Consider the following 228,524-nt stretch of genomic DNA (forward strand, 5'->3'; position numbering starts at 1 on the left):
AATCCTCGGGATGCGGCTCGACGTGCAGGTTTATGCCTTCCTTTTCAAAGACAGGCACCAACTCTTCCATCGAACGCCACCAGGCGTCTTCGCAGGCCTCGATCATTGAACCGGTATGGCAGCAGTAGCACGAACCCTTGTCCGGATGGGGTCCGCGGCCGAATTCCGAGTTCATCGTGTCGACGCCGAGTTCGACACTGATCTCTATGGCGCGCTTCCAGTGCTTGACGGCAGCTTGTCGCTCATTTTCATCGTTCGAGGCCCACCGATACATCGGCAGGATCGAGGCAATGCCGACATTGGCATCGGAGAGCGCTTTCTTGAATGCCTTGGCGCGGGCCGGAAACACACGCGGCGCCTTGAACCACTCGAGAAAATCGGCCCTCGGGCTGAGCTCTATCCACTCGTATCCGAGTTCAGCCACTTTCGAGGGCAATTCTTCGAGTGAGAGGTGGCGATGCATAAAGGGGTCGATTGCAATTTTCATGGCTGTTACCCGTCCGATGATTGTGCTGGGCCATCCCGCCGGGGTGGGCGAGCTTTTTAGAGTTTCTGGAGTTCATCCGCGGCAGCGGTCGGTCAGACCGGCGGGGGATGTCCTCTATGCGCCGTCGAGTACGCTTCGATTTCGGCTTCGAGTTCGGCCATGGCCTCGCCTCCTGCCATCAGGTCGGTAATCTCTTCGCGCGTCTTTTCGCCCTTGCGGAAATCGGCCGCCTTTGCACCCTTGATGAGCACCGCGAAGTGGTCTCCCACCGTCATGGCGTGAATGACGTTGTGGGTGATGAAGATGACTGCGAGGCCGCGACGGCGCGCTTCCAGGACGATACGCAGCACATGCGCCGCCTCCTTGACGCCGAGAGCGGCGGTTGGCTCGTCGAGGATCAGCACCCGGGCGCCGAAGTGGACGGCTCGGGCGATTGCTAGGGATTGCCGCTCCCCGCCCGACAGACCGCCGATCAGGCGATCGCCATCGTCGATGCGGGTGATGCCGAACTCGCGCACGGCCTTGACCGCGATTTCATTTGCGGCTTTGCGGTCGTAGATTTTGAATGGGCCGAAGCCCTTGGTCAGCTCCCGCCCCACGAAGAACGAACGGCCAATGCTCATCAGCGGAAAGGTGCCGCCGAACTGATGGACCGTTGCGATGCCGAGGTCTGCGGCTTCGCGCGGATTCTGGAAGACGATGGGCCGACCTTCGAACTTCACCGTGCCGCTCGTCGGCTTGTAGACACCGGCAAAGGTCTTGATCAGGGTGGACTTTCCCGCACCGTTGTCACCCAGCAGGCAAAGTACTTCACCGGGATGAACGCTCAATGTGATGTCGTAGAGCACATCGATCGGGCCGAAGGACTTGTTGACGTTTTCAAGTTCAAGAATTGGGCCAGCCATGTCTCAGCTCTCACTTCTTCTTCTTGGGTGAATAGGTCAGCGCCATCTGGCGGAACGTATTGTTCATGAGGACGGCCACGAGCAGCATCACGCCGATGATCAGGCTCGACCAGTTGCGGTCGAAGGTCGTGAAATAGATGCCTTGGTTGACGACGGCGAAGGTGATTGTGCCGAAGAAGATCCCGATCACCGACCCGAACCCTCCGGTCAGCAGCACACCTCCGACGACGACCGAGATGATCGAGTTGAAGATGAATGTCATTCCGCCCGAAACCTGCGCGGAATTGAACAGGATGGCCTGACACATGCCGACGAAGGACGCGCTCATCGCCGAGAGGACGAAGAGGACCATCGTCAGACGGGTTGTCGGAATGCCGGCGTTGCGGGCACTGACCTTGTCTCCGCCCATCGCGAAAATCCAGTTCCCGTAAGGCGAGAAGTGAATGAAGAAGATGAAGATCGCGGTGATGGCCACCCACCACAGAATGATCACCTGAAACGATCCGGCCAGGAACTGCCCGAAAAGGAACTTTGCCCAGGGGTCGGCAGTCAGCGCCACGCTCGTGGTGCCGGTTACGAGAACCGAGGTGCCAAGCATCAGGCCCTGTACAGCAAAGAGGGTGCCGAGCGTTACGATCAGCGAAGGCACGGCCGTGTGCACGACGAGGTAGCCGTTGACCAGCCCGACGATGAGGCCGAAGGCAAGCGCACCGAGCATTCCGACCCATATGGGAAGATCGTAGTAGCCCGAGAGGACCGCGACCGTCATGGAGCCGGCCGGGATCATCGCGCCAATCGAAATGTCGAGATCGCCTGCGATCATCAAAAGTCCGATGGGAAGAGCGATAATGCCGAGATTGGCGGCGACGTTGAGCCAGCTTGCGGCGCCGGCGGGCTCCAGGAACTTGGTGCTGCCGAATACGACGAAGAACACGAGGACGCCGACAAGTCCGAGGAATGCACCCGCCTCGGGACGGCGCAACAGGTTGCTGAATGAAAGATTGTTCATATGCCTACCCCAGTTTGGGCGTGAATCTCCAGGCGCGCGGACGCGGCGGGCCGCACGCTCGATAGACTTCGACCCGCGTATTTTTCCGCGGACCGGAACCCGTTTCGAACGATCAGCGAGCGCCTTCCTTGACGCCGGCTAGGGTGGCGTCGATGTTCGCCGCATCGACGATGCCCGGGCCGGTCAGCACCGGTGCGGTCGGCAGGTTGGTGCCGTAGTCGATATGCGAGGCGAGAAGCGAAACCCCCAGCAGCGACTGCAGGTAAGGCTGCTGGTCGATTGCAAAGGTTTGCGAACCGTCTTTGATGCGGGCAAGCCCCGAGGCATTCAGGTCGAAGGTGCCATGCGCGACCTTGCCGACTTTGTTCGCTTGAGCGATCCCGCTTGCAGCCGCATCAGCGTCCGAAGCCCCAACATTGAGGACGCCGTCGATGGTGTCGTCCTGGAGCAGTGTCGCCTTGACGGCCTCGGCGATTGCCGTCTGATCGCCGAAGCTGGTCGCCGGCAATGGCAGCTGCTTGCCAGTGCCGCCCTTTCCGGTGATGCCGTCGATGACACCCTTGCAACGGGCCTCCTGGTTTGCCGCACCCGGGAGCGTATTGACGCAAATGACATTTTTCGCACCCTTGGACGCGAAATATTCGCCGCCTGCCTTGCCGGCCGTGTATTCATCCGACCCGACATAGTTGATCGCGCCAAGCTCGCGAGCTTTGTCGATGTTGCCGGCATTCATCAGGATGACTTTGATGCCCGCGGCGACCGCAGCCTTGATGGCTTCGTCCTCGGCCTCGGGCACCCAGTCGGGCACCACGATGCCGGTCACGCCCTGGCTGATGGCCGTGCGGACGAGCTGGGCGGCGTCAGGCCCGAGATTGTCGTAGGTCTGCAGCTGCAGATAGCTGACGGAGCCGCCATTCTTCTCGACGACGAGCCGGGCGTCATCAACGCCCTTCTTGATACGGCTCCAGAATTCGTCGTCGGTCTTGCCGCCGACAACAGCAATATTCGCGGCCATGACAGAAGAAGCGCCAAGAACGAAAACAGCGCCAGCCAGCAGCCCGCGTACGGCGCGCATTGAAAAACTCATGTGATTTCCTCCCAAAAAGGCGGTCGAGAGTAACAATTCCTCAAAGCAAGGCTCCCAACTCGCTGGAATATTTGTATCAACTGCCCTCTATAAATGGAATGCCTATTGCGTTTAGATGAAATTAATGTATCATTTCATTTCATCCGGAAATGGAATGAAATATATCATGAAGAGACCGACCATTGCCGATCTTGCCCAGGCGTCCGGCGTCAGTATCGCCACGGTCAACCGCATCCTCGGAGGTACCGGCGCAGTGCGTGCGGAAACGATCGAGAGGGTGCAAAATGCCGCGGAAGAGATTGGATTTTATGGGCGCGGCGTGATCGAGGACCGCAGGCAGCGGCTCCTGCCGAACTATCGTTTCGGCTTTCTTCTCCAGCAGTCGAGCCGTGAGCTCTACCGGCTGTTTGGCTCCAAGATCACGGAGGCGGCCGCGAGACGCCAGCACGAAAAAGTCGTGGCTGTGGTCGATTTTGTCGATGTCCTCGAGCCACAAAATATTGCAGATCGTCTCGAAGCGCTTGGCAAACGCTGTGATGCAGTTGCTGTCATTGCGGGCGATCACCCGTTGATCGGGCAGACCATCCAATCGCTCAAGGAGAGAGGAAAGCCGGTTGTCGCCTACATAACCGATCAGTCCGCCCGGGATCGCGCCGGCTTCGTTGGCACCGACAATTGGAAACTCGGGCGCACCGCCGCATGGTTTCTCGCTCAGACCACGCCGATGCCCGGCCGGATCGCCGTCTTCATCGGCAATCATCGCTATCAGTGCCAGGATGTCTCCGATGCGAGCTTTCGATCTTATATGCGGGAGCATGCGCCCCATCTTCAGGTGGATGACAGCCGGCCGACACATGAGGAGCCGGAGGAAGCCTACCGGATCGTCAGCCAACTGCTTTCCGAACTCGATGACCTCAGAGGCATTTTCATTGTCGGAGGGGGGATTTCCGGCGTGCTGCGCGCTCTTCGCGAAGCGCCTGCCGAAAAGCGAGATAAGGTCAGGGTCGTCTGCCGCGACATCGGCCCGGAAACGCGCAAGGGCTTGACCGAAGGCCTGATCATGGCGGCATTGTGCCATCCCTTGGATCAGATATCAGACGAATTGATCGCCACGATGATCGCAGCGTTGGAACATCGCGACAGCCCGACTATCCTTCAGCGCGTGGTTCCCTTCGAAACGATTACGCCCGAAAGCGTTTGAGCCGCCCGGTTTGCATAAGGCGGCTGGCCGAAAAGGCCAGCCGCCCCCTTTGAAGTGGCAGGGCTGATAGCTATTGCGGTATCGCGTCAGATTTCGACGACGAGGCCCTTGGCTTTCAGCACCGGTTCCAGATTGCTGACCTCGATGACCGATTTGCCCCGCTTGTACGCCGCGATATAACCGGCTTCGGCATCTTCGCGGGCCTGCGAGAGCCTTGCGGCTTCCTGCGCTTCCTGCCTGCGCACCACCACCAGTCCGTCGGCGTCTCCGACGATGATGTCGCCGGGATTGATGGTTTCGCCACCAACGATGATCGGATCGTTCACTGCGGCAATGGTTTCTTTCACCGTTCCCTTGATGCAGACGCTGAGCGAGAAGACCGGGAAACCAAGTTCCCTCAGCTGAAGCGTGTCGCGCACGCCCGTATCTGTCACGAGGCCGCCGATGCCCTTTGCAAGGCAGGCATTGGCAAGGACATCGCCGAAGGAGCCGGCCTCCTCGTACTCGCCCGCCGAAACGACAATGATGTCGCCTGGCTTTGCGTAGTTGATGGCAAGCTGCAGCATGATGTTGTCGCGCGGCGCGCATTTGACCGTAAACGCAGGACCGCACAGTTTCATGCGGTAGTCCACCGGCTTGAGGCGGGAAGAAAGCGCTCCGCGGCGCCCTTGGGCTTCATGAATCGTTGCGGGTGAAAACTTGGAAAGGGCGTCGATGTCGGCTTTGCCAGGCCGTTCTGCGATATCTTTAATATGGATCATGGATGCCTCACATCGTTGGCAGACGGCGGGCATATCCCGCCGTCCGAATTCGCTTGGGAGATTGCCATCGGACGACGCCGAGGCCGGTCGGCTTACGGAATCGGATCGAACTTCAGCTGCGAGAGCGGTACGACCTTGTCAGTGCGCGTCATCTTGTATTCTGTATTCGGGCCGAGCCACTTGTCCCAGATTTTGTTGATTTCGCCCGATTCATCGAGCTTGTGCAGGATTTCGTTGATCTTGGCGGTCAATACCGGCTGATCCTTGGCCATGCCGATACCGATCGGCTGGAACAGCATCGGTTCCTCGATCATCCGCATTTCTTTGCCCTTGCTCTTCGATTCATTGACGAACTTGGTCGTCGTCATGGTGTTGGCCACCATGCCGCGCGCCTTGCCCTGCTGGACGGCGAGATAGGCGGAAGCCGTATCCTGGAATGTCAGCGGATCGGACTTGTTGAGCTTGATCGACATTTCCGAAGTCGAGCCCTTGGTCGAAGCGATGCGCTGACCTTCGTAATCGGCCTTCTTCTTGCCGGCATCGTCCGCCGGCACGATCAGCATTTCCTTGGCGAGATAATAGGGATCGCTGAACTGGATCTGCTCGGCGCGGCTGAGCGTATAGGCAAGGTTGGCGACGGTGATGTCGACCCGGCCGAGCTTGACCTCCGGCACACGCGCTTCGACCGAAACCGGCTTGATTTCAGCCTTGACGCCCAATTCCTTGGCGATGGCGCCGCAGAGATCGACGTCGAAACCGGCCATTTCGCGGGTTTTCGGATCCGGCGAGGCGAAGGGAGGAACATCGGCGAACGTCGCGCAACGCAGGGTCTTCGCCGACATGATGGTATCGAGCTGATCGGCTTTTGCGGGCAAGGCGGCCGCCATGCCGGCAAATGCGACAGTGAGGCTTAGGCATTTCCAGTTCATTGCTGTTCTCCTTTGTTTTTGGTGATTGGTATCAATGCCTGAGATCAGCGAGGAAGCGCTGAGCCCGGGGATGGGTCGGATTGCTGAAGAACTCCTCGGGGGTCGCCATTTCGATGATCTGACCGGCATCGATGAACCAGATCCGGTCCGCGACGTCGCGCGCGAAGCCCATTTCGTGGGTGACGCAGAGCATGGTCATGCCTTCGGACGCCAGGCTCTTCATGACGGCGAGCACCTCGCCGACCATTTCGGGATCGAGCGCGCTGGTCGGTTCGTCGAACAGCATGACCGGCGGTTCCATGGCGAGGGCGCGGGCGATCGCCACCCGCTGCTGCTGGCCGCCGGAGAGCTGGCCGGGATAGGCTCGCGCCTTGTCGGCGAGCCCGACCCGATCGAGAAGCTTGATGGCTTTTTCGTGCGCGAGGTCGGGCGCCACGCCTTTCACCCGGATCGGCGACATCGACACGTTTTCGGCGACCGAAAGATGCGGAAACAGGTTGAAGTTCTGAAATACGAAGCCGATCCGGCTGCGCATCGCATTGAGTTCCTTTGCCCGCATCGAGGTGTGGATGTTTTGTCCGTCGAGCGTGATCGATCCGCTGTTGATCTCTTCCAGGCGATTGATCGTCCGGATCAGCGTGGATTTTCCCGAACCTGATGGACCGCAGATGACCACGACTTCGCCGCGCGCCACCTGCGCATCGATGTCCTTCAGGACCGGATAGTCGCCGTAGCTCTTGCAGACCTGCGAAAGCCGGATCGTCTGCGGTTCCTGTGCTGATACCGACATGGTCATAGCTGCTCCGATACAATTTTCGACGGCGTGATCGGGGCGGCGGCGGGAAAGCTGGCAAGTCCCGCGCGCCGCCGCGTGATGCGCCGCTCGAGGCGGTTCGCGAAGTAGGTGAGCGTCCAGCAGATGGCGAAATATACGATCGCCAGAATGAGGAAGACCTGGAAAGGCTGCGTCAGGAGCTGGTTGTTGACCTGGCTTGCCGCAAAGGTGAGGTCCGGCACGTTGATCACATAGCCGAGCGTCGTGTCCTTGATCGTCGAGACGAAGGTGGAGAGGATGCTCGGGATCATGTTGTAGAGCGCCTGCGGCAGGATGACGAAGCGCATCGCCCCGAAATAGCCGTGGCCGAGCGCCCGCGCCGCATCCATCTGGCCCGGTCCGAGCGCCACGATGCCGGCGCGCACGACTTCGCTCAGGAACGCGCTCTGGTAGACCATGAGTGTCGTCAGCATGGTGAGGAAGCTCGGCACGTCGGCGCCAGTCATGAGCGGGACGAGGAAATAGCTCCACAGGATGAGCATCAGGAGCGGTACGCCCCTGGTGAAATAAACCAGCGCCGTCACCGGCCAGCGCAGCAGACGCAATTTGGAGAGCCGCGCCAATGCGAACAGAATGCTGGCCGGAAAGGCGAGAGCGATGCTGAGCGCCGAAAGGATCAGCGTATTGGCGAGCCCGCCAAGCGGGCCGTTCGGATATTGGCCGATCAGCAGCAGCAGCCAGTAATCTCGGACGATGGCGATCATGTCGTGGATCATGCGCGCGCACTCCGGGCAGGATCGGTGCGCATCGAGAGATAGGCGCCGATGCTCATGATCACGAGCGAGAAGAAGAGATAGAGAACCGTGCCGATCAGGTAGATCTCGAAGGTCCTGAAGCTGAGGTTCTCGATTTCCTTGACGGCATGCGTCAGCTCCGAGGCGCCGATGACAACGGCGAGACTGCTGTTCTTGAACAGGGAAACGCTGTGATTGATGAGCGGCGGCAGCGCGTTGCGCACGCCCTGCGGCATGATGACGAAGCGCATCGCCGAGACATAACCGTGGCCGAGGGCCCGGGCCGCCTGCATTTGGCCGGGACTGACCGAGCGCACGCCGGAACGAAGATCTTCGCTGAAATAGGCCGCCTGGCAGAGCCCGAGCCCGATGACGGCGAAGATGGCCTCCGCATTGTGGACTGCAAGCCAAGTCGCCAGCCCGCTCGGCATCAGGGTGAAAATCCCGAAATACCACAGCATCAGCTGAACCAGGGTGGGAACATTCCGGTGGTAGGATACGTAAGCAGCGACCAACGGATCGCCGAAGCGAAAGGGTGACAGACGCAAGGCGAGCAGCAGCATCGCCAACGCCATCGCCAGCGACCAGGACCCGGCATAGATGATGAAGGTCATCTCGATGCCATGCAGCAGCATCGCGGCATATTCCGGATTTCCGAGGATTGCCGAAAGGTCGAAACCACTCACGGCTTTGGCTCCCCGGATGGATCCGTCTTGGCCGCGGGCTTCGCCGTCTGCAGGCCGCCCATGACCTGCAGCGTGGGCGTGATCTCCATGTGTCCGATGTTGACGGCGACGGGAGCTGCGATGGCGAAGGCAATCGCATCGGCGATATCGGCCGCCTGCGGTAATTCGAAGCCGTCGATGAATCGTTCGCGGACGCTGGGATCATCGCCATGGACGTGATTGAAAATGTCGGTGGCGACCCGGCCGGGGCAGATTTCGGTCACCCGTACCCGCTTGCCGAAAGCGTCGATGCGCAGCTGGTTGGACAGCATGCTCACCCCTGCCTTGGTGGCGTGATAGGACGAGTTGCCACCGAAATTATAAGCGCCGGCGATCGAAGAAATATTGATGACGTGCCCGCGATCGCGCGCCACCATGCCAGGCACGACAAGGCGGCAGATATGCAGGACCGCGCGGAGATTGACGTCGACGAGGAGATCGATATCGGCCTCATCGGCTTCCAGGAACTTCTTCGGCCGGTCGACGCCGGCATTGTTGACGAGAATATCGAACTCCACCCGACGGGTGAGCTCGGCTATTGCCTGACGGTCGGTCACATCGACGACATGGGCGATGCAGCCCGTCCGTGCTGCCAGCTGCTGCAGGGCATCTGCGCTACGGGCAACGGCATGGACCTCGATGTTCTCCCGGCGGAGCCGCTCAACCACGGCTGCGCCGATACCGGAAGAGGCGCCGGTCACCAGTGCGGTCTTGTAGTCGGAGAATGGCATTGTCGTTCCCTTGTTGTTGATCGAGACAGTAGCGAAGCTTTAATCCCTTGCCTAAGACCGATTATCTCTGGAGCAATAAGCAACGGTTATGGAGCCGGGGCCGCGGCGGAAGAACAGAAGCAGGCGATGTCAGCATCGCCTCGCGGCATCCGCGCCGCGTTGCAAAAGCCATGCACGTCTGCAAACATGTGACCCGCGCAGATCAGAACGGTACCCCGATCCTCATGGACATCAGACGCCTCAAATCTTTCATCGTGATCGTCGACAGCGGCAGCATCACGCGGGCGGCGGACCTTTTGCACATCGCCCAGCCGGCCCTCAGCCAGCAGCTTGCAGCACTGGAGGAGCATTTCGGCCACAAGCTGCTGATCCGCAGCCAGCAAGGCGTCAGCATGACCGATGCGGGACATGCTGTGTATCGCCATGCGCAGATTATCCTGCGGCAGATGGAACAGGCGCAAGCGGATGCATCCGCGGCCGGCAATTCGCTTGCCGGGCGCGTGTCCGTCGGCCTCGTGCCGTTCAGCAGTGCGGCCACGCTCTCGGTCGAACTCCTGGCGGAAACCAGGAAGCTGCATCCCGGCATCCTGCTGCACCTGACCGAAAGCGTCGGGCAGACCTATAGCCAGATGATCATGAATGGCCGGCTGGAGATGGCCCTTCTCCATGGAACCGGCCCGATCAAGGGTGTCCGGTTCGAGCCGATCCTGAGTGAAGAGTTTTTCCTGGTCGCCCATCGCGACTTTGCCATCGAAGCGGGTGAGAAGCCTGTTCCGGTCAGCGCTCTCGACGGGATTCCGATGCTGTTGCCACCGGCCTATAACTTCGTCCGGCGAGCGGTCGATACCGCCTTCACGCGCACCCGCACCAATCTGAAGGTCGTCGCCGAGGTCGAAATCGTCCGCACGCTGGCCCGCGCGGTGGGCAGCGGCCTCGGTGCGACGATTATGCCAAAAGCCATTGCCGATCGCATCGTATCGGAATCGAGCGAGCCGCTGATCTGCCGCCTCGTCTCACCACGGATCGAGGAAACCCTGTCGCTTTGCGTTTCCGACCAGAATCCCCTGTCGGAACCGGCTCTCGCCGTCCGCGACATCCTTCTCGGCCTGACGGCGCGGCTGAAAGCCTAACGCACGTCGGCGGTCAGCGCATGTCCCGGCAGAACTGGGCTATGCGCGCGCAGCCTTCGTCGAGTTTCTCCATGCTGGTCGCGTAGGAAATGCGGAAGAAGGGGCTCATTCCGTAAGCCGCTCCCTGCACGGTCGCGACATGATGCTCCTCGACCAGCGCCATGACGAAATCGACATCGGTCTCGATCTTTCGCCCACCCTTGCTGGTCTTGCCGATCAGCCCCGAGATATTGGGGTAGATGTAGAAGGCGCCCTCGGGTCTGTGGCAACGCAGCCCTTCCACCTCGGACAACTTGTCGAGGACGAAGTCGCGTCTCTTTTTGTAGATCGCGGCGCGCTCCTTCAAAAGATCCTGAGGACCGTCCAGGGCCGCGGTCGCCGCAGCCTGGGTGAGCGTCGCAATGCCGCCGCCATTCTGGCCGTTGACATTGCTGATGGCGGAGATCAGGTCCTTCGGCCCGGCGCAGAAGCCGAGCCGCCATCCGGTCATCGCGTAAGCCTTGGAGACGCCGTTCATCGTCAGGACGCGGTCATAGAGTCTCGGCTCGACTTCGGCGATCGTGCAGAACTGGAAGTCGTCATAGACCAGGTGTTCGTAGATGTCGTCGGTCATGATCCAGATATCGGGATGGCGCAGCATGACCTCGGCGATGGCGGCCATCTCCACCCGCGAGCAGGCGGCACCGGTCGGATTGTTCGGGAAATTCAGGAAGAGCCATTTGGTGCGCGGCGTGATCGCTGCCTCCAGATCTTCCGGACGCAGCTTGAAGCCGGCCTGTTCGTGGCAGGGGACTGCGACCGGGACGCCGCCGGCGAATTTGACGATGTCGGCATAGCTGACCCAGGAGGGGGTGGGAATGACGACCTCGTCACCCGGATTGCAGGTTGCCAGCATGGCATTGAAGATCACCTGCTTGCCGCCGCCCGACACGACGATCTGGCTGGCATCGTAGTCGAGATTGTTGTCCCGTTTGAACTTCCTGATGATGGCGGACTTGAGCGCCGGTGTGCCGTCCATCGGCGGATATTTCGTGTCACCCGCAAGAGCTGCAGCATGGGCTGCCTCGATCGCGTGCGTCGGGGTGGGGAAGTCCGGCTCGCCGGACGAGAGGCTGACGACCTTGATCCCTCGTGCGGCCAGTTCCCGGGCGCGCTGGGTCATGGCGGCGGATGCGGATATGGAAACGTTTTTCAGGCGGTCTGCGATGACGGACATCGGACTTGGTCCTTCGATGGGAGATTGAAACGAGAGACCGCCCGCAAGCGATCAGGATTGCGTCAGTCGGCGAGTCCAGCGGCAGGCGCGAGCGTCGCGCCTGTAGCTTCGATTTCGGCGCGCACGATGCCGGCAAGCTCCAGGGCGCCGGGCGTATCGCTATGGACGAGAATGGAGCGGGCCGGCATCGCGATCACGGCGCCGTCGATAGTCTGGACGGTTCCGTCGAGCAGGAATTGCCGCACACGCGTGCGCACCGAAGCTTCGTCTTTAATGACCGCGCCGGGGAGCCCGCGCGCGACAAGTCCGCCCTCGGCGTCATAGGCCCGGTCGGCAAGGAAGAGCGCCAACGTTTTCAAGCGCGCGCGTCTGGCGGCCTGTTGGATCTCGCTGCCTGACGTGACGAAGATGACAAGATTGGTATCCACGGCGGCGATCGCATCCATCATCAGGTCGGCGACGACAGGATCGCGGTTGACCATATTGCCCATGGCCGCATGGAAGCTGATATGGGAGACAGTAACCCCCTCGCTCCGGGCGATCGCCATCAGGGCGCCGAGTTGATAAAGCATCTGCTGGCGAAGCTCGTCCGCCGAAAACGGTATTTCGCGCCGGCCGAATCCCAGCCTGTCGGGCAAGCCAGGATGCGCGCCGATACCGACGCCGTTCAGCTTCGCGAGCCGGACCATGCGCCCCATCGTCTCGGGGTCGCCGCCATGGAAGCCGCAAGCTATGTTGGCCGACGAGACCAGTTTCATCATCGCTTCGTCGTCGCACAGCCGGTAGGGACCAAATCCTTCGCCCATGTCGGAATTCAGATCGATCTTCATCGGTTCCTCCTTTTGACGGCCGTCGCCTTGTTTTCATGGATGTCGGCGTCCCGCATCAGGCCATCGCCTTCAAGGCGCGCTTGACCATCCGGCATGTCTGCCTGACGTCGTCGACATAGCGGGCGACAGCCTGTTCCACGGCGCGCGCTTCGGCATGGGTCGAGCGAACGAAGCTGAGGCGGGCGCCGATGCGGGCCTGCCCGAGCCGCCACAGGTCGCACTCGATGACGCCGGCGATCTTCGGATATCCGCCGGCGGTGTTCGCATCGCTCATCTGCACGATCGGCTCGCCGCCGGGCGGAACCTGGATCACGCCGGGTACGACGCCGTGGGAACGCATCTCGATCGACGCCGTCGGCGTGATCGGTTCGCCGGAGAGGCGATAGCCCGTGCGGTCGCTGCGGGAGGAAATCCTCCAGGTCTGGCTCCAGAAATCTTCGCTATCTCCGGCGAAAAGATCGTGCTCGCCGGCTGGCAGGGCCCGGATCGGCAGCGTGCCGTCGACGGAAGCGGAGAAGACATCACGCAACGCTACGGCCGGTTCGACGACGGCAAGACCCTGGGCCGGCAGCATGGCGATCTCCGCGTCCTCGCCGACCGCGATCCGATCGCCCTTCGCCAGAGGCCGGCCGGCATTGCCCCCGAAGCCGCCGCGGAGCGACGTGCTTCGCGAACCCATGACAACGGGAATATCCAGCCCGCCTCCGAGCGAGATATAGGCACGCGCAAGCTGCGGAGGTTGCCTCAATTCGAGAACCTGTCCCGGTTCCGCGAGATAGGCACACCAGGGAAGGAGTTCCGATCCGTCCAGATGAGGATTGCCGTCGGCGCCGGTGACGGCAAAGACGATTCGCTGCTCGAAACACAGGCTGAACGGGAAGGTCTGCACCTCTATCACGGCCGCATTTTCGTCATTGCTGACGAGAATATTGCCGATCCGGACCGCAAGCGGATCCATCGCGCCGCTCGCCGATACGCCGATATCGCGGTAGCCGGGGCGTCCAAGATCCTGCACCGTGTTGAACGGGCCACTTTCCAAAATCTCGATCATAGCTCGATCCTCGCCGGCAGGAACCGCACCGTATCTCCCGGCGCCATCATGGCGGGGCTCGGCAAGGTGGGGTCGAACATCTCAAGGGTCGCAAAGCCGATGGAATTCCAGCCGTTGGGGCCTGTGAGCATGGCGACGCCGGTCTGCATGCCGCCGATCGTCACGCAACCCTTCGGCATCTTCAGCGAAGGCACGGTCTTCCGCGGCATGTAGATGCGCGGATCGAGACCGTGCAGATAGCCGAAACCGGGAGCGCTGCCCAAGGCGAAGACGCGGTAGGTCGCTTCGTGGTGGATACGGATGACCTCGCGATCGCTTAAGCCCGAAAGATCGCAAAGGGCTGGAAGATCCATCGCATGGTCGCCGCCGTAATGGACGGCGATCTCGATCGTCTTGCCCTTGAGATCCATACTGCGCGCATTCTCCCACGCCTCCAGCAGCCGGGCGACCACCGCATCGGGATCTTCAGGCGTCTCCTTGAAGATCACCAGCAGGTTGGTCATGCCGGGGATGTTTTCAGCAAGGTCCGGCCAGCCCTTCACCGTCTGGGACAGGGCCCAGATCCGCCGCTGCGCGGCAAGATCGAAATCGCCTGGCGCCTCGAGCAGGAAGGATCTGGCGCCGATCGAGGAAACGCGAGCCTGGCTATTGGTGGCTGGAACGATCTCGCGTTGGGATGCGCGTCTGTTCGTCGTGACGATCATGGCTGAAGCTCGATTTCGAACAGGGGATCACCGAAGCCGACCAGGGCGCCGGGCTCGGCGAGCAGCCGGATCAAAACACCGGAACGGCTGGCGCGAAGGGGAAGCAGGACATGCCCTACCCCGACGAAACCGACGACGTCCGCGTCGGATACGGAGCGCGGCAGCTTCTGGGGCGTGGCGGAGCCTGGATGCTCGACATAGAAGCGGCCTGCCATCGGCGCCTTCACGACGGCCGTTGCGGAACTGGGCGCGCGTGGCGGCGCTCCGGTCGAGCTGAGCCGGGCGCCATCTTTTCCGGCGACGACGATACGAAGCTGTCCGTCCGGACGGGAGATTTCGAGCCCGTGCACGCCTGCGGTCGTCAGCGCGTCGGTGAGGAAGGCGATGGTTGCCGGATCGCTGAAATCGATCGCGCTCATGCCGCCCTCCGCAGCTTCAGCCAGTGTTCGAGATAGTGGATGTCGGTCTCGCCGCGCGCGAATGCGTGGTCCTCGAACAGGGAGCGCAGGAAGGGAATATTGGTGGCGATTCCCTCGATCTCCGTGCCGGCAAGCGCGTCGCACATTCTCGCCATCGCTTCCGCCCGCGTCGGCGCATGCACGATCAGCTTGGCGATCAGCGAGTCGTAATAGGGCGAGACCGTGTAGCCGGTATGAATATGGGTATCGACCCGAATGCCCGGCCCCTGGGGCAAAACCAGATGGGTGATGACGCCAGCCGACGGCAGGAAGGTGTCCGGATCCTCGGCGTTGATGCGGCATTCGAAAGAATGGCCTTTGCACGTCACATCGCCTTGGGTGAGATTGAGAACGTGACCTTGGGCCGCCTCTATCTGTGCCTGGACGATGTCGAGCCCGCTCGTCACCTCGGTGACGGGATGTTCGACCTGAAGGCGCGTGTTCATTTCGATGAAATAGAAAGCCCCGTCCTCATAGAGGAATTCGAAGGTTCCGACGCCGCGATAGCCGATCTGGAGGCAGGCCTGCACGCAGGCCTCGCCAACCGGCTGGATGATATCGGCTGCGATCCCAGGTGCGGGCGCCTCCTCCACCACCTTCTGATGGCGGCGCTGCATCGAGCAGTCCCGGTGCCCCAGCCACACGGCGTTGCCGTGATCGTCGCAAACAACCTGCATCTCGATGTGGCGCGGATGCTGGAGGAATTTCTCCATGTAGAGCGAGGGGGAACCGAAGGCCTTGCGCGCCTCTTCCCGCGTCAGCGCGATCGCCTCATGCAGTTGATCGGACTTCGGCACGACACGCATGCCGCGTCCGCCACCGCCACCGGCCGCCTTGATGATGACGGGATATCCGATCTCCAGCGCGATGCGTTCGACCGATGTGGGATCGTCGGGCAGCGAGGTGTCCGGGCCGGGAACGCATGGGACGCCGGCGGCCATCATCGCCCGCTTCGCCGAGATCTTGTCGCCCATCGTCGCAATCGACGAGGCACTCGGGCCAATGAAGATCAGCCCCGCCTTTTCGACGGCGTCGGCGAAGGCTGCGTTTTCCGACAGAAAGCCATAGCCGGGATGGATGGCGCCTGCGCCGGTCAGACGTGCCGCGAGAAGAATGGCATCCTGATTGAGATAGCTCCTGGCTGCACTTGACGGGCCGATGCAGAGAAAGCTGTCGGCGGTGCTGCCGTAGGGCGCGTCCCTGTCCGCCTCGGAGCAGATGGCGACCGTCTTCAGGCCGAGCTCGCGACAGGCGCGCTCTATCCGGGCTGCGATCTCGCCACGGTTGGCGATGAGGACCGTATCGAAGCGGCGTCCGGCAGTTGCGGATTGTTCGGGCATTTCCGGCATCAGGCAATCTCCGCCAGCAGCTCGCCGGTCTCGACCTCGCCGCCGTCGATTTCGGTCAGGCGCGTGATGCACCCGGACAGCGGCGCGGCGATCGTGTTGAAGACCTTCATCGCTTCGATGATAAAAAGCGTCTGCCCCTCCTCAACAGCGTCGCCGATTGCGACGAATGGCGGCTCCCCGGGCGCCGGGGCCCTGTGCAGAACGCCGAAGACGGGCGCCTTCACTACATGGGACGGTTTCTCGCCGCTCGAAGGCGCATCGACGATTGATCTCGGCCTTTGCTCGAGTTCGGCGACAGCCTCCTGCCCCGTCGCGGTTCGGAAAATCCGAACCGTCACGTCCTTTTCCGTCACAGTCAGCTCGGTAATGTTCGATCGTCCGACAAAGTCGATCAGCGTCTTGATCTTCGAGAGGTCCATGTGCGTGCTCGGAATTTCAAAATTCCACCGCGCATAGCCGAAGTTTCAGATCGCCCGGTGTTGTGATTTTCGTAGCACGACGTGTCGACTGATGGGGTCAGACGAAGTTTTGATGGAGCGCAATCCGCGCCCTATGGGGACCTGTCGCTTGACGTTCTTGATGGCAGCCAGCCCGGCTAGACGAAATAGAATCCATCGAAGAGCAAAGCGTTTTTGGAAACAGCGCCTCCCATCGCGCGTGCTTCTCTCGCCCAGGCTTCGGCCGAGAGCAAGATCTGCTCAAGGGTTCCCGTTTCGGCATCAAGCCTCATCGAGACATCGCCATCGACGTTCCGCGGAGGGGCCGGCTCCGTCAGCTCCTCGGAGGAGCGACGCTCTCCCGCAGAATAAGCTTGCTGCGGATAACGGTGCGGACTTTCCCCGCTTTTTGCCGCTGGTCAATGGCATCGAGCAGGAGATCGACCGCCGCGCGTCCCATCTCTTCCACCGGCTGCTCGATCGTCGAGAGCGGCGGGGAGGAGAATTCGCAGACGGGCGAGCCGTCGAAGGAGACGACCGAGAGATCATCGGGAATGCTCAAGCCCGTACGCTGGATCCGGCTGACAAATGAGATGGCCATGTCGTCGCTGGTGGCGATGACTGCCGTCGGCTTCTCGGTCAGCTGCACGAAATCATCCGCTGCCTGAACGCCTATGTCGAAGCCGTGTTGATAATCGAGCTGACCGCCCGAACGATGCACCAGCTCCTCGGACAATCCCGCCGCCCCGAGCGCCTCGAGCACGCCGGCATAACGTTCGACATCGTGATAATTGTCTTCAGGCCCTGCCAGATAGAAGAACCGTCGGTGGCCCAGCCGGATGAGTTCGGCCGTGACATCGCGCACCGCCTCACGGTCGTTGGTCACGACGCTCTGCAGGCCCGCATCGCTCATGTCGAGCAGCATTGAAACGATCGGCAGGCCGGAACCGGCAAGCGAGCGTCCGTCCACTTCAGGAAGCTTCGACGACAGGATGATGGCCCCTCGCACGCTGCCGCCGAAGGCGAGGTCGAGAATATGCCGTTCGGAAATCTCGTCGCGGTCGAGGTTGGCGATCATCAGGTTGTAGCCGCCCTGAATGAGCGACTTGTTGATGCTCTGCAGAACCTGCGGAATAATCTGGGAGACACCGTAATAAAGCGATCCCGGCAGGATGATCATGACGATGTTGGATTTGCCAACTCTCAGACCGCGCGCCATGGCATTCGGCGTATAGCCGAGCTGTCTCGCTGCCGCATTGATCTTGGCGCGGGTCTTTTCGTTGACCCGCCCGGGATTGGCAAGCGCCCGGCTGACCGTCGAGATCGCCACGCCGGCAAGCCGCGCAACATCGGCCATCAACGCGCCCGATTGCTCCTCTCCGGCCACATCCTTGTTTTTGTTCACTTTTGCTTCTCTCTTCCGGATGCTTCGATTTGCAACTTTAAGGCAGGCGACGATTTATAGCAAACGTTTGCCAAAAATCGCTTGCTTAAAAAACCAGCTTGATTATCATTTGGTCATGGCAAACGATTGCCAATCCTTAATGCGTTGAAAATCCATGGCTTATTGGATGCGGAACATCCTTCCGCACGCGGGTAGGCCATGCCTTAGGAAATGGATAGGTTATGGCTACTGGCGACAGGCTGCGCTTCGGCGTCGATCTCGTGACATTCTTCCATCCCGGTTTCTGGGGCGTCGACAGCCATGAAGCGATCGTCGACCATGCGCGCGGCGAGCCGCGAGCCTTCTGGGACAAGATACTCGACAGCGTCCAGGCCTCCGGCGTCACCGGCGTCGAGCTGACCTTCTCTCCCTTCAACTGGCAGGACGCCATCAAGACCTATGGTTCCGTCGACGCCTTCGGGGCCGAGCTGGCAAGGCGCGGCCTGACTCTGTGCAGCGGCTTCTTCGCCGAGCTCGAAGCGGCCGGCGACTTTGCCGACCCCGAGGCCCAGCGTGCGCTGATCGACAAGGCGGAGCGCTATGCCGATTTCCTGAAGGCCTGCGGCAGCGACATCATGGTGATCGGCGGGCCCTTACGCCAGACGCTCGGCGCCCAGCCGGTGCAGTTCCACGATTTCGACCGCGCCAAAGTGATTGCCGACTTCCTCAACCGGCTCGGTGCGATCCTTTTTGCCAGGGGCGTGCGGCTTGCACTGCACACTGAGGCGCACTCGATCTTTGCCAGTGCGCGCGACGTCGACCTGATGATGATGCTCACCGATCCGGCCTATGTGCATATGTGCCCTGATACGGCCCATATCATCGTTGCCGGCTCCGATCCCGTCCAGCTCGTCGATCGCCATCACGAACGCATGATCATCGCCCACTGGAAGGATGCGATCGGCCCGATGCCGGTCGACACGCCGATCGACAGACACATCCACGAAAGCCACCAGCCCTACTTCTGCAGTTTCGGCCTCGGACGGGTCGACTGGCCGGCCTGGATCCGGCTGCTGCGCGACCGGGCCTATGAAGGCTGGGCGATCCTCGAACTCGATGCCGCGCCCGATCCCGTCCGCGACATCGCCAACGGGCTTACGCTCGTCCGGCAGGCGCTCCTGCCGATCTATCGCTGACAACAATTCCAAGACAACAAACGCCCCGCAAAGAGGGCATTTTCAAGAGGTGGAACTATGAAGACCATGATGAAGCTCTTTCTTGCCGGCGTGGCACTTGCCGGTTTTTTCGCCTCGGCGCATGCCGAGGACAAGCCGACGATCGAGATCATGTCGTCCTGGACGTCGGGCGGCGAGGCGGCGGCCCTGAACGTCATCAAGACGGAATTCGAAAAGCGCGGCGGCGTCTGGAAAGATTCCTCGATCGCTGGTTTCGGCGCAGCCGATGCCGCTTTCCAGAACCGTATCGTCGCGGGTGACGCGCCCGGCGCCAAGCAGGGCGTCATTGGCCTCGCAGCCGCCGATTTCGTCAGCCAGGGCCTGTTCAATCCGATCGATGACGTGGCCGCCGCCGGTAAATGGGCCGACGCCCTGCCGAAATCGATCCAGGATCTCATTTCCTATGACGGCAAGGTCTATCTGGCGCCCACCGGAGCCCATGGCGAAAGCTGGGTCTTCTATTCCAAGGAGGCCTTCGATAAGGCCGGTATTTCGCAGGAGCCCAAGACCTGGGACGAGTTCTTCGCCGATCTCGATAAGCTGAAGGCTGCCGGCGTCGTCCCGGTCGCCTGGGGTGGTCAGCCCTGGCAGCAGACCAAGGTCTTCAACATGATCCTGCTCTCGCAGGTCGGGATCGACGGCTTCCTGAAGATCTATGCCGACAAGGACAAGAGCGAGGCATCCGTCGAGGGCGCGAAGAAGACGCTCGCAATCCTCGGCAAGCTGCGCGGCTATGTCGATGCCGGCGCTGCCGGCCGCAACTGGAACGACGCGACCGCCATGCTGATCACCGCCAAGGCCGGCGTGCAGTTCATGGGCGACTGGGCAAAGGGCGAGTTCACCGTTGCCGGCAAGGTGCCGGGCAAGGATTACGGCTGCATGATCGCACCGGAATCGAAGGGCATGGTCTATATCGCCGACTCCCTCTGGTTCCCCAAAACGGGCAATGCTGCGACCGACAAGGCGCAGAAACTGCTCGCCGAAGTCGTCATGGACCCGACAGTCCAGGTTGAATTCGCCCTCAAGAAGGGCTCGGTGCCGATGCGCTCCGATGTTGACAAGTCTAAACTGGATACCTGTGCCCAGAAGGGCGCCGAACTGATGAGTGCCGGCGCCATCGTGCCGGACCAGGCGATCGTGCTAACGCCCCAGCAGGTCGGCGCGCTCGACGATTTCGTCGACGAATACTGGAGCGGCGGTTCGGACGACGCAGGCGCTGCGGCCAAGAACTTCTTCGCCATCTTCGAGTAGGATCGTGCCCGTGGCGTCGGGTTGATCCCGACGCCACGGCTGCCGGGCCGTCACCTTGCATGGCAGCCTGTGCCCCGTTTTCCCGTCAACGAGCTGGCCGATGTCCATCAAACGCAAAGCCAATCTTTCCGCCACCATCGCGCTGCTGCCGACATGGTTTGTCGCGGTCGCAGTCTTTATCGGCACCATGGCCTGGTCGATCCGGCTGTCGTTCACCAATTCGACGCTGTTTCCATCTTCGATCTATGTCGGCTTTGCGCAGTATTCGAAGCTCTTCTCTTCCGCCAAATGGCTGGCCTCGCTGCAAAACGTGCTGATCTTCGGCGTCCTTTACGTCGCGGGCTGCCTGCTGCTCGGCTTCCTGCTGGCCGCAGCACTGGACCGCAAGATCCGTTTCGAAAGCGCCTTCAGGACCATATTCCTCTATCCCTATGCCATGTCCTTCGTGGTGACGGGGCTGATCTGGCAATGGATGCTCAATCCCACACTCGGCATTCAGGCAAGCGTGCGGTCGCTTGGCTGGGAAAGCTTCGTCCTCGATTGGGTCGTCAATCGCGACATGGCGATCTATGCGCTGGTGCTCGCTGGCGTCTGGCAGGGCGCGGGGCTTGTCATGGTCATTGCGCTCGCCGGCATGCGCGGCATCGAGGCCGAGCAATGGAAGGCGGCGCGGATCGACGGCATTCCCGTCTGGCGCATCTACGTCTCGATCATCCTGCCGCAGCTCGGGCCGGCGCTGGCCGCCGCCGGCATGCTGCTCGCCATGGGTGTGATCAAGACCTATGACATCGTCGTCGCCATGACCAATGGCGGCCCCGGCAATGCAACGGAAGTGCCGGCGAAATTCATCATGGACAATCTGTTCGGGCGCCAGAACCTCGGCCTTGCGACAGCCGGCGCGACGGTGCTCGTCCTCGGCGTGATTATCGCCGTCGCCCCGTTCCGCTACGCGATGCACATGCGCGGCAAAGCGAAGGGAGCCGCGTAATGGCCGATCCTCATCCAAACGGCCCGAAGCCGGTACAGATCACCGCCGGGCGCATTGGTCTCTATACCTTCCTTGTTGTCGCAGCGCTGTTCTTCCTTTTGCCGCTCTACACCATGGTCGCCACTTCGCTGAAGTCCATGGACGAAATCCGGCTCGGAGAGATATTCGCCCTGCCGGCCAGGCTCGATTTTTCCGCCTGGATGACCGCATGGTCGGGCGCCTGCATGGGAACAGTCTGCGTCGGTATTCGCAGCGGCTTCTGGAATTCGGTGGCAATCACCCTTCCCTCGGTGGCGCTCTCGGTCTTCATCGGCGCCGTCAACGGCTATGCACTGTCGCTCTGGCGCCCGCGCGGGGCAAACCTGCTCTTCGGTCTGCTGATGGCCGGCGGCCTCATCCCCTACCAGATCTTCCTCTATCCGATGGTCCGGGCGATGGCGAATATCGATCTCTACAATTCGCTCGCCGGCATCATTCTCGTCCACGTCATCTTCGGCCTGCCGCTGGTGACGCTGCTCTTCCGCAACTATTTCGTCAGCGTCCCGGAGGAACTCTGCAAGGCGGCACGCGTCGACGGTGCGGGCTTCTGGCGCATCTTTTTCGAGATCATGCTGCCGATCGCCGTGCCGATGGTCGTGGTCGTCTCCATGCTACAATTCACCGGCATCTGGAACGATTTCCTGCTCGGTCTCGTCTTTGCCGGGCGCGACAACCTGCCGATGACCGTGCAGCTCAACAATATCGTCAACACCACGATGGGCGAGCGGACCTACAATGTGAACATGGCGGCGACCATCCTGACCGCCATCGTTCCGCTCGCCATCTATTTCCTGTCCGGCCGCTGGTTCGTGCGCGGCATCGCGGCCGGCGCAGTCAAGGGGTAACGCTTCCATGCAATCTGCCGTCTCCGTCAAGGACCTGAAGATCGCCTATGGCGATCACACGGTGATCGAGAAGATGTCCATCGACATCGCGCCTCGCGAGTTCCTGGTATTGCTTGGGCCTTCCGGCTGCGGCAAGTCCACGCTTCTGAACGCCATTGCCGGCCTGCAGGACATTACATCAGGCGAAGTCTGGATCTCGGGCAAGAATGTCAGCTGGGAGGAGCCGAAAGACCGCGGCATCGGCATGGTCTTCCAGTCCTACGCGCTCTATCCCCGCATGTCGGTGCGCAAGAACCTTTCCTTCGGCCTGCGCGTCGCCGGCCTGCCGAAGGACGAGATCGAGGCGCGCGTCGCCCGCACCGCCGCCCTTCTCCATCTCGACAAGCTGCTCGACCGGCGCCCTGCCGAACTGTCGGGCGGCCAGCGCCAGCGCGTCGCCATCGGCCGGGCGCTGGTGCGTGAAGTCGATGTCTTCCTCTTCGACGAACCGCTGTCGAACCTCGACGCCAAACTGCGCAACGAACTGCGCGTCGAGATCAAGAAGCTGCACCAGCGCCTCGGCAATACGATGATCTACGTGACCCACGATCAGGTCGAGGCCCTCACCCTTGCCGATCGTATCGCCATCATGCGCGACGGCGTGATCCAACAGCTCTCCTCCCCGGCCGAGATTTACCGCCGCCCGGCCAATCTCTTCGTTGCCGGTTTCATCGGCGCTCCGGCGATGAATTTCGTCGAGGGCCGGATCGAGCGCGGCGACGGGCCGCTAGTCTTCAGGAGCAAGGGGCTGACCATCGATCTCTCCGACTACTCCTTCCGCGCAGCCGTAGCTGAAGGACCGGCTACACTCGGCTTTCGCCCTGAGCATCTTGTGCTCGACGGCGCCGAAAGCGGCCTGCCCACCATTCCGGGCCGCGTTTCCGTTGTCGAGCCGATGGGTTCGGATGCCGTCGTCTGGTTCGACTGGGCGGACCAGAGCCTCTCGCTCCGGCTGATGGGCGACGTCACACTCGAGCCCGGCGATGCCGTGGCTCCCGGGCTCGATATCGCCAAGGCCTCCCTCTTCGGCGCCGACGGATCGCGGCTGTGACGCGCCATCCCTTCGTTTTCCCGCAATTCCGCACGCGCTTCGCGTCGTTTTGAGGATTGCTCCGGGACAGGATTTGAAAAGACATGCCTGAGATCGTCTATGATGCGCTGGTGATCGGCTCCGGCGCGGCGGGTTCCTTCGCGGTAAAAGAACTGACGGCGCAAGGGCTGTCGGTGCTGCTGCTCGAGGCGGGTCCCGCCGTCGGGCCTGGGGATTTCGACCCGGCGCGCAAGAAGGCGCCGGCAAGCAGCATCAATATCTGGGAGCGCGCGCGCGCGACCCTCAAGGGCCAGCCGATCCAGGCGCGCGCGGCGTTTTTCACCGAACGCTTCAGCCATTTCTTCGTCAACGATCGCAAGAACCCCTATACGACGCCGAAGGGCGAACCCTTCCTCTGGATCCGCGGCCGCCAGGGCGGCGGGCGCCTCCACAGTTTCGGGCGGGTGCTGCTGCGCTGGACCGACGACGATTTCAAGATCCACACACGCGCCGGAAAGGGCGTCGACTGGCCGGTCTCCTATGACGAGCTGGCGCCTTTCTACGACGAGGTGGAGGCCTATCTCGGGCTTTACGGCAATAAGGACAACGTGCCGACCCTGCCGGACGGCGTCTATGCGAAGCCGGCAAGCCTGACGCCCGCCGAACAGACCTTCAAGCAGGCGGTCGAAAGCCGCTGGCCGGAGCGGCACGTCATCTCGTGGCGCTATATCGCGCCCGACGCCGACCGCATGCCGCGGCCACTGCGCGAAGCAAAGGCCAGCGGCCGGCTGACGATCCGTTACGATGCCGTCGTTCGCGGCATCACCACGGACGAGAAAACCGGCCGCGCCACCGGCGCTGAGTTCATCGATCGCAACACCGGCGAGGTATCGACCGCCCACGCCGCGACAGTGGTGCTCTCGGCCTCGCCGATCGAGAGCGTGCGGCTGCTCCTGAATTCGGCTTCGGCGAAACATCCCGATGGGCTCGGCAACAGCTCGGGCGCTCTCGGCCGCTATTTCATGGACCAGCTTCCCTGCCTCGCCTTCGGCTCCTTTTCCAAAGCCAAAGGTTGGGCGCACGACGATTCCGCACCAACCGACCCATTCTACAATCCGTCAGGCGGGATCTTCATTCCCCGCTTCGGCGAAGGTGACGTTGCCCGCGGCGATTTCGATTACCAGGGCAGCGTCGGTCGCGCGCCGGTCTCGGAGCACACCGATGCGCGTCTCGCCTTCTTCGGCTTTGGCCGAATGCTGCCCTACGCCGACAATCGCATCACCCTCGATGCCAGGCGCAGGGATGCCTGGAACATTCCCGTGCCGCATATCCGCTGCGTCATGCAGGAGGAGGAACGGGCACTCCTCGGCCGTCAGGAGGAGACGCTCATCGCCATGGTCAGGGAAGTTGGCGGCGACCTCGAATTCATCGGCTCGCCCACAGGCCTCAAGGAGATGGGCAAGGGTGCCTTCCCCGACGCCGATGCCTTCAGCCGTTTCATGTTCCGCAAATGGTTCCGCAAGACAATGTGCATGGGCGCGGCAATTCACGAGACGGGCGGCGCGCGCATGGGCCAAACCCCGGAGGCCGCGGTGCTCAACTCTTACAACCAGGTCTGGGATGCGCCGAACCTCATCGTCACCGATGCCAGCGCCTTTCCCGGCAGCGGTATCGCCGGCACGACGCTCACCGTCATGGCCCTGACGATCCGCGCATGCCGGAACCTTGTCGATCAGTACCGGGCGGGGCAGCTGTAGACGCGCTTCGGTGGCTGGGGTCGGGCCATCTCGGTGGACGGTTGTCAGAACTGTCACACAAACTTCGCACTGACATGCTCCTGTCAAAAAAGCAAAAAGGAACAGGCCATGTCTCAAACACATCAGGACCAGCTTAGCCGGATAAAGGCCGAAATCGCCGACAGCTTCGATGAGGAGCTGGAAATGCAGATGGAGGAGGACCGACTGGACGATCTGGTCGCCGAAGGAATGTCGGAGCCGGCCGAGCAGACACTCGAGCGGAAGATCTATTTCCGGGAACTCTTCCGGCTGCAGCACGAGCTGGTGCGTTTGCAGGACTGGGTTCAGCACAAGCAGCTCAAGGTGGTCGTGCTTTTCGAAGGCCGGGACTCTGCCGGCAAAGGCGGCGCGATCAAGCGTGTTACCCAAAGGCTCAATCCGCGCGTCTGCCGCACGGTCGCGCTGCCCGCGCCGACCGAGCGGGAACGCCATCAATGGTATTTTCAGCGCTATGTCCCGCATCTTCCGACTGCCGGCGAAATGGTGCTCTTCGACCGCAGCTGGTACAACCGCGCCGGCGTCGAGCGTGTCATGGGTTTCTGCACCCCGGACGAACTCGAGGAGTTCTTCCGCTCTGTGCCGGAATTCGAGCGGATGCTCGTCCGTTCCGGGATCGTGCTGATCAAATACTGGTTTTCGATCACCGACGAGGAGCAGGAATTTCGCTTCAAAATGCGCATCCACGATCCGCTGAAGCAGTGGAAGCTTTCGCCGATGGATATGGAAAGCCGTGTCCACTGGGAAGAATATACCAAGGCCAAGGAAGAAATGCTGGCGCGCACGCACACCAAGGAAGCGCCCTGGTGGGTGGTCCAGGCCGTAGACAAGAAGCGGGCCCGGCTGAACTGCATCGCCCATCTGCTCGAGCAGATTCCTTACGAGGATGTCCCGAAGCAGGATATTGAGTTGCCGGATCGCGTTCGCCATGCCGATTACATCAGGGCGCCAGTGCCGCCGGAACTATACGTTCCCGAGCGCTATTGAGGCATAGCCCCAACGGGTTTTCGCAGCCGGATACGGCACTGCGCTTACGCCATGCGCGAAGGCATGGCGTAAGCGACCGGATCACCCGCGACCCTCCAATGGCGTCAGACGGCGGTCTTCGCCATGCTGTTCAGTTCCTGGACAGCATCATCCGGCAGCATCAGTCCGGCGGCGGCGAGGTTTTCCCTGAGATGGCCGACGGAGGAGGTGCCGGGGATCAGCAGTATGTTCGGCGCACGGCGCAGCAGCCAGGCGAGCGCAACCTGCATGGGCGTGGCGCCAAGGCGTGCGGCGACGTTGGAGAGCGTGGACGATTGCAGCGGGGTAAAGCCGCCGAGCGGAAAGAACGGTACATAAGCGATGCCCTTGCCCGCAAGCTCGTCGATGAGGGCATCGTCGGCCCGATGCGCGAGATTGTACTGGTTCTGCACGCAGACGATCTCGGTGATCCCGCGGCCTTCGGCGACCTGTTTCGATGTGGCGTTGCTTAAGCCCACCTGACGGACGAGACCTTGTCGCTGAAGATCGGCAAGCACCGCCAGGGGCTCCTCTATAGATCCTTCGGCGGGGCCATGCAGGTCGAACGTGATTCTGAGGTTGACCACGTCGAGCACATCCAGGCCGAGATTGCGGAGGTTGTCGTGTACCGCCTGCGTCAGCTCTTCGCGAGAGAAGGCCGGAATCCATGATCCATCCGTCCCGCGCCGCGCGCCGATCTTGGTGACGATGACGAGATCGTCGCGATAAGGGTGCAGCGCTTCGCGGATGATCCGGTTGGTGACGTGGGGGCCGTAGAAGTCGCTGGTATCGATGTGATTGACGCCTGAAGCAACGGCTTCGCGCAACACCGCCAAGGCGGCGTCATGATCCCTGGGCGGACCGAACACGCCTGGACCCGCAAGCTGCATGGCGCCGTAGCCAAGCCGTTTGACGCGACGGTCGCCGATGGTGAATGTGCCGGACTGATCGATTGTGGACATGATCGAACTCCTTTCAAGAGATGACACGAAGTTAGGCGTTGTCCGGCCGCGTGAAAACTGGGTACAATCCGTACGGGCTGTGCGGGATCGCGAACAATGAAAGTCGACTTGAGTGATTTGAATGCCTTCGTGGCCGTGGCACAGGCCGGCGGTTTTCGTGAGGGCGCGCGTGCCAGCGGCGGCAGCGCCTCCTTCCTCAGCGAGGCGGTTCGTCGGCTGGAGGCTCAACTCGGCGTCAGGTTGCTCAACCGCACGACGCGCAGCGTCGTTCCGACAGAGGCGGGCAAGGGTTTGCTGGAGCGGCTCGGTCCCGCATTGTCGGAAGTGGAGTCCGCCCTCGATGTCGTCAACGGTTTTCGCGACAGGCCGGCCGGTTCATTGCGGCTCAATGTGCCGGTCAGCGCGGCGCGGCTGGTGTTGCCCGCCATCGTTCCGCCATTTCTCGCCGCCTATCCCGACATTCGGCTGGAGGTGGTCGCCGAAGAGAGCTTCATCGACGTGCTCGCCGCCGGCTGTGACGCCGGCATCCGTTATGATGAGCGGCTGGAGCAGGATATGATCGCCGTGCCGATCGGCCCACGCGTGCAGCGCTTTGCCACTGCGGCGTCCCCCGACTATCTCGATCGTCATGGCCGGCCGCGGCACCCGAGCGAATTGCTCGGCCATGCCTGTCTGCTCGGCCGATTTGCCAGCGGCGCGCTGACGACGCCCTGGGAATTCGAGCGAGACGGCGAGGTGGTTCGGGTCGAGCCGAGCGGCCCCCTGATCGTCAGGATCGGCGGGGCGACCGATCTTAAGGTGGACGCTGCGATATCGGGTACGGGGATTATCCACGTTTTCGAGGACTGGCTGCGCCCGCATCTCGACAGCGGCGCCCTCGAGCCGATCCTCGAACCATGGTGGCAGCGTTTTTCCGGTCCGTTCCTCTATTATCCCGGACGGCGCCTGGTCCCCGCGCCGCTGCGGGCGTTCATCGATTTCGTCAAGGCATCGGCCAGCCAGCGCTGAGCGGCGTCAGAGCTTGACCCCGGCGTTGTCGCCATGATCCCCTGATCTTCTCATGGTCGCCCTCAATGGACGCTCGGGGTTTTCATGACCACTGCGAAGTCTTCGGCGACCAGTTCGCTGACCGCGATGAGGATCTCTTCCCGGGAAAAGCCGGATGTCAGGGCGCGTTGGATCAGATCCTGCAGATCCGGCTCCACGACATCGCGGCAATCTTCCAGGCGTTCCTCCGAGACGGTGAGGCTGTTCAGTTCGTCCATTGTCTGTCCTTTCCGGATATAACCACCGAGGCCTGGGAGGCCTCCCAGGCAGGAGCCGCTAGCGGGCAGCCGTGCGCTTGCTCCCGGCAGGCAGGCCCTCGCGCTGCATCTTCTTGCGGGCAGCCTTGCGCTGCCGGCTGATCGCCTGCGCCTTTTCCCTGACGCGACGTTCGGATGGTTTCTCGTAGGCGCGCCGTTCCTTCATTTCGCGGAACAGGCCTTCGCGCTGCATTTTCTTTTTCAAAACCCTGAGGGCCTGATCGACGTTGTTGTCTCTGACGAGTACCTGCATTTCAAGTTCTCCTTATTGAGATGGTGGTGTGATGATCGCCGTTCAGCCGAGCTGCTCGACAATCAGCGCCTGCAATTCGCGCCAGGTGAGAAGGCAGGGAGACGGCGTCCAGCTCCCGGCGGGGCGGCGAACTCGTCACCTTCACGCGGTTTGGCCGCCGCAACCGCGGTGACTTTTTTTGGGTCGTTCAAAAAAATCCTTCGCCGGCCATGGCCGGGTTATCGCTTGTGTGTGGGATTGCTTATCGCGCAGCGTATGGCGCGATGCGCAAGCGTGTCGCCTACAAGCCATACGGCTTCGGTCCCGCTTCGATCGGTCGCAGCTGTAAAATAAGTCTCGGAGACCGCGATTGCAACGGGCGAACCCGTTGCGTCACAAAACTCCACCGGAGGTATCCGTCTCTAGCATTTTACTCAAGTTATCCGCGTATTAGTTCGCCAATTTTTCTTCAAATTTGCGTGAAAATGGAATTATTCCATCGGAAATGAAGCAACGGGAAAATCGGCGGCGAAATTAACCTTCTGGTAAATAGGTTATTGACTTATAGTATTAATCAGTTGTTAAAGGAGCCGCTCGCTAAGGTCAAAATTGACCCGTCGATAAACAATTTTAGGAGAGAGCAATGGCTTCGCCGATACACGCAACTGATGATAGTGCAACATTTAACGAAACTGACGTAATTTCCGGAAATCTGCTTTCCAACGATTCTTCCGACAACGGCCACCTGTACCTGCGCGCCTTCGACGGCGAAAGCGTTGGTGCCAAGCAGGGCAACAGCCAGGTCACCGAGATCCATGGCGACTTCGGCACCTTCTTCGTCAAGCCGGACGGCAGCTATACCTACGTTCTCAGCGACGCTGCCAAGATCGGCTTCACCAACGGTGAAACGCTGACCGAACGTGTCACCTACAAGATCTCCGACGGCGCCGGCCACACCGACGTCGGCGTGTTCTCCCTGAACATCAAGGGCGTAACCCAGGTCAAGCCGGTGGCTGTCGATGACCACTTCAGCTTCTCCGAAGGCGACGTCATGGGTGGCAACGTTCTCAGCAACGACATTAAGGGCGACAACGGCAAGCTCTTCCTCCGTCAGTTCGACGGCACGAACGTCAGCGCCAAGAGCGGCCTCGACGCCGTTACCGACATCGCTGGCGACCATGGCATCTTCCACGTCAAGCCGAATGGTGAATTCACCTACACGCTGACGGAAGACCTGACTGCCGGCCAGCAGGTCACGGAAAACGTCCAGTACTACAAGATCTCCGACGGCGAAGGCCACACGGATGTCGGCGTCCTGACGCTCAACATCACCGGCACCGACGCTCACCTCGTTTAATCAGCGGCTGAGTTCATGAACAAACGACGCCCGCCGCATAATCGGCGGGCGTTTTCATATGTGCGCGTGTCTTGATGCAAGGCGCGGCAAGGTGCGGTTACATCTGAGCGGAAGTAAAACCCCTAGCCGGACAGCTTGCAGCGATGGCTAAACCGTTCGAATCCTCATAGGTTGCCTGACGCAACCCATAAGCCGCGAATGCTTGGGGTGTTTCGACGGAGACGAAGCAACCGGTATTCACGCACCAACGCGATACAATGTGGCGACAACACCCCGCCTTTGGAGATGTCTATGTCCCGACCACCGCGCCGGCCGCTCAATCCACTTGACGCTGCGGAAGCACTGTTCAAACCGGCGAAGAAGATCGCCGTGCCCGCTGCCGTCGAACGGCCGGTGCTGCCCAACGCAAAGGAACTCGTCTCGCTGAAGCTCGACAGCGACGTGCTCGCCTATTTCCAGGCCGATGGCCCGGGCTGGCAAGACCGCATGAACCATATCTTGCGCGTGGCGATGATCGACAAAGCCTGACAGCATCCGTGCCATCCAATAGTCCGGTATCCCCGTTGCAGCGGAGTGACGACGTCTTTCTTCGGTTGTGCAAATAGCATTTTTTAGCTAATTCTTATAAATGCCATGGGGGCGTAGTCTTGGCATTTGGAGGAGACGCCGTTGACCGAACACATCGAACCCAAACAAATCGAAACAGACGATCTGACAAAAGTCTGGTCCGTAACGGAGTTCTGCGCTCGTCACCGTATAGACGCAGAGGAACAAGCGCTGCTGCTCAAACTTTTCGGGCCATTCGCGACCGCCTGCGAACTGCTCCACAACGCCAAGCGAGCGCCAAGATTTAGGTAATCGGCGCTCGGCCTGGTTGCCTGCTTTGGATCGCTAGGATTGTTTTCCGGTCGCTTCGCGTCCAGCGCGTATCACGGCGTCTGTCGTGATATCGAACTTGTTGTAAACGTCGTCGATTTTGCCGGATGCTCCGAATTCATGCATGCCGACAAACACGCCGTCCAGACCGAGATAACGGTCCCAGGAATCCTGCACGGCAGCCTCGACGGCGACTCTCGCTCGCGTCTCACCCAACACCGATCTCTTGTAGGCGGCATCCTGCTTCTCGAACAGCAGCCTGCACGGCATCGAAATCACGGCAGTGCGGATCCCCTCGTTCTGCAGCACCGAGCGGGCTTCAACCGCCAGATGCAGTTCCGAGCCGGAGGCAAGAATCGTCAGCTGCCGCTCGCCGCCTTCGGCTTCCTGAAGAACGTAGGCTCCCCTTGCCGAGCGGTTCTCGTCCGTCGGGTCGCGGCGTAAAAGCGGCATCGGCTGGCGAGACAGGGCAATCAGCGCCGCCTGCCGCGGCGTATCCATGATCGCCTCCCAGCACTCGGCCGTTTCGATCGGGTCGCCCGGACGATAGACGGCGAGGCGAGGAATGGCGCGCAGTGCACTCAGGTGTTCGATCGGCTGGTGTGTAGGCCCGTCCTCGCCCAATCCGATCGAGTCATGCGTCATCACGAAAATCGAACGGACCTCCATGATCGTTGCGAGCCGGATCGCCGGGCGGCAATAGTCGGAAAAGGTCAGGAACGTCCCGCCATAGGGAACAAGCCCCCCATGCAGCGCCAAGCCGTTCATCGCCGCCGCCATGCCGTGCTCGCGGACGCCATAGTGAATATAGGAGCCACCATATTCCCCAGGCTTGATCTCGACCTGGTTCTTGGTCTTGGTGTTGTTCGAGGGCGTCAGATCCGCCGACCCGCCAAGCAGCTCAGGGATCGCATCGAAGAGATGGTTGAGCACGATGCCGCTCGCCTGTCGGGTGGCGAGGTCCTTTTCGGAGCCTAAGAGTTCCTGCTTTGCCGCAGCGATGGCGGCGCGCCAGCCGGACGGAAGCTCTCCCTTCATCCGTCGTTGAAAATCGTCTCGCTTCTCCGGCGAAGCGGTCTGGAGACGGATCGCCCAGGCCATCCGCGCCGACTCGCCTTTGGCGCCGATCTTCCGCCAATCGCTCAGAAGCGTTTGCGGTATTTCGAAGGGAGGCGATGTCCAGCCGAGGATCTTGCGGGCGCCGGCGATCTCGTCCTCTCCGGGCGCGTCGCTATGGGCCTTCTGCGTTCCCGCCCTTGTGGGGAAACCGAAGCCGATGATGGTTTTGCAGGCAATCATCGACGGCCGATCCGTCACCTTCTGCGCCTCGATGATCGCAGCGCGGATCGCATCGGTATCGTGCCCATCGATCTGCTGGACGTGCCAGTTCGCCGCGCGGAAACGTGCCGGATGGTCATCGGATTCGGCAAGACTTGTCGCGCCGTCGATCGAGATCGAGTTGTCGTCCCAGAAGGCGATGAGCTTGCCGAGCTTCAGATGTCCGGCAAGGGATATCGCCTCGTGGCTGATGCCTTCCATCAGGCAGCCGTCGCCCAGGAAGACATAGGTGTGGTGGTTGACCAGATTGTCGCCGAACGAGGCGTTCATGATCCGCTCGCCGAGCGCCAGACCAACGGAGTTTGCGATCCCCTGCCCCAGCGGGCCGGTCGTCGTTTCGATGCCCGTGGCGTGACGATATTCGGGGTGACCGGCGGTGCGGCTGTCGATCTGGCGGAAGCGTTTGATCTCGTCGATCGTCATGTCCTTGTAGCCCGTCAGATAGAGCAGGCTGTAGAGCAACATCGAGCCATGGCCGTTGGAAATGACGAAACGATCGCGGTCGAACCAATGGGGATCGCCCGCATCGAACTTCAGAAACTCGGAAAAGAGAACCGCCGCGATGTCAGCCATACCCATCGGCATGCCGGGGTGACCGCTCTTTGCCTGTTGAACCGCGTCCATGGAGAGGAAACGGATGCAGTCGGCGAGATCCCGGAGGCGTTGATCCTTGGGAGCTGGGAATGTCTTCGGCGCTTGAGAGGTGTCCGGCATTGGGAGAAACTCCTTGGAGTACCTGGATTGTGAAGGCAGATGTCTGCCCCGTTGTCTCGTTGACCGTGGCCTAAGAGCCCGCCGCGGCGAATTTGACGGATCCAGGCTGAACCTAGTGCGGAGTTTCCAGTTGTGGATACCATCCGCGTTAAGAAAGACCGATTTCTACGACCTCCTCCGCGCGCCGGCGCCGTCAAGCGGATAAGAAAAACCTGTCGTGAGGGATGTAGACGACGCCCTCTTCGCACTTCCTAAATGACCTGGCAGGCCAGCGCGATTTTCCTGAATTGCTCCTCACCTTCTGCACAAAATCTGCAATCCGGCGGGGCATTTTCCTGTCATGAGCAAGAACGACACCCCGCCCCGCATCACACCCTCCGCTGTGCCGGATCGCCTCCGCAAGGACGGGTGGTGGCTGATAGAGACGCGCCAGCCTCGGGGGGCCCTTTCCGAGGGGATCTCCGCAAGCATGCGCATCGTGATGGAACGGCGGCATTTACGAGAGGACCAGCAATGGACACAACCGACACCTTGACATCGCCGATGCCCATCAGACGCAATCCCGGCCGAATTCCCGTGCTGCTTGGCATCGTGGCGCTGGCGGATTTTCTGATCTTTGGCCAGGAACCCGGGATAAATCTTTTTCTCTTTGCGCTCGCCATCTGCGCCTGCATTCTGTTCTCGGCCATGAAGAGCCTCTCGCCTTTAACGGCGGCTCTTCTCCTCGGCTTTTCGATCCTGGCGTCGGCGCCTCTGCTGGAAACATCGTCGCCCATGGGCTTTGTTCTTTGCCTCTGCGCCTTGATGTCAGTTGCTCTCACCTGCGCCAGACTTGTACCGCGCAGCCTAACCGAGCTGCCTTCTGTGTTTCTTCGTTTCGCTGTCGTCATTCCATTCCGGCTTGTCGAGGACAGCAAGAGATATTTTGCGACACGGGCCAAACATTCGTCTTCAGCCGAAATCCGCAGAAGCATCGGCCTCTGGGTGATGCCGCTCATTCTCGCATCGGTCTTCCTGCTTCTTTTTGCGGCGGCGAATCCGCTCATCGAGGTCACGCTGCGCAGTATCCGTTTTGACCTTCTGCTGCAGTTTCTTGATCCCTGGCGGATCGGCTTCTGGGTGGTGATATCAGCGGTCGTCTGGGCGATGCTCCGGCCGCGGCTGGCACGCCGCACTGCGAGGTCGCAAGCCAGCAGAGCGCTCCATATCGTGCCGACCAAAAATGCACCGCTCGGCCACGCCTCGCTGCTGCGGTCGCTGCTTCTCTTCAATGCGCTCTTTGCCGTGCAGACGCTTCTCGATCTCGTCTATCTCTGGGGCGGCGCCGATTTGCCCGATCACATGAGCCATGCCGAATATGCTCATCGCGGCGCCTATCCGCTGATTGCGACAGCGCTTCTTGCCGCCGGTTTCGTCCTCCTCGCCATGCGGCCCGATGGCCCCGGCGATAAAAGCCCCCTGATCCGCGGCCTTGTCTACGCATGGATCGGCCAGAACATCCTTCTCTGCCTGTCTTCGATACTGCGGCTCGAGCTTTACGTCGAGGCCTATTCGCTGACGGAACTGCGTGTTGCCGCTGGTCTCTGGATGGGCATCGTCGCCATCGGCCTTGCCTTGATTCTGCTGCGCATTCTGCTGAACCGATCCAACGAATGGCTGATCGCCACCAACCTCGCTTCCCTCATCGCCGTTCTCTACATCAGCGCCTTCATCGATTTCCCCGCTTTCATCGCCCGCTTCAATGTCACCCACAGCCGGGAGATCAGCTTCGAAGGCCAGCCGCTTGATATCGATTATCTCTCCTCACTCGGCCCTTCCGCCATTCCCGCACTCGATCTCTATCTCCTCAAGCTGCCGGATCATCTGATGGACCAGAGGACCCAAGCGGTGACAGTTCGGTACTACCTCGCCAGGAATTTTGAGATGCGCCGGCGCGACTGGCGGAGCTGGACTTTCCGGTCTGCGCGACTGGACAGCTATCTCCTTTCTCCCATTGCAAGATAGAACGAGAACGATAACAACAGGTCCGACAAACAACGCAGGACTGGTGGATGTCGCCCCGCATTCTCGTCGTCGATGACGAACCTCACATTCGCGATGTGATCTGCTTCGCCCTCGAACGCGCCGGCATGGCATCGACGGCAGCCCGCAACGGCATCGAGGCGATGGCGGCCTTCCGACGCGGCAACATTGATCTCATCATTCTCGATATCGGCATGCCCGACATGGACGGTCTGGAAGTCTGCCGCCAGATCCGCAAGACTTCGGGCCTTCCGATCCTGTTTCTTTCGGCGCGCGACGAGGAGATCGACAGGGTGTTGGGCCTCGAAATCGGCGGAGACGACTATGTCACCAAACCTTTCAGCCCGCGCGAACTCGTCGCCCGGGTGAAGGCGATCCTGAAGCGCAGCGGCAGTGAAGCAGGCCCTGACAGACGCCATGCCGCTCTGGTTGCCGGCGAACTCAGTTTGGACCGCCGCGGCAGGACGGTCACATTAGGCGAGAGCGCCATCGCGATGACGGCGCTCGAATTTGCCATCCTGGATGCATTGCTGTCACACCGGGACATGGTCTTCAGCCGCGAACAGCTGATGGAAGCGGCCTATGGCCCGAACACCTATGTCTCCGACCGGACGATCGACAGCCATATCCGCAACATCAGGGCCAAGTTCGGGGCCGCTGGCGGCTCGGGGGTCATCGCAACCGTTCACGGCATCGGCTTCAAGCTCGGCGGCGAAATCGGAAGGAAGGTCTGATGCCGGCGCCGAAAGTCCGCACGAAGTGGCGGCCGACGCTGGCGCTGATCGTCTTTGCCGTGCTTTTGACCGTCATGATGCTGCCGATCCTGATCGTCATCTGGTTTCGCACCGCCGAGGCGAGTTCGAGCGGAATGGCGCCGACGGAAATCGGCGCCCTCGTCGTTGTCCTCCTGTTGACGCTCGCCGTTGCCTATGTGCTGACGCGCACGATTACCGGGCCTATCGACGCCTTGATCGCCCGCGCGGACGAGATCGCCCGCGGCGGCAAGGCTGCAATCCGGCCGCTCGAAAGTCATGGAACGCGTGAGATCGCGGTGCTGTCGCAAAGCTTCCTCGATCTCGCCGGGAAACTGGTCGATCGCACCGAATATGTCCGCTCCTTTGCCGCCCATGTCTCTCATGAGCTGAAATCGCCGCTGACGGCCATCCGGGGTGCGGCAGAGCTTTTACGCGACGATGACGGCGAGCAGCAGATGACGAAAGCGCAGCGGCTGCATTTTCTCGACAACATCGTCGCCGACGCAGTCCGGCTGGATGCATTGCTGCAGCGGCTGAGGGAGCTTGCGCAAGCCGAAACGCCTTTGACCGAGGGCCAGATCAGCGTCGCAGACATCATATCCTTGCTGCGCGGACAATTCCCTGCCCTCAGGATCTCAGGCGCAGGCGATACGGGATTGTCAGTTGCTCTTCCCCAGGAAGCAGCCGGCATCGTCTTTACCAATCTTGCCGAAAACGCCTTGCAGCACGGCGCCACGCTCCTGGAACTCACAGTGTCGGCCAGTGCCCGAACAGCCGTCATTCTTGTCCGCGACGACGGCAGCGGCATTTCCGAGGCAAACTGCGAGCGCGTCTTCCAGCCGTTCTTCTCGACCCGCCGCGAGCAGGGCGGCACCGGCGTGGGGCTCGGCATCGTCCGCGCCATGCTGAGTTCCCACGGCGGCACGATCCGCTTGCTGCAGACGGCAGGCGCCGGCGCCGAATTCGAGATCACGCTGCCCGCCCTATCCGCGCGGGGCTGAGGCGGAGCCTCCCAAAAGGTAACTGCCTCCTTGCCCGTCAGTCTTATTCACGTTGGCGGCATGTTTCAACAGATGTTGCTTGACATACGAACTAGTTAGTACATTCTGAAAGAGCGAACAGCGGAGGAGTCGATCGCGACGGCAATATCTCGGTTATGACGCGCATTCGCGTGTCTGACGACGGTCAGCCGGCAAGGGCAAGGCCACGCTTTGGGAGGAGCGCATGACCCGTATCATCGTTTTTATTTCTTCGTGCTGAAGGTGACGATCGCCCAGCTGCTCGCGGGCATGGTTTTGCTCGGCGCCTTTCGCCTGATCACCGGCAGGGAGCCCGATGTTGGTCGCATGCTTGCGCATTTCAAGACCATGACGGCGTAACGCCTATTGCGAGGACCACTCCGATGAAGACATCGATTGCGACCGTTTCATTGAGCGGCGACCTGCGTGACAAGCTTGAGGCGATCGCCAAGGCAGGTTTCGACGGGGTGGAGATTTTCGAGAACGATTTCCTGATCTTCGACGAGAGCCCTGGGGAAGTCGGCCGCATGGTGCGCGATCTCGGAATGGAGATCACGCTCTTTCAGCCGTTCCGCGATTTCGAAGGCATGCCGGAGCCGCTGCGCGGCCGCACTTTCGACCGAGCGGAGCGCAAGTTCGACCTCATGCAGGAGATGGGCACCGATCTCGTGCTCGTCTGCTCGAACGTTTCGCCGGCTGCCCTCGGCGGTCTCGACCGGGCGGCGGCGGACTTCCATGAGCTCGGTGAGCGCGCCGCCAAGCGCGGCCTGCGCGTCGGTTACGAGGCGCTCGCCTGGGGCCGCCACATCCACGACCATCGCGACGCCTGGGAAATCGTCCGGCGGGCCGATCATCCGAATATCGGCCTGATCCTCGACAGCTTTCATACGCTGTCGCGCAAGATCGACGTCAACTCGATCCGCTCGATCCCGAAGGAGAAGATCTTCATCATTCAGCTCGCCGATGCGCCGCTCTTCGACATGGATCTGCTCTACTGGAGCCGGCACTTCCGCAACATGCCGGGCGAAGGCGACCTGCCGGTGCTCGATTTCATGAAGGCCGTCGCCGCAACCGGTTATGACGGCTATCTGTCGTTGGAGATTTTCAACGACCAGTTTCGCGGCGGTTCGCCGAGCGCGATCGCCGTCGACGGCCGCCGCTCTCTGATCTATCTCGGCGACCAGGTGAAGCGGCAGCAGCCGGAGAGCGCGCTGCCGGTGCCGGCCATGCCGCCGCGCGCTGCCGTCGAGGGCATCGCCTTCGTCGAATTCACCGCGGATGAGGACGAGGCGCCTGCGCTCGAGGCGCTGTTTGCCAGCCTCGGTTTCCGCAAGGCGGCCAGGCATAAAACCAAGCGCGTCACCGTCTTTCGCCAGGGCGCCATCAATCTCGTCGTCAATACCGAGCAGAAGGGCTTTGCCAGTGCCTCCTATGCCGTTCACGGCACCTCGGCCTATGCCGCCGGCCTGATGGTTGATGATGCCAAGGCTGCGTTGCAGCGCGCCGTCGCGCTCGGGGCGGAACGGTTCGCGCAATCGCTCGATGCCGGCGAGATCGAGATGCCGGCCGTTCGCGGCGTCGGTGGCGGCGTCCTTTATTTCCTCGACCGCAAGACCGAGCTCGGCCGCATCTGGGAGATCGAGTTCGATGCGATCGAGGACGATATCCCTCCGCAGCCGGCTGGGCTGCAATCGATCGACCATATGGCGCAAACGATGAAATACGAGGAGCTTCTGACCTGGCTGTTGTTTTATACGTCGCTCGTCGAGGCGGAGAAGACGCCCATGGTCGATATCGTCGATCCCTCCGGCATCGTCCGTAGCCAGGTGGTCGAGAATGCGGAAGGGTCTCTGCGCATCACGATGAACGGCGCGGAAAACCGCAACACGCTGGCCGGCCGCTTTATCGCCGAAACCTTCGGCTCCGGCATCCAGCATCTCGCCTTCAGGACTGACGACATTTTTGCGACCGCCGCCGCGCTTGCGGCAAACGGTTTCGTCTCGCTTGCGATTTCACCGAATTATTATGACGATCTCGAAGCTCGCTTCGGCCTCGATGCCGAATTTGCCGATCGCCTCAAGGCCAACAACATCCTCTACGATCGCGACGATTACGGCGAATATTTCCAGCTCTACAGCCCGACCTATGGCGAGGGCCTGTTCTTCGAGATCGTCGAGCGGCGCGGTTATCGCGGTTATGGCGCGGCAAACGCCATTTTCAGGATCGCGGCGCTGAGGAAGCACATGCGGCCGACCGGCCTGCCCCGCGCCTGAGGCGCCATATCACGCCGAGGTCCGGAGCATCAATTCGGCATTGAGAAGAATGCGGTCCGCCGGCGCGACCGCCCCTGTGCCCTCGCCGAGCCTGCCGAGCAGCAGCTCGATCGCCAGCCGGCCGATCTCGTTATAGTTCTGTGCGACCGTCGTAATCGGGGGGCAGGCGTAGCGGGACAGAGGATGGTCGTCATGTCCGGCAACGCGCAGATCATAATTGGCGCCGTGGCCGACCTTGAGTCCCTGCTGATAGGCGGCGGCGATGACGCCGAAAGCGACGCGGTCGTTGGCGCAAAGCACGGTGCGCGTCGGGAAACCTTCGCCCGAGGTGAGGATGCGGGTCGCTTCCTCGAAGCCGAAACGCTCGAAATCCCAGGTCTTGCTGTCGGTAAGCCCGACAATCTCAGGCACCATCCGGAACTGCTCCATCGCCTCCACATAGGCCGTCTGGCGCGTCAAGGCGTTGGTGTTGACATGCGGCATGCCGAAATAGCAGGGCGGTTCGCCCGAGCGGCAGAGATAGTCGACGATCAGATTGAAGCTCTGGCGATTGTTGGTGCCGACGAAGGAGGATGTCTCGTCGAGTGGCGAGTCCACGTAGATGAGGGGCACGCTGCGGCCGAGTTCATCGAGCGTCGCATGGTGGGATTCCACGCCGAGCGGGGCGATGATCGCGCCGGCGACATTCATGGATTTCAGCGTCTTGATCGCCCGGTCTTCCATCTCCGCCTTCCCGTCCGATGACAGGACGAAGGCCAGGAACCCCGTCTCGTTGGCAATCATCTCGATGCGGCGGGTGAGCGCCATGTAGAAGGGATCGGTGGAATTGGGAATGATGACGCCGAGAATGTTGCTGCGCCGTCGATTGAGGTTGACGGCGAACATATTGGGCCGGAACCCCGATTTCTTCAGGGCCTGCTCGATCGTTTCCCGCGTCTTCTGGCGCACCGACATTGGATCGCTGAAATATTTGGAGACGGTGGGACGCGACAGACCGACGAACTCCGAAAAGTCCTCCATGGTTTTGATCGTCTTTCCCACCATCTGATCTCCTGATCGGTCGCTCCTGACGGTTTCTAGATGACTCATCGCCGAACGAAAAGCGGTTGTCGTTCGGCTACGATGACGATGAGGTCGATCTAGTCGATGGAGAACTGTACCTTCATCGTTGCGGGATCGGCGGACTTCGTGATGATGAAAGGCAAGACCTCGCCGAGCGGCAGGCGATGGGAAACCAGCGCGGCCATCGCTCCTTTGTCTCTTTTCAGGATTGCGAGGGCCTCGGGAATGTTGCGGTTCAGCGAATGGGACCCGGCAAAACGGATCTGGCGCCGGAAGATCTCGAAGGGCGCGATGGAAATGCGCTGATCGGGCGCGCAGACGCCGAAGACGAGAACCGTGCCGCCGTCGGTGACAAAATCGATCATGCTTTCGACGACGCGGGCGATGCCGGTCGCATCGGCGACGAAATCGAAGTCATGGTGGCGGGCGGCAAGCGCCTGGGATCCCGAGACGGCCGTCTCCAGCCCCAGCTTTTCGGCAAAGGCAAGGCGGCCCTCGTTGATGTCGGCAACCGTCACCGACGGAACGCCTTCGGCTTTCAGGGAAAGCGCAAGCAGCAGCCCGATCGGCCCGGCGCCGAAGACCAATGCATTCTCCGTTCCAGCCGGACCGGCCCGCAGGCCGGCGCTGCCGAGGCCGTTCAAGACGCAGGCAAGCGGCTCGGCAAGTGCGGCGAGGTTGAAGTCGAGATCGCCGATCTCATGCAGATGATCGGTCCTGACCAGGCTGTATTCGGCAAACCCGCCGTTCTCCGTCACGCCATAGGCCTTCAGATCACGGCAGAGATTGCTTAACCCCTTGCGGCAGGCTCGGCATTCTCCGCAGGGAAGATTGGGGTCGGCGACGACCTTGGCGCCGACGGCAAGGCCGGAGACATCGCCCGCGACGGCCTCGACCACGCCGGCAAATTCATGGCACGGAACCAGCGGAAAACGGCCTTCGCCATAGCGGCCATGCAGGACGTCGATATCGGTATGACAAAGGCCGGCCGCGCGCACGCGCACAAGCGCATGGCCGGGCCTGACCTCCGGTACCGGCAGCGTCTTGGTAACCGCGACGCCCTTTTCGGTATAGCAGATGGCTTCCATCCCTCTGGCTCCTGGCTTCATGTTTGCGGCTGCGGTCAGCTCATCCAGTTGCCGCCGTCGACATTATAGGTCTGGGCGAGGATGTAGTCGCTGTCGGCGGAAGCGAGGAAGACGGCCAGACCCTTGAGGTCGTCAGGCGTGGCGAAACGGCCGATCGGGACGGATTTGGCGACGGCGGCCTTCTTCTCGCCCGGCTTCAAGCCTTCCCATTTGGCAAAATGGGCATCGACGACATCCCAATGCTCGCCGTCCACGACGCCCGGTGCGATCGCATTGACGTTGATGCCGTATTTGACGAGCGCGAGCGCCGCCGACTGCGTCGCCGAGATGATGGCCGCCTTGGAGGCGCAGTAGAGCAGCACCAGCGCCTCGCCGCGACGACCGGCCTGGCTTGCCATGTTGATGATCTTGCCGCCCCTGCCCCGCTTGATCATGACATTCGAGGCGGCCTTCATCATGAAGAGCGGGCCCTTCAGGTTGATGGAGAAGACCCGGTCGTAACTTTCCTCGGTGATCTCGTTGACAGGCGCCATGTCGAAGATGGCGGCATTGTTGATGAGGATGTCGATACCGCCGAACTCATCGTCGACCGCCTTGACGAGAGTGTCGATGGCCGAGAGATCGGTGACATCGAGCTTCATCGCCTTTGCGGCGGGGCCGATTGCTGCAGCGGATCTCGTTGCCCTTTCGATGTCGATATCGGCGATGACGACCTTGGCGCCTTCCTTGACGAAGGCTTCGGCAAAGCCGAGACCAATGCCGCGCGCACCGCCGGTGATCAGGGCGACCTTGTCTTTCAGTCTCATGTCTTTCTCCAATTCATCAGGCGAAGAAGCCGGAAATGCGTCAATGATGACGGGTCGCTCCAATCAGAAGGTTCCGGCAGCGCCGCTGCCGGAACCTTCCCGGGAGGAACTCGCGGAAAACCGCGAGGATCAGGATTTATTTCGGGTAACCCGCCTTCTTCATGTCGCGTTCGACCTGCTTCTGGGCGCTGTCGAGGGCGGCAGCGACCGTTTGCTGGCCGGACAAGGCGGCGGCGACCTGCTGGCCGACGAGCGTGCCGATGCCCTGGAACTCAGGAATGGCGACGAACTGGACGCCGGTGTAGGGAACCGGATCCTTGGTCGGCTTTGCCGGGTCGGCGGAAAGGATGGCCTTCAGCACGGTATCGGCAAAGGGGGCGGCCTTCTGATATTCCGGAAGCGCGTAGGTCGACTTGCGCGTGCCGGGCGGCACGGCCACCCATCCCTCCGTCTCACCAACCTTCTTGACGTAGTCCTTTGAGGTCGCCCATTTCAGGAAGGATTTGGCGGCGTCGAGCTTCTTCGACGTGGCCGGAATTGCCAGGTTCCAGGACCAAGACCAACTCGATCCGTTTGCCGTGACGGCAATGGGTGCGCGGGTAAAGGCGATCTTGTCGGCGACCTTGCTCTGTTTCGGATCGTAGACGCGGCCGGCGGCCGACGTCGCATCGATCCACATCGCGCAATGGCCGGTTGAAAACAGCGCCTGGTTTTCGTTGAAGCCGTTGGCAGTCGCGCCGGGAGGACCATATTTGGTCATCAGGGCGACATAGTCGGTGATCGCCTTCTTCCAGGGCTCGGAATTGATCTGCGGCTTCCAGTCCATGTCGAACCAGCGCCCACCATAGGCGTTGATCATGGTTCCCAGGAAAGCCATGTTCTCGCCCCAGCCCGGTTTGCCGCGCAGGCAGATGCCGTATTGTTCCTTCGCCTTGTCTGTCAGCTTGGCCGCATATTCCTTGATCTGGTCATAGGTCGGTTCGTCGGGCATCTTGATGCCGGCCGCATCGAAGAGGTCCTTGCGGTAAAGCGTGAATGAGCTTTCGGTATAGAAGGGCACCGCGTAGAGCTTGCCGTCGACGGTCAGCCCGGCCTTGATCGGGGCGAGCAGGTCATCATAGTCATAATCGGCGCCGAGGTCGCCGACGGGAGCCAGCCAACCCTGCTTGCCCCAGATCGGCGCTTCATAACCGCCGATGGTGATGATGTCGTATTGGCCGCTCTTCGTCGCGATGTCGGTCGTGACCTTCTGGCGCAGGACGTTTTCTTCCAGCACCACCCAGTTCACCTTGTTGCCGGTCTCCTTTTCCCATTCCGGCGACAATTTTTGCATGATGATCATGTCGCCATTGTTGACAGTGGCGATCGTCAGCTCCTCGGCGTCCGCCATTCCGGCCGCCAATGCGAGGCAGGCGACGGACGCAGACAGAATGCAAATGATCTTGCTCATGGTCTCCGCTCCTCCTTTACGGATGTTCACGCATAAAATTACATGCGTAAACTTTAATCTGTCATCCCGACGAAGTTTGTCAAGGACGTTTTCACGACAGATTTGGACAGCTTTCCTGTCGTAATTGCAAGTTTGATGCACTTGCCTTGCCAATAACGTTGATATTGCGATGCGGTGCAACGTGAAGATCGGCGCCGCGATGCAACAAAAAATTATCACGCGTAAAATTATTCTTGACTGGTTTCGGCAGGCAAGGTACGGCCGGAGAAAGTCGCGTTTTATGAACTGTGCGGAGTGCGGAGGACGCTTTTCGCATAAGGAGATTGCAGATGCCATTCCCTCTGAGGGCACTTGCGCCGGAAGCGCTTGGCCCAACGGTCACGGTCGGTGAGATCCTGGTAGAGATCATGGCGACGACGGTGGGAGCCGGGTTCCGCGAGCCGCAGGCCCTGACCGGACCTTATCCCAGTGGAGCGCCGGCTATTTTTATCGATCAGGTCGCCCGCATGGGCGGTGCGGCCGGCATCGTCGCCAGCGTCGGCAATGACGATTTCGGCCGGCTGAACGTCGATCGCCTGCGGCAGGACGGCGTCGACGTCTCCGCCATCGCGGTGAGCGAGGACTGGCCGACGGGCAGCGCCTTCGTCCGCTACCGGCCGGATGGTGCTCGCGACTTCGTCTTCAACATCGCCAGATCCGCTGCCGGCCAGGTAGGCCTGACGCCCGCGGCCAAAGACCTTATCGGGCGAGCCGGGCATGTGCACGTCATGGGAACAGCCCTTTCCATTCCCGGCGCCCGCGAGGTGATCCTTTATGCCATCGAAACGGTGCGTGCCCGTGGCGGATCGATCTCCTTCGATCCCAATCTCCGTAAGGAGTTGCTGACGGACGACGGCGCTCTGGACAGCTTCAATCAGGTGCTCGGCGCAGCGGATCTGCTGCTGCCCTCCGGCGAGGAGCTTTTCACCGCCGCCGGGCTGAACGACGAGGCCGAGGCTGTCGCCAGCCTCCTGGAGAGCGGCATCGGAGAGATCGTCCTGAAGCGAGGCGAACAGGGTGCGTCTTTCTTCGGCCGTGACCGTCAGCGCATTGATTGCGTCGCTTTCGCGGTCACCGAGGTCGACCCGACCGGCGCCGGCGACTGTTTCGGCGCGGCCTATCTCACCTGCCGCCGCAAGGGCATGACACCGGATGCCGCGCTCCTTCATGCCAATGCCGCCGGAGCCCGGAACGTGACCCGGCTCGGCCCGATGGAAGGCGTCTCGACCCTTGCCGAACTGGCGGTCTTCATCGCCGAAACCCGGAGGAGATAGGCGATGGATCGGATATTGACCCGTCTTGCCGTCGCGCGGCGCGAAGGAGCGCCCTTTGGCATTACCTCCGTCTGCTCTGCCCATCCCCTCGTTCTCAGGGCCGCAATCCGGCGGGCCGTACGAGATGGTGGACCGATGCTGATCGAGGCGACCTGCAACCAGGTCAACCATCTCGGTGGCTATACCGGCATGACGCCCGAGGCTTTCATCCGCTTCGTTGAGCGCGTGGCGGCCGAGGAAGGGCTCGATCGCTCGCAGATGATCTTCGGCGGCGATCACCTCGGCCCCAATCCCTGGCGAAAGGATGCGCCGGAGGCCGCGCTTGAGAAGGCTAAAGCCATGGTCGCGGCCTATGTGAGGGCTGGGTTCACCAAGATCCATCTCGACGCCTCGATGGGCTGCGCCGGCGAGCCGGCCGCTCTCGACGACAGGACGATCGCCGAGCGTGCCGCAAGGCTTGCTGAGGTCAGCGAAAGGACGGCAAAGGCGATCGGCGCACCGCTGCCGCTCTACATCCTCGGCACCGAGGTTCCGGTGCCGGGCGGCGCCGACCATGCGCTCGAAGAACTCCGACCGACCGCGCCGGAAGCCGCCCGGGCGACAATCGCCATTCATCGCGAAATCTTTTCGCGGGCTGGATTGGAGGACGCCTTTTCGCGCGTCATCGCCTTCGTTGTTCAGCCGGGCGTCGAGTTCGGCAGTGAAAACGTCATCGGTTACAGGCCCGAGCTCGCAAGGGAATTGTCTGCGCTTCTCGACGAGGAGCCGCAATTCGTCTTCGAAGCCCATTCCACGGACTACCAGACGCGCGCCGCGCTTACGGGACTTGTGAAGGACGGCTTTCCAATCCTGAAGGTCGGCCCCAGCATGACCTTTGCGCTGCGCGAGGCGGCCTATGCGCTCGATATGATCGCCTCTGAGATGGTTCCCAATTACGGCGACAGGCCTCTGGCGGCAACGATGGAAGCGCTAATGCTGGCCGCACCCGGCGACTGGCAGGCGCATTATCACGGTGATGCCACGGCCCTGCACCTGCAACGGCACTACAGTTACAGCGACCGCATCCGCTATTACTGGAACAGGCCCGAAGCCGACCGGGCTTTCCAGACCATGCTCGGCGCGCTGCGTGGCAAGACAATGCCGGAAACGCTGCTTCATCAATTTCTGCCGCAGCTTTCAGCGGCTGAAGCCGGCGATCCCGAGACTATCCTGATCTCAGCGGTCGATCGCGTCCTTGCCGATTACCAGAGCGCCTGCGGCACCCTGTCCTGAGCAACGTCGTCAAGGCAAGCGGATCAATTTTTGGGCTCCATCGCTGTCAAGGTAGCCTGTCCGATAACATCCGCGATGCGTTCGGAGAGTACCGGGTCGGAAACGGCGCGCGCGAGGGTAACGCCGCCGCTCAGCATGGCGAGTAGCAGGATCGCTCGATCCTCCCGCTGTGTTTCGGATTGCTCCTCTATCGTACGCTCCTGCAGGCCGGTTGCGACTTCCTCGACGAGGCGTTTGATCTCTACCGTATAGGCGCTTCGCGTTTCATCGTCCGCGCGCATCACATCGGGGGAAAGGCTCGGCAGAGCGCAGCTCTCACCCAGTTCGCAGGTTCTTTTATAGCCGAGATAGTAGCCGACGAACGTCGTCAGCCAGTCTTTCGGTTGGTTGATTTTCAGCGCCGAAATTCCCTGCCGCAGCTCTTCGAGACCCGTCAGCACGGCCGTGCGGAAGGCTTCGCCCTTCGACTTGAAGTGTCCGTAGAAGGCGCCGTTGGTCACGCCCGCCGCCTTGGTCAATGCGTCAATACCGGCGCCGCCGTAGCCTTCCTTTCTGAAAACCTGTCCCGCCGCCGCGATCACTCGCGTTCGGGTCTCTTGTTTGTGTTCGGCACTGTAACGCATGAATACCTCATTTGGAGTGATCGCTCTTTATGGCTTGCTAAGAGAGCGATCGATGTGTATGCATAAAGAGTGATCGGTATATATCAGAAACGGTCACGATCCGAAACAGGGAGACATGTGATGCCCATCACACTTACGGTACCGGAAGGTCTGCTCTCGCAGCAGGCACAGACGCAAGCCTTTGCCGGACTGACGGACGCGTTGCTTGATACCGCCGATTTGACCGGCAATGCTTTCATGACGGCCAATATTATAGGCACCATCAACGTGCTGCCGCGCGAGCATGTGCTTGCGGGGGGGAAGCCGGTCGCCGCAGCGTTCATCGAACTCAGGCTGCCCGAGATCGCGCTGGCGAGCGCCGAAGCCAAACAGGCCTTCTTTGAAAAAGCAACAGATGTCCTCGAACGGGCCGCGGAGGGCCGGCTCAAACGCGAACACATATGGTCCAACATCGTCTATGCGCCTGAGGGGGCCTGGGGTATCGCCGGCCGCAGCTATAACAACGCCGAGCTTGTTGGCGCCATCCAGGGTGCGGTTGCCGTCTCGTAACGATCGGGGCGCACGCGCGGAAATCTCGGACCTGATGCAAGACCGGGCCGGCGACAGCAATGAGTCGCGGTCCGGCGCTACGACGGAGCCAAGCCATGCAGCTTGCCAACTATCTCTTCTTTTCCACCGGCTGCGAGGAGGCTCTTGCCTTCTATGCCAAATGCGGGCTTGGCCGTGTCACGGAATTGAAGCGGCACGGCGCAGACGGAATGCCCGTTGCCAGCGAAGCCATGCAGGGCAAGGTGATGCATGCCCGCTTCGAAGGACCTGGTATTCTCTTCTTCGCCTCGGACAATCACGATGCCGAGCCGATGCGCGGCTCCGCCCATATGCTGATCATGGATGACCGTGACAGCACCGACAGGCTTTTCGCCCGGCTGGCCGAAGGCGGCGAGATAACGACACCGCTCGCGGTGCAGCCATGGGGAAGCTATTACGGCAAGTTCACCGATCGCTTTGGTGTTCAATGGATGCTCGATTGCCTGGCGTGAGCATGTGCCGCCCATGCGCAAGTGGAAGACGATAGCTGGTACCCGCGTGTCACCGCGTCGTATAACCGCCATCGATGACCAACACTTCGCCGGTGACGTAGCTTGCCGCCGCCGAGCAGAGGAACAAGGCAGCACTCGCTACCTCTTCCGGCTGCCCGACGCGCCCCATCGGGGTCATGCTGCGCCAGGTCGGAAACCAGTCGGGATTTTCAATGCCGCCGCGCGACAGATCGGTTTCGATATAGCCGGGAGCGATGGCGTTGACGCGGATATTTTCAGCGGCAACCTCGCTTGCCAGGCTCTTCGTCATCATGTGAACCGCCGCCTTCGAGGTGTTATAGGCGACCTGGTTCTGCGGAATGTTGGAAACGATGCCCGACATCGAGCCGATGTTCAGGATGACACCGCCGCCCTGGCGCCGCATGGGGGCGAGTGCTGCGCGGCAGGCGCGGAAGACGGCATCGACGTTGACGGTCATGATCTCGCGCCAGATCGCATCGGAAAATTCGCCGCTGTCGCCATGAACGGCGATGCCGGCATTGTTGACGAGGATGTCGAGCCGGCCCCCCCGCGAAAGGGCTTCGGTGACGAGTTCGTCGGCGGCGCTTTCCTTCATGAGGTCGGCGGCGAGGAAATCGCAATCGATACCGGCCTCGGAAAGCCGGTCTTCCGCCGCTCCATTGCGCGTTCGTCCCGTGATGACGACCTTGGCACCCGCTTCGCCGAGCGCCTCGGCAATGGCAAGCCCGATGCCGCGCGTGCCGCCCGTCACCAGCGCCACTTGTCCGTCGAGGCGAAATCTGTCGAAGATCATGTCCGTTTCCTCCAGAGCGATTGTTCGTCAGATGTCTGTGCTTTGCGGCAGGATGACGAGATCGCGGATCGTGACGTTGCGTGGGCGCGTCAGCATGAAGAGCACCGCTTCGGCCACTTCCTTCGGCTCCATCAGGCCACCTGCAGCAAGCGCCTCATCGAGCTTCTCTTGTGGCCAATCGCTGAGAAGGGCCGTCACGACGGGGCCGGGCGCGATGGCGCCGACGCGCAATCCATGTTTTGCCACCTGCCGCCTCAGCGTATGGACGAAAGCCTGCACCGCATGTTTGGAGGCTGTGTAGATCGGCTCCCAGACGACAGGAACCATGCCGGCCACAGAGCTCGTCAGGATGATATCCCCGGTCTTGCGTTCCACCATGTGCGGCAGGACCGCGTGCACCGAACGGAATGCGGCATTGATGTTCAGGTTGAGCATCCTGTCCCAGGCGTCGGGATCGCCGTCGAGCACCTCGCCGCCGACATAGGAGCCGGCATTGGCGTGGAAGATGTCGAGCTGGCCTGCCTTGTCCAGAATCTCAGGCATCATTCGCGCCACGCTTTTCGGGTCGGTGAGATCGATGACCAGCGGAATGGCATTGGCCCCGAGCGTCGCGCAGATTTCCTTCAAGCCTTCTTCGTTGCGGTCGACCAGCACGACCCGGGCGCCGGCAGCAAGCAAGGCTTTGGCGCATTCCAGGCCGATACCTGACGCCGCTCCGGTGACAGCCGCGACTTTTCCAGACAGATCCTGTCCCATTTTCTTCCTCTGCTTTTCTATGGTTTAGGCCCTGCCGTGCGAGATCCGCGATCGGCGTGCCAGCGAGTCGACGATGACGGCGACGGCAAGAACGGCGCCGGTAATCATGTATCGAAGCGATGATGACAGATCGAGAAGCGTCAGCCCGCTGGCAATCGACTGAATGACGATGATGCCGAGAAGGGCCGAATAGGCGCTGCCGCGCCCGCCGAACAGGCTCGTGCCGCCGATAACCGCCGCGGCGATGGCATTGAGATTGACGTCGCCCGTACCGGCCTGCTGGCTTGCAGTGGCGAGCCGAGCAGCCGAAAGCACACCGCCGGTTGCCGCAAGCAGGGCGCACATGACGAAGGCGCTCGCATAGATGCGCGACACGTTGATGCCCGAGCGGCGGGCCGCCTCCCGGTTGCCGCCGACGGCATGCATCGAGCGTCCCCATTTCGTGCGCGTCAGCGCATAGTTCATCGCGGCGACGAGCCCGACGAAAAGGCCGAACATCCAGGGAATGCCGCGCGACTGGTTGAGATAAAACGCCACCGCCTCCAGCGCGACGGTGATGATGACGGCACGCAGAAGCAGTCCGCCGACCGATTTCGACGAGAGGCCGGCAGCCCGCCGACGCGCCGCCGTTCGGTAGCTGGAGAAAAAGATGGTAATGCCGGCAAACGCCACCAGGGCATAGGCGACAGGGTCCGGCATGACCATGATCTGCCCGAAATTTACGAGCCAGGAGCCGTAGGTCAGATTGATCGAACCGGTCGATCCGAGGATATAGAGCTGCAGGCCGAGAACGGCGAGAAGTCCCGACAGGGTGGAGACGAAGCTCGGCATGCCGAAGCGGTTGAAGAGGAAGGCATAGAGCGAGCCGATCAAGGCGCCGACGGCCATGGCGGCGAAGATGGCAAGCACCACCGGCCAGCCCTGGTTGATCCAGAAGACGCCGACCAGCGCCGAGGCGAAGCCGCTGACGGAGCCGACGGAAAGGTCGATCTCGCCGACCATCAGGATGCAGACGATTCCGAGGGAGATGACGCCGACCGTCGAACAGTCGAACAGCATGTTGACGAGGTTGGCGCTGGAGAGAAACACCGGATTGAGCGCCTGGAACACCGTCCAGATGATCGCCAGGCCGACGATGACAGGCAGCGAGCCAAGGTCGCCGGCACGGATGCGGTCCCAGAAGGCGCGGACCCACCCGGCGAGGCTGTCGTCATGGCGGACTCTTTCGTCACGCCGGTCGAGGAGCGCGGGTGCTGCAGGTTCATTCTGCATGGTCTTCATCATGGCCTGCCCTCCTCATTCTCTCGGCTTTGCCCCTTGCGGCGCATGGCGCGGCGGGAGACGGAATTGTTGGATGCGCCGGTGATCGCGCTGACGAGCTCTTCGTTGGATGCATCGGGCATGAAGGTGCCGTTGTTGCGTCCGAGCCGCAGGACGACGATGCGGTCGGCAACGGCGCGCACATCCTCCATATTATGGCTGATCATGATAACGCCGAGGCCGCGCTCGCGCACGCGCTCGATCAGATCCAGCACCTCGGCGGTCTGGGCGACGCCCAGCGCTGCCGTGGGTTCATCGAGCATGATCAATTTCGGCTCGAGCAGCAGTGACCTGGCAATCGCTACCGTCTGGCGCTGCCCGCCGGAAAGCGAGGCGACGGGCTCGCGCACGCTTGGGATCCGGGCGGAAAGCTCGCTCAGCAGTTTCCATGCGCGGATCTCCATGGCGACCTCATCGAGCTGGAAGGGATTGAGCTCCTTGCCGAGAAAGATATTGGCGACGACGTCGAGATTTTCGCAGAGTGCCAAATCCTGGAAGACGGTCGCGATACCGAGATCGAGCGCAGTACTCGGGCTCGACAGGTTCGCCGGCTTTCCTTCAAAAACGATCGTGCCGGAGCTCGGCTGATGCACGCCGGCCAGGATCTTGACCAGTGTCGATTTGCCGGCGCCGTTGTCGCCGACGAGCGCCACAACCTCGCCGGCATGCACATCGAGCTCGATATCGGTGAGCGCCGACACCGCCCCGAAGTTCTTCGATATGCCGTGCAGGCTGAGGACAGGCTGACGGGAGGGGTCAAGAAGATGAGAGGTGTCAGACATCGCCTGGCCTTTCGGAAAAAGCGAAAAACGGAAGCGCGACTGGTGGCCGGCCGCGCCTTCCCTTGCGGACTACTTGAGGATGCCGAGCTTCTTGCAGCCGTCGGCGTAACGGCCGGTGCACAGCTCCTCGGCAGTGTTGATCTTCTTGTCGATGATCTCGGCCTTGAGGTTTTCGGCAGTGACGACGGCGGGCACGAAGAGTTGCGCGGGCGTGTCGTAGAGGGTCATCTCGGCCTTGATCGTTTCTCCCGCGAGCAGCTTCACTGCAACGTCGGCAGCGGCGGCGGCAACGATTTCGCTCGGCTTGGAGATCGTATTGTACTGATCCCCTGATATGATGAGCTGCAGTGCTGCGATCGTGGCATCATTGCCAGTCACCGGCGGCACGGGGTCGACACCCGCCGCCTTGAAGGCTGCGATGGCGCCGCCACCGGTGCCGTCGTTGGCGGCGACAACACCGACGATCTGCTTGCTGAAGCGCGTGATCTGGCCGGCTGCCCATTGCTGTGCATTCGCCGGCTGCCAGTTCGGCGTGTCGAATTCGGCAAGCGTCTTATATCCGCCGCTCGCCAGGCCCTCGTGAATGCCGTCCTTGATCAGCCCGGCAGCCGCATCGGTCGGCGACCCGTTGATCTGCAGGATGCCGCCGCCATCGGTCGGCACCTTCCGCGCTTTCAGATGCTGGACGAGCGATTCCGCGATCGCCTTGCCGATCGCTTTGTTGTCGAAGGAGACATAGAAATCTGCCTTGCCTTTCGGGATCGGACGATCATAGGCGATAACCTTGACGCCCTGGCTCTGAGCGAGCTGGACGAGAGACGCGGCCGCCGCCGAATCCACCGGATCGAGCACGATGACTTTCGCACCCTGGGTAATTGCCGAATTGAACTGCTGCTGCTGTTTGGCGATGTCGGCATCGGCATTCTGATAGATGACCTTGCACGACGCGCAGAGCTTCTTCATTTCCGCGACGAAACCGGGATGGTCATGTTCTTCGTAACGCGTCGAGCCCTGGTCGGGCATGAGGAATGCGACCGTTGCATCGGCAACGGCGCTTTGTGCAAAGGCGGACGTGCCGCCCAGCAGGGACAGGACAAGTGCCGCGGCGCCTGCCGTCTTTGTCGAGAACTTCATCATTTTCATCTCCTCCCGTTGGAAAAAATCGTGTAGCTTCGTGATGCAGTGTTCTGCTGTGGCCGTTCAGCTGAATGAACGGTCGCGCCTGTCCCGGCGGTTTGCGTTTCTTGAGGACAAGCGTTTCCCCTCGCGAGCCGCCTGTTGCGCGCTCACGTTCAAAGTCAGTGTCGCTTTCGTTCCTCCTCCTTGTCCTCCCTATCGCCGTCTTCGGCGCATTGTTACTTCGTATCCTTGAAACCCTGTTCGTTCGGCTTGCTTAGGCCGCCTTCGCCACGTCGATGTTGTCACCCAACAATCGGCGGAAGCGGGACGGTGTCATGCCTTTCTCCGCGAGAAATTGCCGGTTGAAGTTGGACAGGTTGTTGAAGCCGACCTCGAAGCAGATATCGGTGATCGATGCGTGGTCGTCGCTCATCAGGATCTGGCAGGCGAGATTGATGCGCAGGCGTTTGACATATTGCACGAGCGACATGCCGGTATGGCGGCGGAAGCCGCGCGAAAAGGCGCCTGTGGATTGTCCTGCAATCGCCGCGAGATCGGCTTCGTCGAAGGATTTCGTCAGGTTTTCCCGGATATAAGCGAGCGCCTTGTTGATGCCGGCCGACATGTAGCCCGAGGGATCGGGCAGATAGCTCGGGCTGGCGAGAAGCTGCGCATCCCCTGCCCGGCTGAGCAGGCCGATCATCATCATGAAGAGCTCGATGCGCCGCACGCCCTGGGCCTGCTGCACCTCGTTCATCAGCGGCGCAACCTGCCGGCTGGTGTCAGTGCCGAAGAGCACGCCGCGACGGGAGGCTTCGAGAACCTGTTCGAACGGGCCGAGCTCGGCCAGCACCTTCATCGTGTCGCTGATGAAATTCTCGCTGAACTGGATGAGCTGGCATCGAAGCGGGATGCTCGATCCCTTCGGGACATCGCTAATCCAGTTGTGCGGAAGATTGGGGCCGGCAAGCACGAGATTGCCGGGTTCGAACTCGCCGATGAAGTCGCCGACGAAATACCGTCCCGTCGTCGCGACGACGAGATGAAGTTCGTATTCGGGGTGAAAATGCCAGCGGACCGTATGGTAGGGATAGCCATGCGCCTTCGTTGCGAACGATTCGCCGGGCCTGATCTGAACGACTTCCAAGTCAGGTTCCATTGTTCCTCCTCCGAGGGCGGTTCCAAGCCCGCCCGCCAAATTCCCGTTTTGGCTTATTGTTGTGGGGAGTGTAGTGGGCTTGTTTCATGCCCGCCACCACGATTCCCCGTCCAAACCGATACTTTTTTGACAGTTGACGCCGTGCGGACGGTGGAAAGACGACAGCATCCGCCGCCAGACATCGCGCGGGAGGACGCGCGTCAGGCGGCCAAGGCTGCAATGACGTTTCTGACCAGCGCGGCCGAAGACAGCCTGCTCGTGGCGCAGCTCGGGGCGCCGATCGCGCCGACACGTATGGAAACGCCGCCGCGGGCATTGGCGGTCGCAAACATCGACTCGTCGGTCAGGTCGTCGCCGATGGTAATGGGATAACGATTCTTGAAGGGATCGGACTGGAAGAACCGCTCCAGCGCGTCGCCTTTGCTCGACCGGGCCGGGCGTAGCTCGAACACCATCTTGCCGAGTTGCAATGCCCAGTTCGATCCGGCGATCTCGGCATAGTAATGCATGCGCTCTTCGAGGACCTTTTCATATTCGGGCGCAAGCCGGTAATGGGCCGCAACGGCAGCGCCCTTGTCTTCGATCAAGACCCCAGGGTAGTGCTCGGCTTCGGCCGTCAGCGCATGTTTTAACGCCTGAAACTCGGGCGTCGCCTCGAGCGTGTGCAGTCCGGCAGCACTTCGGATCTCCGCGCCGTGAAGGCCTGCCGTCGGAAATGCAAAGGGCTTGAACAAGGTGTCGGCATAGGCAAGCGACCGTCCGGTGACCAGCGCCAAGGCGCCTCCGAGCTTGTTCGACAGGCGATGAAGCTGTCCGGGCAGCGCTTCGGGAACCTCGATCGCATCCGGCGTGGGTGCAAGATTGAGCAGCGTCCCGTCGATGTCGAGAAACATCGCCCAGCGGTCCGGCTCTTCCAAGACCAATGAAAGCATTTCCTGGGTAGCGGCGTCGTCCTGCACGGCATTCTCCAAACTCTGCAATCTTTGAAGCTAGGTCGCCGGGCGGCGAGGACAAGATGACCGTGAGCCGCCGGAACATCCAAAGGCAAGTCCGCGTTCTATCTGGCCCGGTTCGAGCACTCACACCGCAGAAAGTACATCGATGGCCAAAAGCAGTTCCAAGCACCGTGACGAGGTCAATGCTCCGTTGGCGCATGGCGCGACGGTTTTGCCGCTGGTGACGATCGACGACTACAATAATGAGCTGCGTGACAAGAACGGTTTCGTTGGCGACAACGCCAACAAGAAGACCTTCCTGCGGAAGCTCGACGATTGGAGAAAACGCGTCCGCAAGTTTGGAGATGACCCGATCGGCAAGGTTGCGACGGCTAAGCTTTCCAAGAAAAAGATCGAGGCTCTGCTCAATGGAGACGATATGGAAGCTGCCGCGCTTGTTATGGGCGCGGTGGAGGACTTCTCGCAGGACTTTGCCGAGGTGATTGGGGAGTTCCTCAAAGACGAGCGCTGGTCCAAGACGGAGCGTATCGTGGTTGGCGGCGGCTTCAGGCAAAGCCGCTTCGGGGAGCTGGCAATCGCCAGGACCATGGTTCTTCTCAAGGCGGCTGGCAACAATATCGAAATTGTGCCGATCGCTCACCATCCCGACGAAGCGGGGCTGGTAGGCTCTGTCCACCTGATGCCGCCCTGGATGTTCAAGGGTTATGAGGCCATGCTTGCCGTCGATATCGGCGGCACGAACGCCCGGGCCGGCATCGTTGAATTCGGAAAGGAAAAGGCGCCGAATTTTGCCGATGCGAGTGTTTGGGAATCGGCGATCTGGCGCCATGCCGATGACGAACCAAGCCGCAGCGCGACGATAGAGAAGCTGGCGGCAATGCTGCGGGACCTGATCGACAAGGCTGAAAAGGCCAGTCTGAAACCCGCTCCCATCATCGGGATCGCTTGTCCAGGCATTATCAAAGCCGATGGCTCGATCGAACGCGGCGGACAGAACCTGCCGGGTGGGAACTGGGAAAGCGATCGTTTCAACCTTCCCGCGGCGTTGATGAAGGCCATTCCGGAGATCGGCGACCACAGCACATTCGTGATGATGCACAACGATGCCGTCGTGCAGGGATTGTCACAGATCCCTTTCATGAAAGACGTCTCGAAATGGGCGGTGCTGACCATCGGCACGGGCTTGGGCAATGCCCACTTCACCAATCGCGAGGAAACGAAGGCGCGATAGCCGCTTACGCCCGCTTATTATAAACGCTCAGACGTGGATTGAGGCATTCCCCCTGAAGACCTGCCAAAAGCTCGGCCTGTCGTTCTGGCACTATCTTGGCGATCGGCTGGGTATCAGTGACGAAGATCATGCTGTTGCACCCCTCGCCTCCCTGGTTGCAGCACGCGCCTGAACGCTCTCGGCCCTTCGAGCACCCAGCTCGGTGTGAGACATGCTGATTGTGTCGGCATGGCCACCAAATCAGCCCCGCTTACTCTTGCGCGATGCCGAGGCGCGCTGGGCGTCTTATGGTAAACAGGAGGTAAACAAGAAAGAATTCCACAGACGGAAGTGAAGCGGCGGATAAGTTCCGATAGAGAAGGATCACTATTTGGGGAATAAACGTCACCGGCAGTTGATCGACGGCACCCGGTGATTGCCGTCCTACATATTCCTCAGGGCTCGATTCGCCTAGAAGCGTCTCCCAGTTTTTAACCTTTGATATGGCAACGGCGTTTCCATTGCTTAGCCGTTATAGAGGAAACTCCCTCCCCTCCCCTCCCCTCATCTCTTCTGCCCCCATCGAAAAGATGGTGATAACGCCGGCGGGCGGTTCTCGGCAGGCTCAAATTGCGTTTATCTTCGCAGCCTCACGCAAGTCATGCGCAGACGAAAGATGAGTCATGAACTTCAAGGGAATAAGCGCTCCGCTCAATGCCGGCCGTCTCGAACAGATGCTCGGCCTTGCTCCGTCACGACGCGATCCTGAACCCCACGACGCAAACGACAAACCCTCCGGCGGCGAGCCCGCGCGTGGGCTGGAAGCCGAGAGCCTGTACCGTCCGTCTGCCTATAAATGAGAAGCGGGGATTGCCTGTTGCGGTCTGCGACGGGACCCCTCTCCGGCCGAGTCGGCAGCGGCATCGAGCTTGTCGAAATGGGGCCGTTATCCGCTAGCTGGCTTCGATGACGTGAGGTATGGTCGCCGTTGTCAGCTGACAACGAGCTAAGATTCCTGAATTCCACATGATTTCTTCGCCGAATCCGGTTTGTTATGGATTGGCTAACCAAGAAATCGCTTGACGGAATCGCGAGACTCACGATCATTTGCGCAAAATTACCCGATTTATCAGGATTTGCGTGAATGCCGATCAAGGCCGCGATTGTTGAGAAAGCCAAGAGAGCGAGTCGAGTCTCGATCGACGAGACGATCGCGCAGGACTCGACGATTCTCAGCAGCCAGTTGCAGGTGCTGTTCGAGCGGCTGTTTTCGCCCGACGCCCGCAAGTCGCTGCGGCGGTTTAGCAGCATTGAGGCTGCCAAGCTGCTCGGCGTCACAGACAGCTATGTTCGTCATCTCGCCGCCCAGGTGGAAAGCATCAATCCTGAAAAGACGGCGACGGGCCGCCGGGTGTTCTCGCTCGAGGAAATCCATGCGATGCGCCAGCATCTCGGGCGCACCAAACCCTCATATCTGCCGATGCGCCGGCCCGGCGATCATCTCCAGGTGATCGCCGTTACCAATTTCAAGGGCGGCTCCGGCAAGACGACGACATCCATCCACCTGGCGCAGTTCCTGGCGCTGCGCGGCTACCGTGTGCTTGCCGTCGACCTCGATCCCCAGGCATCGATGTCGGCGATGCTTGGATATCAGCCCGAATTCGACGTGGGCGAAAACGAGACGCTTTACGGAGCCATCAAATATGACGAGACGCGCCTTGACGTTGCCGACATCGTCCGCCAGACCTATTTCCCCGGGCTCGATCTCATCCCCGGCAATCTCGAACTGCACGAGTTCGAACACGATACTCCAAAGGCGCTGGCAGACACCAACCGCGACGACAAGGACATGTTCTTCATGCGGGTCGGCAATGCGCTGCATTCGCTGGAGCAGAGCTATGACGTCGTCATCATCGATTGCCCGCCTACCCTCGGCTTCCTCACGCTGTCTGCGCTCTGTGCCGCCACCTCCGTTCTCATCACCGTTCATCCGCAGATGCTCGACGTGGCGTCGATGAACCAGTTCCTGACGATGACCTCCGACCTTCTGGCCGTCGTCAAGCAGGCGGGCGGCAATCTTGATTATGACTGGATGCGCTATCTCATCACCCGCTACGAGGCCAATGACGGTCCGCAGGCACAGATCGTCGCCTTCCTGCGCAGTCTGTTCGGCGAGCGCGTCTTGACCTCGATGATGGTCAAGTCGACTGCGGTCTCGGATGCGGGCCTGTCCAAGCAGACGATCTACGAGGCGGGGCGCGAGACGATGCATCGCCAGACCTATGACCGCGGTGTCGAATCCGTCGACAGCGTCAATGCCGAGGTCGAGCAACTCATTCGCAGTGCATGGAGCCGGACATGAGCCCAAAAGGTCGCGATATCCTGAAGAGTATGGTCGGCTCCGTAGAGCCGGCGCGGCCCGAAGCACCAAGCGCGCAGCCGGCGCATCGGCCCTCGGGTGCGGTCAAGGCGATGAACCTGTCGCTAGGGCGGCTGGGCGAGGAAGCGGCCGCCGCCAAGGCGCTTCGTGAATCGCTGGCCTCCGGCGACAAGGTGCTGGAGATCGATCCGGCCACCGTCGAAATGTCCTTTATCCGCGACCGCATTCCGGTCGATCAAGATCCCGAATTCGAGCGGTTGAAGCAGTCAATTCGCGAAAGCGGACAGCAGGTCCCGATCCTGGTGCGGCCGGATCCTGTAAAGGCCGGGCATTACCAGGCGGCTTATGGACACAGGCGACTTCGCGCGGCCGCCGAGATCGGGGTTGCGGTCAAGGCCGTCGTGCGCAAGCTCACGGATGAGGAACTGATCCTCGCGCAGGGTCAGGAAAACGGTCCCCGCGTTGACTTGAGCTTTATCGAACGGGCGCTGTTTGCGCGGCGCATGGATGAACATGGCTTTAGCCGAGACATGATTGCCAAGGCGCTGGCGACCGATAAGCCGGAAACCTCGAGGCTGCTGCAGGTGGCGCAGACGATCGATCCAGAGATCATTCTTGCCGTGGGGCCGGCCCCCAAGGTTGGGCGCCCGCGCTGGCTGGCGTTTTCTGAAAAATTCAGGGAAACGGGCGGGTCGAAAAAGGCGCAGGCGGCAATTCGTGCCGGCGGTTTCGAGGCGTTAGAGACTAACGGTCGTTTCGACGCCGTCTGGAAGGCGCTGGAAGAGAAGAGCGCACCGCAGCGGGCCGAGCAGACGCTGCGGACCCAAGCGGGGGCGCCGCTTGCTTCGGTGTCCCGCTCCGGCAAAACCTTTCGCATCACCGTCAAATCGGCGGCGTTTTCGGAATTCCTGGCTCAGCGGTTGGCAGGCCTCGCCGCCGAGTTCGAAGAGGAAAATGAGGCAGTTAGACCGGTTGTCAGCTGACAATTCGGATAGGAGATAACGCGCAAAAGAAAAAGGCACCGAACCGGGCGGCGGTCGATGACACTTGGCATGCTCGCAAGCCAGGTCATGGCAGGTGAAATCAAGCCGGATCAATCGGCCGATAAATGGAAATTGTTTCGCGCGTTGTGCGAAGCAAAGCCGTTGCTCGGCATCACCGATTGTGCGCTTGCCGTGCTCAATGCACTGCTGAGTTTTTATCCGAAGAACGAGCTGGCCCAGGAAAATGGCCTGACGAATATCCAGCTTTCCTTGAGAACGCACGGCATGGCCGAGCAGACCGTCCGGCGGCATCTCGCAGCGCTGGTCGAAGCAGGTCTTCTGCTGCGTAAGGATAGCCCCAACGGTAAGCGCTATGTGCGCAGAGACAGGGCAGGGGAGGTGGAGGAAGCCTTCACCTTTTCGCTGGCGCCGTTGCTTGGCGCGACCTGATTACCGCAGCCATCACGGTTCGATCGATGCTGGGCGTGAGCCCGTCAGCCTATGAGGAGGCGGCAAATGTGATGGGCGCGGAAAACGCCGCAACGGTGATGCATGCATCCTGGAGCGCGGCGGTCACATCAATTCGGCCGGCGGCAATCTTCGCGACCTGACGCGGCGAAGCGAGAAGGGAGAATTCGCGATCGGCCCGATGTTCATGGCGCTGCTGCGGGCAAACGCGCCGGCCGGCCGAAAGGCGGGGTAGGCGTCAGGTCTCCGTGTGGGCGTTTATGGCCAGGTCCGAGGAATGGCCAGCGGTTTTTTGAGGGCAGGGGATCGGGCAAGCCACATGTCGGACCTGGCGAAGAACGATATGCCGAACCTCAGCGGATCAGCCTTCGCTCCAGGAAAGCCTGCACGTCGCGGCGTCCGTCGATCACGCAATAGACGACGACATCGGTGCCCATGATGCGATAAATCATGCGCCAGGGTTTATGGTGCAGTTCCCTATATTCGGAGATGCCGATGCTCGCGAGCTCCTTATTTCCGCGGGCGGGGAATTCTTCGAGATCGGTAGAGGCGCGCTCGATTTCCGTCAGGATGCGCTCTGCAGTTTCGGCACCGTCACGGTGAGCGATAAAGCGATAGAGATCCTCAACATCGCGTTCCGCGTCCTCGGCGAACAGAACACGATATGACATCAGGGTTGGCTGTCGGCCAGACGTTTGCGGATGCGCGCGAAGGACTCCGTTGCTGGGCGCAGCTTGCCTTCGTCAACCTGACGGTTGGTGAGCGCGAGCACCTTCAGAAGCGCTAGCGTTTCCTGCGTTTCTTCATATTGGCCGACGTCTTGAAGGATGGCTTTCGCCTCTCCGTGCAGCGTAATGACAACAGGCTGAGGATTATCCTTCAGTGTCCTGATGATCTCGGCGAGTGCGCCTTGAGATAGCTGATCGGCTTGACCTGTTCTGACAGCTTCATCTGCTCACTCCCTTTCGACCAGAATGTTGATCATTAAATGGTCAATTTAAAGACACTTTTGGACACCGCGGCGGCGCATTCCCAGCGGTCGATTATCCCCTCGGGGGAGTGGATGCTTTTTTTCACTCCGCCGGCCCCAAAGAGAATGGGATTTCTTATAATAAAGTTTGTCTACTGATTTTATAGACTAAACTTTGCAACCAGTGATCGGATCGTGGTATCATGTCCTATCTCCTCAGCCTTCTCGACAAAAGCCCGATCGAAGAGGGGCTCACCGCCGCGGATGCGCTACGGGCGACGGTAAAGATCGCCGCCCGGGCCGAGGAACTCGGTTATCACCGTTTCTGGGTCGCCGAGCATCATAACATGTCCAATCTGGCGAGTTCCGCGCCGGAAGCGTTGATAGCCTACCTTCTCGCCAGGACTTCGAGGATCCGCATCGGCTCCGGCGGCGTGATGCTGCAGCATTACAGCGCCTACAAGGTTGCCGAGACCTTCAATCTTCTGGCTTCGCTGGCACCCGGCCGGGTCGATCTCGGTGTCGGCAAGGCGCCGGGTGGCTTTCCGCTGTCGACGCGCGCCCTTCAACTAGCCGTCGATCCGTCCAGAAAGCCGGATTTTGCAAGTCAGCTTTCCGATCTCAACACATATCTCGCCGCCGATCCGAAATACGATGGCGCGCAGGCGACACCTTTCCCGCCGACGCCTCCCGAACGTTTCCTGCTCGGCGCCAGCGTCGAAAGCGCCGAACTCGCCGCCGAGAAAGGCTGGGAGCTTGTCTTCGCCGGTCACCTGAACGGTGATCCGGACAATCTGCGCAGGAGCTTCGAGGCCTATGAGCACGCTTCCGGCGGAAAGCGTCCGATCCTGGCGCTAGCCGCCTTTGCCGCGGAAAGCGAGGACTATGCCCGCGAGCGTGTCGGCAGGCTGCGCCTTGTCAAGGTATTCCTGCCGAACGGCCAGACCGTCAATGTCGGCAGCGAGGAGCAGGCGGCCGAATTCGCCCGGCAGGCCGGCGTCACCGATTACCGCATCGAGGAAAAGGTGCCGAACGTGCTGCACGGCACGGCCGAGCAGATCCGCAAGGAGCTGGACGAACTTCACCGCCGCTACGGCGTCAAGGAGTTTGTGCTCGACACGCCAGCGCTTTCGATCGCCGAGCGCCTTGCCTCCATCGAGCTGCTCGCCAAGGAGCGGCTTTCCCTCGTCGCCTGACCGTTTCCAAGGAGGATTGATCCCATGGCTCAGAAACACGTCACGTTCGGCATCATGTTGCAGGGTCCCGGTGGCCACATGAATGCCTGGAAACATCCGAGCGGACCGGCCGATGCCAGCGTCAATTTCGATTTCTTCGTCAAGACCGCGCGCAAGGCTGAGGAGGCCGGCATCGCTTTCGCCTTCGTCGCCGATGGGCTTTATATCAACGAGCAGTCGATCCCGCATTTCCTCAACCGATTCGAGCCGATCGCCATTCTGTCGGCGCTCGCCGCCTCTACCTCGAAGATCGGCCTCGTCGGTACGGTCTCGACCTCCTACAGCGATCCCTTCACCATCGCCCGCCAGTTCGCCTCGATCGACCTCATCAGCGGCGGCAGGGCAGGGTGGAACGCGGTGACCTCGCCGCTCGAGGGATCGGGGCGCAACTACAGCCGCGAGCATCCGGAGCACGAGCTGCGCTACGAGATCGCCGAGGACTATATCGATGCGATCAAGGGTCTCTGGGATTCCTGGGACGATAACGCCTTTATCCGCAACCGCGAGACAGGCGTCTTTGTCGACAAGACGAAGATGCATCGTCTCAACCACAAAGGCCGGTTCTTCCGCATCGAGGGCCCGCTCAACATCGGCCGTTCGAAGCAAGGCCAACCGGTCGTTTTCCAGGCCGGCGCCTCGGATTCCGGTATCCGGCTCGCCGGCAAGCATGCCGATGCCGTCTTCACCAATGGCGGGCCTTTCGAAGAGGCGCAGGCCTTTTACCGGCAGCTCAAGGACAGCGTGATTGCGCAGGGCCGAAGTGCTGCGGAAGTCGGTATTTACCCGGGTATCGGACCGATCGTCGGGGCAACGCCTGACGAAGCGGAAGCCAAGTACCAGGCGATCCGCAACCTCGTCACTATTGAGGAGGCGTTGCTCTATCTCGGCCGTTTCTTCGATCATCACGATTTCAGCGTTTACCCGCTCGATGAGCCGTTCCCGGACCTCGGCGATATCGGCAGGAACAATTTCCGCGCCACCACAGACCGCATCAAAAGGACGGCGCGCGAAAAGGGCCTGACGCTCCGCCAGGTCGCGCTCGATTCCGCAACGCCGCGCACCGCCTTCATCGGCACCGCCGCGCACGTCGCCGACGAAATCATCCGCTGGGTCGACCATGGGGCCGCCGACGGCTTCATCCTCGGCTTTCCCGTCATCGCCGAGGGCTTCGACGATTTCGCCAGATACGTTCTGCCGATCCTCACCGAACGCGGTTACTTCGATCCGGTTCTGAAGGGCGAGACGCTGCGGGATCATCTGGGCCTACCCTTCCGCGAAAGCCGCTATGCGGCCGGTGCTGATCAGGTCGAGCACGGAAAGGCCGTCGGCGCCTGAGCGCCGGCGAACCGTCATGGACCTCATCGCTCAGAACCCGCGCAGCAACGATCCGGTCGAGAAGGGCATCGCCGGTTATCTCGACGAGATCATCGCGCTTCGCCACGACCTGCACCAATATCCGGAGCTTGCATTCCAGGAGTTGAGGACCAGCAAGCTCGTGGCATCCCGGCTTTCCTCCTGGGGCTATGAGGTGGCGACGGGCATCGCCGGAACCGGCGTCGTCGCCACCCTCAGGCGCGGTGCGGGCGAGAAACGGATCGGCATTCGCGCCGACATGGACGCCCTGCCGATCGAGGAGGCCACGGAGCTTGCCTATGCCAGCAGCAATCCCGGGGTCATGCATGCCTGCGGCCATGACGGGCATACATCGATCCTGCTCGCCGCCGCCCGTTATCTCGCCGAGAGCGGCAATTTCAGCGGCACGCTGCGGCTGATCTTCCAGCCTGCGGAAGAGATCGGTGCCGGCGCCCGCAAGATGATCTCGGAAGGCCTGTTCGAACGTTTCCCAGTCGATGCGGTCTTCGGGCTGCATAACTGGCCGGGTGTGCCGGCGGGTCAATTCGGCTTCGTCACCGGTCCTGCCATGGCATCGGTCGATCAGGCGGTCATCAAGATCGTCGGCAAGGGCGGCCATGGGGCCGAGCCGCACCGCGCTGTTGATCCCGTGCTCGCCTCCGCCTCTTTCATCACCGCCCTGCAGAGCGTCGTCTCGCGCAATGTCGATCCGCAGGACATGGCGGTCGCCACCGTCGGTTCGATTCATGCCGGTTCCGCCTCCAACGTCATCCCGGAAAGCGTCGAGATGAAGCTCACCTTGCGGGCCTTCAGCGAGACGGTCCGCCAGCTGTTGCAGGAGCGCATTCCAGCCCTTGCTCGCGCCCAGGCCGAAAGCTTCGGCGCAGAGGCCGATGTGAATTACCGTCTCGGCTTTCCAGCGCTCGTCAATCACGCCAAAGAAACCGCCTTCGCCCGCGATGTCGCATATGACGCGCTCGGTCTCGCCGCGATCGAGAAGGATTTCCGGCCGAGAACGGCGAGTGAGGACTTCGCCTTCATGCTGCAGGCGAATCCAGGCAGCTATCTCTTCGTGGGGAATGGCGACAGCGCTCCACTCCACAGCGCGCATTATAATTTCAACGACGCGATCATCGCGCCTGCCGCCCGCTACTGGGTGCGGCTCGCCGAAACCTTCCTCACTGATGACAACGGGTGATGAACGATATGAGCGATACCTTTCTCTATACCAGCCCTCTCGACCCGCGCGCCAAGCCGCTGATCGATGAATTGATCTACGAATATGACAGCCGCTACGGCACCTATTTCAATGCCGAAGGTGCGGCCGCCGAACTCAACCGCTATCCCCCCGAAGCCTTCGCACCGCCCGACGGCAATTTTCTCCTGTTGATCCGCGATGGCGAAACCATCGGCGGCGGCGCGTTCAAGCACTATGCCGAGCGCACGGCCGAGTTCAAACGCATCTGGACGCGCTCCGATCTGCGCCGCCAGGGCCTTGCCCGCAAGGTGCTGGTGGAACTGGAGGTCCAGGCCGCCCGCCAAGGCTATGCCCGCATCTATCTGACGACCGGCTTTCGCCAGCCCGAGGCGGTCGGCCTTTATCTGAACTATGGCTACACCGCTCTCTTCGACACATCGGTCGATCCCGAGATCTACAAGAGCCTGCCCTTCGAGAAGGACATCACCCATCTCGCGCAGCCTCTTCTCGAAGAGGCGGAGCCGCGCCTGCGCGTGGCGGGCGCAAGTCACTGAAAACGGCAAAGGCCGACAATCATAAGAGGGAAAAGGCAATGGCACTGACGACGGATTTCGCGGGTATCGAGCCCGGCAGCAGGACGGTAGAACCAAGGCAGGACAATTCCCGCTACCGCATCGTGCCGGCGCGCCATCCCGAGCGGTTGGCAGGCACGATCTTCGCCGCCGTCGTCATCGTCGCCGTGCTCTATTCCACCTTCACCAACCCGCGCTGGGGTTGGGACGTCTTTGCCGAATGGTTCTTTGCGGAGCCGGTGCTGGTCGGCCTCGGGCGGACGTTGCTCTTGACGGCGCTCGCCGCCATATCCGGTTCCATTCTCGGCACGGCTCTGGCGCTTGCCCGCGTTTCCAAGTCGCCGCTGCTTTCCGGTCTCTCTTGGGGTTATATCTGGCTGTTGCGCTCGATCCCCATGATCGTGCTGCTCTTGATACTGAACAATCTCGGCTATCTCTACGAGACGATCAGAATCGGCGTTCCTTTCACCGATACGGTCTTGCTCGACTATCCTACCGTGCAGCTGCTGACACCCTTCGCCGCGGCCTTCCTCGGCCTCACGCTCAACCAATCCGCCTTTTTCGCCGAAATCGTGCGCGGCGGCATTCTGTCCGTCGATCACGGGCAATTGGAAGCCGCCGCCGCACTCGGCCTGCCGCGGCGTCGCCAGGCCTTCCGCATTGTGCTACCGCAGGCCATGCGCTCCATCCTGCCGACCGGCTTCAACGAACTGATCGGCCTGGCGAAAAGCACGTCCATGGTCTACGTGCTGGCGCTGCCGGAACTCTTCTATACGGTTCAGGTGATCTACCGCCGCAATCTCGAAGTCATTCCGCTGCTGATGGTCGCGACCGTCTGGTATCTGATCATCATGACGGTGCTGTCGATCGCCCAGCACTATATCGAGCGCTATTTCTCCAGGGGCGCCGTTCGCAACCCAACGCCGCTGCCCTTCCAGGCATTCCTGGAACGCTTCAGTCGTCCGCTGCCTGCGTTCGACACGGCGGCCGACAGCGTGCGCAAGATCGGTTTCCAGGATGCGTCGACGCTGCGAGCCGCGGGCGGTGCGGTGCGCATCCACGGTATCTCCAAAAGCTTCGGCTCGCTGAAGGTGCTCGACGACGTCGAACTCAATCTGCCGGCAGGCAGCGTCACGGCCATCCTGGGTCCATCCGGCTCCGGCAAATCGACGTTGCTGCGCGCCATCAATCATCTGGAGCGTCTCGACGAGGGCTTCATCTCCGTCGACGGTGATTTCGTCGGCTACAGCAGGAAGGGAGATACGCTCTACGAGCTCAAGGAGAAGGATATTCTCAAGCGCCGCGCCGATATCGGCATGGTCTTCCAGAGCTTCAATCTCTTCCCGCATCTGACCGTGCTCGAAAACCTCATCGAGGCACCGATCCAGGTGCGCGGCATCCGCCGCGAGGAAGCGGTGCAACTGGCGCAGGAGCTGTTGGCTCGCATCGGCCTCAGCGACAAGATCAACGCCTATCCGCGCCAGCTCTCCGGCGGCCAGCAGCAGCGTGTGGCGATCGCCCGCGCGCTGGCGCTCCGCCCGAAAGTGCTGCTCTTCGACGAGCCGACTTCGGCGCTCGATCCGGAGCTGGTCGGCGAAGTGCTCGATGTCATCAAAGAGCTTGCCCGCACCGGCACGACGCTCGTCATCGTCACCCATGAAATCGGCTTTGCCCGTGAGGTCGCCGACACCGTCGTCTTCATGGAAAGCGGCCGCATTCTGGAGGCTGGCCCGCCGGCCCGCATCTTCACGCAAGCGGAACATCCCCGCACACGGGAGTTCCTCGCCAAGGTTCTCTAGCGCCTGACAGCGCTGGCGAAATGCCGGGCCGCGACGGGCTGCTCCGGTCGACTGACAATAACAACAACCTAAAGATGAAATGGAGACGGGACATGACATTTGCAGATAGAACAAAGCTAGTCATAGCAGGAGCGGTCACCATTGCCGCACTCGGTTTCGGATCGGCTCAGGCACAGCAGAAGTTCGATCTCAGCCCCGAGCAGCCGAACCGGCTACGGGTGGAAAAGAACGAGAAGCGCATCGCCGAGGTCAAGGACTTCAAGTTCGTTGAAAACGGCGTCTTCACCGTCGGCATCAGCTCGAGCGGCAATCTGCCGCTGCATGATTACGCCTCCGATTCCAAGACCGTCATCGGTTATGACGTCGATCTCGCGCAGGCGATCGCCGACAGCCTGGGCCTGAAACTCAATCTCGTTTCTGTCGCATGGGCGGATTGGCCGCTGGGGCTCACATCCGGAAAGTTCGATGCGGTGATTTCGAACGTGACGGTCACGGAAGAGCGCAAGGAAAAGTTCGATTTCTCGACCTACCGCAAGGATGAGCTCGGCTTCTACGTCAAGGTCGACAATCCAATCACCTCGATTAAACAGCCGAAGGATATTGCCGGCCTGAAAGTCATCACGGATGCCGGCACCAACCAGGAGAAGATCCTGTTGGAATGGGACCGACAGAACGTCGCGGCCGGCCTCAAGCCGATCGAGGTGCAATATTACGACGACGGCGCGGTCAAGGATCTTGCCGTCCAGTCCGGCAGGGCCGACGCCGTCTTCAGCGTGAACGCGACGCAGGCCTATTCGGCGGGGATAAACGGCAAGACCAAGCTCGTCGGCACTGTCAGCGGCGGCTGGCCGATCACGGCCGAGATTGCCGTCACCACACGCAAGGGCAGCGGCCTGGCGGCGCCGGTGACCGATGTCGTCAACGACCTGATCGCCAGCGGCGCCTACAGGAAGATCCTCGATACCTGGAACCTCGGGCCTGAGGCGATCGACAAGGCCCAGACCAATCCGCCCGGCCTGCCGAAGAGCGGTTCGTAACGTTCACTTGGCGGACCGGCGGGTGGGCCGGTCCGTCCCCGACTTTCATGCAAACGGAGATATGTCGAACGTGACCTTTCCCGATATCCGCACCTTCTTCCTCGCAGCATTGATAGCTGTTTTGACCGGCCTTGGGGCAGCCCAGGCCGCCGATGAATTCGACCTCAGCCCGCAGCAGCCGGGTCGGCTTCATGCCGTCAAGAACGATGCGGCCGTCGCCGCGATCCCTAGAGAATTCAAGTTCGTTACGCCAGGCAAGTTCACTATCGCCGTCAGCCCCGGCGGCCCGCCGCTTGCCACCTATGCAACCGACGCCAAGACCGTAGTCGGGGCCGATCCCGACTATGCCTACGCCATTGCCGACAGCCTCGGCCTGACCCTGGAGATTGTGCCCGTCGCCTGGATCGACTGGCCGCTCGGCCTGACCTCGGGCAAGTACGATGCCGTCATCTCCAATGTCGGCGTCACCGAGCAGCGCAAGGAGAAGTTCGATTTCTCCACCTACCGCCAGGGCCTGCACGGTATCTTCGTGAAATCCGACAGTCCCATTGCCTCGATCAAGGAGCCCAGGGACGCTGCAGGCCTCAGGATCATTGTCGGCGCCGGCACCAACCAGGAGCGTATCCTGGTGAAGTGGAGCGAGGAAGATGTCGCGGCCGGCCTGAAGCCGATCGAACTACAATATTACGACGACGAGGCAGCGAGCCTTCTCGCGCTGCGTTCCGGCCGGGCCGATGTCATCGTCCAGCCGCATGCGCAGCTCGTCTTCATCGCCGCGCGCGACAAGAACATCAAGCGCGTCGGCACGCTGAGCGCCGGCTGGCCGGATCGCTCTGATGTCGCGATCACCACCCGCAAGGGAAGCGGGCTGGCCGATGCGCTGACCATCGCCACCAATGGCCTGATCAAGGACGGCACCTACGCAAAGATCCTCGACCACTGGCATCTTTCAGAGGAAGCCTTGCCGGCATCCGAGACCAACCCGCCCGGCCTGCCGAAATACTGATCGTCGGATGGCACGAGTGGGCAACATATCCATCAGCCATATCGGCTTCCTTACCCCCGGCAACTATCCCGACGACGATCCGTTGTCGGGACTGGAGCAGACACTCCAGCAGCTGCAATATGGCGAAGATCTGGGTTTCGACAGCGCCTGGGTCCGCCAGCGGCACCTGGAGCCCGGGATCTCTTCCGCGAGCGCCTTCCTGGCGGCGGCGACGCAGCGTACCAGCCGGATCGAGCTTGGAACTGCGGTCATTCCGATCGGCTATGAAAGCCCCTATCGGCTCGCCGAAGACCTCGCCACGGTCGATGTTCTCTCGCGTGGGCGCCTGAATATCGGCGTCAGCGCCGGCCGGCCGCTGCATGCCGACCTGATCGCGCCGCTCGTCTTCGACGGCGACTGGACGGGCTACGACTTCTCGCATGAGCGCGTGCTGCGCTTTGCCGACAATCTGCGTGGCACCTATCTCGGAGACGAACAGACCTTCATCAAGACGCCTTTCGGTCCGCAGCGACCGCGCCTGCAGCCTTATGCCAAAGGCCTGATCGACCGGATCTGGTATGGCGGCGGATCGCAGCGCTCGGCTGAATGGGCCGGCCGCAACGGCTTCAACCTGTTGACCGGGAATGTGATAACGGGGGAGGGGACGGATGATTTCTTCACCGCGCAATCCAGGCTGATCGAAACCTTTCGCGCCGCCAAAACGCAGCGCCGGGTCGCGCTCGGCCGCGTCATCGTGCCCTTCGACAGCGCCGATGCCCCAACGCGCCGCCGCTATCGCGACTATGCCGATGGCCGCCATGAGCGGACGCTTTCGCCGCAGGGCGAGCGGCGCACCTTGTTCGCCCGCGATATCGTCGGCACGTCGGATGAGATCCTGGGGCGGCTTTTCGCCGATCCGATCCTGCCCGAGGTCAGCGAGCTGAGGCTGGAGCTCCCTTACGAGTTCGAGCACGAGGAGTATCGCCAGATCCTCCATGATTTCGTGACGCGGATCGCACCGGAGCTCGGATGGAAAGGGCAAACCGACATTCGGGCCGCCTCCTGAACACCCTCAAGCCACATCCATTCGACGCCAGAACAATCATCTCTCAGGGAATATGCATCAGTGACCAAATCGGTAGACTATTTCTTTTCGATCGGCTCGCCCTGGTCTTACATCGGCTTCGACGCCTTTATCGAACTTGCGGCGAAGAACGAAGTTGCCATCACGCCCTATCTGACGACGGTGGTCGAAGAAAATGGCGGCATCTTCTCGCGCAATCGCCCCGAAATCCGGCGTGCCTATTGGACACGGGATCTCAAACGCTGGGCGCGGGTGCGCGGCAAGGAGCTGTGGCTCGAACATCGCCCGGAGCTGAGCGATCCGACGCCGGCATCTCTCTTCGTCATTGCGGCCTACCTCGACCGCCAGGATTGGATCGGCGTTGCCCGCGCCCTGCAGCATGCCTTCTGGAGCGAGGCGAAGGATATCGGCAGGTCCGACGTGCGCGAGGCAATCGTGACCGCAGCAGGGTTCGATGGCGCGGCACTGCTCCGGCGGCAGGCCGATGACGATGTCCAGAACAAATGGTCGGCCGACCGCGTGCATGCGCGCGACAGCGGCGTCTTCGGCTTTCCCACCTATGTCCATGACGGCGAACTCTATTGGGGACAAGACAATTTGCCCTTCCTCGAACGTCATCTACGCGGCGACAGGCCCTAGGTCTGGATCGAGAAATCCGGCCTGGGTTGAGACGGATTTTTTCACATAAGTCTATAAAATAGATAGGTATTATTCTCTACTGCCGATGCCATGCGATAGATTGGTGTGATTGATCAGGAAATCACACGCATGCCCGAAAAGACTTCGCAGACCGCCGGGACCATTATTCCCACGCGCCCGACGGAATGGCCGACCATCATTCTCGCATTCGTCATCCATGGGGGATTTTTTGCGCTCACCGGGTGGTGGCAATCATTATCCCCGATCGTGGCGATCATTGTTGGAGGCTGGCTGATCGCCTGGCACGGATCGCTTCAGCACGAGGTTATTCACGGCCACCCCACAGGAATCCGATGGCTAAACGATGCGATCGGATCGATACCGCTGTCGCTGTGGCTGCCTTATCCGATCTATAAGGACAGCCATCTGGAGCATCATCGCGACGAATTTCTGACCGATCCCATCGAGGATCCTGAATCGTCCTATTTCACCAAGGCTGCCTGGGAGCAGCTCGGCGCGACCGGCAGGCTGCTGGCGCGATGGAACACCACCCTGTTCGGTCGTTTGACCATCGGTCCCGCGGTTATGATTTTGAGTTTTCTTGGGCAGGAATGGCGGTTGATCTGGACGAACGAACCGGGAAGACGGCGGATATGGGCAGCACACGGCATCGGTGTCGCCGCCGTTCTATTCTGGGCGACGCTCGTCTGCGGCGTGCCGCTGTGGCTTTACCTTGCTTTCGTCTACACCGGCGCGGCGATGACGCGGCTCAGATCCTATGCCGAGCACAGATATGCCGAGAGCCACGAGGAGCGCACCGCTATCGTCGAAAACAGCCATTTCTTCGGCTTGCTGTTCCTCTACAACAACCTGCATGTTCTCCATCATCGCCGGCCGGGCATCTCGTGGTATCGCCTTCCCACGGTCTATCGCCAAAATCGCGAAACGCTCGTCTGTTCGAATGGCGGGCTTGTCTATGACGGCTATTGGGACATTGTCCGCCGGTTTTTCCTGAAGCCGCACGACGATCCGAAGCATCCCCGTCATTCGTGACGGGTGCGGCGTCAGGCACCCGAAGGTCACCGACTCAGGCCGCCAATGCCGTTGTCAGTCGCGCCCGGCGCGACGGCGTTTGTGCTTTTGCAGGAGCTGAGTCGAATTGCCGTTCCCGAACGTCGGCGAAGCAAGCGCCGCTCCGCTTGATCGATGATAGCGGACGGAATTCCGTTATTTTGGCAAGTTTGTGCAATCCCATCGAAACCGCTCCATTCTATTGGAGGAAAAGATATGGGAAGATTTTTTTACATTGTTTGCTGCAATTAGTTCTTTTATCTCCCTGCTCATTAAAACGCGAAACGCCACTGCCGGAGAGAGATGATGAATCCCGCCATGAACATGATGCCGATGATGAACAACATGATGCCCGCCATGATGAACCCGATGATGGGCGGAATGATGCCGATGATGGGTGGCATGCCCATGATGTCGGGTGCAATGATGCCGATGATGGCCTCCATGCCAATGATGATGATGGGCTCCATGAAGTGCACCATGACCGCCGAGGGCATGATCTGTGAAATGAAGCCGATGGAAGGCATGAACAACGAAATGTTCATGGAGTGCTGCAAGCGCATGATGTCGATGATGTCGGGCGGCATGCCCGTCATGATGAACTGCGGCGGCATGATGATGTGCTGCATGATGGCCGCCTGAGCCATCGTCCCTCAGGGAAACGATCGAGAGCCTCCGGAGACGGGGGCTCTTTTGCGTCATGCGCGAACGTCTTCGAGATAGGTCGTCACCAGGTAGAGGATCGCTTCCGTTCCCGTCATGTTGCGATAGATATGGGGTACATCTGCGTCGAAGATGATGGCGTCGCCTTCACCCAGGATATGCGGCGACTGCTTGCCGGCGATGATTTCGACGGTGCCTTGAGCAACGACCAGATTCTCAACCGTTCCGTGCTGATGGGCGTCGGCGTTTTCGGTATGGTGCGGAGCGATCCTGAGCTCGTAGAATTCCACCTTCCGCTCGCCTTCGAAGGGGAAAAGAGCCCGTGTCCGAAAGCGCCCCTCGGAGGAGGAGAGAATTTTCGATCTTGCCCTGGGCACGGCGATGACCGGGCTCTCGCCGCGTTCGGCGATCAGAGCGGCGCAGGGAATGCCTAGAGCAAGCGCGATCTTCGAGAGAATGCTTAATGTCGGGCTGCTTTTGCCCGTCTCGATCTGGCCGAGCATCGCACGGCTCACGCCGGCGATCTTTGCCAGCCTGTCCAGGGAATAGCCGCGCCGGGTACGGATGCGCCGCAAATTCTGTCCTGTTTGAACCGTGATCTCCTCGGCGGTATCTCTGGCTTCGCCGTCCGAGAGAAGCGCTTGATCAGACCCCATATCCCGGAGTGCCCATTGCCATGACGGGGACGAAACCCCAATACGGCACCCACATCAGGACTGGCTGCATTGCAAATGATACCGGTGCGGTCGCTTGAACCACATCAGCATGTTTGCTGCGCGACTGCCGGTAAGCCTGGAAATCGATGACATCAGCCGTCTGCAATGGCATGAAAAACTCCCGCTAAATCTATAAGAAGTATATATTTCTGAGGCGAAAAAAGCAGAGCGTGTCGTCCAATCCGACCCCTGAACCGGAAATCTTATACCAATAATATTCACCCTTGCGGCAAAGCCATTTGGTCAGGCTGGCGGGGACGGGATAGTGCCCGCCAGCCGTGCCAGCTGCAAAGACGTTTGTCTAATAGAAGCCAAAACCGGTTTCGCCGCTGCGGATTTTACCAATGTGATCGCAGTGCAATGACGACAGCAGCATCTGACTTCATAAGTCGTCAGACGTCTTGTGTTCCGCATGATTTTCTCCGACTCATCAAGGAAACGACTTCGAGTCGATGGTTCATTCATATTCGACGAGTTATGGGCTCATCGGAGCGCAGCCGTTGACGAAGGATCGAACTTTTTCGTGGGCCGCCGAGGTTCAACGAAAAGGCACGATTCTGTGTCTCGATTGGAGCATCGTGATACGCACGATTTCGGCCCTTTTGGAGAAACCAGTTCTGGAGTCGCTTGATCTTGAACCGGTTCTCGATCTCACAAGTCCAGCGGGTCAGATCATTGGCAACCTGGTGGGGACAATCATGCAGGGCATGCGCAACAACGGTCCTCTCCTGTCATCTCCTGTCGGTCTTTCCTTGCTGAGCGAAGCGATGTCGGACCTTATCCTCCGGTTTACCCAGCATCTTTTACTGAGTATTTGGGACAAAAAGTATCGGCAATCGCCCCTTGGCATGTTCGGCGCGCTATCGACTACATGCACGCAAACATCAGCGAACCGTTCACGATCACAATGGTTGCAGAGGCCGTCGGGGTCTCGCTTCGTGCGTTGCAGAATGGTTTTAGAGCCTTTTCAGTGCGTTCGGCGAATGCCCGAAGGATACGCGTCTGAGGGCAGCGTCACTGTCCACCCACTGACCAGATCTCATGCGGTAGAGCGTCGTTCTGATTGCGGTCTTTGCCGAAGCGATTGACGATCACCCGCAGGTCGAAAAGCCGGCAGGTTGCGAACTGCTCGGCTGAAAATCGATGTTTCCCGAAATTGCGACACGAAGCGCAGCTTATGCGTGCCGAAGTGGTGGCGAACGTTTTTTTCAACGACGCCAGCAAGGAGAGACTTACGTTCCTTTAATCTATCAATTGTGTAGACAATAGTTGAGCAATCCAAAGAGAGGAAAAACCATGTCAGGTTTCAAACTCGTCGGCATTGCTGGCAGCTTCAACCGTCCTTCGAAAACATTGGCGCTTGTGCGCCACGTCGCCGAACGCGCAAGCATCCGATACGGCTTTGCCAGCAAGACCTATGATCTGCACGATTTCGGTCCGTCGCTGGGCAGCGCCTTATGGCGCAAGGACCTCGACGAGCAGGCCAGGCGTGTCGTCGACGAGATCGTGCAGGCCGACGCCCTGATCATCGGCTCGCCGACCTACAAGGGTTCCTATCCCGGTCTTTTCAAGCACCTGATCGACCTGATCGATCCGCAGGAGCTTCGAGGCAAGCCGATCATCATCACGGCGACAGGCGGCGGTGACCGACATGCCTTGATGGTTGAGCACCAGCTTCGGCCGCTGTTCGGGTTTTTCATGGCTCACACGCTGCCAACCGCTGTTTATGCGTCCGATCGTGACTTCCAGGATTATGCGGTTGCATCCGAACCGCTTTCGAACCGCATCAGTGAAGTGATCGGCGAATTGAGAGCCTTCTTCCCGGGCGCAAACCCGGCGCTGGCGGCTGCCGAATAAGGATCGTCGCCATGGCTCGATCTCAGGAAGCAACGATCATTGATGCGGAAAGGCCGGCGGCCAGCGATCAATTGTGGAGCGTCTTCGAATTCGCCCGACGATATCGCCTCGCCAAACGCGAGGAAAATCGCCTGCTGATGCTCTATGGGCCAGAGGCATCGCTTCGCGATCTTCTTGCCAATGCGAGACGTCATTCGCTGATTTCTTAACAGAAAACTATCGGTCCCTGACAGGAGGTTCGCATGAAGCTTGAATTTCACGTCTGGCTGAAACTCGTGATCGGCCTCCTCCTTGCGGTGAAGGTGCGCGAGCCTGTGAATGGATCATTCGCGCGGGACGAACGTGACTGGTCCGCGCGCGAATACGAACTCCATTATTGGGGCGCGATTCCCGGACTTTGGTATTGAGGAGGTGGCGTGATGGCAATCGTCGTTGAGACCGGCCTCGGCCGGCGCGGTGCAAGAAGGGCTTCCACCGGCCTCATGTCGCAGATCAGGCATGCGGCCGGAATCTGCACGATCACCGGCTCTTTCACATTCCTGTTCGCCCTAGTGATCGGGCTGATCCGATGAGCCACATCCTTATCCTTCCCGGACTGTTCGGCTCGGGAGAAGGGCATTGGCAGCGACATTGGCTGCAGGATCATCCGGACAGCCGTTGCGTCGTCCAGGACGATTGGGACCATCCGAACCTCGACAGCTGGTTGCCGCGGCTGGAGGGTGCGCTTGAAGAGGCCGGCGAGGCCTATCTGGTGGCCCACAGTCTCGGGTGCCTGCTGGCCGCCCGGCTGGCGGGACGGAATGCCGCGCGTCGCGTCAAAGGGGCATTGCTCGTTGCTCCATGCGATCTGCCCGCCACGGAAATCCTGCATCCGGGGCATATCTCGTTTGGCGCCATGCCGACGGCGCCCCTGCCTTTTCCGAGCATCGTCGTCGGCAGCATGAACGATGCGTACATGACGGTCGATCGGTTGACCCTGTTCGGCGGCCTATGGAACGCCGAGACCAGGAATATCGGCCTTGCCGGGCATATCAATATTGCCAGCGGCTTCGGCCGTTGGCGCAATGGCTACCGCTTGCTGGACGCATTGAAGACGCGTCCGGGCGCTCGAAAGCGGTTCGTTTCGATGCCGCCCGCTTTTGCGTTGTGAATGGGGCCGGAATGTCCGACATCGTAGCCGACCTCCTGCGCCTCAGCGAAGATCCGAACGCCGACCCGAGAAGCAGGCGCCGGCAGACCATGGATCGTTTGGTGCAGGCGCTGCTCGCCATGGCCAATACTGAATTCGGACCCGAAGATGCGCAAAGCCGCAGCGCGATCATCCATTTGACGACGATCATCCGTGACATGACGGGAAGGATCGCCGATGCCGACGATGCGACATTTTCGGGGATCGTCAGGGAAGCCGCAATGCTGATCCGCACCCTGCAACGGCGCCAAGCCGAGGCGGCCAGATTTACGGTGCATTGACACGCGGCGGATATCCGCGATCGCCGCTACGCGTCAAATCTTGCCCTTCCACGGCACGAGGAATGCCTCCAGGAAACGAATGGCCGCCGAGAAGGTGAAGGCGCAGATGGCGATGATGCCGATGCCGACGAAGACGACGTCGGTTGCCAGGAACTGCGACGCAGACATGATCATGAAACCGATCCCGCGCGTGGAAGCGATCAATTCGGCGGCAACCAGCGTGCCCCAGCCGACCCCGAGCGCAATCCGGATGCCGGTGAGGATCTCGGGCAGGGCGGAGGGCAGGACGATATCCAGGAAGAGCTGCAGCCGGCTCGCGCCCAGCGAACGGGCGGCATTGACGCGCTCGATCGGCAGCGAACGAACGCCGGCCTGGGCCGAGAGGCAGATCGGCGCGAACATCGCAAGCACCAGCAACGTGATCTTCGATGTCTCGCCGATGCCGAGCCAGATGATCATCAGCGGCAGGTAGGAGAGCGGCGGAAGCGGCCAGTAGAACTCGATCGGCGCGTCGAGGACGCCTTTTGCCCAGCGGTTCAGGCCCATCAGCAAACCCAGCGGAATGCCGGCGGAGACGGCGATGAGGGCCGCGACCACGATGCGGAACAGGCTCGCAAAGACATGCTCGGACAGCGACGCCCCGGCGTAGCCGTCGCGATAGATGACGCCGATCTGCTTCAGCACCTCGTCCGGGCGCGGCAGGAAGAGGTGTGGAACGACGCCGAGCGCCGATACGAGCCACCACAACAGCAATAGGGCCAAGGCAGTGGCGACGCTGATCGCCACCGTCGACTTCTCGCCGGCGCCGAAGCTTGCCATTTTCACCAGCTTGACCTGGCGGTCCGCCGTATCGGCCACAATCGGTGTGGCCTGTACTATATCGCTCATGCGGCGCTCCTCAAGTCTTCGGTGCTGTGGAGAATGGCGCGTATTTCCTCGCGCAGCTCGGCAAATTGTGGCGACGCCTTGATGGATCGGGCATCGCCGGTTTCGGCGAAGCGGCTGATGAAATCGAGGTCGAAGCGCGCGACGACGCGCCCCGGCCGCGGTGACATGACCAGGACCTGCGTGCCCAGGAACAATGCCTCTTCGATCGAATGTGTAATGAAGAAAACCTTCTTTGCCGTCTTGTCCCAGATGGAAACCAGCAGTTCCTGCATCTGCTCGCGCGTCAGGCTGTCGAGCGCGCCGAATGGCTCGTCCATCAGCAGGATGTCTGGATTTGTCGCCAGAGCGCGCGCGATGCCGACACGCTGCCGCATGCCGCCCGACAGCTCGTAGGGAAAGGCGCCGGCGAATTCGTCGAGTCCGACGAGCCTGAGAAGCTCCAGCGCGTGCGCTTGCCGCTCCTTCCGGTTTACGCCCGCGAATTTCAAACCGAGCGCGACATTGTCGACCACGGATTTCCAGGGCAGCAGCGAGTCCTTCTGAAAGACGACGCCACGATCCGCGCCTGGTCGTTCGACCGCGCGACCATCGAGCGTTATCCGGCCGTCCGAAAGCGGAAGAAATCCGGCAATCGCATTGAGAAGGGTTGATTTGCCGCATCCCGACGCTCCCAGCGCGACGACGAAGCCTCGTTCGGGAATATCGAAAGAGACGCGATCGAGCGCGTGGACGGTCCGTCCGTCGCGGGCTGAGAAGAAGACGCTGGCGTGATCGACTTTAAGCATGTGGCCGCTCGCAAGTTTGACGCCGGCGCGGCAAGCCGGGCCGACGTCGGGGAGGATCAGTTGCTGACGCCGGTGAGCGCGTCGGCGGTGACGAAGGCACCGTAGTTGGCCAGCACGTCGGAAACCTTGCCCTGTTCCTTCAGGAAGGATGCCGTGTCCTTGAGGATCCTGCCGGCACCTGCCTTTTCGCCGCCGCCGAGCCAGGCATCCGATGCCTGGACCTCAGGCGTCAGAAGCGTGAGGTTCTTCAGGGCCGATGCCTGCTGGTCGGGCGTTCCGCCGAGAAGCTTGGCGAGCGACTTGGCGTTGTCGCTGTCGGGACCCCAGGCGGCCTTGTCCGAGGCGAAGGACGTGTAGTATTTGTTGATGACCGCGGCGAAGCTCTTGAGAAATTGCGGGTTGTCGGCGGCAAACTTCGAGGTCGCCACCCAGGCCGAGAAGGTCGGCGCACCCTTGTCTGCCACATCCTTCGAGGTGACGAGAACCTTTCCGTTCTTCTTGAGTTCGGTCAGCGCCGGATCCCAGACGAAGCCGCCGTCGATATCGCCGCGATTATAGCTTGCGACGATCTCGGGCTGAGGGATTGCGAAGACCTGAACGTCCTTTTCGGTCAGGCCCAGCGATTTGATCAGCGCCAGGAGCTGATAGTGGTCCGTGGAAACAGGCGCGGCGGCAAGCTTCTTGCCCTTCAGGTCATTCACGCTTTCGATGCCGGAACCGTTGCGGACGACGAGAGCCTCGTCGATGCCCGAGATGGAGGCGAGGTAGAAGGCCTTGACCTCAAGCCCGCGTGATACCGCGGCCGCAAACGGGCTGGAGCCGACATAGCCGACCTGGACATCGCCCGAGGCAATGGCCGCAAAGATCTCGGCGCCCGAATTGAACCTGCGGAAGTCGATGTCGTATCCCGTCGACTTGGCGAATTCGCCATTGGCGATTGCCACTGAGGACGGCAGGGCATCGGTTTGATAGCCGACGACGACTTTCTTGTCCGCCGCTTCGGCGACAACAGCCGCTGCGAGAGTGCCGACGCCGATAGCGATGGCGGCAACCAAATTTTTGAAATTCATCTTGAGCCCCTTTGTTTGAGGGCCACCCGGCCCCCTTAATCTCACCCTCAAAAGGGTAATGGTTGAGAATGGGCTAGCGGGAGAAATAACAAACTATATTTATAGACTATGAAGACATTTGTTTTCGTGATTCTGCCACTTGCGCGATCCCAAGGACGCGTGAGCGACGAGAGCTAGGGCGTACGGAGCTTCAGGGAGAATGCGGTGATATATGATGTTATCGTGGTCGGTTCCGGTTTTTCGGCCATAGCCGTGACCTGCAATCTCATCGAGCAGCTTCCCGCCTCGGCGAAGATTGCCGTCGTTGGCGACGATCCCGGCTTCGGCCGCGGGACGGCCTATCGGACGGAACTCTATCTCCATCGCCTTAACGTGCCCGCGGGCCGCATGAGCCTGTTGCCGCATCATCCCGACGACTTCGTCGACTGGCTGAAACGCCATGGACGCCTGATGCAGGCAGGCGATTTCGCATCGCGCAGCGACTACGGTCTCTATGTCAGGGATACGCTTGCGCGGCTGCTTCGAAAGCGGGACGGCCGCTGCCGGGTCGATTTCATCAGGGCCAAGGCGACGGGATGTGTCGAACGTTATAGCAGCACGCTGGCCTTTCACCTCGGCAATGGCGACGAGATCGCCGGGAAGAACGTGGTGCTCTGCCTTGGCGTCGGCAACGCCAACCTCCCGGTCAACCCGGCTGGGGTCCCGCTGTCGCTGAGATCGCGGATCGTCGAGAACCCGTGGCGGCTCTCTTGGCTGAGGCGCGTCGCATCGTCCGATGCCGTCTGTATCCTCGGCTCCGGGCTGACGATGATCGACCAGGTTCTGGCACTTCGCGCTCACGGCCACAATGGCAGGATCGACGTGCTTTCACGCCGCGGGCTCGCGCCGCTCGGACATGCCAGGAAGCCGCTGCCGCCGCTTCCGATCGATGTCCAGGCGCTTCCGGGTACGATCAGCGGCATGTTGAAGAGCCTACGGGAAAAGAGCAGGGCGGTCGACGACTGGCGAAGCGTAATGGACGGCCTGAGGCCCGTCACGCAGGCTCTCTGGCAGCGTCTTTCCAGCAAGGAGCGGGCACGCTTCCTCAGGCATGCACTCCCCTGGTGGAACATCCATCGTCACCGGGTCGCGCCCGACGTGTTCGGTACGTTCGAGAAACTGGTCTCGGAGGGAACCGTCCGTTTCCATGCAGGCTTCCTGAAATCGCTCGGGGCCGAGGAGGACAGGCTCCTTGCCGGATACAGGATCAGAGGGACAGGGGACATCGCCGAGATCAGGGCGGATTGGCTCGTCAACTGCACGGGAATGGAGCGTGCCGGGATCAGCCATTCACCGCTTTTGAAGGAAATGAGCCGGTTTCAACTGATCGCCCCTGATCCTCTCGGCCTCGGGATCCAGGTGGATGCCGCTTCCGAGGTGACGGCGCCATCGCGGATCTCGCCCGCCCGGCTGTTTTCGGTCGGCGCCTTGACCGCGGGCCAATTCTGGGAGATCACGGCCGTTCCCGACATTCGGGTGCAGGCGAAGGCCGTGGTCGAAGAGATCGTCGCGAAACGGCCGAGTGCCGAAGCATAGGCTGACAATCCCCGATCGCTATGGTGCGGTTGAATTGCCGGCCGGCGACAGCTACAGTATCTGGTACGCCATAATACGGTTTTCGAATTCGGCTGCCGTGCGGGAATTTGAGCGCGAAGTCAGTCCAACTCTGAGGTGCAGAATGAGCGGTGCTCTGAAGGACGCAACAATCAGGGTCGAGCGTCCTGCAAAGACATTGCGGGAATTGGCGCTTGACAAGGTCCGCGAAGCCATTGTGAACGGCTATTTCCGTCCCGGTGACCGCCTTGTCGAACGCGACCTCTGTGCCCAGCTCGGCGTCAGCCGGACCGTCGTGCGTGAGGTTCTAAGGCACCTGGAATCGGAAGGGCTCGTCGCCAATCTGCCGAACAAGGGGCCGATCGTTGCCCAGCTCGACATCGACGAAGCCAAACAGATCTATGAGATCCGCGGCGCGCTCGAGGGTATGGCAGCGCGGCTATGCGCGGAGCGCAGCAGTCCAGAGATCGTCGCCGCGCTGGAAGAATCCCTGACCGGGATCCGCAACAGCTATCGCGACAATGATATGACGGCTGTGCTCGCGAACACCACTTCCTTCTATCAGACGCTGTTCACGATGGTCGACAGGCATGTCGCCTGGGGCGTCGTCAATCTCCTCACCGTGCGCATAAACCACCTGCGCTCGATGACGATCAAGACGGAGCGGCGAGGCATCGAAGGACCGGCGCAGATGTCGAAGATCGTTGATGCCATCCGCCGCGGTGATGGCGATGGGGCCTATCAGGCCGCGATGGACCATGTCGCCGCCGCCTGCGCGATTGCCGAAGCGGTGCTATCCGCCAAGACGTCCGCCGAATAGGCCGACCGCCCGCCGCAGCCATCGGCGGCAGCCAGTAAACATCGATCGCGCGATTCCGGGGAGTGCGCACTCCCGGCTTGACACCCAACTTTGCTCAATGTGATGGTATGCCATATTAAATAATATGTGAGGTGGCATTGCATGAGCTGGGATCTTCGCGGCTGTGTCAGCTGACAACGCAAGCTGAATGAAGAAGTTCTCTCCGGGGAGCCTATGAGTGCTCGCCTGCCGTCTTGGAGATTTTCGCCAGGGCAAGATCCGCAGCGATAGATGCTGATGAGCGCATCAGCAGTTATAAATTACTGTTTTGTAAAGGCTATTTCTGGATTGATGCTTAAATCCCCGGCTTCGTAGAAACGAACTTGACAGCGTCATATTATGGCATACCATAATACCAAAATGAGAAATGAGGTATTCGATGGTCATTCAAATTCGCAAGACGGGACTGCAGATCGAAACGACGCTGATCGAGGGCAGCAAGGCTGCGGCGGTGCCGCTGAAGCTGTTCTCCGCCTTTGCGGTCGTGAACAATCCCTGGGCGGGACGCGGCTTCGTCGAAGACCTCAAGCCGGAAATCCATGCGGCCGCTCCTATTCTCGGCGAATTGCTCACCAAGATGATCATCGAGGCGGTCGGCTCCGGCGAGGCTGTCGAGGGATATGGAAAGGCTGCTGTCGTCGGCCTGAATGGCGAGATCGAGCATGCATCGGCGCTCATCCACACCCTGCGCTTCGGCAATTTCTATCGCCAGGCCGTGGGCGCAAAGTCCTATCTCGCCTTCTGCAACACGCGCGGCCCTGCCAATGCGCCGATCATGATCCCGCTGATGGACAAGAATGATGAAGGCCGCCGCTCGCACTACCTGACCATCCAGACGTCGATCCCCGACGCGCCCGCCGCAGACGAGATCGTCGTGGCTCTGGGCGCGTCGGTGGGCGGGCGTCCCCATCACCGCATCGGCGACCGCTACCAGGATCTGAAGGACCTGGGGCAGGACGTCGCCAATCCTGCGGGCGTTTGAAAGGGTGGGCGTTGACATGCTGACAGCCGGATCGATCTCAGGCGCCGCTGCAGCGAAGGACGCCGGTTCCTTGCCTCGAAAGAAGACGGCGGGCGGAACGGCCTATCACGAGGCCGGCGACGGCGAGCCGCTGGTTCTGATCCATGGCGTCGGCATGCGGCTCGAAGCCTGGGCGCCGCAGATCGCATCGCTTTCCGGCGGAAAGCGCGTCATCGCCGTCGACATGCCGGGCCACGGCGAGAGCGCAAAGCTGCCGGTGGGCAGCCGCCTCGAGGAATTCGTCGCCTGGTTCGGCCGATTTCTCGACGAGATGGACATCGAAGCGACGAATGTCGCCGGGCACTCCATGGGAGCACTGGTGTCGGGAGGGGCGGCGGCGACGTTCGGTCAACGCATCAAGCGTGTCGCTTACCTCAATGGGGTCTATAGGCGCGACCCGGAAGCAAAGGCTGCCGTGTTGGCGCGGGCCGCGGCCATTCCTGTAGCGGGCGTGGATAAGGAAGGTCCACTGGCGCGCTGGTTCGGCGACGATCCGGGCAGCAACGCCGCTCGCGAACTGACGCGGAAATGGCTCAACCTCGTCGATCCCGAGGGTTATGCTGTCGCTTACGCCGCCTTCGCCGGGGGAGACGAGACCTATGCCGATGGCTGGAAAGACGTTCAAGGTCCAGCCCTGTTCCTGACGGGATCCGATGATCCGAACTCGACGCCCTTGATGGCGACGCAAATGGCGGCGCTTGCGCCGAAAGGCAGGGTCCGCATCGTGGAGGGTCATCGTCATATGGTGAACCTCACCGCGCCTGAAATCGTAAATTCGCTACTCGCTGAGTGGCTGTCGTTCGGGGAGGATGAACGATGACAATCCAGACTGCCGATCCAAGGGCATTGCGCGATGCATTCGGGGCTTTTCCGACTGGCGTGACCGTCGTCACCGCCTGCGACAGGGATGGAAATCCGATCGGGTTCACGGCGAATTCCTTCACGTCAGTCTCGCTCAATCCGCCCTTGCTCCTTGTTTGCCTCGCCAAGACGTCGCGCAATTTCGCGACCATGACCGGCGCGCAGCATTTCGCGATCAACGTGCTGTCGGAAACGCAGAAGGACGTGTCGAATACCTTTGCGCGGCCGGTCGAAGACAGGTTTGCGGCGGTCGAGTGGTCGAAGGGATCAGCAGGCTGCCCGGTCTTCTCGAACGTGGCGGCATGGTTCGAATGCGCGATGGAAGAGGTCATCGAGGCCGGCGACCACGTCATCCTGATGGGACGGATCGAATCCTTCGACAATAGCGGCCGCAATGGTCTCGGCTATGCCCGTGGCGGCTATTTTACGCCGACGCTCGCCAGCAAGGCGGTTTCCGCGGCGAGCGAAGGCAATCTGGAACTTGCCGCCGTCGTCGAACGGCGCGGAGAGGTTCTGCTGCTCGGCGATGACGTTCTGTTTCTCCCAAGCATTGACGCCCATGACGGCAACCCGACGGAGATGCTGGAAAAATACCTGGAGACATCAACCGGGCTGAAGGTCAGCATCGGCTTTCTCTATTCGGTTTACGAGGGCAAGAGCGACGGCAAGCAGCACATCGTCTACCACGCTGTCGCAGGCGATGGGGAGCCAGCGAGCGGCAGGTTCCTGAAGCCCGATGCTCTATCTGGCGCGCAGTTCAAGACCAGCTCGACCGCCGACATCGTCAATCGCTTCGCGATGGAAAGCTCGATCGGCAATTTCGGCGTCTATTTCGGTGACGAGACCGGCGGCAAAGTTCATCCCATTCCAGCCAAGGGCGCAAAAGCATGAAGTTCTCCCTCTTCGTCCATATGGAACGGCTCGATGCCAGCCAGAGCCACAAGAGCCTTTACGAGGAATTCGTCGCGCTCTGTGAGATTGCCGATAAGGGTGGCATGCATGCGATCTGGACGGGTGAGCACCATGGCATGGATTTCACCATCGCACCCAACCCGTTCGTCACCATCGCCGATCTCGCGCGCCGCACATCGCAGGCACGGCTCGGCACGGGAACGGTGATCGCTCCCTTCTGGCATCCGATCAAGCTTGCCGGCGAAGCGGCTATGACCGACATCATCTGCGACGGCAGGCTCGATATCGGCATTGCGCGCGGCGCCTATTCCTTCGAATACGAGCGCCTGCTCCCGGGTCTCGATGCCTGGAGCGCCGGTCAGCGCATGCGCGAGCTCATCCCGGCAATCAAAGGAATCTGGAACGGTGACTACGCCCATGACGGCGAATTCTTCAAGTTCCCCGCGACCACCTCCGCCCCGAAGCCGTTGCAGCAGCCGAACCCGCCGATCTGGGTCGCGGCGCGCGATCCGAACTCGCACGAATTCGCCGTCGCCAACGGCTGCAACGTTCAGGTCACGCCGCTCTGGCAGGGCGATGATGAGGTGCAGTCGCTGATGGACCGCTTCAACGATGCCTGCGCCAAGAACCCGCAGATCGACCGGCCCAAGATCATGCTGTTGCGTCACACCTATGTCGGCACGTCGGAAGAAGATGTCGCCCAGGCCGCCCATGAACTCAGCGTCTACTACAACTACTTCTTCGCCTGGTTCAAGAATGAGAAGCCGGTCACCCAAGGCCTGATCGAGCGCATTCCGGACGAGCAGATCAGGTCGAATGCGATGCTTTCGGATCAGGTCATGCACACCAACAACGTCGTTGGAGACGCACGGACCGTCATCGATCGGCTCAAGACCTATGAAGCACTCGGTTACGACGAATATTCCTTCTGGATCGACACCGGCATGAGTTTCGAGCGCAAGAAGGCGTCGCTCGAACGCTTCATCGCCGAGGTCATGCCGGCATTTCAGGAGTAGGGCCATGCGGCGTTTCCAGCACTATATCGACGGCGAATTCTCGGACGGCGAGGCCCGTTATCCCAGCATCGATCCGGCCACTGGCGCCGTCTGGGCTGATATGCCGGAAGCGCGTGAAGCTGATGTCGACAGGGCCGTGAACGCTGCCGACAGGGCGCTCTACGAAGGCCCCTGGTCGAAAATGACAGCCACGCAACGCGGCAAGCTGCTCTACAAGCTGGCCGATCTAGTTGCCGCCAATGCGCAGATCCTTGCCGAGCTGGAGACGCGGGACACCGGCAAGATCATCCGCGAAACATCCGCGCAGATCGCCTATGTCGCCGAATATTATCGTTACTATGCCGGCATCGCCGACAAGATCGAAGGCTCCTACCTGCCAATCGACAAGCCTGACATGGATGTTTGGCTTCGCCGCGAGCCGATCGGTGTCGTCGCCATGGTCGTGCCGTGGAACAGCCAGCTCTTCCTGTCGGCGGTCAAGATCGGCCCGGCGCTCGCTGCCGGCTGCACGATGGTGGTCAAGGCCTCGGAAGACGGGCCAGCGCCGCTTCTCGAATTTGCGCGTCTCGTCCATGAGGCCGGCTTTCCCGCAGGCGTCGTCAACATCATCACGGGCTTCGGCGGCTCCTGCGGCGCGGCCCTCGGCCGCCATCCGAAGGTCGCGCATGTCGCCTTCACCGGCGGTCCCGAAACCGCCCGGCACGTCGTTCGCAACTCGGCCGAAAACCTCGCCTCCACCTCGCTCGAACTCGGTGGCAAGTCGCCGTTCATCGTGTTTGCCGACGCGGATCTCGAAAGTGCCGCCAACGCCCAGGTCGCCGGCATCTTCGCCGCGACGGGACAAAGCTGCGTTGCCGGATCGCGGCTGATCGTCGAACGCAGCGTCAAGGACAAATTCGTCGCCTTGCTGCGTGAGAAGGCGCAGGCGATCCGGATCGGCGCGCCGCTCGATATGGCGACCGAAGTCGGCCCGCTTGCCACCAAGCGCCAACAGGACAATATCGGCGCGCTTGTCGCCAGGTCGATCGAAAGTGGCGCCCGCCTTGTCACCGGTGGCAGCAAGATCGATGGCGAAGGCTTTTATTTCCCGCCGACGATCCTCGACTGCGACGATGTCGATTCACCCTCGCTGATCGAGGAATTCTTCGGGCCAGTCCTGTCCGTTGTCTCATTCGAGACCGAGACCGAGGCGCTGATGCTTGCCAACAATACCCGCTATGGCCTTGCCTCCGGCCTCTTTACCCAGAACCTGACCCGGGCGCACCGGCTGATGAAGGGCATTCGCGCCGGCATCGTCTGGGTCAACACCTACCGCGCGGTGTCGCCGATTGCGCCCTTCGGCGGTTTCGGCTTGTCGGGCCATGGCAGGGAAGGCGGCATGGCCGCGGCCCTCGACTATACCCGCACCAAGACGATCTGGCTCAGGACGTCGGATGATCCGATCCCCGATCCCTTCGTGATGAGATAGCGCCGATGTTTTACGAAATCCGGACCTATCGGCTGAAGAATGGCGCCATCCCGCAATATCTCAAGGTCGTCGAGGAAGAAGGGATCGAGATCCAGAAGAGCCATCTCGGCACGCTCGTCGGCTACTTCTTCTCGGAAATCGGAACGATCAACGAGATCGTCCACATCTGGGCCTTTACGAGCCTGGACGACCGGGAGGCGAGGCGCCAGAGGCTCATGGCCGACCCCCGATGGCAGGCTTTCCTGCCCAAGATCCGCGATCTGATCGAGGTGGCGGAAAACAAGATTATGAAGCCAGCCAACTTTTCTCCCAGGAGCGAGGCGCACTGACGGCATAAGGCATACCCGTAGGCAAACAGAACAAGGATAAGGGAACATGAAAACAACATTTGCTTTCGCGGCGGTCGCCGCATTTGTGGCTGTGTCCGCGCCGGCACAGGCTGAAAACCTCGTCTTTTCGAGCTGGGGAGGAACGACCCAGGACGCGCAGAAGGCTGCATGGGCAAGTCCGTTCACCGAGAAGACCGGCGTCACCGTCGTCCAGGACGGGCCGACCGACTACGGCAAGCTCAAGGCGATGGTCGAAGCCGGTCAGGTCAGCTGGGATGTTGTCGACGTCGAAGGCGATTATGCCGCCCAGGCCGGCAAGAACGGCCAGCTCGAGAAGCTCGATTTCTCGGTCATCGACAAATCCAAGCTCGATCCGCGCTTCGTCACCGACTATTCGGTCGGCAGTTTCTATTATTCCTTCGTGATCGGTTGCAATGCCGATGCCGTCAGCGCCTGCCCGAAGACATGGGCCGATCTGTTCGATACGGCCAAGTTTCCGGGAAAGCGCACATTCTACAAGTGGTCGGCTCCCGGCGTGATTGAAGCGGCGCTGCTTGCCGACGGCGTGCCTGCCGACAAGCTTTATCCGCTTGATCTCGATCGTGCCTTCAAGAAGCTCGATACGATCAAATCCGACATCATCTGGTGGTCGGGCGGCGCGCAGTCGCAGCAGCTTCTGGCTTCCGCCGAGGCTCCCTTCGGCAGTGTCTGGAATGGCCGCATGACGGCGCTTGCAGCGACCGGCATCAAGGTTGAAACTTCCTGGGAACAGAACATCACCGCTGCCGATGCGCTCGTCGTGCCGAAGGGCTCGCCGAACGCCGAGGCTGCGATGAAGTTCATCGCGCTGGCGACCTCGGCTGAACCGCAGGCGGCCCTCGCAAAAGCCACCGGCTACGCGCCGATCAATCTCGACTCGGCCAAGCTGATGGACCCGGAGACGGCCAAGACCCTGCCGGACCAGCAGACGGCAAGCCAGGTGAATGCCGATATGAACTATTGGGCAGAGAACCGCGATGCCATCGGCGAGAAGTGGTACGCCTGGCAGGCGAAATAGGCTGAAACTTGAGATGAACGGGCACGGCGAAGGTCGCCGTGCCCCCGCGGCGCGCCGGTGCCAATCGGTTGTATTCGGCGCGCGCCCCGCGGAAATTGACGGGTGGGAAGGACTGTCATGTCGACGTATAGCGATGCCTCCGGCATAATTGCGCCTTTGCCAAAGGTGCGCAGGGCAACAGGTTTTGGCGCGGTCGCTCCGGCTTTCGCCTTCGTCGGCATCTTTTTCATCGTGCCCGTGGCGATACTTCTGTTGCGAAGCGTGCTGGAACCGGTGCCGGGCCTCGGCAACTATGTGCAACTGATCGGGTCTGCGACCTATCTGAAGATTTTCGCCAACACCTTCATCGTCTCGGGCCTCGTCACGGTGATTTCGCTGCTGATCGGTTTTCCCGTTGCCTGGGCGCTGGCAATCATGCCCGGACGGCTGACCTCGGTGATCTTTGCGATCCTGCTTCTGTCGATGTGGACCAACCTGCTCGCCCGCACCTATGCCTGGATGGTGCTTCTACAGCGCACGGGGCTCATCAACAAGATGCTGATCGGAATGGGCCTGATCGACAAACCGCTGGCCCTCGTCAACAATCTGACCGGGGTGACGATCGGCATGACCTATATCATGCTGCCCTTCATCATCCTGCCGCTCTACGGCGTCATCAGGAAGATCGACCCGTCGATCCTGCAGGCGGCCGCCCTTTGCGGCGCCAACCGGTGGCAGTGTCTGACGCGCGTTCTCCTGCCGCTGGCAACACCCGGCATGGCGGCCGGCGCCCTCATGGTCTTCGTCATGTCGCTCGGCTATTTCGTCACGCCGTCGCTTCTCGGCGGCACCGCCAACATGATGCTCGCAGAGCTGATCGCGCAATTCGTGCAGTCGCTGGTCAATTGGGGAATGGGCGGTGCTGCGGCACTGGTTCTTCTCGTCGTGACCCTGTCGCTTTATGCCGTGCAGCTGCGTTTCTTCGGCAGCCAGAACCCGGGAGGACGTTGACATGTTGCTCAATTTCGACCGTCTCGGCTGGTGGAAATACGTGCTTCTCGCGATAACGCTTCTGACCGCCGCCTTCCTGCTGCTGCCGATCCTCTTCATCGCGGCGCTGTCCTTCGGTTCCTCGCAGTGGCTGATCTTTCCGCCGCCGGGCTGGACGCTTCAATGGTATGGCGAGCTCTTCGCCGATCCGCGCTGGCTGGAATCGGCTCTGACGAGCTTCAAGATCGCCGTCATCGTCACCGTCCTGTCGGTGCTGCTCGGGCTCGTGACGTCCTTCGGGCTGGTGCGCGGCTCGTTCGTCTTTCGCGATGCGCTGAAAGCGCTGTTCCTCACGCCGATGATCCTTCCGGTCGTGGTTCTCGCGGTTGCTCTCTACGCCTTTTTCTTGAGGATCGGCCTTGGTGGGACGCTGACGGGTTTCGTCATTTCGCATCTCGTCCTCGCGCTACCTTTCTCGATCCTGTCGATATCGAGCGCGCTGGAGGGTTTCGACAAGTCGATCGAGGATGCGGCGGTGCTCTGTGGCGCCTCGCCGCTGGAGGCAAAGATCAGGATCACGCTTCCTGCGATCAGCCATGGGCTGTTTTCGGCAGCCGTCTTCTCGTTCCTCACATCCTGGGACGAGGTGGTGGTGGCGATCTTCATGTCCAGCCCGACCCTGCAGACGCTGCCCGTGAAGGTATGGGCGACGCTCCGGCAAGACCTGACGCCTGTCGTCGCTGCAGCGTCGACCCTTCTCATCCTTTTGACGATCATCTTGATGGCCCTTGTTGCCGTCGTGCGTAAGGTACTGAAACAATGAACGAACCATTCCTTCAGATCCGCGGTATACGCAAGGAATACGGCCCTGTCGTCGCCGTGCACGATGTCACTCTCGACGTCAGGCGTGGTGAGTTCCTCACCTTTCTCGGACCCTCCGGATCCGGCAAGAGCACGACGCTCTACATCCTGGCGGGATTTGACAACCCGACGAAAGGCGACATTGCGCTGGAGGGCAAGACCCTGCTCGCCACGCCGTCGCACAAGCGCAACATCGGCATGGTGTTCCAGCGTTACACCCTGTTTCCGCATCTGACGGTGGGCGAAAACATTGCATTTCCGCTGAAGGTCAGGCGCAAGTCCAAGGCCGAGATCGACAGCAAGGTGAAGGAGATGCTGCGCCTCGTCCGGCTCGAAGGCTTCGAGGATCGCAAACCGGCACAGATGTCCGGCGGTCAGCAGCAGCGCGTCGCCCTCGCCAGGGCCCTTGCCTATGATCCGCCGGTGCTGCTGATGGACGAGCCGCTGTCGGCGCTCGACAAGAAGCTGCGCGAGGAAATCCAGCACGAGATCCGCCGCATCCACCAACAGACCGAAGTGACGATCCTCTACGTCACGCACGATCAGGAGGAAGCCTTGCGGCTCTCCGACCGCATCGCGGTCTTTTCGAAGGGCATCATCGACCAGATCGGAACCGGCCCCGAACTCTATGCCAATCCCAAGACCCGTTTCGTTGCCGAATTCATCGGCGACAGCGATTTCATATCCTGCGACCTGCTGTCGTCGTCCGATGGGCAGGCCACCATTTCGCTCGGTGGCGGGACCGTCTTTAACCGCATCCCGGTGCACGGAAAAGGCGCCTCGGGCACAAGGGCAGCCCTGATGCTGCGGCCGGAGCGCATTCGGCTGTCGCGCGCTCCGGCGGGAACGGGTCTTACCGCGACGGTCAGCGACATCACCTTCCTCGGCAACAATATCCATGTCGCGACCGAAACGGCGGCGGGCGAGGCGCTCGCGGTTCGCCTGCCGTTTGGTCATGAGGCGATCACCGGGCTCAGCCGCGGAGATACCGTGCATCTGGAGTTCGATCCCGGTGCGGCGCACGTGTTCTGCTGAAAGTTGGCACATGAAGCTCGTTGATCCCTCGCTGTTCCGTCAGGCATGCCCGGTCGCCGATTGCTGGATCGAAGCGGAAGGCCGGCAGGCGACGACGATCCGCAACCCGGCGACGGGCGAGGCGCTGGGCGCGGTCCCCGATCTCGGAGCCGCGGAGACGGTGGATGCCATCAAAGCGGCCGTCATTGCCCAGAAGCTTTGGGCGAAGAAGACTGCCGGCGAACGCGCATCCGTTCTCAAGGCGTGGCACCGCCTGATGATCGAAAACCGCGACGATCTGGCGATGATCCTGACGCTGGAGCAGGGAAAACCCTTGGGCGAGGCCAAGGGGGAGATCACCTATGGTGCCAGTTTCATCGAATGGTTCGCCGAAGAAGCGAGGCGCATCAATGGCGAGATCATCCCGGGACATCAGCCGGACAAGCGCATCCTCGTCCTGCGTCAGCCCGCAGGAGTGGTGGCGGCCATCACGCCGTGGAATTTTCCGAATGCGATGATGACGCGCAAGGTCGGACCGGCACTTGCCGCCGGCTGTGCCGTCGTTCTCAAGCCCGCGCCGCAGACGCCGTTCTCGGCCATCGCGCTTGCCGTTCTCGCGGAGCGCGCCGGCTTGCCGCCAGGCCTCCTCAGCATCATGACCGGTGACGCAGCGGCAATCGGCGGAGTATTGACCGCAAGCCGCGACATCAGGGTCCTGACGTTTACCGGCTCCACCCGCACAGGCGAGCTGCTTTACCGGCAATGTGCGCCGACGATCAAAACGCTCGGCCTCGAGCTTGGCGGCAATGCACCCTTCATCGTGTTTGACGATGCGGATCTCGACGCTGCGGTGGAAGGCGCAATCATCGCCAAGTTCCGCAACAACGGCCAGACCTGCGTCTGCGCAAACCGGATCTATGTCCAGGACGGCGTCTACGAAGCCTTCGCCGCCAAGCTCGCGACGGCCGTTGCGGCATTGAAGGTCGGCAACGGCCTGGAGCGCGACGTCGTGCTCGGCCCGCTCATCGACGAGAATGCCGTCGCCAAGATCGAGACCCATATTCGCGATGCCGTGTCGAAGGGTGCCAGCCTCGTTTCGGGCGGCAAACGCCACGCGCTCGGCGGCCTGTTCTTCGAACCGACCATTCTGCGCGATGTCGATGGGGGCATGCAGGTCGCTCGCGAAGAAACCTTCGGGCCTCTTGCGCCGCTCTTTCGTTTTCGCGATGAGCAGGATGTGATCGAGAAGGCAAACGACACCGAATTCGGGCTGGCCTCGTATTTTTACGCTCGTGATCTGTCGCGAGTATTCCGCGTTGCCGAGGCGCTCGAATATGGGATGGTCGGCGTCAATACCGGTCTCGTCTCCACCGCCGAGGCGCCGTTCGGCGGCGTGAAGATGTCGGGCCTCGGCCGCGAAGGATCCAGGCACGGGTTGGACGAATATACCGAACTCAAATATGTGTGCTTGGGCGGCATTGCCTGACTCGGTTGATGCTTGCGCTTTCGCCGCAAGGAAAGACCGGAATGCCCCTCGTCAGCATCGCCATGTATGTCACATCGCAGCCGCTCGCGGATGCGACGGCAGAACTCTGGTCGTTCCTCCGGCGCACCCTCTCGCAAGCCGGTCTCGAGGACCTGCCCGAGACGCTCGATCAGAGCATTCCCTACGATGAAGCCTGGCTGCGGCCCGATCTTCTTCTCTCGCAGACATGCGGCTATCCCTATGTGAAGAACCTGCGCGGCAAGGTCCGTCTGGTGGCGACGCCGGTTTATGACCATCCCGGCTGCGACGGCCCGTCGATGTGCAGCTTCATTATCGCCCGCAAGGATTCCCCCCTTCGGTCGCTGGAGGATTTACGCGGCACGACGGCTGCGATCAACAGCCCCGACAGCAATTCCGGCAGCAATCTCTTTCGCGCAGCCGTCGCGCCGTTTGCCCGCAACGGCCGCTTCTTCGGCCGGATTATCGAAACCGGCAGTCACGGCGGCAGCATCGCCGCCGTTGCTGAAGGCAGGGCGGACAGTGCGGCGATCGATTGCGTCACCTACGCTAATATTCGCCGCTTCGATGCCAGCCATATCGAAGGGGTTCGCATCGTTGCCGAAACGCCGAAAGGCCCCGGCCTGCCATTCATCACCTCCGGCGACACATCGGACGAAAGGGTGCTTCTCCTACGACGTGCGCTTGATGCCGCCATCAGGGAACCATCGCTGGCCGCCACGCGCGCCACGCTGGGTCTCGTCGATTTTGCGGTGCCTTCCGAAGCCGATTACGAGCCGCTTCTATCCTTGGCCGGCGATGCACCGCCATTGAGAGCTGGCGCGGATTAGCGCCTTTGCGTCCCGATCGGTTTTGAGCCGGTTCACGGGAATTTTCTCCATTCCGGCTGTATCCGCGTTTGAGCTTGTCGTGCAACTGCTTCCCGGCAGCCTCACTGGCTTCGACAACCGTGTCGAACAGGTCGATCTTCAGCTGCCCTTTGGTTCCGATCCGTCCCCAGCAACGCATGAGCGAACTGCCGCCGAACAGGGTCTGTTCGACCGTCAGCAGATAGAAGCGCGCCATATTCTGCGCGGGGTTTATACGAAAAAGCAATGTCGGATGGGTCGCTTGGGTCATACCCAAGAATCCTATGCGAGTGCTGCCCGCGTCCAATGAATATGCTGAATCGATCAGGCGGCGGCGATTCCATCGCGTGATGTTTCACAAGTCGGAGTTATTGGCTGTTCCGACGCAATTCTGCCCAGATTTGCAACGCGCCGGCGCCCGCGCCTCTATCTGTCTTTCCACGGATTGATAATTTCGAGGTCAATGCCCGTGAAATCGGAGACGTTGCGCGTCGCGAGCGAAGCCCCGCGCGAAATCGCGATGGCGGCGATCTGGGCATCGAACTGGCTGATCGGCCGACCCGCTCTGCGGCGGTCGCTGGCGATTATGGCATAGACATTTGCGGCGTCACGATCAAACGGCAATACGCGCCCGCCGATATCCTCGCTGAAGATCGGGAGGATTGCCGCTTCGAGATCACGCCGGCGGCGTCCCTCGGGCAGGAGGCGCAGGCCATAGAGGATCTCCGCCTCAGTGACTGCTGTCGTGAAAATAGACGGAGGATGCTGCGTAGCGAGCCAATTGACCACGGCCATATTCGGAGCAGGCGTCAGCAGCTCCGAAATGACGTTGGTATCGAGAACGATCACGCCGCGAAGTCCGGTGGCTCGCGGATTGGCTCACGCGGTGGGATATCAAGTTCAACGCCGCCCACCGAGAGCAGACGCGCTCGAATAGCGTCCGCAAGATTGCGCGTCGGCGGTTCGCTGGTCGCAAGGGCTGCACGCAGGATATCTCGCGCTTCATCCTCCATGGAGCGGCCATGTGTTGCAGCCCTCATGCGCAGCCGTTGCTTCAGGCCGTCATCGAGATTGCGGATCGTCATGCTTGCCATCTCTATCTCCATTGATCAATGATTGCATATTAATCAATGATTGCAGATTTTCAAGATTGGTCGACAGCGGTAAGGAAAAACGTCGTATTCCGGCGAAGTCGCAGGAGGCGATGGCGCTAGCCTCAGAAGCGATGTTCCGCTCCCTCGACCGGATTTGCCCAGACCGTCATGCCGGGTGCAAACGGCGTCTCGCCTTCGGCGCGCACGATCATCTCGCCGAGTTCGGGGACGTCGAGATAGAGGATCGCGTCGGCGCCCAACCGCTCCACATGCCGGATCCTGCCTTGCCACTGCCCGGCGCCGTCCGAAAGCCTGATATGCTCCGGGCGGATGCCGTAGGTTGTGCAGTTCAATCGCCGTGCCGTCTCGCCGCCATAGAGATTCATCTTCGGGCTGCCGATGAAGCCGGCGACGAAAGGTGTCGCCGGATTGCGATAGAGTTCCATCGGGCTGCCAATTTGTTCGACCGTCCCACCGTTCAGGACGACGATCTTGTCTGCCATCGTCATGGCTTCGACCTGATCGTGGGTGACGTAGATCATCGTCGATTTCAGTCGGGCGTGCAGGTCTGATATCTCAAGGCGCATCTGGGCTCTGAGCGAGGCGTCGAGATTGGAGAGCGGCTCATCGAACAGGAAGACCTTGGGGTCGCGGACGATCGCGCGGCCGATGGCAACGCGCTGCCTCTGGCCGCCGGAGAGCGCTTTCGGCTTTCTCTCCAGCAGGTGGGTGAGCTGCAGCGTTTCAGCTGTCGCCGCGACCTTGGCGGCGATTTCCGCCTTCGGGCGGCGGGCGAGCGAAAGGCCGAAGCCGATATTCTCGGCAACGGTCATATGCGGGTAGAGCGCGTAACTCTGGAACACCATGGCGATGCCGCGCTCGGAGGGTTCGGCATAGGTCACATCCTTGCCGCCGATGGTCAGCGTGCCCGACGTCGTTTCTTCCAGGCCGGCGATGATGCGCAGCAGTGTCGATTTTCCGCAGCCCGACGGGCCGACGAAGACGACGAACTCGCCGGAAGCAACGTCCAGATCGATCCCCTTGATGACCTCGAGGGCGCCAAAATTCTTGCGAACTTGTTTGAGAGTGAGCTCAGCCATTCTGCTAGCCTTTGACTCCGCCTGCCGTCATGCCTGCGACGATCTGGCGGTTGAAGAAGATGAAGACGATCAGCGGCGGGATCGTCACGAGGAGGATGTTCATGAAGAGCAGATTGTACTGGCTCGTATACATGCTCTGGAAATTATAGAGCGTCAGCTGCACCGTCACATTCTCCTTGCCGGGGAGGTAGTAGAGCGGATTGGTGAAGTCGTTGAAGATCGCGATCGACTGTACGACGACGTTCGTCACGGTCACCGGCTTCAGAAGCGGCAGGACCACCCTGAAGAAGATCTGCCGGGGCTTGGCGCCGTCGATCAGCGCCGCTTCATCGAGATCGCGCGGTATGGTCGAGATGAACGAGCGGTAGAGCAATATCGAAAAGGAGAGATTATAGGCGACCTGGATCAGGATCATGCCCGTCATGGTCTTGAAGAGGCCGATCTCCTGCAAGAGGCCGATGGTGGGCACGACGGCCGGCGGCATCATCAGGCCCATGAAAAGCGCAATGAAGGCCACCCTGTTCCAGGCGGTCTTGCGGCGCTGCATGACATATCCGACCATCGCCGACAGCAGGATCAGGATCGTAACCGAGGCGACCGTGATCAGGGTGGAGTTGAAATAGGCGAGCACGAGCTGGTAGTCGCGCGCCTTGAAGACGGAGACGAGATTATCCCAGAACAGCCAGTGCTCCGGCAATTCGAAGTCGAGACGGGACGCTTCGGACTTTGATTTGACCGCCTGGAGCGCGACGAAAGCAAAAGGCATGACGAAGATGACGGTCGCGACGGCAAGAGCTATCGCCCCCGTCACATAAGGGCGGACGCTTCTCATGCCTCGACCTCGCGTCGGTTGAACCATAGGGTGAATGGCAGGATGATCACCGCGATCAGCGCAAACAGGATGACGTTTCCGGCCGTCGACAAACCATAGAAGCCCGCCTGGTACTGCTTGTAGATGACCGAAGCGATCACATCGGAGGAAAAACCAGGTCCGCCCCGGGTCATGGCCCATATCAGGTCGAAGGAACGAAGCCCGCCGATCAGCGACAAGGTCACCACGATGACGGTGGCGGGACGCACGAGCGGCAGGGTGATCCGGAAGAATTGCTGGAGCCGGGTGGCGCCGTCGATCCTCGCCGCCTCATAATAATCGGGGCTGATCGCAGCGAGACCGGCGATGAAGATCAATGTGGCAAGACCCACACCTTTCCAGACGTCGACCAGGGCCACCGAAAACAGTGCGAGCGCCGGATTGGTCAGCCATCCAGGCCCGGGAATGCCGAGCGCCTCCAGCGTGACATTGATGATGCCCTTGGTCGGATGCATCATGACAGCGAAGGTGATGCCGATGCCGATCGTCGAGACCAGCACGGGGAAGAAGACCAGCGTTCGCAGAAAACCGCGGGCAAAAATATTGCTGGTGAGCAGCACGGCCAGCAGCAGCCCGCAGACTGTCTTCAGGCCGGATGTCGTCACGGCGTAGATCAGCGTGTTGACGAGCCCCTTGATCAGGAACGGTTCTGAAAAGAATTGCTGGAAATTCTCGAGCCCGATGAATTCGGCCGTCGAAAGATCCCAGCGCGTCAGGCTGAACCAGAGAGATGAGACCGTGGGCACAAGAAACAGCACGCCGTAGATGATGGCGGCCGGAATGAAAAACCACAGCGGGTAGGGCGATTTGCGCGAGCGGGGGCGTGTCTCGATCATGTCTACCTCTTCGATCGGGTGGGGCCTCGCTCCATCAGGAGCGAGGTCGATTGACCCGAAAGACCGCTACCAGTTGGGCAGCCCGAGTTGCTTGGCCTGCTTGCGCACATCGTCATCATAGAGTTTCGCCGCATCGGCCGGCTGGCGAATACCCGAGCCGACCTCGACGGTGATCTGCTCGAGCGACGGCCCCTTGATCGGCGAAACGAATTCCAGTGCCGGTGTCGTCTTGTCCTTGGCTTCGAAATAGGGAAGCATGTCCTTTATTGCAGGTGGTATGTCGGCCGGCAGGTCGCAGCCATCGATCAGCGACGGCCCCTGAACGGCGTTGGTTTCCACCATGAGCTTGCAAGCCTCGACGCTCCCGGCGAAATCCACGAATTTCCGCGCTTCCTCAGCGTGCTGGCTGGTCGCGGGAATATAAAGGGCCGGCGGCATCCAGACCGTCAGGCCGTTGGTCCCGGCATCGTCGGACGGCTGCGCGAAGAAGCCGACGTCGGCGAGGTTCTCGGGATAATTCTGCTTGAGCGCGCCGACGGCAAAGCTCAGCATCGGATAATGCGCTGCCTCGCCGGTCGCCACCATTCTCAGGCCGTCATCGTAGCTTGCCGCGCCGAAATCTTCGTTCATCAGGCCCGCGTCGTGAACATCCTTCAACCGCTCGAAGCCCTTCATCGCCGCAGGCGTCTCTCCATATTTCGCCTTGTTGGCGGTATAGTCGGCGGCGAAATTCGGCACGGCGGCATGCAGGTTGTAATAGTCGGCCAGAACGAACAGCTGCGAGGTCCAGGTATCGCGATAGGTCTGCGCCACGGCGACCTTGCCTGATGTCTTGACCTTCGCATTGTTCGCCATGAACTCCGCCCATGTCTTCGGTACGGAGAGGCCGAGGTCCTGATAGATTTTCCTGTTATAGAGGATCCCGCCCGCCATCGCCGTGCCGAAGGGAACGCCGTAGAGCTTGCCATCGGCGCGGACGACTGACTTGAAACCGTCGTCCACCTTCGCCTGCGACGAGAGACCACTCAGATCGACGAGCGTCTGGGCGGGTTTCAGCGCCTGCAGCAGCGAACCGGAATTATAAAGGAATACATCGGACATTTCCCCGGTCGCCAGTCGCGTCTTGATGATGTTGTCGCCCTCGCCGCCGCCGGGCCGCTGCTCGATTTCGATCGTCACGTCGGGCGCCTTGGCCTGATAAGCGGCAACCAGTGCCTCGGCAGCCGCGACCGTGTCGGGATTGTTGTCGATCAGGAACGACAGCGTGACTTCCGCATGCGACGGGCCGGCCGCGACCAGTGCCAAAAGCGCGGACGTGCCGGCAAGAATGAGCTTTATCCGATGTGTCATGACGTTCCTCCTCTGAACGGTGTGACGTGTATGCTCCTCAAGAATTGGATAGGGAAAAGACCAGCTTGTGCGTTCCCGGGGGGATGATGGCTTCCCCGATGACAGGCTCTCCGTTGAGCGACGGGTTCCGGTGCCGGTTTCCGGGCCGGAAGCGGCCGATGCAGCCTTCCGGAAGCGTCAGCACATAGGTGATCTGGTTGCCGTCGCACTGCCAGCCGGCTTCGATGCGTCCCTGGTTCACGTCATGATGGGCTGAAACCGGCGAGAGGGACGGAATCGGCGCGGGATCGACGATCACCTCGGCAAAGCCCGGCGCCTCCGGGCTCGGCGAAATTCCGGCGACGGATTCGAACAGCCATTGGCAGACGGCGCCATAGGCATAGTGGTTGTAGCTGTTCATCTCGGGTTCGTAGATGGTGCCGTCGGGCGCCATGGAATCCCAGCGCTCCCAGATCGTCGTCGCCCCCTTCGAGACCTGATAGAGCCAGCCCGGCACATCCTCCTGCAGGAAGACTTTTTCGGCGAGATCGTCCATTCCGAGCTTCGTCAGGGCCGGCAAGAGGGCCGGCGTCCCAATGAAGCCGGTGCCGATCTTGTAGTCGGCATCGATGATCACCTGCCTGAAATGCTGTCTCGCAGCGTCATGATGCTCCGCCGGTATCAGGTCATGGAGGAAAGCCAGCGCATAGGAGGTCTGGTCGTTGTGGGCAAGGCGTCCCGATGGCGTGATGAACTCGTTCGCAAATGCCAGCCGGATCTCTCCGGCGCGGCGTTTCATCTCATCTTCGAGCGCCCGCTCGCCAAGAACGGCTGCGATCTTTGCCAGACGGTCGGTCGAGATGAAATGGTAGAGGGTGGCTGCGCAGTCGTCGGCAATCGTCGGTCGCGGCTTCCTATTGTCGCCGACCGGCTGCAGCCAGTCGCCGAAGGTGAAGCCACGGTCGCCCCAGCGCGACGGCGGGCGCACCAGCGGACCATCTGAGATCGACCAGACGAAATCGACCCAGCGCACCATGGAATCCAGGCACTCCGAAAGAACGGCCCGATCGCCATAATGGGTGTAGAGAACCCAGGGGATGACGACGATCGCATCACCCCAGCCGGTCGAGCCGGCATAACCTGGGAAGTCGGCAGGATGCAGGCGCGTCGGGTCCGGCGAAAAATGCGAGACGGCGCCGTCCTCGCGCTGGTCGGCCATCACGTCGCGCAGATATTTCCGGAGGAAGGACTGGCTATCACTCAGCCAGCATGCTGTTGCGGCAAATACCTGGGCGTCGCCTGTCCAGCCCAGGCGTTCGTCGCGCTGCGGGCAGTCTGTGGGTACTTCGACGAAATTGGCGCGCTGCGACCAGATGGTATTCTGAACGAGGCGATTGACGAGCGCATTGCCTGTGGTGAAGCCGCCGGCAGGCTCCGGTACCGACGAGATCGGGATGGAGGCGATCGCCAGGATCTTTGCATCGCCGGTGATGGTCACCCTGGCATAGCGGAAGCCCTGGAAAGTGAAATGCGGCGAATAGCTCTCGTCGCCGTCTCCGCGCAGCGTATAGACGGTCTGCGCCACGGCCGTGCGATAATTGCGATTGTCGAAATGTCGGTCGGGGCCGAGGACTTCCGAATGCTCCACCCGCACTTCGGCGCCGGCAGCCCCGCGCACCGTGTATCTGACATAGCCGCCGGCATTCTGGCCGAAATCATAGACAGTCCTGCCGTCATCATCGGTCCAGCTTTCGACTGGGGCGAGCGGCTGCAATTCCCGCACCGCCGGGGTTTCATGCGCGACGAGCAGCGTTCTGTCGAATGGCAATCTCTCCGTGCCATGGGTCTCGACAAGATTTTCCTGACGGGCATCGTAGATCTCGCCGAAATAGATCCCCGACTTCAGGATCGGCAGGAGGCCGCTGCGCCAGGTCGTATCGGTAGAAAGAATGATACCGCTGGGACCGACCAAATCGGCGATGGCGCCGATCCTGTCGCCCCAGCAATTGGGAATAGCCTTGGCGCCCCACATCAGAGGCGACCGGTACCATCCGTCGGCAATCCAGATCTCGATACGGTTCACGCCAGGCTTGAGCAAGTTCGAGACGTCGTATCGCTGATAGGCAATGCGATTGTCGTAGTTCGTCCAGCCTGGAGTCAGCAAATCCTCGCCGACGCGGGCGCCGTTGATGAAGCAGCGGTAGAGGCCAAGAGCGGAGATGAAGAGTTCGACCGGATGTCCCGCGCCATCATGCTCGAAGCTTTTAGCGATGAAGCTTGCGGCCGTTCCCTGGCCGCCATCCGAGAGTGGCGCGACCATATCCCCGGACCAGGCACGCGAGACGAGATTGCCGCTGATGGCTGCCGGCTGAAAGTTCATCAAGTCCTCCCGACAAAATGTAGAACGTTCTCCATATAACGTTCTACATTTTTTTGGGATGTGCAATAGAAATTTCGTCGCCAGTCTGCCATGGTGGTTCTGCGGGCAATTGTTGACGGCCCGCTGTAAGCCCAGAGATTTCATGTCGATCGAAGACAAACAAAAACTGCAACGAAATGATCGCGTGACGATCCGGACAGTGGCAACCCACGCAGGCGTATCGGTCGCCGCGGTTTCCAAGGTGATGCGAAACGCCTACGGCGTCAGCGAAGGGTTGCGGGCAAAGGTGACCGATGCCATCGACGCGCTAGGATATCGCCCCTCACGGGCCGCGCGTGGACTGCGCGGCCGGAGTTTCACCATCGGTGTGCTCCTGATCGACATCCGTAATCCCTTCCTTCCCGAGGTGATTGCCGGCGTCAACGCTGTGCTGGCGCCTTCGCATTACCAGGCGATGATCGGCGTCAGCGATGCGCGCGTGCAGCTGGAGACGTCTTTGATCGAGTCGATGATCGACTACAAGATGGACGGCCTTATCCTTGTTGCGCCACGCCTGCCCTCTGAGATCATCGCAAAATTCGCGGTAGAGATCCCGATTGTCGCGGTCGGTTACCATGATGCCGCCGCAACGGCCTTCGACACCGTCAATGCCGACGATCAGCGCGGGGCGGAGATCGCGGTCGAAGCGCTTCTGGCCCAAGGCTATCGCGATATCGAAATGCTGAGCCTCGGCGAGCGCGAGGGACACGCCGTCTCGGTCGTCCGGCAGCGTGAGATCGGGTTCCGCCGGGCGATGCAGCGCGGTGGGCTCGGCTCGTCGGCGCCGATCGTCAAAATTCCGGTGGCCTCCCCAAAGCGGGAAGATGCGATGCGCAAGTTCCTGGGCAGGAAGGACAGACCGCGCGCCGCGTTCTGCTGGAGCGATCTCGACGCCATCACCCTGCTGAGCCTCTCCGTGGAGATGGGCGTGCGCGTGCCGGACGACCTCGCCGTCGTTGGATACGACAATTCGCAGACCGCAGCACTCGGCCTCGTCAATCTGGCAAGCATCGATCAGTCGGGCAGGGAGCTCGGGCAGGTCGCCACCCGGACCCTTATTTCCAGGATAGAGGGCCGCAGCGATCCGGAGCACATTCTCCAGATACCGTCGCTGGTCAGCCGGAACAGCCTGATCCGCTCCGGCAATTCCACGGATACGAAACAGCGGTAACGGTCGGTGTGCCTTAACGGGTTACAGTCTTTTCATTCGGATCGAGGGGCTTCGCCGCAGGACTGGCGCACGACCAGGCGGCACGGCAATCTGGTGATGCCGGCAGGGACCGGTTCGCCCTTGGAGAGGCTGAGGATTGCCAGGCCGGCGCGATGGCCGAGTTCCTTCAATTCCATGTCGATGGTGGTCAGCGGCGGGCGCGTCTGCCGCGACACGACTTCCCAATTGTCGAAGCCGACGACGGCGACATCAGCCGGAATCTCCACATTGAGGTCGCGCAGCGCGTCGATGACGCCTCGGGCGATCTCGTCGCTGCCGCAGAAGATGGCGTCGGGTTTGGCGCCGGGCCGGGCAAACACCGTCTGAACGGCTTCGTGACCCCATTCCTCCGACCAGTCGCCAAACATCGCTTCAGCACCGTCCCCGCAGGCGTCGAGATAGGATTGGGCGCGGATGCGAGCGGCCAGGTAGTCCCGCGGGCCGGTGATGTGGAGGATCCGCGATCGGCCCAGTTCCTTCAGATGCTCGACGGCGAGGCGGGCGCCCTGTTCGTCGTCGGGAAAGAAGGTGACGCTGTCGGCCGGTCCCTCGGCAAAGACATAGACGACGGGTATCGGCAGGCGGGACAGTTGCACCGGCGGCTTGAGGTCGAGACGGGTCGCGGTGAATATTATGCCGTCGACCTGCCTGTCGAGAAGCGCCTCCAGATGCAGCTGGGCGAGCCGCGGATCGTTGTTCGTGGTGCAGAGGAAGACGGACACACCGTGATCGACGAGCACTTCGGAAACCCCTGCCGCCATCGGCAGCGTCAATCTCCCATAGGTATCGTTCGTCAGCATGCCGATCGCATGGCTTCGTTTGCTTAGCAACCCACGGGCGAGTGCGTTGGGGCGAAATCCGATCTCCTCCGCCACGCGCCGAACCCGCTCGCGGGTCTCCGCATTTGTCCGACCGGTGCCGTTCAGCGCGTTCGACGCCGTCGAAATGCTGACGCCCGCGGCCTTCGCCACGTCGTAAATCGTCCGTCTCCGGTCACCGGTATTCTTCAAGCCGCGCCTCGTATCCAAACTGTGCTAAAAGCTTTTAGCAGAAAAAAATGTGCTGTTAAAAGGTTTTATCAGTCAGGCATCAGATTTATGCACACAGACTGTCGACACCAAAAAATTTCTGATCTAACCTCCTTCTTGTCCGAAGGCCTGAGGCCTGAACGAGAAAAAGGGGAACAAGCATGCTTCGACTGAAAACAACGATCACCGCTCTTGCGCTGCTGGCAAGCTCTTCTCTCGCCAGCGCTGACGAAATCACCCTATGGGTGCGTACCTCGTCCGGCGCCGTCCTGCAGGGACTGGCCGACAAATACAACGCCTCGCACTCCGACAAGGTCAACGTTACCCAGATCACAGCAGAGCAGATGGTACCGAAGCTGGGCGCGGCGATTGCCGGCAGCGCGGCTCCTGACGGCGCCGTGCTCGACCTGATCTATCTCCCGACCTTTGCTGCGGCCGATGGTCTCGAAGATATTTCCGACTTCGTGAAGGGCCTGCCCTATTCCTCGGCCATGAGCCCGTCCCACATCCGCCTTGCCACCTATGACGGCAAGATCTACGGCGTGCCGGCCCTGCCGGATGCCTCGATCATCGCCTATAACACCGATCTCTTTACCAAGGCCGGCCTCGATCCCAGCAAGGCGCCGGCATCGATGGAGGAGATCGCCGCCGATGCCAAGAAGATCACCGCACTCGGCAACGAGACCTACGGCTTCTATTTCGTGGCCAATTCGGGAAGTTGGCTGATCTACGATTTCCTGCCGCATCTCTGGGCGGCCAATGCCGATGTGCTGAGCGATGATGGCCGCAGCGCCACCGTCGACACGCCGGCACTGCGCGAAACCATTGCCGCCTATCGCGATATGTGGAAGGCCGGTGCGATCCATCCGACCTCGCGTTCGGGCAACGGCAACAACGCCGTCGAAGCCTTTGCCTCGGGCAAGGTCGGCATCCTGATGACCGGCTCCTACATCGTCAATCTGCTGACCAGCAAATATCCCGACGTCAAGTTCGCCGTCGCACCGATCCCGGGGCCGAAGGGTGGCGCATCGAGCTTTGCCGGTGGCGACACGCTTTCGCTCATCAAGGGTATCAGCGAAGAGAAGAAGAAGGTCGCGCTCGACTTCGTCAATTTCTACATGCAGCCCGAGCAGCAGGTCTATATCACCCAGGAATCGGGGATGCCGTCGCGAACCGACCTTGCCGCGGAAGCCTATGCGAAATTCGATCCGCGCAATCTCGTTGCCTACGATATCCTCGCCAAGGCCCGTACGCCCTACACATTTTCGTCCGACGAACTCTTCGTTAGCCGCACTGGTCCCTTCCTCAATCTGATCCAGGGCACTATCTTTGGTGACGACGTCGACGGAACGATCGCGAAGACGCAGGCCGACTTCTCCCGCATCCTCGAGCGCACCAATCCGAACTGAGCCCGATGGGCTTCGGCAGGGTGTCCGCGGATGCCCTGCCGTCCGTTCACGTCCAGACATTCAAACGGAAGGAGGAGTTGCGGTGATATCCTCGACACTTCGCAACCGGAGGCGCACCGTCGCAACCGGAGAACCCGAGCCGAAGGGATGGCTTGGCCTTGCCTTCATCCTGCCGGGCTTGCTGTTCATCGTCGTGCTCTTCCTCGTGCCGCTTGTCATGACGGTCTGGATGAGCTTCTACAACTGGCCGCTTCTCGGCCGGACGAAGTTCATCGGCCTTTCCAATTATGCCGAACTGATCGGCGATACCCAGCTCTGGCATTCCCTCGGCTTCACGCTGCTCTACACGGTGCTGGTCACGGCTGCGATCTTCCTGGTGGCCTTTCCGCTGGCGCTGCTCGTCGACCGGCCGCTGCGGATCGCCGGCTTTTTCCGCACGATCTATTTCATGCCTGTCGTCATCGGCTTCGGGGCCGCCTCTACATTGTGGATGTGGCTGCTCAATCCCGACAGCGGCGTGTTTGCGCAGCTGTTGCGCGGCGCGGGCATCATCGACAGCGCGCCGAGGCCGCTCGAAAGCTTCTGGCCGGCGCTCGGCGTCGTCATCCTGATGGTCGTCTGGAAGACCGCAGGCTTCACGATGATCATTCTCCTGACCGGTCTTCAGAGCATATCGAACGACGTCATCGAAGCCGCCAGGATCGACGGCGCCAGCGTCTGGAGCCGGTTTCGCCGGATCACGCTGCCTCTGATGAGAAACTCCGTCGTGCTGGCGCTCGTCCTGAACGTCACCTCGTCGATCCTGGCCTTCGACCAGTTTTTTATCATCACCCAGGGCGGCCCGGCAAACAGCACGATCTCGGCGGTGTTCTCGATCTATCTCGCCTCGTTCTCATCCTACCGTCTCGGCTACGGCTCGGCGATCTCCTTCGCCCTGCTCGTCGTGCTGGTGGCGATCAGCGCGATCCAGTTCGTCCTGCTGCGCCAGCGGCCGGAGGAGGGCTGATGGAGCGGCTCAACCATAATCTCGCACCGAAGCCGGCAAGCGAACGCCTCGGCACTCTCGCCTTCATTCTGACGGCATGCGTCTTTGCCGTCTTCTTCGTGATGCCGATCGTCTGGTCCTTCGCGAATTCCCTCAAGCCGGCGGCCGCAGCACTTGCCGATCCGGCGGCGCTTTTCTCGAAAGCCTTCTCGCTGGAAAACTACCGTCGCCTCGAGCATGTCGGCGCCGGCTGGTATGTCTATGCCCGCAATTCGGTGCTGATTGCCGCTGGAACTGTAGCCCTGACGGTGCTCGTCTCGGTGCCGGCGGGATACGGTTTTTCGAAATTCCGCTTTCCCGGCCAGTCGCTGCTCTTCGTGCTGATCATGGCGACGATGATGATCCCGTTCCAGTCGATCCTGACGCCGCTTTTCCTGATCCTGAAAGTCTTCCACCTGCAGAACAGCCTTCTCGGCCTGGTGCTGATCTACGTAACTTTCCAGCTTCCCTTTTCCGTCTTCATGATGCGCAACGCCTTCGATGCGGTGCCGAAGGCCCTGATCGAGGCGGCGCGGATAGACGGTGCATCGCAGGCGACGATCCTGTGCCGGATCATGTTGCCGATCGCGCTTCCCGGTGTTGCCACCGTCGCCATGTTCGCCTTCCTGAATTCGTGGAACGAATTCCTCGCAGCCCTCATCTTTCTGTCCGACCAGAACAAGTTCACCCTGCCGATCATGCTGGTGAACGTTTCCTCAGGCATCTACGGCATCATCGACTGGGGCGCGCTGCAGGCCGGCATCGCTGTGACCATGGTCCCCTGCATCCTGCTTTTCCTTCTCTTGCAACGATATTACGTGCGCGGCCTGACGGCCGGCGCCGTGAAGTAACAGCGCCCGTTCCGCTCAGGAGTCATCATGTCCAGTTCACCTCGCTTTCAACCGGCACGCGCGGCGCGACCGCAGCGATACAGGCCCGCCGATCATTCCAGTGTCGTGTTCGATGGCGGCTTCTGGCAAAGCTGGACGGAGACGGTCCGCGACGTCACGATCCCGACGCAGCACAAGCGGCTGGAGGAGGAGGGCTTCCTCGAAGTGCTCGATTTCGACAAGCCGGCCGGGCCACTGGTGCGCCCGATCCAGCCGAGCGGGCTGTCGATGCAGCATTTCTTCGATTCCGATTTCGGCAAATGGATCGAGGCCGCGAGTTATACACTGAAGGCTCATCCGGATGCCGCGCTGGAAGCGAAGATCGACGCCATCGTCGAAAAGCTTGAAAAAGGGCAGATGGCAGATGGTTACCTCAATAGCTGGTTCATTCGCCGCGAGCCGGAAAAGCGCTGGACCAATCTGCGCGACCTACACGAGATGTATTCGATGGGCCACCTGCTCGAAGGGGCGGTCGCCTATTACGAGGCGACGGGAAAGCGCCGCTTCCTCGATGTGATGATCCGCGCCGTCGACCATATCATCGCCACCTTCGGCGCGGAGCCCGGAAAGCTCAGGGGCTACGATGCCCATGAGGAAATCGAGCTGGCGCTGGTCAAGCTCTACCGCGTGACGCGCGATCCGCGGCATCTGCAGCTTGCGACCTATTTCGTCGACGAGCGCGGCCGGATACCCTCCTATTACGATGAGGAGGCGCGCAAGCGCGGCGAGAGCCCGGAAGACTACGTCTACAAGACCTATGCCTACAGCCAGGCCCATATGCCGGTGCGCGACCAGCACCAGGTCGTCGGCCATGCGGTCCGCGCCATGTATCTGTTCTCGGCGATGGCGGATCTCTCCTGCGAGAACGACGATCCGATATTGAAAGAAGCCTGCGACCGGCTTTTCGACAATCTGGTCAGCCGCCAGCTCTATGTAACCGGCGGCCTTGGCCCGTCGGCATCCAACGAAGGGTTCACGCGCGAATTCGACCTGCCGAACGAGACGGCCTATGCCGAGACCTGCGCGGCTGTTGCTCTCGGCTTCTGGAGCCACCGCATGGCGCAGGTCGATCTTGACAGCAGGTTCACCGACAAGCTTGAAACGGTGCTCTTCAACGGCGCGCTCTCCGGTATCTCGCGGGACGGCGAGCATTATTTCTACGAGAACGTCCTTGAGAGCCATGGGCAGCACCGCCGCTGGAAATGGCACTACTGCCCCTGCTGCCCGACGAACATCGCCCGCTTCATCACCTCGCTCGGCCAGTATTTCTATTCCACTCGCGACGATGAGCTCGCTGTCCATCTCTACGGCACCAATTCTGCCGAGCTAACGGTCGGCGACAATTTCGTGCGCCTGACGCAGAAGACGTCATATCCCTGGGACGGCGACATCAGCCTGCGGTTCGCCGTCGAGCGGCCGAGCCGGTTTCAGCTTCGTCTTCGCATTCCCGGATGGTGCCGGGACGCCAAGATTTCCGTCAATGGCGTTGCCGTCGATCTCGATCAATGCGTGACGAACGGTTATGCGGCGATTTCGCGGGAATGGCAGAATGGTGACGAAGTTCGCATCGGCCTGTCGATGCCGGTCGAGCGTATCTACGCGCATCCTGCCGTCTCCGAAGACGCCGGACGCGTGGCGCTGCGGCGCGGCCCCGTCGTCTACTGCATCGAGGAGACCGATGTCGGCGGCGAGCCGCAACGGCTGCGCCTGCCGGCCTCCCGGGACATTTCCGCCCGCTACGATGCCGCGCTTCTCGGCGGAGCGGCCGTCCTCGAAGGCATCGCGCTCGAAGCCGATACGTCCGATTGGCAGAATGCGCTTTATCGCACCGCGCGCCCTTCGCTGAAGGAGCGACCCTTCACGGCGATCCCCTACCACCTCTGGGCCAATCGCGAGCCCGGTGCGATGGCGATCTGGCTTCAGGAAGTCTAGGAGAAAACGATGGCACGACTAGAACTCAAGAGCGTCGTCAAGTCCTATGGCATCTACGAGGCCGTCCGCGGCATCAGCCTTGACATCGAGGACAATGAATTCGTCGTTTTCGTCGGTCCCTCGGGATGCGGAAAATCAACAACATTGCGGATGATCGCGGGTCTCGAACATATCACTGGCGGCGAGATCATCATCGGTGACCAGGTCGTCAACCGGCTCGGCCCGGGCAAACGCGACATAGCCATGGTCTTTCAGAACTACGCGCTCTATCCGCACATGACGGTGCGCGAGAATATTTCATTTTGCCTGGAGCAGCAGAAACTTGCCAGGAGCGAGATCGACGCCCGTATCGTCAGGGCGGCCGAAACCCTGCATATCAGCGAGCTGCTTGGCCGGCGTCCGGGCCAGCTTTCGGGCGGCCAGCGCCAGCGTGTAGCAATGGGGCGCGCCATCGTGCGAAATCCGAAGGTCTTTCTCTTCGACGAACCGCTGTCCAATCTCGATGCCAAGCTTCGCGTCCAGATGCGCACGGAAATCAAGCGGCTGCATCAGCTGTTGCCGACGACGACAGTCTACGTCACTCATGACCAGGTCGAGGCGATGACGATGGCGGATCGTGTCGTGGTCATGAATGGCGGCATCATCGAGCAGGCCGGGCGGCCACAGGCGCTCTATCATCGCCCCGTCAGCCAGTTCGTCGCCGGCTTCATCGGTTCGCCGTCGATGAATTTCCTCTCCGCGACCCTGCTTGCCGGAGAGAAGGGCCTCGTCGTCCAACTGACAGACGGCAACGAGCTTCCCGTGCCGGAGGCGCGCGTCGGCGATTACATCAGCCATGCCGGCAAACCGGTCGTCTTCGGCATCCGGCCGGAATCGATCACCGACCGCCAGACCCGTCCCGGATATGCCGACATCGAAGCGAAGATTGATCTTGTGGAACCGTTGGGGCCGGAGACCATGGTCTATTTCGCCATCGGCGAGGCAAATCTTTGCGCCTGCATCGATCCGGAAAGCGGCCCCAGGCCGATGTCGACGATGCCGCTGTCGTTCAACATGAACCAGATGCATCTGTTCGATCCGGCGACCGGCCGGTCGCTTGCGCTTGCCTGACGAGCCGGCAGACGTGAAAAGGCCGGCAGCCGCTGTCCGCGATTGCCGGCCTTGTTGTTGTCTCAGGCCGCCTGGCGGATCTTGGACGGGCGCGTCGCGGCGGCCTTTTCGACCATCGCGGTGACTTCGGCGCGGCGGGCGCCCGAAAGCGGCAGGCGCGGCAGGCGGACGCGTTCGGAGCCGCGACCCATGATCTGCTCGGCAAGCTTGATCGACTGCACGAGGTCGTGTTCGGCATCGAGATGCAGAAGCGGCATGAACCAGCGGTAGATCTTGCGGGCCTCTTCCCAGTCGCCGCGTTCGGCGGCGGCAACGAGCTGCACGGATTCCTGCGGGAAGGCGCTGGTGAGGCCGGAGACCCAGCCCTTGGCTCCGAGCATCAGGCCTTCGAGCGCGACGTCGTCAAGGCCGGCGAAGATATCGAAACGATCGCCGAATTCATTGATAAGGTCGGTGAAGCGGCGCGGATCCGGCGCGCTTTCCTTGACGGCCTTGATATTCGGTACATCGGCAAGCACCTTCAGCACATCGACGCCGATGTTGACGCGATATGCCGGCGGGTTGTTGTAGAGCATGATCGGCAGCGAGGTCGCTTCCGCGACGGTGCGGAAATGAGCGATCAGCTCTTCCGGCTTCGGCACATAGACCATGGCCGGCAGCAGCATCAGCCCATCGGCGCCAAGCTTTTCGGCATCGCGAGCATAGGCGACGGCGCGGCGCGTGTCGAATTCGGAGACGCCCGTCACGACGGGAACACGTCCGCTGACCACCTCGACGGCGGCTTTCAGGATCGTGCGCTTCTCATCGGGATCGAGCGAATTGTTCTCGCCGCAGGTGCCCATCACGATCAGCCCGTTGACGCCGTCGTTGACGAGCGCGTCCTGGACACGCTGGGTGGCGGTGAGATCTACGGAAAGATCTTCGTTGAACTGCGTCGTTACGGCGGGAAATACGCCCTTCCATCCTGTTGTCATCATTCGTCTCCTTGAAATCTATCACGCTTATATACAAACTGTCGACACGACACAATGATCTTGTTGCGGGAAGCAGCGGAAACGCAATACAAGGGTTTCATGAAAGAGGATGGACAGATGGAGAAGGAAGCGGAAAATGTGCGGGTGCGCGGCTCGGGCACGCAGAGCGTCTATGTGACGCTGCGCCGGGAAATCCTGTCGATGGCGCTGGAACCCGGCAGCCCGCTCGATGAAGTCCGGTTATCGGAACGCTTCGGGATGTCGCGGACACCCATTCGCGAAGCGCTGTTGCGGCTTGCCGCCGATGGGCTGGTCACTACCTTGCCGAACCGGAACACGATCGTTGCGCCGATCGATTTCGCAAGCCTGCCCACCTATTTCGAAGCGCTGACGTTGATGTACCGGGTCACGACGCGCGGGGCCGCCGAGCGGCGAAACGGCGACATCATGAAGAACATCCGCCTGCATCAGAAGGACTTCGCCGATGCCGTTGCCGCGCGCGACGCCTATGCGATGATCGAGGCGAACCGCGAATTTCACGTGGCGATCGCCGACCTTGCCGGCAATGCCTATTACACGACTTTCTTCACAAGGTTGCTCGACGAGGGCCGGCGCATCCTTCGCCTTTATTATTCGGCCTTCGACGACCGTCTGCCGCGCCAGTATGTCGACGAACATGAGGAGATGATTGCCGCGATCGAGGCCGGCGACGCCGAGCGCGCCGACCAACTGGCGATCGCTCACGCCGCGCAGATCGTCCGTCAGATTCAGGACTATATCGCCCGCGACCTCGACCGGCCGGTGGCGATCAACTTATCCTGAAGCGGCTGAGCACAGGAAGAACAGGAAAACGACATGTCGTGGCAGCACCCCGTACCCCGCATAACCGACGACGAAAGGCGGGTCCGCCTGTCGAGGCTTAGGGAGAGGATCGAGGCCGAAGGACTGGCCGGCATACTTCTCGGCTCGACCGAAAGCCTGCGCTATTTCACCGGGCTCGTCTGGCATCCGAGCGAAAGGTTCCTCGGGGCGCTCGTCACGCCCACGGCCGTTTCCTACATCGTTCCGGGCTTCGAGCGCAGTCGCGTCGAAACCCTGGCGCATCTGCCAGGGGAAATTCTTGTCTGGGAAGAGGAGGAGAGCAGTGCTGCCCTCATCTCCCGGCTTCTGGGCCGAAGCGGCACGCTTGCCCTCGACGACGATCTGCCGCTTTTCTTCTATCACGCACTGGCAGCGGTGGTGGGGGCCGAAAGGCTGGCCGATGGCGGGCGGCTGATCCGCGGCCTGCGCCGCATCAAGTCGGAGGCGGAGATCGCGCTCATCCAATATGCGATGAACTTGACGCTCGACGTCCACAGGCAGGTGCATGCGCTGTTGAAGCCGGGCGTGAGGGCATCCGAGGTGGTCGATTTCATCGATCGCCGGCATCGCCAGGCCGGCGCCGACGACGGGTCGACATTCGCAATCGTCTCCTTCGGCGCGGCGACCTCGCTCCCGCATGGCGCCGACGGCGATCAGGTCCTTGGCCAGGGCGACGTCATTCTGGTCGATACCGGCTGCCGGATCGACGGTTATCATTCCGACATCACCAGGACTTATATGCTGGAGGGCGGCGACAGCGCCTTCGAGCGCGCCTGGTGGATCGAACGCGAGGCGCAGCAGGCCGTTTTCGACGCAGCCCGGATCGGCGTGGCCTGCTCAATCCTCGACGATGCCGCCCGCAAGGTGCTTGCCCGGCACTCCCTCGGCCCCGATTACCGCCTGCCGGGACTGCCGCATCGTGCCGGTCATGGCCTCGGGCTGGAGATCCATGAAGAGCCCTATATCGTTCGCGGCAACGATACGCCTCTTGCCGCCGGCATGTGCTTTTCCAACGAACCGATGATCGTCTTTCCCGAAAAATTCGGGATCCGGCTGGAGGACCATATCACCATGACTGCCGAAGGCCCGCGCTGGTTCACCAATCCGGCGGCGGGACCGACCGAGCCGTTCTCCTGAACGGCGCCGTCTCCCGCCCGCTCAGGCCGAGCCGGTTTTTCAGGTGGCCGTCAGGCTGGGCAGAAACACCTCGTACAACAATGCGGCAGGGGCTCTCCACTGGTCGGGAGAATCGTAATTGCCGGTGGCAATGGCAAGGACGAAGTCAAAGCGCGGGAAAACAAACAGCCGCTGCCCGCCATTTCCAATTGCGGCGATGAAGCGCTCGCCATAGGTCCCAGTCCTATCCGTGATGGCTTCCTCACCCACATACCACAGGTAGCCGTAATGCATTCCCGGCCAGCCGATATCGACCATCGCGGCGGGCTGGAAACTCTGGTCCAGCCAGGATTTGGGAACGACGGAACGACCGTCCGATCTGCCACCGTCCAATATCATCTGCCCAATTCGAGCCAGCGAGCGTGGCGCCATCCGCAGCCCCGATGCGGCCGATGCCTTGCCGTCTTGGCCACGGATCCACTCGATGGTGTCGATCCCGAGAGGGGAGAACAGCTTTTCGCTTGCGAATTCCGGCAAGGATTGACCGGTGCCTTGCTCAATGATCTTGCCAAGCAGTGCAACAGCCCCGCCACTGTAGATCCATCCGCGTCCGGGCTCCGCAAGGATCGGGCGGTCGAGGATGAAGCGATAGCGATCCTGCGCCTGTTCCATGGCGATCTCGCTGTTGGCCGCATCAGTATAGGGCGCATTTTCGTTCCACTCCATGGCAAGCGTCATCGTCAACGCATGTCGGATGGTCACTCGTCTGCGCTGCGGGTCGCTGGCAAGATCGGAGTATTCGGGAAACTGCTTGATGATCGGTTCATCAAGCGCCGGCACGCGACCCTCTTCAAGTGCGATGCCATAGAGCAGACCGACGATGCTTTTGGTGACGGATCTGATATCGTGGAGCGTGTCCGGCCCGAATCTGACATTCCCGAGCGGCCGCCCCCACGTCATGTCGTTGCCGTCGAAATACCGCTCGAAGACGATACGGCCGCCGCGAAGGGCTACGACCCCATGCAGGCCCGCAAGCCTGCCACTTTTCTCCAAGTCGTCAAAGCGTTTTACTGGATCGGACTTGAATCCCGTCTCGCCCAAAGCGGCAATCTGTAGGTCGGTATGCTTTCCATATGCGATAGTCGGCGTCGTGCTCACCATGATCGTCGCTCCGATATGTCTGGGGATCTCGCTGCAATTTATTCGGGGGGTCATTGCTAGCCAATTCTGGCGTGAAATTCCATCGGGCTTTCGCCGAGCTCAACCGGAAAGGTGTTGCCAGTCTCGCCAGCGATGACATCTGAGCTCCGAACGACGGCCTCGATCTCGGGCCGCCGCGCCGTGAGCCTTTCATCCCAGTAGCTCGATCACGTTCTCAAAATCGGACCGATTCATCGCGTTCGCTGCATCTCAATCCTGAAGGCCGGCCGCGCTCGCGGCCTTGAGCTTGACCTCGATGACCGGGACCACGACCTTGGGCCGGCGCACCGGCAGGACGAATGTCAGCTCGTCCTCGGCGACGGGGAACTGGGTATTCGCCCACAATGTGTTGCTGGACGGGCGCAGCCAGGTAACCTCGCTGCCGTCATGCAGGAATTGCGCATATTCGATCTTCCCCGCCAGCGCATCGAAATGCAGATGGCGATAGGGCCAGTTGAAGAGGTGGATGTAGAGGCTGTCGCCATTCTGGGTCAGCCGGCAATCGGCCGGGGCGGTAAAGTCGGACTGAGTGCAGCCGATGATGCTGCGCTCGTGCACTGCCATCCACTCCTCATACGTGGCAAGGGCTGATATCGCACGGTGATCGAGCGTGCCGCGAGCCGTCGGCCCAACGTTCATCAGGAGGTTGCCGCCCATGGCGACGGTGCCAATCAGCATCTGTACCAGTTGCTCGGCACTTTTCCAGGTATCCTCATCGCGGTGATAACCCCAGGAGCCGCTGAGCGTATGGCAGGCCTCCCAGACGACGCGCCTGCTGTCGCGTTTCGGCCAGGCGCGCGGCATATATTGCTCCGGCGTGACGATGTCGGGCTGCAGGCCGGCGAGATCGAGCCGGTTGTTGATGATGATATCGGGGGCAAGCTCGCGCACCAGGCGCACGAGTTTCTCGCTTTCCCAGTCCCGATGGCCTTTGCCGACCAGTTCTCCGAGTTTCCACTGCGGATAGCTGAAATCGAACCACGTGATGTCGATCTGGCCGAACTCGGTCAGCAACTCGCGCACCTGCTCGCGCATGAAGGCTGCATAGCGCTTGATGTCGCGGCCTTCGTTGATCTTCATCGCATCTGGATGATTGCGCTGCGGGTGGCGCGGATCGACGGTGAAGTCGGGGTGATGCCAGTCGATCAGCGAGTAGTAGAAGCCGATCCTCAGGCCCTCCGCGCGAAAGGCATCGACAAAGGGGCGCAGCAGATCTTTTCCGTAAGGCGTGTTGGTCACCTTGAAATCGGTCGCCTTGGTGTCCCAGAGGCAGAAGCCTTCGTGGTGCTTGGTCGTCAGCACCACATATTTCATGCCCGCAGCCTTTGCGCGTCTTGCCCATTCTCTGGGATCGTAGAGATCGGGATCGAAATGATCGAAATATTTCTGGTAGTCGGCGTCGTTCAATTCTTCGCGGCTTTTGACCCATTCATGACGGGCCGGCAGGGCGTAGAGCCCCCAATGCACGAACATGCCGAACCGGTCGTGGACGAACCAGGCCTTCTTCTCCTCGGGCAAGGCCAGTGACTGCAGATTGTCGCCATCCATGGATATTCCTCCTGTTCCAAGCTTTAAGAGTTGGAGCATGATGTCGTCCGAAAACCGCTCACACTTTTCGGCATCCTACTCCGGTGGTGTTCAGGTTGTTTCGCGAACGATGAGCTCGGGCACGATGACGATGCCGTGCTGACGGTTCTTGGTGGCGATGCGGCTGAGCAGCAGGCGCACCGCCTCCTCGCCCATTTCCCGCTTCTGTACCCGCAAAGTGGTGAGTGCCGGAGACAGCAGCTCGGCCGTCGGTATGTCGTCGAAACCGATCAGGGCAATCTGCTCGGGGATCGAAATGCCGGCAGCCCGGCAGGCCTTCATGGCGCCGATCGCATTGAGGTCGTTGTAGCATACGAGGGCGTCGATTCCGGGCGCTTCCGCTAGCAATTGTGCTGCCGCCGTCTGTCCGCCCGCCGCGGTCGGATCGCAATAGACGATGCCTTCCGCCTTGAGCCCGTGGGCCGCCAGCGTCTTGCGGAAACCGATGAGACGGCTCTTGCCGCCGAACGAACTGCGCGGTCCCGCGACGATCGCGATCTTGCGGCGCCCGCGCTCGACCAGGTGATCGATGGCGCGGGAGGCCCCGGTCTCATAGTCCGTGACGATCGTTCCCGCGACCTCGGGAGGGGCCTCGCGGTTGATCAGCACAACGGCGCGGTGAGGTGCTAGCGCCTTGTGCAGGGCGGCATCCGGAAGCCGCGCGCTGCAGACGATGATCCCGTCGACCCGATGGCGCAGCAGCGCTTCGATGAGTTCACCCTCGCGTTTGCTGTTCTCGACGACATTGGAGAGCAGCAGGTTGTAGCCGGCGGCAGTCGCCGCATCCTCGGCCCCCCGGATGACCTCGGGAAAGAACGGGTTGGTGATGTCGGGAACGAGAAGGCCGATGGTCTTCGATCGATCGGAGCGCAATCCGCGCGCAAAGGGATTGGGCCGGTAATTGAGTTCGCTGGCCGCCAAGATAATGCGCTGAGTGGTCTCCGCGCTGGCGCCGCCCTGGTCGTTGAGCACGCGCGACACGGTCATCGGCGACACGCCTGCGGCGCGGGCGACATCGGCGATGGTTATTTTGGATTCTGGCTCTTTGGGGCGGCTCAACTGGGATGTCTCTTTAAACGGCAGGAGTTTGAGATAACGATAACTAACATAATTTCCGGGAAAGCCAAGGCGGTTCCGGACTCAGAGTGCGACAACAAAAAACTCTTTGACAGATTTTAACGGTAACGATAACGTAATTGAAAGAGGAGAATACGTTAACGATAACCTGGAACACGATCGTTGGGAGGAGAGAAATGCAGCACGTCAGAATTCTACGACGGCAGGTCGTTTCGACCATTGCCGCGGCGATCCTCATTGGCTCCAGTTGGGCGGGCGCCGCCTTCGGCTTTCAGGAGGCACCGGAACTTAAGGCGCTCGTTGATTCCGGCAAGCTGCCGCCGGTCGACCAGCGGCTGCCCAAGGAACCGCTTGTGCTTACGCCGCTGGAATCGGTCGGCACCTATGGCGGCACGTGGCGCACGGCCACCTTTGGTGGCGGCGACAGCGAGATCGAGCGTTCGATTGGCTATACCAGGCTGGTCCGCTGGAACCCCGAGTGGACCGAGGTGATCCCCGATATCGCCAAGAGCGTCGAGGTCAATGACAATGCCACCGAATATACCTTCACCCTGCGAGCGGGCACGCGCTGGTCGGACGGCGAGCCCTTTACCGCCGACGATCTGGTGTGGTGGAGCGAGAACGTGCTGCGCAACACCAAGATCACGCCGGCCGCGCCCGACTGGCTGACCGCGGGCGGAGAGACCGTCAAGGTCGAGAAGCTCGCCGACGACAAGATCGTCTTCAAGTTTGCCGCGCCGAATGGCCTCTTCTTGATGAATATGGCGACCGTGCGGGGCTCCGATATCCTGGCGGCCGCACCGGCGCACTACCTCAAGCACTTCCACAAGGATTTCAATCCCGACGGCATCGACGCCCTGGTAAAGGCGGCGGGGGCAACCGACTGGGTCCAACTCTTCAACAACAAGATCGGCTTTCCCGGCCGCTGGCGAGATCTCGGCCGCCCGACGCTCGATGCCTGGGTGCTGACCGCGCCCTATAACGGCACCACCCAGGTGGTCGCCGAACGCAATCCATATTACGCCAAGGTGGATACGGCCGGAAACCAGCTTCCCTACTTCGACCGCATCACCATCGATGTGATGCAGGATACCCAGGCGATCATCCTGAAGGCGATCAGCGGCGAAATCGACATGCAGAACCGCTTCATCGAGACGACGGATGCCCGCACCGTGATCGTGCAGAACCAGCAAAAGGGCGGCTACGGCCTCTTCGTCGCCCGGCCGGCATGGTCGAATGCCCTGCTGATCACCCTGAACCAGACCCATAAGAATCCGGCCTTGCGCGCCGTCTTTTCCAACAAGGATTTCCGCATCGGCCTCAGCTACGCCATCAACCGCGAAGAGCTCAACCAGCTGATCTATGCCGGACAAGCCAAACCCTATCAGGCCGCACCCCGCGAAGGCAGTGCGCTCTACGACGAGAAAATGGCGACGCAGTATCTGGAATATAATGTCGATCTCGCCAATCAGTATCTCGACAAGGCAGGCCTGACCAAACATGACGCCGAAGGCTATCGCCTCGGCCAGGACGGCAAGCGGATCACCTTTGCGATCGACGCCTTGACGGGAAGCCCGATCCAGATCGACGCCCTCGAGATGATCCAGCGCTACTGGCGGGCCGTCGGCATCGACATGCAGCCCCGCCCGGCCGAACGTTCGCTGATCTTCTCCCGCCTGCAGAACAATGAGAATGACGGCCTTGGATGGGTTGGCGGCGGCGGCTACGACTTCCTCGGCCTGCTCGATCCCAAATGGTATTTCCCGCACGAATACGAGTCGAGCTTCGCGACGGCCTGGGGCCTCTATTACCAGAACCCCAAGGATCCGAACGCTGAGGAGCCGAGCCCCGCTGCCAAGAAGCAGATGGATCTCTACCGGCAGGTGCAGGAAGCCCCGATTCTTGAAAAGCAGCTGGCCGCAATGAAGGAGCTGCTTTCGATCACCCGTGACGAATTCTACGTCATCGGCACGAACCTGGAGCCGGACCGCGTCGGCATCGTCAAGACCAATATGCGCAATGTCCCGAAGGTCATTCCCAGCACGTCCTTCTACATGACGCCGGGACCGGCAAAGCCGGAGACCTTCTACTACCAGCAATAAAGACAAATGATCGGCGGGAATGGCGTCCGTGGGCGCCATTCCACCACCAGCCCCGCCCAATCCCAATCCGATCGGCGATCGCCGGTTGAAGGAGCTTGAACATGGCCGGCTTCGTCATCAGACGTCTGCTCTACATGATCCCGATGATGTTCGCGATCTCGGTCGTGACCTTCATCATCATCCAGTTGCCGCCCGGCGACTTCCTGACCGCGATGACCGCGCGTCTGGCCTCGCAGAACGAAACGATCGATCCGGGCGTCATCGCCGGCCTGCGCGAGCGCTATGGCCTCGATCAGCCATGGGCAATCCAATACTGGAAATGGATCAGCGGCATCCTGCTGCGCGGCGATTTCGGCCAGTCCCTCGATTGGAACAAGCCGGTCAGCGAGCTGATCTGGGCGCGCATGGGCATGACGATGGTGGTCTCGGTCACCACGCTGCTCTTCGTCTGGGCGGTGGCCTTTCCGATCGGCATCTACTCGGCCGTGCGGCAATATTCGGTGGGCGACTACGTCGCCACCTTCTTCGGCTTCCTCGGCCTCGCCATCCCGAACTTCCTGCTGGCGCTCGTGCTGATGTTCGTTTCGTCGCAGTATTTCGGCCAAAGCGTCGGCGGGCTGTTTTCGCCCGCCTATATCAACGCGGCCTGGAGCTGGGCCAAGCTCGGCGATCTCATCTCCCATATGTGGATACCGGTCGTCGTGCTCGGCACCGGCGCCACCGCGGCGCTGATCCGCATCATGCGCGCCAACCTGCTCGACGAGCTCAACAAGCCCTATGTCGATATGGCGCGCGCCCGGGGTTTGAGCGAAATCCGGCTGCTGCTGAAATATCCGGTGCGCGTGGCGCTCAACCCCTTCGTCTCCACAGTCGGCTGGGTGCTGCCGCACCTCGTCTCGGGCTCGGTGGTGGTTTCGATCGTCCTCAGCCTGCCGATCACAGGGCCGCTTCTGCTCAATGCGCTGTTTGCCCAGGACATGTATCTGGCCGGCACCTTCATCCTGCTGATGAGCATGCTGACCCTCATCGGCACGCTGATCTCGGATCTGCTGCTCGCCTGGCTCGATCCCCGCATTCGCAACGGATGAAGGACATACAAAATGACAGATCAAGCCATCGCGCTGTCGCCTGAACCCGTCCAAAACGCTGACGCCCTGGCCGGACAATGGAAGCTCATCTGGTGGCGCTTCTGCCGTCATCGGCTGGCGCTCGCCGCAGGCATCGTCATCTTCCTGATCTACCTGGTCGCCCTATTCGCCGACGTCCTCGCCCCGGTTTCGTCGCAGACCTACGATTCCCGCTACACCTATGCGCCGCCCCAGCAGCTCAGATTCGCCGGCTACGATGCGGCGGGCGGATTTCATCCGCTTTATGTCAACGGCTATTCGATGAAGGTCGACCCGATCGCACTCAGCCGCGATTACGCGCCCGATCCGGCCATCGTCATTTCTGTCGGCTTCTTCGTGAAAGGCGAACCCTATCGGCTCTGGGGGCTGTTCAATTTTGATCGGCACCTTATCGGTCCGGTCGAGATGGGCAAGCCGTTCTACCTGTTCGGCGCCGACCGGTTGGGCCGCGACGTCTTCAGCCGGACGGTCCATGGCACTCGTGTCTCGATGTCCGTGGGCCTGATAGGCGTCGCGATCAGCCTCGTTCTCGGCATCATCCTAGGCGGTATCTCCGGCCTCTATGGCGGCTGGGTAGACGATGTGATCCAGCGCTGCATCGAGCTCATCAACTCGATCCCGACCATCCCACTGTGGATGGGCCTCGCGGCCGCCGTTCCAATCAGCGCCGATCCGGTCCTGGTCTATCTCTGGATCACGGTCATCCTTTCGCTGATCGGCTGGACTGACCTTGCGCGCGTGGTGCGCGGCCGCTTCCTGTCGCTGAAGACCGAGGATTTCGTCATCGCCGCCGGTCTCGATGGCTGTTCCCGGATGCGCATCATCTGGCGGCACATGGTTCCGTCCTTCATGAGCCACATCATCGCCTCGGTGACGCTCGCCATCCCGACGATGATCCTGGCCGAAACCGCGCTCTCCTTCCTCGGCATCGGCCTGCGTCCACCTGTCGTCAGCTGGGGCGTGCTGCTGCAGGAAGCGCAGAACATCCTCGCGGTTTCCAGCGCACCCTGGCTGTTTCTTCCTGGCATCGCGGTGATCGTCACGGTGCTCGCCCTCAATTTCCTCGGTGATGGATTACGCGATGCTGCAGATCCCTATGAATACTGACTCCAATTTCGCCGCCGCCGGCGGGCGGCGCGCCGATCGCGACCCGCTGATCGAGGTCGACGATCTCAGAACCCACTTCTTCGGCGGTTTGGGCACGATCAGGGCGGTCGACGGCGTCTCCTTCACCGTCCCGCGCGGCAAGACGGTCTGCGTTGTCGGCGAATCCGGTTCGGGCAAGAGCATCACCGGCCGCTCGATCCTCAATCAGGTTCCGCGTGGCGGCCGCATCGTCTCGGGCGCGATCCGCTACCGGCCCGATCCGGACGCACCCGCCGTCGATCTCGCGGCGCTCGATCCGCGCGGCCGTGACATGCGGGCGATCCGCGGCGCTCAGATCGGCCTGATCAGCCAGGAGCCGATGGCCGCCCTTTCGCCCGTCCATACGATCGGCAACCAGATGGTGGAAGTGATCCGCCTGCATCTGAAGATGGGCCGCAAGGAGGCGCGCGAGCATGCGATCGAGACCCTGGCTCTGGTCGGCATTCCCCGGCCGGCCGAGCGCATGGAAAGTTACGCATTCCAGTTTTCCGGCGGCATGCGCCAGCGCGTCTGCATTGCGCTGGCGCTCGCCTGTCGCCCGAAGCTGCTGATCGCCGACGAGCCAACCACGGCGCTCGATGTCACCACCCAGGCCAACATCCTCGATCTCCTGGCCTCGCTGCAGGCCGAATTCGGGCTCTCGGTGTTGTTCGTCACCCATGATCTCGGCGTGGTCGCCGAGATCGCCGACGAGGTCGTCGTTATGTATGTCGGCCGGGTTGTGGAGGCGGGCGACGTCGACACGATCTTCCACGCGCCGGCCCATCCCTACACCAAGGCGCTGCTGCAGTCGGTGCCGCGCATGCATGGGCAACCCAGCGAACGGCTCGCGGTCATCGACGGCATGGTGCCTTCGCGCTTCGCCCGGCCTGAAGGCTGCAGCTTCCATCCCCGATGCAAGCAGGCGAGGGCGGGCCTTTGCGACCGGAATGACCCTCAATCCGTCGTCATCGGCGACGGGCACGTCGCCAGCTGTCTGCTTTACGAAGGAGGACGATGATGGCCGGTCCCGCGACACCACGCAGCCCGCTGCTCGAACTCAACGACCTCAGGATGCATTTCCCCATTCGCAAGGGCGCGTTCCGGCACGTGGTCGGGCACGTCAAGGCGGTCGACGGCGTTTCGCTTCGCGTCGAGGACGGCGAGACGCTTGGCATCGTCGGCGAATCCGGTTGCGGCAAGTCGACGCTTGCCCGCACCGTCCTGCGCATCTATCGGCCGACGAGCGGGGAAATCCGCTACCGCGACCGCAGCGGCGGCACGGTCGATCTCGCCGGGTTGTCGGGTCCTACCCTCAAGGAAATCCACCGCGACCTGCGCATGGTGTTCCAGGACCCGCAATCCTCGCTCAATCCGCGCCTTCCCGTGATCGACATCATCGGCGAGGTCCTTAGCGTCAACGGCATCGTCAAGGGCCGGGAACTCGAGCACCGGGTCGCCGATCTGATGCAGAGCGTCGGCTTGCGGCCCGAATATATGCGCCGCTATCCCCATGCTTTCTCCGGCGGTGAGCGCCAGCGCATCGGCATCGCCCGGGCGCTGGCGTCCAATCCGCGCCTCGTCATCGCCGACGAGGCCGTCTCGGCGCTCGACGTTAGCGTGCAGGCACAAACCATCAACTTGCTGCAGGACCTGCAGGAGCAGTTCGGGCTGACCTATCTCTTTGTCGCCCACGATCTCTCGGTCGTCCGGCACATCTCCGACAATATCGCCGTGATGTATGTCGGCCGGGTCGTCGAAAAGGCTCCGACCGAGCAGATCTTTTCGCGCCCGCTCCACCCCTACACCGAAGCGCTGCTCTCAGCCGTGCCGATCGCCGATCCGAGGATGCGCCGCCACGGCCAGCGTATCCGGCTGGCGGGCGAGGTTGCCGATCCGGCCCATCCGCCGCCCGGCTGCGCATTTCATCCGCGCTGCCGCTACGCCACCGAGCTTTGTAAGCAGGAGGTGCCGGCCCTGCGCACTGTCACAGCTGACAGGCACGCAGTCGCCTGCCATCACGCCGAAGCTTTGAGCCTCAATCCCTTTGCCGATCGTACCATTCCGGAGTTCAATTGATGCCCGATTTCATTCCACGCTCCGAGCAGCGTCCTATTGTGGATACCTCCTCCAAGACGCTTGATCTCATTTACTTCGATCTCGTCATGCTTGCCTCCAACGAGCAGGACACCCGGCGATTGCTCACGCACGAAAGCCTCTACGTCGTGCTGTCGGGTCGGGTGGATATCGAGGTGGATGAGATCATGTTCGAAGCTGTGGGCCGGCGAGCCGATATCTGGGGAGGCGATGCCGACTCGGTTTACGCGCCGGTCGGCGCCAATGTCCGGATATCGGCTCACGGCGGACCTGCGGAAGTCGCCATTGCCGGCGGCCTCTGCGACACACGCTACGCCCCGTTCCGGGTCACGCCCGATGAGGTCGACGCGGTCAATGTCGGCTCGCCGGACACACACAGCCAGCGGCGGATCGTCCACCTGCTCGGCCAGCGACAGAACGGACGCTGCGGCAACCTGCTGGTCAGCGAACTCTATGCCGGCGAGGGCTGCTGGTCCGGCTATCCCCCACACAAGCACGACACCGAAGACGGCGATGCCGAGACCCGGCACGAGGAGCTCTATCACTACCGCTTCCAGCCCGAGACCGGCTTCGGCAGCCAGATCGCCTATGACGAGGACGGCCCGGTCAAGATCCTGATGACCCGCCACGGCGATACTTTCCTGCTCGACCGGGGTTACCACCCGACGGCCACCTCGCCGGGGCATCGCGGCTATATCTTCACCATCCTGGTCGGCAAGCACCGCCGGGGGCTGATCCAGCGCTTCGATCCTGCCCATCAGCATCTGACCAAAACCATCCCCGGCATCGATGCGATGCGCGACAAGTTCAAATGATCAGGCTTCTGCCGCATTGCGGGCACCGACCGCCTTCCGTCCAAGGAGAAACGACCCATGCGTGAACGTACGCGAATAAGCGTCGATGCCGGTGAAGCGGTCCGCCCGTTCAACCGGTTCTGGCGCGGCACCGGCTTTTCGCCGGCCGAACTGCTGCTCGAGCCTGAGATGCGCCAGATGCTTGCCTATATCGGCGGTCTGCCGAACGAGGGTATCCGGTATTTGCGTGTGCACTACCTCTACAATCTGCTGCGCGCGACCGGCGGGACCGGCTATGACTGGTCTCTGCTCGACCGCGCGCTCGACGTGATGATCGAACATCGCCTGAAGCCGTTCTTCGAGCTGATGGGCAACCCGTCAGGTCTCTTCACCGATTACGAGGACATGGATCAGGTCAGGCGCTGGCGGGATCTCGTGACGGCAACAGTGGACCGCTATGGCGCGCGTTACGGCATGGACGAACTGCGCACGTGGTATTTCGAAACAACCAACGAGGCCGACTCCGGCTGGTGGACCTACGGGATCAAGGGTTACACCAACTATTACGATGCCTGCGTCGCGGGACTAGACGCCATCGATCCCAACCTGCCGATGGGCGGACCCGGTACCGCCCGCACCCTGTCACCGATCTTCCGCGCCCTCATGGCCCATTGCGACAGCGGCACGAGCTGCCTGACCGGTGACGGGCCGCCGCGCCTTGACTACATCTCGATCCACGAAAAAGCCGTCAACGGCAGCAAGGAAGACCTGACTCCAAAAACCAATGCCATCGTCGACCGCACGCTTCTCGTCGTCGACTATCTCACGGAACATCACCCACGGCTTGCCGGCCTCCCCATCGTCAACGACGAATGCGATCCGCAGCTCGGCTGGAGCGATCATCACAGCTGGCACGGCAAGGCCTATTATGCTGGGATTATCGCCCGGATCATCGAACAGCACGACCGGCGCATCATCGCACCGAAGGCGGCGGATTTCACCTTCCTCAGCAATGACCATGCCTTTATCGGCGGTTGGGGTCAGCGCACGATCTTTGCCTATTTCGGTTCGCGCAATTTCACCAAGGCGCAGTGGGAGCACAAGACCGATCTGAACCGGCTGGTCACCGATGTCGATCAGGCACCGCCCTTCGACATCGTCAAGAAACCCGGCCTCACATCGATGGAACTGCTGGCAACGCTCGGCGATACCGTTTGCAAGGTGACGGCCGAACCGCCGCTTGCTCCCGATCAGGATGGCCTGGCGATCCTGCCGACGCGACTGCCGGGCGGCGGCGTTTCCATCAGCCTCATCCACAGCGTCGATGCCATCAACCGTTCGGGCCGGACCGCCGTCCGCCTCGAGGTGAACGGGTTGGTTCCCGGCCGCCACGCGCTTTGCCTGCTGCGCATCGACGAGGAATTCACCAATCCGATGGAGGTCTGGGAGGCCCAGCGCGACGAAAGCAATCCGCGCGGGCCGTTCGAGCCGGTCGGCGCGCCGTCCGAGCCCACCGAAGCGCAATTCGCCGAGCTGCGCCATGCGCAGGAACCCGCCTTGCTGCACCCAATCAGCGCCGTGGCGTGCGACGAAGGCCGGCTCAGCGTCGACCTGGATGTGCCGTTGCCGTCGCTGACGCAGGTGCTTGTCGTTCCCGACACCGGCGCGGCCCCGGCCGCGCCGACCGGCCTTGTCGTCGACCGTTACCTTGGTCTCGGCGGCCGGGAAGAACGCATGCTGTTCTGGGCCGCCGGCGATGCCGGCCCTGCCATCTTCTACGATGTCCTGGCCAGCGCCGACGGCAAGGCCTTTGAAAAAGTCAGCACGGCACCGCTGATCTCGACGGCATTCCTGCACATGTCGCCGCCTCAGGGTGTGCGTTACGCGGTCTGCGCCCGCGATGCATTCGGCCGCCGCAGCGAGCTTTGTGTCTCTGCCTCATGAACAGCATCTTCCGGATCTGAGCCATGGATATCGCCTATTTCACCAAGACCCTTGAGGGCTTGTCACTCGAAAGAGCGGCAGAGATGACGGTCGCTTTGGGCTTCGACTGCGCCGATCTTCTCATCCGCGAGGGACACGCCGTCTCGCCTGAGAGACCCGAGGAAATCGTCAAGGCCGCAAAGCTCTTTGCCGAGGCGGGGGTGCGCACGCCAATGGCGACGATCGATTCCACGCGGCCCGACGACTCCACGTCACGGCTTGTCGGCTGCTGCGGCGAGGCCGGCATCGGGCAGGTCAGGCTTGGCTTCTGGCGCTATGATCCGTCGCGCCGCTGGATGGTGCAGGTCGACGAAGCGCGGCGCGACCTCGATGGTTTCGAACGGCTCGCCGAGCGGTTCGGCGTCAAGCTGACCGTCCAGCTGCATGGCGGCACCTTGCACAGCTCCGGCGCGCTGGCGAGGCAATTGCTCACCGGCCGCGATCCCGTCAGGATCGGTGCCTATCCCGATCCGGCCAATCAGATCGTTCGCGAGGGCAGCGAGGATTGGCGTCTGAGCCTCGACCTTCTCGATCCGTGGTTCTGCTGCATAGGCGTCAAGAATGGCGGCTGGTTTCCCGGCGCTTACGGCGCCGACGGCCAACGCGCATGGCATTCGGATTGGTATGGGCTCGACGAGGGCATGGTGCCCTGGAACGAAATCGTCCCGCATCTGGTCGCCACCGGATTTGCCGGTGTGCTCTCGGTTCATTCCCAATACCGGGTCCCCCGCGAGCAGGCGCTCGGCAAGGCCCGCGCCGATCTCGCCCATCTCAGGCGCCTGGTCGCCGCAGCGAAAGAGCAAAACCATGCGTAAACAAGCTCCCGTCATCTCCGTTCTTTTGACCGAAAAAACACGTCGCATGATGCTCGACGATACGGCGATTGCCCAGTTGAATACCCTTGGCGATGTGCGCTGGCCGGCCGGCGCGACAATCGACGCAAGCGATGTTGATCGCCTGCTGCAAGGCGCCACGGCCTGCCTTACCGGATGGGGCACGCCGCCCTTTGATGCCGCCGCGCGCCAGCGCCATCCTCGGCTTGCCCTTGTCGCCCATTCAGCAGGCAGCGTCCGCACGCTCATACCGGCGCGCCTGTTCGACGATGGCCTTCGCGTCAGCCATGCCGCTTCGAAAATCGCCGCCTCGGTGGCCGAGTTCGTCGTCGCCGAAGCGCTGCTTGCCATGCGCGGCATTGATCGGCTGCATCATCGCCTGCGCAACGGCGGCGAATGGCTCGACGTCCGCGCCGCCGTACCGCAGAGATTGCTTGGCGCGAGAACCGTCGGCATCGTCGGTGCCGGCTATGTCGGCCGGGCGGTGATGCGCCTGCTTGTTCCTTTCGGCTGCCGCGTCCTGGTCTTCGATCCCTATCTGGACGAGACTGAGGCTGCCGCGCTCGGCGTTGTCAGCGCCGCGCTGGACGATGCGCTGGCTCAAAGCGACGTGATTTCCCTGCATGCGCCCGTTCTGCCCGAGACCCGCCGCATGATCGGCGCCCGCGAACTGGCGCTGCTGCGCCCCGGCGCGCTGTTCATCAACACGGCGCGTGCGGAGTTGGTCGATCAAGCGGCACTGCTCGCCGAGATTCGGGCCGGCCGTATCGTGGCCGCTCTTGATGTCTTCGACAACGAGCCGCTGCCGCCGGACAGTCCCTTCCGCGATCCCATGCTTGCGAATGTCACCATTTCGCCGCATGCCGCAGGTCACACCGAAGAGGCGCATTTCGCCCAGGGGCAGGCCATGGTGGATGAGATCGGAAGGCTTCTTCGCCGGGAGCCGCTCCACCACGAGGTCACCCGCGCCATGCTCGACCGCATGGCATGAGCATGGACAGAAGCACTGGAGGTTCCGTGACGGCGCGGCGCATCAGAATCATCGAAGTCGACGCCTTCGAGCGTGATATCAGGCTGCGCCTGCCGTTCCGTTTCGGCGCTGCCACCCTCGAAAAGGCGCCGCAGGCCTTCCTGAAGGTCCGCGTCGAGGATGAAGAGGGGCGAACCGCCATCGGCGCAGCCGCCGAAATGATGGTGCCGAAATGGTTCGACAAGAACCCGGCCTTCACGCCGGCGCAAAATGTCGATCAGCTGCGCGCCTCGATCCGCGCCGCTGCCGCTGCGTCGCTCGAAACATCTCACCCGACGACATTGTTTACCGCCGCACGCGTCAACGAGATCGAAACCGTGCGCCGCCTGCCGGGAAATCCATTGGCCGCCGGGTTCGGCCCTTCGCTCATCGCCCGCGCGGCGCTGGATGCCTATTGCCGTATGGCCGGCATTTCGTTTTTCGATGCAGTGCGCCGTAATATCATCGGCATCGGCGGCCATATGCTGCCTGGGGATATCGATGCCGATGCAGCGGCGGCGGTGCTTGCCGGCCTTCGCCCCGCCGGCTCGATCTCGGCCCGGCATACGATTGGGCTTCTCGATCCGATCACCGAGAACGATATCGCCGAACCCATCGACGATGGCCTGCCGCAGAGCCTCGAGGCGGTGATAACGCGTTATGGCAACCATTGGTTCAAGATCAAGCTTTCAGGCGTGATCGATGCCGATCTCGACCGCCTCAGACGAATCGCCGCCGTGCTCGACCGCGTGCCCGATTACCGGGTGACGGTCGACGGCAACGAACAATTCACCACCGCCGAACAGCTTGCCGCCTTGCTGGCGCGGATCGAGGCCGTGCCTCACCTGGCGCGGCTGCGCGCCGCCATTGCCTTCGTCGAACAGCCGTTCTCGCGCGAGATCACCATGGAAACGCCGCTCGGGGATCTCGCGGCGCAACTGCCCTTCCTGATCGATGAAAGCGACGACGGCGACGGCGCCTTCGCCCGGGCCCGCGGGCTCGGCTATATCGGCGTCTCTTCGAAAACCTGCAAGGGCATTTACCGCTCGCTCATGAAGGCGATCCGGATCAGGACAGGAAGCGTGCTGGGGTTGTTCCTCTCCGGCGAAGACCTGACCTGCCAGGCAGGACTTGCCGTGCAGCAGGATCTGGCGCTGGTGTCTCTCCTCGGCCTTTCCCATGTCGAGCGCAACGGCCATCACTATGTGGCTGGCATGCAGGGCGCGCCATTGGCGGAGAAAGCGCGCTTTGCCGCGGCCCATCCGGATCTCTATGAGCAAGGCCCGGATGGGCCGCTCCTGTCGATCCGCGACGGCCGGATCGCCATCGGTTCGCTCGGGACGATTGGCTATGCCAGCGGCGCCTTGCCAGCTTTCGAAGCGATGGAGCCGCTGTCATAATGTTCAAGAGTGGTTGGCATGGGTCGAGCGCTGCAATGCATGGACTCTCCGGTCCCTGCGGCGGGCGGGGCAGGCTTGAGGAATTGATGAGCACCTATATCTTTCCGGCTTCGGACGCTTCGCGTCGTGTCAATAGTTGCATATTGTATAGGAATGGAGGCATGTCGGCATGTCTGTGAAAGCGGTCAAGACACCAGGTGAGCTGCGGTCGGCCCGCTGGTTCGCATCCGAAGATCTGCGCGGCTTCGGCCACCGCTCGCGCCTGATGCAGATGGGTTACGACGCCGGCGATTGGGCCGGCAAGCCGCTGATCGGCATCCTGTCCACCTGGTCGGATCTCAATCCTTGCCACGCCCATTTCAAGCATCGCGTCGAAGACGTGAAGCGCGGCGTGCTGCAGGCCGGCGGCTTTCCGGTGGAAATGCCGGCGCTGGCGCTTTCAGAGAACTTCATGAAGCCGACGACCATGCTCTACCGCAACCTTCTGGCGATGGAGACCGAAGAACAGATCCGCGCCCACCCCGTTGACGGCGTGGTGCTGATGGGCGGATGCGACAAGACCACGCCGGGCCTGATCATGGGCGCACTCAGCGCCGGGATGCCGATGATCTACCTGCCGGCGGGGCCGATGCTGCGCGGCAATTATGCCGGCCAGCAGCTCGGATCGGGATCGGACGCCTGGAAATATTGGGACGAGCGGCGGGCCGGAACGATATCGGACAAAGAATGGGCCGGCATCGAGGCCGGCATTGCCCGCTCCTACGGCCATTGCATGACGATGGGCACCGCCTCGACGATGACCGCGATCGCCGACGCGATGGGCCTGACGCTGACCGGTGTCTCATCCATACCGGCGCCTGATGCCAATCATATCCGCATGTCGGCCCATTCAGGCCGGCGGATCGTGGAAATGGTCTGGGAAGATCTGACGCCGGACCGGATCGTGACGCCGGCGGCCGTGCGCAATGCGGCGACTGTCGCGATGGCGACCGGCTGTTCGACCAACGCGGTCATCCATCTCCTGGCGATGGCGCGCAGGGCAGGGGTCGCGCTGACGCTCGACGATCTCGACGCGCTCGGCCGCACCACGCCTGTCATCGCCAATATCCGCCCTTCCGGAAACACCTATCTGATGGAAGACTTTTACTATGCGGGCGGTCTGCTGGCACTGATGTCGCAGCTTCGCGAGCGGCTGGATCTTGGCGCGATGACGGTTTCGGGCGAAACCCTGGGCGCGGCGCTGGCCGGCGCGAAAGTCTACAACGACGATGTGATCCGGCCGCTTTCCAACCCGATCTATCCGGAGGGATCGCTTGCCGTGCTCAAGGGCAATCTGGCGCCCGGTGGCGCGGTGATCAAACCAGCGGCCTGCGACCCGCGCTTCCATGTCCATCAAGGCCCCGCTCTGGTTTTCGACAGCTACCCGCAAATGAAGGCGGCCGTCGAGGACGAAACGCTTGATGTGACGCCCGATCACGTGATGGTGCTGCGCAATGCCGGGCCGCTCGGCGGTCCCGGCATGCCGGAATGGGGCATGCTGCCGATGCCGAAGGCGCTGCTGAAGCAGGGCTATCGCGATATGCTGCGGCTCTCGGATGCGCGCATGAGCGGCACCAGCTACGGCGCTTGCGTTCTGCATGTGGCGCCGGAGGCCCATGTCGGCGGCCCGCTCGCCTTGCTGCGCAACGGCGACACGATCAGCATCGATATTCCCAACCGCCGGCTGGACATGCTGATCGACGAGGGGGAATTGGCCCGGCGTCGTGCCGCCTGGGTGAAGCCCGTCGATCGGTTCGGTCGCGGATATGGCTGGATGTATGCCGCCCATGTCAGCCAGGCCGACAAGGGCTGCGATTTCGACTACCTGCTGCCCGAATTCGGTCCGGCAGCGGGAGAACCCGATATTTTCTAGGAGGACATGCAGGGATGACGACAGTTTCGGACGGCACGCGCGAAAAGCTGATGCGGGTCAGCGTCGCCACCATCAGCACGGCGCTGTTCAAGCGCGGCCTGCGCAACCAGACCATTCAGGATGTGCAGCCTGTCGCCGGGAAAGGTCGGAACATGGTCGGCCCGGCCTATACGCTGCGCTACATTCCGGCGCGCGAAGACCTGAACAAGCTCGAGGTTTTCCGCAATCCCGAGCATCCGCAGCGCGCTTGCGTCGAAAGCTGCCCGCCCGGGGCCGTGCTGGTGATGGACAGCCGCAAAAATCCGCGCGCCGCATCCGCCGGCTCCATTCTGGTGACGCGGCTGATGGTGCGCGGTGTCGCCGGCGTCGTCACCGACGGCGGGTTTCGCGACAGTCCCGAAATTGCCGGGCTGGCGATCCCCGCCTATCACAACCGCCCGTCGTCACCGACTAATCTGACGCTGCATCAGGCGCTGGACATCAATGTGCCGATCGGCTGCGGCGATGTGGCGGTGTGGCCCGGCGATATCATGGTGGGCGACGATGAAGCCGTGATCGTCATTCCGGCCGAACTCGCCGACGAGATTGCCGACGAAGCCGTGGAAATGACGGCCTACGAGGATTTCGTCACAGAACGGGTGCTGGCCGGCCAATCGATCATCGGCCTCTATCCGGCGACGCAGCCCCACAATCTCGAGGATTTTGCCGCCTGGCGTGCCAAGCATGGCCGCTAAACCTGCTGATTCCCAAGGATGGCGGTTGTCTTCAATTCGTCGGCGACGTGTCGGTCGATTACGAAAACCGGACTATCTCAGACAGCAGGACGCGCAGGCGGCTGACGCCGCCTGCGGGGGAATACGTCCCGCGGCCTTGTTCCGGGGGAGAGGAACTCGACCGAAGAGGTTGACGATCGCCAGGCGTCGCGTGCCGGGCGCGGGACCTTCTGGCCAATAACCCGGCGAGGGCAGTCATCTCTGACCTTGCCCTCGCTTCGAAAGTTCGGGCTTGAAAGTGATCGCCGCGCGATCGTTGGATGCCTGCGGTTCCGAGTCGGCGGTATCAGGCCCGGTCGGGCGCACGAGGCGCTTGAGCGTCTCGTTGAGGTCGTCGACAAAGGTGAAGATGACAGGGATGACGATGAGGCTGAGCAGCGTCGACATCATCACGCCGCCGATCACCACGATCGCCATCGGCTGCCGGAAGCTGGAATCGCCGCCGGTCAGGCTGAGGGCGACCGGCAGCATGCCGGATGCCATGGCGATGGTCGTCATGATGATCGGTCGCGCGCGCTTGTGGCAGGCATCCACCAGGGCATCGAACCGAGGCATGCCCTGGTGGCGTGACATGATCGCGTATTCGATGAGAAGAATCGAGTTCTTCGTCACCACGCCCATGAGCATAAGCAGCCCGATGACGGCCGACATTGAGAAGCTGGTTCCGGTCAACACCAGCGGCAGCAGTGCGCCACCGAGCGAGAGCGGCAGAGCCATCAGAAGCGTGAACGGCTGCAGGAAGTCGTGGAAGAGCAGGACGAGGATCGCATAGATGCAGAACACCCCGATCGCCATCGCCAGGCCAAAGCTCTGGAACAGTTCCGAACTGCGCTGAAGTTCGCCCTGTTCGACAAGTGTGACGCCCGACGGCAGATGCCGGAGCGCCGGCAGCGCCTGCGCTTCGCGGTTGACGTCGCCCAGGATGCGGCCGTTGAGTTCAACCGACACGGTGACGTTGCGCATCCGATCGATGCGGTCGATCTCGGAGGGGCTGCCGCCGATCCGGATATCGGCGATCGACCCGAGATCGACATTGCCGTTCGTTCCCACAACCCGCATGTTCTTGATGTCGTCGAGCTTCGTGCGTGTCTCGGGGCTGAAGCGGACGACGATCGGGACCTGGCGTTGCGGCAGGTTGAGCTTTGGAAGATCGGCGGAATATTCCCCATTCGTTGCCACGCGCACTACCTCGGCGATGGCGCTCGACGTCACTCCGAGCGCTGCTGCTCGCGCGAAGTCGGGCGTGATCTGGATCTCCGGCGCCTGCCTGGCCGCGGTCGACGTCACCGCGCCGATACCCTGCACCGTGCGGAGCTGTTCTTCGAGCGCCGTGCTGGCGCTGTCGAGTGCGTTGGCGTCGTCGCTGGCAAGGGTGATCTCCAGCTTCGTACCGTTGCCGCCGCCGCCGACCGCGACCCGCACGCCTGATAGAACCGAGAGAGCCTGCCGGATGTCGTTTTCGATTTCCGATTGCTTGCGGTCGCGCTCGCCGATAGGCGACAGCACGGCGACGATCGTCGCGGATCCGACGCTGCTCGTCGTGCTCGAGTCGGGGCCGCCGCCCTGGGATGCGGAACCGACCGCGGAAAAGACATGCGTCACGTCCTGGAGCTTGCCGACGATATCGGCGGCCTGCCTGGTCGCGGCATCCGTCTGCTCGATGGTGGCGCCCGGCTGCATGGTGAGCGTGATCTGGGCTCGCGCGTCGTCGGAAGCGGGCAGGAAGCCGGATTTCAGGAGCGGGATGGTGGCGAGCGAAAGCGCGACGACGACGGCGGTCACGGCCACCGCGGTCTTCCTGTGGTTCATGGCGGCTTTCACGATTGCCATATAGGCGCGCATGATGCGGCCGTCGTTTTCCTCTTTCGGATGGGCCTTCATGAAATAGGCTGCCATCATCGGCGTCAGCAGCCGTGCGACGACGAGCGAGACGAGGACGGCAACGGCGGCGGTAATACCGAACTGGCGGAATATCAGTCCCGGTATGCCGCTCATGAAGGCCGTCGGCAGGAAGACGGCGACGAGCGTGAAGGTGGTTGCGATGACGGCCAGTCCGATCTCGTCGGCCGCCTCCAGAGCGGCGTCGATCGGCCGTTTGCCCATCTGCAGGTGGCGGGCGATGTTCTCGACTTCCACGATGGCGTCGTCAACGAGGATGCCGACGACGAGCGACAGCGCGAGCAGGGTAACGATATTCAGGCTGAAACCGGCCAGATACATGACAAGGAAGGTCGGTATGACAGACAATGGCAGCGCCACCGCCGACAGGATCGTCGCACGCCAATCCCGAAGGAAGAGCCAGACGACGACGATCGCCAGGATCGCCCCTTCGTATAGCATGTGCATCGAGCCATCGTAGTTGTCGATAATCGGCCCGATCGTGCTGTAGGCTTCCTCGATTTGCACGTTGGAATGCTTGGCTGCGAACTGTTTCATCGCCGTATCGACATCGGCCGCAACGCCGCTGTCCGAAAACCCGTTCGAGCGCTTGATTTCGACCGCGATCACCGGTTTGCCGTCGAGATAGGCCATCGAAGACCGCTCCGCGAAGCTGTCGGTGACGGATGCGACGTCGTCGAGGCGAACCTGCTGCCCGTTTGCGAGGGGAATTCGCAGTTCCTTCAGGGCATCGACCGAGGCAACCGCGCCGAGCGTGCGCAATGTCTGGCGCGTGCCACCGATTTCTCCGAGGCCGCCCGACGTATCGGCCTGAACCGACTTCAATTGCGCCGACACAGTGGTCGCCGTGACGCCGAATGCGGCCATCGTCGTCGGATCGAGATCGACGTGGACCTCGCGGTCGACACCGCCGATGCGGTTGACCTGTCCGACGCCCGGCACCGACAGAAGCGCCTTCGTCAGATCGTTGTCGACGAACCAGGAGAGCTCGGTTTCATTGAGGGTGGAAGACTGGACGGCATAGGTGACCAGCGCCGAATTCTGCACGGTAACCTTGGTGACTCCAGGCGTCTGCATCTGCGCCGGCAGATCGGCCTTGGCGCTGTCCACGGCATTGCGGACTTCGTTCAAGGCGGTTTCGCTGTCCTTCTCCAGTTTGAAGGAGACGCTGATCGACACCGTGCCGTCGGTGATCGTCGTGGTGATGTGATCGAGATAGCTGAGCGAAGCAAGATTGTCCTCGATCGTGCGGGCGACCTCCGTCTCCAGCTGCGACGGCGCGGCGCCGTCGAGCGTCGCGGTCACTTTGATGGTCGGGAGGTCCATATCGGGAAAATTCTGGATCGACAGGTGTTTGAACGCCAGCAAACCGCCGACGGCAAGCATCGCAAAGAGCAGGATCGCCGGGACGGGATTGCGGATCGAAAATGCGGAAAAGTTCATCAGCCTTCTCCCGCAATCTTCACGAGATCGTTGTCTGACAGAAATGCTCCGCCCGACGTCACCACGCGCGCCGACTTATCGATGCCCGAGACGATTTCGACCTCGCCGTCGTTGCGGCGGCCGGTCTCCACCCGCACCCGTCTTACCCGCTTGTCCTCGTCGGCCGCAAAGACGTAGTTGATCCCGTCGCGGAACACGATCGCCGTCTCCGGAACCGTCAGCGCCGGCGTGGTCCTGAGTTCGATCGTGCCGGTCACGTAAAGGCCGGTGCGCGGGTGAACGTCCTGGGGAAGCGCGACATAGACGATCGCTCGGCTCGTATTGGTGTCGACCGAAGGTCCGACGAGCCTCACCTTGCCCTGAATGCGGCGCCCGTCCGGCCCGTCGATGTCGACGCTCAATCCTTCCGAGATGCGCGAGAGGTAGCGGGCGGAAACCTCCGCCTGCCATTCGACCCGCTGCTGGCGGACCATACGAAACAGCTCGGTGCCGGAGGAGACGACCGCGCCGAGCTCGGCCGAGCGCGAGGTGATCAGACCGTCGTCGACGGCCGTGACCGTCGTCTGGTCGAGCTTGATCTTCTGGCTGTCGAGTGCCGCCTTTTCAGAGGCAAGACTTGCTGTCGCCGTCTGTTCGTCGGCGAAATATTCGACGATCTTCTCATCCGAGAGGGCGCCCGAGGGCTGAAGCTGGCGTGCCCGATCCGCATTGGCCTTCGCCTTTGCGAGTGTCGCATTGGCGGTCGCGATGGCCGCCTCCTCTTTGCGAAGGTCGGCCCGTACGCTGTCCTGCGACAGTCGGACGAGGGTCTGCCCTTTCTTGACCACGGAGCCGACATCGGCCAGGATTTCGGTTATGCGCAGGCCACTCGTCTCGGAAGCGATAATGGCTTCCTGCCAGGGCTTCAGCCAGCCGCTTGCGGGAACGGTTTCCGGCCAGTCCCGCTCAGCCGGCGTCACCAGCGAGACGGTGAGGGCCGGCGCAGCGGCTTGATCCGCCGCAGCACTGCGCAGCGGAAACAAAAGCGCCGCGGCAACAACGGCGGTGGCGAATATTCCAGACGGTTTTCTCAACGATGCACTCCTTGTGGTCAAAGACATCGCTGCCTTTGACCGATCCGCGCCAACTCGACGGATGATTGTTGCTCATGCGCGGCAACCGCCTCGGCGCGCGTCTATGTCATGGCAGGATAAGTAACGGAACGAACGTTAAGTGCGGTCAAGTGAGTGTTAAGTTAGGTAAAACTCGCTCCCACGACGGTGTTTGTGCTGTATGGCTTGACGGGATTAATGACGGACGAAGTGAATGAACAAGGTTCTCCTCATCGACGACGATGCCGAGCTGACGACGCTTCTGCAGGAATATCTGGTCGAAGAAGGATATGACGTCGTAACGGATACGGACGGCCGCGCCGCCATTGCGGCTGCCGCCGGCAATACGGTCGATATTATCGTGCTCGACATCATGATGCCCCGGATGAACGGGATCGAAGTCCTGCAGAGGATCCGGAAGCTCAGCCAGGTTCCCGTGCTGATGCTGACCGCAAGGGGTGATGACGTGGACAGGATATCGGGTCTCAATCTCGGCGCCGACGACTATGTGCCGAAGCCGTGTTCGCCGGGCGAACTGGCTGCGAGGCTGCGCGCCATCCTGCGCCGCGCCGGTCAGCCGGCGACCGGCGCGTCCACCGATACCGTAAGGGCGGGACAGCTCGTGATCCACCCGGGCAGCAGGATCGCCGAATGGCGCGGAGAAAGCCTTGACCTGACCGGCACCGAGTTCAGCCTGCTCGAGGTGCTTGCCCGCAGCGCCGGCCAGCTTGTGTCGAAGCAGGAGATTTCGAAGCGCGCCTTCGGTAAGCCGCTGACCCCGTTCGATCGCCGTATCGACGTCCATATCAGCAGCGTTCGCCAGAAGCTCGGCCAGAGGGAGGACGGGCAATCCTGGATCCAGTCCGTTCGCGGCCAGGGCTATCAACTTCTCGTGGACTGACCATGCCTAGGCTTTTCTGGAAGTTCTTCGCGACGATCTGGCTGACGCTGGCAACGACGCTCGCTGTCATCATCGTGATCGTCAACCTCTTTCAAATTCCGCCCCCCGGCCGCGATCGGGAATACCAGGAGCGGGCGATCATTCTGACGCTGACGGCGAATGTGCTTGCAAGGGATGGCGAGGACGCCGCCGCGCGCTTCATCCGCACAAGCGAGGAGACGGTGCCGCTCGGCCTGAGGCTTTCGAAAAGCACGGAGTCGCTTGCGTGCGCGGACGAGAGCACGGCAGAGACGAAATCGATCCTGAAGGACGGAACTTGCTACCGGATTTCGGTGACGCCGCAAGGCAGCTTTCTTCTCAACGTCGTGGACAACCTGGCTTTGCTGGTGCCCTGGCTTTCGATCTTCATTGCGAGCACGGTTGCTGCGGCCGCACTCGCCGGATACCTCATTCGCCCTGTCGTGCACCTTCGCGATGGCCTGAGCGCGCTTGCCCATGGCCGCTTCGACGTTCGTATCGGCGACCAGATGGCCGGCCGCAGGGACGAGGTCACCGCACTTGCGCATGACTTCGATTCCACCGCCGCGCGGCTTCAGGAGCTTCAGAATGCGCAGCAGAGGCTGTTCCACGACGTCTCCCATGAATTGCGCTCGCCCTTGTCCCGCCTGCAGGCCGCTGTCGGTGTGCTCCGGCAGAGCCCGGCGAAGCTTGGCGCCATGCTGGATCGCATGGACCGGGAGGTCGAACGGCTCGATGCGCTGGTCGGCGAAGTTCTGACGCTCGCCAGGCTGACCGCGGGATCCGGCCTGCCGCTGAAAACCCAGGCTCTGGATGTCATCGAACTGCTGAACGAAATCCTCGGCGACGCGGCATTCGAAGCCCAGACGCGGGATGTCTCGATTACAACAAGCGTCGACGGCGCCTTCCGCGCCGAGGTCGAAGGCGAGCTGATCTACCGGGCGCTCGAAAACGTCGTGCGCAACGCCGTCAAGTACACGGCCGAACATTCGGGCATATCCGTGTCTTGCGAGGCGGCGGCCGAGCGCCTCAAAATCTGCGTCACCGATCAGGGGCCGGGCGTCAGGCGCGACGAACTCGAGCGCATCTTCCAGCCGTTCTCACGCGGGAAAGAGGCCGTGCCGAGAGGCGGATACGGCCTGGGTCTCGCCATCACCCGGCAGGCCGTCGAGCGCCATGGCGGGCGGGTGCATGCATCCTTGCCTGACGGCGGCGGACTGGCCATCACAATTGAGCTTCCGCGGCGGCCGACGTCTCCTGGTTCGGCTGACACTCGCGATTTTACCTAACTTTACAGTTTCTTAACCGCTGTTAACGCTGGCCTCGCTAAGCCTGACCCACGATCCCGGTTCAGGAAGCTCGCCAGTGTATCCGTCGCTCTCTACAAGACTATCATCGCTCCGCTACGCCGCATCCGCCCTCACGCTGCTGCTCGCAGGCTGCGTCAGCGGGCCGGATCATGTTCCCCCTGAGATGCCGCTCCCCGCCAAATTCGCAGAGGGTGGCAGCAAGAGCAACGGCAATGTCGCGACGGCTGAGTGGTGGACGGCCTATCGCGACAAGCGGCTCGACGGCCTGGTGGCCCATGGCCTCCGCGAGAACCTCGATGTGCTGCAGGCGCTCGAGAGCATCAACTCGGCTTCCGCCAATGTCACGGTTGCCGGCGCCGGCGCTCTGCCGAGCCTCAGTGTCGATGCATCGCACACGGTATCCGGCGAGAAGGGGCGGCTCCGCACGACGGTCGGCACCACCAACACGACGGCCGGCGGGGCCAGCCTTTCCTGGCTGCTCGACCTCTTCGGCCAGTACCGTCGCTCGAAGGAGAGCGCCATCGCCTCGCTGGGGGCCGCCTATGCGACGGCCGACAATGCAAAGCTCACCTTCCTGAAAGACCTGGTCGAGAGCTATATCGACGCCCGCTACTATCAGGAGCGCATCGCGCTTTCACAGGCGAGCTTGAAATCCCGCCAGCAAACTTACGAACTCACGCAGCTGCAGCTCAAGGCAGGTGCGGCCTCCCGCCTCGACGTCGTTCAGGCCGAGGGCCTGGTACAGTCGACAAAGTCCGACATTCCCGGCCTCGAACAGAGCTTCACCGAATCGGCCCATCACATTGCCACGCTGCTTGGGATGCCGGCGGCCTCGCTGATGGACGAGCTGCAGAAAAGCGCCGGCCAGCCGGTTTTCCACGGCGACATTCGCGCCGGCATTCCGGCTGATCTCATTCGCAACCGTCCTGATATAAGAAAGGCCGAACGCGAGCTGGCGGCGGCCGTCGCCGATATCGGTACTGCCGAAGCCCAGCTTTATCCGTCGATCTCGCTCTCCGGTTCGATCTCGCCGAGCTGGGTCAAATCATCGGGTGCCAGCGGCTCGAGCCTCACCAGTTGGTCCTTCGGGCCGACACTCAACCTGCCGATCTTCGACGGCGGAAAATTGCGCGCGAATGTTGATATCGAGAAATCCGATGCCAGGACCCAATATCTCGCGTGGAAAGCGGCGGTGCTGAACGGGGTCGAAGAGGTCGAAAACGCGCTCTCTGCGGTTCGCCGCGACACGCAGACGCTGGAACCGCTGCGCAGGCAGGTGCAGACGGCACAGGAATCGCTCGCTCTTTCGACCACGAGCTACAAGGATGGCGCCTCGTCGCTGCTCGATGTCCTGGACGCACAGCGTTCAGTCTCCGATGCCCAGGCAAGCCTTGCAGCCACCGTGCAGCAGGTCGCCAAGGATTATGTGGATCTCTACGTCGCCGTCGGTGCCGGTTACCTCACGGGTCAAGGGCATAAAGCTCCCGAGCGAAAGGCGAAGTCGGGCTGATCGGCTGGGCGGTTAAGCGAGCGGATTGCGGACTATCGTCCTGATGTCTCCAGAATGCGGAGCGCGAGCTTGAGATGCGGCAGATCAAGCATACGCCCGTCAAGCTGGATGACGCCCGCGTCCGGCCTGGCAGCAAAGGCGCCGGCGACTTTCTCGGCCCAGGCGATCTCGGATGCGTCGGGCGTGAAGGCGTGGTTGATCGTTTCGACCTGGCTGGGGTGGATGGCCATCATGCCGGAAAAGCCGTCGCGCCGGGCGCGGCCAACATAGGCCCTAAGACCGTTGAGATCATGGAAATCGGGATAGACGGTTTCGATGGCCGGGACGGCGGCGGCATGCGCCCCGAATAACGTGAGCGAGCGAGCAAGTTCGTAAGGCGGCGTGTAACGGCCATCCGTCCTGCGCGCGGTCGCGGCACCCATTGCGGCGGGCAGATCCTCAGCACCCCAGGTCAGGCCGCAGAGGTTGGTTGCGACATCCCGGTAGCTGCCAATCTCGAAGATCGCCGATGGTGTCTCGGTCGCAATCGGCAAGATGGGGATTTCAGATGCAAGAGAGCCTGCGAGCTTCAGCACGGAAGCCGCCCCCTCGGCTTTCGGCAGCATGATTGCGAAAGGATGAAGGCCGCTCAGAGCAGCAAGGTCATTCTGGAATTCCGGGGAGGTGAGGGGGTTGATGCGGACAAGGAGAGGGGTTGCGCCGGCATGAGCGAGGACGAAATCGTGCACGGCCTCGCGGGCTCGCGGCTTGTTGGCGGGCGCGACCGAATCTTCGAGATCGAGAATGGCGGCATCGGCGCCTGAGGCGAGCGCCTTTTCGAAACGCTCCGGCCGGTCGCCGGGCACGAAGAGCAGCGAGCGCAGCCTCATGACGGTTTCACCTTCAGCATGGCCGTGCGCAGGCACTGGCAGACGATCTCATCGCGCTGGTTAAGCGTCAGATGCCGGAAGGTGACGATGCCGGCATCGGGGCGGGAGTTCGAGCGGCGCAGTTCCGTCACCTCCGTTTCCACCCTTAGCGTATCGCCGATGAAGACTGGCTTCGGCATCGTCACCTTGTCATAGCCGAGATTGGCGACGAGCGTGCCGAGCGTGGTGTCGCCAACCGAGAGGCCGACGGTGAGCGCAAAGGTGAAGGTGCCGTTGACGACGATGCGGCCGAATTCGGTGCCGGCTGCATAATCGGCATCGAGATGCAGCGGCTGCGGATTGTGGGAGAGCGTCGTGAAGAGCAGGTTGTCGGTCTCGGTGACCGTGCGACGGATCTCGTGGACGATGCGGTCGCCGACCACCCACTCGTCGAAATAACGGCCTGCCATCAATCCTCCTCCTCCACCACGGTGACGACCAGCTGGTTTTCCGAAACCCTGATGCCAGTGGAAGCCTGCAGCTTTCCGACGGTGCCGTCGAAGGGTGCGCGTAGCGTATGTTCCATCTTCATCGCCTCAACCGTCAGCAGACGGTCTCCTTTGGCAACGCGATCGCCTTCGGCGACATCCACCGAAATGACGAGGCCGGGCATGGGCGACAGGATCGCGCCATCGCCCGGGCCATGGTTCGCCTCGACCTCGCTCGCAGCAGGCAGGCCGATCGGCCAAGCGTTGCCGGCGTCGAAAAGCACCGTTGTTTCGTCCATCTCGACGGCATTTGGCTCAAGGTCCGGGCGTGCGCGTCCCCAGTAGAGGTGACCGTCGATGCGCACGCGCATTCGGTTGTCGTTTGGCCCGGCGATACGAAAACCGCGCAGCGCCGACCAGGGATCATCATCCGCGCCCATCGAAAGCGCAGTGGCCGCTCTGTCGATGACCGTCTCGTCAGGCTCCTTTGCTGCAAGGCTTTCACCGTGGCGGTCGAGGAAGCCGGTATCGATCCGAGCCGCGCGAAAGTCCGGCTCGACGGCAATACGGGCGAGAAGACCGGCATTGGACCTAACCGGCCAGACCTCGATCCCGGCGCAGGCGGCCGCGAGCTTTGAAAGTGCAGCCTCGCGGTTCGGCCCATGCGCAATGATCTTGGCGATCATCGGATCATAGAAGGCAGTGATCTCATCGCCCTGTTCGACGCCGCTATCGACGCGGACCCTTTGCGGCAGCTTCAAATGTTCGAGCCGTCCGGTCGACGGCAGATATCCGGCGGCCGGATTTTCGGCATAGAGCCGGGCTTCGAACGCCCAGCCGTTCCTGACGATCTCATTTTGCATCTTCGGCAGTGGCTCGCCGGCCGCGACCTTGAGCTGCCAAAGCACCAGATCCTCGCCGGTAATCGTCTCGGTGACGGGGTGTTCCACCTGCAGGCGTGTGTTCATCTCCATGAACCAGATACGGTCGGGATGCAGGCCGGCGGAAGCATCGGCGATGAACTCAATGGTGCCGGCGCCGACATAATTCACCGCTCTTGCGGCCTTCACTGCCGCATCGCAGATCGCCGCGCGTGTGGCGGCATCGAGGCCGGGGGCAGGGGCCTCCTCGATAACCTTCTGGTGGCGGCGTTGCAGCGAACAATCGCGTTCGAAGAGATGAACGCAGTTCCCGTGTTTGTCGGCAAAAACCTGCACCTCGATATGGCGCGGATTGCTGATGTAGCGCTCGATCAGCACGCGGTCGTCGCCGAAGGAGGCAGCCGCCTCACGCCGGCAGGCGGCAAGATGTTCAGCGAAATCCTGAGCGCGGTCGACGCGGCGCATTCCCTTGCCGCCGCCGCCGGCGACGGCCTTGATGAGCACGGGATAACCGGTGGCTTCGGCTTCCGCCGTCAGCCTCTCTTCGCTCTGGTCCGGTCCGAGGTAACCAGGGGTAACAGGCACGCCGGCTGCCTGCATCAGCTCCTTCGCGGCGTCCTTGAGCCCCATCGCCCGGATGGCCGCCGGGGGCGCGCCGACCCAGATGATGCCGGCTTTCTCCACCGCCTCGGCAAATTCGGCATTTTCCGAGAGGAAGCCGTAACCGGGATGGATCGCGGCGGCGCCGGTTTTCCGGGCGGCTTGCAGGATGCGTGCCTCTGAAAGATAGCTCTCGCGCGCCGGAGCCGGGCCGATGGCGATTGCCTCGTCCGCTTCCCTGACGAACGGCAGGCCGGCGTCGGCCTCGGAATAGACGGCGATGGTGCGGATGCCGAGCATCTTGGTCGTGCGGATGATGCGGCGGGCGATTTCGCCCCTGTTGGCAATGAGAAGGCTTTCCATCATCGCCGCTCACATCCTGAACAGGCCGAAGCGCGGCCCTTTCGGGATCGGCGCATTCAGGCAGGCGGAAAAGGCAAGGCCCAGCACATCGCGGGTCTGGCGCGGATCGATGATGCCGTCATCCCAAAGGCGAGCGGTGGCATGATAGGGATTGCCCTCGGCCTCGTATCCGGCGCGGATCGGCGCCTTGAAGGCCTCTTCCTCTTCAAGGGGCCAATTCTCTCCGCGCGCCTCCATCGCGTCGCGGCGGATGGTGGCGAGCACCGAGGCCGCCTGTTCGCCGCCCATCACGCTGATGCGGCTGTTCGGCCAGGTGAAGAGGAAGCGCGGGCGATAGGCGCGGCCGCACATGCCGTAATTGCCGGCGCCGAAGCTGCCGCCGATGATGACGGTGACCTTCGGCACGGTAGCGGTCGCAACCGCCGTCACCAGCTTTGCCCCATCCTTGGCGATGCCCCCGGCCTCATAACGGCCGCCGACCATGAAGCCGGAAATGTTTTGCAGAAAGAGCAGCGGCACACGGCGCTGGCAGGCGAGTTCGATGAAATGCGCGCCCTTCAGCGCGCTTTCGGAAAAAAGCACGCCGTTATTGGCGATGACGGCGACGGGCATTCCCCAGATGCGGGCGAAGCCGCAGACCAGCGTGGTGCCGTAGAGCGGCTTGAACTCATGCAGTTCCGAGCCATCGACAATCCGGCCGATGACTTCGCGTACGTCATAGGGCGAGCGCACGTCATCGGGAATGATGCCGTGAAGGTCCTCGGCGTTGAGCTTCGGCGGACGCGGAGCCTGGATGTCGATATCGACGGATTTCACGCTGTTGAGGCTGGCGACGATATCGCGCATCAGAAGCAGCGCGTGTTCGTCATTTTCCGCCACGTGATCGACGACGCCGGAGCGACGGCCATGGGTTTCGGCGCCGCCGAGTTCCTCGGCCGAGATGATCTCGCCGGTCGCGGCCTTCACCAGCGGCGGGCCGGCGAGGAAGATCGTACCCTGATTGCGCACGATCACCGTTTCGTCCGACATGGCGGGTACATAGGCGCCGCCAGCGGTGCAGCTTCCCATGACGCAGGCGATCTGTGGGATTCCCTCGGCCGACATCTGCGCCTGATTATAGAAGATCGCGCCGAAATGGTCGCGGTCGGGAAAAACCTCGGCCTGATGCGGAAGATTGGCGCCGCCGCTGTCGACGAGATAGAGGCAGGGCAGCCGGTTCTGCAGGGCGATCTCCTGCGCCCGCAGATGTTTCTTCACCGTCAGCGGGTAATAGGCGCCGCCCTTCACCGTCGCATCATTGGCGACGATCATCACCTCGCGGCCGGACACGCGCCCGATGCCTGATATGATGCCGGCACCCGGTGCTTCATCGCCATACATGCCATTGGCCGCCAGCGCGCCGATCTCCAGGAAAGGGCTGCCGGCATCGAGTAGGAGCTGGATACGGTCGCGCGGCAGGAGCTTGCCCTTGCCGGCGTGACGTTCGCGGGCCGCTTGCGAGCCGCCTTCGCGAGTCTTCGCCGAGCGCTCGTAGAGTTCATCGATGAGCGCCCTGTTCTTGATGGCATTGGCTTTGAAAGTCTCGCTGTCGCGATCGATCGCCGAGGAAATCACCGTCATGATGCGATAAGCTCCCGGCCGATCAGGTAGCGGCGGATCTCGTTGGTGCCGGCGCCGATATCATAAAGCTTGGCGTCACGCAGGAAGCGCTCGACCGGCCATTCCTTGGTGTAGCCTGCGCCGCCGAGCGCCTGGATCGCCTCCAGCGAGACCTTTACGGCATTCTCGCTGGCAAAGAGGATGGCGGCAGCGGCATCCGTGCGCGTCGTACGGCCGGCGTCGCAGGAGCGTGCGACGGAATAGACATAGGCGCGCGCAGAATTCAGCGCGACATACATGTCGGCGATCTTGGCCTGCATCAGCTGGAAATCGCCGATCGGTTTACCGAATTGCTTGCGCTCCCGCACATAGGGCAGCACGACATCGAGGCAGGCCTGCATGATGCCGAGCGGACCGCCGGCAAGCACAGTTCGCTCGTAATCGAGACCGGACATCAGGATCTTCACGCCTTCTCCCTCCCGGCCCATCAGCGCCTCGGCCGGCGCTTCGCAATCCTGGAACACCAGTTCGGCTGTATCGCTGCCGCGCATGCCGAGCTTGGAAAGTTTTTTCGAGACGCTGAAACCGGGCAGGCCCTTTTCGATGATGAGCGCGGAAATGCCTTTCGGGCCGGCTGCCGGATCGGTCTTGGCATAGACGACCAGCACATCGGCATGCGGCGCATTGGTGATCCAGAACTTGGTGCCGTTCAGGATATAGCGATCGCCCTTTCGCTCGGCACGCAGCTGCATGGAAACGACATCGGAACCGGAACCTACTTCTGACATGGCGAGCGAGCCGACATGTTCACCGGAGATCAGCTTCGGCAGATATCGATGTTTCTGCTCCGGCGAGGCCCAGCGGCGGATCTGGTTGACGCAGAGATTGGAATGAGCGCCATAGCTCAGGCCTACTGAGGCCGAGGCACGCGAGACCTCTTCCATGGCGATGACATGTTCGAGATAACCGAGACCGGCGCCGCCGAATTCTTCCTCGACGGTGATGCCATGCAGGCCGAGCGCCCCCATCTCGGGCCAGAGCCGGCGCGGAAACGTGTTGCTGTCGTCGATCTCCGCAGCGAGCGGAGCAATATGATCGGCGGCAAATCGCGCCGTCGTTTCGCGGATCGCGTCCGCGGTTTCGCCGAGCGAAAAATCAAACATGGCACTCCTCCCGATAGAATATGTAGCGCGGGTTGCGTCGGGTTCAAAGTGCCGTTGAACGATGCCGGCAAGTGCGCTCACATCTGCTCGGATGCCATTTTCTTGAAAATATGGAAAACATGGAATATATGGAAATCGAATGGAGATATTATCGATGCGACAATTCACGACAGGTGATCTCAACAAACAGGTCGGCGATGTCACCGATGCCGCGAGCCGCGAGCCGGTCGTTCTTACTCGCCACAACAAGCCGCGTTTCGTGCTGATGAGTTACGAGCACTATGAGCGCATGCGGAGTGGCAGCGACCCGCGCCGTGCCCACATCATCTCGGAGATGCCGGACGAGCATGCCGAACTGTTTGGCGAGGCAATCGAGCGATTGGCACGCGGCGAAGGCTGACGATGAACCATGAGTTTCGTCCCGGTGAGATAATAACCTATCCCTATCTCTGGGCGTGGCAACAGCAGCGTGGTGAGACCGAAGGATGAAAACAGCGGCCGGTCTGTGTTGTCGTTGCAATCCGTAGCGCGAGCGATGGAAATACGCACCTCGTCCTTCTGGCAATCACCACGCAGCCGCCGCAGATGGGGAGGGTTACCTTGGAAATTCCCGACATCGAGCGTCGGCGGGCTGGTCTCGGCGATCTCCAACAGAGTTGGATCGTCGTAGATGAATATAATTACGATATCGTCGAGCACTCCTGGTACATCGAGCCTCATCAGGAAGTTCTCGGTCGCTTCAGCAAATCCTTCATGATGAAGATTGCCGCGATGTTCGCGAAAGTGCGAGGCCAATCAAGTCGGGTTAAGCGGTTCGACTGACCTCATGCCTGTTCCCCCGCTTCCTCTCGCCGAAAAGTCTCGGGGCTCTTGCCCATCCATTTTCGGAAAGCACGAAAGAACGCGCTGGGTTCGGAATAACCGAGCTGCACGGCGATCTCGCCGATGGTCTTCGGTGTGCCCAGTAGCAGATCGACGGCGAGGTCCCGGCGGATGTCGTCTTTGATGGCAGCATAGCTTTGTCCCTCGTCGCGCAGGCGGTGGCGCAGCGTTGAGGGCGGCATGCGCATGTCTGCAGCGATTTCGGCGAAGCTCCGCCAGGCAGCAGGCGTTGCCTGGCTCAAGCGCCGGCGGACGGCCGCGGCGATGCCGGCATCATAGCGATAGCGCACCAAAATATTGGCGGGAGCGCCGCGCAGGAACTGTTTGAGCGCCTGTTCTCTGCGCGTAATCGGCAGGTCGAGCATGGTGCTGTCGAAGCCGAGCCGGCTGATCGGTTGCGAAAAGCGCACAGGCGCGCCGAAGAAGAGCCGGTAGTCGGCGCCTTGTTTCGGCTCCGTACAGCGGAAATCGACGAGGCGGATCGGAATGCGCCGGCCGACCAGCCAGCAGGTGATGCCGTGCAGGATGATCCAATAGGTGCGGTAGGCGAAGGCCGAACGCGGGTCGCCGGCATCCCGGAGTTCGATCTCGGCCAGACCATCGCGGATGACGAGCCGCCCGCGGGGGTCGTCGAGCATGACATCGAGGAAGCGCAGCGCCCTGCGTAGCGCATGACCCAGCGTCGGCGCGTGCAGCACGCAATGGCAGAGCAGCGTGAAGCTGCCGCTGCGCATCGGCCGTGCGCCCATGCCGAAGAATTCGTCGTCGAGTTCGGCGGCAATTGCCAGCCAGAGCGCCCCATAGGTTTCCGCCGAAACCGGCTGATCGACGAAGGACAGGCCGGCTCGGTCGAGGACCGGCGCCGTCGGTTTCCCGAGCCGCCGCAGGCTGTCGAGCGCCTCCTCCACGAAAGCAGGCGCGATCATCCGCCGCTCGATCTCGGCCATCTCAACCCCGCTATGGCAAAACTGGCCGAAATAATGGAGCAGTTCTGTCATCGCTTGCAATAGGGGGAGCGAATAGAATCGTACCTGCCGGCTGCGCTTGGAGGAGGACGTAGCCGGCAGGGAGGAAGATTCATGCTGATCCGAGGTGCAAGCTTCATCGTCACCGGCGGCGGCTCCGGCCTTGGCGCGGCCACAGTGCGTATGCTTGTGGAAGCCGGCGGGCGGGTAACTGTCGCCGACCTCAACGTGGAAGCCGGTCAGGAAATCGTCCGGGAATTCGGGAGCGATGCCCGTTTCGTCAAGGCTGACGTGACGGATGGCGAGGAAGGAGCCGCGGTGATCGCTGCAGCCCTCGAAGCTTTCGGGGACTTACGCGGCTTGGTGAATTGCGCCGGCGTGGCACCGGCCGAAAAGGTGATCGGTCGCGACGGGCCGCATCGGCTGGAAAGTTTTGCGCGCACCATCGGCATCAATCTCATCGGCACGTTCAACGTGATCCGGCTTGCCGCCGCCGCGATCCAGAATTCGGAGCCGGATGGCGAAGGCGAACGCGGCGTGATCGTCAATACTGCGTCGGTCGCAGCCTTCGATGGTCAGATCGGCCAGGCGGCCTATGCCGCTTCCAAGGGCGGGGTGGCGGCGATGACCCTGCCGATCGCCCGCGAGCTCGCCCGTCATGGCATTCGTGTCGTCGCGATCGCGCCCGGTATTTTCGAGACGCCGATGATGGCAGGCATGCCGGCCGAGGTTCAGGCCGCACTCGGCCAGAGCGTGCCCTTTCCGCCGCGGCTCGGCCGGCCGGCGGAATTTGCAGGGTTGGTGCGCCATATCTGTGAAAACAACATGCTGAACGGCGAGGTCATCCGCCTCGACGGCGCATTGCGGATGGGCGCGCGCTGAACGCGTCGCCCCAAGGAGGAAAGATGGTTTTGCAGGATCCCATCGTCATCGTCGGTGCAGCGCGCACCCCGATCGGCAGCTTTCAGGGAGAGCTGAAGGAGGCGACGGCGCCGGAGCTCGGAGCAACGGCGATCCGCGCGGCGCTTGAGCGCAGCCACATCGCGGCCGAGGCAGTCGAGGAGGTCGTCTTCGGTTGCGTGCTGCCGGCGGGCCAGGGGCAAGCGCCGGCGCGCCAGGCGACGATCCATGCCGGCCTGCCCTTCGCGACCGCGGCGAGCACCGTCAACAAGATGTGCGGTTCGGGCATGAAGGCGGTCATGATGACGCATGACGCGATCGCCGCCGGCAGCGCCTCGATCGCCGTCGCGGGTGGCATGGAAAGCATGACGAATGCGCCCTATCTCCTTGACAGGGCCCGTGGCGGCTACAGGCTCGGCCATGGGCGTGTCGTGGATCACATGTTCCTCGACGGGCTGGAGGATGCTTATGACAAGGGGCGCTTGATGGGCAGCTTCGCGGAGGATTGCGCTGAGGCCTATCAGTTCACGCGCGAGGCGCAGGATGCCTACGCCATCGCCTCGCTGACGCGGGCGCAGAAGGCGATTGCCGAAGGCTGGTTCGACAGCGAGATCGTGCCGGTCACGGTGAAGTCGGGCAAGTCAGAGCAGGTGGTGAGCCGCGACGAACAGCCGGGCAAGGCGAAGCTCGACAAGATCCCGACGTTGAAGCCCGCCTTCCGTGATGGCGGCACGGTGACGGCCGCCAATTCCAGTTCGATTTCCGATGGCGCGGCAGCCCTGGTGCTGATGCGCCGCTCCGAGGCGGAGCATCGCGGCCTCAAGCCGCATGCCACGATCCTTGGCCATGCTACCCATTCGCAGGCGCCTAATCTTTTTGCCACCGCGCCGATCGGCGCATTGCAGAAACTGTCCGATCGTACCGGCCTGGCGCTCTCGGAGGTCGATCTCTTCGAAATCAACGAGGCCTTCGCCGTCGTCGCCATGGCGGCGATGCGCGATCTCAAACTGCCGCATGAAAAGGTCAATGTGCATGGCGGCGCCTGCGCGCTCGGCCATCCCATAGGCGCTTCCGGAGCCCGCATTCTGGTGACGCTGCTTGCGGCGCTGGAGCGCTACGACCTGAAGCGCGGCATGGCCGCGCTCTGTATCGGCGGCGGCGAGGCGACGGCAGTCGCCATCGAGCGGCACTAGCGGGGAGGGGGAACAGATGATCCTTTCCGACCTCCAGCAGCAAATCTCAGATCTCGCCCGTGACTTTGCCCGCGACCGGCTGGCGCCGGGTGCGGCCAAGCGCGACCGGGAGCATCTCTTCCCGCGCGAGGAACTGAAGGAGATGGGCGAGTTAGGCCTGCTCGGCATGCTGGTGCCGGAAGCCTATGGCGGGTCGGATACCGGCGTGATCGCCTATGCCGCCGCGCTGGAAGAGATCGCCGCAGGCGACGGACCATGCTCGACGATCATGAGTGTGCATAGCTCGGTCGGCTGCGTGCCGATCCTGAAATTCGGCACTGAGGAGCAGCGGCAGCGCTTCCTGCCGAAACTGGCAAGCGGCGAATGGATCGGCGGCTTTGCGCTCACCGAGCCGCAGGCCGGTTCCGATGCCTCGAACCTCAAGACCCGGGCGCGGCGTGATGGCGACCACTATGTGCTCGACGGCTCCAAACAATTCATCACCTCGGGGAAGAACGGCGATATCATCATCGTCTTCGCCGTCACCGATCCGGGCGCCGGCAAAAAGGGGATCACCGCCTTCATCGTGCCGACGGACACCCCGGGCTACGAAGTGATCCGCGTCGAGGAGAAGCTTGGCCTGCATTCCTCCGACACCTGCCAGATCGCCTTCAACAGCATGAGCGTTCCCGTCGAGCTGAGGCTCGGGTCTGAAGGTGAAGGTTATCGCATCGCGCTCGCCAATCTCGAAGGCGGGCGGATCGGCATCGCCGCCCAGGCGGTCGGCATGGCGCGGGCGGCCTTCGAGGCGGCGCGCGATTACGCCAGGGAGCGTACGGCTTTCGGCAAGCCGATCATCGAGCATCAGGCGGTTGCCTTCCGCCTTGCCGACATGGCGGTGCGGATCGAGGCGGCGCGGCAGCTCGTGTTTCACGCCGCCTCTCTCCGGGAAGCGGAGCTTCCCTGCCTGTCGGAAGCTTCGATGGCAAAGCTCTTCGCTTCCGAGATGGCCGAGCGCGTCTGCTCCGATGCGATCCAGATCCACGGAGGCTATGGCTACACCGCCGACTATTCTGTCGAGCGCATCTACCGCGATGTGCGCATCTGCCAGATCTATGAGGGAACGAGCGACGTGCAGCGCATGGTGATCGCCCGCAATCTATGAGCCCGCAATCTATAAGAATGACATCCGGCCCGCTTCCGGGGAGAGGGGCAGGGCCGGCAAAGGGAGGAAAGAAACGACATGGTGGAATCCGCTCGTTTGAGCCTGCACGTCCCCGAACCCGCCGTCCGCCCAGGCGGCCAGCCGGATTTTTCCAACGTCAAGATCGCCAAGGCCGGTTCCGTGCCACGGCCGGAGGTGGATGTTGCATCCGAGGACATCCGTGATCTCGCCTATTCGATCATCCGCGTGCTGAACCGTGACGGCGAGGCCGTCGGCCCCTGGGCGGGCTCCCTCTCCGATGAAGAGCTTTTGACCGGGCTGCGAAACATGATGAAGCTGCGCGCTTTCGATGCCCGTATGCTGATGGCGCAGCGACAAGGCAAGACCTCCTTCTACATGCAGCATCTCGGCGAAGAGGCCGTCAGCTGCGCCTTCCGCAAGGCGCTCAACAAGGGAGACATGAATTTTCCGACCTATCGCCAGGCGGGCCTGCTGATTGCCGACGACTATCCGATGGTCGAGATGATGAACCAGATCTACTCGAATGAGAGCGATCCCCTGCGTGGGCGGCAGCTGCCGATCATGTATTCTTCCAAGGAGCACGGTTTCTTTACGATTTCGGGCAATCTCGCCACCCAATATGTGCAGGCCGTCGGCTGGGCGATGGCCTCGGCGATCAAGAACGACAGCCGGATTGCCGCGGCCTGGATCGGCGATGGATCGACGGCGGAATCGGATTTCCATTCGGCGCTCGTCTTCGCCTCGACCTATAAGGCGCCGGTCATCCTCAACATCGTCAATAACCAATGGGCGATCTCCACCTTCCAGGGCATCGCCCGTGGCGGCTCCGGCACCTTTGCCGCCCGCGGCCTCGGCTTCGGCATTCCGGCGCTGCGGGTCGACGGAAACGACTATCTCGCCGTCCATGCCGTTGCCCGCTGGGCGGCCGAGCGCGCGCGGCGCAATCTCGGCCCGACGCTGATCGAATATGTGACCTATCGTGTCGGCGCGCATTCGACCTCCGACGATCCGAGTGCCTACCGGCCGAAGACGGAATCGGAAGCCTGGCCGCTCGGCGATCCCGTGTTGCGGCTGAAGAAACATTTGATCGTCAAGGGCGCATGGTCGGAAGAGCGGTACGTGCAGGCCGAAGCCGAAATCATGGACGAAGTGATCGAGGCGCAACGCCAGGCAGAAACGCATGGCACGCTGCATGCCGGCGGCAGGCCTTCGGTGCGCGACATTTTCGAGGGCGTCTATGCCGAGATGCCGCCGCATATCCGCCGTCAGCGGCAGAAGGCGGGGTACTGACATGACCAGAATGACAATGATCGAGGCCGTGCGCAGCGCCATGGACGTCTCGATGGCAAGGGACGACAATGTCGTGGTCTTCGGCGAGGATGTCGGCTATTTCGGCGGCGTCTTCCGCAGCACGCAGGGCCTGCAGGCGAAATACGGCAGGACGCGCTGCTTCGATACGCCGATCAGCGAATCCGGCATCGTCGGCACGGCGATCGGCATGGCGGCCTACGGGCTGAAGCCCTGCGTCGAAATCCAGTTCGCTGACTACATGTACCCGGCTTATGACCAGCTGACGCAGGAGGCGGCGCGCATCCGCTACCGTTCCAACGGCGATTTCACCTGCCCGATCGTCGTGCGCATGCCCACAGGCGGCGGCATCTTCGGCGGCCAGACACATAGCCAGAGCCCGGAAGCGCTCTTTACCCATGTCTGCGGGCTGAAGGTCATCGTGCCGTCCAATCCCTATGACGCCAAGGGCCTGCTGATCGCGGCGATCGAGGACCCGGATCCCGTCATGTTCCTGGAGCCGAAACGGCTCTACAACGGCCCATTCGACGGCCATCACGAGCGGCCGGTGACGCCCTGGTCGAAGCATGATCTCGGTGAGGTGCCTGATGGCCATTACACGATCCCGATCGGCAAGGCCGAGGTGCGGCGCGCCGGCTCGGCGGTGACGGTGGTCGCCTATGGCACGATGGTGCATGTGGCGCTTGCCGCGGCCGAGGATGCCGGCATCGATGCCGAGGTGATAGATCTCAGAAGCCTTTTGCCGCTCGATCTCGATACGATCGTCCAGTCGGTCGCGAAAACAGGACGTTGCGTCGTCGTGCATGAGGCGACGCTGACCTCAGGCTTCGGCGCCGAGGTTGTGGCGCTGGTGCAGGAACATTGCTTCTATCATCTCGAGGCGCCGGTCGTGCGCGTTGCCGGCTGGGATACGCCCTATCCGCATGCGCAGGAGTGGGACTATTTCCCCGGTCCCGGCCGGGTCGGGCGGGCGCTTGCCGAAGTCATGGAGGCCTAAGCAGTGGGCGAATTCATCATCAAGATGCCAGATGTCGGGGAAGGGGTTGCCGAGGCCGAACTTGTGGAATGGCACGTGAAGACCGGAGATCCGGTCCGCGAGGACATGGTGATCGCCGCCGTCATGACCGACAAGGCAACGGTGGAAATTCCCTCTCCCGTCAACGGCACCGTCATCTGGCTTGCCGGCGAGGTCGGAGATCGCATCGCGGTCAAGGCGCCCTTGGTACGGATCGAGACGGCGGGAGATGCCGGCGGGGCTCAGGCGGTGCAGATCTCGCAGGCGCCGATTGCCGAAACGGTCAAAACCGAGATTGCGAAGCCTGTCCCGGCAGCGCCGGTGCCCGTGGCGCCGGCGCCGGCGGCCGCGCCGGCGGAAAAGCCGCTTGCCGCTCCCTCCGTCCGGCTCTTCGCCAGGGAAAGCGGCGTCGATCTCAGGCAATTGCAGGGGAGCGGACCGGCCGGGCGGATCCTGCGCGAGGATGTCGAGCAGTTCCTCGCCCAGGCGAGCGGAACCGCCCCTGCAGCGGTGAAGAACGGCTTTGCCAGGAAGACCGCGACCGAGGAGATCAAGCTGACAGGCCTGCGCCGGCGCATCGCCGAGAAGATGGTCCTGTCTACTTCGCGCATCCCCCACATCACCTATGTGGAGGAAGTCGATATGACGGCGCTCGAGGAGCTGCGCGCCACCATGAACGGCGACCGCCGGGCGGGTCACCCGAAGCTGACCGTTCTGCCCTTTTTGATGCGGGCGCTGGTCAAGGCGATATCCGAGCAGCCGGAGGTCAACGCCACCTTCGACGACGACGCCGGCATCATCACTCGCCATAGCGCTGTGCACATCGGCATCGCCACGCAGACGCCGGCCGGCCTAACCGTGCCTGTCGTGCGACACGCGGAAGCGCGCGGCATCTGGGATTGCGCGGCGGAGATGAGCCGGCTGGCGGAAGCGGCGCGCTCGGGGACTGCGACGCGCGACGAGCTTTCCGGCTCCACGATCACCATCAGCTCGCTGGGCGCTCTCGGCGGCATCGCCTCGACACCTGTCATCAATCACCCTGAAGTGGCGATCATTGGCGTTAACAAGATCGCCACGCGGCCGGTCTGGGACGGCGCGCAGTTCGTGCCACGCAAGATAATGAACCTCTCCTCCAGCTTCGACCATCGCATCATCGACGGCTGGGATGCGGCAACCTTCGTGCAGCGCATCCGCACGCTGCTCGAAACGCCGGCACTCATTTTCATCGAAGGCTGATCCATGAAAGAGATTGTCTGCAAGCTCCTCGTCATCGGCGCCGGTCCGGGCGGCTATGTCTGCGCCATCCGCGCCGGCCAGCTCGGCATCGATACCGTCATTGTCGAGGCCGGCAAGCCGGGCGGCACCTGCCTGACGGTCGGCTGCATTCCCTCCAAGGCGCTGATCCATGCCGCCGAGGAATTCGACGCCACGCAAAAAATGCTCGCCGGCAAGAACCCAATGGGCATTCGCGTCCAAGGGGCTTCGATCGATCTCGCAAGGACGATCGCCTGGAAGGACGGCATCGTTGGACGGCTTACAGGCGGCGTCTCGGGACTGCTGCAGAAGGCACGGGTCAAGATCGTTCACGGCCGCGCCCACTTCCGCGACGGCAAGACGGTGGAAGTGGAGACCGAAACCGGCCAGCAGATCATCCGCGCCGAGACCGTGGTGATCGCGACCGGCTCCGATCCCGTCGAGCTTGCCAACCTGCCCTTTGGCGGCAGCGTCATTTCCTCGACGGAGGCGCTGTCACTGACGGAGCTGCCGAAAAAGCTCGTCGTGGTCGGCGGCGGTTACATCGGATTGGAGCTCGGAACGGCTTTTTCCAAGATGGGCTCGGAGGTGACGGTCGTCGAGGCGACGCCGCAGGTGTTGCCGCTCTATGATGCCGAGCTGGTGCGTCCCGTCATGCGCAAACTCACCGAAAGCGGTATCAGGGTTCTGACAAGTGCGAAGGCGATCGGCCTTGCCGACAATGGCGAGGCATTGATTATCGAAACATCAGATGGCCGGCAACAGACCCTGCCTGCAGACCGAATCCTCGTCACCGTCGGCCGCCGCCCGAGGACGGCGGGCTCCGGCCTCGAAGAGCTCGATCTTGATCGCGCCGGTCCCTATCTCAGGATCGACGATCTGTGCCGCACCTCGATGCGCGGCATTTATGCGATCGGCGACGTGACCGGTGAGCCGATGCTTGCCCATCGTGCCATGGCGCAAGGGGAGATGGTGGCGGAAATCATTGCGGGCAAGAAGCGGGCCTGGGACAAGCGGTGCATTCCCGCCATTTGCTTCACCGACCCCGAAATCGTCAGCGCCGGTCTCTCGCCGGCGGAAGCCCAGGCCCAGGGCTATGAAATCCGCACCGGCCAATTTCCCTTTAGTGCTAACGGACGGGCGATGACGATGCTGTCCGATGAGGGCTTCGTGCGCGTTGTGGCCCGCGCCGACACCAATCTCGTGCTCGGCCTGCAGGCGGTCGGGGCCGGTGTCTCCGAACTCTCGGCCGCCTTTGCGCTGGCCATCGAGATGGGCGCACGCCTGGAAGACATCGCCGGCACTATCTACGCGCATCCGACCCGCAGCGAAGCGGTGATGGAGGCGGCGCTGAAGGCGCTGGGGAGCGCTTTACACATCTAAGCCGGGGCTCGACCGGATATCGCCGGATTCTTCGGCAGAACGTTAAGGCAGACTCGCCATCGCGCAAGCTTGCGGCCTCATCTTTAGATTGTCAAGATATATGAATTGCACCAAATAAATGCAAAAATTGCATAACGCCGGGTTATGCACACTTCTATGCTCGCTTACCGAAAACGCTGCCACCGATTTTGCCCCACGTACCGCCAATGGCAAGGTTATGTGTGGGGCGAGACACTGACTTTGAAGCGCCTCTTGATCCTATCGACGGGAGTTCCATCGAGGAGCGGAACCTGGACAAGTCTGTCATAGGGCTCAAAGCCCATCTTTGCGTAGTAGGCGAGGCCGCTGACATTGTCGGCACGAATGGTCGCATTGATGAATTCGAGCCCAAGTTCTTCAGCCGCTGCTCGTGTTGCAGGAAAAAGGGCGCGGCCGACACCGGGAAACTTGGGAGTCAGGCGGGCAAATGTCGCGATATCCGCATAGCCTCTCGGCGGATCGCCGTATGAGCTCAGCGACTGAAATCCGACAAGCATCCGATCATGCTCCGCGACATGACACACAAGGGGAAATTCGCCGTCAATAAACCAATCCGCAAACTCCGCAGCCGAAAGCGGAGTTTCGAGTGCGGTTGTTCCGCCCGCCAAGATGATTTCGTTCAGGAGGCTGGATAGCTCCTGTGCATCGGCGGACACTGCCTTTCGAACATGCATTGTCTTCAATCACTTTGACTTGGGTTCAAAAGGTAGCGACGGCACTCGGGAATGCTCCGTCGATCGGCGTTGTGAACTCCATGAGATCGTATAGTTGACGCGAAAACGCTTTTTGACGATACGGCAGGGTAGTCGCGAGTGGCAAGACAATGGCAGAGCTGGGGAGTATGGGGTTGAAACGAGCGGTGGATATTTTCCTGGCAGTGATAGCGTCGCTGATACTGCTTATTCCAAGCCTTATCGTCGCCCTTTGTGTTCGCCTTACGTCGCCGGGACCGATCCTTTATTGGTCAAAACGTGTCGGGCGTTTCAATCAGATTTTCTTGATGCCGAAATTTCGCAGCATGCGCATCGACACGCCGACTGTTGCCACGCATCTGCTCGAAAATCCTGATCTGTTCTTGACGCCCATCGGCTCGTTTTTACGCAAATCCAGCCTCGACGAGCTGCCGCAGCTCTGGTGCATTCTTGGGGGGAAGATGAGTTTTGTCGGACCACGGCCGGCGCTCTACAATCAGTATGATCTTATAGAGATGCGAACGGCCCACGGCGTCGACAGGCTCCTGCCTGGATTGACGGGGTGGGCGCAGATCAACGGGCGTGACGAATTGCCGATTCCCGAGAAGGTGAAACTCGATGTCGAATATCTCAACCGGCGTTCATTCGGCTTCGACATGCGCATCCTGTTTTTGACCGCCGGCAAGGTGATCCGCCGAAAGGGAATAACGCATTAATTTGCCTACTTCTGATAGATAATCGGTGCGGAAGACTGCGCTTTCCGATTATTTCAGTTGCGCTCATTGCAGAAAATGACAAGAACGTGGTTGTCTAATTGGTCCACGAGACGCTGGTAAGCAATGCCTGAAAATACGCCCACTGAGACGCTGCGCTCAGGATGGTTTCTAAAGCCGATGCAGGCGCTCGTCGGCCCTCTGCTGGCGATGCCGCGTGCTGCCAAACGCGCTCTGGCTTTGCTGGTGGATGCCAGCTTTTGCGTTCTGACGATCTGGCTGGCCTATTGCTTCCGTCTCAACGAATGGACGATGCTGAGCGGGGTGCAGTGGCTGCCCGTCTTCGTCTCTTTGTGCATGGCGCTTCCCATCTTCATCGTGATGGGCATGTATCGGGCAATCTTCCGTTATGCCGGTTTGGCTGCGTTCATTGCCGTCCTGAAGGCCATTGCGATCTATGGCGTCGCTTTCATGACGATATTTACGGCACTCAGCGTCCCGGGCGTCCCTAGAACCGTCGGCATTCTCCAGCCCTTCCTGTTGTTGATCGCGATCGGCCTGTCGAGGGTCGGTATCCGTTATTGGCTTGGGGATACCTACCAGCGTATCCTTCATAAGAATACGCTCGCCAAGATGCTGATCTACGGAGCAGGCAACGCCGGGCGGCAGCTCGCAGGCGCCTTGACGAACAGTGCTGAATTGAATGTCGTCGGTTACCTGGACGATGATCCGCGCCTCAAGGGCGGCATCATGGGCGGTTTGCCAATCTACGACCCGTCGGACCTTCCGGTGCTCGCCGAAGCGCTTGGCGTGCATAACGTGCTTCTTGCTCTCCCCTCCGCATCTCGGCAGCGCCGCAATGAAATCCTGGAGCGTATTCGCAAGGCCAGGGTAAATGTTCGCACGCTGCCGGATCTGACGGCCCTGGCTCAAGGGCGCGTCGCAGTCTCCGACATCCGTGAACTGGAGATCGAAGATTTGCTCGGGAGAGAGGCGGTTGCGCCGCGCCAGGAGTTGCTCGACAAAGCGATGCGCAACAAGGTGGTGATGGTCACCGGTGCGGGCGGCTCGATCGGCGGTGAATTGTGCCGCCAGGTCCTGCGCAATGCGCCTTCCAGTCTGATCCTCATCGATCAGAACGAGTTTGCGCTTTACAATATCCATGCTGAATTGCTGAAGCTGGCCGAGCTATACAAGCAAACGGGTCCGGAGATCGTTCCGATTCTCTGTTCGGTTCGCGATCAGGATCGCATGGAGCACATCATGCAGAGCTGGCGACCGCAGACGCTCTATCACGCCGCCGCCTATAAGCATGTGCCCCTTGTCGAGCACAATGCCGTGGAAGGTATCAAAAACAATGTCATCGGCACGTTGATCGCGGCACGGGCGGCGAATAGATGCGGCGTCTCGAATTTCGTGCTGATCAGCACGGACAAGGCCGTGCGCCCAACAAATGTGATGGGCGCCAGCAAGAGATTGGCGGAGATGGTCCTACAGGCGCTTGCGGCGGAGCCGGTCGTCGACGGCGTGCGAACGAATTTCTCCATGGTTCGCTTTGGAAACGTCCTCGGCTCCTCCGGATCCGTCGTGCCGCTATTCAGGCAGCAGATCAGAGACGGTGGTCCCGTTACGCTGACACATCCAGAGATTACCCGCTATTTCATGACGATTTCGGAGGCCTCGCAGCTCGTCATTCAGGCGGGCGCCATGGCCGAGGGCGGAGATGTTTTCCTGCTCGACATGGGCGAACCTGTTCGCATCGCAGATCTCGCCCGCAAGATGGTAGAGCTTTCCGGGCTGACCGTCCGCGACGAGGACAACCCCGAAGGGGATATCGAGCTGTCCGTTACCGGTCTCCGGCCGGGCGAGAAGCTCTATGAGGAACTTCTAATCGGGGATAATCCAACGGGGACCGAACATCCCCGGATCATGAAGGCGCGCGAGGATTTCCTGCTCTGGCCTGAGCTTTCGAAAAAGCTCACCTCGCTCACGGCGGTATTGGATCGCAATGACATGATCGGGGCACGTGCGATGTTGGCGGAACTCGTCTCCGGCTACTCGTCAACGGGTGAGGTTTCGGATCTGGCTTTTACCGGCGGTGCTGAAACCTATACATCGGCTATGGGGACATCGGTCGCCAGCTAAAGCATGTCGCGCAAAAGTCTGCATGCCGTTTGCGCTAGGAATGCTTGAAAGCGAAAGAGTGAAGGCACTTCCGCCCTCAGCAACAACGGAGATGCTCTCAGGCTGCTGGGAGCTCAGCTCTGTACGACGGGGACGAAGCGCGTATCGCCTCGGTCCGCGCAGATCAAGGCGACGATGAAGGCGAAGATCGGGTCCAACGCCTTCTGGCCGAACATGATACCAAAACTGCCCGTTATGACATAGCTGGTAGCCAGCAGGAGAGCGAGCGCAATGGCCATATCCCGGCCAGGTCCCGGTTCCTTTCTCCACGCGCCAATCAGCGGCGTCAGGAGCATAAGCGAAAGTGCCGCCATGCCGAAGACGCCGGCGTCGATTCCCGCGGTCAGAAAACCATTGTGAACGTGCGTGAAAGCGACCTGCTGTCTTATCTCTTCAGGAACCTCTGCCAGAACCGTACTCATCCTGTTTTGTGGACCGTAGCCGGTAAAAGGGTCCTTATTGATTGCCGACAAAGCGGCTTTGTACAGGGTGAGCCGGGCGCTGAGCGATGTAACATCGCCATCGCTGCGGTCGAGCGCGGCCACATTTTCTTGAAATGTTTGAATGCGATTGAGGATCTGGGCGCTGCTCAGAGCAAGAAGTCCAAACAACAATAAGGAGCCCGTGATGGCCAGGCTGCGCAAGCTGAAGTGGAAACGATGTCTGCTGAAATACCAGAGAAAGATGACGGCATGTACCGGGATGACCAACCAGGCCGATCGCGTTCCGGAAAGCAGAACGCAGCCTAGGCCTGCGGCATATCCAAGCACCGCTATTCTTTGCTCGGTCTTTCTGGGAGACTGAAGGTTGAGAAGCGCAATGCCGCCAAAGAGCACACCGATGATGCCCAACAAGGCGGCGTTCGTCGTGCCTGCTTCAGCCCTGTCAAAACCGAATTGCACCTGCCAGAGGCTCAAAACGAAGGTGGCGATCATGCCGATGCCTGCCCCGAGGATGAAGAGCGGCACGAGGCGGCCATTGGGAGATTGACGCATCCGCGGCAATATCAGCCAAACCGAAAAGAACGGCAGGAGCCGTATAATCCAGCCTAGCCCTTCGAAGGGCTGCGGATTGATGAATATGCCGGCAATCATCACCAACGGGTAGATCGACATGCCGATGGCGACCAGCCGGTCGGATTTCGACAGGTTCAGGGGAAAGCGGCGCGTCGCCAGACAGAATATAGCCCACACCATCGACACGGTGAGGATGATGGAATTCCCGTTCGGCGAAAGGCCCGGCAGTATGGCAAAGAGAAAGACCGAAATGCCGTTATTTCGATCGAGTGCATTCCTTGCCCCATTCCCGGGATAGAGCGCTGCTATCATGAGTTGATTGAAGTATTTCACTTTGCCGGTCCTGACCGCGTCAATGCTGCCTCGCTAAGGATCGAGACCCCCTCTGTCAAGCTGCGAATGAGGGCGCAATCCATGGCTTTTACCCGGTGTCGCATTCCGGCAACCAGATGCCCGGATGAACTTGTTCCAATTAATGACGCGGGTGGCGAGACAAATGCGACGGCAAGGCCGGTTTGTCAGAAAACACGTTTGAGGTGCGGCCCTAGTTTGAAATTTACGTCCGAACGCGTTCAGAAGCTATCTTCGTTTTTGAATCGATATGGTCATCGCCCTGCCAGAGCGGCAGGCCGATCTCTTCCGAGACCTGCGGGTCGGCCGTGTAGATGGGATAACCGAGACTGACGAGCCGTGCCAGCGTTTCAGCATCCATGCGGACGTGTTTGCGGGCCAGATTGACGCCATTGTAAACGTGGCCAGCCGAATGGGGATTGATGCCGGATATGATCACAGCCGTCGCGCCATTGTAGAGAGCAAAGAGCACCGCGATGATGCCGTTTGAACACTTTGTCTCGGCGTCGAGTTCAAGGTTCAGGCGTCCGCTGACCTTGTGCAGCAACGCGATCCGTTGATAGCGATCGACGATGTGGGCCTCATTGCAGCCATAACCAATGGCCTTGAGGCCTGCTTCCAGGCGCTCGCGGCCATGCCGCCAGGCGAGGACATAGAGGGCGCCCGTGCGCTTCCCGGCAAGAACGCGTCTCACTTCGACCGCACTCGTATTGGTGCCTTCGATCTCATTATAGCCCATCAGTGTAATATCGGGCGCGTCGATGTCCCAGGATTGAAGAGCAAGCTGCGAGGCGTTGACGGAGATGATGCGATAGGTCGCGTCTAGGCCAATCGGCTTGTGGGATTTCGGCGCGGATCCCAGCACCACGACAGGGCCGGCAAATGGCGCAGCAGTGGCCGGCGGCGTGGGCTTTCGCAACAGATATTTGATCCGGCGAGGGATATATTTCCTTGCCGCCGAAAACATTTTCAACATCGGCGATACCACTGTGGAGATTATCGCCGGTGTATATAGGCCGCCTTTGATCGATGCAAGCAGGCCCTTTGGTTGCGCCAGCCGTCAAGCGAGTTGGCGACGAATGTGCGGCAGGGGAGGGGCGTCACGTCGGCGATTTGGAAGGATCGCTATCACCAATAGGTGCGGGGCGAGCGCTCCTGCGCTGACCGGCCGATGAGATAGCCGAGCCCGAATGCCAGAATACTGGTGCCGAGCATCAGCGCGCCTGCTGTGTGCGGATGGTCTCTGGCGCCAGAGGCGACTGCGTAGATCTCGCGCTTCACCTCAGTGGCTGCGGACTGCGCGGCCTTGGCCAAACCTTCCGGTTGCTCGGCGGGTGTTCCTGTGAAACCGGCGTTTAAGTTTCGTTTGTCAGCCATGTCGGAACCTTTCTGAGATTGGCTCGAGGCGGCAGTTCAATCCTGTTCGCGCGTGCCGGGGGAGGCTCCGCGTTGATCTGCATCCTCAATATCCGTCTTGACGAGAAATGCATCGGCAAATTGGCGCGAAGCCTCTCTCAGTGCTTCTAGGTTGGGAGGGTTGCTGGCTTCGCTCTCGAGTTCGTGTTCGGCCAACTTCCAGTGATGTCCATGCCTTCCCTGCGGCCGACCCTCCTTCTCCCAAAGGAAATATGCCCTTTTCCGGATTTCCTCCTCGCGAATGGATGCCGGCGACCTGCCGTTTCCGACTGCGGCCCGCAGGGTCGATTTTTGCTTAGCCGCCTCCACCGCGGATGAATCTTTTGGCCGTGCGTCGTTGGTCGCCTTTCCGTTTGTCTTGCGTCGCACTTGGGTTTTCATAACCGTCTCCTTGGTAAGGATACAACCAACTCGGCTGATCGAAGTTCCAAGACATTCCCCTGGGAGCCGTCATAGGCTGTTGGAGAGCCACTCCTCTGCAGCACGACTTGGCAGCTGAAAACTATTGATATACTAGTATGCCATAACATCAGCGCCCGGTATCGCCATGCGACAGACATCAGAAACAGAAGTCTTCGTCCATCCGGCGTCGCAGGAAGCCGTCGGAAGGCTGCGCCGTGTCACCACGGCTGGCGCCATCTACGAGCGCCTGCATGCCGACATCGTCTCTCTCAGGATGCCGCCCGGCATGATGTTGCAGGAAAAGCGGATCGCCGAAGATTTCGGGGTCAGCCGCACGCCGGTGCGCGAGGCTTTGCTCAGGCTTTCCGAAGGCGGGTTGGTTGATATCTATCCGCAGTCGGGTACCATCGTGTCGCGCGTGCCGGTCTCGGCGATCCCCGAGGCGGTGGTGGTGCGCAAGGCGCTTGAAGGCGCGACTATCGAAACCGCGGCCCTGACCGCTACCGCAGCTGATATCGCTCGCCTCGACGCCATCATCGCCCGCCAGCAGTGGTATGCTGCGGGCGGCAACGCCTCGAGCTTCCATGAGGAGGACGAGGCCTTTCATGAGGCGATCGCACAGATATCAGGTTATCCCGGCATCTGGGCGATCCTGAAAACGGTGAAGATACAGATCGACCGGGCGCGGCGGCTGACGCTGCCGGTGCTCGGGCGCGCGGACAAGGTGGTGCATGAACACATGGTCATCCGCGACGCGCTCGCCGCCCACGATGCCACGGCAGCACGTGCCGCGATGATTCACCACCTAAGCGCCGTCATTCCAGATGTCGACGAGCTGCGCTCGCGCTATCCCGATTATTTCTGCTGACGGCAGACAACGCGAAACGAATAGGCAAGGGAAGGAAGAAGAATGCGGCAGGGTTGGAGATGGTTTGGGCCGGAAGCGCCTGTGACGCTGGACGAGGTTCGCCAGACCGGCGCGACCAATATCGTCTCTTCGCTGCATCAGGTGCCGATCGGCAGGGCCTGGACGGAAAGGGAAGTGCGCGAACGGCAGTCACTGATCGAGACGACGCCTGCCGATCGGTCGCCGCTCATCTGGTCGGTCGTCGAAAGCATCCCGATCCCCGATGCCGTCAAGCGCAAGGGCGGGGAGGCGAAGGCCGAAATCGAGGCGTGGATCGCCAGCCTCGAAGCGGTGGCCGCCTGCGGCATTCCGATCGTCTGCTATAATTTCATGCCCGTTGTGGACTGGACCCGCACCGACCTCGATTTCGTGACGCCGACCGGCGCCACCGCCATGCGTTTCGATCACGAGCGTTTCGCTGCCTTCGATCTCTTCATTCTGGAGCGGCCGGATGCCGCACACCACTATTCCGATGAAGACCGCAAACGGGCGCGCGTCGTCTATGAAGCCATGTCGGACGACGAGATTGCCGATATCACCCGCATTATTACCTCGGCTCTGCCGGGTTCGACCACCGAGCCTTTGACCATTCCGGCCTTCCGGGAGAAGCTGGTCGCCTACAGCGGCATCGATGCCACACGGCTGCGCCGGCACTTGGTCGAATTCCTCGAGGCGGTGACGCCGGCTGCCGAAGCGCGCGGCGTCAAGCTGACGCTGCATCCCGACGACCCGCCGCGCTCGCTGTTCGGATTGCCGCGCATCGCCTCGACGGGCGAGGATTATGCCGCACTCTTCGACGCCGTGCCTTCGGCCGCCAACGGCATGTGTTACTGCACCGGCAGCCTCGGCGTGCGCGCCGACAACGATCTGCCGGCGATCGCCCGGCGCTTCGCCTCGCGGATCCATTTCGCCCATTTGCGTGCCACGACCCGCGAGGGCGACGGCCGAACCTTCCACGAAAGCGCACATCTAGAGGGCGATGCCGACATGGTCGCGGTTCTCCGCGAACTGGTTGCCGAAGACCGCCGCCGCAGCGCTGAAGACACGATCGTCTTCCGCTCCGACCACGGCCATCGCATGCTCGACGATCTCGACAAGACGGTGACCCCGGGCTACCCGGCCATCGGCCGCATGCGCGGTCTCGCCGAACTCCGTGGCATCCTTCATGCGCTTGGCGCGCCGCCGAGCTGAGGATGTCGTCGAAGGTATCGGGCGACTTCGTAGTCACGACTGCTGCCAGCGGAACCGGGCGGGGGCCCGGATGATCGTGCTGTCGATCATATGTCGTCAGTTGTCGGTTAAGCCAAGCTCCACGAGTGTCTCAAGGAGAGCGACCAGACGCCTTGCTCGGCCCACCGTCGAAAACCGACGTAAAGGCCGGGATTTGCGTCCTCTTTCGCTGGGAAGGAATGGCTGGACAATATGCCATTGGGAGGGGCACCGCGGGCTGCTAAGCGGAACGGCTTGCCGGAGGGCAGTCGGTCCCGGTTTCCGCCCTTCAGGTCTACGCTTTGCTAATCCCCAACGGCTGCCCCGTTGACCGGTCAAGCTATGTGTGAACTGGCGCCGGAGCGCTGCGGGCACCGCGGCGACGCTGGAAGAGAACGGGCAGCCGCCAACCCGGCGACTGGTCTATCAAATCCAGGTGGTAGCCGCGTGACGGCATGGAAGCTCGAACTCCAGTTCCGCCCGAAGCCAATGTTTCAAGCTGCAAGCCAGCTTCGGCGCTGAGGCGGCTCCTTATGCGGTAGGAATCCTAAAGTTGCCCGAAAGCATGCCTGCCATTGCGTCTGCGATCGTATGATTGCTGTAGGGCTTTGAAAAGAACCGGCTTCCCTCGGGGAGGCTGCTCTCTTCGAGTATTGCCATGCCTGAAGCAACGATCAACTTCACCGGCGGCCATCGATTGCGGATGTAGTGGGATAGCTTGATGCCGTCCATCGTTCCGGGCATCTGCACGTCGGTGAACACCAGGTCGATGTCGGCTCTCGATTCCAGGATGCGGATTGCCTCGTCGGCATTGCTCGCCTCGAGCGCCTCGTAGCCCGCCGATTCCACGTTTGAGGTCGATTTCGTAAGCCTCGATCCTTGCACTACGGGACGCTGTCGCTTTCAGCAGCGAAGCGAGTTTTGGCATTGCCCATTCGCCGTTTCCGAGCTCGCTGAGCGCTCTGCCGGGAATTGTCGCAGGATCTATCTCGAAGGTCCGGCAGAAGGACGTGCTGGCTGCAATAACCTTCTGGTCCGCGGACAGGAAAAGCAGCGGTTCGTTCGATAAGACCACCACGGCAAGCGTGCTTGCCGCTTCGAGATGGACAACCGGTTCTTCTTTTGACATGGAAATGGCCCTCATGGGCCGAAAACTCGCGCAGCGAGCCATCACTCGGCAGGAACGTCGTCAACACAAACCACGGACGCTCTGACATACAGCAGCACCTCCACTGTAGATCAGCATCACACTTAATTGGCACGGCCGGTCACAGGGCGTTCCTACCCAATACTCGAGATATCGGCGCGGGCAAGGTTCAGGACAGTACAGCTATTTTTGACCTTGCAGACGGAGCAGGGCCTCGAGCGATCGCGCTGTGGCTTGGGTGAGGCACTGTCTGAAGATCAACTGACCGATCGGATGCTTCCCGAGCGTTCAAAAAGGCCCCGCCGAGACGGGGCAAGTTTGGTAAAGACGGATCGCACAGGAGGAACACCCGTGCTTTCCTACCTATCTAACGGATAAGGGATCGGCCAGGTTCCCGGTACAATCAAATAACGATGCCTGTAAAGAAAACCCCGTCAGAGCGGGGATCAAGAAATTGGGTGTTTTATAGGCATAACGCGTCATGGTGTTACAAGGATACTTTGTGCATCCTCTGTATCTTTTCAATAAATAATACTTTTTAGAGTTCTGTGTCCACAGATTTTCTTTACAATTAAAGAGTTCATTATTTGATTTCGCTCGAAAATACAAATTGAGCAGTGTTTCGATAAATAGTTTGTATTATTAGGTGGGCCGCTCAGCGAGCACTTGCTGAACCCCAAGCATTGAAATCTCCTGTGCGTTGGGCGGCCGCCACCTCAAACACCACTAGAGTTACAGGGCGTCCTGCAGACCATTAAGCTGGGCTTGTCAGATTAGCAGCCGGATCAAAGCGTCCTCATCCGTCACGATGGAATTTGGGGGCTGGACCAGCCTCCCTCTATTTGCATCGGTCATTTCGATGCCTGGGCGCCCAGGCCCTCCAAAACCTTCTTCGGCCGGCTTAGAAAAGGTGTTCCAATTCGGCGGGGATAGGGATGCCGGCAGCTTCTATCGCTGCTGGCTATGGGCGCCTTGGCATTCCTGCAATCCCGCACTTATCGCCACAGGGAAAACTCCTCGGAGCCATTGGAATCTTTTACGATAGAACCCTCAGCATCGCCCGGCTATAAGTTCACGTTTACTTTGGCCTTCTAGCGGTAGCCCATGCCTAATCCTCCCAAATCCTCAGGCGAAAGCGTTGACAACTCGAGCACGGGTCGCAATCAGCCCGCGGATACGGCAACTCAAGTGACCGCCTCGGATTCGCCGGAAACCACCCAGACCGACAGCCCGCAATTCCCCCACGGACCCTTCTTCCAAACTCGACAGGCCGCGAGCAATCTACTACGTGCGCTGCGCCACGATTTGCATGCAAGTTCTGCATTGGCAAAGACCAAGACGATGGCTTCGTTTTTGAGAACGAAGCTAAGGAGGTTGATGCGGCTGGAAAACATATCAGCTCCCACCAAATGGATGACGACTGCTGCGATCAAAGTCGGGCGCGGCATTCGTGATCGGCGTACCAAGCCGCGCGAAAGTCGCCGGCGCCGATGGCTTCCGGCGAACTGGTGGAAATTCGCTGTGGGGGCGGCCTTGCTTGTCAGCTTTCTCGCATGCAGCGTGCTGGTGTGGGCACTAAAAGACGTGCCGTGGAGCGAGATCCGTCACGGGACGTTGAAGCCTATCGTTGTTCTGGAAACCGCTGACGGTGCGCCGCTGGTAAGGCAGGGACCTTATCAAGGGCCATATGCGCAATACGACCAGTTCCCGCCCCATCTGATCGATGCCGTCCTTTCAATTGAGGACCGCCGGTTCATGAGTCATTTCGGCGTCGATCCACGAGGGATCGGGAGGGCGTTTCTCCGGAATTTGGAGGCTGGCTCAGTGGTGGAGGGTGGCAGCACGATCACCCAGCAACTCATCAAGCTGCAATACCTCGACAGCGATCGAACGATAAAGCGAAAGATACAGGAGGTTGTGATCGCAGTCTGGCTGGAGTGGAAGCTCGGCAAGAGGGAAATCCTGACGCGCTATCTCAACAGCGTCTATCTTGGCGCGGGGGCCACTGGCATGCCTGCCGCCGCGCGAATCTATTTCAACAAGGATATCAGCGCCCTTAACCTGCCGGAGTCGGCGATGCTGGCGGGGTTGCTGCGGGCGCCAAGTCAATGGAATCCTATCGACAATTTCGAAGGCGCCCGGCAGCGCACCACAGTCGTTCTCGACGCGATGGCAACAAATGAAAAGATCACCGCGCCAGAGGCGGCGGAGGCCAAGGCGAGCTTTACCAAGCTGCATCCAACGACGCCAACGCCGCGCTCGGGAAGCTGGTTTGCGGACTGGATTTCGCCGCAAGCGAGCGAAATCGCCGGTTCCTCGCCAGGTTCGACGACGGTGCGAACCACGCTGGTGCCGCAATTGCAGCAAATCGCCGAACGGGTCGTGAAAGGAGCCTTGGACGGTGAAGGAAAGACAGTCGGAGCATCGCAGGCCGCGTTGGTTGCGATGACGCCCGATGGCGCGGTCGTCGCGATGGTTGGCGGGCGCGACTACAAGGCAAGCCAGTTCAACCGCGCCGTCACTGCGATGCGCCAGCCGGGTTCCACCTTCAAGCTGTTCGTCTATTACGCAGCATTAAAGGCTGGGCTCACCTTGTCTGACCAGGTTCTGGATGCGCCAATTGACATCAATGGCTGGTCGCCAGAAAATTCCAGTGGCAATTATCGAGGTTGGGTTACGCTTGCCGAGGCGTTCGCGCGATCACTCAATGCCGCTTCAGTGGCGCTTGCCGAAGAGGTTGGTTTGGACAATGTGATCGCTGCAGCGCGTGAACTGGGCATCGATGCGCCTCTCGTCAGCACCCCGTCTTTGGCGCTTGGGACATCCGAAGTAAATCTGCTTAACCTCACAAGCGCCTATGCGTCTGTCCAACTCGGCAGGGCACCTGTTAAACCCTGGGGCATCATCGAATTTCAAGCGGCAGGGCAGCCCAACGTGTTTCGAGTTGGCTTACAATCAAAGCCGAATGTCGATCTTTCGCCCTACCAATCCGATCTCCTCGGGCTCCTGCAGTTGGTGGTCGAGCGCGGCACTGGGCGTGAAGCAGACCCTGGCTCGTTCGCAGCCGGCAAGACCGGCACCAGCCAGAACAATCGCGATGCCTGGTTCGTCGGCTTCACGGAATCGCTGGTCGTCGGTGTCTGGGTTGGCAACGATGACGACGCACCGATGAAGGGGGTGACGGGCGGCGCCTTGCCAGCGCATATTTGGCGTGACTTCATACGGCAGGCGACGGCCGAACCTACCCTGGATGGAGTGCGATCGACAGGAGCGGCAAGCGATGGTCAGGGCGTGCCACAGTCCTGTAATATCACCGCCTGCTCGCGCAGTTACCGTTCCTTCCGGCCGTCCGATTGTACCTATCAGCCATATTCCGGCGGCCGACGGCTCTGCGAAAAGTGACGTGGCGCGGTCGGATTCGGCGCGGCTCGTGACCGCGGGCGAGATTATGCGGTTAGTCCACGCGTGGGCCGCTTCGAAGGACAAATTTGCGTATATGAGTTACCGCCATCACAAGCGGATTGCTCCAAACTTCGCATCGCTTGGATAATGCTGGAGCGTCGCAACGGCCCGCCGCTTCGCCTCCCGAACGCGGTCAACGCAATCATCACGGCCTTCGCCCGCTCCATCGCCTCTTCATCGTTGAGACCGTCCCTGCCGGCCACGCTAACAGTTACGGCATCGCCGTCGTCACCGGCGGAGCGATACATAGGCGCGATCGCCAAAGGCCTCGTCCATTTTCCTGAGCTGCGGCAGGCCGAAAGAGGTGATTTACGAACTTAACAAACTTGACGAACTGTCGTATCCTGCCTAGGTTATAGCGCAGGAGGCCGAAGACCATGCCCGCTACGAAAACTCTCGCCAACGAACCCCGAAACGATTCTCCCACCATTGCGCTCTCGATGAAACTGCCACGGAAAGCCGATTTCGAGAAGGCGCTGATCAGACAATACGCCAAGGCGGTTAAGCTGAGCCGAGAAGCCGGCCATCAGGTCAGTTTCCGCGTCGTCGTGGATCCGCTGGTCGGAGCGCAGACGATTTCAGTCGTTGAAGAAGAGCCGCTGCCTCATCAGGATGTGTTTCCGGTAGAAGAGGTGCCAGAGCTGGATGACGAACTCCAGGCAGCGTTGGTCGCCGCACGGGAACGTGGCAGGCGTCGCGCGGCGGAAATTCTCGCGGAGGACGATATGCTCAGCGCGGAAGCGTTCGCGGACCTGCTCGGCGTTTCGCGCGTCACCGTCAACACAAAGCGCCAGAACGGGCAGGTTCTCGGTCTCGACGGCGCCAAACGAGGCTTCCGTTTTCCGTTATGGCAACTCGATCGGGACGGTCGGCCCTATCCTGCGCTTCCGAAATTGCATGAGGTTCTGGGCGGTGCATGGGCGGTTTACCGGTTCCTTGTCACGCCGCACGGGGCTTTGGATGGCCGGACGGGTATCGACGCGATGAAACGCGGTCAGGACGACGAAGTAGTTGCAGCGGCTGAGAGTGTCGCCCGCGGTGATTTTCGCTGAAAGACCGCAGTCAAGCCACCCGCAGGTTTCGAGAATTCCCCGCTCGATATCGAGACCATTCCTGCCGGCCGTCTAGGTTCTGGGCTTCGAGTCCGGAAACCGATAGGGTCCATGATCAGGACGGATGCTTCAAACTCGTTTGGAAAAGCAAAAAATGGTTCGACCGGTCCGTGCGATCATCATTGCAGCGCTGGTGTTGCTTGTCGCCTTTGCATCGGCCTGGTCGTCGCTCGCGCTTTGGTACCGCTTGCCGTTGCCCGAGGTTGGCAGGCACGCCAGCGCCATCTTGTTCGGGCTTTTTGGCGCCTGGGTCATCGTGGCTCTCCTTGGCAGAAGGCGCTTTCGTGCAGTCCTCGCGTTTGCGGCCGCGTTCGTCCTTGTCCTCGTCTGGTGGAGTACGATCGAACCGCCGGCAAATGGCGCGTGGGCTCCGGACGTCGCTCGTCAGGTCACCGGCGAATTCGACGGTGAGCTGTTGACGCTGACAAATGTCCGCGATTTCCAGTGGCGCAGCACCACCGACTTTACGGAACGATGGACGACACGCAGTTACGACCTGAACAAGCTGAAGAGCGTCGACATGTTCATGTCGTATTGGTCAGGTCCGAACATCGCGCATGTCATCATGAGCTTCGGCTTCGACGACGGCCGCTATCTGGCGTGGTCCATCGAAGTGCGTCGCCTTTCCGGAGGTTCGTTCTCACCGCTGGCAGACCTCTTCAAAAGCAGTCCCCTGGTCATCCTTGCCGCAGACGAAAGGGATGTGATCGGTCTCCGCTCCAATTTTCGTGGTGAGGACGTCCAGATCTATCGCCTGAGGGCGTCGCCGGGGGCTGCGAGGCTTCTTCTGCGCGAATACGTTTCCGACGCAAACACCCTCGCGGCCACGCCCGCCTTCTACAATTCGCTGACGACCAACTGCACGACGACCATCGTCAAGATGATGCGCGTCGCAGGCGACGCCGTACCGACGGACTGGCGCCTTATCGTGAACGGATACCTGCCGGAATACGCCTATGACCGGGGCGCGCTGGATACCTCGGTTCCCCTGTCCCAATTGCGGTCCGCCGCACACATCGCTGCAAGGGCGCAAGACGACGGTGTTTCGCCGAATTTCTCGCGGGCCATTCGCGTCGGTGTTCCGTCACCGCAGGGCGCGTTGTGAATCTCGCCGAAGCATTTGAGCGTGATCGGCGGTTCGCATCCTTCAATACCCCTAAGTCAACGAGGCAGCTTTCAGTCCGAGGCGCGCAATGTGGCCGCCGGTCGGGTCGTGAGCGCCAAGCGCATGTCTTTCCAAGCAGAAAAATCCACGCGATGCGACGGTCTTGTCGTGACAACGCGGCACAAGGCGGTGCTATCGCCTAATGTTGTCTCATCCCGCCAAGTCGAACTAACGCATACCCCGCGCCGCCCATTTGAATCAGAAGGTCTGCTCTCATTTCCCTGTCGGTGACGACCTTGATTTTGGTCCATTTGTCTATCGTTGTATCGAACGGGACAGGCAAGCCTTCTCTCAGCAAGAGGGTAAGCTCAGGTGCTCTTTCCGACTTGTAGATGCAAATCCTCATCGTACGGCGCCCCAACTGCACAGATTTGTGACAGTTATATTGCAGTGCGTTATCAACTATTGCAATGCCGCAAGACATTCTCTCTGCAAATATGTCGAGGTATGTTTCCGCTGCGAGGAAAACCACCAGGCAGTGAAGCAGCGCTTGGGGCCACAGGAAGGCGCCGGGCTGCGGCATCTCAGGTCTCATAGCCTTCGCCGGCCTCACTATTGGCGAGGTTGTCGCCTATGCCAGCGATGGCGCTGTGGCTTGGGTGAGGCATTGGCTGAAAATTAGCTGACCGATTGCATGCTTCCCGAGCGCTCAAAAAAGGCCCCGGGTTCTCTGTGCTGGTTGCGAGGAAAGGCCTCGATCAGCCGTCGGTCATGCTCCTCGGCGAGCGAGCTTAGGAACATGATGTTGTGGGAGGGCGGGCCGTGATTGGTGAGTGTAAGGAGGATACAAGAATAGGCCTGCTCGATCGATTGATGCAGGCTGAAAGCGGACAAGTTTCCCCAAACGACACCTCCTTCGGACCTTTGCCCTATTGCACAGAAAGGCCAGCGGCTTCTATTCCCGAAAGAAAACGCTTTTGATCTTCGGTCCGAGCCAGCCGCCTGGCGACCTCCTGCCTGATGTTTGGCATCAATGCGGGTGCCTCGCGCCTGATCCAATCAAGCTGTTCCGCTGCTTCCTGCTTTTTTCCAAGCGTGCCGAGAATGGAGAGCAATACGAGACGATGCATCGGATTGTAATTGAGATCCGACATGCGCGACCACAGTTCCGCAGCCTGCGTATCACCCCGCATGAAGGCGCAGAGCGCCATTCCGACCTCGTAATATCCGCGTGGTCCGGCATTCTTGCCGACTGCCTCTGAAATCAGTGTGCAGCCTTGATCCCATTTCCCCGACATTGACAGGCGCAGGCCGTATTCACCCGCCACCTCGGTATCGTTGGGATTGCTGGCATAGGCGGCGGCGCCGGCACTGAGGGCCCCGGCTGGATCATTGTCGAAAAAGTTTGCAAGCATCAGTGCCTGAAGCGCGCGTGCATTCCTCGGGTCGAGTCGCACGGCTTGCTCGGCAAGTTCCTTCGCCAGGCTGAGCGTGGCGGCCGTCGATTTCGTGTGAAGTTGGTATGAAAAGCGGAACTCGTCGAGATGGATCAACGAAAGAAGGGCCACGATATTGGAATCGGCCGGCATTTTTTTCACGGCCTGCTGCAGGCAGGATTTTGCCACCTCGTGAGCCTGCATGGTCATTTCGCTGCGGTAGCTGTAGTAGGACAGAACGCATGAAAGAGCGTCCGCGCTTCCGGCGATGGCCGCGGTATCGGTCTGGAACATCACGCCGAATGGACGCGCGACCGCCGTCGCGATATCCCCGGCAAGGCTTGCTTGCGTTTTCGGGATGCCTTGCACCTTCATGTCAGCATCATAATCGCTTGCCCAGATGACGGCGGCATCCGCCCGCCGCACGAGTCTGGCTGTCGAGCGCAGCTTGCTGCCTTCGATCCGCACACTTCCCTGGAGGGCGTAGAGCGGCCGTGACGAGGCTTCGCCGTATTTATTCCGCGGCATGTCGGTGACGACAACGATATCATTGAAGCGCACCAGCTTCTCGATGATGTCGTCGGTCATGCCGCGAGAGATGTCGGAGGCAAGGCTCCCGTCAGAGACGCTTTCAAAACGCTCGACGATAATGGTGGGGCGATTATCGGCTCCTGATGTCGTTTCGCGTTCCGCGCTCGGCAATCCGACCTGCCGAAGGAGAGCCGCTGCCGAGGCCAGGACAATCACCGCGCCCGCTGCAAGAAGCCAATATCTGCCGGGCCAGAAGCGCCGGTCCGCCTGTTCCCGGCCGATCGTATCCGCGGCCGTAGTGATCTGGCCGTTATCGTCGCCTGACGAGCCGGGCCGATCGGACTTCTCAAGCGCCGATCTATCAGTGGGTTCAGCACCGCTGACGACATCGAAGACCGGCGCGTAGCCGCCCTTGGGGATGGTGATGATGATCCGGTCCGCATCGCCGGCGGTCAGGTAGTAGTGTTCCAGTTCCCGTCTCAGCCGACCAGCTTCGATGCGAACGCAGGGATCCTGCTGGGCATCGAAGTTCGCGTCTCTGCCAAAAACGGCCTGTGCGATGGTAAAGGCCTTCAGGTAGTCGCGACGGCCCTCAAGCGTTTCCGTGACCACGAATTCAAGGAACCTCCTTGCCCGTTCGGGAAGGCGGAACTCCCGGCTGGAAAGAATGCGCTCGAGTTGCTGCTGCACCTCCTCCTGTGAGGTGGTGACCCTGTTTATGCCTGCACTCGTCATCGGTCCCCCCAGACTCCGATTGCGAACAACCAGCAGCACGCAGCCCTAGAGAATAGTCCCCGTCCAGCGTGACGGCAATGCCGCCCAGCCGAATAACCTAACCAATACTGAACGAAGCCCGTGAATAGCCAAATGATGGACGTAAGTCACAGTTTACGAAATGCACGCGTAGGATACCGTATTCTACCAGCGTCGACATGTATTTTACTGCCTTAGCCTCCAAGCGCGCTCTATCATCGCCGTGTATTCTGGAGGAGCCTGCGATGACATCACCTGAGACCTCTACACCCCAACCCATGACAAGCGCAGAGGAACTGCGCAAACGCGCTCTGGAGCTTCAGCTTCTCGAGATGGAGCGCAGCGAAAAGATCAAGGCGCGTGAAGCAAAGAAACACGCCGAGTTTGTCGAGGATTTCTTTCGCAAGCAGATTGGCGAAACAGAACGCGCCGTCATCAAGCGGCTGGTCATGAAAGCAGCCGCAGACGGCAAATACGAGGCGCTGATCTACAGCTTTCCGTCGACGTTCTGCACGGACAGCGGCCGGGCCATCAACAACAATCTGTCCGGATGGCAGAAGACGCTGCAGGGAAAGGCAAAGGAACTCCTCGAGCTCTTCGAGGAAGTTGCCAAACCGCAGGGTTATGGGCTGAAGGCCATGATCATCAACTTCCCGGACGGCATGCCCGGAGACGTCGGTTTCTTCCTCACTTGGGAGCCGCCTGTCGAGTGACCGGCAGCAGCATGTAGAGGCGATCAACTTGAAAGCGATCGAGATCGAGCGCAAGTTCCTCGTGCGTAACGAGAGTTGCCGGCGCTTCGCATGTCCTGCCGCAGGCTTATCTGTCTCGCGATGAGAACTCCGTACGTGTTCGCCTGATTGACGGCCGTTCTGCTTGCCTGACGATCAAATTCCGCACAGTGGGGCTCGCCAAGGACGAATATGAATACGAGATTCCTGTCGAGGAGGCACGGGATCTGCTTCTCCATGCGACCGGCCATGTCATTGAAAAAACCCGCTACCGGGTACTGCACGAGGGCAGAAAATGGGATGTAGACGTCTTTGCCGGAGCCTATGAAGGGTTGACGCTCGCGGAGTTTGAAATAGCGAGCGAATATAACCTGCCGCCCCTACCGCAATGGCTAGGGCGGGAAGTCACGGGCAACAAACGCTATTCCAATCGCGCCATGGCGGTTGCATCATGCAGCCGCCTCTGGGTACATGCGGCGGCCGACGACGGCGCTACGCTGTAAGACCCTATTCGCTTACAATAGTCCAATTGGCGTCCGGATTGAATTCCTTGATTGCGGCGGCGCGCTGTTCCGTTTGTGGCCCCAAATCGCGTTGATAGATCGCGCTCATCCCGTTGACGACAAAGGTCTGCACGCCGGTTACCCGATATTTGACCGGCCAGGCGATGAGCGCAAAGCCACCCGTCATATAACCATTGATGACGTAGCTCTGTTTGCCGCCCAGCACGTTGTCGCCCTGGGCGGTCAAAATGCGATAGCGGTATCCGAAATAACCTTCCCCGCGTTTGGCGGCGCCGAAGGCGGCCGTCTCGACCAGCGCGCTTGCCGGGCTTTCCTCCGCATAGACGTTCTGGTCCCAATAGAGGCCGTCCAGCTTGCCCGGACTGCTGATCAACTTTTTGGCGAACTCATAAATACCGTCACCATCGCGATCTTCGGACGCATATTGATACTGCGCTGCCACATATTCATGCATCGTGTCGATCGTCGCGAGTTCGTTTTCGCCGATGCGCCGATTGATGATCTCCTGGAGGCCGCGCTGCGTGTCGAAGGACCACTTCCCGTCCTTGTCCTTAGTCAGCGGAAACGGCAGAGGCCAGAGGCGATTGCCGATCACGACGATCTTGGCACCTTCGACGTCTTTCAAGGTCAGTTGTCGCTCGGCGCCTTCCCGGATCAATCCATAAGCGATCATAGCCTCGTTGCTCGAGCGCAGCCTGTCTGCGTTCAGGCCGAGCAGATCCCCAAGATCCCCGATATTGTTGGAACCGAGCACCGACTTCAGCCGGTCGAGTGCAAGAGACGGGCTGTCGAATTTCGGTGCGGGCGTTGCCGCCTTGTATTCGGCGAGATCCGTCTGCACCTGCGAAAGCGCCGGCGTCGTCGGCATCGTGCAAAGCGCTGCTGCAAGCATGAGCGGGACTACCATCGATTGATGTCTCATGATGTAACTCCATGGGCTCGTAAGGGGTGTCATCGCCGCCCGCCGCCGCCACGGCCGCCACCGCCACCGCGGCCGCCGCCACCACCGCGGGACGGCATCGGGCGCGAGTGATGCTGGGGACGGGCCGCCGGGCGGGCGCCCATGCTTTGCGCGCCTCGTTTCGAGGCGACGTTCTGCTGGCGGCCGGACTGCACATTGCCAAGTGCGCTCGACTGGCGTCCGCGATTGTCTGGCCGGGCGGCCATTTGCGGTTTGCTGGGTTTGTTGACGGATCTCTGTGCGGGGCGATTAGCCGAATTTTGAGGACGGGTTTCTGGCCGGGATACGTTCTGACGATTGGCGGCCGTCGGCCTGTTCGCCTGCGGTTTGGCCTTCAGCCCTTGCGCCGTGTTTTTTCGGATATCGTCCGCACGAGCGGCCGTCCCGCGATTGCCCGGCCTTTGACCCGCCTGGATATCTGCGGCCTTGTTGCGCAGTTGATTGCGATTGTCGGCCTGAAGCCCCGATTTGATCGCCGACCGGTCCAGCTTGGCAAGCTGGTCCTTGCCGATGCTCAGCTTACTGCGGTCGACATTCGCCCAGTCGACGTCGTTCCACTTCATTTTTCCGTTGAAGTTACGATTATTCAGGCAATTGTTGCAATCGATGTCGATATCGCCGCCGCCCCAGCGACCGCCCCATACGCCCCAGTCGTCCCAATTGACGACGGCGGCCCAGGCAAGCCCGGTGACCGCGCCGGCAAAGAACGTGGCGCCCGGATAGTAGTAGCTGTCGTAAGAATCGGGATAATAGGAAATCGGCGCCGCGGCATAGTCTGGTTCATAAAGCATTTCCGGCGGATATTGCGGGATATAGATCTTCTCGGGATTGGTCGGCCGGATAATGACGTTGTCGTTTTCGGTGACGACCGTCACCTTGTCGTCCGTCTTGATGATGTTCTTTGCCACCGCCTCGTCACGAAGCTGCTGGATGGCAATCAGCACGTCCTTCTGCTGATTGGCGAGTGCATCGGCGAGTGATTGAGTCCAATCGAGATCCTCGCTCATCATCTTGACGATGTCAGGGTAGTTGAGCAGCGAAACGACGCTGCCGTCCCAATCGCTTTTGGGCTTGAGATCGGCATTTTTCTTTTTCGCTTCCAGGAAGCGCTGCGCTTCGATGATTTGCACGGGAAAGAGGGAGGCGGCCGAAATCGCCGCGACCAGTTCGTCCGGATAAAGCGCGATCCGCGCCACCAGCACCTCGAGTTCATCCTCCGAAAGAAGGGCAGCCGCAGGCTGTTCTGGGCTCGGCTGGGTGGGCGCCGCAGCCGGCGCAGGGGCCTGTGCTCGTATGGGAAAGGCTGGCTGCAGCGCAATGATCGCCAGAGCGGACAACCCACCAAGCAGTTTGCGGGAAATTGCTTTCATCGCACATGGACCTCCCTAGAATCAGTTGAATGACGGATGCGTTCACGGAGATTTCGGGCCGATGGCGGGTGACCGCCGGAGCATTACAATTTTAGATTGTGAAATCGCCTCCCTCATCTCTTTCAACAAGGCATCGACCAGGCCTGCATATTCGAGCCGCCGCGCTTCTCTCAACGTGTCGGGCAACTGTTCGACATGCGCCAAAGCCTGCGCCGCGGCAGCGAGATCCTCGCACATGCTGTGAAAAGCCTCATCGACGTAGAAAAGCCGCTGCACCAGCCTCGCCTGGTCGGGGAAATAATCCTCTGCCGTTTCAAGAGCGGACAAATATGTCGAACTACTTTCTCCCGACGCCATCTCCGCCCCCGCCGACGAAACTGCACTAAGCAGTGCGGAAACTATATAACAGGCGGACCGTCTGGAGACGTAAAATACGCGATCCTACGGTGCTCGGCCTCTGAAGACGCATCCCATGCGCGATACGAGACGGCAAACGGGATTCGCCTCGCCGATCTCGCTCGTTTCCTTCCACGCCGACAAATCCCCCGGGCGGATCGTCCGCGAACGCCCCGATAGAGATTACGCGATGCTACGGGCCTTTGCGCCGAAACGGGCCTACTATTCCACCTTCGCTTTGCGATCGACGGCTCGGGTAAGCCAAGCCGGAAGGGAGGGGTCGTGTTTCTCGACTATTTTGCCTTGGGGGTATTGGCCTTTGTCGTGGTCACCCTTTTCTATGCCGTGATTGCCATTCACGACATTCCGCATCTGATCGCCAAGGCGCGCAATCACCCCCATCAGGATGCCATCCATGTCGCTGGATGGGTCAGCCTCTTCACGCTTCATGCGATCTGGCCGTTCCTGTTCATCTGGGCGACGCTTTACCGTGAAGACCGCGGCTGGGGTATCCGTCAAGACGGAAAACTATCGGCGGAAGCCGAAGCGAATGCGGAAATTGCTCGTCTCCATGCCCGGATCGCCGAGCTTGAGGCGCAAACGCCGGAGAAGGAGACCGCCTGATGGATCTGCTCCTCGTACTGACCTATGCCGCGATCTGCTGGACGATCTTCAAAGTGTTCAGGATTCCGGTGAACCAGTGGACGCTCGCGACGGCCGTCCTCGGCGGGATCTTCCTCATCTCCACCCTGCTGCTTTTGATGAGCTACAATCATCCGTATTCGAGCGACGGGCGCATTTATTTCACTTCGGCTCCCGTTATTCCCGTCGTCGGAGGACAGGTCGTCGAGGTGCCGGTGACACCGAATGCGCCCCTGAAGAAGGGCGACATCCTCTTTCGCATCGATCCCCGGCCCTATCAGTTCACGGTTGATCAGAAGAAAGCCGCGCTCGCCGAAGCCGAGCAGTCGGTTCTGCAATTGAAAGCGGCCTTGGATGCAGCCAATGCGGCGGTCACGGGCGCCGAAGCCTCAAGGGACAGGTCCCAGCAGGCCTTCGAGAAATTCCAGCAATCGAACGAAAATGCAAAGTCGAGCGGCAAGGGTGCCGTCTTTTCCGAACTCGAGGTGGAAAACCGGCGCGGCATCTATCTGACGTCGGAAGCTACGGTCGACACCGCCCGCGCACAAGCCGCGCAGGCAAGGCTCGCCTACGAGTCTGACATCAACGGAACGAACCCGACGGTTGCAAGGCTGCAGGCGGAGCTGAACAATGCCGAATACGAGCTTGATCAGACGGTGGTGCGGGCGCCGTCTGACGGCTACGTCACGCAGGTCTTCCTCCGCCCTGGAATGATGGCCAATCCCCTTCCGCTGCGGCCGGTCATGGTCTTCATCGACAGTCAGGACCGGATGCTGGGGGCAGCCTTCATCCAGAATTCGCTGCAGCGCGTCCACGTCGGCGACGAGGCGGAGGTCGCCTTCAAAGCCGTGCCCGGCAAGATATTTAAGGCGCGGGTGCAAGAGGTCATCGATGTGATGGCCCAGGGCCAGCTGCAGCCGAGCGGCGCGCTGATCGACCCGCAATCGCCCGAGCGCCTATCGCCCGGACAAACGCTGGCTCGGATCGAGCTGCTCGAAAACACCGATGATTATCAACTGCCGGGCGGCGTGGTCGCGGAGGTCGCAGTCTACACCCATCATTGGCACCATGTCGCCGTCCTGCGCAAGGTGCTGCTGCGCATGAGCAGCTGGATGAACTACGTGTTCCTCGAACATTGATGCGCGCCAGCGGCAAAGGATAAGGAGCCAGCGGTGATAGAGAGTCTTCCGATGTTGCGGGGCTTGGCCGGCTTCAACAAAGACTGGCTCCGCAGTGACATTCCGGCCGGACTGTCGATCGCCGCAGTCGGCTTGCCGAGCGCCATCGCCTATCCCGCCATCGCCGGCCTGCCGCCGGAGACCGGCATCTATGCCAGCATCATTGCCCCGATCGCCTATGCGATCTTTGGTCCTTCCCGGCTTTTGGTCGTCGGGCCAGACGCCGCGACCATGACCGTCCTGGCGGCCGCCATGGGTGCCATCATCGCGGCCGAACCCACGACGGCAGGTACCGACAGGGTCGCTATCGCGTCGGCCCTTGCGCTTGGCGTCGGTGTCTTTTGCATTGCGGCGAAATTGCTGAGGCTCGGCGTTCTCGCGAGCTTTCTGTCCCGTCCCATTCTGGTGGGTTTCTTCGCTGGCGTATCGCTCTCGATCCTTGTTGGACAAATCGGTCGCTTCACCGGAGTGAAGATCGAATCGGAAGGACTGATCCCGCCGCTCGTCGAAATGCTCGCCAAGAGTAGCCTGATCCACTGGCCTTCGCTCGTTCTCGGCCTCTTCATGTTCGCCCTGTTATGGATCGTCCGAGCCTTCCGGTTCAGAGTTCCGGGCCCTGTCCTGGTGGTTGTCCTCTCGGTCGTCCTTTCGGCGATCTTCGACTTCCAAGGCCGGGGCATTGCAGTTGTCGGCGATATCCCAAGCGGACTGCCGCGCCTATCCCTGCCTGCATTGCATCAGATGCCTCTCGACAAGATCGTACTCGGTTCGGCCGCGATCTTTCTCGTCAGCTTTGGCGCCGGCATCGTCGCGGCAAGAAGCTTCGGGTCACGAACCGGAGAGGAGGTCGACGCCAATCAGGAATTGATCGGACTTGGTGCGGCCAATATCGCGCCCGGCCTGTTCGGCTCGTTTCCCGTCAGCGTCTCGGATTCTCGAACCGCGATAAATCTGTCGACGGGCGGCGTCTCTCAGGTCGCAGGGCTAGTGTCGGCCGCGACGCTGATCGCAGCGCTCGTTTTCCTTCACAGTGCGCTGCGGATACTCCCCATTCCCGCGCTCGCCGCAATCCTCGCAACGGCGGCGATCAGCCTCATCGATATTCACGAATTGAAAAAAATCTGGCGCATCAGCCGCATGGAATTCATTTTTGCGCTGATCGCCATGTGGGGCGCAATCAGCTTCGGTGTTCTCAACGGCGTCATCGTCGCGGTTGCGGCAACGCTCGTCTATCTCTTGCGTCAGACGATGTTTCCCCGCGACGGTCTTCTTGGCCGTATCGATGGGCGGCACGGCTTTTTCGATCTCGCCCGTTTTCCGGAAGCTCACCCCATCGAGGGGGCCGCCGTCTTCGCCATCCAAGGCAGCATTCTGTTTTACAACGCCGATTACGTGCGCATGCGGTTGACATCGGTAGCGAAGGGACTTCCTGCCGAAACCAGATGCCTCGTACTCGATGCCAGCGCCGTCACGCATATCGACAGCACCGGCGCAGCCGCGCTCGATGCCGTGGCCGAGATCCTGGCGAAGCGAAATATCGTCTTTGCAATGACCGACCTCAGCGAACAAAGCCGCGGCATCCTCGAGCGCGCGGGGGTCGTCGAAGCGATCGGCGCCCACAATCTTTTCAACGGCAGGGAAGAGGCGTTGCAAGCGCTGATCGGACGTGTCGGCGAGGCCGGCAGCACCGCGTCGGCAGGCTAGGATATGTTCGCGCAAGGGAGAGAGAAATGGACGAGAATTACGAGCCCGCAAAGACGGATGGAGAGGCAGGCCGCGTCGGAAAGGATAAGAAGAAAAAGAAATCATGGGATTATGACAAGGAGATCGAGCGCCTGCAGGTCGAGTTGGCTCATTTGCAAGCCTGGATCAAGAAATCCGGTGCGAGAGTCGTCATCGTCTTCGAGGGGCGGGATGCCGCCGGCAAAGGCGGCATGATCAAGCGTATAACGGAAAAGGTCAGTCCACGGGTCTTTCGCGTCGTGGCATTGCCGGCGCCCACCGACCGCGAGAAATCTCAGATCTACATGCAGCGTTATATCGCTCATATGCCGGCCGCTGGCGAAATCGTCATATTCGACCGTAGTTGGTACAACCGCGCCGGCGTCGATCGTGTCATGGGATTCTGCAGCGAAAAGAAGGCGCAGCGCTTTCTTGAATTGGCGCCCCGCTTCGAGGCTGCGATCGTCGAAAGCGGCGTCGTTCTGCTGAAATACTTCCTGACGGTCAGCGAGGAAGAGCAGGAACGCCGTTTCAGGCGCCGGATCGACGACCCGACGCGACAGTGGAAACTCAGCCCTATGGATGTTGAATCCTATCAGCGCTGGTGGGACTACACGCGTGTCTATGACGAGATGCTGCGGATGACCGACAGCAACCATGCGCCGTGGTGGGTTGTGCCCTCGGACGACAAGAAGCGTGCCCGGGTCAATTGCATCTCGCACATCCTGCAATCAATCCCTTATGAGCGTGTGAAGTTTGAAGCACCCGATCTCGGCAAACGTCAGAAGCGGCCGGCGGATTTCATGGAGGACCGTAGCATCCGCCATGTTGTGCCGGATACGACGTCATAAGACGACCTCAGCCTGGAGCAATTCCAGGCAAAGCGCGAAGCGCTTTTGCCGGGAATTGCGTCAGAACAAAAGGTTAGAGCGGTTCTGCGTTTCCGCGAAAAGCTGAACCGCTCTAGAACATGGCGGACGGGACGCAACGATGGAGAATACAGGCGATACGGCGGCGCAGGGAGCCGGGTCAGGGCAGATTTCGATAGAGGCGAGAATAAGCGACCTTGTCCGATTGGGCATTGTCGGGCTTTTTGCCTACTGGACCGTCGTTCTGATTGCTCCCTTTGCGCTGATCGTCATCTGGTCGGCCATCCTTGCGGTCGCCCTTTTCCCGATATTCGAGGCGCTTTCCAGGCTGATCGGAAACAGGCCCGTCATCGCGGCCGCAATTATTGTCGTCTTTTGTCTCGTCCTGATCATTGCGCCCCTGGCCCTCGTTGCGGTGAATTTTGCCGACACCGCGCAGGTGTTGATCGACAAGTTACGGACGGGGAACTTCACGCTCCCTTCAGCGCCGGACGCCATTCGCGAATGGCCTGTCGTCGGCGAGCGGATCCACGACGCGTGGAATAAGATTGCAGGCGATCTGGCCGCTACCATCGTCAAGTTTCAGGCGCCCATTCGTGAAGTGACGGGCGTTATCGTCACGAAGCTTGCCTCGATCGGCGGCGGCGTTTTGAGCTTTGTCGTTTCGATCATTCTTTCGGGCGTATTGCTCACGCGGTCAGCACGCCTGGCTGCAACCATACAGGTGCTGGCAAGCCGGATCGCCGGTGAAAAGGGCGTCGGCTTTGCCCGGCTGGCGGGAGCTACGGTGCGCAATGTATCGCGGGGCGTCATTGGCGTTGCCTTCCTGCAAGCGCTGTTATGCGGGCTGTGTTTTACCCTTTTTGGTGTTCCGGCGGGCGGGCCTTTGACCTTTCTTGTGTTCGCCCTGTGCCTGATGCAGCTCGGGCCTGCGCTTATTCTTTTGCCGGTCATCGTTTGGGCGTGGTTCTCCTGGCCGACATGGATCGCCTTGGCTTTCACCGTCGTGGCGATCCCCATCATGATCGTCGATAACATACTGAAACCGATCTTGATGGCGCGCGGCCTCTCCACTCCAATGCCGGTGATACTGATCGGCGTCATCGGCGGCACCTTGTCACAAGGCCTGCTGGGGCTGTTTTTGGGGCCGGTCGTTCTCGGCGTCTTCTACGAACTGCTGAAAGCCTGGGCCTGGCCTTCGGGTTCGACTGGATCGGAAAATAGCCGCCCCGCGAGATTCGATGCTCAATCGGAACGCATCGAACACCCGCAATGACGGCCCCGTCGAGGCAGGCGAGATCCCCTCTGGGATAGATCGCCAGCGGCGCTGGCGGGACTCACCGGTTCTTGCAGTAGACGACGACCTCCTGCTCTATTTCGTGGCAGAGCTGTTCATATTCGATGATCAGCTTCTCGTCCCTCGGGCTCCTACTTCGGAACCGCTCCAGTGCATCGACGGCAAGATCGTAGGATTCAAACATCTCCGCGAGCGCTTCACTGGTCAAGCTCTCCAGAAGATGCCGGATATCGGGGAGTCGCAACATTAGTTTTCTGCGGCCACGTTCTTTGCTCATGGATCAGCTCCGCATTCAACACACCCCTGCAATGGATTACGAAGTCACCAAGATATCGGATCGTTCCCCGAGATCACAAATAAAATGTACGAATTTGGAAACGAGAGCCACGTGGCGCCGGCAATCTGGCGAGGTCTAGCTGTCGTCTCGGTCCGTCACGCTCAGGGCCTTTACTGTGACGGCTGCAATGACGCCGGTCAGCACGATCCCTGCAAAACCGATGACCAAAGCCAGTATTCGGGCCGAAACATGTTTGGGCGTGAAGTCGCCGTAGCCGATGGTCAGTCCCGTCACGAAGGTAAAATAAAGCGCTTCATCGATCCGCCAATTCTCGATCCGCCAAATTGCAAGTCCGGATGCGACCATGATCGACACGATGCCGGAAAGGATCGGCCAGATGACACGAAGCTGCTCTGCGAGTGCAATGAAGAACAGCCTTCTCATCTGCCGGGTATGATGTCCGCCGCCCAATCGCGCCCGTCTGGGAACGCGGGACCTCATCGTACTGCCGGCGGCAGGACGTACAGTGTTATGGCGAAAATCATATACACCATCAGCACGAGCACGCCGACAAACCATGCGGATCGCCCGCTGTTGGTGACGAACATCGCAGTCACCGTCGCAAGAAACATCATCGTCACGGCACCTGGCCAGAATTGCAGATCCATCGGTGACGGACCGATGAAATAACTCATCAAGACCAGAACGGGCGCAACGAACAAGGCAATCTGGGAAGCGCTCCCGAGCGCGATGCCCACGCTCAGATCCAGCCGGTTCTTGCGCGCGCCTGAAAACGCCGAGGCCATTTCGGCTGCGCCGCCGACCAATGCGACGACGATGAAACCGACAAAGGCGGGGGTCATTCCGAAGGCTTCGGCCGCTTCCTGCACGGACTCGACGAAAATCTCGCTCACCAGGGCCACGAGTACGGTGACGCCGGCAAGTGTGCAAAGAGCAAGACCAATCGGCCACGGCGCTTCGCCGGCCTCGGCATGTTCCGTTGAAGAAAAAAATTCCCGATGCGTCCGAAGCGTGAACAACAGCCCAAGCCCGTACCCGACGATCAGCAAGGCAGCGAGGCTGAGACTGAGCGTTTGAGTGACTGGCGCGACCGATGCCGTGTCCAATTCGCCAAGCGCCGAAGGCATCAGCAGCGCGACTGTGGCCAGGAAAAGCAGGCCGGATTGAATACGCGCACTGGCCCGGTTGAACTCCTGAATGTGGTATTTGAGCCCGCCGAGCAGAAACGAAGCACCCAGCATGAACAGCGTGTTGGTAACGATCGCTCCGGCGATGGATGCCTTCACCAGCGTATATTCGCCGGCCTGCAGGGCAGCCAGCGCGATAACCAGTTCGGTAAGATTGCCAAGGGTCGCATTCAACAGCCCACCCGCGGCGTCACCCGTCTTGGCGGCAACGGATTCGGTCGCATGACTGAGCAGGCCGGCCAACGGGACGATGGCCAGCACCGACAGGACGAAAAGCGCCGTATGGGCCTCGGGGAAGAGCGCCGCAGCTGCGAACACCACCGGCACGGCGGCCAGCAGCCAGAGCATGGGGCTATCGCGAATCTCTTTAAAAAGGAGGCTCAACTTTCACTCCCGTCTGATCACCTGGATGGCGATGATCTGTTGCCGCTCTCTCCTGGCCGACGCCGATGATCCCTGTCTTGCTCGGTCTTTTCTACTCTGCTCGTGGCCTCATTCCGGAAGGGCCGTCTGCCGGAAGAAGGTCACGACTGCGTCGTCAGGTTGCCCAAACCATGTTGTAAAAAACGCCCGGAAATTCTGTGCTGCATAGGCCTGGCTCAGTGCGCGATCGACGGCGAGGCGAAAATCCTCGTCCCCGCGCGCCAGCTCGAGGCCGAGGGGTTCGTAGGTGAAATGACGCTCAAGGATGATGAGATTACCGGAATTGTCGCTGCGGGCGGCGGCATCCATCAGAAGTGGCATGTCGCCGAAGAGTACCGCCGAACTGCCGTCCAGGACGCGCTCTATCCCCTGTTGATAGTTGCTCACGGGCGTCGCCGTCGCCGCGAGCTGAAACGTCTTGATCTTGTCGGACAGCCAGCCTTCGCTTGTCGTTCCGGCTATCGAGGAGAATGTCTTGTGCTCGAGGATCGTGCGGGCCGGCGCGCCGCGCCACACGGGGCGGCTTGATGGCTCGCCATATTGCAGAACCTCGCGCAGGGCCAGCGGAGCACTCGCATTGAGCAGCGCCCCGGTGCCGCTCGGGAAGATCGGCAGCGAGAATGAGACCTGCTGCCTGCGACTGAGCGTCACCGGCTCTGCCCCGCAGACAAGGTCCACCGTGCCGTCCTGTATGGCACGCAGCTTGGCGTCGCCTGAAAGGGAAACCCATTCCACGTCGAGCTTCGACAGGTTCAGCTGCGCCCTCAGGCTATCGGCGATCCGGTCGCAGAGGGCAACCGCATAGCCGTCGGGTTTGCCCTGCTGGGCATCGAATGAAAAAGGCCTCGCGTCGGGGTCGTAGCCGAATTTCAGCGCGCTGGTCGTCCTGACGCGCTCGAGCGTCTGTGCATGGGCGGGCGGTGCGACGGCCGAGGCGGCCATTACGGCGAGGGCAGAGGCGGCAATTGCCGCCCAGCGACCATTTCTCCCTGACATGTTTGGTCCTCCCTGTGTTATTCGGCCGGCGCCCGGTTCACGCCGCTGGCGAAACGCGGGGCGATAAGCCCGTAAATGATGAAACCGATCCCTGTGACGATCATGCCGCCGAGTACCGCATCCTTGCCGGAGGCATAGATGGCGAAAACGCTGTAAGCCATGCCGACCAGGGCGATGACGGCGTTCAGCCTGTATTTCGCCTGGGGCACACCGGCAGCCTTCATCATTACGAACAGCGCTGAAAGCGCGATGATATAAGGCAGCACATTCGTCACGACGGCGAGATTGACGAGAGCGGAGAACTGCTCGCTGAGCGTCGGTGAGATGGTCATCAGGGCGAGACAGGTCTGCACGATGCCGAGAATGATCATGCCGCTGACAGGTGCACCCATCTCGTTAACCCGTGAAAATATCGATGGAAACATCCTCTCTTCCGCAGCAGTCTTGGCCGTCTGGGCGATCGTGAACTGCCAGCCCAGCAAAGAGCCTAGGCAGGCAAGCACCGCCAGCGCCATGACGATCGAACCGATCGTCGAATTGAACATCGTGGCATAGGCCAGTGCGAACGGCCCTGTGGAGGTGGCGAGATCGGCATTTGGCACGATGCCCTGGATGACCGTCGTCGACAGAATATAGATGACGGCGGCGCCCAGCGTGCCGAACATGCAGGCGAGCGGTACGTCACGCTTGGGATTCTCGACGGCATCGGAATTCTGCGCGGCGGACTCCATGCCGAGGAAGGCCCAAAGCGTCAGCGAAATGCTCGATCCCATGCCTTGCGCAAGCGTCAGGCCTTTCGGATTCCAGGCAGCGCCGAATGTGCTTGAACTGAACCAGAGCCAGCCGATGATCGACAGCAGCCCGACCGGAAGGATGACGCCCCAGACCGTAATCGAGCCGATACGCCCGGTAATGCGCGGCCCGCCGAAATTGGCAGCCGTGGTCAGCCATAGGAGGATGATCAGCGCCACGCATGTCATGATGGGCGTGGACGTCAGTATAGGAAAAAATCCGGCCAGATAGCCAACGGCCGAGATGCCGATCGCGACATTGCCGACGGCAAGTGAAAGAAAATACAGGAAGAACACCATGAAGTAGCCGTCTTTCCCGTAGGCATCCTCCGCATAGGCGGACATGCCGCCGGGACGCTGGTTGAACAGCCCGGCCTGGGCGAAGCCATAAGCGATCGCCATCGAACCGATAGCGGTCACGAGCCAGGAAAGCAGCGAGATCGCGCCGACCTGGGCCATGTTGGCGGGCAGCATGATAATGCCCGACCCCATCATGTTGACGGCAACGATGAAGGTGAGCTGCATCAGGTTCATCTTTTTCTTGGTCGTGGCCTCGGCCGCGAGATGCATTGTGTTGTCGGTCATGACGAAACCCTCCCTGCGTCTACTCGCGCACGACATATGTGTGGAATTTGATCCGCCCGCCGATCCTTTCCTGGAACACGCCCTGGACTTCGTAATTGAACCCCGGAAATCGGTTGAAAGACTCTTCGAAAGCCAGGAAATAGTCCCGCATCGGGCGCGCCCTGTCGTCCCAGCGCTCGCCGGGAACGATCACGCCGATCCCTGGCGGATAGATCAGCGCCAGCGTTGCCGAAATGCGGCCGGCAGCCTGCGTCAGCGGCACATAGTCGACATCGTTGGCGACCAGCGCTTCATAGGCCTGCTTGGGAGCGATAGCCGGTTCCGGAAAACTTTCGGAGCGGAAGCAGAGACGCTGCAGCTCTTTGACGCCCGCCTCGCGATAGAAGGAATGCATCTCGCGGCAGACCTGGCGGACCGTATAGCCGGCATAGCGCTCTCGATTGGCCGCAAAGACGGTCGGCAGCACCTCCTGCAGCGGTGCGTCGCGATCCCAGAGATTCTTGAACTTGACCAGCTTGGCGACGAGCGTGTTCAGCTTGCTCTCGTCCTCCGCCGGCGTCAGCAGGAAGAGAAGACTGTTGAGATCGCATTTTTCCGGCACGACCCGCTGTTCGCGCAGATAGTTGGCGACCACAGTCGCCGGAATGCCGAACTCGCGATATTCGCCGGTCTTGCGGTCGATGCCGGGTGTCAGCAGCGTAAGCTTGTTGGGATCGACCATCGTATATTCAGGCGCATATCCGGCAAAGCCGTGCCACTTTGCCTGCGGATCGAACCGCCAGCATTGCTGCTCGCGCTTGAGCACGTCCGTGGACACATCCTCCCACCGCACGGCTTCAAGGTCGTTGGTATGTTTTGAGCCCGAAATGGTGACCTTGTCCGGCACGAAAGGATCGAAGAACCATTTCTCTTCTGCGCCTGCGGCCTTGGTTTCGTAGTGCTCAACGAAACCGCGCAGCTTCTTGCGAACTTCGATCCCAAGCTCGATGCAGCGGTCCCAGAGCATCTCACCCGCCTGGCCCTCGTGCACCTTGGCGTTGACGTCAAGCGAGGCGAAGAGCGGATAGAAGGGAGAGGTCGAAACATGCATCAGCAGCGATTCATTGAAGCGCTTGTGTTCGACGAACCGGCGCTGGCCCTTGATATGTTCGTCGCGTTTGTGGATCTGAGAAGCCTGGGAGAAACCGGCGCCCTGCTTGTGCACGGACTGCGTTGAGAACAGTCCCGGCATATCCGCCCGCAGGTCTTTCAGCCGCATTGGGCTGTGGCCCTCGAAGAGCGGATGGAAGGCGTTGTAGCCGATCCAGGCCTCGTCCCAGAGCACATAGTCGCAGAGATGGCCGATCTTCTCCATCACCTGTCGCACATTGTAGATCGTGCCGTCATAGGTCGCGAGCTGGATGCAGGCCAGGCGGAAAGGCCTTTCAGCGCTCGCGCGGCTCTTATCGGTGATGAGCGGATGTTCCTGTATCTTTTGCCGCAACCAAGCCTCGTCCCAGGCTGCCCAGTCGACAGCCCCGATCATGCCGAAGGAATTGCGGGCCGTCGGCAGATAGATTGGGATGGCGCCAGCCTGCACGAGCGCGCCCTGATGCAGGGATTTGTGATTGTTGCGATCGAAAAGCACGAGATCGCCGCTTCGCAGCACCGCATTGGCGACCACCTTGTTGGAGGTGCTCGTGCCGTTGAGAATGAAATAGGTGCGATCCGCACCGAAGATGCGCGCCGCCTGCTTCTGTGCCTCGACGGCAGGGCCTTCATGGATGAGGAGGTCGCCGAGATCGACATCGGCATTGCAGAGATCGTTGCGGAAAATGCTCTCTCCGAAATATTTGAAGAAGAGCTGGCCGGCCGGCGACTTCCGATAGAACTGGCCGCCCTGATGCCCCGGGCAATCGAAGGCGATATTCGCCTCGCCGTCATAGGCCATCATGCCGCCGAAGAAGGGTGGCAGCAAAGACTTGCCGTAATTGATCGCACTGGACACGATCTGCTTGGCATAGAAGGTCGGCGTCTGCTGGCCGAGATAGACGAAGCCATCCACCTCGCCGGCCATCTCGACGACATCCATATCCGCAATCGTCAGCGTATCCGCCATTGCCCAAATTGGCGTGCGAAAACCGATATCTCTCACGGATCGAAGGAAGCTGCGCGCCGCCGGCAGCTTGCCGCCCTCGACCGATCCGATGTAGGCGCCGACGTCAGCATCCTCAGATGCATCAGCGGAATAGTCGTTGCGTAGTTCTACATGGAAACCCTGGGCGGTAATCTGTGCCACCAGTTCCTGGGCCTGAGAATTATCACGGTCGATGACGGCCACGATCTTCAGCATCTTGTGAAACGGTATGGCGACCGTCGGAGATTTTACATCGCGCGGGATCATTCCTGCTCCTCCCCTGCAATGCAATCGACAAGATAGCGGCGACCGCCGTCACCGGGCGCGAAGCGAAGGCCGTGGATGTCGGTCTCGAAACCGGGGAACTTCCGGTCGAAATCACGGGCGTACAGCAGATAGTCCTGAATGGACTTCGTCGACTGGGTAATCCGCTCGCCCGGCATGATCAGCGGAATTCCCGGCGGATAGGGTACGATCATCACGGCAAGGATGCGGTCCATGAGATTGTCGATCTCGACACTCTCGATCCGGCCCTTGACCAGCCTGTCGTAGGCATCTGCCGGACGCAGCGCCATTTCGGGTAAGACCGTGTACATCTCGCGCTGTGCCTTCGGCACATCGTCCTTGCGATAGATCGAATGAATCTGTTCGCAGAGATCTTTCAGCCCCATGCCGGCATAGGCTTCCGGATGTCCAGCGGCGAGCGCCGGCAGCGCTCGGGTCAAAGGCGCATTGGCGTCATAGAGATCTTTGAAGTTGAGGAGTTCGGTGACGAGCGTGCTCCATTTGCCGCGGGTAATGCCCATCGAGAAAAGCACCAGAAAGGAATAGAGGCCGGTCTTTTCAATCTCGATGCGTCGCGACGACAGGAACTTGGTAATGACGGCGGCCGGTATGCCATGCTCGTCCATGACGCCGCTTGCCGAGAGGCCCGGCGACAGGATGGTGACCTTGATCGGGTCGACCATGACGTGGTTTTCGGCAAGGGCGGTAAATCCATGCCAGGCATCATCAGGCTTCAGAACCCAGTCGGCATGGGTATCGCTCGGCGTCTGCTCGGCAACCGCCGGCTCCCAGACATCGAACCACCAGCTGCCATCCGTCTGTTGCCTCATCGTGTTCATCGCCCGGCGGAAGCTGATCGCCTCGTCGATCGTCTCCTGCACCAACGCGCGCCCGGCAGGCTGCTCCATCATTGCGGCTGCGACATCGCAGGAGGCAATGATGCCGTATTGCGGCGAGGTCGAGGTGTGCATCATGAAGGCTTCGTTGAAGCGGGTGACGTCGAGACGCTTGTTCTTGGCATGCTGGATATGGATCATCGAGGCCTGCGAAAGAGCGGCGAGCAGCTTGTGCGTCGAGTGCGTGGCAAAGGTGATGGCGTTCTGCGATCGGGTGGGCAGGTTCGACGAGATGCCGTGGAAGCCATCGTAGAATTCATGGAAATTGGCATATGCGTACCAGGCCTCGTCGAAATGCAGCACCTCGACTGCGTCGCCGAGCGATGCCTTGATCGCATCGACATTGTAGCAGAGGCCGTCATAGGTCGAATTGGTGATGACCATCAGCCGGACCTTGCCGCTCGTCTGCCCGGCAAAGGGGCTCGCGGAAATCTTCTGCGCGATTGCCTCGGGCGTGAACTGGTCCTTCGAGATCGGGCCAATGATGCCGAGCCCGTTGCGCGACGGCGTGAGATAGATGGGTGTTGCGCCCGTCATGATCAGCGAGTGCAGGATGGACTTGTGGCAGTTGCGGTCGCACAGCACCAGATCGCCGCGCCCGACCATGCCATGCCATACGATCTTGTTTGCCGTCGACGTGCCGCCGACCACAAACAGGGTCTCGTCCGTGCCAAAGATGCGTGCGGCATTGCGCTCGCCCTCGGCGATCGGCCCGACATGATCCAGCAGCGAACCGACGCTGCCGACCGATACGGAGATATCGGATCGCAGCGTGTTTTCACCGAAGAAAGTATAGAAGAGCTGGCCGACGGGGCTCTTGCGGAAAGCGACACCGCCGCCGTGGCCGGGCGTATGCCAGGAATAGGCGCCCTCGAGCGTGTAGTCCATCAGCGCCTTGAACATCGGCGGCGGCAGCTGGTCGAGATAGTTGCGGGCAGCCTGCGCTATGGCGCGCGCCATGAATTCCGCCGTATCCTCGAACAGCCGAAAGAAGGCGTTGGCGTGGCGCAGCACCCCGGCGGGGACGTCTTCCGCGGTCGTATCATCGCCAAAGAGGAAAATCGGCAGGCGGTCGTTCCTCTGCCGCTTTGCGGCCAGCACCTCTCCCAATAGCTGCCAGCGCGTGGTCTTGTCCTCGGTCCCGTCGACGGAAACCAGCCAGCAGGATTCGGTGTTGAAGATATGCACGAGGCGCCGCGCATCCTCGTAGGAAACGCCGGAGACGATCCGGAAGCCTTCCTTTTCGATTGCGGCCGCCAGATCGCGCATGCCGCGTCCGGCAGCGCTCTTGCCATCAAAGTCCTCGTCGATAACGGCTATCGGAAATGCCTTCTGGAATTCCATGCGTTCCTCCGGAAACCGAGGGCCAAAGGCCGTGACCGCTCTGCAGCGATGCGCATCTCAGCTGGAGGGATCGTACATGACGGGTGGTGCACCGTCGTTGATTGCAATCAACGTGAGGCAAAGCATTTCGATATCGGTGGAACGCTGATGCCGGCCTATTCGGCCCATTCCGCATCGGCCGTGAAGGCAATCGTCAGCCAGCGATTGGCGCTCTCGTCTCCGATCGCGGCCCCTATCTCGTCGCGGAGTGCGTCCCATTCCTCTACAGTCTTTGCCGGAAGTCCTTCCGGCACGATGAAGTAGAGTTCGATCTGCATTGCGCGACCGACCCGGGCGACATAGGCGCGGTGCGAAAGGAAGCCGAGGCGGCGAACCGTTTCCGAGGCGACGCGGTCGACATGCTCCTGAAGGTCGACAGGGGCGATCAGCAGGATCTCGCTCAACGCCCTCCAGACGGTGCCGATCGGAAGCGGGATCATGACCAGGCAGACCAGCGCCAGAACCGCGGGGTCCATATAGCTGGCGACCCATGCGACCGGCGTCGCCTGCACGGCCATGCCGATCAGAAATGCAATCAGCAGCGCTAACGCGATGCCGCCGGACATGATCCAGGCCTTGATGTCCAGCGAGATGAAATCGGATTTGATGCTGGCGTTCAGCCTAATGCCAAGGAAAGCCATAGCGGCGCAGACAAGCAGGGTCGCCGCGGAATAGGCGACCGCCATGCCGAATTGCAGTTCGTGGCCACCGCTCAGGATGCTAATGACCGCGCTGATCAGCGCATAGACGGCGACCGTCATCAGCAGGCAGCCATTGAGCATCAGCACGATGGGCTCCAGATGCCAGAAGCCCATGGTAAAGCGGTTTCGGATTCTGCCCGACCGTGCGTCGCTCTGCGTCGATTGTATGATCAGGCTGGAAACCCAGAGCGCTAGCCCGGTCATCGCCGCATCGGCCAGCGAATAAACGCCGTCGAAAGCGATGGAGAACGATCCGGAAAGAATGCCGAAAACCACGCCGAGTGTAGCGACCACAACCGTCGCCGCGATCGAGATTCTGAGAAATCCCTGCTCGTCTAACCTCATTGCCCCCGCCTCCGACACCCTTCGTTCCAATCGTTTTATGCTGATCGTGAAGGGGAGACGAGGTGTGAAACGGGGTGGTTTTGCTTTTATCCGTTGCCGGCCGCAGTCGCGCTATGGCAGCCGGCCGGTCATCCGGTGGACGAGCAGGCAAGGCCGCGCAGAGCTGCCCAGCCTGAAATTTACCCGGAACAGATGCCGCTCATTTTGTATAGAAGGTCATGTTGCCGTTGCGTGCCCGCGAGACCCATTCGATGTCGTTCGCGGTAAGCTTCTTGGTCTTGAGTTGGGCTGTAAGCCATTTGTTCGCACGAATTGCGTCTCTGATGGCTTTGACATGTTCTTCACTTCCCTGCTTAGGGTGTGAGCCGGTCTCCGAAAAATCTGCCACCCTGTAGCTAACGATGGTGAATCGTCTGTCGTGATAAGTTCGCACCGCCTCCGGCAGATTCTCACTCCAGTTCATTCTCCGATATTCGCGTCGAGTCTGCTGGGCCTCGACCGGGGCAATTCCGGCGGCGGCAGTCAATACGGCAAGTCCAATGATCATGGCCATCTTCATCGCTCTAACTCCCGAGAACCAAATGATGTTCATTTGGGGAAGATAGCTCATGCACCGAAGCCAGGCATTGAGTACGATCAATCGCCTCGCGTCTGCTGGACGTGAGCTGAAGCACGATGCGGAAAAGCGGGAGCGGTTTTCGAGCGACATCATGCTTCAGCTCTTTAATCCAGGCCATCCCAACAGGGTCACCCACTACGCATTGAACCGGATTGCGGCGTCTATTCTTTGGGAGGAAGATTGCCTCCGGGAACAGATGTCCGAGACGATATCGGCGTCGGAAAGGATGTTTTCGGGGAGGGGACCATGACAACGTCGCCAAATGGCAAGAGCCTGGGACTTGCTGCCTGCACCGCCATCGTGGTGGGAAACATGGTCGGGTCGGGCTTTTATCTTTCGCCGGCCGCCGTCGCGCCCTATGGCAACCTCGCAATTATCGTCTGGATCATCATGGGCGCCGGCGCGATCTGCCTCGGCCTCACCTTTGCGCGCCTGGCGCGCCTCGTGCCCGCTGTTGGCGGCCCCTATGCCTATACGAGGCTCGCCTATGGCGATTTCGCCGGCTTCCTGATTGCCTGGGGCTACTGGATTTCCATCTGGACGTCGCTGCCGGTCATCGCCATTGCCTTTGCCGGCGTAATGGTCGATCTCTTCCCCGCTCTCGCCAACCGCTTCGCCGCGACCGTGCTGACGCTTGGCGTGATCTGGGCGATCGTGCTCGTCAATCTCCGCGGCGTTCATGCGGCGGGCGTCTTTGCGCAGGTCACCACCTATGCCAAGCTGCTTCCCTTCGGCGCCGTCGCCATTATCGGCCTTCTCTTCATCGACACCTCGCATTTCTCCGAATTCAATCCGAGCGGACAATCGCTGTTGCAGTCGGTAGCAACTCTGGCGCCACTGACGATGTTCGCCTATCTAGGACTGGAATCGGCGACCGTGCCTGCAGGCGATGTCGAGAATGCCGAACGGACCATCCCCCGTTCGACCGTGCTTGGCATCTCGATCGCCGCGGCCCTCTATCTCCTGGGCACTATTGTCGTGATGGGCCTCCTGCCGCGCGAACAGCTCGTTCGTTCGGTTGCGCCATTCTCCCAGGCCGCGGGGGTCATGTGGGGACGGCCCGGCGAGCTGGCGATCTCGGTTGCTGTGCTGCTCTCCTCGATCGGCGCTCTCAATGGCTGGACCTTGCTGATGGGGCAGGTTCCGATGGCGGCTGCCCGGGACGGGCTGTTTCCGCCGCTTTTTGCGAGACTCTCCCCGCGCGGCGTGCCGGCATGGGGCATGATCGTCTCAGCCACGTTCGCAACGCTTTTGGTGCTCGTCCAGGCGATCGGCTCCGAAGGTTTCGCGGCCGTCTACCGGCTCATGGTCGGGTTGAGCACCATGGCCGCCGTCATTCCCTATGCCTTCTGCTCGCTTGCCAGAAGCCTCATTGCGGGTGTCGCCCATGGGCGAATGCCGCGGGTGAGCGCAATCGAGATCATCGCCTTCGTCTTTGCAATCTTCACCCTCTACGGCTCCGGTGCCGAACCGGTGCTCTATGGTCTCGTACTCTTGATGCTCGGCATCCCGGTCTATGTCTGGCAAAAACGAAATGCAGCTGGCGCCACAGACAAGGAGACGGCAGCAGCGAGCGCGGTACCGCGCCCGCTGCCGCCTCAGGATAGGTTTGCTTGAAGGGTCAGGATCGGACGGTTAGAGCGGTTCACCTTTTCATGGAAACGCAGAACCGCTCTAACCTCTTTTTTTGACGCAATTCCGGACGGAAAACCGCTTCGCACTTTTCCCGGAATTGCTCTAGGTGTGCCAGCTCAGGCCGGCAAAATTTTCACTGATGATCGTTCCGCGTTCGCCGCGCACCAACCCCGCGATGTCGGCGAGGGCTCCGATGGCCGCGGTCTTGCCGCTGGCCCGCGCAAAATGGCAGGCGGCATCGACCTTCGGGCCCATCGACCCGGCCGGGAAGGAAAACTGCTTGAAGTCGTCGGGACGGGCCTGATGGATCGCCTTCTGGGACGGCTTGCCCCAGTCGGTGCAGACGGCCTCGGCATCGGTCGCCATGATCAGGAGATCGGCATAAAGCTCGCGGGCCAGAAGCTCCGAGCATAGGTCCTTGTCGATCACGGCTTCGACACCGATCAGCTTCCGGTCGCTGCCCTTTTCGTACATTGTCGGAATGCCGCCGCCGCCCGCACAGATGACGATGGTGCGCTGTTCCAGCAGCCAGCGGACCGGACGGATCTCGAAAATGCGTTTGGGCGCCGGCGAGGCGACGACACGCCGCCATTTTTCGCCATCCTGCTTGAACCCCCAGCCTTTTTCCTTGGCGATCCGGTCAGCCTCGGCCTTCTCATAGACGGGGCCGACGAACTTTGTGGGGTTCTGGAAGCCCGGATCGGCCGCATCGACCTCCACCATGGTCAGCAGCGTGGCCAAAGGCTGCTCGAACGGCAGGAGATTGCCGAGCTCCTGCTCCAGCATGTAACCGATCATGCCCTCGGTCTCGGCGCCGAGAACATCGAGCGGATAGGCTTCCTCGGGCTTGTAGGCCGCCCCCTGCAGCGCAAGCAGCCCGACCTGCGGCCCGTTGCCGTGTGTTATGACCAGCTCGTGTTCAGCGGCCAGGGGCGCGATCGCCCGGGCTGCGGTGCGCGCATTTCGCCTCTGTGTATCGGCAGTCATAGGCTCCCCGCGCCGAAGAAGCGCATTGCCGCCCAGCGCAATGACGACACGCATGTCAATCTCCCAAGGTAGCCACAAGCAGGGCTTTGATCGTATGCAGGCGGTTTTCCGCCTGCTCGAAGGCGACATTGGCCTCGGACTCGAAGACGTCGTTCGTGACTTCGAGGCCGTTCGCCATGCCGTAGTCTTCGGCGATCTGCTTGCCAAGCGTGGTTTCGGTATCGTGGAACGCCGGCAGGCAATGCATGAACTTGGTCTGCGGATTACCGGTCGCTTTCATCAGGTCCTGATTGACCTGGTAGGGGGTGAGCAGCTTGATGCGTTCACGCCAGACATCTTTTGGCTCGCCCATCGAAACCCAGACATCCGTGTGGATGAAATCGACGTCCTTGACGGCTTCTTTGGGATCCTCGGTGACCAGCAGGCGTGCGCCCGAGGCCTTCTGCAGATCCTTGGCGATCTTCATGTATTCCTCAGACGGCCACAGCGATCTCGGGCCGCAGATGCGCACATCCATGCCGAGCAGGCAGCCGACGATCAGCAGTGAATGCCCCATATTCGAGCGCGTGTCCCCGACATAGGCATATTTGATGGCGGTGATCGGCTTATCGCTGTGTTCACGCATGGTCATGACGTCGGCAATCATCTGTGTGGGATGATATTCATCCGTCAGGCCGTTATAGACGGGCACTCCGGCGTAACGTGCCAGCGTCTCAACGCCCTTCTGCGCGGAGCCGCGATATTCGATCGCATCATACATACGGCCGAGCACCCGCGCCGTATCCTTGAAGGATTCCTTATGCCCGATCTGCGAGCCTGACGGGTCGAGATAGGTGACGTTGGCGCCCTGGTCCGAGCAGGCGACCTCGAAGGCGCATCTCGTTCTCGTCGAGGTTTTCTCGAAGATGAGGCAGATTTCCTTGCCTTTCAGGTGCTCCTGCTCGGTGCGGGCATATTTGGCCCGTTTCAGATCGCGGGCGAGATCGAGGAGATAGCGGAACTCCCGCGGGGTGTAATCCTGCACGGTCAGAAGTGAGCGATTGCGCAGATTGAAGCTCATTGTCTTGCTCCGTCGGTCCGGTTCGTGGATGGAAACGTCAGTAAGCAGGGTCGCGCCAGATGGGGCATGTCATGCAATGTCCGCCACCACGGCCGCGTCCGAGTTCGGAGCCGCGAATGGTGATGACCTCGATCCCCGCCTTGCGCAGCAGCGTATTCGTGTAGGTGTTGCGGTCGTAGGCGACGACGACGCCGGGCTCGAGCGCGACGACATTGTTGCCGTCGTCCCATTGCTCGCGTTCGGCCTGATAGGAATTGCCGCCTGTTTCGACCGTGCGTAATAGCGGCAGATCGAGTGCTTCGGCGACGACATCGAGCATCGGCTGGCTTTCGGGATGGATCTCGAATGTGCCGTCGTCGTCTTTCGGATACATGCTGTAGCAGCGGATCTGATCGACGACCTCGGCAAACAGCGTGACGACATCGCGATCGCAAAAGCTGAAAACGGTGTCCAGATGCATTGCCGCACGGCTCTTCGGCATCAGGCAGCCGATCACCCTCTTTGCGGCCTTGTTCCTGAATAGCGCCTGCGCGACCTGGCCGACGGCCTGATAGGTCGTACGCTCGCCCATGCCGATTAGAACCGTGCCGTTGCCGATCGGCATGACGTCGCCTCCCTCCATCGACGCATTGGCGAACTGATGGTCTGAATCGCCCCACCAGATCTGGAAATCGCCGCCGAGGAAGATTGGATGAAACTTGTAGATCGCACGCTGGATCAGCGTTTCCGCGCGTCTTGCCGGCCAGAACATCGGGTTGCAGGTCACGCCGCCGTAAATCCAGCAAGAGGGGTCGCGCTGGAATAGCGTGTTCGGAATCGGCGGGATGACGAAATCCGTTTCCGGCAAGGCGCTGAGCATCAGCGACTTCGCCTTGACCTCAGGCAGGTCGGAGATTGCGATGCCGCCGATCATGAATGCGGCAAGCTGCGCGGGCGGCATTTCGTCAAGCCACGGTCGCATCGCCTCGGCGATCTGCGAGCCGAGCACATTCGGGGTGATGCGCCGGTCCAATATGAAATCGCGCGCCTGTTTGTTGGCAAGCGCCTGGCCAAGCAAGTCGTGGAGCTCGAGAACTTCAACGCCCCGTTCCTGCATCTTCAGCACAAAATCAAAGTGATCTTTCTGAGCCTCATGTACCCATAGGACATCGTCAAAAAGCAGATCATGGCAGTTGGCAGGCGTCAGGCGCTGATGAGCCAGAGACGGCCTGCAAACCATGACGGTTCTCAATTTCCCGATCTCCGAGTGAACCCCGAAACCACGCATGTGGTCCTCCTTCCAGCTTTCCGGATCGCGGCCGCGCCGGCCGTTCTTCGAAAACCAGACTATTTCGGCCAGATCGGTCGTGTCATTGATCGCAGACAATCCACGGAGCAGTATGTTGCTGCCCTTCCGCCAGCCATGGGCGGGAGTTCATTGAAGACCTGAACCATCGCGTCGATGGATTTGCCATAGGCGCCAATGGGTAGGATGAATGTCGAGCGTGTCGCCGGTCACCGCATTGATCCAGCCATCGGGTAGACGCTGGCACGGGAAAACCAGGGCATGGACGCCTTCGTCGTCGATGACGGCGAGCTCTATATCCTGTTCGAACGGAGCTTCGACTGGCAATCGCCACATCACCAAACCCTCCCGACGATCCACCAGGTCAACCGGACATGAGGTGGTCATTCCGGCACGCCACTCGTCCATCCGGCATGTTTCGCCTGTCCGGCGATCAGCCGGAACTTGTGGGTCTTGTCTGCGGAAATAGATCCGACGAGCTATGGCCATCACTCGGTCGCCGATATTCCTTGCGGCTCCCCCGTCCACGGGTGACGGGGGCGTCTCAATCTTTTAGCTCCCTTAAACGGCCACTTGCCCTTTGTTTCTCACCATAGTGGAACAATGAGGCAGAGGCATTGAGCCGGATCAACGCCCGCCATGGGTTTGCGCCGAAAGGTTCGCTAGGGAAGACCAATAGAGGCTACGCGATACTACACGGATTAGCCGCCCAACGGTGGTATTGTGCAGTCATTCTGGAGGACAAAAGACGGTCCGTGGGCCAAGACTTCTCAAGGGACGGAGGAGACCATCATGTCCATCAAGATGCAGGCGCCGCGTGTCGTCGCCGAAGCCGGTTCCGCCGTCGCAGTCGTGGCAGGACAAGTCCCATCCGAAACGCCGCAGGCGGTGTCTCACGAGCCGGCGTGCGCTTTGCGCGAAGGAAATGGTGGGCTGCGGATGGACTGGATCCGGCAACTCCACGAACACATGCCGGACGCGGTGTTTTTTATCGATGACCGCCATAGAATTTCAGCCTGCAACAAGGCTGCGGTCGCCATGTTCGGTTATGAAGAGCGCGAATTGATGGGCCGAAAGATCGGCTTCATCTGGCATGCGACACCGAATGTTCAATTGAATGGGCGCTGGGCAGACCACGGGGCGGTGCGTGCCGGTCTGGCGATCACCAAGAGCGGAGTTCAATTTCCGACCGCCCTTACCATTATCAGGAAGCATGATGAAAAAGGCGTCTTCACTGCGGCGATTTTTGAGGACTTTCGAACCGAACGCGAGACTTTGCAGCAAGTTCAGGAGCTGCAGCATGAGATTGCCCGCCTTGCAAGAATGACTGAACTGGGCGAGATGGCGTCTACACTTGCCCATGAACTTTCCCAGCCACTGTCGTCTATCGCAGCCTATTCCGAGGGGTGCGGGCGCCTTGTCATGGGCAATCGTCGCCGGCGCGGTGAACAGCTTCGCGAAGCGCTGCTGGAAATTACGCAGCAGGCGCTCTGGGCAGGAAGTATCGTCCAGAACGTCAGAGAATTCGTAGAGCGTGGCGCTTCCGAGAGGAAACCGGAGGCGATGCACGAGCTGATCCATAGGGCGACAAGGCTCGCGCTCATCGGGGCGCGGCGAAAAGACCTTCGCACCGACTTTCGGCTCGAAGCATCGCAGAACACTGTCCTTGGAAACCGCGTTCAGATCGTGCAGGTGCTCACGAACCTCGTTCGCAACGCCCTAGAAGCGACCGAGTGTGTGGAGCAGCCCTCGATTGCGATCCGGACAACAGTAGACAATTCCTCGCATGTCGTTGTTGACGTGTCCGACAATGGCTGCGGAATTGCAGCCGAGATGGAAGAGTCGTTGTTTCTTCCCTTCGTGACCGGCAAGCCGCATGGCCTTGGTATGGGCTTGGCGTTGTCCAAGCGCATTATCGAGGCGCATGGAGGCCGCATAAGTGCGCGTAGAAGAACAGAGAATGGTTCAGTCTTCTCGTTCTCGCTTCCGCTGATGGAGACCGAAATCGATGACGAACGACCTTACGATCCATCTCGTCGATGACGAGGAGGTATTGAGACGATCTTTGACATTCTTGCTGGTATCGGCAGGTTTTGCCGTGCGAGCGCACAGCTGCGCAAAGGCATTCCTGGATATTCTGCCTCTTTCGGGTAGAAACTGCCTGGTGACGGATCTGCGCATGCCCGATGTCAACGGCATCGAATTGCTTCACCGTCTGCACCGGTTCAGCGCAGACGTTCCGGCGATCGTCATTACCGGCCAGGGCGATATCGCTGCAGCCGTTCAGGCAATGAAGGCGGGAGCGTCGGATTTCCTTGAAAAGCCCCTCAGGGAGGATGCATTGATCGCGGCGATCAATCTGGCAATGGGACAAAGGCGGCCAGGCAGCGCAATCGCCGATTCCGAAAGCGTCGCGGCACGAGTTCGTCAACTCACGGACCGCGAACATCAGGTTCTGAACGGCGTGCTCGATGGTTTGCAGAACAAGATGATCGCCTATCATCTCGGCATCAGCTCGCGCACGGTGGAGGTCCATCGCGCCAACGTCATGGCCAAAATGGGAGCTCGCAATCTTGCAGAGCTCATGCGCATGGCCATCGCCATCGACGCGGTCGAGCTGTCGACCGAAACCGGGCGGACCTTACCGGCTAGTCCCTGGCCAGCCTACGCCCGATAATTTGAAAAGTGATGCTTGCAACTGGAAGCCTCTGAGATATGATGATTTAGAAGATGCTTAAATAATTGCGTGATCAGTCGTAGGGGCGATCATGAGAAACGCAACAAAGATCGATGTATTCAGCAGTCTTGGACCGACGGCTGAGGAAATCTGCCGGCAAGTCGAGCGAATTCTCGCAAGTGAAGAGTTTCACGCGCCGAAGCGCGGGCGAAATTTTTTGGAATTTGTCGTCAGCGAGACGCTCGCTGGTCGATCAGGCTTCCTGAAGGCATTTACCATCGCAAATATGGTTTTTGGTCGGGAAGCGTCATTCGACCCGCAGAATGATCCGGTCGTCAGGATCGAGGCAGGCCGAATACGAAAGGCCCTCGAACGTTATTATCTCGTCGCCGGCCAGGCGGACGACGTGATTATTACGGTGCCGAAAGGCGGATATGTGCCGCATTTCGAATACACCCGCGATGCGTCGGTGCCGGTTCGGCCCGAAAAAGACGCGGAAAATCCGCGGATCGAAGAATTCGAGGATCAAGGTCATTCGCCTCAGGCGACGACCCCTCCGGCGCCGATCGCTCGTCATCTCGGAACCGGTCTGCTGGCCATCCTTCTTCTTCTCGCCCTTGCATCGGCATTTCTTGTGGCGGGAGGTGCCCGGATCAGGCCGCTGCCGCCGAAAGCCTCCCTTCCGACGGTTGCTGTCGAGGTTTTTGCAGAGAGCAGTTCCGTCGATTCCAGTTCGGATATCGCCCGCGGCCTGAGGGACGATCTTATCGGTCAGCTTGCCCAGCTCGATGACATCGTCGTGGTCGCCGATCCGCCGATGGGTGATCGTGCCACTGCTGCCGACTACGCGCTTCAGGGCAACGTCCAGACGGACGGAAGCCGGTTGCGCTCCGTTGCCAGGCTGGTGCGTCGGGCGGACGGGGCCGTCATCTGGGCCAATAATTTCGATGCCGATCTTCGCGCTCAGAATAAGCTCTGGATTCAATCAAACGTTGCCCGGCAAATCGCCGGCGCGGTAGCGCGGCCCCATGGCGCGATCTTTCAAGCCGAAACAGCCATGATCGCGCAGCCGGCGCAGAAAGCAGACCAGGATTCCCATGCCTGTATTCCGGCCTATTATAGCTATCTCCAGGCGATGACTGTCCAAAGCCATGGTGCAGTGCGCGAGTGCCTGCAACAGGCACTCCGGCGCACCCCGGATGATGCGACGTCATGGGCGCTCTTGTCTCTGGTCTATCTTGACGAAATTAGATTTCGCTACAAGCTCGGCACACCCTCTTCGGCCGAGCCCCTCGAATTGGCAACGGCTTCGGCACAGCGAGCGGCATCGCTGGCGCCGGATAATCCCCGCGTGCTTCGCGCCGTTATGCTGGTGAACTTCTTCCGGGGAGATATCGACAAGGCACTGGCGGCCGGGACGGCAGCCTATGCCGCAGATCCCGACGATGTGGAAGTTGCTGGCGAGTACGGCTTACGATTGGCGATGTCGGGAAAATGGCAATCGGGCTGCGAGTTGATATCGATGGCGCTTGACAAAAATGCCGGCCCCCGTGGCTATTACGAGGCGGGCATGGCGATGTGCGCCTTTATGAGGGGCGATATCGAAGCGGCGGAACAATGGTCGCGAATATCAGATCTCGACTGCAACCCCATGCGCCACCTTGCCTTGCTGTCTATTCTCGGAGCCGCGGGGAAGATGGACGAGGCCAAGTTGGAGCAGAATTGGCTCCAGTCCCACGCGCCGGCATTGATGACGAACATCCGCCAGGAGATTTCGCTGCGCCTGCAGCGCCCGGCGGATCAGGAAAGGTTCTTTGCGGGCCTGCGCGCCGCAGGGGTGGCCGTTGACCTGCCATCGGGAGGATAACGGCGCGAACGATCCCGGATGGACAGTCCCGCCGGCGATCTGAAGCGCGATCGCTTGCGATGCGGCTACGGAATCGGGCCTGCGCCGCCCAGTTTGTGGTCGCTTGAAATTTCCATAATGATTTGAGCGGCAATTTCGTCCTCGACATCGAGAATGGTTTGATCGCGCAGCGCGCGATCATATTGATTTGCCCAGACGACCGCGCCGTCGGCGCCGTTGATCAGGCGGACATGCAGATGAAGAACCGTGCCCTCGACAAGGGCGCTTCCCTGCAGACTGAACAGCGAGCCGGTCGACTCCATGCTGGGTCGATCGGGGGCAAGCACGACAAGGTTGTCCACTTTCATGAGCTTGGCGATCAGTTGATCGGCCAGCCCCTTGGCAAAATCTGCGCCGCGCGCAGTGCCGCCGAGGGCCGCGAAGGGTTCGACAACGATCCTGGTTTTGCTCTTCAACGTCGAGGCGGCAGCCGGCGGCGTTTCCGGCGGTGAGAGGTAGGATTCGAGCGGACGGATGAGGGCGAGTACCGCCATTGTGCCGAAGAGGGCGGGAATGCCGATCGGCAGGAGAAGATCGCGATATCGAATCGGTCGCTCATGCCCGGGATGGCTGCGCTTGTTCTCCTGAATTGGCGTATCGGGGGCCTCGACGGTCGAGGTGTCTTCATCGCTCGAAAAATGCGGAGCATAGCCCCCTTTGGGAATGGTGATTTGGATCGGGTCACTGCTTCCGCAGACGAGATAGTATCGTTCAAGGGCGCGACGGATGCGCCCCGCTTCGATACGGACAACCGGATCGTTCTGCGCATCGAAGGAGGCATCACGGCCGAACACCGCCTGTGCAATCGTAAAGGCCTTGAGCTGTCCGGCGTGCCCTTCAAGCGTCTCTTCCACAATATATTGCAGGAAGCGGCGCCCGCGTTCAGGCGCGAGAAATTCCGGACTTGCGAGTATACGATCAAGCTGCGCGCGAACGCTTTCGGTGTCTTGACGTGCCTGGCTGTCCCCTCCCTCTTCCGGTGCCATCTAGACCTCCCGCGATACCGCCGTATCACTCTCAAGGGGTGAGAGCATTATACACCCGCCGGCGATCGAGTGCTTCCGTAGCAATACGTAAGGGGTATCTCGAATACCGAAGCACGCAACGATTGCTTATGCTGGACGCGGATGGGGGACGACGCACATGCTCCAGGATCACGCGATCGGAAAATACACAACGGTTCCCGGCCACCACCATGGAACGGTTTCCGCGACAGCCAAAGATCAATCGATCAAACTCAGCGCCGACGAAACGATCTACAGCGAAGGCGAATACGCCCTTGCCATCTACCAGGTCGAAGCAGGCGCCGTGCGGATTTACCGCCTGACGTCGAACGGCCAGCGGCATATCCTATCCTTCTGCAGCAAGGGCGAATGGTTCGGGCTCGAAAACGGGAATGTCCGAACCGATTTTGCAGAAGCCATCTGCGAATCGCGCGTAAGGCCGTTTCGCACCAATCAGGACGCAGCCGTCCCAATCGATCTTTTGCGCATTGCCCTGACGAACCTGGCGAAGGCGCAATGCAAACAACTCATCATCAGCGAGCAAAGCGCCTTGAAGCGCCTTGCAGCCTTCGTTCAGGAGATGGCCGACCGCCATCCCGAGGATCCGGAATTCGATATGATGATGTCTCGCAGCGATATTGCCGACTATCTCGGGCTGACGGTGGAAACAGTTGCCCGCTCTTTTACCAAGCTCCGGGAAAAACGCATCCTTCGTCTTGCCGGCAAATCACAACGGATTGTTCGGCTTCTCGATCGCGATGCGCTCGTCGCCCTGACGATTTAGCAATGCAGAGTGTGACAGCGTCTCTTTGCGTGTCTGACGACACACGCGGCGCTGCAGGTCACGATAGAGGGATTGAACCATGACCCGCCGAAAATCGATCGCGTTGACCAAAAGGGTTCTTGCCAGCCTGGTCGCCGCCCTGACTCTGGTGCCAGTTTTTCAACTGCACGCCGTCCAGGCTGAGGACGATCCCTTCTCTCAGTTTCCGTTGGTCATCCATTGCAAGTACAACGAAACCTACCATGCCTTTTACATATCGCGTGTCTCGCACGACGGCGTGGCGACCTATGTCGCATCCGACCGGATCGCCGGCACGATCACGCTCGATGGAAAGGCAAAGGCAATCGGCGGCGCTGGCGGGGGCAGCTGTGTCGGCAAGACGCTGGTGGAGCTTCGTGCGTCGCAGCAGGCCTATGATCTGAAACCTTAGCGCCTTTAATCTGCCTTCGCCGGCCAGATCACTTCGCCGGCGTCGCCGCGTTTGCCGCCTGCTGCGCAAGGATCGCTTGAGCGGCCGCCGCGCCGCCGCCGCCCTTGTCGTCGCCTCCGACTTGCACCGTTGGCTGCGCGAATGCGATGCCGTTTGCCAGGAACACCTCCCGAATTTTGGCATAGGCCTTACGACGGATATAGGTCTGCATGCCCGGAACCGTGGTCATGGCGAAGCTCAACACGATGCCGTAGTCGCCGAACTGCTCGACGCCCTTCATTTTCAGCGGCTCGATGAAGTGCTGGCCGAGTTCCGGATCTTCCATCAGATCGGCTCCGACCTTCTTGGTCAGCTTGCGCGCCTTTTCTATGTCGGTATCGAACCCGACGGTGATCCTGAACTTGTCGATCACCCAGTCCCGGCTCATGTTCTCGACGGCACCCAACTCGCTGAACGGCACCGTGAACACCGGGCCGCGATGATGGCGCAGACGCACCGAACGGAGGCTGAAGCTCTCCACCGTCCCCTTATAGTCCTTGGCCTGGATGTATTCACCCACTCGGAAGGCGTCGTCGAGCATGTAGAAGACACCGTTGATGACGTCCTTGACCAAAGTCTGCGAGCCGAAACCGATGGCGACTCCGAAGATGCCCGCTCCCGCAATCAGCGGTCCGATCTGCACACCCATTTGCGCGAGCACGATCAACCCCGCCATGACCGCGACAGCGACGGCCAATGCATTGCGAAGGATAGGGAGAAGCGTCCGAAACCGCGCGCGTCGGGCGGCGTCGGCCGGTGCAAGTGATGTCGTGCTGGTCGATACGCGCAGAGTTCGGTCGATCCAGTTCCGCGCCACTTGCCAAAGAAGGTCGGCGACCACGAGAATCAGGACGCTCTTCAGGCCGCCGTAAAACAGAGCGGCGATCATCGGGTCGCGTTGACCCAACGTATCCGGATTGAGATGCCAGACGAGCGCCAGCCATCCCACGGCGAGCGCGATAACCGCGGCGCGCGCGCCGCGGGCGACCAGGATACCGCGCAGGCTGCCCGGATCGCTGGCGAGGGATAGTGCCATGCGGCCGACGGCATTCAGGACCGCCGGCAATACCAGCGCGTAGATGCCGATCCAGAACAGGCCCTTCATATTGAGGCACCAGACGAACCACAGGACGACGAGGAAGGCCGTTATCGCCGCTTTCCGGGCGCGGCTCCCTTCCCAGATCGACCACACGGCCTCGATGGCAAGAAGCAGTCCAATCACGGAGAAGCAGTAGCTGATGGCGTCGCTGACTTCAGGGGAAACGCCAAGCGGCTCGCCGACGGCTGCTGTCGCCATCGCAAAACTGATGAGCCCGAACAGGATCAAGAGCCTGATCCGCAGCGACGAGCGCATCGCCGCCGCGGACAGGAGTGCCGCCGCCAATCGAAACAGAATGAACGCCGAGAGATAGGCAAGGAGCGTCACCCGCGCGAGCGGCGGCCATTCGACCGCGAAAAAGACGATGCCCATCGCGCCGGCGAATATGCCGATTGGGACAAGCCGACCGAACAATGTCTCGCGACGCGCGGCAAACCTGCGATACACCGCCTCGGCGGCAAGACCAAAGGCGACCAGGCCGCCGAATATGACGAATGCGGGCGCATAGCCTCTGCCGGCGGCCTCGCGCCTTGCTCTTGTTGCCGCCGCCGACACCTCAGTGGGGATCGCCGGGATCGCCGCCAGAATCGCGTTCACACGCTCCCGCGCGCCGGCCTCCCACCTGGCCAAGGCCGAATTGCCGGCCGGTGAAACGGATGGCACGGACCCGCTCTCCTGCTTGCGGCTGTCAAGCCAGGCCTTCACCTCGGGATCCTGCAGCAGGCGCACGAGTTCGTCGATCTTCTGCTGAGGGCTCACCGGCGGCGTTTGCGCCAAAGCACTCAGCGCGAAGAGAAAAACGGCGGTGAAGGAAAAAAGCCATTTCAACCTGAAACTCCTCACTGCGTCAGCGGCTGTTGTTTCAGGTCGCCGTCGAGCATCTCGTTGGCGGATCGTGGCGGTCTCGTCCGCGTGACGGGCTGCTCGATGATCGCAACCGGCGCCGCGACGGCGGTGGCAGCTACGGTGCCGATATTTGCCGCCGTTCCGCCGATGACAGCCGTAATGCCCTGACCCAGTGTGGCCTTGGAATCGGTAAGGGTCTGGCCGGTCATAAGGCGCTGGCCGATGAGTTGGACAATCTCGGGACTTTCCGCAAATTTGCCGTGATTGAGCTTGTCGTTGGTCTTCACCTTCGTCAGGTCGATGGCGGTGATGCCGGCCTTTTCCAATTTCGAGGTGTAGGGCTCTTCAGCAGGATTGATCGCGCCGAGACGGGATACGCGCCCGGTGAGGAAGCTGGAGAATGCGAGAGCCTTGTCATCCTGGGAGACAAAGATCGTGAATTTCGGACGCGGCTCGCCCATCTCCACAAATTGTTTGGCGAAGACCTGAATGTCGATGTCGGGAGAGGCCAGGATAACATTGTGGATTTTCGAATTGACGTGGCCGTCGCGTATTCCCATCTGCCGTAGGGATTCCATGGCAAGCCAGGTTCCCATCGAGTGGGCCATGACGGTGATGTCCTTGACGTTGGGATCGGCCGCCAACGTGCGAAGCGCCTGCTCCAGCGCCGTGCGCGAATAGTTCGTACTTTCCTTGTCGTACTCGTAGGCGACGATTTCCGCTCGCGACGGCCAGGTGAACAGGAGGGGCGTCGCCTGCATCTTGCTGTCGTGCACGATCTGCGCCAGCCGGAAGACAGAATCCTCATAGGTGTTGTTGAAGCCATGAATGAAGACGAGTGCGTGCCCGCCGTTCACGTGCTGCCGGAACCAGACGCGGCCTTGCGCGATGGTGTCGATCTGCTGAACGTTCGTTACGGCAAAGTCGGTGGCAGGATCGGGGGGAACGCGTTTAGGCCACTGAACCGTGCCGGCTTCGCGCTTCGCCGGGATTGAAACAGAGATCTGGGTCAGATGTGGCTTTGAACTGCGCTCGCCGTTGAAGAGTGTGGCCGGGTTTCCCGAAGGCTCGCGGGTGGTCGCAACCAGCATGTCGACCCTTGATGTCGGCGGCGTCGACGATGAAATTGAAACCGGCGTCATCACGCCGCTCGGATGTCCGCAACTCGTCAGAAGAAGAAAAAGAGCCACGCTACGCTTTGCCATTCACACATCCAGCAATCGCTCAGGAGGAGGCTTTCGGAGCCGGAATACTAGCAGGTGGGTCTTAGTGGCGCCTGTAGCATCACGTAATATCTGTGCGCTTTTGAAAGCGATCGTTGCGCAGGCGCGGATAGGAGTCGCGTCCCGCACAGGCCGTCCGAGCGCAGCAAAAGGAAGCCGGCATTGGCGGCAGGTGTCGGATACGGTACGGCTTGCGGCTATCCGACCGCGAGATTGTGTCCGGCACGATCTGGCTGCTGCGGAGCAGCTTCCTCCCGTGCCCCAGCTGGCGGGTCGCCCGTAAGCAGATCATCGTGCTCTGGAGCCCGGGCGCTGCATCAGAGCGCACAACCTTTCAAGAAAAGATCGGCGCACATTTTTGCCCGCGCCGCGATCGCATCGATCTTCGGCGGCGCTTCCTGGCGCAGCATCGCCGCGCGCTGGGGCTCCATGATCATCATGCCGCGCAGCATGCCGCAGGCCGCATGCGGATCGTCGAGCGCAATCAGCCCACGGTCGATCTGCTTGCGAAGCCAATCCTCCATCAGCCTGTTGGTTCTGACGATCGCCTTTTCATAGAAGCTATTGGCGATCTCCGGAAACCGGTCGGACTCACTGATGACGAGGCGGGTGACGGTGATCGTATCCAGCGAGAGCGTCAGCATGCCATAGGCCATCAGCATGCGCTCCAGCCCCTGCCTGAGATCCGCCGCGGCGAGTGTGCCGGGGTCGAGCGCCGTGAGGAAGCGTCCCGTCCGCTCCGTGATCATCTCGGCAAAGAGATCGGCCTTTGTCGGGAACAGGCGGTAGAGCGTCTTGGTCGAAACACCCGCTTCCTGGGCGATTGCAGCGATGCTTGCTGCGGCATAGCCGTTGTCGTGGAATTGCCGGTTGGCCGCCTCGATGATCACGCTTTTCGTATCGTCGTCGCAGCGGACCTGGGGTCGGCCTCGCGACCTCTTCTCGATTTCGTGATTTTGGACCATGACAATTTTCCAAATTCTTGTTGACTTCTATTTTCTAGTACATATTTTGGAAAACAGCAAGTTTCCAATTTGCATTTCACTTTGTTCGAAGGCCGCGGCCGATAGCGACAGCGACCTCCACTACCTGGAGAGAGACGATGTCGATTAAGACGCTGCAAGCCCTGAATAACAACGCACCTGCCACGGAAACGACGGCGGAAGCCGCGCCCTCAACCCTTGAGGCCGGCAACGCACCGCGCGTTGTCGAGCCTGCCGTTGTTTCGGAGCCTCCGGCTCGCAAGCGCCGCGGTCGCGGATTGCTGCTCGGCGCTACGGCCGTCGTGCTGATCGCCGCCGGCGCCTATTACGGCCACGATTACTGGACGGTCGGCCGCTTCCACATCTCGACCGACGATGCCTACGTAAAGGCCGACAGCACGACGGTCGCGCCGAAGGTCTCGGGTTATCTTGCCGAGGTCCTTGTGATGGACAACGAGACGGTCAAGGCGGGTCAACCCCTTGCCCGCATTGACGACCGCGATTTCCGCGCCGCGCTCGATCAGGCAAAGGCGGATGTCGCCGCGGCCGAAGCCATCATCAATGCCAAGCAGGCTTCGCTCGATATCCAGCAGTCCACCATCGCTGCCGCCCGCGCGACGCTCGATGTCGATAAGGCCAATGAGACCTTCGCCGAGCAAAACAACAAGCGTTACACCAACCTTGCCACCAACGGTTATGCGCCGGTTCAGACGGCACAGCAGGCCGCTTCCGCCATCGCTGCCGCCCAGGCAACAATCGTGCGCGACACGGCTGCCCTCGACGCCGCAACCAAGCAGGTCGATCTTTTGAAGGCCGAGCTTGCTCAGGCCAAGGCGACACTTGCCCGTGATCAGGCCGTTGCCCGTCAGGCCGAGCTCAACCTTTCCTATGCGACGATCGTTGCGCCCGTCGACGGTACGGTCGGCAACCGCACGCTGCGTGTCGGTCAATATGTCCAGGCCGGCACCCAGCTGATGGCTGTCGTGCCGACGGCGGCTGCCTATATCGTCGCCAACTACAAGGAGACGCAGCTGACCGACGTGCATGCTGGCCAGCCTGTCGATATCGAAGTCGATATGTTCCCAGGCCGCGTCTATCGCGGCCATGTCGACAGCCTTGCGCCCGCCAGCGGCCAGGAATTCGCGCTGCTGCCGCCCGATAACGCCACCGGCAACTTCACCAAGGTCGTCCAGCGCATTCCGGTCAGGATCGTGCTTGACGGCGACGCCGCCGCAAATGGCGATCTGCGCCCCGGCATGTCCGTCCAGCCGAGCATCGACACCAAGAACGACCGCAGTTAGGCGGGGGATGAGGAGTTCGTGTCATGTCCACAATCGCAGCAACAGCCATCGCCGTTCCGCAGCCAAGGGTAGGGGCCAGCACCAGAGACTGGATCGCCGTTCTCGCCGGCATGATCGGCGCCTTCATGGCGATCCTCAACATCCAGATCACCAACGCCTCCCTCCTCGATATCGAGGGCGGCATCGGAACGGGTGTCGACAACGGCGCTTGGATTTCGACGTCCTATCTGATCGGCGAGATCGTCGTCATTCCGCTGACGGCTTATTTCAGCAACGTTTTCTCGTTCCGCCGTTATATCCTCGTCAATTCCATCCTGTTCCCGCTCTTTTCGATGGCCTGTGCCTTCGCGCATGATCTCGGCACGATGATCCTGCTGCGCGGCCTGCAGGGCTTTGCCGGCGGTGTGCTGATTCCCATGGCCTTCACCATGGTGCTGACCAAGCTGCCGAAGAACCAGCAGCCGCTTGGTCTTGCCATCTTTGCGCTGTCGGTCACCTTCGCTCCGGCGATCGGCCCGACGATCGGCGGCTACCTGACCGAGAATTACGGCTGGCAGACGATCTTCTTCATCAACACGATCCCGAGCCTCATCATGGCGGCGGCTCTCGCCCTGACGCTGGAAAAGCAGCCGATGCAGCTTCAGCTTCTGAGGGAAGGCGACTGGGCCGGCATCATCACCATGGCGATCGGCCTCTCGGCACTGCAGACCGTGCTGGAAGAAGGCAACAAGGACGACTGGTTCTCCTCGCCTTTCATCATCAAGCTCAGCATCGTCGCCTTCGTCTTTCTGGCCGCCTTCATCTGGATCGAATTGACGGTCAAGAAGCCGCTGGTCAAGCTGCGCCTGTTGACACAGCGCAATTTCGGCATCGGCGTGCTGGTCAACGTCCTGGTCGGCGTCGCCCTCTTCGGCACGGTCTATATCCTGCCGCAATATCTCGGCCAGGTGCAGCGCTATAATGCCGAGCAGATCGGCAACGTGCTTGCCTGGACCGGCTTGCCACAGCTTTTGCTCATCCCGCTCGTGCCGGTTCTGATGAAGCGTTTCGATGCCCGCTATATCGGCTTCCTCGGCATCTCGATCTTCGCGATCAGCTGCTTCATGAACATCACGCTTTCGGCTGACAATGCCGGCGACCAGTTCTGGATCCCGAACATCGTGCGTGCCATTGGTCAGGCCCTGGTGCTGACGCCGATCACAGCTATTACCACGGCCGGCATTGCTCCTGCCGATGCCGCCGCCGCCTCGGGCCTCACCAATATGCTGCGCAATCTCGGCGGCGCGGTCGGTACGGCGTCGCTCGGCACCATCCTGACGAAGCGAGAGCAGTTCCACTCGAATATCATCGGCCAGTCGATCACGCTGACCCGTGACGAAGTTCGCGATCGCCTGGCCAAGCTTACCGGCTACTTCATCCAGCACGGGGTCACCGATCCGGCTGTCGCATCGCAAAAGGCAATCGTCGCGATGGGTCAGATCGTCAAGCGTCAGGCATTGATCCTGGGCTTCAGCGACACTTTCGCCGTCATCGGCGTGGTGCTTGCATTGGCGGCGATTGCCCTGCTTCTCACCAAAAAGCCGCAGGCCGGCGGCGGTGCGGGCGCCCATTGAAGGCCGGCAGACGCCGCAGGAAGAACCCTCTGAAGAAAAGCCCCCCTTTGCACGTCATGCGAAGGAGGGCTTCACCCGTGAAAGCCTATTGCCCGATCTCGACAGTGAAGGCGAAGCGCGCCACCGCACCCGGCGCGAGCAGCGTGGTCGAGGGCCGCTCCGACAGCTCGCTCGAAGCCCCGGCTTGTGCAGCGGTCCCATGCCACGGCTCGACGCAGAGGAAGGGCGCCCCCGGCTTGGTCCAGAGAGCAAGGTTGGGCAGGTTTTCGAAGCGGAACCGCAGGCTCGGCCCGCCTTCGGCGCCATAGCGCAGCCCTCCGCCGGCACCCTTGGGGAAGATCATCGCGTCCTGCTCGAACATCACGTGATCCAGCACCAGCCGGCCAGCATGAAACGGCGAAGGCAGCGCTGCGGGGTTGATAAGGCCGCCCGCCAGCCGCACGAGCTCGGGCTCGCCCTGATTGTCGAGCGTGATGCTGTGGGCGCGTCCGGAAGCACCGGGCAGCGGCCAGGCGAAGGCCGAGTGAAAGCCGAGCCCGAAGGGCATCGTCTTTTGATCGCGGTTGGTCACCTCAGCGCTGACGGTCAGCGCGCGGCCTTCCACCGCATGCTCCACGGCGAGCAGGAAATCGAACGGATAGACCGCCCGGGTGGCCTCGGAGGCGGTCAGCTCGTATCGGCACATCGTCGCGGTGGAAGCCGCGAGTGTAAATTCGCTCCGGCGGGCAAAACCATGCTGGGCCATCGGATAGACAGTGCCGTCGATCGCGATCTTGTCGTCGGGGGCCTTGCCGACGATCGGAAACAGGATCGGCGAGCGCCCGGTCCAGAAAGCGGCGTCGCCCGTCCAAAGCCAGGAGCGTCCGTCGCTGGTGTCGAGCGTCTGCATCTCGGCGCCGAGGGAAGAGACGTCGCTGGTGAGATCCTGATTTCCGATCCGGATTGAACTTGGCATCGCAATTCCCTTTCGCATTGGTTCGGCACCAAGCATAGCTGCCGGCACCGCGATTTCTATCGGTAGGTGAAAGATGCGCGTCAGCCGTTACTTTCGTACCGCGCCCAATCTCGCAATCACTTCGTTCGGAATGCCGTAGCGCTGGATGGCGTCACGGTTGTTGCGCAAGCCGCAGATCTCCCGCTGGATGAAGAACGCCCAGACGGCGTCGGAGGCATCATTGAGAAGCCTCTCACGCTCTTCGGCGCTCTGTCGGTCGGCAGACCAGGATTTCAGGGCGGCGAGGGCCGCTTCGACCTTCAGCCCGTGACGGCCAAGTGAATCGGCGCGTTCCGACATCAGCTCGTATTCGAGGACATTGAAACCGTTTTTATCCTGCTGGGATGATCTGAAGGACTGCGGCGGACGAACGCTCATTGGCAGGGATTCCCTTTGGCGTAAGCCACGATATTATCCAATCCGGATCGAAATCAAGAAGCACGGTCTTATCGCGTCCCGAAAACCGCGCACGCTTTTCGGGACGGAAAACGGGCTATCCTGCCGCTGCCTCGCATGGCATAAGGGCGCCAAAATTTCTTCCCAGGCCCGCGCACGCATCATGATTCGTATCGAAAATATCAGCAAACAGCTCAGCCATCGCATCCTCTTCATCGAGGCCTCGGCAGCGCTCAACAGAGGCGAGAAGATCGGTCTCGTCGGTCCGAACGGCGCCGGCAAGACGACGATCTTCCGGATGATCAACGGCGAAGAGCAGCCCGACGAAGGCCAAGTCTCCTGCGAGAAGGGCGTCACCATCGGCTACTTCAACCAGGATGTCGGCGAGATGGCTGGCCACAGCGCCGTTGCCGAGGTGATGAACGGCGCCGGCCCCGTCAGCATCGTCGCCGCCGAGCTGCGGGAACTCGAGGCCGCCATGGCCGACCCCGAAAGGGCCGGCGACATGGAGGAGATCATCGAGCGCTACGGCGAGGTGCAGGCGCGTTACGAAGAGCTGGACGGCTATGCGCTCGATGGCCGCGCCCGCGAAGTGCTCGCCGGTTTGAGCTTCAGCCAGGAGATGATGGACGGCGATGTCGGTGCGCTGTCGGGCGGCTGGAAGATGCGCGTGGCTCTCGCCCGCATCCTGCTCATGCGCCCCGACGTCATGCTGCTCGACGAACCGAGCAACCATTTGGATCTCGAAAGCCTGATCTGGCTCGAAGAGTTCCTGAAGGGTTATGAGGGCGCGCTGCTGATGACGTCGCACGATCGCGAGTTCATGAACCGCATCGTCAACAAGATCCTCGAGATCGACGGCGGCGCGCTCACGACCTATTCCGGTGACTACGAGTTTTACGAGCAGCAGCGGGCGCAGAACGAAAAGCAGCAACAGGCCCAGTTCGAGCGCCAACAGGCAATGCTCGCCAAGGAAATCAAGTTCATCGAGCGTTTCAAGGCGCGCGCCTCGCATGCCTCGCAGGTGCAGAGCCGCGTAAAGAAGCTGGAGAAGATTGATCGGGTGGAGCCGCCCAAACGCCGTCAGTCGGTCGCTTTCGAGTTTCAGCCGGCCCCGCGCTCGGGCGAGGATGTGGTCAGTCTGAAGAACGTCCACAAGAAATACGGCAGCCGAAGCATCTATGAGGGGCTCGATTTCATGGTGCGGCGCAGGGAGCGCTGGTGCATCATGGGAATCAACGGCGCCGGCAAGTCGACGCTGCTGAAGCTCGTGACAGGCACTACCGCGCCCGACCAGGGCAATGTCGCTCTCGGGGCCAGCGTCAAGATGGGTTACTTCGCCCAGCACGCCATGGATATTCTCGACGGCGAGCGCACCATCTTCCAATCGCTGGAAGACCGCTTTCCCCAGGCGGGGCAGGGGCCTCTGCGCGCACTGGCCGGATGTTTCGGCTTTTCCGGCGACGATGTCGAGAAAAGGTGCCGAGTGCTGTCCGGCGGCGAGAAGGCCCGGCTGGTCATGGCAATGATGCTGTTCGATCCGCCGAACCTGCTGGTGCTCGACGAGCCGACAAACCATCTCGACCTCGACACCAAGGAGATGCTCATCAAGGCGCTGTCGCAATTTGAGGGCACCATGCTCTTCGTCTCGCACGACCGACATTTCCTGGCCGCACTCTCCAACCGCGTGCTGGAGCTGACGCCCGAGGGCATCCACCAGTATGGCGGCGGCTACACCGAGTATGTAGCGCGAACCGGCCACGAGGCGCCTGGCCTGCGGAGCTGACGGCTGTTTTTTTGAAGCGGCATGTCGAAACCGTCAGGGTCGAACCGACCAGCAGAGACCGATCGCGATATCGGTCGAACGGTTGGAGCAACGGAGGAGAATTGCCCATGCAGCTGAACGGGATCGAGGTCATCACGTTGTTCGTCGATAATATCGACGATGCGAAGTCATTCTATCAAAAGGTCTTTGCCTGCGAGGCCGTCTATCAGGATGCAGTCAGCTCCGTCCTGAATCGCGGGGGTGATGGTCAATCTGCTGGAGGCCACGCAAGCGCCTCAACTGGTCGAGCCATCGGCGGTGGCAGCGCCCGCTTCCGGCGTGCGCGTTCTGCTGACGATCAAGGTCGATGACGTCGATGCGGTCTGCGCCGAACTGCGCAAGCTTGGGGTAAAGCTGCTCAACGGCCCGGTCGATCGCCCATGGGGGCGCCGCACGGCGGCCTTTGCCGATCCCTCGGGCCATGTCTGGGAAGTTGCGCAGGAGTTGGGCTAACCGCAGCTGATTCGTATCGGCAAAGGGCCGGCTTCGGTCGATATTGCGGCCGCTTGCCACGATGATGACCCAATTCCGTGGTGATCGGGACCCTCCTCAGACAATCGGGGCGGGCATCTGCATGGACTGGATCAATCGTTACATCGATCAGCCGTTATTGAACGGCGCGGCAGGCTTGCTGCGGAGCTGGCACATCCGCACGCGCCAGCCGCCGGAGCTGCTGGAGCCGACGTGGAATCTTGCCGTGCTCTCCCTTCTCCTGATTGCCAGCGGACAGGTCATGGCCGGCAAGCCTTTCGCGCTCAGCGTCATCGCCCTGATCATGCTGGCACTGCCTTCCGCACGCAAACTGCTTTCGGTGGTGAGGGCGGGGAAAAATGTCTACGGCGCCCGGGAATACAAATCGCTGAGAGCGCGCGCGGTCACCAAACGCGATGCGGAGTGGTCCGTGCGGATCATCGTGCTGTTTGCAGCCGCTTGCCTTCCCTTCGTCGCCCGCATCGACGATCCGGTCGGAGCCTCCTTCATGCTGGGGGCGAGCGTCTGGTTCGTGCTGACTGGTCCGCTCAAGGCCTATCTCGATGCAGCCGAGCCTCCCGAGCCGAATGAAGGCGACCGGATGTACAGCGGCGTCTTTCATTTCGGCTGAACAAAGCCGCTGCGACAGCTCCGGCCGTGAGGGAACCAAAGCGGGCGGTCTCCGTTATTACCGCAGCAACGTAAAAGGAGATCGCGATGCTATACTACGCTCTGGTATTTCTCGTTGTGGCCTTGATTGCCGGCGTCCTCGGATTTGGCGGCATCGCAGGGGCTTCAGCTTCCATTGCCCAGGTTCTGTTCTTCATTTTCCTGGTGCTCTTCGTCGTTTCGATCGTCATGCGCCTGATGCGAAGAGTATAGCGCGGACAGATCGAGAATAAAAACCCAGCCAAATTGAACTGGCCCCAGAAAATTGGACATCAATCTTCGGGGTCAGTTCAAGACGTCCCCGGGTTTTCCTTCTATTGAAGATTGCCGTTTCGATCCCGGTCCGCCGTTGCGAAATCCGCCATCACCCGTTGCATGAACTCGCTCTTGGTGATGCGGCCGTCGTGGTTGGCGTCCGTCAGGGTGAATTGCTCGACGGTCAGGATCTGCACCGTCTCATCGGCTTTCAGATTCCCATCCTTGTTCTTGTCGAGACTGACAAAAGCCGTACCCATGAAGGCTTCATATTCGGAACGATCGACCGTTCTGCTGGAATTGACGTCGAGCCTGTCCATCTGCCCCTGATACATCGAGGCAGGTTGCTGGGAACCGGGCTGCTGGGCGAGCGCGCCGGCATATTGGTACAGTATGATTGCCATCACCAAAGGCAAGGTTTTCATTGCTCTATCCTCCTGAATTATTTGCAAGCCAGGCGATTGCCCACGAAACCGCCGCCGGCTATGCCACCGCCGATGGCGAGGACCTGGCCGGTGCCGGCGCCAATGGTGCTGCCGATCAGGCCGCCGACGATCGCGCCGCCGACGGTGCCGGCAATACAGCCGAATTCGGAATTCCGGTCCGAGACGGCCTGTGACGTCGTCCCGGACTGACAGGCGGATACGGCAAGGCTTCCCGCCAGTATGATAGTTGTGCGTACGCGCATTTTTCCCTCCCAATGAACGATACGCCGCCATCTCAAATAGAGATCGGCGGGCGTGCTGTTGTCCGGCCCGGCAAAAATAATCTTCTGGGTATGGATCACGAATTTCAGGCGGCATTTCTGTCAAAGTGAAAACAGAAATGCCTTGGGAATATGCAGAAATTCTGCGGCAATGCCGGAAAATGCCATATGATTCTCCCTGCTTACGGTTCTGCAAGGAGAAAGCTTCCGAATACTACAGCTATACATGCGGCGTGGCAACCTGCGCGATCATCGGCGGCGGCATCGGATCGATGGTGCTGACGTGCGCAAGGCTCCGGAGCAGCGGGCCGGATGATCGAAATCGTGCCTTTTTTGCAACCATTCCGGACAAGATCGTGAAATGGCGCAGAAGGCGGCATGGTGCCTTCGAAATGTCCGAAAGGGGGCCGAACCGTGAGCCTGTTGTCGCTTGCGCTCTTCCCATGCGCTTTCATATGCGATGCGGAAATGGCGCCGGTTTGGGATCGTTTTGCGGTTCCGTCCGTTATCTGGTGTCGGGCAGCCGCGTATATGCTCCCGCCACGATTTGAGAAGGAGAGACTTATGAATAAAACTCTTGCAACGGCGTTTGCCGCGGCATCGTTGACCTTTGTCGGCGTGGGGGCGGTCAGTGCCGCCGATCTCGTCACCAAGACATATGAAGAGCCGGATCTGCGCAACGGCGTGAAAATCGGCTATCTCACCTGCGATATCGGCGGCGGCACGGGTTATGTGCTCGGTTCATCCAAGGAAGCCGATTGCATCTTCCAGTCCATCGTCGGCAACGAGCTTCTTGACCGCTATACCGGTGAAGTGAGAAAGCTTGGCATCGACCTCGGCTTTACCACGCGCAGCCGCCTGATCTGGGCCGTGTTCGCGCCGACGGCCGGTTATCATCGCGGATCGCTTGCAGGCCTTTATGTCGGCGCCACCGCCGAAGCGACACTCGGCGCCGGCGTCGGCGCCAATCTCCTGGTCGGGGGCACCTCCGGCTCGATCCATCTGCAGACGGTCAGCCTGACCGGCCAGCTCGGCCTCAACGTTGCCGCCGGCAGCGCTTCGATGACGCTGACCCCGGCGAACTGACGGGTCCTTTGACGCGCCCCTGCCGGATCGCGGCGGGGGCGTCACCTCATCAGACGCCAGATCCCCCGCATGCTCAACGCGGATTGTGAAATGATCGATATTCGAATGGCGACGTCCGCTGAGGACGAGGTTCTCGTCGAACACTATCTGAAGATCTGGGACAGCTATGGGACGCCGCCGGAACACTACAGACCGGATGCGGCGGGATGGATATTGTCTTTCATCAGAAGCGGCCGCGAGGAGCGATGCCTCACCTCGTTTTTTGCCATTGTCGACGGTGAAATCGCCGGTTCCGTATCCTGCCAGCTGCATCAGTCGCCGTTTCCCGAAATCATTCGGCCGGAGCAACGGCTGCTCGGTTATATCTGGTCCGTCTATGTCGAGGACGCCTTCCGCCGGCGCGGCATCGCGCTGGCGCTGACCAAAAAGGCTGTCGACCACCTGAAATCGCTCGGCTGCACCACGGCTGTCATCCACGCCTCGGATGCCGGCGAACCCGTCTATCAGGCCGCTGGTTTTGAACTGGCGAAGGAAATGCGCCTGAAGCTTGCGGCCGATTAGGAAAAAACCCTAAAGCGCGCCGAGGAAGTCGATGATGCGGTTCCATGTCCGTTCAGCGGCCTCGTCATCATAATCGGGCAGAGTCGCATCGGTGTAGAGATGGCCGATGCCGGGATATTTGAATATCTCTGCTGATATGCCCAAGCGCGCCGCCGCCGCTTGCCAGGCAGCAACCTCGTCGGCAGGGCCGAAGCGATCCGGATCGGCAAGATGGACCTGGACGGGCAGGCCGCTGCGCACATTATCCGGAATTCCACCAACGCTGTGAAGCAGCAGTACGCCTGCCGTCAGCGGCCGCATCGGCCAGAGATCGGCTGTGATGCCGACGCCCATCGAAAATCCGCCGAGCACGGCCGAGGCAGGCAGCGCTGCAGTCGCCTTTTCCGCCCGTTCGCAAAGAGTGGGCCAGCCGATCGCTTCCTTCAGCGCAAAGCCCTCATCGATCGATCGGGCGACCTTGCCCTCATAAAGATCGGGGGTGAACACATCATGTCCAGCCGCCCGCAGGCGCTCCGCCGAATCCCGTTCAAGGGAGCGCAATCCGTAGACAGAATGGAACAGGATCACTGTAGCCATGGATATGCTCCTCCTATTCTTGGCTCAATCCAGCGCGATCCGCCCAGATCCCCTAGGTTTTCGCCCGCCCGGGCGCTGTGAATGCGGCGATCGTCTCCTCGTCATGGCCGGCCTCGCGCAGGAAGCGGCTGGCAAATTCGATGGCGGGGCTTCGAAGCGCATCGTCCGGGCGGATCAGGTGGAAGGCCACGTGGTGGTCGATCGCGCGCTCCGACACCGCGACGATGCGCCCGGCGGCCAGCGCCGCATCCGACAGCGGTGGGCGGGCGAGCGCGATGCCGAGTCCCTGCGCGCAGGCATCGATCACCAGATTGTAGTCTTCAAAGCGCCGGTCCTGGCCGCGCGGGACATAGTCGATACCTTCGCGGGAGAGCCAGCGGCGCCAGCCTTCGATATTCGAATCGTGAAGGATCGGCAGATCGAGCAGCGAAATGGCATCCGAGCGCCGCCCGAGGCGCTCCGCCAGGATAGGAGCGGCGATCGGAAAGGATTTCTCCTGCCAGAGCGGTAAAGCGCGCACGCCGGCCCATGGTCCCTTGCCGCAGCGAATGGCGAGATCCGTGCCTTCGCCGAAATCCGCCAGCCGGTGTTCGAGCGTCAGTTCGACATGCAGCTCGTTTCCTTCGAGCTTCGGCAGGCGCTGGAACAGCCATAACGAAGCGACTGACGGCGTTACGGAAAGGCGCACCACCGCCTTGTTGGGCCGGGGCAGCCAGCGCTCGCCGGTGTTGCCGAGCAGGGAAAGCGCTTCCTCGGCACGCGCGAAAAACCGCATGCCCTCCGGCGTCAGCCGTACGCCGCGGGCTTCACGCGCAAACAGGCGCACGCCCATCCAGCGCTCGAGCCGCGAGACCTGTCGCGAGACGGCGCCATGGGTGATTCCGCTTTCCTCGGCCGCGGCGGAAAACGATCCGAGCCGGGCGGCGCGGGCAAAGGTCTCGAGCGTGTCGAGCGGCGGAAGCACGGGCGAGCTGTGAACCATACGCACATTTGATCATCGATTGCGATGCTTTTCAAGCACGCGTCAAAGGCTTAATTCATGGTCGCAACGAATAGTGGAGGTGAAAATGAGCATGGCGGCAAGCACACCGGTTTCGGCGAAACAACAAGGCACCTTCGATTTTGTGGCCTTTGCGGCGATTGTCGTCACCATCCTCTTCTGGGCTTCTTCCTTCGTGGTGATCCGCATCTGCCTCGGGCCTCTGACGCCGATCGAGCTGGCGACAGCCCGCTATGTGGCGGCTGGCGTCCTCGCTCTTGTTTATCTGGCCATCTACCGACCGATGCCGGAAAAACGTGATTTCCTCCGCCTCTCTATCGCCGCCGTGCTCTTCATCGCCGCCTATGCGGTGCTCTTGAACACCGGCGAGCAGACCGTTGCGGCGGGGCCGGCGAGCTTCATCATCAACACCATGCCGGTCTTCACCGCGCTCATCGCAACATTCGCACTCGGCGAGCGCTTCGGCCGCTGGGGATGGGCGGGCACTGCGGTTTCCTTCGGCGGCGTGGCGCTGATTGCTGTTGCTTCCGACAGCGGCTTCAAGCTCGATCCGAACGCCGTGCTGATTCTCGGCGCCGCACTCTGCTCGGCGATTGCCAGCGTGCTGCAGAAGCCGCTGCTTGGCCGGATGCCGGCGCTTGCCGTCACCGCTTGGATCCTGCTGATCGGCTCCGTGCCGCTCTTTCCGGCCGTCCCGGCGACGGTGCGCGCTCTGGCGGCGGCGCCGGCGGACGTGAACGGGGGCGTCGCCTACCTCGTCATCTTCCCCACAGCGATCGGCTATCTGACCTGGGCCATCGCATTGAAGCGGCTGACGGCTGGGCGCGCTTCGAATTTCCTTTACGGCGTCCCGCCGGTCGCAACGCTGATCGGGTTCGTCTGGCTCGGCGAGGTGCCGACGGTGCTGGGCGCTGCCGGTGGGATCATGGCAATCCTCGGCGTGGTCGTGGTCAACGTGATGCGGAAGCGATAGTCGCGCCTGGCACGGCGCAACACATTCGGAATATGGAAGCCGGTGACTGACAAATAGGCATTGCGCCGCTCTTCGCTTTCTTTAAAACGAAAGTAGATCGAAAGGGGCGCCTATGTTTTTGAGCGACCGGCAAACTGAAATCGTGGCGATTGCGAAATCGAGCGGCAGGGTCCTGGTCGAGGAACTCGCCGCCCGTTTTTCGGTGACGCCACAGACGATCCGCAAGGATCTGAATGATCTCTGCGATGCGCAGGTCCTGACGCGCATCCATGGCGGCGCGACCTTCCCGAGCGGAACGGAGAACGTCAAATACGAGGCGCGGCGGCAGATCGCCGCTTCCGAAAAACAGGCGATCGGCCTGGCGGCCGTCGAGCTGATCCCGAGCGGAGCCTCGCTCTTCATCAATATCGGCACGACGACCGAGGCGGTGGGAGAGGCGCTCGCCAATCATCACGAGTTGATGGTGATCACCAATAACATCAATGTTGCCAATAGATTGCGCCTGTTCCCAGCGATCGAAGTGGTGATCGCCGGCGGGGTCGTGCGCGGTTCGGACGGCGGGATCGTCGGCGAAGCGGCCGTCGATTTCATCCGGCAGTTCAAAGTCGATTACGCCGTGATCGGCGCGTCTGCGATCGACATCGACGGCGCCCTCCTCGACTACGATTTTCGCGAGGTGAAAGTCGCCCAGGCGATCATCGCCAATGCCCGGCATGTCATCCTCGTTGCCGATTCGACCAAGTTCGAACGCACTGCACCGGTCAGGATCGGCCAGCTTTCACAGGTTCATACCTTCATCACCGACCACTGTCCGCTGCCCTCGATCCGCAATCTCTGCCTCGAAAACAATGTGAAACTAATCGAAACCAACGGCAGATCGCGATAGACACGCGGCGCTTCAGCGCTTTGTTTCAGGGCATTCCCATGAAAGCCGTTGAGCATTCTTTCTGGAATCTCTTCCGGTATCGATCTGCGAAAACATTCGTTTGACATTCGTATCTCTTTCGTTTTAACTGATGTTGCTTTCGCAATTGCGCAGGTTTTGTGCAATGCGAAATCCGCAGCAGGCTCGGAGGGGAAGTTGGGCCCGGAAATTCACGACATATTCGTCATCGGCGGCGGCATCAACGGCTGCGGGATTGCGCGCGATGCCGTTGGGCGCGGCTATTCGGTGGCGCTGGCGGAGATGAACGATTTTGCGTCTGGTACTTCCTCGGGCGCCACCAAGCTCATCCATGGCGGCCTGCGTTATCTAGAGCACTACGAATTCCGCCTGGTGCGCGAATCCTTGATGGAACGCGAGATCCTCTGGGCGATGGCGCCGCACATCATCTGGCCGCTGCGCTTCGTGCTGCCCTATCACAAGGGCGGCATCCGCCCGGCCTGGCTGATCCGGCTCGGCCTCTTCCTCTACGACCATCTCGGCGGCCGCAAGTTGCTGCCGGCGACATCCGTGCTGGACATGCGCAAAGACGCGGCCGGCAAGCCGCTGAAGGCTTTGTTTACGAGGGCTTTCGAATATTCTGACGGCTGGGTCGACGACGCGCGCATGGTGGTACTGAACGCCCGCGACGCCGCCGACAAGGGGGCGACCATCCTGCCGCGCACCAAGGTGGTGTCGGCCAGGCGCGAAAATGGCCTCTGGCACATCGACACCATCGATACGGTCACCGGCCGCAATGGCAGCCATCAGGCCCGCATGCTGGTCAACGCCGCCGGCCCCTGGGTCGATCATGTCATCCGTTCGGCCTTCGGTCAGAACGAGGCTCACCATGTCCGCCTCGTCCAGGGCAGCCATATCATCGTGAAGAAGAAGTTCGATGATCCCAGGGCCTATTTCTTCCAGAACCCTGACAACCGCATCATCTTCGCCATCCCCTATGAGGGCGATTTTACTCTGATCGGCACCACCGACCGCGATTACACCGCTGATCCCCGGGACGTCCGGATTTCCGAGGAAGAGACCGTCTATCTCTGCAATGCGGCATCGGAATATTTCAAGGAGCCGGTCAGGCCCGAGGATATCGTCTGGACCTATTCGGCGGTCAGGCCGCTTTATGATGACGGCGCCTCGAAGGCCCAGGAGGCCACGCGCGACTACGTGCTGAAGATCGAGGGCGAAGGCGGCGCGGCGCCGTTGTTGAACGTCTTCGGCGGCAAGCTCACCACCTATCGCCGGCTTTCCGAACATGCGCTGGAGAAAATCGGCGCTGCGATCGGCGTCAAGGGCGCGCCCTGGACGGCCAAGAGCCATCTGCCGGGCGGCGATTTCCCGGTCAGGGGTTATGAGGCCGAGGTCGCCAAACTGAAACGGCGTTATCCGTTCCTCGCCGATACGCATGCGCGCCGTCTGGTGCGCCGCTACGGCACCAGGGCCGAGGTACTGCTCGGCGATGCCCGCGGCCCCGAGGATCTCGGACGGCTGTTCGGCGGCGATCTTTACGAGGCTGAGGTCACATACCTCGTCGAACATGAATGGGCCCGGCACGCCGATGACGTGCTGTGGAGGAGAACAAAGGATGGTCTGCGCCTTTCGAAGGAGCAGGCTCAGTCATTGGAGGAGTACATGGCTGCCAGACCGGCGATGGCCGGATAGGCGCTATGTGGTCCCCGCTGCGTGGAGGCACGGGAACAGGAATGCTGGAACTGCGAAACGCCGCCAAGATGGTGGGGGCGGATTATCACATCTATCCGACCGATCTGGTCCTCGAGCGGGGAACGCTGAACGTCCTGCTCGGGCCGACGCTGTCGGGCAAGACGTCGCTGATGCGGCTGATGGCCGGGCTCGATCGTCCGACCGCCGGCTCCGTCCATTTCGACGGCGCCGATGTCACCGGCATGCCGGTGCAGAAACGCAATGTCGCCATGGTCTACCAGCAGTTCATCAACTATCCGGCGCTGACCGTCTATGAGAACATCGCCTCGCCGATGCGCATATCCGGCAAGGATGCCGCCACGATCGACCGCGAGGTGCGCAAGGCGGCCGAGCTTCTGAAGCTCACGCCCTATCTCGACCGCACGCCGCTCAACCTGTCCGGCGGCCAGCAGCAGCGCACCGCGCTTGCGCGCGCGCTGGTCAAGAATGCCAGCCTCGTTTTGATGGACGAGCCGCTCGCCAATCTCGACTACAAGCTGCGCGAGGAACTGCGGCAGGAATTGCCGCGCATCTTCGCCCAGTCCGGCGCGATCTTCGTCTATGCCACGACGGAACCCTCCGAAGCCTTGTTGCTTGGTGGCAATACGGCGACGCTCAACGAAGGCCGGATCACGCAGTTCGGCCCGACGATCGAGGTCTATCGCAAACCGCTCGATCTGACGACGGCGAAAACCTTTGCCGATCCGCCGCTGAATTTTATTGATCTGGTCAAATCGGCAGGCAATTTCCTGCGCGATGGCGCTGTGATTTTTGCCGTGCCGCCGCACCTTCAGAACGTGCCGGACGGGCCGGCAACGATAGCGTTTCACCCGCATCATCTTGCACCAACCGCCCAGACGGCTGATTCGGCGCGGCTGACAGCACGGACACAGATTTCGGAGATCACGGGGTCGGAAAGTTTCGTGCATCTGCAATTTGCCGACACCCGCTGGGTGATGCTTGCGCACGGCATCCACAATATCGACCCGGACACGGACCTCTCCGTTTTCATCGATACGCGCCACCTGATGGCGTTCGGCGCGGACGGCCGGGCGATCACCACCGCCGGGCAGAGGGGCTAGGAGAAGATCATGGCACGTATCACCCTCGATCATATCAGACATGCCTATGGGCCGAACCCGAAGAGCGAGAAGGACTACGCTCTCAAAGAAGTGCACCACGAGTGGAACGATGGCGGCGCCTATGCGCTGCTCGGACCTTCAGGCTGCGGAAAGACCTCGCTGCTCAATATCATTTCCGGCCTTATTCAGCCGTCCGAAGGGCGAATTCTTTTCGACGGACAGGATGTTACGAACCTGCCGACGCAGCAGCGAAATATTGCGCAGGTATTCCAGTTTCCGGTGATCTACGACACGATGACCGTCTATGACAATCTTGCTTTCCCCTTGCGCAACCGCGGCGTGGCAGAGCCCGACGTTGATCGTCGTGTCCGTGAAATATTGGAGATGATCGATCTTGGAGACTGGGCCAAGCGACGTGCCCGCGGTTTGACGGCGGACCAAAAGCAGAAGATTTCGCTCGGTCGCGGCCTCGTGCGCTCGGATGTAAACGCGATTCTCTTCGACGAGCCGCTCACTGTTATCGACCCGCATATGAAATGGGTGCTGCGATCGCAGCTGAAGCGGCTGCATAAGCAGTTCGGTTTTACCATGGTCTATGTCACGCATGACCAGACGGAAGCGCTGACCTTCGCCGACAAAGTCGTGGTGATGTACGATGGCGAGATTGTGCAGATCGGCACGCCGGCCGAGCTCTTCGAGCGTCCGAGCCATACCTTCGTCGGCTACTTCATCGGTTCTCCGGGCATGAACTTCATGCCAGCCAAGGTGGAAGGCCGCACGATTCGGGTGGGCGAGCATGCTCTGACGCTCGACTATGCGCCAAAGACTTCGGCAGCGGCCAAGGTTGAGCTTGGGATTCGGCCCGAGTTTGTTCGGGTCGGCCGCGAGGGCATGCCTGTGACCGTCAGCAAGGTGGAAGATATCGGCCGGCAGAAGATCGTCCGCGCGCAGCTTGCCGGCCAGCCTATCGCGATCGTCGTCCCTGAGGACCAGGAAATTCCTGCTGATCCCCGGGTGACCTTCGAGCCATCGGGTATCAGTGTCTATGCCGACTCTTGGCGCGCCGGACCGGAGGCTTGATCATGGAAAAAACCTGGAACAACAAAGCGTGGTTTCTGGTCCTGCCGGTCCTCGTGCTCGTGGCATTCTCGGCCGTCATTCCCTTGATGACTGTTGTGAACTATTCCGTTCAGGACACTTTCGGAAACAACCAGTTCTTCTGGAACGGAACGGACTGGTTTACCCAAATCCTGCACTCCGACCGTTTCTGGGCCGCCCTGCAGCGAAATCTAATTTTTTCGTTGATCATTCTCGCTCTTGAGATCCCGCTCGGTATCTTCATTGCGCTGAACATGCCGAAATCGGGCATCGGCGTGCCGGTGTGCCTGGTTCTGATGGCGCTACCACTGCTGATCCCGTGGAACGTTGTCGGCACGATCTGGCAGGTGTTCGGCCGCAATGACATTGGTTTGTTCGGCTATTCCCTCAATGCCATCGGCATCGATTACAACTATGTGCAGGATCCGCTTGACGCCTGGGTGACGATCATCATCATGGACGTCTGGCACTGGACGAGCTTGGTCGTCTTGCTCTGCTATGCAGGCCTCGTTTCCATTCCGGATGCTTTCTATCAGGCAGCCAAGATCGACGGTGCGTCTCGTTGGGCCGTGTTCCGCTATATCCAGCTGCCAAAGATGAAGCGCGTTCTTCTGATCGCCGTGCTGCTGCGTTTCATGGATAGTTTCATGATCTACACCGAGCCTTTTGTCGTCACGGGTGGCGGTCCCGGCAACGCGACCACGTTCCTGTCGATCGATCTGGTCAAGACCGCCCTCGGACAGTTTGACCTCGGTCCGGCCGCTGCCATGTCGCTGATCTATTTCCTGA

The 228,524-nt window shown here is 61.1% G+C and carries 213 protein-coding genes and 11 pseudogenes (2 of these 224 running past the window's edge); 125 read left to right on the forward strand and 99 right to left on the reverse strand.

The window, feature by feature from the left end:
* The 4 genes from EFB14_RS09660 to EFB14_RS09675 form a co-directional block, all read right to left on the reverse strand.
* A protein-coding gene (locus EFB14_RS09660; protein WP_125843250.1) for a sugar phosphate isomerase/epimerase family protein crosses the window boundary here: on the reverse strand, positions 1-487 show its 5' portion. The gene continues 419 nt to the left of window position 1, outside the view; only the first 487 of its 906 coding nucleotides appear in the window; the start codon lies at positions 485-487; its stop codon lies beyond the left edge, outside the window.
* A 92-nt stretch (positions 488-579) separates the two neighbouring features.
* Positions 580-1,392 carry an ATP-binding cassette domain-containing protein gene (locus EFB14_RS09665; RefSeq protein ID WP_125843248.1) on the reverse strand — a complete coding sequence of 271 codons (813 nt, stop codon included), beginning with the start codon at positions 1,390-1,392 and terminating at the stop codon, positions 580-582.
* Between the two features lie 10 nt (positions 1,393-1,402).
* Positions 1,403-2,401 carry an ABC transporter permease gene (locus tag EFB14_RS09670; RefSeq protein ID WP_125843246.1) on the reverse strand — a complete coding sequence of 333 codons (999 nt, stop codon included), beginning with the start codon at positions 2,399-2,401 and terminating at the stop codon, positions 1,403-1,405.
* Between the two features lie 112 nt (positions 2,402-2,513).
* Positions 2,514-3,488, reverse strand: a complete 975-nt coding sequence (locus EFB14_RS09675) for a substrate-binding domain-containing protein (RefSeq protein WP_126824804.1) — start codon at positions 3,486-3,488, stop codon at positions 2,514-2,516.
* 166 nt (positions 3,489-3,654) lie between these two features.
* Here EFB14_RS09675 and EFB14_RS09680 point away from each other — a divergent pair, with 166 nt between their 5' ends.
* The gene (locus EFB14_RS09680) at positions 3,655-4,689 is read left to right on the forward strand and encodes a LacI family DNA-binding transcriptional regulator (RefSeq protein ID WP_210276049.1); all 1,035 of its coding nucleotides are present in this window, start codon (positions 3,655-3,657) and stop codon (positions 4,687-4,689) included.
* 86 nt (positions 4,690-4,775) lie between these two features.
* Here the strand turns inward: EFB14_RS09680 and EFB14_RS09685 are convergent, their stop codons facing one another.
* From EFB14_RS09685 to EFB14_RS09710, 6 genes are all read right to left on the reverse strand, one after another.
* Complete coding sequence (locus tag EFB14_RS09685; RefSeq protein ID WP_125843242.1) at positions 4,776-5,450, reverse strand: 4-carboxy-4-hydroxy-2-oxoadipate aldolase/oxaloacetate decarboxylase; 675 nt, start codon at positions 5,448-5,450, stop codon at positions 4,776-4,778.
* 92 nt (positions 5,451-5,542) lie between these two features.
* Positions 5,543-6,379, reverse strand: coding sequence for an ABC transporter substrate-binding protein (locus EFB14_RS09690; RefSeq protein ID WP_125843240.1), 837 nt, complete (start codon positions 6,377-6,379; stop codon positions 5,543-5,545).
* A gap of 31 nt (positions 6,380-6,410) precedes the next feature.
* Positions 6,411-7,175: an amino acid ABC transporter ATP-binding protein gene (locus EFB14_RS09695; protein ID WP_125843238.1), complete on the reverse strand. Its 765-nt coding sequence runs from the start codon at positions 7,173-7,175 to the stop codon at positions 6,411-6,413.
* Complete coding sequence (locus tag EFB14_RS09700) at positions 7,172-7,930, reverse strand: amino acid ABC transporter permease (protein WP_126824807.1); 759 nt, start codon at positions 7,928-7,930, stop codon at positions 7,172-7,174. Before EFB14_RS09700 ends, EFB14_RS09695 begins: the two co-directional genes overlap by 4 nt.
* Positions 7,927-8,634, reverse strand: coding sequence for an amino acid ABC transporter permease (locus EFB14_RS09705; protein ID WP_125843234.1), 708 nt, complete (start codon positions 8,632-8,634; stop codon positions 7,927-7,929). Before EFB14_RS09705 ends, EFB14_RS09700 begins: the two co-directional genes overlap by 4 nt.
* Positions 8,631-9,404, reverse strand: a complete 774-nt coding sequence (locus EFB14_RS09710) for an SDR family oxidoreductase (RefSeq protein ID WP_125843232.1) — start codon at positions 9,402-9,404, stop codon at positions 8,631-8,633. The genes EFB14_RS09705 and EFB14_RS09710 overlap by 4 nt, the downstream gene beginning before the upstream one ends.
* Positions 9,405-9,574: 170 nt before the next feature.
* Between EFB14_RS09710 and nac the strand changes: the two genes are divergently transcribed.
* On the forward strand, positions 9,575-10,534 hold the full coding sequence (nac, locus tag EFB14_RS09715) for a nitrogen assimilation transcriptional regulator NAC (protein ID WP_183604832.1): 960 nt from the start codon (positions 9,575-9,577) through the stop codon (positions 10,532-10,534).
* A gap of 13 nt (positions 10,535-10,547) precedes the next feature.
* Here nac and EFB14_RS09720 read toward each other — a convergent pair whose 3' ends face one another.
* The 8 genes from EFB14_RS09720 to EFB14_RS09755 form a co-directional block, all read right to left on the reverse strand.
* Complete coding sequence (locus EFB14_RS09720; RefSeq protein WP_125843228.1) at positions 10,548-11,750, reverse strand: pyridoxal phosphate-dependent aminotransferase; 1,203 nt, start codon at positions 11,748-11,750, stop codon at positions 10,548-10,550.
* A 62-nt stretch (positions 11,751-11,812) separates the two neighbouring features.
* Positions 11,813-12,580: a 5-oxoprolinase subunit PxpA gene (locus EFB14_RS09725; protein WP_125843226.1), complete on the reverse strand. Its 768-nt coding sequence runs from the start codon at positions 12,578-12,580 to the stop codon at positions 11,813-11,815.
* A gap of 55 nt (positions 12,581-12,635) precedes the next feature.
* A complete protein-coding gene (locus tag EFB14_RS09730) occupies positions 12,636-13,631 on the reverse strand; it encodes a 5-oxoprolinase subunit C family protein (RefSeq protein ID WP_125843224.1) in 996 nt (331 codons plus the stop codon).
* Positions 13,628-14,335: a 5-oxoprolinase subunit PxpB gene (pxpB, locus tag EFB14_RS09735; protein WP_125843222.1), complete on the reverse strand. Its 708-nt coding sequence runs from the start codon at positions 14,333-14,335 to the stop codon at positions 13,628-13,630. Before pxpB ends, EFB14_RS09730 begins: the two co-directional genes overlap by 4 nt.
* Positions 14,332-14,754, reverse strand: a complete 423-nt coding sequence (locus tag EFB14_RS09740; RefSeq protein WP_125843220.1) for an acetyl-CoA carboxylase — start codon at positions 14,752-14,754, stop codon at positions 14,332-14,334. The genes pxpB and EFB14_RS09740 overlap by 4 nt, the downstream gene beginning before the upstream one ends.
* Positions 14,751-16,142: an acetyl-CoA carboxylase biotin carboxylase subunit gene (gene accC / locus EFB14_RS09745; protein ID WP_125843218.1), complete on the reverse strand. Its 1,392-nt coding sequence runs from the start codon at positions 16,140-16,142 to the stop codon at positions 14,751-14,753. The genes EFB14_RS09740 and accC overlap by 4 nt, the downstream gene beginning before the upstream one ends.
* Entirely contained in the window at positions 16,142-16,561 is a 420-nt protein-coding gene (locus tag EFB14_RS09750; RefSeq protein ID WP_125843216.1) for an acetyl-CoA carboxylase biotin carboxyl carrier protein, read from the reverse strand. The genes accC and EFB14_RS09750 overlap by 1 nt, the downstream gene beginning before the upstream one ends.
* Before the next feature lie 352 nt (positions 16,562-16,913).
* Positions 16,914-17,984: a LacI family DNA-binding transcriptional regulator gene (locus EFB14_RS09755; RefSeq protein ID WP_125843214.1), complete on the reverse strand. Its 1,071-nt coding sequence runs from the start codon at positions 17,982-17,984 to the stop codon at positions 16,914-16,916.
* A 221-nt stretch (positions 17,985-18,205) separates the two neighbouring features.
* Here EFB14_RS09755 and EFB14_RS09760 point away from each other — a divergent pair, with 221 nt between their 5' ends.
* The 7 genes from EFB14_RS09760 (at position 18,206) to ppk2 (EFB14_RS09790) (ending at position 26,170) form a co-directional block, all read left to right on the forward strand.
* Positions 18,206-19,159: a sugar phosphate isomerase/epimerase family protein gene (locus EFB14_RS09760; RefSeq protein ID WP_125843212.1), complete on the forward strand. Its 954-nt coding sequence runs from the start codon at positions 18,206-18,208 to the stop codon at positions 19,157-19,159.
* A gap of 57 nt (positions 19,160-19,216) precedes the next feature.
* Positions 19,217-20,449, forward strand: coding sequence for an ABC transporter substrate-binding protein (locus EFB14_RS09765; protein WP_126824810.1), 1,233 nt, complete (start codon positions 19,217-19,219; stop codon positions 20,447-20,449).
* Positions 20,450-20,549: 100 nt separating this feature from the next.
* Positions 20,550-21,437, forward strand: coding sequence for a carbohydrate ABC transporter permease (locus EFB14_RS09770; protein ID WP_125843208.1), 888 nt, complete (start codon positions 20,550-20,552; stop codon positions 21,435-21,437).
* On the forward strand, positions 21,437-22,321 hold the full coding sequence (locus EFB14_RS09775) for a carbohydrate ABC transporter permease (protein WP_126824813.1): 885 nt from the start codon (positions 21,437-21,439) through the stop codon (positions 22,319-22,321). The genes EFB14_RS09770 and EFB14_RS09775 overlap by 1 nt, the downstream gene beginning before the upstream one ends.
* A 7-nt stretch (positions 22,322-22,328) precedes the next feature.
* Positions 22,329-23,411, forward strand: a complete 1,083-nt coding sequence (locus EFB14_RS09780) for an ABC transporter ATP-binding protein (protein ID WP_126824816.1) — start codon at positions 22,329-22,331, stop codon at positions 23,409-23,411.
* 83 nt (positions 23,412-23,494) lie between these two features.
* Positions 23,495-25,147: a GMC oxidoreductase gene (locus tag EFB14_RS09785; RefSeq protein ID WP_126824819.1), complete on the forward strand. Its 1,653-nt coding sequence runs from the start codon at positions 23,495-23,497 to the stop codon at positions 25,145-25,147.
* Between the two features lie 108 nt (positions 25,148-25,255).
* Entirely contained in the window at positions 25,256-26,170 is a 915-nt protein-coding gene (gene ppk2, locus EFB14_RS09790) for a polyphosphate kinase 2 (RefSeq protein WP_125843200.1), read from the forward strand.
* 104 nt (positions 26,171-26,274) lie between these two features.
* On the opposite strand, the gene EFB14_RS09795 is transcribed toward ppk2 (EFB14_RS09790), so the two are convergent.
* Positions 26,275-27,150: an aldo/keto reductase family oxidoreductase gene (locus EFB14_RS09795; RefSeq protein WP_125843198.1), complete on the reverse strand. Its 876-nt coding sequence runs from the start codon at positions 27,148-27,150 to the stop codon at positions 26,275-26,277.
* Positions 27,151-27,246: 96 nt separating this feature from the next.
* Here EFB14_RS09795 and EFB14_RS09800 point away from each other — a divergent pair, with 96 nt between their 5' ends.
* The gene (locus EFB14_RS09800; RefSeq protein ID WP_125843196.1) at positions 27,247-28,158 is read left to right on the forward strand and encodes a LysR family transcriptional regulator; all 912 of its coding nucleotides are present in this window, start codon (positions 27,247-27,249) and stop codon (positions 28,156-28,158) included.
* 62 nt (positions 28,159-28,220) lie between these two features.
* Here EFB14_RS09800 and EFB14_RS09805 read toward each other — a convergent pair whose 3' ends face one another.
* Both EFB14_RS09805 and rpsU read right to left on the reverse strand, forming a co-directional pair.
* Positions 28,221-28,415, reverse strand: a complete 195-nt coding sequence (locus EFB14_RS09805) for a hypothetical protein (protein ID WP_125843194.1) — start codon at positions 28,413-28,415, stop codon at positions 28,221-28,223.
* A 58-nt stretch (positions 28,416-28,473) separates the two neighbouring features.
* Entirely contained in the window at positions 28,474-28,707 is a 234-nt protein-coding gene (gene rpsU, locus EFB14_RS09810; RefSeq protein ID WP_126824822.1) for a 30S ribosomal protein S21, read from the reverse strand.
* A 622-nt stretch (positions 28,708-29,329) separates the two neighbouring features.
* On the opposite strand from rpsU, the gene rapA2 reads away from it, so the two are divergent.
* The 3 genes from rapA2 to EFB14_RS09825 all read left to right on the forward strand — a co-directional run bounded on the left by rapA2 (position 29,330) and on the right by EFB14_RS09825 (position 30,901).
* Positions 29,330-30,043, forward strand: a complete 714-nt coding sequence (rapA2, locus tag EFB14_RS09815) for a calcium-binding lectin RapA2 (RefSeq protein WP_125843192.1) — start codon at positions 29,330-29,332, stop codon at positions 30,041-30,043.
* 291 nt (positions 30,044-30,334) lie between these two features.
* Positions 30,335-30,571, forward strand: coding sequence for a BrnA antitoxin family protein (locus EFB14_RS09820; RefSeq protein WP_125843190.1), 237 nt, complete (start codon positions 30,335-30,337; stop codon positions 30,569-30,571).
* 141 nt (positions 30,572-30,712) lie between these two features.
* Positions 30,713-30,901 carry a hypothetical protein gene (locus tag EFB14_RS09825; RefSeq protein WP_064841742.1) on the forward strand — a complete coding sequence of 63 codons (189 nt, stop codon included), beginning with the start codon at positions 30,713-30,715 and terminating at the stop codon, positions 30,899-30,901.
* Between the two features lie 33 nt (positions 30,902-30,934).
* On the opposite strand, the gene tkt is transcribed toward EFB14_RS09825, so the two are convergent.
* Positions 30,935-32,971 carry a transketolase gene (gene tkt / locus EFB14_RS09830; RefSeq protein ID WP_126824825.1) on the reverse strand — a complete coding sequence of 679 codons (2,037 nt, stop codon included), beginning with the start codon at positions 32,969-32,971 and terminating at the stop codon, positions 30,935-30,937.
* A gap of 513 nt (positions 32,972-33,484) precedes the next feature.
* Here tkt and EFB14_RS09840 point away from each other — a divergent pair.
* The 5 genes from EFB14_RS09840 to EFB14_RS09855 all read left to right on the forward strand — a co-directional run bounded on the left by EFB14_RS09840 (position 33,485) and on the right by EFB14_RS09855 (position 39,040).
* Positions 33,485-34,975 (forward strand): DUF4153 domain-containing protein, encoded by a 1,491-nt coding sequence (locus EFB14_RS09840; protein ID WP_126824831.1) that lies wholly within the window; start codon positions 33,485-33,487, stop codon positions 34,973-34,975.
* A gap of 47 nt (positions 34,976-35,022) precedes the next feature.
* A complete protein-coding gene (locus tag EFB14_RS09845; protein ID WP_126824834.1) occupies positions 35,023-35,727 on the forward strand; it encodes a response regulator transcription factor in 705 nt (234 codons plus the stop codon).
* Positions 35,727-36,749 carry a HAMP domain-containing sensor histidine kinase gene (locus EFB14_RS09850; RefSeq protein ID WP_126824837.1) on the forward strand — a complete coding sequence of 341 codons (1,023 nt, stop codon included), beginning with the start codon at positions 35,727-35,729 and terminating at the stop codon, positions 36,747-36,749. Before EFB14_RS09845 ends, EFB14_RS09850 begins: the two co-directional genes overlap by 1 nt.
* A gap of 210 nt (positions 36,750-36,959) precedes the next feature.
* The gene (locus tag EFB14_RS32845) at positions 36,960-37,127 is read left to right on the forward strand and encodes a hypothetical protein (protein WP_164737505.1); all 168 of its coding nucleotides are present in this window, start codon (positions 36,960-36,962) and stop codon (positions 37,125-37,127) included.
* A gap of 23 nt (positions 37,128-37,150) precedes the next feature.
* Positions 37,151-39,040, forward strand: a complete 1,890-nt coding sequence (locus EFB14_RS09855; protein WP_126824841.1) for a bifunctional sugar phosphate isomerase/epimerase/4-hydroxyphenylpyruvate dioxygenase family protein — start codon at positions 37,151-37,153, stop codon at positions 39,038-39,040.
* A gap of 9 nt (positions 39,041-39,049) precedes the next feature.
* Here the strand turns inward: EFB14_RS09855 and EFB14_RS09860 are convergent, their stop codons facing one another.
* From EFB14_RS09860 to EFB14_RS09875, 4 genes are all read right to left on the reverse strand, one after another.
* Positions 39,050-40,060: a LacI family DNA-binding transcriptional regulator gene (locus EFB14_RS09860; protein WP_125843422.1), complete on the reverse strand. Its 1,011-nt coding sequence runs from the start codon at positions 40,058-40,060 to the stop codon at positions 39,050-39,052.
* Between the two features lie 119 nt (positions 40,061-40,179).
* Positions 40,180-41,190 (reverse strand): zinc-dependent alcohol dehydrogenase family protein, encoded by a 1,011-nt coding sequence (locus EFB14_RS09865; protein ID WP_126824844.1) that lies wholly within the window; start codon positions 41,188-41,190, stop codon positions 40,180-40,182.
* 35 nt (positions 41,191-41,225) lie between these two features.
* Entirely contained in the window at positions 41,226-41,996 is a 771-nt protein-coding gene (locus EFB14_RS09870; protein WP_125843174.1) for an L-iditol 2-dehydrogenase, read from the reverse strand.
* A gap of 136 nt (positions 41,997-42,132) precedes the next feature.
* Entirely contained in the window at positions 42,133-43,446 is a 1,314-nt protein-coding gene (locus EFB14_RS09875) for an ABC transporter substrate-binding protein (protein WP_164737511.1), read from the reverse strand.
* A gap of 329 nt (positions 43,447-43,775) precedes the next feature.
* On the opposite strand from EFB14_RS09875, the gene EFB14_RS09880 reads away from it, so the two are divergent.
* Together EFB14_RS09880 and EFB14_RS09885 are read left to right on the forward strand one after the other, a co-directional pair.
* Positions 43,776-44,759 (forward strand): tagatose kinase, encoded by a 984-nt coding sequence (locus tag EFB14_RS09880; RefSeq protein WP_126824847.1) that lies wholly within the window; start codon positions 43,776-43,778, stop codon positions 44,757-44,759.
* 3 nt (positions 44,760-44,762) lie between these two features.
* On the forward strand, positions 44,763-46,031 hold the full coding sequence (locus EFB14_RS09885; protein WP_126824850.1) for a D-tagatose-bisphosphate aldolase, class II, non-catalytic subunit: 1,269 nt from the start codon (positions 44,763-44,765) through the stop codon (positions 46,029-46,031).
* 23 nt (positions 46,032-46,054) lie between these two features.
* Here the strand turns inward: EFB14_RS09885 and EFB14_RS09890 are convergent, their stop codons facing one another.
* Positions 46,055-46,654 carry a TetR/AcrR family transcriptional regulator gene (locus EFB14_RS09890; protein WP_125843168.1) on the reverse strand — a complete coding sequence of 200 codons (600 nt, stop codon included), beginning with the start codon at positions 46,652-46,654 and terminating at the stop codon, positions 46,055-46,057.
* Positions 46,655-46,774: 120 nt separating this feature from the next.
* On the opposite strand from EFB14_RS09890, the gene EFB14_RS09895 reads away from it, so the two are divergent.
* Together EFB14_RS09895 and EFB14_RS09900 are read left to right on the forward strand one after the other, a co-directional pair.
* On the forward strand, positions 46,775-47,203 hold the full coding sequence (locus tag EFB14_RS09895; protein WP_126824854.1) for a tautomerase family protein: 429 nt from the start codon (positions 46,775-46,777) through the stop codon (positions 47,201-47,203).
* Positions 47,204-47,298: 95 nt separating this feature from the next.
* Positions 47,299-47,694, forward strand: coding sequence for a VOC family protein (locus EFB14_RS09900; protein ID WP_126824857.1), 396 nt, complete (start codon positions 47,299-47,301; stop codon positions 47,692-47,694).
* A 49-nt stretch (positions 47,695-47,743) separates the two neighbouring features.
* Here EFB14_RS09900 and EFB14_RS09905 read toward each other — a convergent pair whose 3' ends face one another.
* The 7 genes from EFB14_RS09905 to otsB form a co-directional block, all read right to left on the reverse strand.
* On the reverse strand, positions 47,744-48,508 hold the full coding sequence (locus EFB14_RS09905) for an SDR family NAD(P)-dependent oxidoreductase (RefSeq protein WP_126824860.1): 765 nt from the start codon (positions 48,506-48,508) through the stop codon (positions 47,744-47,746).
* 27 nt (positions 48,509-48,535) lie between these two features.
* A complete protein-coding gene (locus EFB14_RS09910) occupies positions 48,536-49,264 on the reverse strand; it encodes an SDR family oxidoreductase (protein ID WP_125843160.1) in 729 nt (242 codons plus the stop codon).
* A gap of 24 nt (positions 49,265-49,288) precedes the next feature.
* On the reverse strand, positions 49,289-50,548 hold the full coding sequence (locus EFB14_RS09915) for a sugar ABC transporter permease (RefSeq protein WP_126824863.1): 1,260 nt from the start codon (positions 50,546-50,548) through the stop codon (positions 49,289-49,291).
* Positions 50,545-51,366, reverse strand: a complete 822-nt coding sequence (locus EFB14_RS09920) for an ATP-binding cassette domain-containing protein (protein ID WP_126824866.1) — start codon at positions 51,364-51,366, stop codon at positions 50,545-50,547. Before EFB14_RS09920 ends, EFB14_RS09915 begins: the two co-directional genes overlap by 4 nt.
* Before the next feature lie 69 nt (positions 51,367-51,435).
* On the reverse strand, positions 51,436-52,509 hold the full coding sequence (locus tag EFB14_RS09925) for an ABC transporter substrate-binding protein (protein WP_183604831.1): 1,074 nt from the start codon (positions 52,507-52,509) through the stop codon (positions 51,436-51,438).
* Between the two features lie 250 nt (positions 52,510-52,759).
* Positions 52,760-53,644, reverse strand: coding sequence for a helix-turn-helix domain-containing protein (locus tag EFB14_RS09930; RefSeq protein ID WP_125843155.1), 885 nt, complete (start codon positions 53,642-53,644; stop codon positions 52,760-52,762).
* A gap of 200 nt (positions 53,645-53,844) precedes the next feature.
* The gene (otsB, locus tag EFB14_RS09935; RefSeq protein WP_183604830.1) at positions 53,845-54,624 is read right to left on the reverse strand and encodes a trehalose-phosphatase; all 780 of its coding nucleotides are present in this window, start codon (positions 54,622-54,624) and stop codon (positions 53,845-53,847) included.
* Positions 54,625-54,745: 121 nt separating this feature from the next.
* Between otsB and EFB14_RS09940 the strand changes: the two genes are divergently transcribed.
* The 5 genes and pseudogenes from EFB14_RS09940 to repC all read left to right on the forward strand — a co-directional run bounded on the left by EFB14_RS09940 (position 54,746) and on the right by repC (position 59,876).
* The gene (locus EFB14_RS09940; protein WP_125843151.1) at positions 54,746-55,831 is read left to right on the forward strand and encodes an ROK family protein; all 1,086 of its coding nucleotides are present in this window, start codon (positions 54,746-54,748) and stop codon (positions 55,829-55,831) included.
* 662 nt (positions 55,832-56,493) lie between these two features.
* The gene (locus tag EFB14_RS32850) at positions 56,494-56,670 is read left to right on the forward strand and encodes a hypothetical protein (protein WP_164737512.1); all 177 of its coding nucleotides are present in this window, start codon (positions 56,494-56,496) and stop codon (positions 56,668-56,670) included.
* A gap of 284 nt (positions 56,671-56,954) precedes the next feature.
* Positions 56,955-58,172 (forward strand): plasmid partitioning protein RepA, encoded by a 1,218-nt coding sequence (gene repA, locus EFB14_RS09955; RefSeq protein WP_125843147.1) that lies wholly within the window; start codon positions 56,955-56,957, stop codon positions 58,170-58,172.
* Positions 58,169-59,173 (forward strand): plasmid partitioning protein RepB, encoded by a 1,005-nt coding sequence (repB, locus tag EFB14_RS09960; protein WP_125843416.1) that lies wholly within the window; start codon positions 58,169-58,171, stop codon positions 59,171-59,173. The genes repA and repB overlap by 4 nt, the downstream gene beginning before the upstream one ends.
* Positions 59,174-59,230: 57 nt before the next feature.
* A pseudogene (gene repC, locus EFB14_RS09965) lies at positions 59,231-59,876 on the forward strand (plasmid replication protein RepC).
* A gap of 118 nt (positions 59,877-59,994) precedes the next feature.
* On the opposite strand, the gene EFB14_RS09970 reads toward repC, so the two are convergent.
* Together EFB14_RS09970 and EFB14_RS09975 are read right to left on the reverse strand one after the other, a co-directional pair.
* Positions 59,995-60,312, reverse strand: coding sequence for a type II toxin-antitoxin system RelE/ParE family toxin (locus EFB14_RS09970; protein WP_125843145.1), 318 nt, complete (start codon positions 60,310-60,312; stop codon positions 59,995-59,997).
* Positions 60,312-60,592, reverse strand: a pseudogene (locus EFB14_RS09975) (type II toxin-antitoxin system Phd/YefM family antitoxin). Before EFB14_RS09975 ends, EFB14_RS09970 begins: the two are co-directional and overlap by 1 nt.
* Positions 60,593-60,814: 222 nt before the next feature.
* Between EFB14_RS09975 and EFB14_RS09980 the strand changes: the two are divergent.
* From EFB14_RS09980 to EFB14_RS10025, 10 genes are all read left to right on the forward strand, one after another.
* On the forward strand, positions 60,815-61,807 hold the full coding sequence (locus EFB14_RS09980) for an LLM class flavin-dependent oxidoreductase (RefSeq protein WP_126824869.1): 993 nt from the start codon (positions 60,815-60,817) through the stop codon (positions 61,805-61,807).
* A 24-nt stretch (positions 61,808-61,831) separates the two neighbouring features.
* Positions 61,832-63,181, forward strand: a complete 1,350-nt coding sequence (locus EFB14_RS09985; protein ID WP_125843141.1) for an LLM class flavin-dependent oxidoreductase — start codon at positions 61,832-61,834, stop codon at positions 63,179-63,181.
* 16 nt (positions 63,182-63,197) lie between these two features.
* Positions 63,198-64,397 (forward strand): M20 aminoacylase family protein, encoded by a 1,200-nt coding sequence (locus EFB14_RS09990; protein WP_126824872.1) that lies wholly within the window; start codon positions 63,198-63,200, stop codon positions 64,395-64,397.
* Positions 64,394-64,951 (forward strand): GNAT family N-acetyltransferase, encoded by a 558-nt coding sequence (locus EFB14_RS09995; protein ID WP_126824875.1) that lies wholly within the window; start codon positions 64,394-64,396, stop codon positions 64,949-64,951. The genes EFB14_RS09990 and EFB14_RS09995 overlap by 4 nt, the downstream gene beginning before the upstream one ends.
* Positions 64,952-64,989: 38 nt before the next feature.
* Positions 64,990-66,768 (forward strand): amino acid ABC transporter permease/ATP-binding protein, encoded by a 1,779-nt coding sequence (locus EFB14_RS33750; RefSeq protein ID WP_126824878.1) that lies wholly within the window; start codon positions 64,990-64,992, stop codon positions 66,766-66,768.
* A gap of 92 nt (positions 66,769-66,860) precedes the next feature.
* On the forward strand, positions 66,861-67,805 hold the full coding sequence (locus EFB14_RS10005; RefSeq protein ID WP_126824882.1) for an ABC transporter substrate-binding protein: 945 nt from the start codon (positions 66,861-66,863) through the stop codon (positions 67,803-67,805).
* 61 nt (positions 67,806-67,866) lie between these two features.
* Entirely contained in the window at positions 67,867-68,811 is a 945-nt protein-coding gene (locus tag EFB14_RS10010) for an ABC transporter substrate-binding protein (protein WP_126824885.1), read from the forward strand.
* Positions 68,812-68,818: 7 nt separating this feature from the next.
* On the forward strand, positions 68,819-69,856 hold the full coding sequence (locus EFB14_RS10015; protein WP_126824888.1) for an LLM class flavin-dependent oxidoreductase: 1,038 nt from the start codon (positions 68,819-68,821) through the stop codon (positions 69,854-69,856).
* A gap of 60 nt (positions 69,857-69,916) precedes the next feature.
* Positions 69,917-70,513, forward strand: coding sequence for a 2-hydroxychromene-2-carboxylate isomerase (locus EFB14_RS10020; protein WP_126824891.1), 597 nt, complete (start codon positions 69,917-69,919; stop codon positions 70,511-70,513).
* A 129-nt stretch (positions 70,514-70,642) separates the two neighbouring features.
* Positions 70,643-71,566, forward strand: coding sequence for a fatty acid desaturase (locus tag EFB14_RS10025; protein WP_125843125.1), 924 nt, complete (start codon positions 70,643-70,645; stop codon positions 71,564-71,566).
* Between the two features lie 290 nt (positions 71,567-71,856).
* On the opposite strand, the gene EFB14_RS10030 is transcribed toward EFB14_RS10025, so the two are convergent.
* From EFB14_RS10030 to EFB14_RS10040, 3 genes are read right to left on the reverse strand one after another with little or no spacing between them, the layout of a single operon-like run.
* Positions 71,857-72,231 carry a hypothetical protein gene (locus tag EFB14_RS10030; protein ID WP_125843123.1) on the reverse strand — a complete coding sequence of 125 codons (375 nt, stop codon included), beginning with the start codon at positions 72,229-72,231 and terminating at the stop codon, positions 71,857-71,859.
* A 51-nt stretch (positions 72,232-72,282) separates the two neighbouring features.
* Entirely contained in the window at positions 72,283-72,903 is a 621-nt protein-coding gene (locus tag EFB14_RS10035; RefSeq protein ID WP_125843121.1) for a helix-turn-helix domain-containing protein, read from the reverse strand.
* Positions 72,893-73,075 (reverse strand): hypothetical protein, encoded by a 183-nt coding sequence (locus tag EFB14_RS10040; RefSeq protein ID WP_125843119.1) that lies wholly within the window; start codon positions 73,073-73,075, stop codon positions 72,893-72,895. The genes EFB14_RS10035 and EFB14_RS10040 overlap by 11 nt, the downstream gene beginning before the upstream one ends.
* 304 nt (positions 73,076-73,379) lie before the next feature.
* On the opposite strand from EFB14_RS10040, the pseudogene EFB14_RS33875 reads away from it, so the two are divergent.
* The 7 genes and pseudogenes from EFB14_RS33875 to EFB14_RS10060 all read left to right on the forward strand — a co-directional run.
* Positions 73,380-73,930 (forward strand): annotated as a pseudogene (locus EFB14_RS33875) (cupin domain-containing protein); the annotation flags it as partial.
* Between the two features lie 329 nt (positions 73,931-74,259).
* Positions 74,260-74,820, forward strand: coding sequence for an FMN reductase (gene msuE / locus EFB14_RS10045; protein WP_126824894.1), 561 nt, complete (start codon positions 74,260-74,262; stop codon positions 74,818-74,820).
* An 11-nt stretch (positions 74,821-74,831) separates the two neighbouring features.
* Positions 74,832-75,029 (forward strand): hypothetical protein, encoded by a 198-nt coding sequence (locus tag EFB14_RS10050; protein WP_126824898.1) that lies wholly within the window; start codon positions 74,832-74,834, stop codon positions 75,027-75,029.
* A gap of 33 nt (positions 75,030-75,062) precedes the next feature.
* Positions 75,063-75,227 (forward strand): hypothetical protein, encoded by a 165-nt coding sequence (locus EFB14_RS32855; protein ID WP_164737513.1) that lies wholly within the window; start codon positions 75,063-75,065, stop codon positions 75,225-75,227.
* A 12-nt stretch (positions 75,228-75,239) separates the two neighbouring features.
* Positions 75,240-75,392 (forward strand): hypothetical protein, encoded by a 153-nt coding sequence (locus EFB14_RS32860; protein ID WP_164737514.1) that lies wholly within the window; start codon positions 75,240-75,242, stop codon positions 75,390-75,392.
* Positions 75,389-75,970: an RBBP9/YdeN family alpha/beta hydrolase gene (locus EFB14_RS10055; RefSeq protein ID WP_125843114.1), complete on the forward strand. Its 582-nt coding sequence runs from the start codon at positions 75,389-75,391 to the stop codon at positions 75,968-75,970. Before EFB14_RS32860 ends, EFB14_RS10055 begins: the two co-directional genes overlap by 4 nt.
* Positions 75,971-75,981: 11 nt before the next feature.
* The gene (locus EFB14_RS10060) at positions 75,982-76,290 is read left to right on the forward strand and encodes a hypothetical protein (protein WP_125843112.1); all 309 of its coding nucleotides are present in this window, start codon (positions 75,982-75,984) and stop codon (positions 76,288-76,290) included.
* A 33-nt stretch (positions 76,291-76,323) separates the two neighbouring features.
* On the opposite strand, the gene EFB14_RS10065 is transcribed toward EFB14_RS10060, so the two are convergent.
* The 3 genes from EFB14_RS10065 to tauA are packed head-to-tail and all read right to left on the reverse strand — an operon-like array spanning position 76,324 to position 79,033.
* Positions 76,324-77,178, reverse strand: a complete 855-nt coding sequence (locus EFB14_RS10065) for an ABC transporter permease subunit (protein WP_125843110.1) — start codon at positions 77,176-77,178, stop codon at positions 76,324-76,326.
* The gene (locus EFB14_RS10070) at positions 77,175-77,963 is read right to left on the reverse strand and encodes a taurine ABC transporter ATP-binding protein (protein ID WP_126824901.1); all 789 of its coding nucleotides are present in this window, start codon (positions 77,961-77,963) and stop codon (positions 77,175-77,177) included. Before EFB14_RS10070 ends, EFB14_RS10065 begins: the two co-directional genes overlap by 4 nt.
* Before the next feature lie 56 nt (positions 77,964-78,019).
* Positions 78,020-79,033 carry a taurine ABC transporter substrate-binding protein gene (gene tauA / locus EFB14_RS10075; RefSeq protein ID WP_125843106.1) on the reverse strand — a complete coding sequence of 338 codons (1,014 nt, stop codon included), beginning with the start codon at positions 79,031-79,033 and terminating at the stop codon, positions 78,020-78,022.
* Between the two features lie 204 nt (positions 79,034-79,237).
* Between tauA and EFB14_RS10080 the strand changes: the two genes are divergently transcribed.
* The 14 genes from EFB14_RS10080 (at position 79,238) to EFB14_RS10145 (ending at position 93,327) form a co-directional block, all read left to right on the forward strand.
* Positions 79,238-80,608, forward strand: a complete 1,371-nt coding sequence (locus EFB14_RS10080; protein WP_126824903.1) for an FAD/NAD(P)-binding protein — start codon at positions 79,238-79,240, stop codon at positions 80,606-80,608.
* Positions 80,609-80,750: 142 nt separating this feature from the next.
* A complete protein-coding gene (locus EFB14_RS10085; protein WP_125843102.1) occupies positions 80,751-81,446 on the forward strand; it encodes a GntR family transcriptional regulator in 696 nt (231 codons plus the stop codon).
* A gap of 418 nt (positions 81,447-81,864) precedes the next feature.
* Entirely contained in the window at positions 81,865-82,467 is a 603-nt protein-coding gene (locus EFB14_RS10090; RefSeq protein ID WP_126824906.1) for an amino acid synthesis family protein, read from the forward strand.
* 16 nt (positions 82,468-82,483) lie between these two features.
* Complete coding sequence (locus tag EFB14_RS10095) at positions 82,484-83,326, forward strand: alpha/beta fold hydrolase (protein WP_126824909.1); 843 nt, start codon at positions 82,484-82,486, stop codon at positions 83,324-83,326.
* The gene (locus tag EFB14_RS10100; protein WP_125843096.1) at positions 83,323-84,258 is read left to right on the forward strand and encodes a flavin reductase family protein; all 936 of its coding nucleotides are present in this window, start codon (positions 83,323-83,325) and stop codon (positions 84,256-84,258) included. Before EFB14_RS10095 ends, EFB14_RS10100 begins: the two co-directional genes overlap by 4 nt.
* The gene (locus tag EFB14_RS10105) at positions 84,255-85,295 is read left to right on the forward strand and encodes an LLM class flavin-dependent oxidoreductase (RefSeq protein WP_126824912.1); all 1,041 of its coding nucleotides are present in this window, start codon (positions 84,255-84,257) and stop codon (positions 85,293-85,295) included. The genes EFB14_RS10100 and EFB14_RS10105 overlap by 4 nt, the downstream gene beginning before the upstream one ends.
* A gap of 4 nt (positions 85,296-85,299) precedes the next feature.
* Positions 85,300-86,763: an aldehyde dehydrogenase gene (locus EFB14_RS10110; protein ID WP_126824915.1), complete on the forward strand. Its 1,464-nt coding sequence runs from the start codon at positions 85,300-85,302 to the stop codon at positions 86,761-86,763.
* 5 nt (positions 86,764-86,768) lie between these two features.
* A complete protein-coding gene (locus EFB14_RS10115) occupies positions 86,769-87,092 on the forward strand; it encodes an NIPSNAP family protein (RefSeq protein ID WP_125843090.1) in 324 nt (107 codons plus the stop codon).
* A gap of 46 nt (positions 87,093-87,138) precedes the next feature.
* Positions 87,139-88,149 carry an ABC transporter substrate-binding protein gene (locus EFB14_RS10120; protein WP_125843088.1) on the forward strand — a complete coding sequence of 337 codons (1,011 nt, stop codon included), beginning with the start codon at positions 87,139-87,141 and terminating at the stop codon, positions 88,147-88,149.
* A gap of 117 nt (positions 88,150-88,266) precedes the next feature.
* On the forward strand, positions 88,267-89,139 hold the full coding sequence (locus EFB14_RS10125) for an ABC transporter permease (RefSeq protein ID WP_126824918.1): 873 nt from the start codon (positions 88,267-88,269) through the stop codon (positions 89,137-89,139).
* 1 nt (position 89,140) lies between these two features.
* Entirely contained in the window at positions 89,141-89,941 is an 801-nt protein-coding gene (locus EFB14_RS10130) for an ABC transporter permease (RefSeq protein WP_125843084.1), read from the forward strand.
* Positions 89,938-91,014 (forward strand): ABC transporter ATP-binding protein, encoded by a 1,077-nt coding sequence (locus EFB14_RS10135; RefSeq protein ID WP_126824921.1) that lies wholly within the window; start codon positions 89,938-89,940, stop codon positions 91,012-91,014. Before EFB14_RS10130 ends, EFB14_RS10135 begins: the two co-directional genes overlap by 4 nt.
* 10 nt (positions 91,015-91,024) lie before the next feature.
* Positions 91,025-92,479, forward strand: coding sequence for an NAD-dependent succinate-semialdehyde dehydrogenase (locus EFB14_RS10140; protein WP_126824924.1), 1,455 nt, complete (start codon positions 91,025-91,027; stop codon positions 92,477-92,479).
* A gap of 41 nt (positions 92,480-92,520) precedes the next feature.
* Complete coding sequence (locus EFB14_RS10145) at positions 92,521-93,327, forward strand: phosphate/phosphite/phosphonate ABC transporter substrate-binding protein (protein ID WP_126824926.1); 807 nt, start codon at positions 92,521-92,523, stop codon at positions 93,325-93,327.
* Positions 93,328-93,430: 103 nt separating this feature from the next.
* Here EFB14_RS10145 and EFB14_RS10150 read toward each other — a convergent pair.
* From EFB14_RS10150 to EFB14_RS10185, 8 genes and pseudogenes are all read right to left on the reverse strand, one after another.
* A pseudogene (locus EFB14_RS10150) lies at positions 93,431-93,616 on the reverse strand (WGR domain-containing protein); the annotation flags it as partial.
* A gap of 155 nt (positions 93,617-93,771) precedes the next feature.
* Positions 93,772-94,194 (reverse strand): type II toxin-antitoxin system VapC family toxin, encoded by a 423-nt coding sequence (locus tag EFB14_RS10155; protein WP_126824928.1) that lies wholly within the window; start codon positions 94,192-94,194, stop codon positions 93,772-93,774.
* On the reverse strand, positions 94,191-94,439 hold the full coding sequence (locus EFB14_RS10160; protein WP_126824931.1) for a FitA-like ribbon-helix-helix domain-containing protein: 249 nt from the start codon (positions 94,437-94,439) through the stop codon (positions 94,191-94,193). The genes EFB14_RS10155 and EFB14_RS10160 overlap by 4 nt, the downstream gene beginning before the upstream one ends.
* Before the next feature lie 122 nt (positions 94,440-94,561).
* Entirely contained in the window at positions 94,562-95,539 is a 978-nt protein-coding gene (locus EFB14_RS10165; protein WP_126824934.1) for an ABC transporter ATP-binding protein, read from the reverse strand.
* A gap of 4 nt (positions 95,540-95,543) precedes the next feature.
* Positions 95,544-96,371 carry a carbohydrate ABC transporter permease gene (locus EFB14_RS10170; protein WP_126824937.1) on the reverse strand — a complete coding sequence of 276 codons (828 nt, stop codon included), beginning with the start codon at positions 96,369-96,371 and terminating at the stop codon, positions 95,544-95,546.
* Positions 96,368-97,246: a carbohydrate ABC transporter permease gene (locus tag EFB14_RS10175; RefSeq protein WP_125843067.1), complete on the reverse strand. Its 879-nt coding sequence runs from the start codon at positions 97,244-97,246 to the stop codon at positions 96,368-96,370. The genes EFB14_RS10170 and EFB14_RS10175 overlap by 4 nt, the downstream gene beginning before the upstream one ends.
* A gap of 66 nt (positions 97,247-97,312) precedes the next feature.
* Complete coding sequence (locus EFB14_RS10180; RefSeq protein ID WP_126824940.1) at positions 97,313-98,596, reverse strand: ABC transporter substrate-binding protein; 1,284 nt, start codon at positions 98,594-98,596, stop codon at positions 97,313-97,315.
* A 37-nt stretch (positions 98,597-98,633) separates the two neighbouring features.
* Entirely contained in the window at positions 98,634-100,955 is a 2,322-nt protein-coding gene (locus EFB14_RS10185; RefSeq protein WP_126824943.1) for an alpha-L-rhamnosidase, read from the reverse strand.
* Between the two features lie 142 nt (positions 100,956-101,097).
* Between EFB14_RS10185 and EFB14_RS10190 the strand changes: the two genes are divergently transcribed.
* The gene (locus tag EFB14_RS10190) at positions 101,098-102,165 is read left to right on the forward strand and encodes a LacI family DNA-binding transcriptional regulator (protein WP_126824946.1); all 1,068 of its coding nucleotides are present in this window, start codon (positions 101,098-101,100) and stop codon (positions 102,163-102,165) included.
* Positions 102,166-102,197: 32 nt separating this feature from the next.
* On the opposite strand, the gene EFB14_RS10195 is transcribed toward EFB14_RS10190, so the two are convergent.
* Positions 102,198-103,214 carry a LacI family DNA-binding transcriptional regulator gene (locus EFB14_RS10195; protein ID WP_126824949.1) on the reverse strand — a complete coding sequence of 339 codons (1,017 nt, stop codon included), beginning with the start codon at positions 103,212-103,214 and terminating at the stop codon, positions 102,198-102,200.
* Positions 103,215-103,393: 179 nt separating this feature from the next.
* Here EFB14_RS10195 and EFB14_RS10200 point away from each other — a divergent pair, with 179 nt between their 5' ends.
* The 5 genes from EFB14_RS10200 to EFB14_RS10220 all read left to right on the forward strand — a co-directional run bounded on the left by EFB14_RS10200 (position 103,394) and on the right by EFB14_RS10220 (position 109,597).
* A complete protein-coding gene (locus EFB14_RS10200; protein WP_126824952.1) occupies positions 103,394-104,641 on the forward strand; it encodes an ABC transporter substrate-binding protein in 1,248 nt (415 codons plus the stop codon).
* An 82-nt stretch (positions 104,642-104,723) separates the two neighbouring features.
* Positions 104,724-105,647 carry a carbohydrate ABC transporter permease gene (locus EFB14_RS10205; RefSeq protein ID WP_126824955.1) on the forward strand — a complete coding sequence of 308 codons (924 nt, stop codon included), beginning with the start codon at positions 104,724-104,726 and terminating at the stop codon, positions 105,645-105,647.
* Positions 105,647-106,516 (forward strand): carbohydrate ABC transporter permease, encoded by an 870-nt coding sequence (locus tag EFB14_RS10210; protein ID WP_126824958.1) that lies wholly within the window; start codon positions 105,647-105,649, stop codon positions 106,514-106,516. The genes EFB14_RS10205 and EFB14_RS10210 overlap by 1 nt, the downstream gene beginning before the upstream one ends.
* A gap of 27 nt (positions 106,517-106,543) precedes the next feature.
* Positions 106,544-108,487: a glycoside hydrolase family 127 protein gene (locus EFB14_RS10215; protein WP_126824962.1), complete on the forward strand. Its 1,944-nt coding sequence runs from the start codon at positions 106,544-106,546 to the stop codon at positions 108,485-108,487.
* Between the two features lie 9 nt (positions 108,488-108,496).
* The gene (locus EFB14_RS10220) at positions 108,497-109,597 is read left to right on the forward strand and encodes an ABC transporter ATP-binding protein (protein WP_126824965.1); all 1,101 of its coding nucleotides are present in this window, start codon (positions 108,497-108,499) and stop codon (positions 109,595-109,597) included.
* 62 nt (positions 109,598-109,659) lie between these two features.
* On the opposite strand, the gene EFB14_RS10225 is transcribed toward EFB14_RS10220, so the two are convergent.
* On the reverse strand, positions 109,660-110,571 hold the full coding sequence (locus tag EFB14_RS10225) for a dihydrodipicolinate synthase family protein (RefSeq protein ID WP_126825307.1): 912 nt from the start codon (positions 110,569-110,571) through the stop codon (positions 109,660-109,662).
* Between the two features lie 117 nt (positions 110,572-110,688).
* Between EFB14_RS10225 and EFB14_RS10230 the strand changes: the two genes are divergently transcribed.
* Both EFB14_RS10230 and EFB14_RS10235 read left to right on the forward strand, forming a co-directional pair.
* The gene (locus tag EFB14_RS10230; protein ID WP_126824968.1) at positions 110,689-111,393 is read left to right on the forward strand and encodes a GntR family transcriptional regulator; all 705 of its coding nucleotides are present in this window, start codon (positions 110,689-110,691) and stop codon (positions 111,391-111,393) included.
* A 33-nt stretch (positions 111,394-111,426) separates the two neighbouring features.
* Positions 111,427-112,569, forward strand: a complete 1,143-nt coding sequence (locus EFB14_RS10235) for a M24 family metallopeptidase (protein ID WP_126824979.1) — start codon at positions 111,427-111,429, stop codon at positions 112,567-112,569.
* A 39-nt stretch (positions 112,570-112,608) separates the two neighbouring features.
* On the opposite strand, the gene EFB14_RS10240 is transcribed toward EFB14_RS10235, so the two are convergent.
* The 3 genes from EFB14_RS10240 to EFB14_RS10250 all read right to left on the reverse strand — a co-directional run bounded on the left by EFB14_RS10240 (position 112,609) and on the right by EFB14_RS10250 (position 116,394).
* The gene (locus EFB14_RS10240; RefSeq protein ID WP_208661851.1) at positions 112,609-113,709 is read right to left on the reverse strand and encodes a serine hydrolase domain-containing protein; all 1,101 of its coding nucleotides are present in this window, start codon (positions 113,707-113,709) and stop codon (positions 112,609-112,611) included.
* A 249-nt stretch (positions 113,710-113,958) separates the two neighbouring features.
* Complete coding sequence (locus EFB14_RS10245) at positions 113,959-115,296, reverse strand: alpha-L-fucosidase (protein WP_126824983.1); 1,338 nt, start codon at positions 115,294-115,296, stop codon at positions 113,959-113,961.
* Between the two features lie 90 nt (positions 115,297-115,386).
* Positions 115,387-116,394 (reverse strand): LacI family DNA-binding transcriptional regulator, encoded by a 1,008-nt coding sequence (locus EFB14_RS10250; RefSeq protein WP_126824986.1) that lies wholly within the window; start codon positions 116,392-116,394, stop codon positions 115,387-115,389.
* Positions 116,395-116,588: 194 nt separating this feature from the next.
* Between EFB14_RS10250 and EFB14_RS10255 the strand changes: the two genes are divergently transcribed.
* The 12 genes from EFB14_RS10255 to EFB14_RS10310 all read left to right on the forward strand — a co-directional run bounded on the left by EFB14_RS10255 (position 116,589) and on the right by EFB14_RS10310 (position 131,528).
* The gene (locus EFB14_RS10255; RefSeq protein ID WP_126824990.1) at positions 116,589-118,514 is read left to right on the forward strand and encodes an ABC transporter substrate-binding protein; all 1,926 of its coding nucleotides are present in this window, start codon (positions 116,589-116,591) and stop codon (positions 118,512-118,514) included.
* 101 nt (positions 118,515-118,615) lie between these two features.
* Positions 118,616-119,602, forward strand: a complete 987-nt coding sequence (locus EFB14_RS10260) for an ABC transporter permease (RefSeq protein WP_126824993.1) — start codon at positions 118,616-118,618, stop codon at positions 119,600-119,602.
* A gap of 12 nt (positions 119,603-119,614) precedes the next feature.
* Complete coding sequence (locus EFB14_RS10265; protein ID WP_126824996.1) at positions 119,615-120,748, forward strand: ABC transporter permease; 1,134 nt, start codon at positions 119,615-119,617, stop codon at positions 120,746-120,748.
* Positions 120,738-121,787 carry an ABC transporter ATP-binding protein gene (locus EFB14_RS10270; protein WP_125843043.1) on the forward strand — a complete coding sequence of 350 codons (1,050 nt, stop codon included), beginning with the start codon at positions 120,738-120,740 and terminating at the stop codon, positions 121,785-121,787. The genes EFB14_RS10265 and EFB14_RS10270 overlap by 11 nt, the downstream gene beginning before the upstream one ends.
* Positions 121,787-122,845 (forward strand): ABC transporter ATP-binding protein, encoded by a 1,059-nt coding sequence (locus EFB14_RS10275; protein ID WP_126825313.1) that lies wholly within the window; start codon positions 121,787-121,789, stop codon positions 122,843-122,845. Before EFB14_RS10270 ends, EFB14_RS10275 begins: the two co-directional genes overlap by 1 nt.
* The gene (locus tag EFB14_RS10280; RefSeq protein ID WP_126825001.1) at positions 122,845-123,678 is read left to right on the forward strand and encodes a 5-deoxy-glucuronate isomerase; all 834 of its coding nucleotides are present in this window, start codon (positions 122,845-122,847) and stop codon (positions 123,676-123,678) included. Before EFB14_RS10275 ends, EFB14_RS10280 begins: the two co-directional genes overlap by 1 nt.
* 57 nt (positions 123,679-123,735) lie before the next feature.
* A complete protein-coding gene (locus EFB14_RS10285; protein ID WP_126825004.1) occupies positions 123,736-125,601 on the forward strand; it encodes a GH39 family glycosyl hydrolase in 1,866 nt (621 codons plus the stop codon).
* Between the two features lie 23 nt (positions 125,602-125,624).
* A complete protein-coding gene (locus EFB14_RS10290) occupies positions 125,625-126,455 on the forward strand; it encodes a sugar phosphate isomerase/epimerase family protein (protein WP_126825008.1) in 831 nt (276 codons plus the stop codon).
* Entirely contained in the window at positions 126,448-127,464 is a 1,017-nt protein-coding gene (locus EFB14_RS10295) for a hydroxyacid dehydrogenase (RefSeq protein WP_125843033.1), read from the forward strand. Before EFB14_RS10290 ends, EFB14_RS10295 begins: the two co-directional genes overlap by 8 nt.
* Complete coding sequence (locus tag EFB14_RS10300) at positions 127,461-128,882, forward strand: enolase-like domain-containing protein (protein WP_126825012.1); 1,422 nt, start codon at positions 127,461-127,463, stop codon at positions 128,880-128,882. Before EFB14_RS10295 ends, EFB14_RS10300 begins: the two co-directional genes overlap by 4 nt.
* Positions 128,883-129,051: 169 nt before the next feature.
* Positions 129,052-130,794 (forward strand): L-arabinonate dehydratase, encoded by a 1,743-nt coding sequence (araD, locus tag EFB14_RS10305; protein ID WP_210302757.1) that lies wholly within the window; start codon positions 129,052-129,054, stop codon positions 130,792-130,794.
* A gap of 14 nt (positions 130,795-130,808) precedes the next feature.
* Complete coding sequence (locus tag EFB14_RS10310; protein WP_126825014.1) at positions 130,809-131,528, forward strand: ribonuclease activity regulator RraA; 720 nt, start codon at positions 130,809-130,811, stop codon at positions 131,526-131,528.
* A gap of 234 nt (positions 131,529-131,762) precedes the next feature.
* Here the strand turns inward: EFB14_RS10310 and EFB14_RS10315 are convergent, their stop codons facing one another.
* Positions 131,763-134,909: an efflux RND transporter permease subunit gene (locus EFB14_RS10315; RefSeq protein ID WP_126825017.1), complete on the reverse strand. Its 3,147-nt coding sequence runs from the start codon at positions 134,907-134,909 to the stop codon at positions 131,763-131,765.
* On the reverse strand, positions 134,909-136,009 hold the full coding sequence (locus tag EFB14_RS10320; protein ID WP_126825020.1) for an efflux RND transporter periplasmic adaptor subunit: 1,101 nt from the start codon (positions 136,007-136,009) through the stop codon (positions 134,909-134,911). The genes EFB14_RS10315 and EFB14_RS10320 overlap by 1 nt, the downstream gene beginning before the upstream one ends.
* A 205-nt stretch (positions 136,010-136,214) precedes the next feature.
* Between EFB14_RS10320 and EFB14_RS10325 the strand changes: the two genes are divergently transcribed.
* The 3 genes from EFB14_RS10325 (at position 136,215) to EFB14_RS10335 (ending at position 139,739) form a co-directional block, all read left to right on the forward strand.
* A complete protein-coding gene (locus EFB14_RS10325; protein ID WP_125843023.1) occupies positions 136,215-136,901 on the forward strand; it encodes a response regulator in 687 nt (228 codons plus the stop codon).
* A 2-nt stretch (positions 136,902-136,903) separates the two neighbouring features.
* Positions 136,904-138,208, forward strand: a complete 1,305-nt coding sequence (locus tag EFB14_RS10330) for a HAMP domain-containing sensor histidine kinase (RefSeq protein WP_126825023.1) — start codon at positions 136,904-136,906, stop codon at positions 138,206-138,208.
* A 76-nt stretch (positions 138,209-138,284) separates the two neighbouring features.
* Positions 138,285-139,739, forward strand: coding sequence for an efflux transporter outer membrane subunit (locus tag EFB14_RS10335; RefSeq protein WP_126825026.1), 1,455 nt, complete (start codon positions 138,285-138,287; stop codon positions 139,737-139,739).
* A 32-nt stretch (positions 139,740-139,771) separates the two neighbouring features.
* On the opposite strand, the gene EFB14_RS10340 is transcribed toward EFB14_RS10335, so the two are convergent.
* Genes EFB14_RS10340 through EFB14_RS10360 form a run of 5 tightly spaced genes read right to left on the reverse strand, consistent with a single transcriptional unit; the run spans position 139,772 to position 145,681 of the window.
* Complete coding sequence (locus EFB14_RS10340) at positions 139,772-140,608, reverse strand: HpcH/HpaI aldolase/citrate lyase family protein (protein WP_125843017.1); 837 nt, start codon at positions 140,606-140,608, stop codon at positions 139,772-139,774.
* Positions 140,605-141,057, reverse strand: a complete 453-nt coding sequence (locus EFB14_RS10345) for a MaoC family dehydratase (protein WP_126825029.1) — start codon at positions 141,055-141,057, stop codon at positions 140,605-140,607. Before EFB14_RS10345 ends, EFB14_RS10340 begins: the two co-directional genes overlap by 4 nt.
* Positions 141,057-142,922, reverse strand: a complete 1,866-nt coding sequence (locus EFB14_RS10350) for an acetyl/propionyl/methylcrotonyl-CoA carboxylase subunit alpha (RefSeq protein ID WP_126825032.1) — start codon at positions 142,920-142,922, stop codon at positions 141,057-141,059. Before EFB14_RS10350 ends, EFB14_RS10345 begins: the two co-directional genes overlap by 1 nt.
* 6 nt (positions 142,923-142,928) lie before the next feature.
* Positions 142,929-144,539, reverse strand: coding sequence for a carboxyl transferase domain-containing protein (locus tag EFB14_RS10355; protein ID WP_125843012.1), 1,611 nt, complete (start codon positions 144,537-144,539; stop codon positions 142,929-142,931).
* Positions 144,536-145,681, reverse strand: coding sequence for an isovaleryl-CoA dehydrogenase (locus EFB14_RS10360; protein WP_126825035.1), 1,146 nt, complete (start codon positions 145,679-145,681; stop codon positions 144,536-144,538). Before EFB14_RS10360 ends, EFB14_RS10355 begins: the two co-directional genes overlap by 4 nt.
* Positions 145,682-145,835: 154 nt before the next feature.
* Here EFB14_RS10360 and EFB14_RS10365 point away from each other — a divergent pair.
* Positions 145,836-146,094 (forward strand): annotated as a pseudogene (locus EFB14_RS10365) (type II toxin-antitoxin system Phd/YefM family antitoxin).
* A pseudogene (locus EFB14_RS10370) lies at positions 146,084-146,503 on the forward strand (hypothetical protein). The pseudogenes EFB14_RS10365 and EFB14_RS10370 overlap by 11 nt, the downstream one beginning before the upstream one ends.
* A 2-nt stretch (positions 146,504-146,505) precedes the next feature.
* On the opposite strand, the gene EFB14_RS10375 reads toward EFB14_RS10370, so the two are convergent.
* Positions 146,506-147,561: an AraC family transcriptional regulator gene (locus EFB14_RS10375; protein ID WP_126825041.1), complete on the reverse strand. Its 1,056-nt coding sequence runs from the start codon at positions 147,559-147,561 to the stop codon at positions 146,506-146,508.
* An 81-nt stretch (positions 147,562-147,642) separates the two neighbouring features.
* Between EFB14_RS10375 and EFB14_RS10380 the strand changes: the two genes are divergently transcribed.
* From EFB14_RS10380 to lpdA, 7 genes are all read left to right on the forward strand, one after another.
* On the forward strand, positions 147,643-148,410 hold the full coding sequence (locus tag EFB14_RS10380; RefSeq protein WP_126825044.1) for a 3-hydroxyacyl-CoA dehydrogenase: 768 nt from the start codon (positions 147,643-147,645) through the stop codon (positions 148,408-148,410).
* 23 nt (positions 148,411-148,433) lie between these two features.
* On the forward strand, positions 148,434-149,621 hold the full coding sequence (locus EFB14_RS10385; RefSeq protein WP_125843002.1) for an acetyl-CoA C-acyltransferase: 1,188 nt from the start codon (positions 148,434-148,436) through the stop codon (positions 149,619-149,621).
* Positions 149,622-149,637: 16 nt separating this feature from the next.
* Complete coding sequence (locus tag EFB14_RS10390; RefSeq protein ID WP_126825047.1) at positions 149,638-150,765, forward strand: acyl-CoA dehydrogenase family protein; 1,128 nt, start codon at positions 149,638-149,640, stop codon at positions 150,763-150,765.
* A gap of 78 nt (positions 150,766-150,843) precedes the next feature.
* Positions 150,844-152,076, forward strand: coding sequence for a 3-methyl-2-oxobutanoate dehydrogenase (2-methylpropanoyl-transferring) subunit alpha (locus EFB14_RS10395; RefSeq protein WP_125842998.1), 1,233 nt, complete (start codon positions 150,844-150,846; stop codon positions 152,074-152,076).
* A gap of 1 nt (position 152,077) precedes the next feature.
* Complete coding sequence (locus EFB14_RS10400) at positions 152,078-153,091, forward strand: alpha-ketoacid dehydrogenase subunit beta (RefSeq protein WP_126825051.1); 1,014 nt, start codon at positions 152,078-152,080, stop codon at positions 153,089-153,091.
* Between the two features lie 3 nt (positions 153,092-153,094).
* A complete protein-coding gene (locus tag EFB14_RS10405; RefSeq protein ID WP_126825054.1) occupies positions 153,095-154,345 on the forward strand; it encodes a dihydrolipoamide acetyltransferase family protein in 1,251 nt (416 codons plus the stop codon).
* Positions 154,346-154,348: 3 nt separating this feature from the next.
* The gene (gene lpdA / locus EFB14_RS10410) at positions 154,349-155,746 is read left to right on the forward strand and encodes a dihydrolipoyl dehydrogenase (protein ID WP_126825058.1); all 1,398 of its coding nucleotides are present in this window, start codon (positions 154,349-154,351) and stop codon (positions 155,744-155,746) included.
* Positions 155,747-155,961: 215 nt separating this feature from the next.
* Here lpdA and EFB14_RS10415 read toward each other — a convergent pair whose 3' ends face one another.
* Positions 155,962-156,459: a GNAT family N-acetyltransferase gene (locus tag EFB14_RS10415; protein WP_125842990.1), complete on the reverse strand. Its 498-nt coding sequence runs from the start codon at positions 156,457-156,459 to the stop codon at positions 155,962-155,964.
* Positions 156,460-156,626: 167 nt separating this feature from the next.
* On the opposite strand from EFB14_RS10415, the gene EFB14_RS10420 reads away from it, so the two are divergent.
* A complete protein-coding gene (locus EFB14_RS10420; protein ID WP_125843408.1) occupies positions 156,627-157,193 on the forward strand; it encodes a sugar transferase in 567 nt (188 codons plus the stop codon).
* Positions 157,194-157,316: 123 nt separating this feature from the next.
* Entirely contained in the window at positions 157,317-159,335 is a 2,019-nt protein-coding gene (locus EFB14_RS10425; protein ID WP_125842988.1) for a polysaccharide biosynthesis protein, read from the forward strand.
* A gap of 113 nt (positions 159,336-159,448) precedes the next feature.
* Here the strand turns inward: EFB14_RS10425 and EFB14_RS10430 are convergent, their stop codons facing one another.
* The 4 genes from EFB14_RS10430 to EFB14_RS10445 form a co-directional block, all read right to left on the reverse strand.
* The gene (locus EFB14_RS10430; RefSeq protein ID WP_125842986.1) at positions 159,449-160,723 is read right to left on the reverse strand and encodes an O-antigen ligase family protein; all 1,275 of its coding nucleotides are present in this window, start codon (positions 160,721-160,723) and stop codon (positions 159,449-159,451) included.
* 223 nt (positions 160,724-160,946) lie between these two features.
* The gene (locus EFB14_RS10435) at positions 160,947-161,717 is read right to left on the reverse strand and encodes a membrane-anchored protein (RefSeq protein ID WP_164737515.1); all 771 of its coding nucleotides are present in this window, start codon (positions 161,715-161,717) and stop codon (positions 160,947-160,949) included.
* A gap of 152 nt (positions 161,718-161,869) precedes the next feature.
* Complete coding sequence (locus EFB14_RS10440) at positions 161,870-162,118, reverse strand: hypothetical protein (RefSeq protein WP_125842982.1); 249 nt, start codon at positions 162,116-162,118, stop codon at positions 161,870-161,872.
* Between the two features lie 36 nt (positions 162,119-162,154).
* Complete coding sequence (locus EFB14_RS10445; protein WP_126825064.1) at positions 162,155-162,538, reverse strand: DUF2934 domain-containing protein; 384 nt, start codon at positions 162,536-162,538, stop codon at positions 162,155-162,157.
* A 166-nt stretch (positions 162,539-162,704) separates the two neighbouring features.
* Here EFB14_RS10445 and EFB14_RS10450 point away from each other — a divergent pair, with 166 nt between their 5' ends.
* A complete protein-coding gene (locus EFB14_RS10450; protein WP_126825067.1) occupies positions 162,705-163,427 on the forward strand; it encodes a GntR family transcriptional regulator in 723 nt (240 codons plus the stop codon).
* 42 nt (positions 163,428-163,469) lie between these two features.
* A complete protein-coding gene (gene uxuA / locus EFB14_RS10455; protein ID WP_125842975.1) occupies positions 163,470-164,657 on the forward strand; it encodes a mannonate dehydratase in 1,188 nt (395 codons plus the stop codon).
* A 549-nt stretch (positions 164,658-165,206) separates the two neighbouring features.
* Here uxuA and EFB14_RS10460 read toward each other — a convergent pair.
* On the reverse strand, positions 165,207-165,524 hold the full coding sequence (locus EFB14_RS10460) for a response regulator (protein ID WP_245438226.1): 318 nt from the start codon (positions 165,522-165,524) through the stop codon (positions 165,207-165,209).
* Positions 165,523-165,804 (reverse strand): annotated as a pseudogene (locus tag EFB14_RS33365) (histidine kinase); the annotation flags it as partial. The pseudogene EFB14_RS33365 and the gene EFB14_RS10460, both read right to left, overlap by 2 nt.
* A 1,122-nt stretch (positions 165,805-166,926) precedes the next feature.
* Between EFB14_RS33365 and EFB14_RS10470 the strand changes: the two are divergent.
* From EFB14_RS10470 to EFB14_RS10485, 3 genes are all read left to right on the forward strand, one after another.
* Entirely contained in the window at positions 166,927-169,224 is a 2,298-nt protein-coding gene (locus EFB14_RS10470; protein ID WP_125842969.1) for a PBP1A family penicillin-binding protein, read from the forward strand.
* Positions 169,225-169,661: 437 nt separating this feature from the next.
* Positions 169,662-170,336, forward strand: a complete 675-nt coding sequence (locus EFB14_RS10480; RefSeq protein WP_126825075.1) for an XRE family transcriptional regulator — start codon at positions 169,662-169,664, stop codon at positions 170,334-170,336.
* Between the two features lie 154 nt (positions 170,337-170,490).
* A complete protein-coding gene (locus tag EFB14_RS10485) occupies positions 170,491-171,501 on the forward strand; it encodes an Lnb N-terminal periplasmic domain-containing protein (RefSeq protein ID WP_126825319.1) in 1,011 nt (336 codons plus the stop codon).
* A 199-nt stretch (positions 171,502-171,700) separates the two neighbouring features.
* Here EFB14_RS10485 and EFB14_RS10490 read toward each other — a convergent pair whose 3' ends face one another.
* Positions 171,701-172,084: a hypothetical protein gene (locus EFB14_RS10490; RefSeq protein ID WP_126825078.1), complete on the reverse strand. Its 384-nt coding sequence runs from the start codon at positions 172,082-172,084 to the stop codon at positions 171,701-171,703.
* Here EFB14_RS10490 and EFB14_RS33370 point away from each other — a divergent pair.
* Positions 172,071-172,187: pseudogene (locus tag EFB14_RS33370) on the forward strand (DUF1515 domain-containing protein); the annotation flags it as partial. The gene EFB14_RS10490 and the pseudogene EFB14_RS33370 sit on opposite strands and share 14 nt — an antisense overlap.
* 28 nt (positions 172,188-172,215) lie before the next feature.
* Here EFB14_RS33370 and EFB14_RS33375 read toward each other — a convergent pair.
* Both EFB14_RS33375 and EFB14_RS10500 read right to left on the reverse strand, forming a co-directional pair.
* Positions 172,216-172,392, reverse strand: a pseudogene (locus EFB14_RS33375) (HEPN domain-containing protein); the annotation flags it as partial.
* Positions 172,393-172,430: 38 nt separating this feature from the next.
* Positions 172,431-174,203: a hypothetical protein gene (locus EFB14_RS10500; protein WP_126825081.1), complete on the reverse strand. Its 1,773-nt coding sequence runs from the start codon at positions 174,201-174,203 to the stop codon at positions 172,431-172,433.
* A 263-nt stretch (positions 174,204-174,466) separates the two neighbouring features.
* Between EFB14_RS10500 and EFB14_RS10505 the strand changes: the two genes are divergently transcribed.
* A complete protein-coding gene (locus EFB14_RS10505; protein ID WP_125842963.1) occupies positions 174,467-174,934 on the forward strand; it encodes a hypothetical protein in 468 nt (155 codons plus the stop codon).
* A 28-nt stretch (positions 174,935-174,962) separates the two neighbouring features.
* Positions 174,963-175,455 (forward strand): annotated as a pseudogene (locus EFB14_RS10510) (CYTH domain-containing protein).
* Between the two features lie 4 nt (positions 175,456-175,459).
* On the opposite strand, the gene EFB14_RS10515 reads toward EFB14_RS10510, so the two are convergent.
* Genes EFB14_RS10515 through EFB14_RS10525 form a run of 3 tightly spaced genes read right to left on the reverse strand, consistent with a single transcriptional unit; the run spans position 175,460 to position 178,164 of the window.
* Positions 175,460-176,398 (reverse strand): DUF2950 family protein, encoded by a 939-nt coding sequence (locus EFB14_RS10515; RefSeq protein WP_125842961.1) that lies wholly within the window; start codon positions 176,396-176,398, stop codon positions 175,460-175,462.
* Between the two features lie 29 nt (positions 176,399-176,427).
* Positions 176,428-177,807: a DUF3300 domain-containing protein gene (locus tag EFB14_RS10520; RefSeq protein ID WP_126825084.1), complete on the reverse strand. Its 1,380-nt coding sequence runs from the start codon at positions 177,805-177,807 to the stop codon at positions 176,428-176,430.
* Between the two features lie 42 nt (positions 177,808-177,849).
* Positions 177,850-178,164 carry a hypothetical protein gene (locus tag EFB14_RS10525; protein WP_125842957.1) on the reverse strand — a complete coding sequence of 105 codons (315 nt, stop codon included), beginning with the start codon at positions 178,162-178,164 and terminating at the stop codon, positions 177,850-177,852.
* A gap of 321 nt (positions 178,165-178,485) precedes the next feature.
* Here EFB14_RS10525 and EFB14_RS10530 point away from each other — a divergent pair, with 321 nt between their 5' ends.
* The 5 genes from EFB14_RS10530 (at position 178,486) to EFB14_RS10550 (ending at position 183,890) form a co-directional block, all read left to right on the forward strand.
* Positions 178,486-178,827, forward strand: a complete 342-nt coding sequence (locus tag EFB14_RS10530) for a DUF3302 domain-containing protein (protein ID WP_125842955.1) — start codon at positions 178,486-178,488, stop codon at positions 178,825-178,827.
* Positions 178,827-179,984 carry an HlyD family secretion protein gene (locus EFB14_RS10535; RefSeq protein WP_125842953.1) on the forward strand — a complete coding sequence of 386 codons (1,158 nt, stop codon included), beginning with the start codon at positions 178,827-178,829 and terminating at the stop codon, positions 179,982-179,984. The genes EFB14_RS10530 and EFB14_RS10535 overlap by 1 nt, the downstream gene beginning before the upstream one ends.
* 33 nt (positions 179,985-180,017) lie before the next feature.
* Complete coding sequence (locus EFB14_RS10540) at positions 180,018-181,727, forward strand: SulP family inorganic anion transporter (RefSeq protein WP_126825088.1); 1,710 nt, start codon at positions 180,018-180,020, stop codon at positions 181,725-181,727.
* Between the two features lie 26 nt (positions 181,728-181,753).
* Positions 181,754-182,596 (forward strand): polyphosphate kinase 2, encoded by an 843-nt coding sequence (ppk2, locus tag EFB14_RS10545; RefSeq protein ID WP_125842948.1) that lies wholly within the window; start codon positions 181,754-181,756, stop codon positions 182,594-182,596.
* Between the two features lie 139 nt (positions 182,597-182,735).
* Positions 182,736-183,890 (forward strand): AI-2E family transporter, encoded by a 1,155-nt coding sequence (locus EFB14_RS10550; protein WP_126825090.1) that lies wholly within the window; start codon positions 182,736-182,738, stop codon positions 183,888-183,890.
* Positions 183,891-183,951: 61 nt separating this feature from the next.
* Here EFB14_RS10550 and EFB14_RS10555 read toward each other — a convergent pair whose 3' ends face one another.
* From EFB14_RS10555 to EFB14_RS10595, 9 genes are all read right to left on the reverse strand, one after another.
* A complete protein-coding gene (locus EFB14_RS10555; protein ID WP_125842944.1) occupies positions 183,952-184,188 on the reverse strand; it encodes a hypothetical protein in 237 nt (78 codons plus the stop codon).
* 135 nt (positions 184,189-184,323) lie between these two features.
* Positions 184,324-184,632, reverse strand: a complete 309-nt coding sequence (locus EFB14_RS10560; RefSeq protein WP_183604828.1) for a potassium channel family protein — start codon at positions 184,630-184,632, stop codon at positions 184,324-184,326.
* A gap of 53 nt (positions 184,633-184,685) precedes the next feature.
* A complete protein-coding gene (gene cax, locus EFB14_RS10565; protein ID WP_126825093.1) occupies positions 184,686-185,780 on the reverse strand; it encodes a calcium/proton exchanger in 1,095 nt (364 codons plus the stop codon).
* Positions 185,781-185,888: 108 nt separating this feature from the next.
* Positions 185,889-186,815, reverse strand: coding sequence for an amino acid ABC transporter substrate-binding protein (locus EFB14_RS10570; RefSeq protein ID WP_126825096.1), 927 nt, complete (start codon positions 186,813-186,815; stop codon positions 185,889-185,891).
* Between the two features lie 17 nt (positions 186,816-186,832).
* The gene (gene potE, locus EFB14_RS10575; protein ID WP_126825099.1) at positions 186,833-188,191 is read right to left on the reverse strand and encodes a putrescine-ornithine antiporter; all 1,359 of its coding nucleotides are present in this window, start codon (positions 188,189-188,191) and stop codon (positions 186,833-186,835) included.
* Positions 188,192-188,210: 19 nt separating this feature from the next.
* Complete coding sequence (gene speC, locus EFB14_RS10580) at positions 188,211-190,574, reverse strand: ornithine decarboxylase (protein WP_126825102.1); 2,364 nt, start codon at positions 190,572-190,574, stop codon at positions 188,211-188,213.
* A complete protein-coding gene (locus tag EFB14_RS10585; RefSeq protein ID WP_125842932.1) occupies positions 190,571-192,832 on the reverse strand; it encodes an Orn/Lys/Arg family decarboxylase in 2,262 nt (753 codons plus the stop codon). The genes speC and EFB14_RS10585 overlap by 4 nt, the downstream gene beginning before the upstream one ends.
* A 155-nt stretch (positions 192,833-192,987) precedes the next feature.
* A complete protein-coding gene (locus EFB14_RS10590; RefSeq protein WP_125842930.1) occupies positions 192,988-193,917 on the reverse strand; it encodes a cation diffusion facilitator family transporter in 930 nt (309 codons plus the stop codon).
* Positions 193,918-194,116: 199 nt separating this feature from the next.
* Positions 194,117-194,464, reverse strand: a complete 348-nt coding sequence (locus tag EFB14_RS10595) for a hypothetical protein (protein ID WP_126825322.1) — start codon at positions 194,462-194,464, stop codon at positions 194,117-194,119.
* Positions 194,465-194,782: 318 nt separating this feature from the next.
* Here EFB14_RS10595 and EFB14_RS10600 point away from each other — a divergent pair, with 318 nt between their 5' ends.
* Positions 194,783-196,153: an amino acid permease gene (locus EFB14_RS10600; RefSeq protein WP_126825105.1), complete on the forward strand. Its 1,371-nt coding sequence runs from the start codon at positions 194,783-194,785 to the stop codon at positions 196,151-196,153.
* A gap of 120 nt (positions 196,154-196,273) precedes the next feature.
* On the opposite strand, the gene arcC is transcribed toward EFB14_RS10600, so the two are convergent.
* The 4 genes from arcC to EFB14_RS10620 all read right to left on the reverse strand — a co-directional run bounded on the left by arcC (position 196,274) and on the right by EFB14_RS10620 (position 199,911).
* A complete protein-coding gene (gene arcC / locus EFB14_RS10605) occupies positions 196,274-197,212 on the reverse strand; it encodes a carbamate kinase (protein WP_125842926.1) in 939 nt (312 codons plus the stop codon).
* Between the two features lies 1 nt (position 197,213).
* A complete protein-coding gene (locus EFB14_RS10610; RefSeq protein ID WP_125842924.1) occupies positions 197,214-198,218 on the reverse strand; it encodes an ornithine carbamoyltransferase in 1,005 nt (334 codons plus the stop codon).
* A 37-nt stretch (positions 198,219-198,255) separates the two neighbouring features.
* Positions 198,256-199,485, reverse strand: a complete 1,230-nt coding sequence (gene arcA / locus EFB14_RS10615; protein WP_125842922.1) for an arginine deiminase — start codon at positions 199,483-199,485, stop codon at positions 198,256-198,258.
* Positions 199,486-199,632: 147 nt separating this feature from the next.
* Positions 199,633-199,911 carry a hypothetical protein gene (locus EFB14_RS10620; protein ID WP_376772312.1) on the reverse strand — a complete coding sequence of 93 codons (279 nt, stop codon included), beginning with the start codon at positions 199,909-199,911 and terminating at the stop codon, positions 199,633-199,635.
* 384 nt (positions 199,912-200,295) lie between these two features.
* On the opposite strand from EFB14_RS10620, the gene EFB14_RS10625 reads away from it, so the two are divergent.
* From EFB14_RS10625 to EFB14_RS10635, 3 genes are all read left to right on the forward strand, one after another.
* Positions 200,296-201,546: a sensor histidine kinase gene (locus EFB14_RS10625; RefSeq protein ID WP_126825108.1), complete on the forward strand. Its 1,251-nt coding sequence runs from the start codon at positions 200,296-200,298 to the stop codon at positions 201,544-201,546.
* Positions 201,512-202,180: a response regulator transcription factor gene (locus EFB14_RS10630; protein WP_126825111.1), complete on the forward strand. Its 669-nt coding sequence runs from the start codon at positions 201,512-201,514 to the stop codon at positions 202,178-202,180. The genes EFB14_RS10625 and EFB14_RS10630 overlap by 35 nt, the downstream gene beginning before the upstream one ends.
* Before the next feature lie 91 nt (positions 202,181-202,271).
* Entirely contained in the window at positions 202,272-204,047 is a 1,776-nt protein-coding gene (locus EFB14_RS10635; protein ID WP_126825114.1) for a hypothetical protein, read from the forward strand.
* Positions 204,048-204,112: 65 nt separating this feature from the next.
* Here the strand turns inward: EFB14_RS10635 and EFB14_RS10640 are convergent, their stop codons facing one another.
* On the reverse strand, positions 204,113-205,072 hold the full coding sequence (locus tag EFB14_RS10640; RefSeq protein WP_126825117.1) for a hypothetical protein: 960 nt from the start codon (positions 205,070-205,072) through the stop codon (positions 204,113-204,115).
* Between the two features lie 157 nt (positions 205,073-205,229).
* Between EFB14_RS10640 and EFB14_RS10645 the strand changes: the two genes are divergently transcribed.
* Positions 205,230-205,874, forward strand: coding sequence for a helix-turn-helix domain-containing protein (locus EFB14_RS10645; protein WP_125842912.1), 645 nt, complete (start codon positions 205,230-205,232; stop codon positions 205,872-205,874).
* Positions 205,875-205,953: 79 nt separating this feature from the next.
* Entirely contained in the window at positions 205,954-206,304 is a 351-nt protein-coding gene (locus EFB14_RS10650; protein WP_125842910.1) for a hypothetical protein, read from the forward strand.
* A gap of 28 nt (positions 206,305-206,332) precedes the next feature.
* Here the strand turns inward: EFB14_RS10650 and EFB14_RS10655 are convergent, their stop codons facing one another.
* From EFB14_RS10655 to EFB14_RS10665, 3 genes are all read right to left on the reverse strand, one after another.
* Entirely contained in the window at positions 206,333-208,270 is a 1,938-nt protein-coding gene (locus EFB14_RS10655) for a mechanosensitive ion channel family protein (RefSeq protein WP_126825120.1), read from the reverse strand.
* 11 nt (positions 208,271-208,281) lie between these two features.
* Positions 208,282-209,493, reverse strand: coding sequence for an alpha/beta hydrolase (locus EFB14_RS10660; protein ID WP_126825123.1), 1,212 nt, complete (start codon positions 209,491-209,493; stop codon positions 208,282-208,284).
* A gap of 335 nt (positions 209,494-209,828) precedes the next feature.
* On the reverse strand, positions 209,829-210,476 hold the full coding sequence (locus EFB14_RS10665) for a TetR/AcrR family transcriptional regulator (RefSeq protein ID WP_125842903.1): 648 nt from the start codon (positions 210,474-210,476) through the stop codon (positions 209,829-209,831).
* Between the two features lie 137 nt (positions 210,477-210,613).
* On the opposite strand from EFB14_RS10665, the gene EFB14_RS10670 reads away from it, so the two are divergent.
* Together EFB14_RS10670 and EFB14_RS10675 are read left to right on the forward strand one after the other, a co-directional pair.
* Positions 210,614-211,795: an HlyD family secretion protein gene (locus EFB14_RS10670; protein ID WP_126825126.1), complete on the forward strand. Its 1,182-nt coding sequence runs from the start codon at positions 210,614-210,616 to the stop codon at positions 211,793-211,795.
* A 23-nt stretch (positions 211,796-211,818) separates the two neighbouring features.
* The gene (locus tag EFB14_RS10675) at positions 211,819-213,408 is read left to right on the forward strand and encodes a DHA2 family efflux MFS transporter permease subunit (protein ID WP_126825129.1); all 1,590 of its coding nucleotides are present in this window, start codon (positions 211,819-211,821) and stop codon (positions 213,406-213,408) included.
* An 85-nt stretch (positions 213,409-213,493) separates the two neighbouring features.
* On the opposite strand, the gene EFB14_RS10680 is transcribed toward EFB14_RS10675, so the two are convergent.
* Both EFB14_RS10680 and EFB14_RS10685 read right to left on the reverse strand, forming a co-directional pair.
* A complete protein-coding gene (locus EFB14_RS10680; protein ID WP_183604827.1) occupies positions 213,494-214,363 on the reverse strand; it encodes an aldose 1-epimerase family protein in 870 nt (289 codons plus the stop codon).
* A gap of 87 nt (positions 214,364-214,450) precedes the next feature.
* The gene (locus EFB14_RS10685) at positions 214,451-214,780 is read right to left on the reverse strand and encodes a DUF6665 family protein (RefSeq protein WP_125842895.1); all 330 of its coding nucleotides are present in this window, start codon (positions 214,778-214,780) and stop codon (positions 214,451-214,453) included.
* Positions 214,781-214,961: 181 nt separating this feature from the next.
* On the opposite strand from EFB14_RS10685, the gene EFB14_RS10690 reads away from it, so the two are divergent.
* The 4 genes and pseudogenes from EFB14_RS10690 (at position 214,962) to EFB14_RS10705 (ending at position 217,976) form a co-directional block, all read left to right on the forward strand.
* Positions 214,962-216,584: an ABC-F family ATP-binding cassette domain-containing protein gene (locus EFB14_RS10690; protein ID WP_126825135.1), complete on the forward strand. Its 1,623-nt coding sequence runs from the start codon at positions 214,962-214,964 to the stop codon at positions 216,582-216,584.
* 107 nt (positions 216,585-216,691) lie between these two features.
* Positions 216,692-217,076, forward strand: a pseudogene (locus EFB14_RS10695) (VOC family protein).
* Between the two features lie 61 nt (positions 217,077-217,137).
* Positions 217,138-217,725: a hypothetical protein gene (locus EFB14_RS10700; protein ID WP_126825138.1), complete on the forward strand. Its 588-nt coding sequence runs from the start codon at positions 217,138-217,140 to the stop codon at positions 217,723-217,725.
* An 86-nt stretch (positions 217,726-217,811) separates the two neighbouring features.
* Entirely contained in the window at positions 217,812-217,976 is a 165-nt protein-coding gene (locus EFB14_RS10705; RefSeq protein ID WP_085739096.1) for a DUF1328 domain-containing protein, read from the forward strand.
* Between the two features lie 101 nt (positions 217,977-218,077).
* Here EFB14_RS10705 and EFB14_RS10710 read toward each other — a convergent pair whose 3' ends face one another.
* Both EFB14_RS10710 and EFB14_RS10715 read right to left on the reverse strand, forming a co-directional pair.
* Positions 218,078-218,443 carry an EF-hand domain-containing protein gene (locus tag EFB14_RS10710; protein WP_126825141.1) on the reverse strand — a complete coding sequence of 122 codons (366 nt, stop codon included), beginning with the start codon at positions 218,441-218,443 and terminating at the stop codon, positions 218,078-218,080.
* Positions 218,444-218,460: 17 nt separating this feature from the next.
* Positions 218,461-218,706, reverse strand: a complete 246-nt coding sequence (locus EFB14_RS10715) for a glycine zipper 2TM domain-containing protein (RefSeq protein ID WP_126825144.1) — start codon at positions 218,704-218,706, stop codon at positions 218,461-218,463.
* 582 nt (positions 218,707-219,288) lie between these two features.
* Here EFB14_RS10715 and EFB14_RS10725 point away from each other — a divergent pair.
* Positions 219,289-219,810: a DUF992 domain-containing protein gene (locus EFB14_RS10725; protein ID WP_125842883.1), complete on the forward strand. Its 522-nt coding sequence runs from the start codon at positions 219,289-219,291 to the stop codon at positions 219,808-219,810.
* A gap of 90 nt (positions 219,811-219,900) precedes the next feature.
* Positions 219,901-220,371 carry a GNAT family N-acetyltransferase gene (locus EFB14_RS10730; RefSeq protein WP_245438227.1) on the forward strand — a complete coding sequence of 157 codons (471 nt, stop codon included), beginning with the start codon at positions 219,901-219,903 and terminating at the stop codon, positions 220,369-220,371.
* Between the two features lie 9 nt (positions 220,372-220,380).
* On the opposite strand, the gene EFB14_RS10735 is transcribed toward EFB14_RS10730, so the two are convergent.
* Together EFB14_RS10735 and EFB14_RS10740 are read right to left on the reverse strand one after the other, a co-directional pair.
* Entirely contained in the window at positions 220,381-220,947 is a 567-nt protein-coding gene (locus tag EFB14_RS10735) for a dienelactone hydrolase family protein (protein ID WP_126825153.1), read from the reverse strand.
* A 52-nt stretch (positions 220,948-220,999) separates the two neighbouring features.
* On the reverse strand, positions 221,000-221,929 hold the full coding sequence (locus EFB14_RS10740; RefSeq protein ID WP_125842877.1) for a LysR family transcriptional regulator: 930 nt from the start codon (positions 221,927-221,929) through the stop codon (positions 221,000-221,002).
* Positions 221,930-222,002: 73 nt separating this feature from the next.
* Here EFB14_RS10740 and EFB14_RS10745 point away from each other — a divergent pair, with 73 nt between their 5' ends.
* From EFB14_RS10745 to EFB14_RS10770, 6 genes are all read left to right on the forward strand, one after another.
* Positions 222,003-222,920 (forward strand): DMT family transporter, encoded by a 918-nt coding sequence (locus tag EFB14_RS10745; RefSeq protein WP_183604826.1) that lies wholly within the window; start codon positions 222,003-222,005, stop codon positions 222,918-222,920.
* A 112-nt stretch (positions 222,921-223,032) separates the two neighbouring features.
* Complete coding sequence (locus tag EFB14_RS10750; RefSeq protein WP_125842873.1) at positions 223,033-223,806, forward strand: DeoR/GlpR family DNA-binding transcription regulator; 774 nt, start codon at positions 223,033-223,035, stop codon at positions 223,804-223,806.
* A gap of 195 nt (positions 223,807-224,001) precedes the next feature.
* The gene (glpD, locus tag EFB14_RS10755; RefSeq protein ID WP_126825160.1) at positions 224,002-225,516 is read left to right on the forward strand and encodes a glycerol-3-phosphate dehydrogenase; all 1,515 of its coding nucleotides are present in this window, start codon (positions 224,002-224,004) and stop codon (positions 225,514-225,516) included.
* Between the two features lie 41 nt (positions 225,517-225,557).
* A complete protein-coding gene (locus EFB14_RS10760; protein ID WP_125842869.1) occupies positions 225,558-226,637 on the forward strand; it encodes an ABC transporter ATP-binding protein in 1,080 nt (359 codons plus the stop codon).
* A gap of 9 nt (positions 226,638-226,646) precedes the next feature.
* Positions 226,647-227,717, forward strand: a complete 1,071-nt coding sequence (locus tag EFB14_RS10765; protein WP_125842867.1) for an ABC transporter ATP-binding protein — start codon at positions 226,647-226,649, stop codon at positions 227,715-227,717.
* 2 nt (positions 227,718-227,719) lie between these two features.
* Positions 227,720-228,524: the 5' portion of a carbohydrate ABC transporter permease gene (locus EFB14_RS10770; protein WP_125842865.1), read on the forward strand. 62 nt of this gene lie beyond the right edge of the window; 805 of the gene's 867 nt are visible here — the first part of the coding sequence; it begins with the start codon at positions 227,720-227,722; its stop codon lies off the right edge, out of view.

The sequence above is a fragment of the Rhizobium fabae genome (assembly GCF_003985135.1).
In the GTDB taxonomy this organism is placed as follows: Bacteria; Pseudomonadota; Alphaproteobacteria; order Rhizobiales; family Rhizobiaceae; genus Rhizobium; species Rhizobium pisi.

Coding starts and splice junctions, on each gene's coding strand:
- EFB14_RS10555 (WP_125842944.1), bottom strand. CDS start 184,188: ATGAGCAAAGAACGTGGCCGCAGAAAACTAATGTTGCGACTCCCCGAT.
- EFB14_RS10090 (WP_126824906.1), top strand. CDS start 81,865: ATGGTCATTCAAATTCGCAAGACGGGACTGCAGATCGAAACGACGCTG.
- EFB14_RS10420 (WP_125843408.1), top strand. CDS start 156,627: ATGGGGTTGAAACGAGCGGTGGATATTTTCCTGGCAGTGATAGCGTCG.
- EFB14_RS10315 (WP_126825017.1), bottom strand. CDS start 134,909: ATGAACTTTTCCGCATTTTCGATCCGCAATCCCGTCCCGGCGATCCTG.
- EFB14_RS10445 (WP_126825064.1), bottom strand. CDS start 162,538: ATGAAAACCCAAGTGCGACGCAAGACAAACGGAAAGGCGACCAACGAC.
- EFB14_RS09795 (WP_125843198.1), bottom strand. CDS start 27,150: ATGTCCACAATCGATCAGTCCGGCACATTCACCATCGGCGACCGTCGC.
- EFB14_RS10285 (WP_126825004.1), top strand. CDS start 123,736: ATGCGTGAACGTACGCGAATAAGCGTCGATGCCGGTGAAGCGGTCCGC.
- rapA2 (WP_125843192.1), top strand. CDS start 29,330: ATGGCTTCGCCGATACACGCAACTGATGATAGTGCAACATTTAACGAA.
- EFB14_RS09925 (WP_183604831.1), bottom strand. CDS start 52,509: ATGAAAATGATGAAGTTCTCGACAAAGACGGCAGGCGCCGCGGCACTT.
- EFB14_RS09970 (WP_125843145.1), bottom strand. CDS start 60,312: ATGTCATATCGTGTTCTGTTCGCCGAGGACGCGGAACGCGATGTTGAG.
- EFB14_RS10015 (WP_126824888.1), top strand. CDS start 68,819: ATGGCACGAGTGGGCAACATATCCATCAGCCATATCGGCTTCCTTACC.
- EFB14_RS09840 (WP_126824831.1), top strand. CDS start 33,485: ATGGACACAACCGACACCTTGACATCGCCGATGCCCATCAGACGCAAT.
- EFB14_RS09920 (WP_126824866.1), bottom strand. CDS start 51,366: ATGTCTGACACCTCTCATCTTCTTGACCCCTCCCGTCAGCCTGTCCTC.
- EFB14_RS10055 (WP_125843114.1), top strand. CDS start 75,389: ATGAGCCACATCCTTATCCTTCCCGGACTGTTCGGCTCGGGAGAAGGG.
- EFB14_RS10675 (WP_126825129.1), top strand. CDS start 211,819: ATGTCCACAATCGCAGCAACAGCCATCGCCGTTCCGCAGCCAAGGGTA.
- EFB14_RS10050 (WP_126824898.1), top strand. CDS start 74,832: ATGGCTCGATCTCAGGAAGCAACGATCATTGATGCGGAAAGGCCGGCG.
- EFB14_RS09760 (WP_125843212.1), top strand. CDS start 18,206: ATGGCTACTGGCGACAGGCTGCGCTTCGGCGTCGATCTCGTGACATTC.
- EFB14_RS09740 (WP_125843220.1), bottom strand. CDS start 14,754: ATGAGCGCGATCGATTTCAGCGATCCGGCAACCATCGCCTTCCTCACC.
- EFB14_RS10670 (WP_126825126.1), top strand. CDS start 210,614: ATGTCGATTAAGACGCTGCAAGCCCTGAATAACAACGCACCTGCCACG.
- EFB14_RS10290 (WP_126825008.1), top strand. CDS start 125,625: ATGGATATCGCCTATTTCACCAAGACCCTTGAGGGCTTGTCACTCGAA.
- EFB14_RS09855 (WP_126824841.1), top strand. CDS start 37,151: ATGAAGACATCGATTGCGACCGTTTCATTGAGCGGCGACCTGCGTGAC.
- EFB14_RS10665 (WP_125842903.1), bottom strand. CDS start 210,476: ATGGTCCAAAATCACGAAATCGAGAAGAGGTCGCGAGGCCGACCCCAG.
- EFB14_RS10010 (WP_126824885.1), top strand. CDS start 67,867: ATGTCGAACGTGACCTTTCCCGATATCCGCACCTTCTTCCTCGCAGCA.
- EFB14_RS10345 (WP_126825029.1), bottom strand. CDS start 141,057: ATGGCAGGCCGTTATTTCGACGAGTGGGTGGTCGGCGACCGCATCGTC.
- EFB14_RS10025 (WP_125843125.1), top strand. CDS start 70,643: ATGCCCGAAAAGACTTCGCAGACCGCCGGGACCATTATTCCCACGCGC.
- EFB14_RS09990 (WP_126824872.1), top strand. CDS start 63,198: ATGGACCTCATCGCTCAGAACCCGCGCAGCAACGATCCGGTCGAGAAG.
- EFB14_RS10595 (WP_126825322.1), bottom strand. CDS start 194,464: ATGATCATTGGACTTGCCGTATTGACTGCCGCCGCCGGAATTGCCCCG.
- EFB14_RS09720 (WP_125843228.1), bottom strand. CDS start 11,750: ATGTCCGTCATCGCAGACCGCCTGAAAAACGTTTCCATATCCGCATCC.
- EFB14_RS09690 (WP_125843240.1), bottom strand. CDS start 6,379: ATGAACTGGAAATGCCTAAGCCTCACTGTCGCATTTGCCGGCATGGCG.
- EFB14_RS09850 (WP_126824837.1), top strand. CDS start 35,727: ATGCCGGCGCCGAAAGTCCGCACGAAGTGGCGGCCGACGCTGGCGCTG.
- EFB14_RS10560 (WP_183604828.1), bottom strand. CDS start 184,632: ATGAGAAGGCTGTTCTTCATTGCACTCGCAGAGCAGCTTCGTGTCATC.
- EFB14_RS09765 (WP_126824810.1), top strand. CDS start 19,217: ATGAAGACCATGATGAAGCTCTTTCTTGCCGGCGTGGCACTTGCCGGT.
- EFB14_RS09670 (WP_125843246.1), bottom strand. CDS start 2,401: ATGAACAATCTTTCATTCAGCAACCTGTTGCGCCGTCCCGAGGCGGGT.
- EFB14_RS09805 (WP_125843194.1), bottom strand. CDS start 28,415: ATGGACGAACTGAACAGCCTCACCGTCTCGGAGGAACGCCTGGAAGAT.
- EFB14_RS10415 (WP_125842990.1), bottom strand. CDS start 156,459: ATGCATGTTCGAAAGGCAGTGTCCGCCGATGCACAGGAGCTATCCAGC.
- EFB14_RS10760 (WP_125842869.1), top strand. CDS start 225,558: ATGCTGGAACTGCGAAACGCCGCCAAGATGGTGGGGGCGGATTATCAC.
- EFB14_RS10470 (WP_125842969.1), top strand. CDS start 166,927: ATGCCTAATCCTCCCAAATCCTCAGGCGAAAGCGTTGACAACTCGAGC.
- EFB14_RS10400 (WP_126825051.1), top strand. CDS start 152,078: ATGACCAGAATGACAATGATCGAGGCCGTGCGCAGCGCCATGGACGTC.
- EFB14_RS10485 (WP_126825319.1), top strand. CDS start 170,491: ATGGTTCGACCGGTCCGTGCGATCATCATTGCAGCGCTGGTGTTGCTT.
- EFB14_RS10215 (WP_126824962.1), top strand. CDS start 106,544: ATGTCCAGTTCACCTCGCTTTCAACCGGCACGCGCGGCGCGACCGCAG.
- EFB14_RS10235 (WP_126824979.1), top strand. CDS start 111,427: ATGTCGTGGCAGCACCCCGTACCCCGCATAACCGACGACGAAAGGCGG.
- EFB14_RS10690 (WP_126825135.1), top strand. CDS start 214,962: ATGATTCGTATCGAAAATATCAGCAAACAGCTCAGCCATCGCATCCTC.
- EFB14_RS09980 (WP_126824869.1), top strand. CDS start 60,815: ATGTCCTATCTCCTCAGCCTTCTCGACAAAAGCCCGATCGAAGAGGGG.
- EFB14_RS10030 (WP_125843123.1), bottom strand. CDS start 72,231: ATGGCTCAGGCGGCCATCATGCAGCACATCATCATGCCGCCGCAGTTC.
- EFB14_RS10725 (WP_125842883.1), top strand. CDS start 219,289: ATGAATAAAACTCTTGCAACGGCGTTTGCCGCGGCATCGTTGACCTTT.
- EFB14_RS10145 (WP_126824926.1), top strand. CDS start 92,521: ATGCCCCTCGTCAGCATCGCCATGTATGTCACATCGCAGCCGCTCGCG.
- EFB14_RS10295 (WP_125843033.1), top strand. CDS start 126,448: ATGCGTAAACAAGCTCCCGTCATCTCCGTTCTTTTGACCGAAAAAACA.
- EFB14_RS10630 (WP_126825111.1), top strand. CDS start 201,512: ATGACGAACGACCTTACGATCCATCTCGTCGATGACGAGGAGGTATTG.
- EFB14_RS10325 (WP_125843023.1), top strand. CDS start 136,215: ATGAACAAGGTTCTCCTCATCGACGACGATGCCGAGCTGACGACGCTT.
- arcA (WP_125842922.1), bottom strand. CDS start 199,485: ATGCGTGGTTTCGGGGTTCACTCGGAGATCGGGAAATTGAGAACCGTC.
- EFB14_RS10165 (WP_126824934.1), bottom strand. CDS start 95,539: ATGGCTGAGCTCACTCTCAAACAAGTTCGCAAGAATTTTGGCGCCCTC.
- EFB14_RS10680 (WP_183604827.1), bottom strand. CDS start 214,363: ATGCCAAGTTCAATCCGGATCGGAAATCAGGATCTCACCAGCGACGTC.
- EFB14_RS10350 (WP_126825032.1), bottom strand. CDS start 142,922: ATGATGGAAAGCCTTCTCATTGCCAACAGGGGCGAAATCGCCCGCCGC.
- EFB14_RS09710 (WP_125843232.1), bottom strand. CDS start 9,404: ATGCCATTCTCCGACTACAAGACCGCACTGGTGACCGGCGCCTCTTCC.
- EFB14_RS09730 (WP_125843224.1), bottom strand. CDS start 13,631: ATGATCGAGATTTTGGAAAGTGGCCCGTTCAACACGGTGCAGGATCTT.
- EFB14_RS09820 (WP_125843190.1), top strand. CDS start 30,335: ATGTCCCGACCACCGCGCCGGCCGCTCAATCCACTTGACGCTGCGGAA.
- ppk2 (WP_125842948.1), top strand. CDS start 181,754: ATGGACGAGAATTACGAGCCCGCAAAGACGGATGGAGAGGCAGGCCGC.
- EFB14_RS10645 (WP_125842912.1), top strand. CDS start 205,230: ATGCTCCAGGATCACGCGATCGGAAAATACACAACGGTTCCCGGCCAC.
- EFB14_RS10500 (WP_126825081.1), bottom strand. CDS start 174,203: ATGACGAGTGCAGGCATAAACAGGGTCACCACCTCACAGGAGGAGGTG.
- EFB14_RS10700 (WP_126825138.1), top strand. CDS start 217,138: ATGATGACCCAATTCCGTGGTGATCGGGACCCTCCTCAGACAATCGGG.
- EFB14_RS09685 (WP_125843242.1), bottom strand. CDS start 5,450: ATGATCCATATTAAAGATATCGCAGAACGGCCTGGCAAAGCCGACATC.
- EFB14_RS10765 (WP_125842867.1), top strand. CDS start 226,647: ATGGCACGTATCACCCTCGATCATATCAGACATGCCTATGGGCCGAAC.
- EFB14_RS10160 (WP_126824931.1), bottom strand. CDS start 94,439: ATGGCAAGCATGACGATCCGCAATCTCGATGACGGCCTGAAGCAACGG.
- EFB14_RS10390 (WP_126825047.1), top strand. CDS start 149,638: ATGATCCTTTCCGACCTCCAGCAGCAAATCTCAGATCTCGCCCGTGAC.
- EFB14_RS09775 (WP_126824813.1), top strand. CDS start 21,437: ATGGCCGATCCTCATCCAAACGGCCCGAAGCCGGTACAGATCACCGCC.
- EFB14_RS32860 (WP_164737514.1), top strand. CDS start 75,240: ATGGCAATCGTCGTTGAGACCGGCCTCGGCCGGCGCGGTGCAAGAAGG.
- EFB14_RS10140 (WP_126824924.1), top strand. CDS start 91,025: ATGAAGCTCGTTGATCCCTCGCTGTTCCGTCAGGCATGCCCGGTCGCC.
- EFB14_RS09885 (WP_126824850.1), top strand. CDS start 44,763: ATGGATCGGATATTGACCCGTCTTGCCGTCGCGCGGCGCGAAGGAGCG.
- EFB14_RS10440 (WP_125842982.1), bottom strand. CDS start 162,118: ATGGCTGACAAACGAAACTTAAACGCCGGTTTCACAGGAACACCCGCC.
- nac (WP_183604832.1), top strand. CDS start 9,575: ATGCACGTCTGCAAACATGTGACCCGCGCAGATCAGAACGGTACCCCG.
- araD (WP_210302757.1), top strand. CDS start 129,052: ATGTCTGTGAAAGCGGTCAAGACACCAGGTGAGCTGCGGTCGGCCCGC.
- EFB14_RS10180 (WP_126824940.1), bottom strand. CDS start 98,596: ATGACACATCGGATAAAGCTCATTCTTGCCGGCACGTCCGCGCTTTTG.
- EFB14_RS10450 (WP_126825067.1), top strand. CDS start 162,705: ATGCGACAGACATCAGAAACAGAAGTCTTCGTCCATCCGGCGTCGCAG.
- EFB14_RS10520 (WP_126825084.1), bottom strand. CDS start 177,807: ATGAAAGCAATTTCCCGCAAACTGCTTGGTGGGTTGTCCGCTCTGGCG.
- EFB14_RS09800 (WP_125843196.1), top strand. CDS start 27,247: ATGAAAGTCGACTTGAGTGATTTGAATGCCTTCGTGGCCGTGGCACAG.
- speC (WP_126825102.1), bottom strand. CDS start 190,574: ATGATCCCGCGCGATGTAAAATCTCCGACGGTCGCCATACCGTTTCAC.
- EFB14_RS09845 (WP_126824834.1), top strand. CDS start 35,023: ATGTCGCCCCGCATTCTCGTCGTCGATGACGAACCTCACATTCGCGAT.
- EFB14_RS10395 (WP_125842998.1), top strand. CDS start 150,844: ATGGTGGAATCCGCTCGTTTGAGCCTGCACGTCCCCGAACCCGCCGTC.
- EFB14_RS10480 (WP_126825075.1), top strand. CDS start 169,662: ATGCCCGCTACGAAAACTCTCGCCAACGAACCCCGAAACGATTCTCCC.
- EFB14_RS10135 (WP_126824921.1), top strand. CDS start 89,938: ATGAACGAACCATTCCTTCAGATCCGCGGTATACGCAAGGAATACGGC.
- EFB14_RS09680 (WP_210276049.1), top strand. CDS start 3,655: ATGAAGAGACCGACCATTGCCGATCTTGCCCAGGCGTCCGGCGTCAGT.
- EFB14_RS10130 (WP_125843084.1), top strand. CDS start 89,141: ATGTTGCTCAATTTCGACCGTCTCGGCTGGTGGAAATACGTGCTTCTC.
- EFB14_RS10490 (WP_126825078.1), bottom strand. CDS start 172,084: ATGCCGCAGCCCGGCGCCTTCCTGTGGCCCCAAGCGCTGCTTCACTGC.
- EFB14_RS10685 (WP_125842895.1), bottom strand. CDS start 214,780: ATGAGCGTTCGTCCGCCGCAGTCCTTCAGATCATCCCAGCAGGATAAA.
- EFB14_RS10040 (WP_125843119.1), bottom strand. CDS start 73,075: ATGCCATTGCAGACGGCTGATGTCATCGATTTCCAGGCTTACCGGCAG.
- rpsU (WP_126824822.1), bottom strand. CDS start 28,707: ATGCAGGTACTCGTCAGAGACAACAACGTCGATCAGGCCCTCAGGGTT.
- EFB14_RS10060 (WP_125843112.1), top strand. CDS start 75,982: ATGTCCGACATCGTAGCCGACCTCCTGCGCCTCAGCGAAGATCCGAAC.
- EFB14_RS10200 (WP_126824952.1), top strand. CDS start 103,394: ATGCTTCGACTGAAAACAACGATCACCGCTCTTGCGCTGCTGGCAAGC.
- EFB14_RS09890 (WP_125843168.1), bottom strand. CDS start 46,654: ATGCGTTACAGTGCCGAACACAAACAAGAGACCCGAACGCGAGTGATC.
- EFB14_RS09875 (WP_164737511.1), bottom strand. CDS start 43,446: ATGAGCAAGATCATTTGCATTCTGTCTGCGTCCGTCGCCTGCCTCGCA.
- EFB14_RS09880 (WP_126824847.1), top strand. CDS start 43,776: ATGCCATTCCCTCTGAGGGCACTTGCGCCGGAAGCGCTTGGCCCAACG.
- EFB14_RS33750 (WP_126824878.1), top strand. CDS start 64,990: ATGGCACTGACGACGGATTTCGCGGGTATCGAGCCCGGCAGCAGGACG.
- EFB14_RS10065 (WP_125843110.1), bottom strand. CDS start 77,178: ATGAGCGATATAGTACAGGCCACACCGATTGTGGCCGATACGGCGGAC.
- EFB14_RS10590 (WP_125842930.1), bottom strand. CDS start 193,917: ATGAGGTTAGACGAGCAGGGATTTCTCAGAATCTCGATCGCGGCGACG.
- EFB14_RS09865 (WP_126824844.1), bottom strand. CDS start 41,190: ATGGAAGCCATCTGCTATACCGAAAAGGGCGTCGCGGTTACCAAGACG.
- EFB14_RS10300 (WP_126825012.1), top strand. CDS start 127,461: ATGAGCATGGACAGAAGCACTGGAGGTTCCGTGACGGCGCGGCGCATC.
- EFB14_RS10355 (WP_125843012.1), bottom strand. CDS start 144,539: ATGACGGTGATTTCCTCGGCGATCGATCGCGACAGCGAGACTTTCAAA.
- EFB14_RS10105 (WP_126824912.1), top strand. CDS start 84,255: ATGAAGTTCTCCCTCTTCGTCCATATGGAACGGCTCGATGCCAGCCAG.
- EFB14_RS32855 (WP_164737513.1), top strand. CDS start 75,063: ATGAAGCTTGAATTTCACGTCTGGCTGAAACTCGTGATCGGCCTCCTC.
- EFB14_RS10085 (WP_125843102.1), top strand. CDS start 80,751: ATGAGCGGTGCTCTGAAGGACGCAACAATCAGGGTCGAGCGTCCTGCA.
- EFB14_RS10330 (WP_126825023.1), top strand. CDS start 136,904: ATGCCTAGGCTTTTCTGGAAGTTCTTCGCGACGATCTGGCTGACGCTG.
- EFB14_RS10125 (WP_126824918.1), top strand. CDS start 88,267: ATGTCGACGTATAGCGATGCCTCCGGCATAATTGCGCCTTTGCCAAAG.
- EFB14_RS10280 (WP_126825001.1), top strand. CDS start 122,845: ATGCCCGATTTCATTCCACGCTCCGAGCAGCGTCCTATTGTGGATACC.
- EFB14_RS32850 (WP_164737512.1), top strand. CDS start 56,494: ATGAACTTCAAGGGAATAAGCGCTCCGCTCAATGCCGGCCGTCTCGAA.
- EFB14_RS10435 (WP_164737515.1), bottom strand. CDS start 161,717: ATGTTGAAAATGTTTTCGGCGGCAAGGAAATATATCCCTCGCCGGATC.
- repB (WP_125843416.1), top strand. CDS start 58,169: ATGAGCCCAAAAGGTCGCGATATCCTGAAGAGTATGGTCGGCTCCGTA.
- EFB14_RS10275 (WP_126825313.1), top strand. CDS start 121,787: ATGGCCGGTCCCGCGACACCACGCAGCCCGCTGCTCGAACTCAACGAC.
- EFB14_RS10110 (WP_126824915.1), top strand. CDS start 85,300: ATGCGGCGTTTCCAGCACTATATCGACGGCGAATTCTCGGACGGCGAG.
- EFB14_RS10120 (WP_125843088.1), top strand. CDS start 87,139: ATGAAAACAACATTTGCTTTCGCGGCGGTCGCCGCATTTGTGGCTGTG.
- EFB14_RS10640 (WP_126825117.1), bottom strand. CDS start 205,072: ATGGCACCGGAAGAGGGAGGGGACAGCCAGGCACGTCAAGACACCGAA.
- EFB14_RS09770 (WP_125843208.1), top strand. CDS start 20,550: ATGTCCATCAAACGCAAAGCCAATCTTTCCGCCACCATCGCGCTGCTG.
- EFB14_RS10660 (WP_126825123.1), bottom strand. CDS start 209,493: ATGGCAAAGCGTAGCGTGGCTCTTTTTCTTCTTCTGACGAGTTGCGGA.
- EFB14_RS10310 (WP_126825014.1), top strand. CDS start 130,809: ATGACGACAGTTTCGGACGGCACGCGCGAAAAGCTGATGCGGGTCAGC.
- EFB14_RS09985 (WP_125843141.1), top strand. CDS start 61,832: ATGGCTCAGAAACACGTCACGTTCGGCATCATGTTGCAGGGTCCCGGT.
- EFB14_RS10230 (WP_126824968.1), top strand. CDS start 110,689: ATGGAGAAGGAAGCGGAAAATGTGCGGGTGCGCGGCTCGGGCACGCAG.
- EFB14_RS10535 (WP_125842953.1), top strand. CDS start 178,827: ATGGATCTGCTCCTCGTACTGACCTATGCCGCGATCTGCTGGACGATC.
- EFB14_RS10115 (WP_125843090.1), top strand. CDS start 86,769: ATGTTTTACGAAATCCGGACCTATCGGCTGAAGAATGGCGCCATCCCG.
- EFB14_RS10610 (WP_125842924.1), bottom strand. CDS start 198,218: ATGAGCTTCAATCTGCGCAATCGCTCACTTCTGACCGTGCAGGATTAC.
- EFB14_RS10270 (WP_125843043.1), top strand. CDS start 120,738: ATGAATACTGACTCCAATTTCGCCGCCGCCGGCGGGCGGCGCGCCGAT.
- EFB14_RS10210 (WP_126824958.1), top strand. CDS start 105,647: ATGGAGCGGCTCAACCATAATCTCGCACCGAAGCCGGCAAGCGAACGC.
- EFB14_RS10600 (WP_126825105.1), top strand. CDS start 194,783: ATGACAACGTCGCCAAATGGCAAGAGCCTGGGACTTGCTGCCTGCACC.
- EFB14_RS10245 (WP_126824983.1), bottom strand. CDS start 115,296: ATGGATGGCGACAATCTGCAGTCACTGGCCTTGCCCGAGGAGAAGAAG.
- EFB14_RS10035 (WP_125843121.1), bottom strand. CDS start 72,903: ATGGGGTCTGATCAAGCGCTTCTCTCGGACGGCGAAGCCAGAGATACC.
- EFB14_RS10635 (WP_126825114.1), top strand. CDS start 202,272: ATGAGAAACGCAACAAAGATCGATGTATTCAGCAGTCTTGGACCGACG.
- EFB14_RS10620 (WP_376772312.1), bottom strand. CDS start 199,911: ATGGACGAGTGGCGTGCCGGAATGACCACCTCATGTCCGGTTGACCTG.
- EFB14_RS09900 (WP_126824857.1), top strand. CDS start 47,299: ATGCAGCTTGCCAACTATCTCTTCTTTTCCACCGGCTGCGAGGAGGCT.
- EFB14_RS09910 (WP_125843160.1), bottom strand. CDS start 49,264: ATGGGACAGGATCTGTCTGGAAAAGTCGCGGCTGTCACCGGAGCGGCG.
- msuE (WP_126824894.1), top strand. CDS start 74,260: ATGTCAGGTTTCAAACTCGTCGGCATTGCTGGCAGCTTCAACCGTCCT.
- EFB14_RS10260 (WP_126824993.1), top strand. CDS start 118,616: ATGGCCGGCTTCGTCATCAGACGTCTGCTCTACATGATCCCGATGATG.
- EFB14_RS10070 (WP_126824901.1), bottom strand. CDS start 77,963: ATGCTTAAAGTCGATCACGCCAGCGTCTTCTTCTCAGCCCGCGACGGA.
- EFB14_RS09930 (WP_125843155.1), bottom strand. CDS start 53,644: ATGGAACCTGACTTGGAAGTCGTTCAGATCAGGCCCGGCGAATCGTTC.
- EFB14_RS09860 (WP_125843422.1), bottom strand. CDS start 40,060: ATGGAGGACTTTTCGGAGTTCGTCGGTCTGTCGCGTCCCACCGTCTCC.
- EFB14_RS09780 (WP_126824816.1), top strand. CDS start 22,329: ATGCAATCTGCCGTCTCCGTCAAGGACCTGAAGATCGCCTATGGCGAT.
- EFB14_RS10715 (WP_126825144.1), bottom strand. CDS start 218,706: ATGCGCGTACGCACAACTATCATACTGGCGGGAAGCCTTGCCGTATCC.
- EFB14_RS09675 (WP_126824804.1), bottom strand. CDS start 3,488: ATGAGTTTTTCAATGCGCGCCGTACGCGGGCTGCTGGCTGGCGCTGTT.
- EFB14_RS10550 (WP_126825090.1), top strand. CDS start 182,736: ATGGAGAATACAGGCGATACGGCGGCGCAGGGAGCCGGGTCAGGGCAG.
- EFB14_RS10735 (WP_126825153.1), bottom strand. CDS start 220,947: ATGGCTACAGTGATCCTGTTCCATTCTGTCTACGGATTGCGCTCCCTT.
- EFB14_RS10425 (WP_125842988.1), top strand. CDS start 157,317: ATGCCTGAAAATACGCCCACTGAGACGCTGCGCTCAGGATGGTTTCTA.
- EFB14_RS09940 (WP_125843151.1), top strand. CDS start 54,746: ATGGCCAAAAGCAGTTCCAAGCACCGTGACGAGGTCAATGCTCCGTTG.
- EFB14_RS10170 (WP_126824937.1), bottom strand. CDS start 96,371: ATGAGAAGCGTCCGCCCTTATGTGACGGGGGCGATAGCTCTTGCCGTC.
- EFB14_RS10320 (WP_126825020.1), bottom strand. CDS start 136,009: ATGTCTTTGACCACAAGGAGTGCATCGTTGAGAAAACCGTCTGGAATA.
- EFB14_RS10190 (WP_126824946.1), top strand. CDS start 101,098: ATGTCGATCGAAGACAAACAAAAACTGCAACGAAATGATCGCGTGACG.
- EFB14_RS10385 (WP_125843002.1), top strand. CDS start 148,434: ATGGTTTTGCAGGATCCCATCGTCATCGTCGGTGCAGCGCGCACCCCG.
- EFB14_RS10175 (WP_125843067.1), bottom strand. CDS start 97,246: ATGATCGAGACACGCCCCCGCTCGCGCAAATCGCCCTACCCGCTGTGG.
- EFB14_RS09905 (WP_126824860.1), bottom strand. CDS start 48,508: ATGATCTTCGACAGATTTCGCCTCGACGGACAAGTGGCGCTGGTGACG.
- EFB14_RS10625 (WP_126825108.1), top strand. CDS start 200,296: ATGTCCATCAAGATGCAGGCGCCGCGTGTCGTCGCCGAAGCCGGTTCC.
- EFB14_RS10380 (WP_126825044.1), top strand. CDS start 147,643: ATGCTGATCCGAGGTGCAAGCTTCATCGTCACCGGCGGCGGCTCCGGC.
- pxpB (WP_125843222.1), bottom strand. CDS start 14,335: ATGATCGTCACGACGAACAGACGCGCATCCCAACGCGAGATCGTTCCA.
- EFB14_RS10100 (WP_125843096.1), top strand. CDS start 83,323: ATGACAATCCAGACTGCCGATCCAAGGGCATTGCGCGATGCATTCGGG.
- accC (WP_125843218.1), bottom strand. CDS start 16,142: ATGCCGGAAATGCCCGAACAATCCGCAACTGCCGGACGCCGCTTCGAT.
- EFB14_RS10505 (WP_125842963.1), top strand. CDS start 174,467: ATGACATCACCTGAGACCTCTACACCCCAACCCATGACAAGCGCAGAG.
- EFB14_RS10570 (WP_126825096.1), bottom strand. CDS start 186,815: ATGTCAGGGAGAAATGGTCGCTGGGCGGCAATTGCCGCCTCTGCCCTC.
- EFB14_RS10095 (WP_126824909.1), top strand. CDS start 82,484: ATGCTGACAGCCGGATCGATCTCAGGCGCCGCTGCAGCGAAGGACGCC.
- tkt (WP_126824825.1), bottom strand. CDS start 32,971: ATGCCGGACACCTCTCAAGCGCCGAAGACATTCCCAGCTCCCAAGGAT.
- EFB14_RS09785 (WP_126824819.1), top strand. CDS start 23,495: ATGCCTGAGATCGTCTATGATGCGCTGGTGATCGGCTCCGGCGCGGCG.
- EFB14_RS10265 (WP_126824996.1), top strand. CDS start 119,615: ATGACAGATCAAGCCATCGCGCTGTCGCCTGAACCCGTCCAAAACGCT.
- ppk2 (WP_125843200.1), top strand. CDS start 25,256: ATGTCTCAAACACATCAGGACCAGCTTAGCCGGATAAAGGCCGAAATC.
- EFB14_RS10710 (WP_126825141.1), bottom strand. CDS start 218,443: ATGAAAACCTTGCCTTTGGTGATGGCAATCATACTGTACCAATATGCC.
- tauA (WP_125843106.1), bottom strand. CDS start 79,033: ATGAATTTCAAAAATTTGGTTGCCGCCATCGCTATCGGCGTCGGCACT.
- EFB14_RS10005 (WP_126824882.1), top strand. CDS start 66,861: ATGACATTTGCAGATAGAACAAAGCTAGTCATAGCAGGAGCGGTCACC.
- EFB14_RS10740 (WP_125842877.1), bottom strand. CDS start 221,929: ATGGTTCACAGCTCGCCCGTGCTTCCGCCGCTCGACACGCTCGAGACC.
- EFB14_RS10515 (WP_125842961.1), bottom strand. CDS start 176,398: ATGAGACATCAATCGATGGTAGTCCCGCTCATGCTTGCAGCAGCGCTT.
- EFB14_RS10375 (WP_126825041.1), bottom strand. CDS start 147,561: ATGACAGAACTGCTCCATTATTTCGGCCAGTTTTGCCATAGCGGGGTT.
- EFB14_RS10360 (WP_126825035.1), bottom strand. CDS start 145,681: ATGTTTGATTTTTCGCTCGGCGAAACCGCGGACGCGATCCGCGAAACG.
- EFB14_RS10705 (WP_085739096.1), top strand. CDS start 217,812: ATGCTATACTACGCTCTGGTATTTCTCGTTGTGGCCTTGATTGCCGGC.
- EFB14_RS09915 (WP_126824863.1), bottom strand. CDS start 50,548: ATGATGAAGACCATGCAGAATGAACCTGCAGCACCCGCGCTCCTCGAC.
- EFB14_RS10650 (WP_125842910.1), top strand. CDS start 205,954: ATGACCCGCCGAAAATCGATCGCGTTGACCAAAAGGGTTCTTGCCAGC.
- EFB14_RS09895 (WP_126824854.1), top strand. CDS start 46,775: ATGCCCATCACACTTACGGTACCGGAAGGTCTGCTCTCGCAGCAGGCA.
- EFB14_RS10750 (WP_125842873.1), top strand. CDS start 223,033: ATGTTTTTGAGCGACCGGCAAACTGAAATCGTGGCGATTGCGAAATCG.
- EFB14_RS10525 (WP_125842957.1), bottom strand. CDS start 178,164: ATGGCGTCGGGAGAAAGTAGTTCGACATATTTGTCCGCTCTTGAAACG.
- EFB14_RS09870 (WP_125843174.1), bottom strand. CDS start 41,996: ATGAGACTGAAAGACAAGGTCGCCCTGATCACCGGCGGTGCGCGCGGC.
- EFB14_RS10185 (WP_126824943.1), bottom strand. CDS start 100,955: ATGAACTTTCAGCCGGCAGCCATCAGCGGCAATCTCGTCTCGCGTGCC.
- EFB14_RS09665 (WP_125843248.1), bottom strand. CDS start 1,392: ATGGCTGGCCCAATTCTTGAACTTGAAAACGTCAACAAGTCCTTCGGC.
- EFB14_RS10220 (WP_126824965.1), top strand. CDS start 108,497: ATGGCACGACTAGAACTCAAGAGCGTCGTCAAGTCCTATGGCATCTAC.
- arcC (WP_125842926.1), bottom strand. CDS start 197,212: ATGCGTGTCGTCATTGCGCTGGGCGGCAATGCGCTTCTTCGGCGCGGG.
- EFB14_RS10585 (WP_125842932.1), bottom strand. CDS start 192,832: ATGGAATTCCAGAAGGCATTTCCGATAGCCGTTATCGACGAGGACTTT.
- EFB14_RS10730 (WP_245438227.1), top strand. CDS start 219,901: ATGATCGATATTCGAATGGCGACGTCCGCTGAGGACGAGGTTCTCGTC.
- EFB14_RS10255 (WP_126824990.1), top strand. CDS start 116,589: ATGCAGCACGTCAGAATTCTACGACGGCAGGTCGTTTCGACCATTGCC.
- EFB14_RS09725 (WP_125843226.1), bottom strand. CDS start 12,580: ATGAAGATCGATCTGAATTCCGACATGGGCGAAGGATTTGGTCCCTAC.
- EFB14_RS10340 (WP_125843017.1), bottom strand. CDS start 140,608: ATGAGGCTGCGCTCGCTGCTCTTCGTGCCCGGCGACCGGCCGGAGCGT.
- uxuA (WP_125842975.1), top strand. CDS start 163,470: ATGCGGCAGGGTTGGAGATGGTTTGGGCCGGAAGCGCCTGTGACGCTG.
- EFB14_RS09750 (WP_125843216.1), bottom strand. CDS start 16,561: ATGGACCTCTCGAAGATCAAGACGCTGATCGACTTTGTCGGACGATCG.
- EFB14_RS09700 (WP_126824807.1), bottom strand. CDS start 7,930: ATGATCCACGACATGATCGCCATCGTCCGAGATTACTGGCTGCTGCTG.
- lpdA (WP_126825058.1), top strand. CDS start 154,349: ATGAAAGAGATTGTCTGCAAGCTCCTCGTCATCGGCGCCGGTCCGGGC.
- EFB14_RS10225 (WP_126825307.1), bottom strand. CDS start 110,571: ATGACAACAGGATGGAAGGGCGTATTTCCCGCCGTAACGACGCAGTTC.
- EFB14_RS09695 (WP_125843238.1), bottom strand. CDS start 7,175: ATGACCATGTCGGTATCAGCACAGGAACCGCAGACGATCCGGCTTTCG.
- repA (WP_125843147.1), top strand. CDS start 56,955: ATGCCGATCAAGGCCGCGATTGTTGAGAAAGCCAAGAGAGCGAGTCGA.
- EFB14_RS10240 (WP_208661851.1), bottom strand. CDS start 113,709: ATGGTGAGCACGACGCCGACTATCGCATATGGAAAGCATACCGACCTA.
- potE (WP_126825099.1), bottom strand. CDS start 188,191: ATGACCGACAACACAATGCATCTCGCGGCCGAGGCCACGACCAAGAAA.